This window comes from Pseudomonas sp. GL_103 (genome assembly GCF_057835175.1).
This window is the reverse complement of record NZ_CM174420.1, coordinates 898,014-1,126,565: the sequence shown is the minus strand read 5'-3', so window position 1 is coordinate 1,126,565 and position 228,552 is coordinate 898,014. Positions and strand designations below refer to the sequence as shown.

The following is a 228,552-nucleotide window of genomic DNA, read 5'->3' as shown; positions in this document are numbered from 1 at the left end:
TCGTACAGGCGGGCGTCTTCACCTGGGTGACCGGCTGCGGACATCCAGTTCGCCGACAGCTTGATGTCGGAGATCTTGCCGATGCGCGAAGCCGCGATGTTGGTCAGGGTTTCGCCGATGGCCATGCGGCCCGACGCCGGAGCGTCCAGCAGTGCCAGCGGAGTACGCTCGCCCATGGCCATGGCTTCACCGGTGTAGACGTCGAAGCTGGTGGCGGTGACGGCAACGTCGGCCACCGGAACCTGCCATGGGCCGACCATCTGGTCACGGGCCACGAGGCCGGTGATGGTGCGGTCGCCGATGGTGATCAGGAAGCTCTTGCTCGCCACGGCCGGGTGATGCAGGACGCGCTCGACGCAGTTGGCGATGTCGAGGGTCGACGGATCGAAATCGTCGCCCAGCTCGTTTTCACGAACCACCGAACGGTGCATGCGTGGAGCCTTGCCCAGCAACACTTCCAGTGGCATGTCCACCGGGCTGTTGCCGAAGTGGCTATCGGTGACGGTCAGTTGCGGTTCCGCAGTGGCTTCGCCGACCACAGCAAACGGGCAACGCTCACGTTCGCAGATCGCCTTGAAGCGCTCGAAGTCAGCCGGGCCGACGGCCAGGACGTAACGTTCCTGGGATTCGTTGGACCAGATTTCGTGCGGGGCCATGCCCGGCTCGTCGTTTGGAATGTTGCGCAGTTCGAAACGGCCACCGCGGTCGCCGTCGTTGACCAGTTCCGGGAAGGCGTTGGACAGACCGCCCGCACCCACGTCGTGGATGAAGCTGATCGGGTTCTTGTCGCCCAGTTGCCAGCAACGGTCGATGACTTCCTGGCAGCGACGTTCCATTTCCGGGTTTTCGCGCTGTACCGAAGCGAAGTCCAGGTCTGCCGAGCTGGTGCCGGTGGCCATGGAGGAAGCCGCGCCGCCACCCAGGCCGATCAGCATTGCCGGGCCGCCGAGCACGATCAGCTTGGAGCCGACCAGGATCTCGCCTTTCTTGACGTGTTCTTCACGGATGTTGCCCATGCCGCCAGCCAGCATGATCGGCTTGTGGTAGCCACGAACTTCGTCACCGTGCGGGGTGGTGATCGATTGTTCGAAGGTACGGAAGTAGCCGGTCAGGGCCGGACGACCGAATTCGTTGTTGAACGCAGCGCCGCCCAGCGGGCCTTCGATCATGATGTCCAGCGCGGTGACGATGCGCTCAGGCTTGCCGTACGGCACTTCCCACGGCTGTTCGAAGCCCGGGATCTGCAGGTTCGACACGGTGAAACCAGTCAGGCCAGCCTTTGGCTTGGCACCGCGACCGGTGGCGCCTTCGTCGCGGATTTCGCCACCGGAACCGGTGGATGCGCCCGGGAACGGGGCAATCGCGGTCGGGTGGTTGTGGGTTTCAACCTTCATCAGGATGTGCACCGGTTCCTGCACCGCGCCGTACTGGCGGGTCTCAGGGTCCGGGAAGAAGCGACCGGCCACGGAGCCGACGATTACCGAAGCGTTGTCCTTATAAGCCGACAGAACGCCTTCGCTGTGCATCACGTAGGTGTTCTTGATCATGCCGAACAGGCTTTTTTCCTGGCTCTGGCCGTCGATGTCCCAACTGGCGTTGAAGATCTTGTGACGGCAGTGCTCGGAGTTCGCCTGGGCGAACATCATCAGTTCGATGTCGTGCGGGTTGCGCTTCAAGCCGACGAAGGCGTTGACCAGGTAGTCGATCTCGTCTTCGGCCAGGGCCAGGCCCAGCTCGGTGTTGGCTTTTTCCAGCGCGGCGCGGCCGCCACCCAACACGTCGATGGCGGTCAGGGGTTTCGGCTCGGCGTGGCTGAACAGGCCGGCGGCCTGTTCGAGGTTGCCCAGGACGATCTGGGTCATGCGGTCGTGCAGACCGTCGGCGATCAGCTGGGCTTCAGCGTCGCTGAACTGGCCGGCCACGTAGAACGCGATGCCGCGCTCCAGGCGCTGGATTTTCGCCAGGCCACAGTTACGGGCGATGTCGCTGGCCTTGCTCGACCACGGCGAGATGGTGCCGAAACGCGGCAGCACCAGAAACAGACGACCGGTCGGTTCCTGTACCGGAACGCTTGGACCGTACTTCAGAAGGCGCGCAAGCACCTGCTGTTCGTCGCCGGTCAGGACGCCGGTAACTTCGGCGAAGTGAGCGAATTCAGCATACAGGCCACTGACAGCCGGAACCTTCTGGCTCAGTTGCTCAAGGAGTTTGCTGTGGCGAAAGGCAGAAAGGGCAGGAGCGCCGCGCAGGATCAACATCTTCGGGACAGCCTCGGGAAGGGGTGTGCTTTGAGGCCGTGCATTCTAGCCTAAACAGCCCGCGACAGCACCCGAAACGCTACGCACGGTTGCACTCGGGTGTCGATCTGTGTTTCTGCCTCGAAAGTCAGGTTAATGGGGCGTGTGACGACAGCTTATTTTTACTGTAACAAAATGCAGATAAAGCCCATTCCTGCGGGGTTTCGGCCGGTTTTGTGATCTCTAGCAGACAAGCCCCTTGCTGTCGAGATATGGCGCCCGTGGTCCTTTGCGTATACTGCGCACATGTTTTTCCCAACGGCTTTGCGTCCGCGGTACGCCAAATGGCTGATCGCAACCGGACTCTTCCTGATGCTCGGTGGCTGTGTTGATAAACCCAACACGCTCGAGCGCGTAAAGGAGGATGGTGTGCTGCGGGTGGTTACCCGAAACAGCCCAGCCACCTACTTTCAGGATCGTAACGGTGAAACCGGCTTCGAATACGAGCTGGTGAAGCGCTTCGCCGACGATCTGGGGGTCGAGCTCAAGATCGAGACCGCCGACAACCTCGATGACCTGTTCAACCAGGTCGGCAAGCCCAATGGCCCGGTGCTGGCGGCGGCCGGCCTGGTCAGCAGCGAAGAGCGCAAGAAGCAGGTGCGTTTCTCCCACTCCTATCTGGAAGTCACCCCGCAGATCATCTACCGCAACGGCCAGTCACGGCCGACCGATGCGAAGGACCTGGTGGGCAAGAAGATCATGGTGCTCAAGGGCAGCACCCACGCCGAACAACTGGCGCAGCTGAAACAGAAATTTCCCGGCATCGAATACGAAGAGTCTGACGCAGTCGAGGTCGTCGATCTCCTGCGCATGGTGGACGAAGCTCAGATCGACCTGACACTGGTCGACTCCAACGAAGTGGCGATGAACCAGGTGTACTTCACCAACATCCGGGTCGCCTTCGACCTCGGTGACGCCAGCAACCAGAGCTGGGCCGTCGCCCCGGGCGACGACAACAGCCTGCTCAACGAAATCAACGACTACCTCGACAAGGTCAAGAAGAACGGCACCCTGCAACGCCTCAAGGACCGCTACTACGGGCATGTCGACGTCCTCGGCTACATGGGCGCCACCACGTTTGCCCAACACTTGCAGCAACGCCTGCCCAAGTACGAACAGCACTTCAAGGCCTACGCCAAGAAAGAGAAAGTTGACTGGCGCCTGCTGGCGGCCATCGGGTACCAGGAGTCGTTGTGGCAACCGGCGGTTACCTCCAAGACCGGCGTGCGCGGCCTGATGATGCTGACCCAGAACACTGCGCAGGCCATGGGCGTGTCCAACCGCCTGGACCCCAGACAGAGCATCATGGGCGGCGCCAAGTACCTGGCCTACATGAAAGACCAGCTCGACGATTCGATTCAGGAGCCGGACCGTACCTGGTTTGCCCTGGCGGCCTACAACGTCGGCAGCGGCCACCTGGATGACGCACGCAAACTGGCGGCCAAGGAAGGCTTGAACCCGGACAAATGGCTGGACGTGAAGAAGATCCTGCCGCGCCTGTCGGAAAAGAAGTGGTACAGCAAAACCCGTTACGGCTACGCCCGTGGCGGCGAACCGGTGCATTTCGTGGCGAACATCCGTCGCTACTACGACATCCTGACCTGGGTCACGCAGCCGCAGCTTGAGGGCGATCAGGTCGCCGAGGGCAAACTGCTGGTTCCGGGCATCGACAAGACCAAGCCGGCGCAGGAGCCTGCACCGCTCTAAAGCAAAAGATCGCAGCCTGCGGCAGCTCCTACAGGGTTATGTGTACACCTGTAGGAGCTGCCGCAGGCTGCGATCTTTTGCTCTTATACCTTCGAGGCAGCCGCCAGAATCAGCGCCTTCATCTCCGAAACAGCCGACTTGAAGCCAACGAACAGCGCGTGGGCCACCAGCGCATGGCCGATGTTCAGCTCGTTGATGCCCTTGATCGCCGCCACGGCTTCAACGTTGTGATAGTGCAGGCCATGGCCGGCATTGACGATCAGGCCCTGGGCCAGGCCGAAGGCCACGCCATCGGCCACACGCTTGTGTTCTTCGGCGACTTCGGTCGGCGTCTCGGCATCGGCATAACGACCGGTGTGCAGTTCGATGGCCGGTGCGCCGACACGGCGGGAGGCTTCGATCTGGCGCTCATCGGCGTCAATGAACAGCGACACTTCGGAGCCGATCTTCGACAGGCGCTCGACCGCCGCCTTGATCCGAGCTTCCTGCCCCGCCACGTCCAGGCCACCTTCGGTGGTCAGCTCCTGGCGGGTTTCCGGTACCAGGCAAATGTGCGCCGGGCGGATGCGCTCGGCGAACAACATCATTTCTTCGGTGACGCCCATTTCGAAGTTCATGCGGGTTTGCAGCACGTCCTTGAGCAGCAGAACGTCGCGTTCCTGAATGTGCCGACGGTCTTCACGCAGGTGCACGGTGATGCCGTCGGCGCCCGCCTCTTCCGCGTCCAGTGCAGCCTTGACCGGGTCCGGGTAACGGGTGCCCCGGGCCTGACGCAGGGTGGCAACGTGGTCGATGTTCACGCCAAGAAGAATACGGGTGCTGGTGGTCACGGAAGCGCTCCAGAAGAAGAGAAAGTTCGGTGCACAGCATACGGTGTGATCAGGGCTTGCGAAACAGCTCGCGACTGACAAGTGGACGGCCGCCCAGGTGAACGGCCAACGCCTGGCGCATCAAGCGCTTGGCGGCAGACAGAGCGCCGGGGGCGGACCAGTCGGCCTCAGCCATGGCCAGCAGTTCGGTGCCGCTGAACAGGCCCGGTTGCAGCAGATAGACCCGCTCCAGCCCGGCATCCACTTTCAAACGGTAGAGACCGTCCGGTGCGATGGGTTGATCATGAATATCAGCAGTCAGGGAAAAACCGTAGCCGAGGTCATCGAGCAAGCGCCACTCGAAGGAGCGCAGCAAGGGCTCCAGTGGTCGACCTTCGGCCAGGGCCAGCAAGGTGGCGGCGTAATGATCGAACACCGAGGGAAGCGGATCTTCGGCGGGCAACAGGCGAATCAGCAGCTCATTGAGGTAAAGACCGCTGAACAGCGCCTCGCCAATGAGCCAGGTGGAAACCCCGGCACTTTCCATGCGCCCGACATTCTTCAGCTCGCCCTTGCCCCGGAACTCGACTTCCAGTGGCACGAACGGCCGCGCCAACGTCCCGGCCTTGCCCCGCGCACTGCGCAACACCGCCCGCAGCCGACCTTGTGGCGTGAGGAAGTCCACCAAAGCACTGTTTTCGCGATAGGCGCGGGAGTGCAGGACGTAGGCGGGTTGGGCGATGGGTTGGGACATGGAAATCGCAGATCTCAATGAAAGAATGCAGTTTTACATACAACCCAAAACCAATGTGGGAGCGGGCTTGCTCGCGAAGGCGGCGTAACAGTCAACATCACTGCTGAATGTTACATCCTCTTCGCGAGCAAGCCCGCTCCCACAGGGTTCTACGGTGCAACGCCAATCGGGTTTACAAGTCGCCGTAACCCAACGAACGCAACGCACGCTCGTCATCGGACCAGCCACCCTTAACCTTGACCCACAGGTTGAGCATGATCTTGGAGTCGAACAGCAGTTCCATGTCCTTGCGCGCTTCGGTGCCGATGCGCTTGATGCGCTCGCCCTTGTCGCCAATGATGATTTTCTTCTGGCCATCGCGCTCGACGAGGATCAAGGCATGGATGTGCAGGGTCTTGCCCTGCTGCTTGAACTCTTCGATTTCAACGGTGATCTGGTACGGCAGCTCGGCGCCCATCTGGCGCATGATTTTCTCGCGCACAAGCTCCGCGGCGAGGAAACGGCTGCTGCGGTCGGTGATCTGGTCTTCCGGGAAGAAGTGATCGTTTTCCGGCAGATGCTCGGCAATCACCCGCTCCAGTGCATCGAGGTTGTGCCCGTGCTGTGCGGAAATCGGGATGATCTGCGCATTCGGCAACTGCTCCTGCAACCAGCTCAGGTGCGGCATCAGCTCGGCTTTGTCTTCGATGCGATCGGTCTTGTTCAACGCCACGATCAGCGGGCCGGTCACGTACTGGACGCGCTCGAGAACCATCTGGTCCTCTTCGGTCCACTTGGTGCGGTCGACCACGAAGATCACCACGTCGACGTCTTTCAACGCCGCCGAAGCGGTCTTGTTCATGTAGCGGTTCAGGGCCTTCTCGCCACCCTTGTGCATACCGGGGGTGTCGACGTAGATCGCCTGCACATCGCCCTCGGTCTTGATACCGAGCATGTTGTGACGGGTGGTTTGCGGTTTGCGCGAGGTGATCGCCAGCTTCTGACCCAGGATGTGGTTCAGCAGCGTGGACTTGCCCACGTTCGGACGGCCGACGATGGCAACATAGCCACAGCGAGTTGCGTTTGTATCAGTCATTGCCATTCTCCACACCCAGGGCAATCAGTGCTGCGGCGGCCGCTACCTGTTCGGCAATACGACGACTCACACCCTGACCTCGGCTTTTTTCATTCAGTAAGATGATTTCGCATTCGACGAAGAACGTACGGCAATGCGGCTCACCCTGGATATCCACCACTTCGTAACGCGGCAGCTCACAACCACGGGACTGCAGGAACTCTTGCAGGCGGGTCTTTGGATCTTTGTTGGTGTCGACCAGCGTCAGGCCTTCGAACTCGCCGGCCAGCCAGGCAAGCACACGCTCGCGGGCCATTTCCATGCCGGCATCGAGGTAGATCGCACCGATCAGCGCTTCGAGGGCATCGGCCAGAATCGACTCGCGACGGAAACCGCCGCTTTTCAGCTCGCCCGAGCCCAGGCGCAGGTATTCACCCAGATCGAAACCACGGGCCAGTACGGCCAGGGTCTCACCTTTGACCAGACGTGCGCGCAAACGCGACAACTGGCCTTCGCGAGCCAGCGGGAAGCGCTCGAACAGCGCCTCGCCGGCGACGAAGTTGAGAATGGCGTCACCGAGGAATTCCAGGCGTTCGTTGTTACGCCCGGCAAAGCTGCGGTGAGTCAGGGCCAGGACCATCAGTTCCTGATCCTTGAAGGTGTAGCCGAGCTGACGCTCTAGACGGCTTAAGGAGACGCTCACGGTTTACCCACGCTGAGTTCGTGGCTGGATTCCACCGCCATCGCCGTAAGGCGGCGCAGGCTTGGGACAATTAAAGCTGTGTTCAAAAATAACGTCCTGAATATCATTGTTTTCATGCCTCTGGCGCCCATTGTGCCGGTTCCAGAAATGCATTCGGCGCTGTGTTCAACAGCGCCGTGTCTGATTACTTGATCAGGCCAACCCGCGAGAAATTCGGCAGGTGGCTGAGTTTGGGTTCCGGCCAGCTCATCCAGACCGCAAAGGCCTTGCCGACGATATTCTTGTCGGGAACCATGCCCAGCAGATCCTTGGGAATGTTCGGATCATCCCAGTAGCGACTGTCGTTCGAGTTGTCGCGGTTGTCGCCCATCATGAAGTAGTGCCCGGCCGGCACGGTCCACGAATGGTCCGGCATGGCGCGGTAGCGGCTCATTTCCTTGCGGATCATGTGCTCGGCCGCACCGAGTTTTTCCTTGTAGAGCTCAGCGCTGCCCAACGTGCCCGGCTCGGAGCCGACCAGTTGTTCGGCGATCGATTGACCGTTGACGAACAGGCGCTTGTCGGCGGTGTAGCGAACCGTGTCGCCCGGCAAACCAACCACACGCTTGATGTAGTTGACGTTCGGGTCGCTCGGGTAGCGGAACACCATGACATCGCCGCGCTGCGGATCACCGACTTCGATGATTTTCTTGTCGATCACCGGCAAGCGGATCCCGTAGGAAAACTTGCTCACCAGGATGAAGTCGCCGACATCCAGGGTTGGCTTCATCGAACCGGAAGGAATCTGGAACGGCTCCACCAGGAACGAACGCAGCACCAGCACGATGAACAACACCGGGAAGAACGACTTGCCGTATTCGACCAGCAGCGGTTCTTTATTCAGCTTCTCGACTACCGCCCCATCAAGCTGGCTCACGCTGCCCTGATAGGCGTTGATGGCAGACCGGCGCCGTGGCGCCAGGAACAACAGATCGAGCAACGCCAAAAGACCGCAGACGAATACGGCGATGACCAGCAACAGCGGGAAATTTAGTGACATAGGACCTAACTATCCAACCTGAGCACTGCAAGGAAGGCTTCCTGTGGAATTTCCACGTTGCCGACCTGCTTCATGCGTTTCTTACCGGCCTTTTGCTTTTCCAGCAGCTTCTTCTTACGGCTGACGTCACCACCGTAGCATTTGGCCAATACGTTCTTTCTGAGCGCCTTGACGGTTGTCCGCGCCACAATCTGCCCGCCAATGGCGGCCTGGATTGCCACGTCGAACATCTGCCGCGGAATCAGTTCTTTCATCTTCTCGGTCAACTGGCGACCTTTGTAGTGCGAGTTGTCACGGTGCACGATCAGCGCCAGGGCATCGACCTTGTCACCGTTGATCAGCACGTCCAGTTTCACCAGGCTAGCCGATTGATAACGATCGAAATGGTAGTCCAGCGAAGCATAGCCGCGGCTGGTGGATTTCAGGCGGTCGAAGAAGTCCAGGACCACTTCGTTCATCGGCAGGTCATAGGTCACTTGTACCTGGGAGCCGAGGAACAGCATGTCGACCTGTACACCACGTTTTTCGATGCACAGGGTAATGACGTTGCCCAGGTGCTCTTGCGGCACAAGAATATTGGCCCGCACGATCGGCTCACGCATGTCTTCGATGGAAGACAGGTCTGGCAGCTTGGACGGGTTATCGACGTAGATCGTCTCGCCGGTCTTGAGCAGCAGCTCGAAGATTACCGTCGGCGCCGTGGTGATCAGGTCCAGGTTGTACTCGCGCTCCAGGCGCTCCTGGATGATTTCCATGTGCAGCATGCCGAGGAACCCGCAACGGAAACCGAAGCCCAGGGCGTCGGAACTTTCCGGGGTGTACTGCAGGGACGAGTCATTGAGCGTGAGTTTTTGCAGGGCTTCGCGGAAATCTTCGAAGTCGTCGGAGCTGACCGGGAACAGACCGGCGTAAACCTGCGGCTGAATACGTTTGAAGCCTGGCAGTACATCAACGTCCGGCGTCGAGCTCAAGGTCAGGGTGTCGCCCACTGGCGCACCGTGAATGTCCTTGATGCTGGCGATGATGAAGCCCACTTCACCGGCCTTGAGGTCTGCGGTAGGGGTGTGCTTCGGGTTGAATACACCGACGCTGTCTACCAGGTGGATCTTGCCGGTGGACTTGACCAGGATCTTGTCGCCCTTCTTCACACGACCGTGGCGCACGCGTACCAGGGAAACAACGCCCAGGTAATTGTCGAACCAGGAGTCGATGATCAACGCTTGCAGCGGATCTTCGTAGTTGCCGGTCGGTGCAGGAATGGTGGCGACCAGGCGCTCGAGCACTTCGTCGACGCCCAGACCGGTCTTGGCAGAGCAAGTGACCGCGTCGGTGGCATCGATGCCGATGATTTTCTCGATTTCTTCCTTCACGCGGTCCGGATCGGCCTGTGGCAGGTCGATCTTGTTCAGCACCGGCATCACTTCCAGGCCCTGCTCGATCGCCGTGTAGCAGTTGGCAACCGACTGCGCTTCAACGCCTTGACCGGCATCGACCACCAGCAGCGCGCCTTCACAGGCGGCCAGCGAACGGCTCACCTCATAGGTGAAGTCAACGTGGCCGGGGGTGTCAATGAAGTTCAGCTGGTAGTTGATACCGTCGCGAGCCTTGTAATACAGGGTGACGCTGTGCGCCTTGATGGTGATCCCGCGTTCACGCTCAAGGTCCATGGAGTCCAGGACCTGGGCTTCCATTTCGCGCTCGGCGAGGCCGCCACACATCTGGATGAAGCGATCGGCCAGCGTCGACTTGCCATGGTCAATGTGGGCGATGATGGAGAAATTGCGGATATGACTCAAATCACTCACGGATCAACACTCAAAAAGGCTGCAGGCATAGCCCGCCGAAAAATAGCCGGGAATTGTACCTGATCCACGGCGCAAGCGTCACGTTCGCAGGTCAGACGGTGCCTACAAAAACGCCCCGGTCTTGCGACAAGGGCGTTTTTTAACGTCAAAGCAGTCGGGAAATGCCCGCCATCAGCCAGCTCGACGCAACAGCCAGAGCCCCGCGACGGCACAAATACCCGCCGGCACCAGCACCGAAAGCAACGGCGGGAAGCCGAACACCTGGCTCGAAGGCCCCAGCAGATCCTGAACGATGCGGAAGGTGAAGCCCACCAGCACGCCGGTGAACACCCGTTGACCCAGGGTCACCGAACGCAGCGGACCAAAGATGAAGGAAATCGCCATCAACACCAGAGCGGCAGTCACCAGCGGCTGCAACACCTTGACCCAAAATGCCAGCCAGTAGCGGCCGTTGTTCAGCCCCTGGTCCGCCAGATAGTGGATGTAACCCCACAGGCCGCTGATCGACAGCGACTCCGGCACCATGACCACGGTGTTCAGCAACTGCGGGCTCAACGCAACTTCCCAACGCTCTTGCGGGGTCGCAACCACTTCGGTGCTGCGCTCGTGGAACAGCGTGGTCGTGACATCCGTCAGCTGCCAGTGATCGGTGTCGAACTCGGCGCGTTTGGCGAAGCTTGCCGACAGCATGTGCCGCTCGTTGTCGAAACGATAGCGGGTCACGCCGTACAGGATGCCGTTGGGTTGCACCGAGTTGACGTGAATGAACTCATCGCCCTGGCGGTGCCACAAGCCGTGCTTGGCGCTTTGTGCATCACCGCTGCCTTGGGCCAGCGAGCGATTGGCCTGCGCCATGGTTTCGGCGGGCGGAGCGACGTACTCGCCAACCAGCACGCCGGCCAGCATCAATACCAGCATCGGCTTCATGACCGCCCAGACGATCCGGCCGATCGACACACCGGCGGCGCGCATGATGGTCAGCTCACTGTTGCTGGCCAGGCTGCCCAGGCCGATCAGGCAACCGATCAGCGCGGCCATTGGCAACATTTCGTACATCCGGCGCGGCGCAGTCAGCGCCACATAACTCAGAACATCGACCAGGGTGTAGGTATCGCTGACTTCACCCATCTCGTCGATGAAGGCAAACAGAGTCGCCAGACCAAGGATGATCCCGAGCACCGCCAGGATCGCCATGAACACGCTGCTACCAATGTAGCGATCCAGCTTAACCACGGGCCACCTCCAGCGCGCTGCGGCGACTCGCCCTCTTCAAGCGCAAGGGTTCCCAATAGAGCAAGCCCAGGCCAATGGACAGGAAAATCCCGTGCACCCACCACAAGCCGAACGCCGCGGGGATCTTGCCCTTGTCGAGGGCACCGCGGGCGGCAATCAGAATGCTCAGGTAAGCCATATAAAGAAGAATCGCCGGCAGTAATTTGAGGAATCGACCCTGACGCGGGTTGACCCGCGACAGCGGCACCGCCATCAAGGTCACGATGAACACCAGCAACGGCAGAGACATGCGCCATTGCAGCTCGGCGCGCATGCGAATGTCTTCACTGCCGATCAACGTACGGGTCGGCATCGCGTCACGGTCGGTGACTTCGTCGCTGACTTCCGGTTTTGGCAGCAACACACCGTACTCGTCGTACTTGATCGCCCGGTAGTCGGCCTGCCCCGGATTACCGTCATAGCGATAGCCGTTATCAAGGATCAGGTAGCGGTTGCCGTCCGGACGAATTTCCTGGCGCCCCGTTTGCGCCACCAGCACGGAAATCCCGCGATCCTTGTTATTGGAACTGATGTTTTTCTGCGAGATGAACACACCACCCAGATTGACGCGGTCATCGGTCATGCGCTCGGTGTAGGTGACCCGGGTGCCGTCACGCAAAGCCTGGAAGCGCCCCGGCTCCAGGGTGTCGAACTCGGTCAGGGCATCCTGCTTGTTCAGCAGCAACTGAAACTGATTGGCCCCCTGTGGCGCCAGGCTCAGGCTCAGCCACGCCACCAGGAGTGCAACCAGGGTGGCCGGGAACAGCGTCATGCAAAACAACCGCTGCTGGCTCATGCCGGTGGCCGAGAGCACGGTCATTTCGCTTTCGAGGTACAGGCGCCCGTAGGACAACAGGATCCCGAGAAACAGCCCCAGCGGCAGGATCAGCTGGAGAAACCCTGGCAGGCGAAAGCCCATGATCAGGAACAACGAGCCCGGATCCAGCAGGCCCGAGGCCGCCTGTGCGAGGTATTTGATGAAGCGACCACTCATGATGATGACCAGCAGCACGGCACTGACGGCGCTCAAGGTCAACAGGACTTCGCGGGATAGATAACGGAAGACGATCAAACCAGACACTCCAGGGTTGTCAGGCTAAGGCGGCCAAACAAGCAAACGTATCGGGCGGCCCGCAAGGCAGAGCCGCCGAAAAAAGATGGCGCATTATCCTGTGATTGGGTGCGCCTGTCACTGCGCAAGCTCAAGCAGCCTGTCAAAGCGTTGAAGATCGTACAACCGAGGGTTGTCAGCCGCCGGTAGCGAGGTTCAAACTGCGGCCTTTGTCGCCGGTCGATCCTGGCGCCTTTCTGTTTATAAGCAATCGACGCACATAAGGTGTCGGGCGCATGCGTGATAACCATCAATTCAGGGACCCGGACATGGAACTGGTTGTAAAAAGCGTCAACCCCGAAACGTTGAAGACCGCCACTCTCGTGGTCTCCGTTGGCGAAGGCCGCAAGCTCGGCGCGGTTGCCAGACAACTCGACGAACTGAGCGGCGGCGCGATCAGCGCTGTGCTCAAGCGCGGCGACCTGGCCGGCAAGGTTGGCCAGAGCCTGTTGCTGCACAGCCTGCCGAACCTCAAGGCCGAGCGCGTGCTGTTGGTGGGCGTTGGCAAGGACGACGAGCTGGGTGACCGCCCGTTCCGCAAGATCATCGCCGGTATCCTCAATACCCTCAAAGACCTGGGCGGCAGCGATGCGGTGCTGGCTCTCGACGAAGTCGTGGTCAAAGGCCGCGACAGCTATGGCAAGACCCGCCTGCTGGCCGAAACCCTGGTGGACGGCGAGTACAGCTTCGACCAGTTCAAGAGCCAGAAAGCCGAACCCCGCGCGCTGAAGAAAATCACCCTGCTGACCATCAAGGCCGCCCAGGCTGAAGTGCAACGCGCCGTGACCCACGCCACCGCCATCGCCAACGGCATGGCCTTCACCCGCAACCTGGGCAACCTGCCGCCGAACATCTGCCACCCGACCTTCCTCGGCGAGCAGGCGAAAGACCTGGGCAAGGAATTCAAGGATCTGAAAGTCGAAGTCCTCGACGAGAAGAAGATCAAGGCCCTGGGCATGGGCTCGTTCTACGCCGTCGGCCAGGGCAGCGCCCAGCCTCCGCGCCTGATCGTCATGCAATACAACGGCGGCAAGAAATCCGAGAAGCCGTACGCGCTGGTCGGCAAAGGCATCACCTTCGACACCGGCGGCATCAGCCTCAAGCCGGGCGCCGGCATGGATGAAATGAAGTACGACATGGGCGGCGCCGCCAGCGTGTTCGGTACCCTGCGTGCCGTGCTCGAACTGAAGCTGCCGATCAACCTGGTGTGCATCCTGGCCTGCGCCGAAAACATGCCGAGCGGCAACGCTTCGCGCCCGGGCGATATCGTCACCACCATGAGCGGCCAGACCGTGGAAATCCTCAACACCGACGCCGAAGGCCGTCTGGTGCTGTGCGACGCCCTGACCTACTCCGAGCGCTTCAAGCCGCAAGCGGTCATCGACATCGCCACCCTGACCGGCGCCTGCGTGGTTGCCCTGGGTTCCCACACGTCGGGCCTTCTGGGCAACAACGACGAACTGATCGACCAACTGCTGAGCGCCGGCAAGGCTGCCGACGACCGCGCCTGGCAACTGCCGCTGTTCGATGAGTACCAGGAACAGCTGGACAGCCCGTTCGCCGACATCGCCAACATTGGCGGCCCGAAGGCCGGCACCATCACCGCGGCCTGCTTCCTGTCGCGCTTCACCAAGAACCTGAACTGGGCGCACCTGGACATCGCCGGCACGGCCTGGACCAGCGGCGGCAAGGACAAGGGCGCCACTGGCCGCCCGGTTCCCCTGCTGACCCAATACCTGCTGGACCGCGCCAAAGCCTGAAACCGTTGATGGGCGGCGGCGTCACTTTCCGGTGACGCCGCTTGCCGCTCTGGAACCGCAATGACCAAAGTCGACTTCTATATCCTGCCCAGCGCCGATCCTTCGGCACGCCTGGACTTTGCCTGCAAGCTCACCGAGAAAGCCTGGCGCATGGGCCACCGCATCTACCTGCATTGCAGCGACGCGGCCCAGCGTGACGATCTCGATGCGCGGCTGTGGGCGTTCAAGGGCGAAAGCTTCGTGCCCCACGGCCCTGCCGACAGCGAACCTGAAGGTTTGATTGTCCTGGGGTTGGGCGATGACTGCGGTCAGCACCAGGATTTGCTGGTCAATCTCGACCTGAAAGTCCCGGCCTTCGCCAACAGGTTCGCCCGGGTGGCGGAAGTGGTGGTGGAAGATCCAACGATCAGAGCGGCCGCGCGGGAGAGTTTCCGTTTCTACCGCGAACAGGGCTATCCTCTGCAAGATCACCGTTTACAGCGACTCTGAGCCTTCCAATGGACACTCCAAAACCGCTGCAACAGTCCGCGCACCTGCTGGACGACCTTGAGTCGATCCGCCAATTGCTCGGCGATGACAACCTGCAACCGCCCCTGCTGACCGACACGGTCGAGGAAGGTGACCAGGAACAGATTCCCATGTTGTTCGACGCCGTGAACGAGCCTTCGCCACCCGTCGTAGCGACAACCGCGACTCCCATCGTTGAACCCGTCACCGCGGCGACGCCGGCGCCTGCCGCCAGCAAGAGCCCGGACGACTTGCTGCATCTGGACAGCGAATTGCGCGCCGCCGCGCAGTTGATCATGCAAGACGTGATCGACGATTTCGCCCCACACATCGAGACCGAAATCAAACGCCGCCTCAGTGCGCGGCTGGAGCGGTTGTTGAGCCAGTACAACGACTGAACAACTTGCGGTGGGGGCTCGCTCCCACACAAAGTGCCCCGCCACAGGTTGAATCTTCAGGTGCTCAAGTAACGCCCGATCAACGCGATCCCGCTCGCCAGAACCAGCCACGTCACCAGCCGCACGAACGCCTCGCGGGACAACCTCATGGTCAGCCGTCGACCAAACCACAGCCCCAGCACCATCGCCGGCAACAGACAAACCGCCAGCACCAGCAACGGCAAATCGGCATACACACCGGCGATTGCAAACAGGCTCAAACGTACCACCGTGCTGCAACTGATCAGCGCACTCTGGGTGGCCCGGGCCGCCTCCTTGGGCAACCGACTGTTCAAATAGATCGCATAGAGAAAGCCGCCGCTGCCAAACAACGCACCAAACATTCCGCCCACCGTCCCCATCGGCAGCGCCCAAGCGGCGGACAACTGCGCCGGACGGACCTTTATCCACAGGCTGTAGATAGCATAGGCGCTGATAAACAGCCCCATCAACAGCAGCAACAGATCGGATTTCAGGTTCAGCAGGAATATCACGCCGAGGGTGCAGCCCACCGCCATGCACGGCAGCAAGCGCAGCAGTTCCGGTTTCGCCACATCACGCCGCGAGGGCAACAAGTTGCCGAACGCCGCAACAAAATCCAGCAGCACAAGCAGCGGGACGATTTTCGACAACGGCATGAACAGAATCAGAATTGGCCCCGCCACCAGCGCGGTGCCGAAACCGGCGATGCCGAATACGATGTAGGCCAGGGCGACGCCTGCACCGATGATCAGCCAGTCCTGCGGGCCGAAGGGCCATTGATTCAACAACTCGAGCACGTACACCTTCCTTGAATATCCGTTATCCCCGTAGGAGCTGCCGAAGGCTGCGATCTTTTGCTCTTGAAAGCAAATTCAAAAGATCGCAGCCTTCGGCAGCTCCTACAAGGGATCGTGCATTCAGTTGGAAAATGCCTTTAAACTGCGCCCCATGATTAAAGATCCCTTTGCAAGACTCGGCCTGGACCGCGAAGTCCTGACCGTCAGCCAGCTCAACGGCCGCGCGCGGGTGTTGCTTGAAGACGTGTTCAGCAACATCTGGGTCGAAGGCGAAATCTCCAACCTCGCCCGCCCGGCGTCCGGCCATGTGTATTTCACCCTCAAGGACAGCGGCGCCCAAGTGCGTTGCGCGCTGTTCCGGCAGAACGCGGCACGGGTTCGCCAGGCCTTGAAGGATGGCCTGGCGGTCAAGGTCCGTGGCAAGGTCTCGCTGTTCGAGGGGCGCGGTGATTATCAGCTGATCCTCGACACCGTGGAGCCGGCCGGCGACGGCGCCTTGCGCCTGGCCTTCGATGCACTCAAGGAAAAGCTCAGCGCCGAAGGCCTGTTCAGTGCCGAACGCAAGGTGCCGCTGCCGGCGCATCCGCAACGCATCGGCATCATCAGCTCGCCCACCGGGGCGGTGATTCGCGACATCATCAGCGTGTTCCGCCGCCGTGCGCCACAGGTGCAGTTGACCCTGATCCCTACCGCCGTACAGGGCCGCGAAGCCACAGCGCAGATTGTCCGCGCCCTGAAACTGGCGGATGCCCGCGGTTTCGACGCATTGATCCTGGCCCGAGGCGGCGGTTCGCTGGAGGACCTCTGGTGCTTCAACGAAGAAGCCGTGGCCCGCGCCATAGACACTTGCGTGACGCCGATTGTCAGTGCGGTCGGCCATGAAACCGACGTGTCGATCAGCGACTTCGTGGCCGACGTGCGCGCGCCCACCCCTTCCGCTGCCGCCGAATTGCTGGCACCGGACTCCAGCGACCTGGTGCGTCGGGTCGAAAGCCTGCACCGACGGCTGGTGATGCGCATGCGTGATCGCTTGATGCGCGACCGCCTGCGCCTGGAAGGCATCTCCCGGCGCCTGCGTCATCCCGGCGAGCGTCTGCGTCAGCAAGCACAGCGCCTGGATGACCTGGACATGCGCATGCGCCGCGCGTTCGAGCGCAGCCTCAACACCCGTCGCGAACGCTTGATCCGCCTGGAAACCCGTTTGGCCGCACAACATCCGGGCCGGCAACTGGCAATGCTTCGCCAACGCCTCGACAGCCTGGCCGAACGCCTGCCGCGCGCGATCCGCGAAGGGCTGAAGAACCGTCGCCTGCAATTACACAGCCAGATGCAGACACTGCATGTAGTCAGCCCGCTGGCGACCCTCGGCCGTGGTTACAGCATTTTGCTGGACGAGCGCGGCAACGCGATCCGCAACGCCGCGCAAACCCATACCGGCCAACGCCTGAAGGCCAAACTGGGCGAAGGTGAACTGCAAGTACGGGTCGAAGACAATCACCTGACGCCTGTCACCCTTTCTCTACTGGATTGATCCATGCCGCGTTTCTTTGCTCCGTTGCTGTTGCTGCTCCTGACCTTCAACGCCCACGCCGACAGCTACATCACCCGTCAGTTGAACAAACCGGTGCCGGGCGGCGTTGCGGTGGTGGATCTTGGGACTTCCGCCCAGGCGCCAAAAGCCACTTATCAAGGCAAACCGGTGCTGGTGGTCAAGGAACAGGACAACTGGCTGGCCATTGTCGGCCTACCGCTGACGGTCAAGCCGGGGGCTCAATCGGTCAGCAGTGGCGGTCGTAATCTGAATTTTACGGTTGGCAACAAGAAATACCCGGAACAGCGCATCACCCTGAAGAACACCCAACAGGTCAATCCGGACCCGGAAAATCTCAAGCGCATCGAGCGTGAACTGGCCGAGCAGATTACCGCTTACCGCACATTCAGCCCCAACACCCCGAGCAACCTGCTGCTGGACAAACCGGTGAACGGGCCGCTGTCGAGCAAGTTCGGCGTGCGGCGCTTTTTCAACGGTGAAGAACGCAACCCCCACTCAGGCCTGGACTTCGCCGTTCCGGCCGGCACACCGATCAAGACCCCGGCCGCCGGCAAGGTGATCCTGATCGGTAACTACTTCTTCAATGGCAACACGGTGTTCGTCGACCATGGCCAGGGCTTTATCAGCATGTTCTGCCACATGTCGAAAATCGACGTGAAGGTGGGGCAGCCACTGGCCCGTGGTGACGTGGTCGGCAAAGTCGGCGCGACTGGTCGCGCGACCGGGCCGCACATGCACTGGAACATCAGCCTGAACGATGCGCGGGTCGATCCGGCTATCTTCATTGGAGCGTTTCAGCCTTGATTATTGAGTAAGGCAGCTGACGCCATCGCGAGCAAGCTCGCTCCCACAGTGTCCGTGTTCACGCAGATCCAATGTGGGAGCGAGCTTGCTCGCGATGGCAATTTCACAGGCACCGAAAGCCGTCCGGCAGTGTCACCTCATCAATTGCGCACCGCTCAAACCTCGCGCAAACAACTAAACAATCACCGCCAATCACAGCAATAAAATCTCGATAAATACCCGCTCACGAGTATTCCTCTCAATTTTTTTCGACTGCTTGCCATCTTTCCCCCTCAAGGTTAGGGTTGAAGGCATGAAAACCTCTCACACCCTCATTCAGCTCCGCCAACACAGCAGCCTGTGCCTCGTCAGTGCACGACTGCCGGGCTGAATCGTGGTGCCTCGTCCCAAGCGTTAGTCCAAGAACTTTTGATCCACCGGCAGGCCGCCTTTTTTCGGCCAACACAATAAGGATTTCCCGATGAGCATGCTCAAAGACCCGTCTTCGAAATACCGCGCGTTCCCGACCATCGACATTCCGGACCGCACCTGGCCGTCGAAAACCATCACCGCCGCGCCGATCTGGTGCAGCTCCGACCTGCGCGACGGCAACCAGTCGCTGATCGAACCGATGGACGCCGTCAAGAAGCTGCGCTTCTGGAAAACCCTGGTGCAGGTCGGCGTGAAGGAAATCGAAGCGTCGTTCCCGGCCGCCTCGCAAACCGACTTCGACTTCGTCCGCACCCTGATCGAAGGCAACCACATCCCGGACGACACCACCATCCAGGTGCTGACCCAAGGCCGTGAAGACCTGATCGAGCGCACCTTCGAATCCCTGCGCGGCGCGAAGAAAGCCATCGTTCACCTGTACAACGCGACCTCCCCTTCTTTCCGCCGCATTGTCTTCAACCAGGACAAGGACGGGGTCAAGGCCATCGCTGTGAACGCCGCCAAGCTGTTCGTCAAATACGCGGCCATGCAGCCGGACACCGAGTGGACCTTCGAATACTCGCCAGAAACCTTCAGCGCAACCGAAATGGAGTTCGCCAAGGAAGTCTGCGACGCGGTGATCGAAGTCTGGAACCCGACGCCCGAGCACAAGATGATCCTCAACCTGCCGGCCACGGTGGAATGCGCGACGCCGAACATCTATGCCGACCAGATCGAATGGTTCGGCCGTCACATCAACCGTCGTGACAGCGTGATCATCAGCCTGCACACCCACAACGACCGTGGCACTGGCGTTGCCGCCACCGAACTGGGCCTGATGGCCGGCGCCGACCGTGTCGAAGGCTGTCTGTTCGGTAACGGCGAGCGTACCGGTAACGTCGACCTCGTGACCGTGGCACTGAACCTCTACACCCAGGGCGTGAACCCTGAGCTGGACTTCTCCGACATCGACGGCGTGCGCAAAGTCGTCGAAGAGTGCAACCAGATCCAGGTACACCCGCGTCACCCGTACGTCGGCGACCTGGTGCACACCGCGTTCTCCGGCTCGCACCAGGATGCGATCCGCAAGGGCTTTGCCCAGCAGAAATCCGATGCATTGTGGGAAGTCCCATACTTGCCGATCGACCCGGCCGACATCGGCCGTAGCTACGAGGCGGTCATTCGCGTCAACAGCCAGTCGGGCAAGGGCGGCATCGCCTACCTCCTGGAACAGGAATACGGCATCAGCCTGCCGCGTCGCATGCAGATCGAGTTCAGCCAGGTCGTGCAGCGTGAAACCGACCGCCTCGGCCTGGAAATGACCGCCCAGCAGATCCACGCATTGCTGTACAGCGAGTACTTGCAGGCCAACACCCCGTACGCGCTGGTCAGCCATCGCCTGCAGGAAGAAAACGGCCACAGCGCCGTTGAAGTGGAAGTGGCCAGCCAAGGCCAGGGCGAAACCAACCTGCACTGGCGCGGCAAGGGCAACGGCGCCCTGGAAGCACTGGTGGCCGGCCTGCCGGTACCGGTGGAAATCATGGACTACAACGAGCACGCCATCGGCGCGGGCACCAATGCCAAGGCTGCGGCCTACATTGAACTGCGTGTGAACGGTGAACGTGCGGTGCATGGCGTCGGCATCGATGAAAACATCACCACCGCCAGCTTCAAGGCCCTGTTCAGCGCGCTGAACCGTTCGTTGAGCCAGCCGGAAGCGAAAGCTGCCTAAGCGTCGCTGAAATGCAAAAGGCCCCAAGGTGATTACCTTGGGGCCTTTTTTGTTTGTGCGGCTTTAAGATCAAAAGATCGCAGCCTTCGGCAGCTCCTACATTGGAATGCGATCCCCTGTAGGAGCTGCCGAAGGCTGCGATCTTTTTGGACTCACCAGAACATCAGGTGAACTCGAAGGTATCGGCATCCAGATTCGCCGGAAACCGCGTGCGATACGCCGCCAGCTCTGCCGCATCCAGCACCACCTTGAACACCCCGTCTGCCTCTCCAGCACTGAGCAGCGTCTCACCCTGGAAATCCAGCACTTGGCTGTCACCGGTATAGGCAAAGCCCTTGCCATCAGTCCCGATGCGATTGACCGCCGCCACATAGCACAGGTTTTCGATCGCCCGCGCCGGCAGCAAGCGATTCCAGTGCTGGCGCCGTGCACCTGGCCAGTTGGCGGTGTACAGCAGCAGATCGGTGTCCTGGGCGTCACGGCTCCACACCGGGAAGCGCAGGTCGTAACAAATCAGCGGTCGCACTCGCCACCCTTTGAGCTCGAACTGCACCTGGCGCTCGCCGGGGGTGTAGTGGTTATGCTCACCGGCCATGCGGAACAGGTGACGCTTGTCGTAATGCAGCACTTCGCCATCCGGGCGTGCCCACAGCAGACGATTGCGATGACTGCCGTCGGCGGCCTGGACAATGACGCTGCCGGTGATCACTGCATCAAGCTTTGCCGCCTGAACCCGCAGCCACTTGCTGGTGGGGCCGTTTTCCGCTTCGGCGAGGGCCTCGGACTCCATGGAAAAACCGGTGGTGAACATCTCCGGCAGAATGATCAGGTCGGCGCCGCGAGCCTGTTCCAGCAATGGCTCGAAATGCTCGAGGTTGGCCTGGCGGTCGTGCCAGGCCAGGGACGTCTGGATCAGCGCAACGGTCAGTTTCGGCAATGCACTCAGATCACGCATAGTTTTTCCGCCGCTTCACGCAGTGTCTCCTCACGCTTGGCAAAGCACAGCCGCACCAGGCGCTGGCCGACCGGTGGCGTCTGGTAGAACACCGAAATCGGTATGCTCGCCACGCCATGCTCGCGAGTCATCCACAGGGCCATCTCGACGTCATTGAGGTCCGGGCGGATCTGCGAGTAATCGACCAACTGGAAATAGGTGCCGGTCACCCGGGTGAAGCTGAAACGCGACGGCACCAGCAGATCGCAGAACAAATCACGCTTGGCCTGGTAGAAATCCGGCAGTTCCTCGACGTGTTCAGGATGCTCGGCCATGTAATCGGCCAAGGCATATTGCAGCGGGGTCACGCCGCAGAAACTGACGTACTGGTGCACCTTTCGCAACTCCGCCGTCAGGGCCGGTGGCGCGACCACGTAGCCGGTTTTCCAGCCAGTGACGTGGTAGGTCTTGCCGAACGAGCTGACCACGAAGGCACGCTGATACAGCTCCTCATGGGCCAGCACGCTGACGTGGGGCACACCGTCAAACACCAGGTGTTCGTAGACTTCGTCACTGATCACATAAATGTCGCGATCACGGATCAAGGCTGCCAACTGGTCGAGTTCGGCACGACTGATCAATGCGCCACTGGGGTTGTGCGGGGTGTTGAGAATGATCATCCGCGTGCGCGGGCTCAATGCATCGGCGAGCTTCTGGAAATCGATGCTGAAATCGTCGAGGCCCAGTTGCACATGCACGCAACGACCGCCGGACAGTTCCACTGAAGGTTCGTAACTGTCGTACGCCGGGTCAAACACGATGACTTCGTCACCACTGTGGATAACCGCCTGAATGGCACAGAAAATCGCCTCGGTCGCACCGGGGGTGACCGTCACTTCGCTATCGGCATCCACCTGCACGCCATAACTGCGGGCGATCTTCGCCGCGATCTGCTGACGCAACACCGGCAGCCCGGTCATTGGCGAATACTGATTATGGCCACTGGCGATATGCCGACCGACCGCATCACACAGGGCCTGCGGGGCATCGAAATCGGGGAAGCCCTGGGACAGATTGAGCGCGCCGGTCTGAGCCGCGAGCTGAGACATCTGAGTGAAGATAGTGATGCCGACATTCGGCAGCTTGCTGGTGATCATCGGTGGTTCCCTGCTCTACACCCGGCTCTACGGCGGCGCGGGGGAGTCCGAGGATAGCCCAAACGGCAGGCATGAAAAAGGGCGCCATTGGCGCCCTTTCCATCCCACGGGAAAAACCTCGATCAGCGCTTGTCGCGACGCTTCTTGTCGGCCTTCTTGTGGTGCGACATCAAGCGGCGCTTCTTGTTGACCTGACGGTCGGTGAGCGTGTTCTTGTTGCCTTCGTACGGGTTCTCGCCACCCTTGAACTCGATGCGGATCGGCGTACCGACCAGCTTCAGCACACGGCGGTACGTGTTTTCCAGGTAACGCACGTAGGACTTCGGCACCTTCTCGATCTGGTTACCGTGGATCACGATGATCGGCGGGTTCGCGCCACCGAGGTGGGCATAACGCAGCTTGATCCGGCGGCTGTTGACCATCGGCGGCTGGTGCTCGCTGACCGCGTCTTCCAGGATCTGGGTCAGGCGGCTGGTCGGCCAGCGGGTAACCGCGGACTTGAACGAGTTCTGTACCGAGGCGTAGAGGTTGCCCACGCCAGTGCCGTGCAGTGCCGAGATAAAGTGAATATCGGCAAACTCGACGAAGAACAGGCGACGCTGCAACTCGATCTTGACGAAGTCGCGCTCGCTCGGCGTCATGCCGTCCCACTTGTTGATCGCGATGACCAATGCACGACCGGCCTCGAGGGCAAAGCCCAGCAGGTTGAGGTCGTGGTCCACCACGCCTTCGCGGGCGTCCATCACGAAGATCACCACGTTGGCGTCTTTGATCGCTTGCAGGGTTTTGACCACGGAGAACTTTTCGACTTCTTCGTGGATCTTGCCGCGCTTGCGCACACCGGCGGTGTCGATCAGCGTGTACTTCTCGTCGTTACGCTCGAACGGGATGTAGATACTGTCGCGGGTGGTGCCGGGTTGGTCGTAGACGATTACCCGGTCTTCCCCGAGCATGCGGTTGACCAGGGTCGACTTGCCGACGTTCGGACGGCCGATGATCGCGATCTTGATCCCGTCTTTTTCGCTTGGGCCAGGAATGCGCTTGGCTTCCTCGCCTTCGGCGACGTCTTCTTCCTCGCCTTCTTCCAGCTCGTCGTCGTCTTTCGGGAAGTCACTCAGGGCGATTTCCAGCATCTGGGTGATGCCACGACCGTGAGCACCGGCGATCGGAATCGCATGGCCCATGCCCAGCGGAGCGAATTCGGCGCGGGCCATTTCCGGGTCGATGTTGTCGACCTTGTTGGCAACCACGTAGGAACGCTTGTTACGTTTGCGCAAATGCTCGGCGATCATCTGGTCGGCGGCGGTGAAACCGGCCTTGGCATCTACCAGGAACAGAACGACATCTGCTTCTTCGATGGCCAGCAGCGACTGCTCGGCCATCTTTTCGTCCATACCGTGCTCGTCACCGGAGATACCGCCGGTGTCGATCAGAATGTAGGAACGCCCTTGCCACTTGGCCTCACCGTACTGGCGATCACGGGTCAGACCGGACAAGTCGCCGACGATGGCGTCACGAGTCCTGGTCAGGCGGTTGAACAAGGTGGACTTGCCGACGTTCGGTCGGCCCACCAGGGCGATTACGGGAACCATGCGGCTCTCCACTTCGTTATTTCAGAAAATACAAAAGCCGCTGCGAGGCAGCGGCTGGTGCTCGGGGCAACGCTTGAAAGCGCTGCAAACCCCAGTAAACCGGGGCCGCTTGGGGGTTAAACCCCAAGCATAGTCGTTACTTGATGGTCAGGGCTTCCAGTTTGCCGCTGTTGCCATATACATAAATCGTGTCACCCACCACCAGCGGACGGGCACGCAGGCCGTCGCTGTCGATGCGCTCGCGGCCGACGAAACGACCGTCCACCTGACTCAGCAGGTGCAGGTAACCTTCCAGGTCACCGACTGCAACGTAGCTGGAGAACACTTCCGGAGCCGACAGTTGACGGCGGGCCAGCGAGTCGTTGCTCCACAAGGCTGTGGTGGAACGCTCGTCGACGCCTTCAACGGTGCCCGAAGACAGGCTCACATAAACGGTACCGAAACCCTGGGCGACACCGGAATAGCTGGAAGCATCACGCTGCCAGAGCTGACGGCCGCTTTGCAGGTCCAGAGCGGCAACGCGCCCCTGATAGCTGGCGACATACAGCGTCTCGCCCGACAGCAGCAAGCCACCGTCGATGTCGACCACGCGCTCCAGCTCCGAACGACCTTGCGGGATCGCTACGCGCTGTTCCCACACCGGTACGCCGTTGGAGATGTCCACGGCAACCACTTTACCGGTCGACAGGCCAGCCACCGCGAGGCGGTTGGTCACGATCGGCGCACTGGTACCCCGCAGGGTCAGTACCGCAGGCGTGCTGTCATAGATCCAGCGACGGTCACCGGTGGAAGCATCCAGGCCGATCAGACGATCGTCCTGGGTCTGAACCACCACGACGTCACCGTTGTTGGCTGGTGGCGCCAGTACTTCGCTGGACACGCGAGCGCGCCACTTTTCTTCACCGTTGATCGCGTCCAGGGCAACGATTTCACCCTTGATCGTACCAATGGTGACCAGACCGTAAGCTACGCCAACGGCGCCGGAGACAGGCAGCTCGAGGTCTTTCTTCCATTTGACGTCGCCGGTGTTGCGGTCCATCGCCATCAACACGCCAGTGACGTCGGCGGCATAGATGGTATCGCCATCGATGGCCGGAACCAGCATGTTGTAGGATTCGCCCTGACCGTCACCGATCGAACGACTCCACTGCTTGTGCAGAACCACTTCTTCCTTGAAGTCGACCAGTTCGGCCGGAGGCAATTCTTTTTTGCTGTTGCTGCTGCAACCCGCGGCCAACAAGGCCAGAGCCAGCAATGCTGCATGTTTCCAACGAATCACGTCACGCATCCCCTTTGGCCAGGTCGTCCAGCTTGATTTGCAGGCCACCGACCGCCGCTTCATCCGACAGTGCCGCCTTGGCTTTTTGATACGCCGCGCTCGCCTCGTCGGTACGACCCAACTGCACCAGCAGGTCGCCCTTGAGCTCTTCGCGAGTGGCCAGGAATGCCTTGTCAGCATCACCTTCGAGCAGCTTCAGTGCTTCGTCGGCCTTGTTCTGCGCGCCGAGTACCTGGGCCAGACGCTGACGGGCGATTTCGCCCAGCGCCGGGTTGGCCGGTTTGGCGACAATGGCTTTTAGCTCGGTGGCCGCGTCGTCCAGCTTGCCGCTGTCGACCGCAACCTTGGCCACGAACAGGCTGCCGTACTGCGCGTAGGCGCTGCCGCCGAACTCGCTGTTGAGCTTGCCGGCAAGATCCGAAACACGGGCCGCATCAGGCTTGCCGTCAGGCGTCAGCGTGGTTTCGAGCAATTGCTGATAGAGAATCGAGGCGCCTTGCGACTGATTGCTCTGATATTTCTGGAACGCCTGCCAGCCGAACACGATGACCAGCGCCAACAGGCCGCCAGTTACCAGGGGCTTGCCGTTGCGTGACCACCACTCCTTGAAATCCGCCAGATGTTCGTCTTCGGTACTCGACACCCCAATACTCCTTAATCGCTAATTCGGCTGTTTAGACAGCTTCAACCCTGCACGACGCAGGTGGCCAGGTGTGCTGCAAGCGCATCCCAGGCAATGCTTTGTTGTTCGCCCTGGCCACGCAGGGGTTTGAAACCTACCACTTGCTGGGCCATTTCGTCGTCACCGAGGATCAGCGCGTACAGCGCGCCGCTCTTGTCGGCCTTCTTGAACTGGCTTTTGAAACTGCCGGCGCCGGCATTCACTTGCAGGCGCAGGTTGGGCAACTGGTCACGAACGCGCTCCGCCAGGGTCAGGCCGGCCAGTTCGGCAGCTTCACCGAAGGCACAGAGGTAGACGTCGACCTGCCGGGAGATCTCTTGCGGGATCTGCTCCAGGGTTTCGAGCAACAGCACCAGGCGTTCGATGCCCATGGCAAAGCCAACACCGGCGGTCGGCTTGCCGCCCATCTGCTCCACCAGGCCGTCGTAACGGCCACCGGCACACACGGTGCCCTGGGCGCCGAGTTTGTCGGTGACCCATTCGAAAACGGTCTTGCTGTAGTAATCCAGCCCGCGAACCAGCTTCGGGTTGATCACGTAAGGAATGCCGGCGGCGTCCAGGCGAGCCTTGAGGCTCTCGAAATGCACGCGGGATTCCTCGTCGAGGTAGTCGGCCATTTTCGGCGCATCGACCAGAATCGCCTGTGTCTCGGCGTTCTTGGTGTCCAGGACCCGCAACGGGTTGGTCTTCAGGCGGCGCTGGCTGTCTTCGTCCAGTTTGTCCAGATGCCCGGACAGGAACTCGACCAGTGCTTCGCGATAACGACCACGGGATTCGCTGGTGCCCAGGCTGTTGAGCTCGAGTTTCACCGCATCGCGGATGCCCAGTTCGCCCCACAGGCGCCAGGTCAGCACGATCAGCTCGGCGTCGATGTCCGGACCGTCGAGGTTGAACACCTCCACACCGATCTGGTGGAACTGGCGATAACGGCCTTTCTGCGGACGCTCGTGGCGGAACATCGGGCCGATGTACCAGAGTTTCTGAACCTGGCCACCACCGGTGATGCCGTGCTCCAGCACCGCGCGCACACAGGCCGCCGTGCCTTCAGGGCGCAGGGTCAGGGAGTCGCCGTTGCGGTCGTCGAAGGTGTACATCTCTTTTTCGACGATGTCGGTCACTTCACCGATGGAACGCTTGAACAGTTCGGTGAACTCGACGATCGGCATGCGGATCTGCTTGTAACCGTAGTTATCCAGCAGGCGCGAAACGGTGCCTTCGAAATGACGCCACAGGGGAGTCTGCTCGGGCAGGATGTCGTTCATGCCACGAATGGCTTGCAGAGACTTGCTCACTATAAATCCTTAAATTCGTTCGGCTCTTCAGTCAGGTTCAGCCGCGCGCGATAACGGCAGCGTCAGCTTCGACCTTTTCGGCCGCTTTCTGGCGGATCAAGCGTTCAAGCTCATCCACCAGATTGTCATTCGTCAGTTTCTGCGACGGCTTGCCGTCGATGTAAATCAGGTTCGGTGTGCCGCCGGTCAAGCCGATATGGGCTTCCTTGGCCTCACCCGGCCCGTTGACCACGCAACCGATGACCGCAACATCCAGCGGCACCAAAAGGTCTTCGAGGCGCCCTTCCAGCTCGTTCATGGTCTTGACCACATCGAAGTTCTGCCGCGAGCAGCTCGGGCAGGCGATGAAGTTGATGCCACGGGAACGCAGGTGCAGGGATTTGAGAATGTCGTAGCCGACTTTCACTTCCTCGACCGGGTCGGCCGCCAACGAGATGCGAATAGTATCGCCAATCCCTTCGGCGAGCAGCATACCGAGGCCCACGGCAGATTTCACCGTGCCGGAACGCAAACCACCGGCTTCAGTGATGCCCAGGTGCAGTGGCTGGACGATTTCCTTGGCCAGCAAGCGGTAGGCTTCGACGGCCATGAACACGTCGGAAGCTTTCACGCTGACCTTGAAGTCCTGGAAATTCAGGCGTTCAAGGTGCTCGACGTGGCGCAAGGCAGACTCGACCAGCGCCGCCGGGGTCGGCTCGCCGTATTTCTTTTGCAGGTCTTTTTCCAGGGAACCGGCGTTCACGCCGATACGGATCGGGATCCCGCGGTCACGGGCGGCATCCACCACCGCACGCACACGGTCTTCGCGACCGATGTTGCCCGGGTTGATCCGCAGGCAATCGACACCCAATTCGGCTACGCGCAAAGCGATCCGGTAATCGAAGTGAATGTCGGCAACCAGGGGTACTTTGACAAGCTGCTTGATCTTGCCGAAGGCTTCGGCGGCGTCCATGTCCGGTACGGAAATCCGCACGATATCGACGCCGGCCGCTTCCAGGCGATTGATTTGCGCGACCGTGGCCGCGACATCGTTGGTGTCGCTGTTGGTCATGCTCTGCACAGCGATAGGCGCATCGCCGCCAACAGGCACGTTACCGACCCAGATCTTGCGGGATTCGCGACGTTTGATTGGAGATTCGCCGTGCATGACTTATTGACCCAACTTCAGGCGAGCAGTCTCGCCACTGGTGAACGGAGCGACATCAACCGGCTGGCCGTTGTAGCTGACCTGAGCGCCGCGGGCAAAGCCCAGACGCACGGCAAACGGTGGTTTGCCATTGACTGCCAGGCTGTCGCCTTTGCGTTTGAGACCGCTGAACAGCACCTTGCCGCTACCGTCGGTCACTTGTGTCCAGCAATCGGAGGTGAACTGCACCTGAACCTGGCCTTGACCGGCCACCGGCGCGGCTGCGGCTGCGGCTGGAGCCGGAGCGACTACCGGTGCAGTCGCCACCGGGGCCGGAACAACTGGAGTTGCCGGAACCGGAGTTGCCGGGGTCACCGGCGCTACGACAACAGGCGCGGTGGTGTGCGCGGGTGCGGCTGGCGTGGTCGGCGCTGCCGGGGCGGCTGGCGCAGTCGCTTGAGTCTCTTCTGCTGCTTCAGCCGGAGCGTTGGCCAGGGGCAGCGCAAGGGCGGTTCCGCCTTCGGATTGACCTTCCACGACGGCCTGGTCTTCCGGCTCGTCCAGCGGGTGAATCTGTGTCGTACCGTCGGCACCTTCGACTTCTACGTGCTCTGGTGCCAGACCGATCAGGTCCTTGGTGCGCATCGAGGTCTGATCCTGCCACCAGATGAAACCGCCACCGATCACCGCAACCAGCAACAGCAGGCTGACGATTCGCAAAATGGTGTGGGAAACCCGGACCGGCTCTTCGATACGACCCAGGCTGTGAACACTGCTGCCCTGGGAATCGGTACCGGTGGATTGATCGAATTGCTGGACCAGAACGGCCTGGTCCATGCCGAGCAATTTGGCATAGGCGCGAATATAACCGCGGGCAAAAGTATGCCCGGGCAGCTTGTCGAAGGCGCCGGCTTCCAGATTGCTCAGGGAAGTGGTGGTGAGGTTGAGCTTGAGGGCCACTTCGGCCAGCGACCAGCCATTGCTTTCGCGGGCCTGGCGCAAAGTCTCACCGGGATTTACGCGATTCGCTGCTACAACTTCGGGATGCGCCGCTTTCATCATTGCTCCGACAGGTATTGCTGATATTCCGGCGTACCGGGATAGAGTCTTTTTAGTTGCAGGCCTTTGCTTGCGGCCTTGTCGCGGTCTTCGAACACTTTTGCCAGCCGAATGCCGAGCAATAGACTACGTGCATTTTGTTCGGAGAGCTGGCTAAAACGGTCGTAATAGTCACGCGCGGGCACATAATGCCTGTCTTCGTAAGACAACTCAGCCATTTCCAGCAATGCACGAGGTTGTTGGCGGTTCAGGCGCAGCGCTTTTTCCAGTTGCTGCAGGGCCAGATCCCGCTGACCGAGCATTGCAGCGGTCATGCCCAGGTTCTCGAACACCCGCGAACGCTCAGGATACAGGGTATCGGCAGCGGCTTGTTCAAAGCGCTCGTAGGCTTCGTTGTAACGTTTCTGCTCGAACAAAAAACTGCCGTAGTTATTGAGGATTCGCGCATCGGCGGGACGGGAAGCCAGCGCCTTGCGAAAATGCTCGTCAGCCAGTTCCGGCTCCATCTCGGCCTGGAACACCAGCCCCAGCGCCGCGTTGGCATCAGGGTCGGAGCCATCAAGCTCCAACGCTTTCTTCAGCGGAACCTTGGCGCGCTCGGTCATGCCTTGTTGCAAATACCCGATACCGAGTTGCACGTACGCCTCACGCGCTTCATCACGGCCCTTGCTGGTCTTCATCGGGTTGTAGTCGCCCGAAAGCACGCAGCCAGCACACAGGCTGGCCAACAGCAAAAGCAGCGCAAAGCGCAGGGACATAGAGATCCTCTCTCGGTTATTGCGCGGCGTCTTGCGCTATATCGTTGTCGGCGTTGAGTTCACGCACGGCGATATAACGTTCGCTGCGACGGGTGCGATCCAGCACCTGCCCTACCAGTTGACCACAGGCCGCATCGATGTCTTCACCACGGGTGGTGCGGACGGTTACGTTGAAGCCGGCATGATGAAGCTGATCCTGGAAACGACGAATGGCGTTGTTGCTCGGGCGCTCGTAACCGGAGTGCGGGAACGGGTTGAACGGGATCAGGTTGATCTTGCACGGGATGTTCTTGAGCAGCTCGATCATTTCCACGGCGTGCTCGACCTTGTCATTGATGTCTTTGAGCAAGGTGTATTCGATGGTCAGCACGCGCTTTTCGCCGAGATTCGACATGTAGCGCTGGCACGACTCGAGCAGCATCTTAAGCGGATACTTCTTGTTGATCGGCACCAATTGGTTACGCAATGCGTCATTCGGTGCGTGCAGGGACAACGCCAGGGAGACGTCGATGTGCTTGGAGAGCTCATCGATCATCGGCACCACGCCGGAGGTCGACAGGGTCACACGGCGCTTGGAAATGCCGTAGCCCAGGTCGTCCATCATCAGATGCATGGCCGCGACGACGTTGTCGAAGTTCAGCAGCGGCTCACCCATGCCCATCATCACCACGTTGGTGATGGCACGGTCGACGGTTGCCGGGACGCTGCCAAAGGATTTGTTGGCAATCCACACCTGGCCGATGACTTCGGCGGCGGTGAGGTTGCTGTTGAAGCCTTGCTTGCCGGTGGAGCAGAAACTGCAATCCAGGGCACAGCCTGCCTGGGAGGAAACGCACAAGGTGCCGCGTTTGCCCTGGGGAATGTACACAGTCTCGACGCAGCTGCCGGACGCCACGCGCACCACCCACTTGCGGGTGCCGTCGCTGGAGATGTCCTCGCTGACCACTTCCGGACCACGGACCTCAGCAACAGCCTTGAGCTTTTCGCGCAAGACCTTGCTGACGTTCGTCATGGCATCGAAATCATCGACACCAAAGTGGTGAATCCATTTCATTACCTGACCGGCACGGAAACGCTTCTCCCCGATTGAGTCGAAGAATTTTTCCATTTCCAGCTGAGTCAGACCCAGCAGGTTAGTTTTTACAGTCGATGTAGTCATGGATTCACCTTCACTCTTAAGCCAATGCTTAGCGAGTGGTTACTTCAGTAGCTGCGAAGAAGTACGAGATTTCGCGAGCGGCAGCGGCTTCGGAGTCCGAACCGTGTACGGCGTTGGCGTCGATGGAGTCAGCGAAGTCAGCACGGATGGTGCCGGCAGCAGCTTCTTTAGGGTTGGTAGCGCCCATCAGCTCACGGTTCAGAGCGATAGCGTTTTCGCCTTCCAGAACCTGAACGACAACCGGACCGGAGATCATGAAAGCAACCAGGTCACCGAAGAAACCACGAGCGCTGTGCTCAGCGTAGAAGCCTTCGGCTTCAGCTTTGGACAGTTGCTTCAGTTTCGAAGCTACAACGCGCAGGCCAGCTTTTTCGAAACGAGTGGTGATCTCGCCGATCACGTTTTTAGCAACGGCGTCAGGCTTGATGATGGAGAAAGTACGTTGAACAGCCATGGTGTAACTCCAGAAACGGTAATTTACGAAAAATTAAACCCGCGAATTATACGCGGGTTCTCGGGTATTGCCTAACTGAGTAAAGGCCGCGACGCCTGACCTTTGTAGGAGCTGCCGAAGGCTGCGATCTTTTAATCCAGATCCCACGCTTGAGATTCAAGTGGCGCTGGTAAAGATCGCAGCCTCGCTTCGCGAGTCAGCTCCTACTCGCGTTCTTCGATCCAGTGGGCCTGAATGGCCTCCAGGATCTTTTCGCCACAATGCTCAGGCATGTCGTCGAAATCGGGCAGTTCCATCACCCATTTACGCAGATCGACGAAGTTGACCGACATAGGGTCCACGTCGGGCTTGCTTTCAGCCAGCTGGATCGCGATCTCCAGCACATCAGTCCACTTGAGTTTCATGACAATTCCTTGAATCAGTGCGCTGCTTCGGCTGCGTGGTTGAGCGAGTACTTCGGAATTTCGACGGTCAGGTCTTCAGTCCCGACTTTGGCCTGACAGCCCAGGCGCGACTGAGCTTCCAGCCCCCAAGCCTTATCAAGGTAGTCCTCTTCCAGCTCGTCGGCCTCTTCCAGCGAGTCGAAACCTTCGCGAATCAGGCAGTGACAGGTGGTGCAGGCGCAGACGCCGCCACAGGCACTTTCCATCTCGATATGGTGCTCATGGGCCAGTTCGAGGATGGACGTACCGGTCTCAGCCTCCACGACCATGCCTTCAGGGCAAAACCTTTCGTGTGGCAGAAAAATGACCTGCGGCATCGTTATTCCTCAATCTCATTCAGGTTACGCCCCGCCAGCGCGGCTTTCACCGTCGAGTCCAGGCGGCGGGCAGCAAAGGCATCGGTCACTTGCGACAGACGCTTGGTCTGCTGCTCGATGGCATAACCATCGGTACCTTTCATCAGTTCGGTCAGTTCCTGCACCTGCAGGTCGATGACCATGCGCTCATCGGCGTCGAGCAGGCGCTCGCCATCGGCCTCCAGAGCAGCCTGCACCGCTTCGATCAGGCGCTGGGCGTCGACCTGCTGCTCGCGCAGTACGCGGGCAACCTTGTCGTCATTGGCGTGCTGGAACGAATCCTTGAGCATCCTGGCGATTTCGCCGTCGGTCAGACCGTAGGACGGCTTGACCTGGATGCAGGCCTCAACGCCCGAACCCAGTTCGCGGGCAGAAACACTGAGCAGACCGTCGGCATCGACCTGGAAGGTCACGCGAATCTTCGCCGCGCCAGCCACCATCGCCGGAATGCCGCGCAATTCGAAGCGCGCCAGGGAGCGACAGTCGCTGATCAGCTCGCGCTCGCCCTGCAATACGTGGATGGCCATGGCCGACTGGCCGTCTTTATAAGTAGTGAAGTCCTGGGCGCGGGCGACGGGGATGGTGGTGTTGCGCGGAATCACCTTCTCCATCAGGCCGCCCATGGTTTCCAGCCCCAGGGACAACGGAATCACGTCCAGCAGCAACAGTTCGCCGCCGTCTCGCTTGTTGCCAGCCAATGTATCGGCCTGGATCGCAGCACCGATGGCTACCACTTGATCCGGGTCGATTTCAGTCAGCGGCTGGCGACCGAAGGCCTCGGCGACGGCTTCGCGAACGCGAGGCACGCGAGTCGAACCACCGACCATGACCACGGCGTGCACGTCTTCCAGTTCGATAGCGGAATCACGCACCGCACGACGGCAGGCTTTCAGGCTGCGAGCAACCATCGGCTCGATCAGCGCATTGAAGGCTTCGCGGGTCAGCTCGGATTTCCAGTCGCCATGGGCAACTTCAACGGCCGTCGCATTGGTCAGGGCTTCCTTGGCCGCACAGGCGGTTTGCAGCAAGTTGCGTTGAGCACCCGGATCGAGGTCGGCGGACAGGCCAGCGCTCTCGATGATCCAGCCAGCGATCGCGTGGTCGAAGTCATCGCCACCCAGGGCGCTGTCGCCACCGGTAGCCAAGACTTCGAACACACCGCCGGTCAGGCGCAGAATCGAAATATCGAAGGTGCCGCCGCCCAGGTCGTAGATCGCGACCAGGCCTTCGGCGTGCTGGTCCAGACCGTAAGCCACGGCTGCCGCGGTCGGCTCATTGAGCAAACGCAGCACGTTCAGACCGGCCAGCTTGGCCGCATCCTTGGTGGCTTGACGCTGAGCGTCGTCGAAATAAGCCGGAACGGTGATGACCGCACCCACCAATTCACCACCCAGGGTCGCTTCGGCGCGTTGACGCAGAACCTTGAGGATGTCGGCGGACACCTCGACCGGGCTTTTAGGGCCCTGGATCGTCTCGATGAACGGCATGTGCGACTCGCCATCGACAAAGCGGTATGGCAACTGATCACCAAGCTGCTTGACGTCGGACAGACCACGACCCATCAAGCGCTTGACCGACAGCACGGTGTTCAACGGATCGGTGGCGGCGGCCAGCTTGGCGGATTCACCCACCTCGACGCGATCGGCGTGGTAGCGCACGGCAGACGGCAGGATGACCCGCCCTTCTGCGTCGGCAAGAGGCTCGGAAAGACCACTGCGCAATGCAGCGACCAGCGAATTGGTAGTGCCCAAGTCGATCCCCACAGCCAGACGTCGCTGGTGCGGTTGAGGACTTTGGCCGGGTTCGGCGATCTGCAGTAGGGCCATCGTTATCAGGACTTATCTGTATATCAGGCGTGCGACCGGAGCGGCACTGGGTTAATCGTCGAGGCGCTCTTCTAACTGGCGCACTTCGTAGGTGAGCTTGTCGAGGAACTGCATGCGCCGCATCAGGCGTTCGGCCTGTTCACGGTGCGCGGCATCGTTCCAGCAAGCTGCGAAGCTTTGGTTCAGTTCATCCTGGGCAGCCTTCAGGCGACGCTTGAAGACGGCAACGCCATTGAGATCGGCGCTGTCCTGCAGGTCTTCGAGCTCTTCGCGCAACTCCATCTGTTGCAGCAGAAACTCCGGATCATGCACCGTGACCTCCAGCGGCAGCTCGCCACCATTCAAGGCGAGCAGGTAACGCGCGCGCTTGGGTGGGTTCTTGAGCGTCTGGTAGGCCTCGTTGAGGCTCGCGGATTGCTCTAGCGCCAGCCGCTGCTCACGCTCGGAAGCGTCGGCAAAGCGGTCCGGATGAACACTGCGCGCCAACTCACGGTAGCGCGTAGCCAGCTGGTCGAGGTCCAGATCGAAACTCGGTTGCAGCTCAAATAAAGCGAAATGACAAGGAGTACCCACGACAAGCCTCAGATGTTGAAGCTTTCGCCGCAGCCACATTCACCGCGTACGTTGGGGTTGTTGAACTTGAAGCCTTCGTTCAACCCTTCCTTGACGAAATCGAGCTCGGTGCCGTCCAGGTAGGCCAGACTTTTCGGGTCGATGATCACTTTTTCGCCGTGACTTTCGAACACTTGGTCCTCTGCAACCACCTCGTCGACAAACTCCAGCACGTAGGCAAGGCCGGAACAGCCCGTGGTGCGAACACCCAGACGAATCCCTTCACCTTTGCCGCGCCCGTCGAGGGAGCGCCGCACGTGTCGAGCAGCCGCTTCTGTCATGCTGATAGCCATCGGTGACTCCTTACTCGTCGCCAAAAATCAGATCAAGCCTTTCTTCTGCTTGTAATCGCGAACAGCCGCCTTGATGGCGTCTTCAGCGAGTACCGAGCAGTGAATTTTCACTGGCGGCAAGGCCAGTTCTTCAGCCAGCTGGGTGTTCTTGATGGTTTCCGCTTCGTCCAGGGTCTTGCCCTTCATCCACTCGGTGGCGAGGGAGCTGGAAGCGATAGCCGAACCGCAGCCGTAGGTCTTGAACTTGGCATCTTCGATGATGCCGGCGTCGTTGACCTTGATCTGCAGGCGCATCACGTCGCCGCACGCCGGAGCGCCGACCATGCCGGTGCCGACATCAGGGTCTTCCGCGTCCATCTTGCCGACGTTGCGCGGGTTTTCGTAGTGGTCGATGACCTTTTCGCTGTAAGCCATGATTCTCAATCCTCACTCATCAGGGCCGCTCTTGAGACCCTGTAGTTACGCTGCGTTTACCACCGCGCTGCTACAGGACCTGTATCCGGCGGCTTCTTTGTTTAGTGTGCCGCCCACTCGATTTTCGAGATATCGACGCCGTCTTTGTACATGTCCCACAGCGGCGACAGAGCGCGCAGCTTGGTTACGGCCTCGCAGACTTTCTGCGCGGCGTAGTCGATTTCTTCTTCGGTGGTGAAACGGCCGAAGGTGAAGCGGATCGAGCTGTGTGCCAGTTCGTCGTTGCGGCCCAGGGCGCGCAGTACGTACGAAGGCTCCAGCGAAGCCGAGGTGCAGGCCGAACCGGACGAAACCGCCAGGTCCTTGAGCGCCATGATCAGCGACTCGCCTTCAACGTAGTTGAAGCTCAGGTTCAGGTTGTGCGGAACGCGGGCGGTCATGCTGCCGTTGACGTACAACTCTTCCAGGTGCTCGACCTGCTTGTAGAAGCGAACGCTCAACGCCTTGATGCGCGCGTTCTCGGCAGCCATGTCTTCCTTGGCTACGCGGAAAGCCTCACCCATGCCGACGATCTGGTGGGTCGCCAGGGTGCCGGAACGCATGCCGCGTTCGTGGCCGCCACCGTGCATGGTCGCTTCGATACGTACGCGCGGCTTGCGGCTTACGTACAGGGCGCCGATGCCTTTAGGACCGTAGGTCTTGTGGGCGGAGAACGACATCATGTCGACTTTCAGCTTCGAAAGGTCGATCTCGACCTTGCCGGTGGACTGAGCGGCGTCGACGTGGAACAGGATGCCCTTGGAACGGAGCAGTTCGCCGATCGCAGCGATGTCGTTGACGGTGCCGATTTCGTTGTTCACGTGCATGACCGAAACCAGGATGGTGTCGTCGCGCAGTTCGGCTTCGATCATCTCAGGGGTCACCAGGCCATCAGTACGAGGCTCGATGTAGGTCACTTCGAAACCTTCACGCTCAAGTTGGCGCATGGTGTCCAGGACAGCCTTGTGCTCGATCTTGGTGGTGATCAGGTGTTTGCCTTTGGTGGCATAGAAATGCGCCGCACCCTTGATTGCCAGGTTGTCGGATTCGGTGGCACCGGAGGTCCAGACGATTTCACGCGGGTCGGCGTTGACCAGGTCGGCAACCTGACGACGGGCGTTTTCGACGGACTCTTCGGCTTTCCAGCCGAACACGTGGGAACGGGACGCCGGGTTACCGAAGTTTCCGTCGACCAGCAGGCATTCACTCATTTTTTGCGCAACACGCGGATCAACCGGGGTGGTCGCAGAGTAATCAAGGTAAATCGGCAATTTCATGGACTATCTCCTAAATCAGGCTGGCTGGCGTGCCGCTAGCTCTTCGGCTGTCATTCGACGGCGGACGCTTCAATCTTGTCCAGGCGTGGCGCCTTGCTGTTGCAACGGCGCTGGTCCTGACGCTGGGCTACTTCTTGCACCTCACGGCGAGTTACAAGATCAGCCAAGCTGATACCGCTCAGAAATTCGTGAATCTGCAGGCTCAGATCGCACCACAAGTGGTGAGTCAGGCAAGTGTCGCCGGAATGGCAATCACCCTGCCCTTGGCATTTGGTTGCATCGACCGATTCGTTCACCGCATCGATCACCTGGGCGACCTGGATGCCCTGCATGTCGCGGGACAACTGGTAGCCGCCGCCCGGACCGCGCACGCTGGACACCAGGTTGCTGCGGCGCAGCTTGGCGAAAAGCTGTTCGAGGTAGGACAGGGAGATGCCTTGGCGCTCGGAGATATCGGCCAGGGACACGGGCCCGTGCTGCGCGTGCAACGCCAGATCGAGCATGGCGGTCACGGCGTATCGGCCTTTTGTAGTCAGTCGCATGGACAATTACCACGGAGTTCGGAATGAGGCGAGTATGCAATTCCCGAGTATTTAAGTCAACTATTAGACCTAGTACTTTAGTCAGGTTTACCCGCAAAAGAGCGGGCGCATCATAGCAGGGTCTGCGGCCTAATGGCACACCGGTCAGCGCTCTGCCATTACCTGATTGCGACCCGTAGGAGCTGCTGCGGGCTGCGATCTTTTGATCTTCGCCCCTAAAAGAGCAAAATCAAAAGATCGCAGCCTGCGGCAGCTCCTACGCCTGGCTCTGATCCTTGTCCTTCACACACGCGAAGTCTTCTTCACGCAGCTCAGGCAGATCTTTCGCACAGTAATTGCTGCCCAGATCCTTCAATGCCCCGCACATCCCCTCCAGACGCCCATCGACCGCCTGCAGGTGATCGAGCAATTGGTTAATGGCGCGAGCCACCGGGTCAGGCATGTCTTCAGTCACACCGTAGGCATCAAAACCGATCTTCTCGGCCATGGCCTTGCGTTTGGCGTCCTGCTCTTCGTCGGGCTTGACGATGATCCGCCCCGGAATACCCACCACAGTGGCGCCCGGTGGCACTTCCTTGGTCACGACCGCATTGGAACCCACCTTGGCCCCGGCACCGACAGTGAACGGGCCGAGCACCTTCGCGCCCGCCCCGACCACCACGCCATCACCCAAGGTCGGGTGTCGCTTGCCCGTGTTCCAGCTGGTACCACCGAGAGTCACGCCCTGATAAATAGTCACGTCATCGCCAATCTCGGCGGTTTCACCGATGACGATGCCCATGCCATGGTCAATGAAGAAACGACGACCGACCTTGGCACCCGGATGAATCTCGATCCCGGTCAGCCAGCGACCGAAGTTCGACACCAGCCGCGCCAGCCACTTCAGGTCAGCGCGCCACAGCATCGCCGACAAACGGTGAATCCAGATGGCATGCATGCCGGGGTAGCAGGTCAGGACTTCAAAAGCGTTACGCGCCGCCGGGTCTCGGTGGAATACGCTCTGGATATCTTCACGCAAACGCTCGAACATCATTAATCCTTCCGCTTAAGGAGCTCACCACGGGCCGCTTTCTGGGTTTCCGTGAGGATGCCACGCAAAATATTCATTTCCGCCCGACTGACCGAGCTGCGTCCGTACAACCGGCGCAGGCGCGCCATCAAGTGCCGTGGCTTTTCCGGATCGAGGAATTCGATGGCCACCAGGGTCTGCTCCAGGTGCTCATAGAATCGCTCCAGCTCGTCCATGGTCGCAAGCTCAGCGCTTTTGACCGAAGCCACTTCTTCCTTCTCGACCTTGCTCGGCTGACCTTGGGCCGCCAGCCAGGACATGCGCACTTCATAACCCAATACCTGCACCGCCGCCCCAAGGTTCAGCGAACTGAACTCAGGGTCTGATGGGATGTGCACATGATAATGACATCGCTGCAGCTCTTCGTTGGTCAGGCCGGAATCTTCACGACCGAACACCAGGGCGATTTCCGCGCCCTGCCCGGCTTCCTCGACCACCTTCGTTCCGCATTCGCGGGGATCGAGCAGCGGCCAGGGAATGCGCCGGTCGCGGGCGCTGGTGCCGAGCACCAGGTTGCAGCCGACCAGGGCATCTTCCAAGGTGGCGACGACTTGCGCGTTTTCAAGGATGTCACCGGCACCGGAGGCACGGGCATCGGCCTCGTGATGCGGGAACACACGAGGCTCGACCAGCACCAGCCGCGACAGCCCCATGTTCTTCATGGCACGCGCAGCCCCGCCGATATTGCCCGGATGGCTGGTATTGACCAGAACGACACGAATGTTTTGCAGCAAGGGAGGCGCTCTCGAACACAATAATCGGGAGCAGAATCTTACAGCGCTAGCTACCGTTAAGCCATGAAAGCGAACGTCGTCCTTCTCCTGTAGAAACTTTCTGATAGAATGCCCGGCTTTCTTTAACAACCTTAGGTGACACATCCATGCAGCCCATGCTGAATATCGCGCTGCGCGCCGCCCGCAGCGCCAGTGAATTGATCTTCCGCTCCATCGAGCGCCTGGATACCATCAAGGTCGACGAAAAAGACGCCAAGGATTACGTATCCGAGGTGGATCGCGCCGCCGAACAGAAAATCATCGACGCCCTGCGCAAGGCCTACCCGAATCACTCGATCCTGGGTGAAGAGACCGGCATGCACGCTGGCTCCGGCATCGAAGGCGAAGAGTACCTGTGGATCATCGATCCACTGGACGGCACCACCAACTTCCTGCGCGGCATTCCTCATTTCGCTGTCAGCATCGCCTGCAAATACCGCGGTCGCCTGGAACACGCTGTTGTTCTGGACCCGGTTCGCCAGGAAGAATTCACCGCCAGCCGTGGTCGCGGCGCTCAACTGAACGGTCGTCGCCTGCGCGTCAGCGGCCGCACCAGCCTGGACGGCGCCCTGCTGGGTACCGGCTTCCCGTTCCGTGACGACCAGATGGACAACCTCGACAACTACCTGGGCATGTTCCGCGCCCTGGTTGGCCAGACCGCCGGCATCCGCCGCGCAGGTTCGGCGAGCCTGGACCTGGCCTACGTGGCCGCCGGCCGTTTCGACGCCTTCTGGGAGTCGGGCCTGTCCGAGTGGGACATGGCTGCAGGCGCCCTGCTGATCCAGGAAGCCGGCGGTTTGGTGAGCGACTTCACCGGCGGTCACGACTTCCTTGAGAAAGGCCACGTCGTTGCCGGCAACACCAAGTGCTTCAAGGCAGTTTTGACGGCGATCCAGCCGCACCTGCCGGCCTCGCTGAAGCGCTAAGCTTCCAGCGACAGAAAAAGCACCCTGCAGGGTGCTTTTTTTATGCCTGGAATTTGCCCTTCAAAACACCACAACCCCAATGTGGGAGCGGGCTTGCTCCAGGCGGCGTTCCGACGAAAGCGGTGTGTCATTCAACAAAAATGTTGGCTGATACTCCCTCTTCGCGAGCAAGCCCGCTCCCACAGGGGATTGGCGGTGATGCTTGAATCACAGGCACAAAAAAAGCACCCCGCAGGGTGCTTCTTTTTTATCCAGAGTCAGCAGATCACTGAGCCGCCTGATTCTCCGACAAGATCAACTTGCCTTCCTTATCCACCGGAATCTGGTTGCCTGGATCACGATCCATGCGCACCTTGCCTTCCTTGCCGTCCAGCGAATACCGCACGTCGTAACCTACAACCTTGTCACTGATGTCGTTGACCGTGTTACAGCGGGTCTGGGTCGTGGTGTAGGTGTCACGCTCTTGCATGCCTTCCTGCACCTTGTTGCCGGCGTAACCACCACCGACAGCACCTGCGACCGTGGCGATCTTCTTACCGGTGCCGCCACCGATCTGGTTACCCAGCAAACCACCTGCCAATGCACCGACCACCGTACCGGCGATCTGATGTTGATCTTTCACCGGCGCCTGCCGGGTGACCGCTACATCCTTGCACACTTCACGTGGAGTCTTGATTTGTGTCTTGACCGGCTCAACGGCGAGTACTTGTGCGTACTCCGGGCCGCTTTTAACCAGGCTGTAGGTGGCCACAGCACCCCCGGCAGTTACACCGACAGCACCCAGTACAGCACCAACCAGCATCGACTTGTTCACATGAACCTCCTGGACCATCACATGCGGAACGTGTCCGCGCTTCTCCCTGCCTTGGAGCACAAAAAAAGGCGCGAGTTCAACTCGCGCCTTTTTTGGACTACATCGCTTAAGGTTTTTCCCTCAAGGGCGGTCGTCGACTTCCTTCTCGGTATTGACCGGAGGAATCAGGTCTTCCGTGCTCAGGTTCAGCCAGATCAGCACCACGTTGGCGATGTAGATCGACGAGTAAGTACCCGCCAGAACACCGATGAACAGGGCGATGGAGAAGCCGAACAGGTTGTCGCCACCGAAGAACAGCAGGGCCGCGATCGCCAGCAAGGTGGAGATCGAAGTCGCCATGGTCCGCAGCAGGGTTTGCGTGGTCGAGATGTTGATGTTCTCGATCAGGCTGGCCTTGCGCAGCACACGGAAGTTCTCGCGAACCCGGTCGAATACCACGATGGTGTCGTTGAGCGAGTAACCGATGATCGCCAGTACCGCCGCCAGCACCGTCAAATCGAAGGTGATCTGGAAGAACGACAGGATACCGATGGTCACGATCACGTCGTGGATCAAGGACACGATCGCACCGACCGCGAACTTCCACTGAAAGCGGAAAGCCAGGTAGATCAGGATCCCGCCCAGCGCCATCAGCATGCCGAGGCCGCCCTGGTCGCGCAGCTCTTCACCCACCTGCGGGCCGACGAATTCGACACGCTTGACCGTCGCCGGGTTCTCGCCACCGACCTTCTGCAAGGCCTCGGCAACCTGGTGACCCAGTTGCGGGTCTTCGCCAGGCATACGCACCAGCAGGTCGGTGGTTGCACCGAAGTTCTGCACGATGGCGTCGTTATAACCGGCGCTCACCAGCTGCTCACGCACCTTGGTAACGTCAGCCGGACGCTCGTAGGTCAGCTCGATGAGCGTACCGCCGGTGAAGTCCAGGCCCCAGTTCATGCCCTTGGTAGCGACACTGAACAACGCCAGTGCGGTAAGGAACAATGTGACGCCGAACGCGAAGTTGCGAACGCCCATGAAGTTGATTGTACGTAACATGGCAGCCCCTTAAATCCACAACTTCTTGAAGTCACGACCGCCGAAGATCAGGTTGACCATCGCGCGGGTCACCATGATGGCCGTGAACATCGAGGTAAAGATCCCGAGGGACATGGTCACTGCGAAGCCCTTGACCGGGCCGGTGCCCATGGCAAAGAGGATGCCGCCGACCAGCAAGGTGGTCAGGTTGGCGTCGAGAATCGCGGTGAATGCCCGGCCGAAGCCTTCGTTGATTGCACGCTGCACGGTCATGCCGGCGGCGATCTCTTCACGGATCCGCGAGAAGATCAGCACGTTGGCGTCGACCGCCATACCCATGGTCAATACGATACCGGCGATACCCGGCAGGGTCAGCGTTGCACCCAGCAGCGACATCAGGGCCAGCAGCATCACCATGTTCACCGTCAGCGCGACGGTGGCGATGAGGCCGAAGAAGCGGTAGATGGCCATGATGAACAGCGAGACGAACAGCATGCCCCACAGCGATGCATCGATACCCTTGGTGATGTTGTCGGCACCCAGGCTCGGGCCGATGGTGCGCTCTTCAGCGAAGTACATCGGAGCGGCCAGACCACCGGCACGCAGCAGCAGCGCCAGTTCGGACGATTCGCCCTGGCCGTTCAGGCCGGTGATGCGGAACTGCGCGCCCAGCGGCGACTGAATGGTCGCCAGGCTGATGATCTTCTTCTCTTCCTTGAACGTCTGCACCGGCACGTCTTTCTCGACGCCGTTGACCACTTGCTTGACGTAAGTGGTAACCGGACGCTGCTCGATGAAGATCACCGCCATGCTGCGGCCCACGTTCGAACGGGTCGCACGGTTCATCAGCTCGCCGCCGTGACCGTCCAGACGAATGTTCACTTCCGGAGTGCCCTGCTCACCGAAACCGGCCTTGGCGTCAGTTACCTGGTCACCGGTGATGATCAGGCCACGCTCGATCAGTGCCGGAGGACGGTTGCCCTCACGGAACTCGAAGGATTCGGAAGTGGCTTTCGAAGCGCCAGGCTCAGCGGCCAGACGGAACTCGAGGTTGGCCGTCTTGCCGAGGATACGCTTGGCTTCGGCGGTGTCCTGCACGCCCGGCAGCTCAACCACGATGCGGTTGGCGCCCTGACGCTGGACGATCGGTTCGGCAACACCCAGCTCGTTGACGCGGTTACGTACCGTGGTCAAGTTCTGCTTGATGGAGTATTCGCGGATTTCCGCCAGCTTGGCCGGGGTCATCGCCAGACGCAGCACCGGTTGACCATTGAGGTCGGCCGGAACAATGTCGAAATCGTTGAAGTTCTTGCGGATCAGCGTACGGGCCTGTTCGCGAGCTGCTTCATCAGCAAAGCCCAACTGAATGGCACCGCCCAGTTGCGGCAGGCTGCGATAGCGCAGTTTCTCTTTACGCAACAGGCTCTTGACGTCGCCTTCGTAGACTTTCAGGCGCGCGTCGAGGGCTTTGTCCATGTCCACTTCCAGCAGGAAGTGCACACCACCGGACAAGTCCAGACCCAGCTTCATCGGGTGCGCAGCGAGGTTGCGCAGCCATTGCGGGGTGGTTTGTGCCAGGTTCAGTGCGACGACGTAGTCATCACCCAATGCCTTGCGCACGACGTCTTTGGCCGGCAGCTGGTCTTCAGCCTTGGTCAGGCGAATCAGACCGCCCTTGCCGCCCTCTGCCAGGGTGGCAGCCTTGACGTTGATCCCGGATTCCTTGAGCGCAGCACTCACGCGATCCAGATCAGCCTGATTGACCTGCAGCGCAGTGCTTGCACCGCTGACCTGAATGGCCGGGTCATCAGGATAAAGATTGGGAGCGGAATAAATCAGACCGACCGCCAGCACCGCCAGGATCAGAATGTATTTCCACAGAGGATATTTGTTCAGCATCACGCCGCCCGTTTATGACGCGGGGCGCCTTGCGCGCCCCGTCGATTGAAAATGAAGTTGAAACTTAGATCGCTTTGAGCGTGCCTTTTGGCAGCGTGGCGGCGATGGCGCCTTTCTGGAACTTCATTTCGACGGTGTCGGAAACTTCCAGAACGACGAAATCGTCGGCCACTTTAGTGATCTTGCCGGCGATGCCGCCGGTGGTCACAACTTCGTCGCCTTTCTGCAGGCTGCTCAGCAGGTTTTTCTGCTCTTTGGCGCGTTTGGCCTGTGGACGCCAGATCATCAGGTAGAAGATGACCAGGAAACCGACCAGGAAAATCCACTCGAAACCGCCGCCCATTGGGCCGGCAGCAGGTGCAGCGGCGTCAGCCATGGCATTAGAGATAAAAAAGCTCATTTAGCACTCCAGTTGCAAATGTTGAATCTTGGGGTCAGTAAACTCAGTCCAAAGGCGGAACAGGCAACCCGCGTTTGGCGTAGAAGGCATCGACAAAGGCGGCCAATGTACCCTGTTGAATAGCCTCGCGCAAACCAGCCATAAGCACTTGATAATGGCGCAAGTTATGGATGGTATTGAGCATGCTCCCCAGCATTTCGCCGCACTTGTCCAGGTGATGCAGATAAGCGCGGGAGAAGTTCTGGCAGGTATAGCAATCGCAGGTCGGATCGAGCGGCGAATCATCATGGCGATGGAACGCGTTTCGGATCTTCAGCACGCCGGTATCGATGAACAGATGCCCATTGCGGGCATTACGGGTTGGCATCACGCAATCGAACATGTCCACACCGCGGCGCACACCCTCAACCAAGTCTTCCGGTTTGCCAACGCCCATAAGGTAACGAGGTTTGTCAGCCGGCATCATGCCCGGCAGGTAATCCAGCACCTTGATCATCTCGTGCTTCGGCTCGCCTACCGACAGACCGCCGATGGCCAGGCCGTCGAAGCCGATCTGGTCGAGGCCTTCCAGGGAGCGCATGCGCAGGTCCTGGTGCATACCGCCCTGAACGATGCCGAACAGCGCCGCCGTGTTGTCGCCATGGGCTTCTTTCGAACGCTTGGCCCAACGCAGGGACAACTCCATGGAAATACGGGCAACGTCTTCGTCGGCCGGGTACGGCGTGCATTCGTCGAAAATCATCACGATGTCGGAGCCCAGGTCACGCTGGACCTGCATCGACTCTTCCGGGCCCATGAACACCTTGGCGCCGTCGACCGGGGAAGCGAAGGTCACGCCCTCCTCCTTGATCTTGCGCATGGCGCCCAGGCTGAACACCTGGAAACCGCCGGAGTCGGTCAGAATCGGGCCTTTCCACTGCATGAAATCGTGCAGGTCGCCGTGCTTCTTGATCACTTCCGTGCCCGGGCGCAGCCACAGGTGGAAAGTGTTGCCCAGAATGATTTCAGCGCCAGTCGCCTCGATATCCCGTGGCAGCATGCCCTTGACCGTGCCGTAGGTGCCCACCGGCATGAAAGCCGGGGTCTCGACGGTACCGCGCGGGAAGGTCAAACGACCGCGACGAGCCTTGCCATCAGTGGCCAGCAGCTCGAAAGACATACGACAGGTGCGACTCATACTGTTTCCTCTGGGCCCGATTCTTTAGGGGCAGTCGGCGCAGGATTACGCGTGATGAACATCGCATCACCGTAGCTGAAAAAGCGGTAACCGTTGTCCACGGCAGCCTTGTAGGCAGCCATGGTTTCGGGATAACCGGCGAACGCCGAAACCAGCATCAACAGCGTGGATTCGGGCAAATGGAAGTTGGTGACCAGGGCATCGACCACATGAAACGGCCGGCCCGGGAAGATGAAAATGTCGGTGTCGCCGCTGAACGGCTTGAGCACGCCATCGCGGGCGGCGCTTTCCAGGGAACGCACACTAGTAGTCCCCACCGCCACCACGCGACCACCGCGAGCACGGCAGGCGGCAACGGCATCGACCACGTCCTGGCCGACTTCCAGCCATTCGCTGTGCATGTGGTGGTCTTCGAGCTTCTCCACCCGCACCGGCTGGAACGTGCCAGCGCCGACGTGCAGGGTCACGAACGCGGTCTCGACGCCCTTGGCGGCAATCGCCTCCATCAGCACCTGATCGAAATGCAGCCCCGCCGTCGGCGCCGCCACCGCGCCCAAACGCTCGGCGTAGACAGTCTGGTAACGCTCGCGGTCGGCGCCTTCATCCGGGCGGTCTATATAAGGAGGCAGCGGCATGTGCCCGACGCGGTCGAGCAGCGGCAACACCTCCTCAGTGAACCCCAGCTCGAACAACGCATCGTGCCGCGCCAGCATCTCGGCCTCGCCACCGCCGTCGATGAGGATCTTCGACCCCGGCTTGGGCGACTTGCTGGAACGCACATGGGCCAGCACGCGATGACTGTCGAGCACCCGCTCCACCAGGATTTCCAGCTTGCCGCCGGAAGCCTTCTGGCCAAACAGCCGCGCCGGAATCACCCGGGTATTGTTGAACACCATCAAGTCGCCGGGGCGCAAATGCTCCAGCAAATCAGTGAATTGACGGTGTGCCAGGGCGCCGCTGACCCCATCCAGGGTCAACAGGCGACTATTGCGCCGCTCGGCCAGCGGATGGCGGGCGATCAGCGAATCAGGGAGCTCGAAGGTAAAGTCAGCAACGCGCATGATGGGGTTCGTCTAGCAGGGCCGGGAAGTCTAGCGGAAATATCAAAAATTCTCCATGTACCTGATTGACCAGCGGTTATCTCATCTCTATACTTCGCCGCCATTGAGCCCTGATGGCGGAATTGGTAGACGCGGCGGATTCAAAATCCGTTTTCGAAAGGAGTGGGAGTTCGAGTCTCCCTCGGGGCACCAAAATTAAGAAAGGTCTTGCTTTGCAAGGCCTTTTTTTTCGTCTGTAGAAAAGCACCTGACACCCCACCGACAACGCCCTGACAACGCGCTGCCCCGTAGGAGCTGCCGAAGGCTGCGATCTTTTGATCTTGCTTCTCTTCTGCCCTTCTCGCCGGAAGAACATTTCACAAGGATTCCCCCCATGGAATTGCACCTGGAAACCGTCGCCCTCTTCTCCCTCAAACTGGCTTATGAATCGGAAGATTCAAGCCCGATTTTGCGTGACGATCTGGTGATGGGTGATTACCAGCGGGATGTGTTTGAGTTGCTGGTGCGGCGGGGGGATGCTGAGACGATTCAGTTGAAGGTGGAAGAGTGCGTGAGATTGGCGCTGGGAGCTATCGGCGGTGCGGATAAACCGCTAGGCCGCGAGCTGAGCAAGCTAGCGCTTGAATTTGGCAAGGCCCAGACGATAGAGCAACTTTATGCACCGCTTATCACGCTTAAGGATTACTTGAAAGATATCCTTTGATTAACGGGCTCATGAGCGAGGGGAGCAGGAGTTTCGAACCCGGACCCTCCCCACACTTATAACTTTTAATTAGTTACTTTCCAAGGCCTGCCGAATTATTTTCGTCCGAGAACTTGACTCCTTTGTCACTCTAAGCTCAAGCGCTATCGGAGCCATAAGTTCAAATTTTTCAGAGTTAAAAAGCGGGGAACCCATAATTTTAGCCTTCGCCAAAAGTGCCACGTACGCACTATAACCATTAGGGTGCGATTTCAGTATTTGACCAATCACCTTCTTAGTTAACGCATTAAGCATTTTCAAGGCAACGTCAATCTCACCTAAATTATACGCCACAACTGCAAAGTTGGATTTATATATATACTGCATCGGCGCCAAGTCAATAGCAGCCTGATAGCAACTCAACGACTGCTGCCTCAGACCTAACGCATTATTAATTAGCCCCCCAAGATTAAATATTTCAGCATTTTCAACACCAAGACTTTTCAAGCGTTCAAAATCTGTATTAGCCACTTCAAAAGAACCAGCTAGCCGTAATGACTGTAAAACCTCTTTAGCTGTCTGATATCCAAAGTGCCGTACTTTAGACTCAGATTTTCGACCATGATCAGACGCAGCAAACCTAGCAAACTCAATCGCATTGCTCGAGCTAAGATTATTCTCAATATCAGCAGCACAGAATACTCCAACCACCACTCCCAACTCTGGAAGCTCTGAAGAAATATGATTCGCCAAGTCGATAACTACGCTTTCAACATAAGCTTCTTTTGGTCCTGCGATGCCAATTGAACCACGATCAAGAACCTCAATAGACCTTGCAGCATTAAATCTACTTTGCGCCTCGCTGTACAATCTTGCAAGCGCAATATTCAGCGCGGCCGTGCCATACCTCTTTAAGTACGCACCTTCGCGCGAAAACCTTACTACTACAGCAAAGGGACTGCCCCCACTTCCTGAGTTGTGCTTAACAAACTCACGCAATGATTCAATATTATTTTTCTGAAGCACATCATTGGAGGCAGGATAATACTTAGAGGAACTTGGCAGCAAATGTCCAATACTGCCTGCTGGAATGGCCTCTAAATGTGAACCCGCCTCAATATTCACTGTCACTTCATTATCTGAAGAAATGAAAGCAAACGAAACCTCGGGCTGTGCATTAAAGACCGTAATTCTCGCGCTTTCGACTCGCGGATAAAATCCGAGAGTGCGTGTTGTACGACCGTCATTAACAAAAAACTTAGTCTTCCCGGTAAATGTAGGAGGAAAAACTTTAAACTCTTGACCCATCCCAACCCCTACATTAGAGCCTATATCAATTGCTGCAACTTTTGTATTCGCATCTAGCTCAATAACACGCCCACAGTTTGAAAGTATATCATCATAAAATATTACTTGATTTCTACCAGCAGCCTTTGCTCGATACAGCGCAGTATCCGATGCTTCTAGTAAACTTGAGACAGGATCAACAGCAATCGCGGAGTTTTCCACACCAGGCGCATATAAAGCCACACCTACGCTTGTCGTTATAATTCTATCCTGTATTGGCGGTGGAGAAAGAGCGGAAAGATCTTCACCTTTACTCAACCAAACCCACTCTCTCTCTGAGGGAAGTACTTCTTCAGAAATTTGGCTTTTAAATTCGTTGGCCCACTCTTCAATTTTTTCACGTAAGGCAAAAGATTCAATGAGAATGAGAAACTCCTCGCCAGACGGATGCCCAACGAATATATTTACATCTCCAGCCGACGCCTTACAAATTCTAGTAGCTACATCATCCAAGCGTCGCCCAAAAATCTTCAGAACTTGATCACCATACAAATGCCCCCACGTATCATTTACCTGTTTAAAAAAATCGATATCTAAAGCAAGCACCGCTAAAGATTTTGGTGACTCAGCATCTTGCGCTTCGGTCTCTGAAGACTCATCCCCATTGAAATCTTGTATTGACTGTAACAACCTTTCCTTAAAAGCTTCTTTTGCAAGTAGGAACGTCAATGGATTATGAGAGACTCTATACGCATTAAATGCACCTTCTCTTATTTTATCTATTTGCGGACCACACTTAATTTTTTTTGCGCTGCGAGGCACCTTAGCAAAGGTTAAAGAAACTACTATACTCAAATCGTCAAAAAAGAACCTTGCTGTTAGGCTTTTCGAAGCGTGATAAATAGCATTAGAAGCAGAAGCCTTCATCAACTCAGCTAAAACATCAACATTTGACTCTTCTAGTCCGTCAAGCCCGCACCATTTCAAGTCAAAAAAATAATGAACTGAGACACCAACACTTTCGCGACCAAACTCCTCCTTCAGCGCCTTTTCCAAATAATTCAATTTTTCTAGTTTCAATTTTATCCACCAATAGTCGCGCTAATAAATTTTAGTAGGCAGTTACAAAATTTAGATCTGTCAACCCTCATCAACAACCGACTGTCTTCAAGCGATATATCTTGCTAAACATGTTTTTTGAGATAATGGCCTAACGCTACTGCTTCAATGCTCGGTCGTCCACCCTCACGAACGAAAACTTTTCGCTAAAAGAGTCAGTCGATTCAATTTAGTGAGGTTCAGCGTGAGCGGGGTAGTAAGGTCGAGGCGGCAGCATTTTTCGTGCTTTGGGATGGTAACGATACTTTCTAGGTTGCCGGAAAGTGGTCTGCACGATACCCTCCCACCCGTCGCTGCCAATTCAGCGACCGGGTGTGGTAACCCGAGTTATTCAAGGCGCTACAGCGCCCCAATCACGTCATCAGGCGCTTTTTTTATGCCTGCGGCGTGAGTTATGGCGGCTGTGCGTGGGACGCCCTCGGGCGTGCCGGTTTCCTTGATTCCCGGTTTACCACCCTGCGCACAGCTGTCACCCATTCGTGTGGTAACGAACGTGGCAGCTCCTCATATCAAGGAGTTGGATAATGCGCAGTATCAATCCGTTTGAAATTTGGCTTTTCTCTCTATGCGATTCCCAATCGCGTGACGCCCTCCCCCATTGCCTCTCCATCCTCGGAGGTGGCCAATGACTGAACAATCTGAACTCAAAACTATCGGCCTGACGCCGGCGATCTACTGTGCGGATCAAGCGCTGTTTCATGTCACTCGCGGCGTTCCTCTTGGCGATGCGTTATCCATGGCCTCCGATTTTCTGTTCCTGGCCAAGACGCTCACTGAAGATGCTGCTTATGCCAGAGACACTGATCGTCATGCCTGGGCTGCGCATTATCTGACTTCGATGAGTAAGGCGTTGGTGGATGATGCGGTGAAGGTGCTGACTCGGGATCGGGTTTGTGCGCCGGTGTCCAAGCGGGCGGGAGCTAAGGCTGAGGGTTAGTGGTTAAGGCCTGTGGGGTGTGGGTGGTTTGGGATGGTGGTGGCTGATTCGGCATTTATGTTGGTTGGGCTGGCGCTATCGCGAGCAAGCTCGCTCCCACAGGGATTGCGGTGAGCTGACAGGCATTATTTGGCCCAACTGGGTGGGAGGCTTGCGATGGTGGCAGCTGATTCAGCATTGATGGTGACTGGGCTGGCGCTTTCGCGGGCAAGCCCGCTCCCACAGAGATTGCGGTGGGCTGATAGGCATTATTTGGCCTGAGTGGGTGAGTGTGCTGTGATTGTGGTGCACCATCAGCATTGATGGTGGTTGGGCTGGCGCCATCGCGAGCAGGCTCGCTCCCACAGGGGGCTTTGTGTGTTGAGTGGGATTGGGGATTAGCCCCGGGGTTTCGGGGCTTTTGATCGCTCGGGTTCGAAGTAAATGCTGGGGAATCGGTTTTTGGATTTCCGGCCTCCGGGTGCTTCCAGTGGGCTTGATCGTCACCTTCTCCACAGGCAATTCGCTGTGCATAACTCCAGCAACCTTCCCTCAGCCACGGCGCCTGATGCCGCATTCTTCTAGACTCAATACAAGGTCGTAGACAGAACCAAACACGTCGCTCTGGTGCAGCCGAATCAAGGGCCGCGTGGCAATCTGGCTTTTATGCCCCTATTGAGGCGCGGCGAAGACCGTGCCGGGCACAACAAGATGCCCGCTCAGGGTGCCCTGGCCGACGGTCTGTAGATGCCACGATACCGTGACGTGGTGTGAATGCCGCAGCCGACACTTTCGGACAACCGACAACCGCCTGGTTTGTCCGTGACCGTGAGGATTGCTGAATGCCTGATGAGATGTTGCACCTGCCTGTGGTCAACAGTCTGCTGGAGCGCCATAAGGGCACCCCGGGTGCGCTGTTGCCCATTCTTCATGATATTCAGGAGCGCATCGGTTATGTCCCCGATGCCGCCGTCCCCGAGATTGCCCATGCCCTCAACCTGAGCCAGGCCGAGGTTCGTGGGGTGATCAGTTTTTACCATGACTTCCGTACCGCGCCGCCTGCGCGGCATATTTTGCGACTGTGCCGGGCCGAGTCGTGCCAGAGCCGTGGTGCCGAGCAGCTTGCCGCGCAGTTGCGCGAGCGTCTGCAACTGGACGATCACGGCAGCAGCGCCGATGGCAGCATCAGTTTGCGGCCGGTGTATTGCCTTGGTGCCTGTGCCTGTTCGCCCGCGCTGGAGCTGGATGGTCGGGTGCATGCGCGGCTCAGTGCCGAGCGTCTGGATGCGTTGCTTGATGCTTGCCTGGAGGACGCGTGATGCCGGTTTTCTATGTGCCTGGTGATTCGGTGGCCCGTGCCGTGGGTGCCGAAGAAGTTGTGGTAGCGCTTATCACCCATGCCCGGGGACGCGTTGTGCCGCTGGAGATAAAACGCACCAGCTCGCGGGGCCTTTACTGGCTGGAACCACTGCTGGAAGTGGACACGCCGCAAGGCCGTTTCGGCTTCGGTCCGCTGACGGCTGCCGATGTGCCGTCTGTACTCGAAGCACTCAAAGGCGAGCCGTTTTCTCATCCGCTGGCCTTGGGCCTTGTGGAAGAGTTGCCTTATCTGAAGACTCAACAACGCCTGCTGTTCGCCCGCGCCGGCATCACCGAGCCGCTGGACCTCGATGCATATCGGGATCATGGCGGTTTCGAGGGTTTGAAAAAAGCCATCGCCATTGGTGGCGAACAGACTGCGACTGAGGTGTTTGATTCGGGCCTGCGTGGCCGTGGCGGTGCGGCTTTCCCCGCCGGGATCAAATGGCGCACTGTGCGCGCGACCGAAGCTGCGCAAAAGTACATCGTATGCAACGCCGACGAGGGCGACTCCGGCACTTTCGCTGACCGCATGTTGATGGAAGGCGACCCCTTCTTGCTGATCGAAGGCATGGCCATTGCCGGCCTGTGCGTCGGCGCCACCTACGGCTACATCTATGTGCGTTCGGAATATCCAGATGCCGTGACCATCCTGCGCAACGCGATTCAGATTGCCCGGTCGAACGGCTACCTCGGCGCCAATGTCGGCGGCAGTGGCCTGGCCTTCGACATGGAAGTGCGCGTCGGTGCCGGTGCCTACATCTGCGGTGAAGAAACCGCGCTGCTGGACTCACTCGAAGGCAAGCGCGGGATCGTCCGCGCCAAGCCACCGATTCCGGCGTTGCAGGGCTTGTTCGGCCTGCCGACCCTGGTGCACAACGTGCTGACCCTGGCCTCGGTGCCGCTGATTCTGGCCAAGGGTGCGCAGTTCTACCGCGATTACGGCATGGGCCGTTCCCTGGGCACCATGCCTTTCCAGCTGGCAGGCAATGTGCGTCGCGGCGGTCTGGTGGAACGGGCCTTTGGCCTGACCCTGCGGGAGCTGGTGGAAGACTACGGCGGCGGGACCGCCAGTGGCCGACCGCTGAAGGCTGCGCAGGTCGGCGGCCCATTAGGCGCCTGGGTGCCACCGGGACAATTCGATACGCCGCTGGATTACGAAGCCTTCACCGCCATCGGCGCGATGCTCGGTCACGGTGGTGTGGTGGTGGCTGACGACACCTTGGACATGGCCCGCATGGCGCGTTTCGCGATGCAGTTCTGCGCCGAGGAATCCTGTGGCAAATGCACCCCATGTCGCATCGGCTCGACCCGTGGCGTCGAGGTGATCGACCGTCTGCTGGCCGCGCCTGACCAGAACAGTCGCGATGCGCAGGTGATCATCCTCAAGGACCTGTGCGACACCCTGCAATACGGTTCGCTGTGCGCGTTGGGCGGCATGACGTCTTATCCCGTGGCCAGCGCCCTCAAGCACTTCCCCGCTGACTTCGGTCTGCAAGCCTCGGAGGCCGAGCAATGATCACTCTCTTCGACCCGAAAACAGACATTGACCTGGGTACTCCGGCCCGCGACAGCCAGGTGCAAGTCACCCTGAACATCGATGGCCGCAGCATCAGCGTGCCCGAAGGCACCTCGGTGATGCGCGCCGCTGCGCTGTTGGGCACCACCATTCCCAAACTCTGTGCCACCGACAGCCTGGAAGCCTTCGGCTCCTGCCGCATGTGCCTGGTGGAGATCGACGGCATGCGCGGTTATCCGGCGTCCTGCACCACGCCGGTCAGCGAAGGCATGAGCGTGCACACCCAGACGCCCAAGCTCGCGACGCTGCGGCGCAACGTCATGGAGCTGTACATTTCCGATCACCCGCTGGACTGCCTGACCTGCTCGGCCAACGGCAACTGCGAGCTGCAAACCGTGGCCGGTCAGGTCGGCCTGCGGGAAGTGCGTTACGGCTATGAGGGCGACAACCATCTGGCCGACGTCAAGGACACGTCCAACCCCTACTTCGACTACGACCCGAGCAAGTGCATCGTCTGCAACCGCTGCGTGCGCGCCTGCGAGGAAACCCAGGGCACCTTCGCCCTGACCATTACCGGGCGCGGTTTCGAATCCCGGGTGGCCGCTGCCGGCGGCGAGAACTTCCTCGACTCGGAATGCGTGTCCTGCGGCGCCTGTGTGCAAGCCTGCCCCACCGCGACCCTGATGGAAAGAAGCGTGGTCGAACTGGGTCAACCGGAACGCAGCGTGATCACCACCTGTGCCTATTGCGGGGTGGGTTGCTCTTTCCGCGCCGAGATGAAAGGCGACCAACTGGTACGCATGGTTCCGGACAAGAACGGCCAGGCCAACCACGGCCACTCTTGCGTCAAGGGGCGCTTTGCCTGGGGCTATGCGACCCACCCGGATCGCATCACCAAGCCGATGATCCGCAAAAACATCAGCGACCCGTGGCAGGAAGTCAGCTGGGATGAAGCAGTGACCTACGCCGCCAGCGAATTCCGTCGGCTGCAGCAACAATATGGCCGTGACTCCATTGGTGGCATCACCTCCAGCCGTTGCACCAACGAAGAAACCTATCTGGTGCAAAAACTGGTGCGCGCTGCCTTCGGCAACAACAACGTCGACACCTGTGCGCGGGTCTGCCACTCGCCGACCGGCTATGGCCTGAAGCAAACGCTGGGCGAGTCCGCCGGCACCCAGAGTTTCGACTCGGTGATGCAGGCCGACGTGATCCTGGTGATGGGCGCCAACCCCAGCGACGCGCACCCGGTGTTCGCCTCCCAACTCAAACGCCGCCTGCGTGAAGGCGCGCGGCTGATTGTCATCGACCCGCGCCGCATTGATCTGGTGGATACGGTGCATGCCCGCGCCGAGTATCACCTGGCCCTGCGCCCCGGTACCAACGTCGCCATGCTCAATGCGCTGGCTCACGTGATTGTCACTGAAGGACTGCTCAACCAGGCCTTTATCGACGCCCGTTGCGAGGGCCGCGATTTCGCGATCTGGAGTGAGTTCGTCAGCCGTGCGGAAAACTCGCCGGAAGCCCTTGGCCCTGTCTGCGGCGTACCCGCTGCCGACATCCGTGCCGCTGCACGCCTGTATGCCACCGGTGGCAATGCGGCGATCTACTACGGTTTGGGCGTCACCGAACACAGCCAGGGCAGCACCTCGGTGATGGGCATCGCCAACCTGGCCATGGCCACCGGCAACATCGGCCGCGAAGGCGTGGGCGTGAACCCGTTGCGGGGGCAGAACAACGTTCAGGGCTCCTGCGACATGGGCTCCTTCCCCCATGAACTACCTGGCTACCGGCACATCTCCAACGAGGTGGTACGGGCGCAGTTCGAACAGGCCTGGAACGTCACCCTGCAACCCGACCCGGGCCTGCGCATTCCCAACATGTTCGAGTCGGCCCTGGCCGGCAGTTTCAAGGGCCTGTATTGCCAGGGCGAAGACATCGCCCAGAGCGATCCGAACACCCAGCACGTCACCGCAGCCCTGTCGGCGATGGAGTGCGTGGTGGTGCAGGACATTTTCCTCAACGAAACCGCCAAGTTCGCCCATGTGTTCCTGCCGGGCTGCTCGTTCCTGGAAAAAGACGGCACCTTCACCAACGCCGAGCGACGTATCTCCCGGGTGCGCAAGGTCATGGATCCGCTGGGCGGCAAGGCCGACTGGGAAGGCACGGTGGCCCTGGCCAATGCCTTGGGCTACCCGATGAATTACCAGCATCCATCGCAAATCATGGATGAGATCGCCAGCCTGACGCCGACCTTCACCAACGTCAGCTACGCCGAACTGGATCGCCACGGCAGTCTGCAATGGCCGTGCAACGCCGAGGCACCGGACGGCACGCCGACCATGCACATCGAAGAATTTGTGCGCGGCAAGGGGCGCTTCATGCTCACCGGCTACGTGCCCACCGAGGAGAAGGTCAACAGTCGCTACCCGCTGCTGCTGACCACCGGGCGCATCCTCAGCCAGTACAACGTCGGCGCCCAGACCCGGCGCACCGAAAACGTCGCCTGGCATGACGAAGACCGCCTGGAAATCCACCCGACCGACGCCGAGAGCCGTGGCATCAACGAAGGTGACTGGGTCGGCATCGGCAGCCGCGCCGGGCAGACCGTGCTGCGTGCGCGGATTACCGAACGGGTCGCCCCGGGCGTGGTGTACACCACCTTCCACTTCCCGGAATCGGGCGCCAACGTGATCACCACCGACAACTCCGACTGGGCCACCAACTGTCCGGAGTACAAGGTCACCGCCGTGGAAGTCAGCCGCGTCTACCACCCTTCGGAGTGGCAAAAGCGCTTCCAGGAATTCAGCGATGAACAGCATCGTCTGCTGAAGGAACGTCGGCACCCTGAGAAAGCCGAGGTGCGCAAATGAGTACTGACAACCTGATCAAGATGGCCAACCAGATCGCCCAGTACTTCGCCAACCAGCCGGACCAGCAACAGGCGGTGCTCAGCGTGCGCAATCATATGCAGATGTACTGGGCGCCGAGCATGCGCAAGGAACTGCTGGCCTGGCAGACGGAGCACCAGGGGGCGGACTTGCACCCGCTGGTGCAGGCGGCGGTGACTGGGGCGGGTTGGGAGGCTTAGTCTGGAGGATCCCGATTGAATAACTGTGGGAGCGGGCTTGCTCGCGAAGGCGTCAGTTCAGGCGACATCGATGTTGAATGTACTGGCCTCTTCGCGAGCAAGCCCGCTCCCACAGGGGGTTGTGTGTTGGCTTCACACGGTTGACCTCCCCTACTCTTCCTTCTGCCGTGACGCCGTCACGGTCACTTCAATCGCCCGGACACTGATCGCCGCGAATGTCGCGGTCATCAGTACGCCGTTGAAACCCAGCAGGATCGCCAGCACCCGTGAAACGCCCAGTTTGGGCACCAACTCTCCGTAGCCGATGGTCAGCCCCGTCACGAAGGCGAAGTAGACACCATCAAAAGGCCCCCACCCTTCCAGCTGGGCGATGATGAGGCCAAACGCAACGATCACTAACAGCAGGATCGAGAAGATCGGCCACACCACTTTGAAATAGAACCAGACGGCTTTGTAGAACTCTTTGCGGACGTTTGATGCACGGGCGAGGTTCATGGCGTGGGCTTCCTTGGGTCTGACTGGCCGGCTTTTGAATGCGCGGCGGTTCAATACCCCGTTCAGCTTGGCACAAGCGCTGAAAACTGCGACCGACGGGGCGTTATCTTTGCCGAGGACTATGACAAAGATGACGCCCCGCAAACTATCCAGAAACAGCCCACTGTTGAATTTGTTGCAGGAGCGAGCCTGCTCGCTCCTGCAACAACAGTGGCAGGTTTACCCCTCAGTTCGCTTCAGTTTCCCGGATCAGCTTCTTGTTGATCTTGCCGACGCTGGTCTTGGGGATTTCGGCGACGAACTTGAACTGCTTTGGGATCGCCCACTTGTTGATGCGCCCGCCGTCGACGAAGGCTTGCAAATGCACCTCCAGGATCTTGCGGTCGAGGTATTGCCCCGGCTCGCACACGACCATGGCCATCGGGCGTTCACCCCATTGTTCGTCGGCAATGCCCACCACGGCGACGGACATCACGCCCGGGTGTTCGCTGATCAGGCTTTCCAGTTCCAGTGAGCTGATCCACTCGCCGCCGGTCTTGATCACGTCCTTGATGCGATCCTTGATTTCCACGCCGCCCAGCTTGTCGATCGAGGCCATGTCGCCGGTGTGCAGCCAGCCGTTGTGCCACAGCTCCGCGCCTTTGTCCGGGGCTTTCAGATAGCCCTGGGTCAGCCATGGTGCGCGCACCACGATCTCGCCCAGGGACTCGCCGTCATGGGCCACATCGTTGCCGTCGGCGTCGATGATCTTCAGGTCGACCATCGGCACCGGCGTGCCGGTCTTGATGCGGATCGGCAGTTGCGCTTCGGCGGACAGCTGCAGGTCTTCGTCACGCAGGTACGTCAGGCACAGCAACGGGCAGGTCTCGGACATGCCGTAGCCGGCGTGCACCACCATGCCTTTGGCGTTGGCTTCGCTGGCCACGCCCAGGGTCAGCGCGCTGCCGCCCAAGAGCATTTTCCAGCCGTCGAAACGGGTCGCCTTGCCTTCTTCACAGTTGAGGATCATCTGCAAAATGGTCGGCACGCAGTGGGAGAAGGTCACCTTCTCTTCGCGGTACAGCTTGACCAGGCTGTTGGGCTCGTAGCGGCCGGGGTAGACCTGCTTGATGCCCATCAGGGTCGCGACATACGGCACGCCCCACGCATGCACGTGGAACATCGGCGTGATCGGCATGTACACGTCGTCGGAGCGCAGCAGCGGCTGGCCCTGATAGACGCCCAGGGTGCCGACGGCATTCAGGGTGTGCAGCACCAGTTGCCGGTGGCTGAAGTACACGCCTTTCGGGTCGCCGGTGGTGCCGGTGGTGTAGAACAGCGTGGCGACCGAGTTCTCGTCGAAATCGGGGAAGTCGTACTGGTCCGGGGCCAGGGACAGCAGGTGCTCGTATTCGCCCAGCACCGGTAGCGAGGTGGTGGTCGCCTCGTCATCGGTGAGCTGCAGGTAACCTTTTACGGTTTCCAGCCGACCGTGGATCTGCTCGACCAGGGGCAGGAAATCATCATGCACCAGCACCAGGTCATCCTCGGCGTGGTTCATGGTGAACAGCACCTGCTCCGGCGACAGGCGAATGTTCACGGTGTGCAGCACCGCGCCGATCATCGGCACGGCGAAGAAGCATTCCAGGTAACGGTGGCTGTCCCAGTCGAGCAGGGCCACGGTGTCACCGGCCTTGACCCCGGCCGCCGTCAGCGCATTGGCCAGGCGGCGAATACGCTTGTTGAGGGTCTGGTAGCTGTAGCGCAGCTTGTCGGCGTAGACGATTTCCCGGCCTGGCTGGTAGCGCACGCCGGACAGCAGCAATTGCTTGATCAGCAAGGGATAGGCATAGGCGCCGTCGGCGGGCGGAATTATTTTTGTCGCCATCATGTTTAAGGTTCCTTGTCCTTTCGATCAGAACTGATCGGCTTGCAGCTCGTAGAGGCAGTCGCTGCCGGCCTTGGCCGATGCGCTCAACGAGTGGATACGCGGCAGCAACCGGGCGAAGTAGAAACGCGCGGTGGCCAGTTTGCTGGTGTAGAAATCGTCCTCGGCATCGCCGCTCATGACGGCCTTGGCCATACGCGCCCACATGTAGGCGTACGCGGTGTAGCCGAATACATGCAGGTACTCGACCGAGGCCGCGCCGATTTCGTTCGGGTTGTTTTGTGCCCGGTCCAGCAGCCACGCGGTCAGGTCGTCGAGGGTGTCGACGGCGGCGTTCAACGGCTGGGTGAACTCGCCGAGGTCCGCGCAGGCTGTGGCGGTGAAGTTGCGGATCTCCGAAGCGAACAGACGGTAGAGCGCCCCGCCGCTGCCGACGATCTTGCGTCCGGCCAGGTCCAGCGACTGGATGCCGTTGGTGCCTTCGTAGATCTGGGTGATGCGCACGTCGCGCACCAGTTGCTCCTGGCCCCACTCACGGATGTAGCCGTGGCCGCCAAAGACCTGCTGGCCGAGGATGGTGGTTTCCAGGCCCATGTCGGTGAGGAAGGCCTTGGCCACCGGGGTCAGCAGCGATACCAGATCCTGCGCGCGCTGGCGCGTCGGGGCGTCTTCGCTGTACTTGGCGATGTCCAGTTGCAGGGCCACGTAGCTGGAGAACGCACGGCCGCCTTCGTTCAAGGCTTTCATGGTCAACAGCATGCGGCGCACGTCCGGGTGCACGATAATCGGGTCGGCCGCTTTGTCCTTGTGCCGCGCGCCGGTCGGCGCGCGGCTTTGCAGGCGGTCACGGGCGTAGGCGACGGCGTTCTGGTACGAACGCTCACCCTGTGCCAGGCCTTGAATGCCCACGCCCAGACGCTCGTAGTTCATCATGGTGAACATGGCCGCCAGGCCTTTATTCGGTGCGTCGACGATCCAGCCGGTGGCGCCGTCGAAGTTCATCACGCAGGTGGCGGAGGCCTTGATGCCCATCTTGTGTTCGATGGAGCCGCAGGACAGCGCGTTGTTTTCACCCAGCGAGCCGTCGGCGTTGACCAGCACTTTCGGCACCAGGAACAGCGAGATGCCTTTCGGCCCGGCCGGTGCATCGGGCAGGCGCGCCAGTACCAGATGGATGATGTTTTCCGTGAGGTCGTGCTCGCCACCGGTGATGAAAATCTTGCTGCCGCTGATGGTGTAGCTGCCGTCAGCCTGGGGTGCGGCCTTGGTGCGGATCAGGCCCAGGTCGGTACCGGAATGGGCTTCGGTCAGGCACATCGAACCGGTCCAGATGCCGGCGTACATGTTCGGCAAATAGGTGGCTTTCAGCTCTTCGCTGGCGTGGGCTTTGATCGACAGGCAGGCGCCAGCGGTCAGCATCGGGTACAGGCCGAACGACAGGCTGGCCGAGTTGACCATCTCTTCGACCTGGGCCGAAATCGCCTTGGGCATGCCCATGCCGCCGTACTGCGGATCACCGCCGACACCCACCCAACCGCCTTCGGCGAAGGCTTGATAGGCCTGAGCAAAACCGTCCGGGGCGGTGACCGCGCCGTCGTTCCAGGTGCAGCCCTGTTCGTCGCTGGCGCGGTTCAGTGGTGCGATCACTTCGCCGCTGATCTTGCCGGCCTCTTCGAGGATGGCGGCGGCGGTCTCTTCATCGATCACGTCGGCCAGGCCGGGCAATTGTGCCCAGAGCCGGGACACCTGGAAAACCTCGTTGAGTACGAAGCGCATGTCGCGCAGGGGAGCTTTGTAATCAGACATCTTGGCTTACTCGGAAGTGGTCACGGCATGCGACATGCCGGGACGTTCAGTGGATTCAGTGATTTCGGTTGCCGCGACAGAACCAGGCTGAGGAGCCCGTTCGCGCAGCAGGAAGTAGGACAGGGCCGGAATCAGGATCAGCGCGCCGAGCATGTTCCACAGGAACATGAAGGTCAGCAGGATGCCCATGTCGGACTGGAACTTGATCGGCGACCAGACCCAGCACACCACCCCGGCAGCCAGGGTGATGCCCACCAGCCCGACCACGCGGCCGGTGAAGGACACGGCGTTGCGGTAGGCCTGGGACAGCGGCAAGCCCTGACGCTGGAAGTGCAATTGCACACTGAGCAGATACAAGGCGTAGTCCACGCCGATGCCCACGCCGAGGGCGATCACCGGCAGGGTCGCGACTTTCACGCCGATGCCCATGGCCACCATCAAGGCTTCGCAGAGGATCGAGGTCAGCACCAGCGGCAACAGCGCCACCAGCGTGGCGCGCCAGCTGCGGAAGGTGATCAGGCAGAACAGCGTCACCGCCGCATACACGTACAGCAGCATGGTGCGGTTGGCTTCGCGGACCACGATGTTGGTCGCGGCTTCAATACCGGCAGTACCGGCGGCGAGCAGGAACTGGCGATCCGCGGTGCTGTTTTCCTTGGCGAACTTGTCGGCAATCGCCACCACGGCATCCAGGGTTTCGGCCTTGTGATCCTTGAGGAAGGTGATCACCGGCATCAGCGAGCAGTCGGTGTTGAACAGCTCCGGGGAGTTGACCGAGGCTTGCTGGGCGGCGTAGTTGAGCACGTCCTGGTTGCGCTGGATGCTATTGAGCTTTGGGTTGCCTTCGTAGGTGCCGGCGGTGATCTGGCGTACCGCGTTGACCAAGGACGCGGTCGCCTGCACGCCCGGATACTGTTGCAGCTCCCAGGCCAGGCGGTCGGCGAGCACCAGGGTCTTGTAGTTCAGGCAGCCTTCCGGCGCGGTCTTGATCATCACCGCGAACAGGTCGCTGGACAGCGCGTAATGCTGGGTGATGTAGGCGTTGTCGCGGTTGTAGCGCGAGTCGGCGCGCAACTCCGGCGCCCCGCTTTCCAGGTCGCCGATCTTCAGGTTCAGGCTGACCATGAAACCGCCAATGCCCATCAACACCGCGACCAGAACCGCGCCCGTGGCCCACTTGGCGGTGGTGAAGCGATCGAGCGCGTCCCACAGTTTGCCGAAGCCTTTGTGCTTCTCTGCGCGGTTGTCGATCTTCAGCGCACGCTCGGCGGCTTTCGCGCCCACACCGACATAGGACAGTGCCACCGGCATCAGCAACAGCGAGGTGAAGATCAGTACCGCGACACCGATGCTGGCGGTGATTGCCAGGTCCTGGATCACCGGGATATCGATCAGCATCAACACGGCGAAGCCCACGGCGTCGGCCAGCAGCGCGGTGACACCGGCGATGAACAGACGGCGGAAGGTGTAGCGCGCAGCAATCAGTTTATGGGTGCCACGGGCGATGTCCTGCATGATGCCGTTCATCTTCTGCGCCGCGTGGGACACGCCGATGGCGAAGATCAGGAACGGCACCAGCACCGAGTACGGATCGATGGCGTAGCCGAGCCAGGCGACGATGCCCAGTTGCCAGACCACCGCGATCAGCGAGCAGCCGACCACCAGCAAGGTGCTGCGCACGCAACGGGTGTAGCCGTAAATGATGATCAGCGAAGTGACCACGGCCAGGCCGAAGAACATCATCACCTGGATCAGGCCGTCGATCAGGTCGCCCATGAGTTTGGCGAAGCCGATTACCCGCACCTTGTAATGGCCGGTGCCTTCGACCCCGGATTTACGCGCAGCGCTGTCGCCGGCGTATTCGATCTTGTCGCGCAACTGCTCTTCGAGCATCTGCGAGAAGGCGTGGTAGTTGATGCGCTGGCCACCGGCGGCGGCTTTGTCCATCAGCGGCACGATCAGCATGGTCGACTTGAAGTCGCTGGCCACCAGGCTGCCGACGAGGCCAGCGCGGGAGATGTTCTGGCGCAGCTGTTCGATCTGTTCAGGCTGTCCCGAATAGGTGTCGGGCATCACCGGGCCACCCTGGAAACCGTCCTCGGTGACTTCGGTCCAGCGCACGGCCGGGCTCCACAGCGACTTCATCCACGCACGGTCGACGCCTTCGGTGAGGAACAGTTGGTCGTTGACCTGTTTGAGCACATCGAGGTATTCGGGGTCGAAAATATCGCCCTGGGTGTTCTCGACCACCACCCGCACCGAGTTGCCCAGGCCGCGCAGCGAAGCGCGGTTTTCCAGGAAGTTCTGGATGTAGGGCTGGCTCTGGGGAATCATTTTTTCGAAGCTTGGGCGCAACTCCAGGCGAGTCACGGCCATGAAGCCCAGCACCACGGTGGCGAGCGCCATCAGCAGCATGAACAGCGGGCGGTAGTTGAACACCAGCCGCTCGAGGAGGTTGCCGGAGCGCTGGTCGAAATCCCGCAGGTCGCGAATCACCGGCATGGCGTCTTGTTTGATATTGCCCATGTCTGGGTTCTCGCTCTTAGGGTTCGAGGGCTGGATCGACGGACAGCGTCCGGGCACCACGGCTGCCGGCCAGCACCAAGGCGCCAGCGGCGGACTGGGTGGCGCCGGCGACCGGGGTCGGTGCCGGTTGCTGCTTCAGATGCAACTGCGCGCCCGTCCCTTGGCTGACCAGCATCTGCCCGCCCTGGGTGAACAGGCGATAATTGCCACGGGCGTCGATCAGGCCCGCGGTGATGCTGACGTGCAGGCCGGTGTCCAGCGCAGTCCAGCTCTGGCCGCCGTCGGTGCTGCGCAACACGTTGCCGCGCAGACCGTAGATCAGCACTTCGCCGGGCTTGCCGAGCACGCCGAAAAAGCTGCCTTGATAAGGCGTCGGCACGGCATTGAAGCGTTGGGCGCTGTCGTCCCACTTGAGCAACAGGCCTTGCTCGCCAGCGATGTACACACCGTCGCCGGTGGAGGCGATGGCGTTGAGATGGAAACCCTGGGGGTTGTCGGTGCGGTCCTGGAATGGCGTCCAGGTCAGGCCACCGTCGTCGGTGCGCAGGATCAGGTTGAACACGCCGACCACGTAGCCGGTCTTGTCGTTGGCGAACCAGACGCCGAGCAGCGGTTTGTCCGCGCCCTGATCGGCTAGTCGTTGGCCTTCCATAGCCAACTGGGGCCATTGCTCATTGCCCGGTTCGGCGCTGGCCAGCGCCGTGTAATGCTTGACCAGCAAGGCGCCGATCTGACGACCGTCGAGTTGCTTTTGCCAGGTCGCGCCGGCGTCGCTGCTGTGCAGCACCACGCCGTCATTACCCACCGCCCAGCCTTGGGTGGTGGTCGGAAAATTCACCGCAGTGAGGTCGGCACTGGCCGGTACGACGGCCTGTTGCCAGTGGTTTCCCGAATCGTCGGAAAACAGAATATGGCCACGCTGGCCGACGGTAATCACCCGCCCACCGGCGCGGGTCATGCCGGACAACGGGCTGTTGATGGCCAAGGCACTGACCCTGGCGGGCAGGTCCAGCACATCGACGTAATCGGCCGCCTGGGCGATGCCCTGCGACAGGCCGAGCACAACGCCAAACGCCAGCTGCAAAATATTATTTTTATACGAACACATACTGCGTCCTCTTCGGAAAACCGCGCCGGGACACACATCGGTGTGCCTGACGTTCAAACCTGGCACCGTGCAGGTCATGCCGTTGTAGGAGCGAGCTTGCTCGCGATGGACTAGAGGGCGACGCGGGTATCCAGAAAACACGCGTTATCGTTCACGTCCATCGCGAGCAAGCTCGCTCCTACATTGCGGTTGGCTTAGCGAATACCGGCGCCGGCCAGGGATTCCGAAGACCACTGGGCCTTGGAGAGCGGCTCGATGTACTTGATGCCGCCGTAAGGGCCGACTACACCGTTGATGTTGTAGGAACCGCCGACCAGGTCGTAGATCATGAACGGCGTGGAGTCCGGAACCTGCTTGTCGTAGCTCTGGCTCAGGAAGGCAAAGGAACCGCGATAGAGCTGACCACGAGCGTCATATTGATCCGAGGCCAAAGCGGTCCAGCTGTCTTCGTCGAGGTAGAAGCGGCGCTTCTGGTAGATGTGACGGGCACCGGCCTTGAGGTTGCCTTCGACGACCCAGACGCGGTGTTTTTCCCAGCGTACGAAGTCAGGTGACAGGTGATTGGCGGTGGTCAGCGACTTCGGATCCTGCACGTAGGTCAGCTTGTAGGTGTTGTAAGGCACGATCATTTCCTGCTTGCCGACCAGTTTCCAGTCGTAGCGATCCAGTGCACCGTTGAACACGAACACGTCATCGTAAGTGCCTGCACCGGCGGTACCCGGGTTTGGCGTGTCGTAAGCCAGGCTCGGCGCCAGTTTCACTCGACGCTGCCCCGGCAAGTACTGCCAGGCGCGACGCGGTTGCTGCAACGGGTTGGCGGCGTCCTTGAGCATGATCGCCTCGCCGGCGCGGCGCGCTGGGCCGGTGTATGCCAGCTTCATCTGGTAGTACACGTCGGCGCTGCTGATCGGCTGCGAGAGGTTTTCATAGATCGGGTAGGAGATGTTCGCTTGCCCGGTGGTCGCCAGGCTAGGAACGCCGGCCGAGTCAACGTTCCAGGAGTCGTACTTGGAGCTGATGCTGACGCCTTGGTAGCGCAACAGGAAGTTCCACATCGCTTCGTTGCCCGACTGCGGAATCGGGAACGGAATGCCCGGCAGCACGTTGTCGATGGCCAGGCCACCTTCCAGGGACTTGGCGCCGCTGGCGTTCTTCACGCCGTTATCCAGAATCGCTTGAGGCAGCGACACGGTGCGGTGGGTCGGGAACACGTCGACACGGAAAGTAGGGAAACGCTTGGCCAGTTCTACCGTGGTCGCCGTGAGCATGCCCTTGTACTGATCGACGTTCTTGCCGTCGATCACCAGCACAGGTTTTTCACTGGCAAACGGATCCGGGCGCATGCTGTCGCCGGCCTTGAAGCTGGCCGGCGGCGTGGTCAAGCCACCGTTGTAGGCAGGAATGGAACCATCAGCGTTCCCGGCTTTTTCAGCCCCTACCTGTGTCAGGCTGGTGCCCAGCTTGGCAGCTTCCTGGGTTGAAACAGCAGCCTGTGCCTGAGCGGCGAAGACCATGGCCAGCGAAGCGGCCAACACGGTTTTTACAAATTTCATCTTGTTATTCTCCTGCTTGCATTGAGCAAATCAGTGGTGAATCAGAATGTAGTTTTCATCGTCAGGTACACGGCGCCACGGTCCTCAGTCGTGGCACCACCTCCGGAGAAGGACGAGTAGCCGCCGGCGTAGCAGGCGTAGTTTTCGTTGCCGCTAAAGGCGTTCGGGGTGGAGCCGTCACCACCGGTTGGGCCGGTGCTCACACCACTCTTGTTGCACTTGTCGGTTTCGCCGAAAGAGTCCACGTACTTCAGGTCGACAAAATATTTGTTGTACACAATGGCGCCCACGCCGACGGCATAGTTGCCGGTGTCCTTGGCACCGCCACCGGAGACCGGCGACACACCGTCGAGACCGACGTTGACGGACATCGGCGCGTTAAGATCGACACCCGGGAATACCTGGTACCAGGTCGGTGTGAAGTTGACGGCCAGACCCCAGTTGTCACGGGTCGGCGCGTCGATACCGCGATAGCTGCTCTTGCCTTTGTAGAGCGCCTCGTTTTCGCTATCGAGCTTGAGCAGGTTGCTGTAGTACAGCTCGGCAAGCACGGTGGCCTGATCGAACACCGGCGTTTTCGGCAGGGTCATCAGACCGTTGATCGTCCAGTGCAGGGTGTCACCGGTGGCGCTCATGCTGTCGCCGCGGCTCGGGGTGTCATAGACCACACCGGTGGCGTCCGTACGTGCAGGCAGCAGACCAAGCCCTTGACCCAGGCCCAGCGGGCTGCGGGTACTGACGATCGCCGGGATACTGGCCAGCGGCATGTTGTGACGAACGTTCAGGTCCGAACCCACGCTGATTCCACCCACGTCCTTGGACAAGCTCAGGCCAACGATCTTGATGTTGTCGGCATAGGCCAGTTGATAGGTGGCGGTGTCCAGCGAATTGAGGGTGTTGATCACCGCAGGCACTTGCCCTGCCGGACGGGTGCCGTTTGGGTTGGCCGAGGTAATGCCCCTGGCGTCCAGCCAGGCTTGCGGCAGGATTTCCGAAGTTTCGCGGTAGTAAACGCCGAGGGTGCCATCCAGCCAGGCCGGCGACCATTTGGCCATGACGCCCCAGTCGCCGCTGTCATGCGGGGTCAGGTCCTTGCCACGACGCACATTGGTCAAGGCGTTGCACGGCGCCAGGCCACAACCCAGCGGGCTGCCCGGTACCACGGCGTTGGTGTTGCCCAACAGGAACGATTGCGCGCCGAAGCCGACCAGGTCGGAACCACCGTAATAGGTACCCGCTTCCGGCAGACGCGCGGCATCCCAATTCAGGAAGTACTGGGCACCCACGGTCAGCTCGGGATTGATGGTGAACGACATCGACAACTGGTTACGCGGAACGAACAGTTCCTTGGCTTCGGTACCCGGCGACGCGGCAAGCTTGGCCAGGTCGAGGCCGGACTGGCCATAGCTGACCGAGTGCACCGGATTGAGAATGGTCTCGCCCCAGAACACGTTGTGCTGACCGGCCTTGGCGCTGAACATCGACTCCTCGCCCACTTCGGTGCTGTAGAACACGAAGGCATCGAGGATTTCGCCCGAAGGACCGCTGTAGTAGCGCTGGGCATAATTGCTCAGGTGCGAACTGCCGTTGCCGACGTTGTCACGGGTGACCCCTGCCAGTCGCGGGTCGTTGGCGATCAGGCCCGAGGTCGATCCATTGCCGTTGACGAACGGGTTGGAGTTGGAACCGGTGTTTTCATAGGCCTTGTCGTACCAGCTGGCGGCGCTGACGCGAAAGCCCATGGCGTTCTTGTAGACCACATCCATCTCGGTCAACAGGTCGATACGGTTGGTGATGTTGGTACCGGCCTTGCGGAAGTTGTAGTCGCCGTCGTTGTTGTTCGGCGTTCCCAACATGCGCTTGTCGGCGCTTTCGGTGCGCACGCCGTAGTTGTACTTGATGGTGTTATCCACCCGTACGTTCCAGTCCGGATTCCCCGTCTCGATCTCGGCCGCATGGGCCACAGGTACCGTTGCCGCAAGAATGGCTGAGGCCAGCAAGGTGCAGCGTGGAGCGGTGAAGCCGTGACTCTTATTGTTGTGCATTGCGTTGTCTCCGCCTTTTTGTCTTTGTTTTAAGCGCAGCCGCCCTCGCACAAACCTCTTCGGGTTTGCGTTTAAGGAATGAGGGCAAATGCCGGTTGGCGTACTGCCAGTCCAGCTCCTTGTACTAGCGATCCAGCTCCAGGATGAGTGCTTCAGCTTGTTGCCAGTGGCCAAATCCTGCGGCCGGATTGAGATGGCCGACATCGCCCAGATTGAGCAATTCGGCGCCCCAGCCTTCTGCCATGCGGGTGACCGCAGCAAGACTGGCCAGGTGATCGTTGGTGCTGCCGGCCACGATGCTGCGAAATGGCAGCGAGCCTTGTGGCAGAGGATTCCAGCCCTGGTTACGCAGGGTTTCGGACGATGGATAGTTTGCCGGCCAGACCGCATCGAGGTCCGGTGGCGCGGCCAGCAAAGCGCCCTTGATCGGACGGCTGTAGTGCGCCGCCCAGTGCGCGACCATCAGCACGCCGGCACTGTGGGCCACCAGAATCACGGGCCCGTCGATTTGTTCGAGTTCGTGTTGAATCGCCCGCACACGGGCCATGCAATCGAGCTTGTCGGTCTCCAGCGGCGCAACACTGCGCACGTTGCTCAGCCTGGCGGCAAGCAATGTTTGCCAATGTTCGGCCACGTGCTCGCGCAGACCTGGGACGATCAGAACGGTGGCGGCAGTTTGCAGTTTGTCCACGGTCAACACCTTCGCTTTCTCGATAACTCGACTGGCTGTTTTCGCCAGGGGCTTTTTGTAGGGTCGACATTAAAGAGCGCCCACCCGAAGCGCTTTACATTGGACGTCATGCACTTTTCTTTTGATGACAAATTGTCGGACACTTGGACAGCGCGACCACTGGTCGAAAAATCCCGCAGGTTGGCGCAAGGTCACTGTAATCAACGGATGAGCGCTGATGGCTCCATGCAGCGTAGAGGATGGGTGACCGGACAGCGTGAATTCCATCAACGACATGACAACTGTTCAACTGTTGATACGCTGGATATAGTCGCCACGCTCACGCCAATCGCCATCGGCCCAGGGAAGACTTTGCATGACCAAGCTTGTTCGCGCCGCCGTCTTGACCAACTACCTGGAGGTCACCCAGTACCTGGGTTTCAACCCGCGCGACGTGCTGGCCGCTGTCGGCCTGAGCAGGGCCCAACTGCAAGCCCCTGAACACCGTATCCAGATCGATGCCGCTGTGCGCTTGCTGGAAGACTCGGCCACCGCCAGCGGCTGCCAGACCTTCGGCCTGAGCATGGCCGAGTCGCGCCAGCTCTCGGACTTCGGCGTGGTCAGCCTGCTGCTCAGCCACCAGCGCACCCTGCGCGATGCCTTGCAGGTCGTGGTGGATTACCGGCACCTGATGAATGACTCGCTGGCCATCTTCATTGAGGAGGCCGGCAAGATGGTGATCATTCGCGAAGAGGTGGTCACCGAATCGCCGATGCCCAGCCGCCAGGCCACGGAGCTGGCCATCGGCGTGATGTTCCGGCTGTGCTCGGCCCTGCTGGGCTCACACTGGCATCCCTACAGCGTCAACTTCATGCACCAGCCGCCGGACAACCTGCACCTGCACCGCCGCCTGTTCGGCTGCAACCTGGAGTTCGGCAGCGAGTTCAACGGCATCGTTTGCCCTGACATCAGCCTCGACATGACCAACCCCAACGCCGACCCGGCCATGGCCCGCTACGCCCAGGGCTACCTCGACTCGCTGCAGAACCACGAAGGCGCCTCGATGCTGTTCGAGGTGCGCAAGGCCATCTACCTGCTGCTGCCCATGGGGCGCGCCACCATCGAGCAGGTGGCCCAGAGCCAGGGCATGAACGTGCGCACCCTGCAGCGCCGCCTCAAGGACGACAGCTGCGCCTTCAACGACGTGATCAACGACGTGCGCCGCGACCTGGTGCTGCGTTACCTGGACAACCCGAACTACTCCCTCAGCCGCATTGCCGACATGCTCGGCTACTCCATGGCAAGTTCGTTTACCCGCTGGTTCATCAGCCAGTTCGGCATGCCGCCGGCGACGTGGCGCGCGCAGAAACAAACCACTGGCAAACCCCTCGCCGGCCCGAAAGAACCCTGAATCGACAGGGCAAAAAAAAACGGCGACTGCCGGGGGCAGTCGCCGCGAAAGACCGGTGTTTGTAGCACCGGTCTGGAGCCCCACGGCATGAGGAGTCAACGCCGTGCAGCCCTGCCATAAAACGTAAGGGTGTAACGCGTTCAGAGCCCCCAGCGCAGCAGCAAGAGCACCAGCACCACCAGGAACACCGTCTCCCCGACCATCAGCAGAATCGGCTTGATCCCGACCGCCGCCAGCTCCCTGAGCCGGGTCTTCATGCCCAGGGCACTGATGGAAATCACCAGGCACCAGCGCGACAGTTCGTTGACCGATCCTTGCACCGCAGGCGCTATCCATCCGGTGCTGTTGATGCAGGCCAGAATCAGAAAGCCGACGGCGAACCACGGCAACAGCGGCGGGCGCTTGCCGGTCGGGTCGGCGCCTTGCATGCGGGTAATCATCGCCGCGGTGACGATCACCGGCAGCAGCATGGCAACGCGCATCAGCTTGACCACCGTGGCCGTGTCACCGGTCTCGGTCGACATGCTGTAGCCGGCACCGACCACCTGGGCCACGTCGTGGATCGTGGCGCCTAGAAACACGCCGGCTACCTGCGGCGACAACTCCAGCCAGTTGGCGATCATCGGATAGACGATCATCGCCAGAGTCGACAGCGCCGACACGCCAATGACCGTGAACAGTGTGGCGCGCTCTTTCTGCGGATGGTTCGGCAGCGCCGCTGCCAGTGCCAGGGCCGCCGAGGCGCCGCAGATGGCCGTCGCGCCGCCGGTGAGCATGCCGAACAGGCGCTGAAAGCCCAGGGCCTTGGCGGCGATCACAGATACGCTGATGGTCACTACCACCAGGATCACCACCAGCGCTATCGGCTTCCAGCCCAGCGCGGCCATTTGTTCCAGGGTAATGCGCATGCCCAGCAGCGCCACGCCGATGCGCAGCACCGTGCGGGCGGTGAACTCGATACCGGCCTTGCAGGGGCCGTCGTCGGCGAGAAAATTCAGGGCCATGCCCAGCAGCAAGGCAAACAGCATGACCGGCGCACCGTAGTGCTCGGACAGGAACGACGCGGCGGCCGCGACAATCAGACTGACGATAAACCCCGGTGCCAGTTCGCGCGTGCGACTGTGGATACGGGTGAGAGCAATGGCGCTCATGGCGCGGACTCCTCGGATGCGATAACGATAAACGCCTGGCCGTCGATGATCTCGACCGGGTAGTTGGTGACTTTGACCAGGGTAGAATTGAGCAGGTAGCCGCTGTGCAAATCGAAGCGCAGGCCATGGGCGCAGCATTGAATCACCCGCCCCTCTAGACGCCCGCCACACAACGAGGCGCCCTGATGCGGGCAGCTATCGTCGATGGCAAATAGCTGCCCGTCGACGTTGAACAACGCCAGGCTTTTATCTTCGAACTCGAACAGCGCCCGGCCACCGGCCTGCGGGTGCTTGCCGGCTGGCACGGGAATGCGCCGGGTCATGCTGGCTGCCGCTCGTGCTCACTTTCCTTGAGGGCTTCGTTCATGGCCGCGAGCAGCGCCTGTGCAGGTTGTGCGCCGATCACCGTCAGGCGGTTGTCGAACTTGAAGCTCGGCACGCCACTGGTCGCGCCGGGGGATCCTGCAAACGGCGTGGCATCGCCCTTCAGGCAATCGAGCACCCCGTCCGGGGCGACGCCGCAGGAGCGGGCAATGGCCAGCAAGGTCTCACGGCAACCGAGGTTTTCACGTCTCAGGAAATAAGCGGCGAACAGTCGTTCGAGCAACATTTCACACTGGCTGGCATTGCCCAGTGCGCTGGCACGCTCGAACAAACGATGGGCGTCCGCGGTGTTGGGCATCGTCTCGATACGGCTGAGGTCGATGGCCAGTCCAACCGCCCCGGCAGCCTGCTGTACCTGTTTCTGGCGCATGGTCATTGCGTCGGCATTGCCCAGGCGCTTGCGGTAGAAATCGGCGAAGGGTTCACCTTCTACCGGTATCTGGGGCAGCAACTGCACGCCGTGCCACACCGTGGTGATCTGCACATCCGGGTGACGGCTGCGAAACTGCACCTGCGCATGCTCCAGTTGGCGTTTGCCGATCAGGCACCAGGGGCAGATAAAATCGAAAAACACATCAATACGTAAACGACGACTCACAACTTCACCTCTATCCCGGCTTCACTGACAGGGTCAGGCACGCTCTGACCCTGAAGGCGGGCAATATCTTTGTGGTAATGACACTTGGCATAAAAGAACACCGCCGCCGCCGCGAGGCTGACCAGTGGTACCAGTTGAAACGCGGCATGCAGACCGATGAGGTCCGACACCCGGCCGGTGATGAACGGCCCCGGCGCCAGTCCCAGCATGTTGTTGGCCAATGTCAGCGTGGCGAAGGCGGTGCCGTGGACCGAGTAATGGGTCAGGTTGGCAACCATCGCGCCAGCGGGGCCGGTGGTGCCAGCGGCAATCAGCATGCCCAGGCAGATCAGCGCCAGCTGCAAAGGCCCCGCCGATAGCGCGAACGCCGCCGACAGCAACAGGCAGCTGCCCAGGCAAAAAGCGATGGCCAGGCTGACCTTGCGCTCCGGCGAGTTGCGACACAGCCGATCGCTGAGCATGCCGCACAGGATCATCCCGGCACCGCTGCACAGGACGATGATCGCGGCCAAGCCGCCCGCCTTGCCCGTGGGCATGTCGTAGTAGCGATTGAGGTAGCTCGGTATCCACACTATCACCGTGCCGCCGACGAACAGCTGCAAGCCGCTGCCGATGTAGGTCGCCACCACCGAACGGCTGGACCACAACGTAGACAACGGACGCTTGACCGCTGCCACCTTGTTCGCCAGCTGGGCTGCACGCTTGGGCGCAATGCGCGCTTCCTTGACGATGAGCGGATAAAGCATCGCCAGCACCAGGCCAAACAACGACATGCCGGCGAACGACCAGCGCCAGCCCAGCTTGGCGGCAATCGCACCGCCCAAAGCCATGCCCAACACCGAACCGAACATCCCGCCAGCCATGAAGGCACTGGCCAGGGTGGCGCGCATGTGTTTGGGGAACACCGAGATCACCACGGCGATGCCCACGCTGCCGTAGGCGGCTTCGCCGACGCCGACCATGAATCGCGCAATGAACATCTGCTGGTAGTCCTGGGCCAGCGCGCAACCCAGGGTCGCCACGCTCCACAGGAACGCCATCAGCGCCAGGCTCTTGACCCGGCCGAAACGGTCGGCCAGCAACGACAGGGGAAACGTCAGCAGGCCGACCATCAGGGCAACGATGCCGCTGAGCAGACCCAGCTGTCCGTCGCTCAACGCCCACTCGGTCTTGAGCAACGGGAATACCGCGTTCAGTACCTGACGCGACATGTAATCGGAAATCAACAGGCCGAACGTCAAGGCAAAGACGATCCAGGCATATTGGCGCGCAACGCCGACTCCGCCGGAGTCGTCATCGTCAGCGGCGATTGGGTGAAAGGCCATGCAGCCTCCTCAAGAGCTTTGTTTTATTTTTGTTATCAAGCGTGTAACGGTCAGGCGGACGAGAGGTCACGGCCTCTCGTCCCGACCCTCGGTTAACCGCGTTGCGGTACACCTTTCTGCCCAGCCTTGCGGTTGGGGGCCATGCCGTTGGCCAACAGGGTTTCCTCGATGGTTTCGTACTGCACGCCGATGCGGTAGATCTCGCGGGCTTCTTTGCCGGTGGCGATTTCACGGCCCAGTTCATGGGCAATGCGCACGGTTTGCTGGATCTGCGCAACCGAGCTGAAACGATCGCCCTTGTGGTCAATGATAGTGTCTTCATTGCCCACACGCGGGTGCATGCCCATGGCCATCGACATGGTGTTGAACGGCATGACGTTCTTGAGCAGCGATTCGGAGGTCACAGTAGAACCGTCCGGCGCGCGGTGGAGGAAGTTGAAGAAGTTGAACGGATTCGGACCATCGAAACCGCCACCAATGCCGATCCAGGTCAGGTTCAACGGACCTTTGTAGATGCCCCTGCGCACCAGACGCTCAAGGGTTTCCAAGGCATGCATGCCGGTCAGCTGGAAATGCGGCTGGATGCCATTGTCCATCAGACGCTTGAGGTGCTCGGCAACCCAGGCCGGGCCGGCTGGCACGGTCATTTCGCTGTAAGCAGCCTGATAGGCCGGGTTGGCCAGGGAAGTGCCTTCCAGGTATTCCGGATACAGCAGCTCCATGATGTTCATCTGGACGGTGTTGATCGCCACCGTGACCTGATCCGGTTTCGGCGTCAGCTCGGCCAGCATGTGGCGGGTGTCGTCGGACAGCCACTTGGCCGCTTCGCCATCGCTTTCCGGGGCGAAGGAAATCGAACCGCCGACCTGGATGATCATGTCTGGCACAGCTTCACGCACACCGGCGATCAACTCGTTGAACTTCGACAGACGCTTGGAACCCTTGCCGTCCAGTTCGCGCACATGCAGGTGCAGTACGGTGGCACCGGCTTCATAGCATTCGACGGCTTTCTGGACTTGCTCATCCATGGTCAGCGGGATGTCTTCCGGGAAGTCTTCAGGCATCCATTCCGGGCCGTACGGGGCCACGGTGATGACCACCTTTTCCATGTTTTCCGGGTGCAGGGAATCGTCGAAGAATTGCATGGTGTACTCCAGTTTTTATGATTGTCCCGTCCACCCGGGGTCGTGCCGGGCAGACGTGTTTACGAGTGCGAATGCTGCGAGTGCGGATGCAGGTGGCGTTCGATCAGAACGTCTTGTCGCCGATAATCCCGGCACGCTCCATCTTGCGATGGCACGGCGGGTAATCCATGACGGCGTAGTGCTGGGTACTGCGGTTGTCCCAGATGGCGATGCTGTTCGGCTTCCAGCGCCAGCGCACCTGATACTCAGGGATGTACGCCTGGCTGATCAGGTAGCGCAGCAACTCGCCGGCGCCAGGGTTGGCGTCCTGGCCGAAGCGCACCCGCTCAGGGGTGTGGTAGTTGCTGAAGTGGGTGGTGAAGGCGTTGACGAACAGCACCTTCTCGCCGGTTTCCGGATGGGTGCGCACCACCGGGTGTTCGGCGTCCGGGTACATCGCCTTGAGCGCCAGGCGTTTTTCAATCGGCATGGCGGCACCGAAGCTCGCTTCGATGCTGTGACGGGCACGCAGGTCGGCGATCTTGACCTTTACGTCTTCCGGCAAGTTCGCATAGGCCTGGACCATGTTGGTCCACATGGTGTCGCCGCCCACTGGCGGGCATTCCACGCAACGCAGCACGCAACCCATTGGTGGTGCTTCGCGCCAGGTGGCGTCGGTGTGCCAGGCGTTCTCGTAGCGGTCCATCGGCTGGTCAGGATTCTTGTAGATCCGCACCAGACCCGGATGATCCGGATCACTGCCGGCCACCGGATGATCTTCCAGCTCGCCGAAGCGTCGGGCGAAAGCCACGTGCTCGGCGCGGGTGATGTCCTGGTCACGCAGGAACACCACGCGGTGCTTGAGCAACTGGGCACGAATCTCGGCAAACAGACCGTCGTCATGCACCGCGTCGGCCAGGTTGACGCCGATCAGTTCGGCGCCAATGCTGCAGGTCAATTGTTCGACTTTCATGGCTGGCCGCTCCTTAAACGACGAAAATCGAAGAGCCGGTAGTCTTGCGCGATTCAAGGTCGCGATGGGCCTGCACGGCATCCTGCAAGGCGTAGTGCTGGTTGATCTCGATCTTGATCCGGCCGCTGCCGACGTGGTCAAACAACTCACCGGCCAGCGCGGCTTTTTCGGCCGGGTCGCTGATGTAGTTGGCCAGGGCCGGACGGGTCAGGTACAGCGAACCTTTCATCGCCAGCATCACCGGGTCGAACGCCGGGATCGGTCCGGATGCGGTACCCACGCAGACCATCAGGCCACGGGGTTTCAACGAATCCAGCGAACCCATGAAGGTGTTCTTGCCAACACTGTCGAACACCACGTTGACGCCCACGCCATCGGTCAGTTCGCGAACGCGAGCGGCGACGTCTTCATGGCTGTAATTGATCGTATGGTCGCAACCGTGAGCCCGGGCGATTTCCGCCTTTTGCTCGGTCGACACCGTGCCGATCACGTTCAGGCCCAGCAACTTGGCCCACTGCGAAACGATCAGACCGACACCGCCAGCGGCGGCATGCAACAGGATGCTGTCGCCCGGTTTGAAGTCGTAGATTCGGCGCATCAGGTACGAGGACGTCAAACCGCGCATGGTCATCGCGGCAGCGGTCTCGAAGCTGATGGTTTCCGGCAGCTTGATCAGCGGCGCGGCCGGGATCAGGCGCTCGGTGCTGTAGGCGCCGAGGGTGTTGAGGAAACCGGTGTAGGTGACGCGATCACCGACTTCGACGTTGGTGACCCCTTCACCAACGGCCTGGACTACGCCAGAGGCCTCGACGCCCATGCCGTTGGGCATCGGAATCGGGTAGGTACCGTTACGGAAATAGGTGTCGGCATAGTTCAGGCCAACCGCCACATGACGAAGGCGAACCTGACCCGGACCGGGTTCGCCGACTTCGACGTCCTCATAACGTAGAACTTCGGGACCACCGGTTTCGTAGAAGCGTACGGCTTTGGCCATTTTTCTTATTCTCCAATCTGCAATATGGGCGTGTTGCATCGAATTGCGCTGATTGGACTGTAGGACGAGGCCTGTCGGGACGCTTCTCATCAGACGACAATGGCTTTTCATTTGGTGACAGGCGGAAACGGGATCGTCTAGCCGGTCCCGCCGCCACCTGCGCTATCATCGCCCGCTTCCACGCCCCAAGAGTCTTGAACCCGGATGTCCGACACGCTGCCACTGCCCGACGATCACCAAGCCCTGCCGCCAGTCCTGGCCGGCCCGCTGTTGCGGCGTCTGGAGCCCACGCGGCTGGTGCTGTGGCTAGTGGGTTCCCGGGCGCTGACACTGACCTTGCGCTTGCAGGGCGTCGGCGATATCCGTCTCGATGCCGGGCAATGCACGGTGATTGCAGTGGGTGCCCATGCCTTTGTGCACTTGATCGATGTGCAACTCGATGGCGCCCTGCCCTGGGACGAGTCGATCGACTATGACCTGCTGATCGATGGCACAGAAAAAGGCATCGCCGACTGGGCGCCGCACCTGCTGTATGGCGATGCCCATTGCCCCAATTTCGTCCTGCGCGCACGGGTCGACCAGTTGCTGCACGGCTCTTGCCGCAAGCCTCATCACCCGGCGACAGACGGCTTGCTGTGCGTCGACCAGTTGCTGGCGCAGGAGCATGCGGCAAAGGACCGCCCGGCACTGCTGATGATGACGGGCGATCAGGTCTACGCCGACGATGTCGCGGGGCCGATGTTGCGGGCGATTCACGCCTTGATCGAGCGCCTGAGCCTGTTCGGGGAACACCTCGAAGGCGCCGTGGTCAGCGACAGCGCCAGGCTCTACGAGCATCCGGCCAGCTACTACCACCGCGCGGATCTGCTGCCGGCACTGCAAAGCAATGAAACCCTGCGCGAGCGTTTTTTCGGTGGCGCGCGCAAGCCGATTTTCACCAGCAGCAGTGCCGACAATCACCTGGTGACCTTTGCCGAAGTCATGGCCATGTACTTGTTGGTCTGGTCGCCAGTGCCCTGGACCCTGATCGCGCCCCAGGCACCGACGCTGACGCCGGAACGGCTCAAGCGCTACGCCCTTGAACAGACGCGCATCGATGCCTTCAAGGCAGGCCTTGGCAACGTCGCGCGGGCACTGGCGCATCTGCCGACGCTGATGATTTTCGACGACCACGACATCACCGATGACTGGAACCTTTCCGCGCAATGGGAGGAAACGGCCTACGGCCATCCGTTCTCCCGGCGCATCATCGGCAACGCGTTGCTGGCGTACATGTTGTGCCAGGGCTGGGGCAACAATCCGGATGCTTTCGCCGCTGTGCTGGATAAGGCTGGCGCATTGAGCGACAGCGCACGCGACCGTCACCTCGACAGCACGGTTCAGGATGACTTGATCAGTGATCTGCTGAAGTTTCAGCACTGGCATTACGTGCTGCCGACCACCCCGGCCATGGTGGTGATCGACACCCGCACCCGGCGCTGGCGTAGCGAGATGAACCTCAAGCAGCCTTCCGGTTTGCTCGACTGGGAAGCCCTGAGCGAGCTGCAACAGGAACTGCTGGACCACCCGAGTGCGATCATCGTTTCGCCGGCACCGATCTTCGGCGTCAAGCTGATTGAAACCGTGCAGCGGGTATTCAGCTGGTGCGGTTTTCCACTGCTGGTGGACGCGGAAAACTGGATGGCCCATCGCGGCGCGGCACAGGTGATCCTGAACATTTTCCGCCACTCGCGCACGCCGGGTAACTACGTGGTGCTGTCGGGCGATGTGCACTATTCCTTCGTCTACGAAGTGCTGATCCGCCACCGCAAGGCCGGGCCGCGCATCTGGCAGATCACCAGCAGCGGCATCAAGAATGAATTCCCCGCCACCCTGCTCGAGTGGTTCGACCGCCTCAACCGCTGGCTGTACTCGCCACGCTCACCGCTGAACTGGCTGACCAAGCGTCGACGCATGCGCATCGTGCCCCATGTGCCCGAACACGCCGAAGCCGGTGAGCGGCTATGGAACTCGGCGGGGATCGGCCAGGTGTACTTCAATGACCTGGGGCAGCCACAGACCATCTATCAGCACAACTCGAACGGCTCACCGAAGACCCGGATGATTGCCCCCGAGCACAGCGACTGAACCTACTGGCGATAACACGCCATGCCATTGCCCAGGTCCACCGCCAGGCAATCGCCCTTGACGTCCAGCTCCAGGGTTTTGAAGACCCCGGACAAGTCGCGCATTTGTGCGGGGTTGACGCGTTCATCCCACATCAAGTCGATTGCCCGGCTGTCTGCCGCGACATCGAACCATTGCGGGCTCTGTTCGTTGCTCAACTGCACACCGATTTTTTTCAGGGTCTTGCCCCCGGGTGCCGGCATGTGCAGTTGTTGTTGCCGCGAATCCGTCCAGCGTTGCGACGCTTGTGAACCATCATCGAACGACCAATAGATATCCACAGGCTTGATCGCCGGCGGTTCGGCAGTCACGCCGTAGAGCAGGGTCAGGATGTAGTTGCGGTCAATCTGCGCCAGCGCTTTGGGGGCGTTGCGAAAAAACTGTTGCGACTGCGTCAGGCCAAGCTCATCCGGTTTGTCATAGGTCATTTGCCCGCTCGTGCGATCAACCTTCCAGCCCAAGGAAAGGGTGCGTGTCCGGGGGGCGACGGCAAACCATTGTGGCGGTTGGTCGGCACTGCTTTGCAGGCCAACCCGGGTCAGGCTTCGCTGGTCGGAATACGGCAGGTAAAGCTGCCGGCCCACCGCGTTATTCCACAGCAATTGGGCGGCTGGCCCCTGGTTGAACTCGAACGACACCATCACCGGTGCGATGCTCGGCACGGGGCTGGAGCGGGCGTAACGCAGGTTCAGCACATAGTGGTTTTGCGCTTGCTTGAACTGGTCGCCGCCGTCGGGCTGATGCGCGTCGTGCAGGTCTGCCAGACTGTGGGTACGACTTAAATTGAACAGCAGGTTTTCAGCGGGCGGCTCGACCGCGTCACTGCTCAAGGTCAGGGTGTTGTCGACCAGCTTCCAGCGACCTTTGGCGGAGCCTTCGGCACCGGCATACTCGATCATGGCTTCAAAGGTGTTGTCCGGCGCCAGCGACAGCCTGGAGACGATTTCCCTGGCCTGCAGCGTGTAGTGCCCGGCAATGCCCGGTGATTGCGTTGCAGCATTTACGCCTGAAGCGATGCCCAACGTCATGAATAACGCAATTCGAACCCACACCTTATGGAGCTCCTTCCCCTTGAGTGAGGGTCGATTCTGTGGGTTCTCCCGGTGGGACGCCAGCGAATGAAGATGAAATTTCGCAATGCACACGAACTGGATTTGACCCGGATCCTGATCATTGGCAATTCAGGTTCTGGCAAGAGTTGGCTGGCCGAGCGAATGGCCAGGCAGTTGCAGGCGCCATGGGTCGATCTGGATTCGATTCACTGGCTGTCGGACGAACATAGTCTCGCCCGACCTCGCTCACAGGCACTGGGCTTGGCGCGGATCGCGGCCGATGAGCAGCGCTGGGTGATTGAGGGGGTTTACGGCTGGATCATCAGCGAAATCCTCCACCGCGCCACAGCGTTGATCTGGCTGTGTGTCGATGACGAGGATTGCGTCACCAACATTCGCCAACGGGAAACACAGGATGGTGAACGGTTGGTGGCATTGCTGGAGTGGGCGGGCAGCTATCGCACGCGTGAGGATTCAAGTGGATTTGCTACGCATCAGCGGTTGTTCGACGGCTTTGGCACCTCGAAGGTCCGCCTGACTGATCGGGACGAAATCACCGACTTCACTGCACAAATAACGTCCCGGTAGGAGCTGCCGAAGGCTGCGATCTTTTGATCTTGATTCTGCGGTTGCAGCTCAGCTAAAGATCAAAACAAAAAGATCGCAGCCTTCGGCAGCTCCTACGCACGCAGGTATTTCAAGCCTCTTTCACCACGCCACTCACCCCTCTGACAATCATCTCCACCTCCCGCTCATCAATGGTCAGCGGCGGTAGCAGGCGAATGGTCTTGCCCCGCGTGACGTTGATCAGCAAGCCATGATCCCGGGCGGCGATCAGGCTCAGGTCGCGGATCGGTTGCTTGAGTTCGATGCCGATCATCAGGCCCTGGCCGCGGATTTGCGAGACGTTCGGGTTGCCCGCCAGTTCTGTGCGCAATCTTTCGAGCAGGCGCGCCCCCTGAAGCCGGGCGTTTTCCAGCAGCCCTTGTTCTTCAACGATATCCAGCACGGTGCAACCGACCCGGCAGGCCAGCGGATTACCGCCAAACGTGCTGCCGTGGCTGCCCGGCGTGAAGAGTTCGGCTGCCTTGCCACGGGCCAGGCAAGCGCCGATGGGCACGCCGTTGCCCAGGCCCTTGGCCAGGGTCATGACGTCCGGGACGATGCCTTCGTGCTGGAACGCGAACCACTGGCCGGTGCGGCCGATGCCGGTCTGGATTTCATCGAGCATCAACAGCCATGAGCGCCGGTTGCACAGTTCGCGCACGGCCTTGAGATAGCCCGGTGGTGCCAGTTGCACGCCGCTTTCGCCCTGGATCGGCTCCATCAGGATCGCCACGATCCGCGAGCCAAAGGCCTGTTGCACTTTGTCCAGCGCATCAAGGTCGCCGAACGGCACTTTGACGAAATCCCCCGGCAGCTTGTTGAAACCCAGGCGCACTGCCGGGCCGTCGCTGGCTGATAAGGTGCCGAGGGTACGGCCATGGAACGCGTTCTCCATGACCACCACCAGCGGCTGCTCGATGCCCTTGTGCCAGCCATGCAGCCGGGCGATTTTCAGTGCGGTTTCGTTGGCTTCGGCCCCGGAGTTGTTGAAGAACGCCCGATCCATGCCCGCCAGCCGCGTCAGTTTCTGCGCCAGCCGTTGTTGCCAGTCGATGCTGTAGAGGTTCGAGGTGTGCAGCAGCAACCCGGCCTGTTCAGTAATGGCGGCGACGATTTTCGGGTGGGAGTGGCCGACATTGGTCACCGCCACTCCCGCGACCGCATCCAGGTATTCGCGACCGGCCTGATCCCACAGGCGAGTGCCCAGGCCCTTGTTGAAACTCAAGGCCAAGGGTTGGTAAGTGCTCATCAGGCAGGCGGCGGTCATGACATCAAGCTCCAGCAAGGGTCGGTGTTTTTGCAGTATGGTTAGCCACCCGAGCTGGATAAACACTGTAAAACTTCAATCATTTAAAAGCAGAGCTTGATAATGGATCTATTCCAGGCAATGACCGTCTACGTGAAAGTGGTGGAGACCGGCAGCATGACCGCCGCCGCCTTGCAGTGTGAAATGTCCACGACCATGGTCGGCAACCACCTCAAGGCCCTGGAGCAACGGCTGGGTGTGCGCCTGCTCAACCGCACGACACGGCGCCAGCGGCTGACCGAGTTCGGCACCGCGTATTACCAACGCTGCCTGGAAGTGCTGGGGTTGGTCGCCGATTCCGAGCGCCTGGCCGAGCAGGCGCTGGACGAACCGAGCGGCATCTTGCGCATCACCGCGCCCTTGACCTTCGGTACCGAACGCCTGGCGCCGGCACTGAGTGAGTTCAGCCGGCAAAACCCGCGGGTGAAACTCGACGTGGTCCTGACCAACCGACGCCCGGATCTGCTGGAAAACGGCCTCGATGTGGCGTTTCGCCTCGGCGCGCTGGAGCCTTCCAACCTGATCGCCCGCCCGCTGATCGACTACACCCTGACCATGTGCGCGTCACCGGAGTACCTGGCCCGGCGCGGCACACCGCAGACACCTGAAGACCTGCGACACCACGACTGCCTGTCCTTTGCCTATCCGGCCGGGGATGACTGGCAATCGGTGCAAAAGGAATGGCGCCTGGCCGGTCCCGATGGCGAAGTCAGCGTAGGGGTCGGCGGGCCGATGCTGATCAACAGTTCGGCGGGGTTGCATCAAGCGGCGCGGACCGGCATGGGCATCGTGATGATGCCCGACGCCCTGGTCGAGCAGGACCTCAAGGACGGAAAGCTGCTAGCCCTGATGCCCGATTACTGCCCGCCCAGCCGGCCGATGCACCTGGTCTATGCCCAGGATCGCCACCGTTTGCCGAAACTGCGACGTTTCGTCGAATTCGCCGTACAGAGGTGGGGCAAGCACCCGGCGGCGGAATAGGCCATACAGTCGCTGATCGCCATTCACCTCCCCGCCTTCACCAGCACCGGCTGTTCCTGATAACGATTGGGGTACAGCTGTTTCAACTGCGCGACCTTCGGCAAGTCGTTGATCACGATGTACGGATAGGTCGGATGCTCGGTCAGGAAATCCTGATGCTCCTCCTCCGCCGGGTAGAAACCGTTGAAGGTTTCCAGCTTGGTCACGATCGGCTTGTCGAAGGCATGGGCGGCGTCGAGCTGGGCGATGTAGGCCTGTGCGACCCGCTGCTGCTCAGTGCTTTTGGTAAAGATCGCCGAGCGATATTGAGTACCGGTATCCGGTCCCTGACGGTTGAGTTCTGTCGGGTTGTGCGCAACTGAAAAGTAGATCTGCAGCAAGGTGCCGTAGCTGACCTGAGCAGGATCGAAAGTGACTTCGACCGACTCCGCATGGCCGGTATTGCCGTTGCTGACGCGCTCGTATTGCGCGGTATTGGCCGCCCCGCCCGCGTAGCCGGAGACGGCGTTCTTCACGCCTTTGACATGCTGGAACACCCCTTGGACGCCCCAGAAGCAGCCGCCGGCGAACACCGCGGTTTCGCTGCGGGCCTGGGTGGTTTCGTCGAGGGCCGGCGGTGGAAGGATGACCCCCTCTTCGGCACCACCGAAGGAGAAGGCCGAGCATTGGCTGATGATGCCGGCAGCCGCCAGCCCCAGCAGGGTACGGCGCCAGGTAATGAGTGTTTTCATGGGGCGAACTCCTGAAGCGTTGGAATGTAATCAGCCGAAGGTGAAGGCGTAAGCCGACGCACCCGGATCAAGAAACTCGATGCTGAAGGTCCGGTCGGTCACGCCGCCGCTCTGGCGCACCAGTTGATACAAGCGCTGGTCCGTCACGGTGCCGCTGCCATCGGGGGCCACGTCCATGCCGTGGGCATCGCCGGGGGCCTTGCCGTCGATCAGCACCTTGAAGCGCACCGGTTTGCCGTCGGTGCCGGGGCCGAGCACCAAATGCAGATCACGGGCGTGGAAGCGATAGACGATGCGACTGGCCGGTGCACTGGCGGTGGCCCGCTCCGGGCCGACATGCCACTGGCCGTCCAGGCTCCAGTCGTTGAGGGCCAGTTGCGCCGGCGGGTTGTAGGCCGCCACCTTGTCCGGTACCAGCGCGGTTTGCGATACGAAGTGTTCCGCGCGCTGGTAGCCGACATAGGTTTCCGGCGACTGCACGGCGTCGCTGTCCGGGGCCATTTGCACACCGTCGGCCTTGGCACTGATCAGCCCGTCGGCGACCTTGGCCGCCCCTGCCTCGCGCAGCAATTGCTGGATGACCCGCTCCGACTCGGCGTACGCGCCTTCGCCGAAGTGGTGATAACGAATGCGTCCCTGGGCGTCGGCAAAGTAATGCGCTGGCCAGTACTCGTTGTTGAAGGCGCGCCAGATCTTGAACTCGTTGTCGATGGCCACCGGGTAGTTGATGCCCAGGTCTTTCATGGCCTTGGTGACGTTGCTGACGTCGCGCTCGAAGGCAAACTCCGGCGCATGCACGCCGATCACCACCAGGCCCTGATCGCGATACTTCTCGGCCCAGGCCTTCACATAGGGCAGCGAACGCAGGCAGTTGATGCAGGAGTAGGTCCAGAAATCCACCAGCACGACCTTGCCTTTCAGCGCCTGGGCATCGAGGGGTGGCGAATTGAGCCACTGCACGGCGCCGTCCAGCGGCGGCAGGTTGCCTTCGACCGGCAAGGTGACCGGGGATTTCTCGGCCACTTGCACCGCGCCACTGGAGGCCGTGTTTTGCGCCATCATCGCCCTGCTGTTACGCGGTAACTTGCCGGACAGTTTTTCCACCAGCGCTTGCTCGATACCGCCGGTCGACGCCGTGGAAAACCGCGCCAGAACCCCTGTATCCAGACCCAGGGCAATCGCCGCCACACCGGCCAGCATCGCCGCGCCCAGGCCGCGACGCAGCCATTCACCGGCACCAATCGAGCGCTTCATTGCGCTGAAGACTTTGCCACCCAGCAACAGGGCCAACGCCAAGGATGTGGCAGCACCGGCGGCATACGCCAGCAGCAAAAAGGTGGTTTGGATACTCGCGCCTTGCAGCGCCGCACCGGTCAGCAGCAAACCGAGGATCGGCCCGGCGCAGGGCGCCCACAACAGGCCGGTGGCCACGCCGATCAGGAACGAAGCACCGGGACGTGGCCGCGCATCGGCGCCCGCCGCCTCTGACAAACGACTGCCCGCCGCCACCAGCGGCCGGGTCAGGCGCTCGGCCAATTGCGGCAGCAACAACGTCAGACCGAACAGCGCCACGAACACCAGCGCCAGCCAGCGCCCGTACTGGTTGAGCTGCACCACCCAGCCACCGCCCACCGCCGCCAACGTGGCGACCAGCGCGAAGGTCAGCGCCATGCCCACCAGCAACGGCAATCCGCTTTTGACGAAGGGTTGCCCGGTGCGGGCGAAGACAAACGGCAACACCGGCAGAATGCACGGGCTGACAATCGTCAGCACACCACCGAGATAAGCGAGGACCAGCAGCCACATGGCGATTACCTGCAAAAAGTGAGTGGTAGGGAATCACACCGTCTTCGGCACGAATTTCATCGCCAGGCCGTTCATGCAGTAACGCAGGCCGGTGGGTTTCGGGCCGTCGTCGAAGACATGCCCCAGATGCCCGCCGCAGCGCCGGCAGTGGACTTCTTCGCGGACCATGCCGAACGCACGGTCCTGGCGGGTGGCCACGGCCTTGTCCAGCGGTGCCCAGAAACTCGGCCAACCGGTGCGGCTGTCGAATTTGGTCGCCGAGGAAAACAACGGCAGGTCGCAACCGGCACAGACGAAGGTGCCATCGCGGTGCTCGTTGTTCAGCGGGCTGCTGTAGGCGCGTTCGGTGCCTTCTTCGCGCAGGATGTCGTACTGCTCGTCGCTGAGGATGGCGTGCCATTCGCTGTCGCTGTGGGTCACTTCGAATGCCTCCGCTGCGCTGGCCTCGCTGATTAATGCGGTGCCTGTGGAAAACTTCGGCAACAGGCCGATCGCCAGGGTTGCCACCCCCAGTCCGCCGCTCACTAGAAGAAATTGCCGTCGTGAAAACATGCTCGTCTCCAAAAAATCAGGGGGTGTTTCATAGAACACAGCCTAGGCTTTCGGTGATCGCCAAATCCTCACGGGAAGTTAAACAATTCGTGATAACTCAGACCCCGAAAAACCCGCACAATGCGTCCATTGCGCCGAAGGATTGAGCTGTATGGAACAGACCAAACGCGTCCTGGTGGTCGAGGACGATATGCATATCGCCGACCTGATCTGCCTGCATCTTCGCGATGAGCAGTTCGAGGTGGTGCACAGCGCCGATGGCGATGAAGGCATGCGCCTGCTGCAGCAAGGCAACTGGGATGCACTGGTCCTCGACCTGATGCTGCCCGGTGTCGACGGCCTGGAAATCTGCCGCCGCGCCCGCGCCATGGCCCGCTACACGCCGATCATCATCACCAGCGCGCGCTCCAGCGAAGTGCACCGGATTCTTGGCCTGGAACTGGGTGCCGACGACTATCTGGCCAAGCCCTTTTCCATGCTCGAACTGGTGGCCCGGGTCAAGGCCCTGCTGCGCCGGGTCGATGCCATGGCGCGCAACCTGAAGATGGACGCCGGCAGCCTGCTTACCGACGGCCTGGCCATCGACCCGATCACCCGCGAAGTGTCCCTCGACGGACGGCGCCTGGACCTCACCCCCAGGGAGTTCGACTTGCTGTACTTCTTCGCCCGCCAGCCCGGCAAGGTGTTTTCGCGCATGGACCTGCTCAATGCCGTGTGGGGCTACAGCCACGAAGGCTACGAGCATACGGTCAACACCCACATCAACCGCCTGCGCGCCAAGATCGAGGCCGACCCGGCGCAACCGGTGCGCATCCTCACGGTCTGGGGTCGCGGCTACAAATTCGCCACAGGCGAGGAGCCGCAGCCATGAGGCTGACCCTGACGCAACGCCTGTCCCTGGTGTTCGCCGTGCTGCTGCTGGTGTGCTGCGGCACCTCGGCGTGGATGCAGGTGCGCTCCAACCAGATGCATGAACAGGAAGTGGTGCAAGGCTTGTCCCGGGACCTGGCGCAGCACATCGCCAGTGACACGGTGCTGATGGACACCCAGGGCCTGATGCCCAATGCCGTGCGTGACCTGTTCAGCAAACTGATGCAGGTTAACCCGAGCGTCGAGGTGTACCTGCTCGATTCCGCAGGCAAGATTGTCGGTAGCGCCGCGCCCGAGGGCCGGATCCGTCGTGAGCGCATCGACCTGGCGCCGATCCAGCGCCTGTTGCGAGGCGATGCCCTGCCGATTCTCGGCGACGACCCGCGCAGCATCGATGCGCGCAAGGTGTTCAGCGCTGCGCCGCTGAAGGTCGACGGCAAGCCGGCCGGTTATCTCTACGTAGTGTTGCTCGGCGAGGATCACGACCGCCTGGCCGAACGCGGCGCGACCAGCGCGGCGCTCAACACAGCGCTGTTGTCCATCGGCCTGGTGGCACTGCTGTGCCTGATTGCCGGTCTCACTGCGTTTGCCCTGATTACCCGGCCGTTGCGCCGCCTGACTGAAACCGTCAGCCAGTTCGACATCGATGGCGTGCCGGTCACCCCGGCCCTGCCCGTCGCGGTGGAAAAAGCCGCCAGTCACGATGAAATCGCTGTGCTCGATGCCGCGTTCCGGCAGATGCAGACCCGCCTGGGCGAGCAATGGCGCTCTTTGACCCGTCAGGACCAGGAGCGCCGCGAACTGGTGGCGAACATTTCCCACGACTTGCGCACGCCGCTGGCTTCGTTGCACGGTTATCTGGAAACCCTGTCGCTCAAGGACGCCACGCTGTCCCCTGCCGACCGCCGTCGCTACCTCGGCATCGCGCTGGACCAGAGCCGCAAGGTCGGCGGTCTGGCGCAGTCGCTGCTGGAACTGGTGCGGCTGGAACACGGCTTCGTACAGCCGGTGCTGGAACGCTTCTCCCTGACCGACCTGGCCCAGGACATCTTCCAGAAATTCGAACTCACCGCCGAAGCGCGCAAAGTCGAACTCAAGGCCACCTTCGCGCCGAATGCCTCGGCGGCCTGCGCGGACCTCGGGTTGATCGAGCGGGTGCTGACCAACCTGTTCGACAACGCCCTGCGCCATACCCCGGCCGGTGGCGAGGTCGAACTGGGCCTGCGCCCGCAAGGCTCATTCATCGAAGTCACGATCAGCGATACCGGCCCCGGCATCGCCCCGCAACTGCGCGAAGGTTTGTTCCTGCGGCCGTTCAATATCGGCGGCGCACGGCGTGATGGCGGGCTGGGGCTGCGGATTGTGCATCGCATCCTGCAATTGCATGGGCGCGAGATTCAGTTGATCGATGTGCCGGGGCGCGGGGCGACGTTCCGGTTTTCGTTGCCGATCGATGAGGAAACGGCGACTGCGTTGGCGGTGCGGTCGATGAACCTGAATACACCGCGGCAGGCGTGAAGGACGGTGGTGTCTGTCAGGGCCCCATCGCGAGCAAGCTCGCTCCCACAGGGATAACGGGTGTACGCAAGATCTGCGAACAACCCAAACTACTGTGGGAGCGAGCTTGCTCGCGATGGCGTCAGTCCATTCAACACTGGATCTGGATCAGTCGCGGTAACCCGGAGCAATGCGATCCAGCATTCTCAGCAACGCCGCCCAGGCCAGTTGCATCGCATCCGGATCATTCAGCTCACCTTCCTCCAACGGCCGCCCCGGATCATTGAACTGTCGCTCGGTATGCGCGCAAACCTCGTGCGACGGCAGTACAACTTCACCGGCAGCTTGCGCGGCCAACTGGATTTCACAGGCTTTTTCCAGGTAGTACATGCGCAGGAACGCCTGCCCTACCGTCTCGCCAACCGTCAGCAAACCATGGTTGCGCAGCATCAATACCGGCTTGTCGCCCAGGTCCGCCACCAGCCGTTGTTGCTCACTCAGGTCTAGCGCCACGCCTTCGTAGTCGTGGTAGGCAACCCGGCCATAGAACTCCATGGAAATCTGGTTCACCGGCAACAGCCCGCACTTCAACGCCGCCACTGCGCACCCGGATTTGGTGTGGGTGTGCAGCACGCACTGCGCATCTTCGCGGGCGCCATGAATGGCGCTGTGAATCACGAAACCGGCCGGGTTCACCGGGTATGGCGACAGTTCCACGGCGTGGCCATCGAGGTCGATCTTCACCAGATTCGACGCGGTGATCTCATCGAACATCAGCCCATAGGGGTTGATCAGAAAGTGATGCTCCGGCCCCGGAATGCGCACCGAGATGTGAGTGAAGATCAAATCGGTCATGCGAAAATGCGCCACCAGCCGATAACAGGCGGCAAGTTCCTCACGCAAACGTTGTTCGGTCGCAGTCATGCGTTCACCTTCACGGTGCAGGCCTCAAGCCCCTGCCCCAAGGCTTCCCAGCCGTCGAAACCACGGCGGGCGATAAACACCAGGCGTGTGGTCTTTGCCTGGGTTTCATCCGTGGCCGGCAGAAACTGACTGCGCGTGCCGACGTGTTGCAACCAGTGGGCCTTGTTGCCCTGCGCCAGCTTCACCAGCCCCTTGACCCGAAACACATCGCTGGGCAGCGCCTGCAACCAGCCACGCAATCCCTCGGCATCGAGCGCCAAGTCGCTCTGCCACAGCCAACTGCTGAACATCTCACCGTGATCGCCATCGGACACCCGTGTCAGTGGCTTCACTTTGCGCGGCTCAAGCTCCAGATCGGTGTCGAGCCACAGTGCGTCAGGCAACTGCGCCTGCACGCTTTCGTGGATTCGGGTCCGCAGGCCCAACACCTCGCGCAGCGCCTGCAACTGCGGTTCATCAACCAGGTCGGTCTTGTTCAGCAACAGCAGGTCGGCAGCCGCCACTTGCGCCCGGGCCAGCCGCGCGTACTCGCCGTCGAGTTGCAGATGACGGGTGGCGTCGACCACGGTGATGACCATGTCCAGTTGCATCTGGCTGCGCAGCTGTGGATAAGCCAGGGTCTGCACGATGCGCTGTGGATCGGACACGCCGCTGCACTCGATGACGATTCGCTCCAGCCGTGGCTGCAATTGCGCCAGGCTGCCCAGTTGCGCCAGCAGGTCTTCCTGCACGGTGCAGCAGATGCAGCCGTTTTGCAGGCTGTACACCGCGTCGGTGACTTCGGAGACGATGGCCGCATCGATGTTCAGCTCACCGAAGTCGTTGACGATCACCGCCAGCCGACTGCCTTCGGCACGGCGCACCATGCGGTTGAGTAGCGTGGTTTTACCGGCGCCGAGAAACCCCGAGACGACGGTCACGGCGATGCGTGGGGAAGTCATTCTGCCTTGCCCTCCAGCACCGGTGGTTCGCCCTGCCACACGGCCTTGAGGCCGACGGCTTCGAGCGTCGAATGGCGGTCGTAGACCAGTTGCCCTTCAACGAAGGTCAGCAGCACCTGAGTCTTGTGGATGTAGTTGCGCGCAGGCTCGGCGAACAGGTCGCGGTCGATGACGATCAGGTCCGCCGCCTTGCCCACCTGCAGGCTGCCGGTGCTGTGTTCCAGGCCCATGGCCACGGCGCCGTTGCTGGTGATCACGGTCAGCGCCTGTTCGAGGCTGATCGGGTCGCCGAAGCAGGCCGGGTCGTCGTTCCACGGGTTCTGCCGGGTGATCATGGTTTCCAGCGCCAGCCACGGGTCGATGGACGCCACCGGCCAGTCGGTGCCCATCACCGCGGTGCCACCGGCGGCGAGCACGCCTTTGAAGTCGTAGATGCGCTTGAGTCGCTCCTGACCGTAACCAGAACGCGCACCACTGGCGAATGGCGTCGGGTACCAGGCCGCCGGGGAGAATTCGGCGATGACATTCAGTTCCTTGAAGCGCGGCAGGTTGCCGGGGTGCAGCAAGGTGCTGTGGGCGCACTGGTGGCGCACACCGCTGAAACCGTTGCGACGACGGGCCTCGGCCACGGCATCGAGGAACACATCCGACGCGCCGTCGCCGGTGCAGTGGGCAATCACGCGGATGCCCTTGCGGTCCATGTCCACCACCATGTCAGTGATGTGTTCCGGGGTCAGGTTGAGCTTGCCGCGCCAGCTCGATTCCTGCGGCCATGGGGTCAGCAGGTACGAAGATTTCGGCTCCACGGTGCCGTCGAAATGGAACTTGACCGCGTTGGCGCTCAGGCGTGCGCTGCGGTAGTAGTGACGCTCGCCCGCCAGCAGTTCCCAGCGACGACGCACCGGGAAAATGTCGTCCTGCCAACTGATCGCCGCTTCGATGCGCACGGTCAGTTCGCCGCTGTCGTCCAGTTCCTTGAGGGCCTGCAAACGCTGTTCGCAGACGTGCACGTATTTGCTCGCCGTAACACCGCGCGAGCTCTGGAAATGCACGCCATCGCGATAGGCGCGGCGCAGCACGCTGACCGGGGTCGGCGGCATGGCGGCGTGGATCATCGCGTAGGCGCCGTCGATCATCAGGCCGGTGGGTTCGCCGGTCAGTTCGTCACGCTCGAAGTAACCGTTGCGCGGGTCGCTGGTGTTGCCATCGATGCCGGCCAGTTCCAGGGCCTTGGAGTTGACCATCATGGTGCCCCACATGCGGTCGAGCAGCGCCACCGGGCGGTCCGGCATGACGCTGTCGAGCCAGGCGCGGCCCGGGGTCAAGCCGGCTTCGCGGAAGGTGTAGCGCACCCAGTACTGACCGTAGATCCAGCCGTCGCCCGGATGGCTGTCGGCGTAGGCGAGGATGCTTTGGCGCAGTTGTTCCGGGGTCGGGTCTTCGATGCCGACATCGAGGTCATCGGCGTAGCGCGGCGCCAGTGCGAGGTCGGGGTGGGTGTGCATGTCGTGCAGGCCGGGCATGCAGAACGCGCCTTGCAGGTCATGCACGCGGGTGTTCGGGCCCTTGAACATCTCGATCTGGCCGAGGCTGGCGACACCGATCAACTTGCCGTCGCGGATGGCCACGGCCTCGGCCCACGGGTTGGCCGGGTCCTGTGTATAGATACGCCCATTGGCAAGGATCAGGTCGGCATAGGTCCCCTGCACGGAATGGGTAGAGGAAAAGTTATCGGACTCAGCCATGTAAGCCACCTTCGAGTTCAGGAGATTGAAAGGTCCACCGGGCGCCAGGCGGGTCGGGAACCTGAAAAACTGTTGTTGTTTTAGTCAGCAGGAAAGGTCGCGGGCAGCCCTCGTTTTGAGGGTGGGCCTGACCGGTCGATGACAATTAGCGCTAGTATTGTTGAATCAACCGATACAACAATCGATTTTTTTTGGCCTGACTGTTCGATTTACATCACCATATGGAAAGCCACCGGTGAGCGGTGTCTGCTGGCCTTTCTTCCACCTTTGAACGGGATGATTTATGCGATTTCCTTCGATGACAGCCCTTCGTGCGCTGGATGCGGTTGCCCGCACAGGCAGCGTGTCGATCGCGGCCCGTGAACTGAACCTGACCCGCAGCGCCATCAGCCACCAGATCAGCAAGCTCGAGGAATGCGTCGGCTTCGCCCTCACCGAGCGGATTGGCCGGGGCATTGGCCTGACGTACCAAGGCGAGCGCTATGCACGGGAAGTGCACGGGATTCTGTTGAATCTGCTCGATGCCGGGCAGTTGATCGACGATCAGGAAATCTCCGGCCGGCTATGCGTCAGCTGCGCGCCGGGGTTTGCCACCTATTGGTTGTGCCACCACATCGGTGCGTTTTTGCGGCAGTACCCGCAAGTGCAGTTGCAGCTGATTTCCCCGCGCACGCCGGACGACACCAACAACCCCAACGTCGACCTGTTCATCGCCTACGGGATTGGCGACTGGCCGGAAATGAATGTTGAAGAGATTGTGGCTTTGCGCTTCTTCCCGGTGTGCAGCCCACGCCTGATCAACGCCCTGGGCGGACTGAAAAACCCGCAGGAGCTCGACACTTACCCCTTGCTGCACATGACCGACTACTCGGACTGGCGCATCTGGCTGACCGCAGCCGGCGCTTCGGGGGTCAATGCGTTGAGCGGCATCCTGTTCTCCGATGCCCACTGCGCACAGTCCGCCTGCATTGCCGGCCAGGGCATCGCCATCGGCGACAACCTGATCAGCGGCGATGCGTTATCCAAGGGTTTGCTGGTGCGCCCGTTCGACATCAGCATCGATCTTCACCGTGGTTATTACCTGGCCACCGACCCGCAAAAGGCGGACCGCGCGGTGGTCCAGGCCTTCAGCAACTGGGTCAAGACGCAGCTGCAATCTTCCCGCCAGACCTGGCAAGACACCCTGTAAAACACACCCCCCATCCCACAGGGAAGTGCTCTGGTCCGGGGTTTGTATCGCCACTGGAAAACACAGCCCATTTGTTCAATAAAACTAACCAATGCGGGCAAAATAATTCCATTGATGTAGCGATACTTTTAACAATAATGAGCCCAAAGCCCATTTCGGATTCACATCCGTCCTCGTACGTCATATGGGCAATAAAAAGAGGAACCTCATTGTGTCCAGCCGTTCAGCGATCCAGCTCAGCGCTCAAGGTATCAGCCAGTATTACGGCCGTTTCGCGGCGCTGGATAACGTCGACCTCGACGTTCGCCAAGGCGAGTTTCTGACCCTGCTGGGTCCGTCCGGCTCGGGCAAGACCACCTTGCTGATGATACTGGCCGGTTTCCTCAGCCCGACCTCGGGCAAGCTGATGGAGCAAGGCGTCGACATCATCCGGCGCTCCGCCGAGAAGCGGAACTACGGCATGGTGTTCCAGGGTTATGCGCTGTTCCCGCACATGAGCGTGGCCGACAACGTGGCCTATCCGCTGCGCATCCGCAAAGTCCCGGCCGAAGAACGCAATCGCCGGGTCAAGCACATCCTTGAAGTGGTCGGCCTCGGTGCGCACATGCACAAGAGGCCCGCCGAGATGTCCGGCGGCCAGCAGCAGCGCGTGGCGATTGCCCGGGCGCTGGTGTTCGAGCCGGAACTGCTGCTGCTCGACGAGCCGCTGTCGGCGCTGGACAAGAACCTGCGCGAACAACTGCAAACCGAGTTGCAACGCATCCACCGTCAGGTCGGCACCAGTTTCGTGTTCGTCACCCACGATCAGAACGAAGCGTTGGCATTGTCCTCGCGCATCGCGATCTTCAACCACGGCAAGCTGACCCAGATAGACACTCCGGAGAACATCTACAACCGCCCCGAGAGCCGTTTCGTCGCCGAGTTCCTGGGCAAGATGAACCTGTTCCCGCTGGACAACCTGACCCGCAACGGCCAGACCGCCAGCGGCCGTTGCGGCACCAGCGTATTGCACGCCCTGGCTCCGAACGCACTGAGCGCGGCACCGATCGTGCTGGCCGTGCGCCCGGAACACATGGAACTGCACAGCGAGTGCCCGACCACGGAGGGCTACAACGTGATGCCCGCGCAACTTACCGACAAGGTCTACCAAGGCTCCAGCACCCACCTGGCGCTCAAGGTCGGCGGCGATACGCTGCCGATCAACTTGTCCGTGCCCGGCAATCACCCGGGCGCACTGATGCCCAGCGGCGCGCCGGTGTGGCTGAGCTGGCCGGTGCAGCAAAGCTTCCTGCTGCAGGCCTGACCCCAAAAAACTGCGACACAAAGCTCTCTTCCAATGACAACAAAAAGGCCAGTGTGCGCTGCCACACCCGCCGCTTGAGGACTTGTCCATGCGCCAGGATCACCAACAAGACTGCATCGAAGTGCTTATCGAAAAGACCCGTGACGGTCAGATCAACCGTCGCACCTTCATCCAGGCCATGGGCCTGCTGGCGGCGGTGCCATTGGCGTTGCGCAGCGGCATCAGCTGGTCGGCGGACAAGCCACTGGTGGTGGTCAACTGGGGCGGCGATGCCCTGAACGCGTTCCGTTCGGCGTGGACCGACACCTTCACCAAAAACACCGGTATCCAGGTGCGCATCGACGGCGCCGGCCCGACCGAAGGCGCGATCCGCTCGCAACTGGCCAGCGGTCAACCGAGCTGGGACGTGGTCGACGTCGAGAGCTACAGCGCCCTCGTGCTGGGCCGGGAAAAGATCCTGCAACCGCTGGACTACAACACCATCAAGCGCGATCAGGTGGCCCCGGCGCTGTCCTCCGATTTCGGTATCGCCAGCTACCAGTTCAGCTACGTCATGGCCTGGGACAGCGAAAAGTTCGGCGACAACGGGCCCAAGACCTGGGCCGACTTCTGGGACGTGAAGAAATTCCCCGGCAAACGCACGCTGTACAAGTGGATGAACGGCATGCTCGAAGCGGCACTGCTCGCCGACGGCGTTCCGCCTGATCAGCTCTACCCGCTGGACGTGCCACGGGCGATGAAGAAGATCGACGAGATCAAGCCTCACGTCCTGTCGTTCTGGAGCTCGGGGGCCGAGAGCCAGCAACTGATGGTCGAAGGCGAAGTGTCGGTGGGTGCGATCTGGCACACACGCGCCAAGCTGCTCAGCGAAGACACCGACAACCGCGTGCGCTGGAGCTTCGACAACGGTTTCATCAACTCCAGCAGTTGGGCGGTATTGAACGGCAACCCGGGTGGTACGCAACCGACCATGCAGTTCATCCAGCAGGCGTTGCAACCCGAAGGCCAGCTCAAGCTGTTCGAACTGCTGGGCAACGGGCCTTCCAACAGCGCCACGCAAAAGCTGATGTCGGCCAAGCAACTGGAAGCCAACTGCGCCTCCGAAGAAAACCTGAAAAAGCAGATCGCCCTCAACGCCCAGTGGTACGCCGATAACTACTCCAAAGCCCTGGAAGAGTATCTGACGCGGTTGTCCAAGTGAGCCTGTGACCATGACTACCACCCTGGCCTCAACCCTGACCCACCCCAAGCCCCGGTTCAGTTCGCCGGGCCTGGAGCGCGGCCTGCTGCTGTTTCCGCTGCCGGTGTTGCTGCTGGTCTTCTACGTGCTGCCGTTTCTCGGCGTGGTCGGCTGGAGCTTCTCGCTGCCGACACCGGGCATCGAGCAGTACCAGCGCATCGCCACGGACCCGGCGATCCACGAAATGCTCTGGCGCACCTTGCGCCTGTGCCTGACCGTCAGTGGCCTGGCCCTGATGATCGGTTATCTGCTGGCGTACTGCTGGGTGTTCAGCCCGCCGTTCTGGCAGCGGGTGGTGGAGATCTGCATCTTCATCCCGTTCTGGATTTCCGTGCTGGTGCGGGCCTTCGGCTGGCTGATCGCCCTGCGCAGCAACGGCGTGCTCAACAACGGGCTGATGGGCATGGGGCTGATCGATCAGCCGCTGCAACTGAGCCGCAATGAAATCGGCGTGGTCATCGGCATGCTCCACGTGATGATTCCTTATGCGGTATTCCCGCTGCTGTCGACCATGCGTCAACTGGACCAGCGTGTGCTCATGGCCTCCCGGGGCCTGGGTGCCGGTGCCTTGCGCACCTTCTGGCAAGTGCTGCTGCCGCAGACCCTGCCGGGCATTCTGGGTGCGTTCATCATGGTCTTCGTGTTCTGCCTGGGCTTCTTCATCACCCCGGTGCTGTTGGGTGGCGGGCAAACAGTAATGATCGCCGAATATGTGTTCCTGCAAATGTTCCAGACCAGCAACTGGGGCCTGGGGGCTGCGCTCAGCGTGGTGTTGCTGGCCCTGGTCAGCGCGCTGATCTGGGTGCTGTTGAAAATGACCCGCGTGAACCGACTGGCAGGCTGAGATCACTATGAATACCCATCGCACAAGCCTGAGTACCCGGCTGCTGGCCGTGGTCGCCATGGCCTTCATGCTGTTCCCGCTGCTGACGGTCATTCCGGTGTCGTTCACCAGCAAACGCTTCCTGTCGATGCCCGAAGGCAACTGGTCGCTGCGCCACTACGAGGCCCTGGTGAGCAACCCGGACTGGTTCCACGCCATCAGCCAGAGCCTGACCATCGCGTTTGCCACCAGCATTATCGCCACGTTGCTGGCAGCGAGTTTCAGCCTCGGCATCTGGTACATGCGCTCCAAATGGGCCACGGCGCTGATGGGCCTGGTGCTGTTGCCGATGGCGATTCCGCCGGTGATTTCCGCGCTGGTGCTGTACTTCATGGAGACCAAGCTCGGCCGCTTCGCACCGGGCATGGGCTACGACACCCTGACCGGCGTGGTGATTGCCCACGTGATCATGGTGGTGCCGTACGGCGTGGTGACCATGCTGGTTGCCCTCAGCCAGATTGACCGGCGCATTGAACTGGCCTCGCGCAACCTCGGCGCCAGCCTGATGCAGACCACGTTCATGGTGATTTTGCCAAACCTGAAACTGGGCCTGGCCTCCACCGCACTGCTGGGTTTCGCCTTGTCCTGGGAAGAGGTGGCGGTGACGTTGTTCATCACCAGCGTCAACGTCGACACCCTGCCCAAACGCATCTGGAGCGGCCTGCGCGATAACGTCGACCCGAGCGTCGCGGCGATTTCGGTGTTGCTGATCAGCCTGACCCTGCTGGTGCTGATCGGCCGGCTGGTGGTTCAGCATCTGGCGGATAAGCGGGCGCAGAAACTCCTGCTTCCTTGATTGAATACGCGCCCCTGTAGGAGCTGCCGCAGGCTGCGATCTTTTGATATTAAAAAATCAAGATCAAAAGATCGCAGCCTGCGGCAGCTCCTACAGGGGCTTCGTCTATTGGGTCGTGACAACGCCGCCCCGGTCCAATAGATTAGGCGACCTGAAAAAGCCCCCGGGCTTTCTCGCCCCAATTCAAGCTAAAAAAGTAGTGAAATTTCAATGTCCGATTCCAATACCGCTGAAACCGTAGTCACCTTGTCGTCCAAAGCGGAATACGAAAACTCCATCAATCTTTCACAACACGTGTCCCAGGCCAAGACCATCAGCGAGATGGTGCTGGACGCTTTCCAGTCCACCCGCGAAAGCGACCAGATCCGCGAACTGCGTGCCGCGATCCGTCAGGCCCACGACAGCTTCGACGACGATAAAGCCTACGAACTGATGGGCCAGCTCAAGCAACTCAAGGACGCCGAGGCCGCCGACATCGCCGCCCTCGAAGACCTGAGCAGCAAATTCCCGATCAGCCGCATCCTGTCCAGCTTCAAGGACGATCCGGCGTTCCAGGAAATCGTCTACGGCCTGGCCCTGAAGGTGCTGAACCAGACCCACCAGGCCATCAGCAACCCGAGTGGCGGCAAGAGCAAAGCCGCCAAGGCCAAGAAAGAAGTCGAAGTGTTCACCATCAGCAAGGACGGCATGAGCGTCACCTTGCCGTTGCGCACCCCGCGCTCGCGCCTGAACGTCGACCGTGAAGCCCTGGAGTTCCTCGGTTTCACTTTCGTTGGCGAAGGCGAGGAAGCGGAACTGGAAAGCGAGACGTTCCTGGACAACAGCGGCGCCGAGCAAGCGGTCAACCGCAAGAACATCATCACCGCCCTGCAGCAGCAGACCGCGTTCGACGGTTATTCCATCGTCGCACAGTAAAGCCCCCTCGCCACAAGGTCTTCAGCGACTGACTAAAAAGCCCCGCCATCAGTGCGGGGCTTTTTATTGCCCGTGATTCGGGCAAAACCACGATTACTCTTCCAGTATCGACGCAGAACACCACTTCCCTTCACCCATGAGCACCACGGGTCCGCCTGCGGGGAGCGTCAACTCACTTTCCAGCCCAGACCTCAGTGGTGCAACTGCCGAGGTCATCATGAACACGCCCCCCTTGTATCGCCAGTTGGCCAACCACTACCTGGACGCTATCCGCAGCGGCACCCTGAAAACCGGAGAACGCCTGCCCTCGATCCGGTTGATGATGGAAAAACACGCCGTCAGCCTGTCGACCGCCGTGCAGGTGTGCCGGGAACTGGAAGACTGCGGTGTGCTGGAAGCCCGGCCGCGCTCCGGCAACTACATTCGCCAGCCCGACACCCTGCCCAGGCCCGCCCCGATTGCCCTGGCGCCAGCGCTGGATACCCGCGCGTATGTCGGCATTCATGAACAGGTCTGCGCGGTGCTCAAGGCCAGCCAGCGCGCGACGATCAAGGTCAACTTCGCCAGCGCCTACTGCGCGCCGGAGCTTTACCCACTGAAGACCTTGCAAGACAACATGATCAAGGCGCTGCGCTACGACGCCCGCCTGTTCGGCACCGCGGGCGGCGCCTGCGGCAACAGCGCATTGCGCAACATCCTGGCCCGACGGGCACTGGCCAGCAAGACCCACCTGGCCCCCGAGCGGATCGTGATCACCAACGGCGCCACCGAAGCAATCAACCTGGCCTTGCGCGCGGTCACCCGCCCCGGCGACACCGTGGCCGTGGAGTCGCCGACGTTCTACGGTCTGCTGCAAATTCTCGAAAGCCTGAACCTGCGCGTGCTGGAAGTCCCGGCCTCGGCCCACACCGGGCTCAATCTGCAGGCCCTGCAACGGCTGCTGCAAGGCCCCGAACGGATCAAGGCGTTGATTGTCATTCCCAACCTGCAAAACCCGCTGGGCAGCATCATGCCCGACGCCAACAAGGCACGGCTGGTGAAACTGTGCGCCGAGCACAACAGCGTGCTGATCGAGGACGACACCTACGGCGACCTGGTGGACACCGAGCAGCCGCTGTCCACGCTCAAACATTGGGATAGCACCGACAACGTGATCTATTGCGCCTCGCTGAACAAAACCCTGGCACCGGGCATGCGCCTGGGCTGGATCAGCGCCGGCAAATGGCACGACCGCGTGGAGATGCTCAAACATGCGCAGTCGCGGGGGTGCGAGGCGTTATCGCAATTGGCGGCCAGCGAATTCATGCGTACACCATCCTACGAGCGATACCTGCGGCGGTTGAGGAAAACCCTGACCCAACAACGTCAACAGATGAGCGAGGCGATTATTCGCTACTTCCCCCTCGGCACCCACGTGACCAATCCCCAGGGCGGCACGCTGTTATGGGTGGAACTACCTCGCCGGAATTCATCGATGGCGTTTTTTCACGACGCGTTGAAGGCCGGCATCCAGATTTCACCTGGGGATATCTTTTCCAATGCCAGGCGTTTCGATCACTTTGTGCGCATTGGCTGTGGCGCGCCGTATTCGCCGCGCATTGATGAGGCCGTGCAGACCTTGGGCCGCCTGCTCCAACATCAGGGTTAACCGCGATCCTGTGGGAGCGAGCTTGCTCGCGATAGCGGTGTATCAGACACGTCAGTTTTGAATGTACTGACGCTTTCGCGAGCAAGCCCGCTCCCACAGGTTTTGGGGGTGATTTTCAAAGCGGATTCTGGTGCAGGCAAATGATATGCGGGTCGTCATTCCAATGCGGGAAGCGCTCGGCGATCAGCGGGTCGTGGCCGGGGATAATGTGGTCTTCGCTGTCGGCCAGGCGGTCGATCTCGGTGAAGGCTTCGAGGGTTTGCGCCAGGTCATCGAGAATCGGAAACGGACTGCGCTCACGAATGTTGACCCACAAATGCGCGGCATCCGAGGCCAGCACAATCCATCCGCGTCCGGTATTCACCCGCACCACCTGGCTGCCCGGCGTATGCCCGCCCACCGGGTGCAGGGTCACGCCGGGAACGACCTCGACAACACCGTTGAGCAAACGCATCCGCCCTTCGAACAGCGGCGGCAGCGCCGACATCACGTCCTCGACCTCGTAGGTTTTGTTCACAGTGCGATGGGCCATTTTCGGCCCGGTGCAGAAACGCAGCTCCGCTTCCTGCAAATGCACGGTGGCCTTGGGGAACAGCCCGAGGTTGCCGGCATGATCCCAGTGCAAATGGGTCAGGATCAGGTGCTCGATCTGCGCCGGATCGATGTCCAGTTGCCGCAGGGATTCTTCCGGCAGGCGGTACATCTGGCGATTGCGCCGGTCCGCCGTAGCCGGTTGGAAACAGGTGTCGACCACGATCACCTGTTGCTCGTTACGGATGACCCAGAAGTAGTAGTCCAGCGGCATCGGCGCATTCGGATCACCGCAGCAGGCGTCGTAGAGAAAGTTCTCCCTGGCGGTGCGCTGGGCATTTGCGCCGACACGGATGGCGAACACTTCGTACACAGGAGCAGACATGGACACCTCCGGGTTCAGGCGACCGCCGTGGTTTTGAGGGTCGGACGGAAATCGAAATCGATCTGGTCGCTGATGCCCAGGTCCTGAGCCAGCTTATGCAGACCGCTGTAGTCGCGCATGATGGTCGCGTTCTTGTTGCTCTCGCGGGTGTCGGCAATGATCAGCGCCGCGTCCTCGACCCCGAGCTGCGTCAGAATCGCCTCCCACATCGAGTAGTCCTGAGCGATAAAAGCACTCAGCGCCACCGACAGGTTGCGTGCGAAAAATTCCCGCTGGATGGGCTGCATGTTCGCGTACATGACCTTGGACACTTCGGCCAGCACCTTGCTGTGGGCGTACTCGTCACGGTTGTGCAGCTCGGCCACCCGGCGGTTCTGCGGCTGGATGGTCTGGTCGTCCGCCAGCAAGTCCAGATAAGCGTTGACGCTGATCTCGGCCACCACCGCAAAAGTGATCGCCGCCAAATCCCGCTGCCATTGCTCGGGCAGCGCTTCACGCTGGGCTTTGAGGCGCAGGTAAGTGACGGAGGGTGGCAAGTCCAGGTCCTGATCCAGCGCCCGGTCCAACTTGGTCCGCTCGATGGCGCGCAGGTGCATCAGCGTGTGGTAGTGCTCGTCGATCAGGGTCTGTTGCATGGCCTCGCGAAAGTGCCAGTCATCCTTGCCCAGGTACTGATTGGCGATGACGCTCAGCGCCGGATTGACCACATGTTCCTCGGCGGTGACGGTGCGCAGGTTGTAGCCGATCCAGCCCCAGGTCACCACGCTGCTCTTGAGCTCGTCGCTCAAGGCCTGGAATTTCGGATGGTGGAAGAACGGCACCATGCACTCCGGGTAGTCCGGGCGCGCCGGGTCGAACACTTCTTCGACCTGGCCCCTGTCCGGCGAACACACCGTGGCGCGCTTGGTCCAGGCCTGGTTGAGCCGCACGATCAGTTGATGATCGACCTGGGCGATCTCGATTGCTGTCTGCATGACGCGATACCTGTAAGGCGCGTACCCGCCAAGGGGTACGCCAAAAGAATGAAGGGCGCCGGAAAAATCAGGCCAGCCAATAGCGGGTCAGGTTGCGCGCCGGGTCAGTGTAACGACTGCGGGCGTGGATCATTCGCCAGTTATCCCAAATCAGCAGGCATCCGTCGGGAATCAGCACCGGAACGTTGTGCTCGACGAAGTACGCTTCGCCGAGCACGGCAAACCTGGCCAGCGGCGAGGTGCTGTTGGTCACCAGTGATTGCTGCAACGCTTCTTTGGACGGGTTCACGTCGCCGTAGTGAAACTGGTTGTAGCTGAAGCGGAAAATATCCCCGTCCTCCGTAGGCGTGAGGATGTACTCCTTGACCCGCCGCTGTCCCGGCTCACCGGGTTTGGCGGTGGCGACAAATTCTACCGGCGTGTCATCCAGCCATTCACGCAGTTGCGGTTCGCTGTGTTCGAGGGACTTGAGAAATTCGTAACCGTCCACCAAACCGGTGTGCCCGCCACCGCACGTGGCCTGTTTATGGCAATGCAACGCCAGGTAGCGCGGCGGCGGCCCGTACACCGGCGCTTCAGTATGCGGGCCGATGCCGTTCATGCTCTGGGAATACGGCAAGTCTTCGTAACCCGGCTTGCGGGTAATGGGAAAGGCCATCTGGCCGTTGAATTGCGGAATGATCGGGCCGAATTCGCACAAGGTGCCTACGACATCATCGGCAAATTCATCGGGGGTCAGCACCGTCCAGCCCAACGTCGACAGTTCTTCGTGACGATGGCCGAGCGAAATGCAAGGTTGAGACGTAACAATCCCTTGGTCTGACATGGTGAGATTCCTGGCGGTGATCAGGCGTTTACGATTGAGGTGTAAGCGGCGATGAAGTCGCGGCAGGCGTCACCCGGTCGATAGTGCTGCTCGTCGATGCTCTGTACCGGGGTGATTTCGGCAGCGGTGCCGGTGAGAAAACACTCGTCGAAGTCGCCAAGCTCTGTAGGCAAAATCGTGCGTTCGACCACCTGGTAATCCAGCGCCTTGGCCAGTTCGATCACGGTCTGGCGGGTGATGCCGTTGAGGAAACAATCCGGCACCGGGGTGTGCAGCGTCCGGCCTTTGACGAAGAACACATTGGCGCTGGTGGCTTCGGCCACGTGGCCGCGCCAGTCGAGCATCAGCGCATCGTGGTAACCCGTGTTCTCGGCGTCGTGCTTGCTCAGCGTGGCGATCTGGTAATGCCCGGAGGCCTTGGCTTCGAACGGGCTGCTGCTCGGTGGCGGGCGACGCCAGGTCGCGGTTTTCAAGCGGATGCCGGCCATGCGTGCCGCCGGGTCGAAATAGCTCGGCCACTGCCAGCACGCGATAGCCACGTGCACACGGTTGAAACGCGCCGAGGTGGAAATCATCTCGCTGCCGCGCCAGGCCACCGGGCGCAGATAGCCGTCGACGACCTGGTTGCGTTGCAGCAATTCGTGGCTGGCCGCCTCCAGTTCAGCCAGTTCATAGGGGATGGCAAAGTCCATCAGTTGCGCCGAGCGATACAAGCGCTCGCTGTGTTCGCGCAGCTTGAAGATCCTGCCGTTGTAGACCCGCTCGCCTTCGTACACGGTGCTCGCGTAATGCAGGCCATGGGTCAGCACATGCAACTGCGCCCGGGACCACTCGACGAACTCGCCGTCGAGCCAGATAACGCCCTCGCGTTGATCAAACGGGATACTGCTCATATCCATATCTCCCCATTGTTCATGAATTTTCCTACGCCGTTTCCAGCAACACGGGTATCAATTCCGGCACAGCGCTGAGCTCGGTCTGAAAGAAGAACGCACGCTCGCCGAAGGCCGGTTGCAGGTCGTCGAACCAGGTCACCTGTGGATCGAAGCGCGCGTAGAACGTGCGCAACACCCATTGCGGATTGCGTGCCTGGAGAAACTGCAAGACGAAAACCTTTTCCCCGGCGACGGTCTCGATGCCGTTGATCAACACCTTGCCGTAGAAGGTGCTCATGGACGGCCCGCGCACCGTGCGCGCCAGCCCCGACACAGTGCGGTACGCCGCCTGGAAGATCTCGAAGGCCCTAGCCAGCGGCATTGCGAAGTAGTGGCTGGGGCCGGTATCGCGTTCGACGAACATGTAATAAGGCACGGCCCCGAGCCGCACGCCTTCGGTCCACAGCGCGGCCCAATCGGCGGGGTTTTCGTTGATGTGGCGGATCACCGGCGCCTGCATGCGCACCGTCGCGCCCGTCGAACGAATGCGCTCGATGGCCTGGCGGGCGATGGCCTGGCGGATCTCCACCGGGTGGTTGTAGTGGCCCATGATCGACAGGTTTTTCCCCGCCGCGACGATGCGTCGGAACAGTTCCAGCAGCTCAGGCGCATCCTTGTCGCTGACAAAACGCTGTGGCCAGTACGCCACGGACTTGGTGCCGATGCGGATGTTCTTCAGGTGTGGCAACGCCAGCAACGGCTCGATGTAACCGGCCAGGGAGCGGGTGTTCATGATCATCGGGTCGCCGCCGGTAATCAGCACGTCGGTCACTTCGCTGTGCACCCTCAGGTAACTGACCAGCTCCTGGGACTCGCGAGCGTTGAACTTGAGTTCTTCCTCGCCGATGAACTGCGCCCAGCGGAAACAGAAGGTGCAGTACGCGTGACAAGTCTGACCGGCACCGGGGAAAAACAGCACGGTCTCGCGATACTTGTGCTGGATGCCCGGCAGGACTTTGCCGTTGAGGGTGACTCCGTTGTGGGTCAACTGCCCGGCCGGATGCGGATTCATGCGCCGCCAGATCGCCTCGATCCGACGCTTGATCGCTGCGCTGTCATCCAGCTCGATCAGTTGTTTGAGCGAGGCATATTCCTCCGCCAGCAACATGTCCTTGTGGGGAAAGGTCATGCGGAAAACCGGATCGTCCGGAATGTTGTTCCAGTCGATCAGCGTGCCCAGCACGTATTCGTTGGTGCGAAACGGCATGACCCGGGCTACCACGGTCATGGCCTCCTGCAACGCCGGCGTCAGCTTGTGCCAGTAAGGTGTGTCGCGGATGGTGCGTGAGTTATAGGGTTTGTAGCGTTCGTGCTCCGACAGTCCTTGCATGGCCGCGCTCCTGGTGATTGCCCTGAGTGTTGTTACGCGATGGCCGGCGCTTTGCGCTCTATGTCCATCCACGCCCGGACGCTGTCGCGATCCCACTGGCGGCGCACATACGCCGCAAGCCGCGCCGGTACCGGATCGCCATTGGCAACCAGTCGGTTGAGCATGATTGCCAGGTCGGTGTCGGCAATGCTCCAGTCGCCGAACAGATGCTCGGCGCCCTCTTCCAGCAGATGCCCGGCGACGAAGAACAGGCGCTCGACGGCGGCTTGGGCCTCGTCGGACAGCGCGGTGTTTTTCTTGCCGAAATACACCAGGTCAAACGGGCGCTCCTTGCGCACCACCAACAAGTCACTGCGCAACCAGGCCTGCAATTGACGGGCACGGGCGCGCTGCTGGAGGTCCTGCGGATAGAGTTTTTTATGCCCCGGGGAGAGTTCATCGAGGTATTCGGCAATCGCCGATGACTCCGACAAGGCAAAATCGTCGTGAACTAACGTTGGAATTTTGCAGGTCAGCGAAAGATCGCGATAACTCGCCAGGTAGTTTTCTCGTGCTTTTAGCTCAACAGTAACAAGTTCAAATGAAAGTTGCTTTTCCTTGAGCGCCACAAAAGCCGACATCGCAAAAGCGCTGACATGATCAGCGCCGACATACAGTTTTAGCTTCCTGTTTTCCATAGAACACTCCATTCACTGACTGCAGGGATCAACGTGCATTGGAAGTGATCGTAGTTAGTTGAACCCAGGCTGGATAGATACAGAATTTGCCCGTTTCAATCGATACAGAAAGTTGTTTTCCACCGACAGACACGCAGCCAAAACCCCGGCAATAACGCTGCAAAAGGCGTTACCGGGGCAGGTCAGAAAAACAAAAAAAAGGGAGCCGACGAAGGTGGGCTCCCTGGGCTGTTGCGGTGGAAAATTACGGCTGGGTGGTGATCAGGCCATGGCTGTCGGCGAAGTTCGAGAGCAGTGCCATTTGCGGCATATTGCTCATGTTCAGCATCGCCAGAGGCTCGTGTCTGCTGGTGTTGACGAAGCCGTGCCTGGTCCAGGCCGGCACCAGCAACACGTCGCCGCCACTGACGTTGACCCCGTCGGCATCGCCGAGGGTCAACACGCCGCTGCCGCACTGGATGACAAACAGATGCCACCAGGAATGGGCATGGCCGTTGAGCGTCACGCCGGGGTTCAGCCATTGCATGGCGATCGCCATGCCAGGCGTCACCTCACAGCCTTCAATGCTCTTGTCGTGAGCCAACGCGACAATATCAACGTCGCTGGCTTCAAGGGTCTGACGCATACCCGCCAGTTCAGTGCCTTTCCATACCTTGGGTCTTGGCGTTCGATGGTGCAGGCTCTGACGAAAGTCCTTATATGAAAAAAACGCACCTTGAAAGTTATCCATTCGCACGTCCTTTCTTATTATTCCCCATACTTTAGCGCTAAACCTTAAGTTAAGGGTTCAGCACTGTAAAGTCGGGAAACAACTTACAAAACCGATGGGCGCAAGGCGGCGATCATGTCCACTTCTATCGCGGCGTTCTTGGGCAACTGATAAACACCCACCGTGGTGCGCGTATGTTTACCAGCATCGCCCAGCACATGACTGAATACATCCGAGGCGCCGTTGGCCACTTCGCTCAAATCGACAAAGTCCGCCGTGGACTTCACATAGACCGTTACCCGGATCAATGACTTGATCTTGTCCAGCGAGCCAATGGCATCGACGATCAACGCCAGCCCACGCATCGCGCTGATGCTGGCGGCCGCTTGCGCATCGGCCATGGTGAGGTCCAGCCCGACGCGGCCGGGGTAATGGATCTTGCCGTTCATGCGCGGCACCAGGCCGCTGATGTACAGCTCATCGTGGTGACGGATCAGCGGTGCGTAATGCCCGCCTGCGGTGTTTTCGTCGTAGATGTCATAACCAAACTCTTTGGCCAGGGCGATGAAGCGTTCATCGCAGGTCATGTGCTGGATCATTGATCGAACCTCTTGATCAGAAATACAAAAACGTTGGTGCTTGCCTGTTCAACACACCGCTCGGGTGGCCGGTGCCAGGCAAGTCACCTCGATGCGTGACTCAATCACCTCGGCCAGACGCAACAGGTCGTTGCTCAGTTGCCCGTAGTGTTCGTTGAACAACACGATGTGGCCGATGAATGAGAAGTTGTCCTTGATCTGCGCGCTGACCGAGTCACCGACACGCTTGGCGTACTGCCCCTCCACCAGGTCGATACGCAGGGCGCGGGCCAGGGCCTCGATGTCCGGCGTCGCGCGCAGGATGCCGCCGGCCGGCGCCCTGAGCAGGCGTATGCCGCAATAACCGCGGGCCACTGGCTCATGCTGTTGGGTCTTGCCTTCCACCGCCCAGCGCACCCAGCGTTCCCACGGATCGAAATTGACGAAGGCACGTTTGGCCAAGTCCCAAATGTGCATGCCGCCGGGGCGCATGTTGGTTTCCACGGCCGAGGTCAGGTTGTCACTGCGCAGGAACACTTCGTTGTGCCAGGCCCCATTGTTCCGGGACACCAGGCCCGACATATGCCGACCGGCTGCCATCAAACGTGCCTGCACCTCAGCCGGCAGCGGTGCGGGTACGACTTGCTGGATCTCTGCGCGGTAGGCGCCTTCGGTGGTGGTTTTTTCCGTCACCCAGGTGCTGCCGGCCACGTAGTCCCAACTGTATTCCCGGGCGTTCTGCACCAGTTCTTCAAGAACGATGCCGCCTTCGCGGTAAGGCTTCAGGGCGAGCCAGGCGTCATCGCATTCCGAAGGGCGATGGATGACGCGACAGCCCCGGCTCGCGCCTTCGCAGGCCGGTTTGATGAAGGCCTTGCCACCCAGTTCGACGACTCGCCGGCGCAGTTCCGACAGGCTTTCGACCCGCGCGGAAAACACCGGCCGGTATTCTTCGGGGGCGGTGCTGGCCGCCGCTTCGAGCTGGCGGAAAATCTGCTTGTCCAGGCCCGCCCGCGCTTCGCCCGGGGTTATGCCCGGCAGGCCGAAATGACTGGCCAGCGCTGCACCAAGCAGCACGCCGCGATCGGAGAACGGCAGTACGCCGATCAGCTTCCAGCTGTCGGCATTCAGGCACCCCACCACCAGTTCAAGGGACGTCGCCACATCGTCTTCGGCCAGTGAAGTGCTGCAGACGTGGTCGGCCACCTGGTCGTCATGGAGCTGAATTTTCTCGACCAGCAGGATGAGCCTGGCGTTGTAGAGCGACTTGCACAGCTCGCGCAGCTTCTGGATGTCGTGAACCCGATTGCCGTTGTAACCGACCACTACTACGCATGAAGTCGTATTCATAATGCCCCCGACCTGCAAAGTGAAATCCGCAACGGCGATGACTCAGTCATGCAACGACGCATTGGATTTACGGTTGAGCCAATACCAGGCCAGGATCCCTGCGGCACCGATGGCGGCCAGCACCAGCGCGTTGTACGGCGCCGGTACCACCCGCATGATCAACACGGTCAGACCGGCCCCCACCCCCAGGGACACTTCCTTGACGAACATGTTGTTCTGCTTGACCGAGAAGTAATCGAGGTAGCTGAAGGCGCATTCGGCGATGGACAGCAGCGCCACCCAGACCAGCGCCCCGGCGAGGGTTTCGACGTGGAACGCGGCTGGCGCAGACAGCACCGCAAAGCCGCCGACGATGATCCCGATCACCGCCACGACCTTGAAACGCCCGGTGCGCTCGATCAGCTTCATCACCGGCACCTGGGCGAAGACCACCACGGCGCTGTTGAGGATCAGCATCAAGCCGTACCAGGCCGGCAGCTCGCCGGTATTGAGCAGGATCGCCTGTGGCAGGATCGAGAACACCCCGAACAGCTTGATGCCCATGATGATCCCGGCAATCACCCAGGGCAGTTTGTTGCCCCAGTTGCTGCCGGCCTGAGTGGCCGGGCGGGCTACCACCGGCTCGGTGGTGAAGGTCGCGCCGAGGGCGATCGGCAGGCACAGCAATACGAACGCAGCCGCACCGAGAAAAAACATGGTTGGAGTGAGCAGTGGCGACAGCAGGATCAAACCGGCCACCAGGCTGCCCATGTTCATGGCCACGCGGTTGTAGGCCGCGCCTTCCTTGGTCTGGGCCGCTTCGCTCTTGATCAGGTAACCGGCAATGGCAATGCCGTAGGCAAACAGTGCGGCGGCAAACATCACCATGCCTTGATGGCTGGTCAGCGCCAGCAGCACCAGGCCAAGGCCGGCACACAGCAGCGTGACGCTCAGGGAACGGCGGCCAAGCACCAGTAAAGTCAGGGGCAACAGCAGCAACGAGGCGCGATATCCAAGGGCCAGGATGCTGTTGGTGGCGGTGTCGAGCCAGACGTTGGCCTTGCCCAGCACCGCAAACAGCGAGACGGCGGTGATGATCCGGATCGTGAATAACCGCAGGTTAATGACCGGTTTGGCTACCGCGACCGTTGTTTCGACACTCATGCAGCACCTCAGGAACCGGGTGAATGCCCGCCGACAAAGGCCGACATTCAGAAAAGTCTGTAAGGGCATGGTAGAGAGAGAGGCTTGTCCTGATCAGTGCAAGTTCGTATAGAATCCAACGAACTTTACTGCCGGAGAGACCAGTAAAATGCAGGTTCAACGAGCAGTCATTGCCGCCATTGAATTCCAGCCCGGCGTGCCGCTGGTGCAGCAGATCGTCGATCAGCTGACGCAAGCCATCAGCACCGGTGGCCTGCCCCACGGCGCCAAGCTGCCGCCGATTCGCGAACTCTCCGACTTGATGAACGTGGGCAAGTCCACGGTGGTCGATGCCCTGGATCGCATGCGGGCCAAGGGGCTGGTGGTGTCTCGCCAGGGCTCCGGGCATTACGTGCATCGCTCCGAAGCGGCGCTGAAAAGCGGCACCGGCCCGGACCTGCAACCCCAGGACACCCTCAGCGTGATTCGTCGCGCACTGCTGCTGGACAACGGCGCGCTGCGCCCCGGCTGCGGTTTTCTGCCAACCTCGTGGCTACCCGCGGAAGAACTGCAGAAAGCCGTGCGCAGTACCTTGCGGGCGACGTCGTTGCGCATGGGCGAGTACGGCGTGGCCGGCGGTTACTTGCCGTTGCGCCAGGCCCTACGGGTCAAACTGGCGACCTTCGGCATCGAAGCGCCGGTGGACCAGATCATCACCACCGCCAACACCATGCAGGCCATCGACCTGCTGATGCGCCTGTTGGTCAAACCCGGCGACACCGTGCTGCTCGACGACCCCTGCTACTTCAACATGCACGCCAACCTGGCGTTGCACGGGGCCAAAGTCATCACCATCGCCCGGGATTGCGACGGCATGGACCTCGACGCCTTCGAGCAACTGCTGATCGCCCACAAACCCGTGCTGTACATGACCAACAGCACGCTGCATAACCCCACCGGCCACTCGTTCACCCCGGCCCAGGTCTACCGCTTGCTGGAACTGAGCCACCGCCATGGCTTCCACATCGTCGAAGACGATCTGTACTGCGACATCCAGCAACGCCGCACCCCGCGCCTGGCCGCCAGCGGGCTGGACAACGTGAGTTATGTCTCCGGCTTCTCCAAGACCCTGACCGCCAACAGCCGGGTCAGCTACACCGTGCTCTCGCCACAATTGGCGGCACGAATGATCGCCCTGAAAATGGCTTGCGGCGGGGTGACGTCGGAGCTGGCGGAGCAAATCACCTGCACCATGCTCAACGACGGCAGCTATGCCAAGCATGCGCGGCGCACAGTGGATCGGTTGTATGAATCGAACAGCCGGGTAGCAAGTTGGCTAGCGGAAGCCGGATGTTCATTGTCGTCGTTGCCGGGAGAAGGCGTGTTTATCTGGGCACGGTTGCCGGACGGCTTGCATGCCGAGAACCTGGCTCGACAAGGTCTGGATAACAATATGGTATTGGCGCCGGGCACCTTGCTGAGCAAAGGGCCGGATGCCAGCCAGTTCCTGCGCTTCAACGTGGCTCACAGTGACAGCTTGCAGGTGCGCGAGCGCTTTTTCCGGTTGCTTGATAAACCACTTAAATAACTGACTGCCCTCAATCCTGTGGGAGCGGGCTTGCCCGCGAAGAGGCCGTCACATCCAGCATCAATGTTGCCTGACCCACCGCCTTCGCGGGCAAGCCCGCTCCCACAGGGGTTGTGGTGTCCAATGAGATCCCCGGCCACCAGATCGCTACGATTGCCGACCTCATCCTTGACGGCTAACTTCGCCCGGTCGCTGCCAATTCAGCGACCGGGCCTGATAACCCGGGTAAGATACGGGCGCACAAGCGCCACCAATCACGATTGCCGGCGTTTTTTTATGCCCGCACATTCGTGCAATGGCGGCTGTGCGTGGGAGACCTTCGGGTCTGCCGGAATCCCGTATCTCCGGTTTATCAGCCTGCGCACAGCTGCCACCCATTCGCCTGATAACGAACGTGGTAGCTCTCAACTTGATTCGGGAGCTTTACTCATGAATGCTATTGGTCTGTCTGCTTCAATCGTCATTCACCACCTACCAACCAACAGGAGGTGAAGCCCAATGACCAATCCCCAAGACCTCAAAACCATCGGCCTCACCCCCTTCTCCTACCACGCTAACGAACCACTGTTCCGCATCAACGCCGGTGTCCCGGTGGTCGAAGCCCTCTACCACGCCTCCGACCTGCTCCACCTCGCCAAACTGCTCGCCTCAGACGCAGCCATGGTTCGCGACAGCGATCGGCATGCCTGGGCCTCGCATTTCCTGCAGGACATGAGCAAGGCAATCATCGACGACGTGGTGAAGGTGCTCGATGCACCATGTAACAACCGCGCATAAATGAAAAAGCCCCACCGTTCTCTCGAAAGGAGGGGCTTTTGCGCTGCAGGCTGTTTCAACTTTTGGGCCAAACGATACAACCTCTTCGCTGCAACCAGAGCTCAGGAAAACATGGCGCGCTGCTCAGCTTCGTAATGCCGGGTCTGAAAAGGCATGAGGGCTTGGGCTTTTAGGCCAAGGCCCTCACTCAACCCCCAAGAGACAGCGAGCTCATCACGGCGTCGACGCAGTGGCGTGATGGTTTGTAGCATCACGGCTTGCACGGAAGTCGAATGTGCAAAAAGCTCGAGTACATTGAGAGTTTCCGACACCCGGAGATCGGATAAGCAAGTAAATCGAGTAAATCGCTCGAGCAGATAGCCAGCGCGCCGAACCTCCACTTCGTCAGTGTGACTATTCAAAAAAGCGGTTACCTCGCTTTCAAGATTTGAGTCCGAGTACCAGACAGCTTTGGCGGCGCTCACGAGAGCAACGTCATCAGCTTGATTCAAAGGTCTCTTTACCAGTGTGTCCAAGGCGGATAAGAGGACGTGGCCGCTATGGGGCTTCGTCATCTGTGCTCTCCAGATAATCATGCAAAATATTAGTGAGAACGGAGATTGGTGGCTCCTTGTTGCCAACATATACATCAATCGCCTGCAATGCCAGTCGACGGAACTCGGTAGTCAGGATGAAACCAGCCCTGAGAAGTGCCTTGATATCACCAATGTCCTGATCGGTCGCCCTGCCCAGCTTGGAGATGGCAATGTCGACAGGTGCTGCGATATGAACGTGCAGCGGGGACTCAATCGGAAACTCTTCAAAAGGAAGGCTCCGCTCCCAATAGTCCTCATGTATCGGGCCAAAACTGGTGTTGTATTGCAGGTCGTAGTTCAGCTCCATCAATCGACCGGATCGCTCATCAACAAACTGTTCGGGTATCTCTGCGAGCATGGTTTGCAGGTGTAAACCTTCGGGAACATGAGCCTCATAAATCTCGGCATCGACGTCGGTGGAAACGCGATGATGGGTATAAAGGTGAACAGCGCAGCCACCGAAGACGATAATTTTGACCGCCCCTGGTCCTGCGTTCTCAAGTTCCAGCTCCGCTTCTACAGATTTGAACATCGAAATCAAAGCCTGCCCCAACGCTGTATTCGTCTTAACACGCGGGGTGATTACATCTGGCAGTTCCATCGTAGAGCCTCTGGGATGCTTGTGATGACAGCATCCCCGAGGCTAGATATGCGACTTCCGACCCTCAACCTGAAAACCCTGTGGGAAAGTTAAGGTAAATCCGTAAGCATTTTCGCGTGCCATATCGTCCCACTTTACGCGAGTCTGCTCGCAATGACGGCAACACGGTTCATCAAAATTACCCCCAACAAAAAGCCCCGCTCTTCTCTCGAAGGCGGGGCTTTTCTTTACAGCATCCGACGCTTAAGGCGCGTACGTCAGCAACAACTCCGCCGGCACTTTGAAGTCCAGGGACATCATCACGCTCAACGCGGTAATGGTGAAGATCGAGAACACGAACAGCTTGCGTGCCCAGACCGTGTCATCCACTGCCTTGTAGCCGGTCCAGGCCATGTACAGCCAGTACATGCCCATGGCCGCGGCGACGGCGAGGTAGCTCATGCCGGCGTAGCCGCTGAAGGTCAGCATCAAGGTCGCCACGAGGAAGGCCAGGATGTAGAGCAGGATGTGCTTCTTGGCCACCTGGATGCCGCGCTTCACTGGCAGCACCGGAATCGATGCGGCCAGGTAATCGTTGAAGCGGAAGATCGCGATGGCGTAGGAATGCGGCATCTGCCACAGGCTGAACATCACCAGCAGGGTCAGTGCGGCCACGTCGAAGGTGTTGCTGACTGCGACGTAGCCAATCACCGGCGGCATGGCGCCCGACAGACTGCCCACCAGCGTGCCGTGAACCGACTTGCGCTTGAGGTACAGGCTGTAGAAGCCGACGTAGATCACGAAGCCGATCACCGCGAACAAGGCGGCTAACGGGTTGGCCACCTTGTACAACAGGGCAACGCCGGCGACACCCAGGACGGTCGCATAGATCAGGGCCAGTTTCAGGGAGATCAAGCCCTGGACCAGCACGCGGTTCTTGGTGCGTTCCATCTTGATGTCGATGTCGCGGTCGATGCAGTTGTTGAACACGCAACCGGAGGCAACCACCAGGGACGTGCCGATCATGGCGGCCAGGAAGATGGCCAGATCGACATGCCCTTTGGAGGCCAGGAAAAATCCGCCTGCCACAGAAAGCACGTTACCGAAAATGATCCCCGGTTTGGTGATTTGGATAAAGTGCTTGAGGGACATGCGGACTTACCTCACTTCGCCATCATGAACGTGTGGATGCTGAACATGATCCACAGCGACAGGCCAACCAGCAGGACGATCACGATCGCGGCGAAGACAAACGCAATCACGTTGTTACGCTGCGCGGCCGAACGGTCCAGGTGCAGGAAGTACACCAGGTGCACCAGCACCTGGATGACTGCGAACGCGACGACGATCATCAGGGTGATCGACTTCGGCAGCGTCGGGTACATCACCAGACCGAACGGGATCAGGGTCAGGATCACCGACAGGATGAAGCCGATGCCGTAGGACTTGACGCTGCCGTGACCGGCGTCGTCGTGGGAGTGTGCGTTAGCCATTTACATAGTCCCCATCAGGTAAACAACGGTGAATACGCAGATCCACACAACGTCCAGGAAGTGCCAGAACAGGCTCAGGCAGCTCAGACGGGTCTTGTTGGTCGCCGTCAGGCCGTTTTTCTGCACCTGATACATCATGATCGCCATCCAGATCAGACCGCTGGTCACGTGCAGACCGTGGGTGCCGACCAGGGTGAAGAACCCAGACAGGAAGCCGGAACGGCTAGGGCCGTAGCCCTCGGAGATCAACACGTGGAACTCGTTGATCTCCATGCCGATGAAGCCGGCACCGAACATGAAGGTCATGGCCAGCCAGCCCAGGACCTGCTTCTTGTTGCCCTTGAAGAACGCCAGCATGGCGAAGCCGTAGGTGATCGAACTGAACAGCAGCAGAGCGGTTTCGCCCAGTACGTATGGCAGTTCGAAGATGTCGTGGCCCGACGGGCCACCCGCTACGTTGTTAACCAGTACCGCGTACGCCGCGAAGATCGACGCAAACAGAATGCAGTCGGTCATCAGGTAGAGCCAGAAACCGAATACGGTCATCTCGCCCGAGTCGTGGTGATGGTCATCATGCCCATGTCCATCGACATGGGTGTGTCCAGCATTGGTCACTAAGTTCGACATGGTTTAAGCCTGTTCCAACGAGGTTTCAACACGGGTGGCGGTGGCCGGGATTTTCCCTGCCGCTACCAGACGCTTGTGCTGCTCGGCTTCGATGCGCTCGATCACGTCGACCGGCACCATATAGCCTTGATCATCACGGGCCGCGTGGATCACGAAGTAGATCACGGTGCCGGCCAGGCTAGCGATTGCCAGCCACCAGATGTGCCAGATCATCGCGAAACCGAACACGGTCAACAGAGCCCCCATGACCACACCGGTCGCGGTGTTGTTTGGCATGTGGATCGGCTGGTACTTGGCCGGGGCCTTGTACGCGGTGCCGTTTTCCTTGGCTTCGGTGAACGGGTCGACAACGTCGGCTTTTGGCAGCACGGCGAAGTTGTAGAACGGAGGTGGCGACGAGGTCGACCATTCCAGGGTGTGTGCATTCCACGGGTCGCCGTGCTCGCACATGTTTTCCGGCTTGTTGCGGTCACGCACGCTGACGTACAGCTGGATCAGCTGGCAAGCGATACCGACAGCGATCATCACCGCACCGAACATGGCGACGTACAGGTACGGCACCCACTCAGGGTTGGTGGTGGCGTTCAGGCGACGGGTCATGCCCATGAAGCCCAGAGCGTAGAGCGGCATGAACGCGACGAAGAAGCCGCTGATCCAGAACCAGAACGCTGCCTTGCCCCAGCCTTCGTGCAGCTTGAAGCCGAACGCTTTAGGGAAGTAGAACGCGAAACCTGCGATGTAACCGAATACCGCACCACCGATGATCACGTTATGGAAGTGCGCGATCACGAACAGGCTGTTGTGCAGAACGAAGTCGGCACCCGGGATGGCCAGCAGTACGCCGGTCATGCCGCCGATGGCGAAGGTCACCATGAAGCCCAGGGTCCACAGCACCTGGCTGGTGAAACGCAGACGGCCCTGGTAGATGGTGAACAGCCAGTTGAACAGCTTCACACCCGTCGGGATGGAAATAAGCATCGTCGCCAGACCGAAGAAGGCGTTGACGCTGGCACCCGAACCCATGGTGAAGAAGTGGTGCAGCCAAACCATGAAGCCCAGGATCGAGATCGCGCCCGATGCGTAGACCATCGAGTGGTGGCCGAACAGTTTCTTGCCGGTGAAGGTCGAGATGACTTCGGAGAAGATACCGAACGCTGGCAGGATCAGGATGTACACCTCAGGGTGACCCCATGCCCAGAACAGGTTCACGTACATCATCGGATTGCCACCAAGTTCATTGGTGAAAATGTGGAAATCCATGTAACGGTCAAGCGTCAGCAGTGCCAGGGTAGCGGTCAGGATCGGGAACGAAGCCACGATCAGGACGTTGGCCCAGGTGCAGGTCCAGGTGAAGATCGGCATGTCCATCAGCTTCATGCCAGGGGTACGCATTTTCAGTACGGTGGCCAGGAAGTTGACCCCCGTCAGCGTCGTACCCAGGCCGGATAGCTGTAGCGCCCAGATGTAGTAATCCATCCCCACGCCAGGGCTGTATTGCAGGCCCGACAGCGGCGGATAGGCAACCCAGCCGGTCTTGGCGAATTCGCCGACGCCCAGGGACAGGTTGATCAGCACCACGCCGGAAACCAGCAGCCAGAAGCTCAGGGAGTTCAGGAACGGGTAGGCAACGTCACGCGCGCCGATCTGCAGCGGCACTGCAAGGTTCATCAGGCCGGTGAAGAATGGCATCGCCATGAAGATGATCATGATCACACCGTGGGCGGTGAAGATCTGGTCATAGTGTTCAGGAGGCAGGTAGCCAGGCGAACCCTCGGTGGCCATGGCCAGCTGGGTACGCATCATGATGGCGTCGGCAAAACCGCGCAGCAGCATGACCATGGCGACGATGATGTACATCACGCCGATTTTCTTGTGGTCGACCGACGTCAGCCACTCGGTCCACAGGTAGGTCCACTTCTTGAAGTAAGTGATACCCGCGAACAGTGCCAGACCGCCGAGCGCGATCATGGCGATGGTCACCATTACGATCGGCTCGTGGAACGGGACTGCTTCCCAACTTAATTTACCAAACATCGTTTACTCCTCTGCCCCGGCAGCTGAATGCGCGTTCATGTCCATTCCTTGCGTAGCGGCCACTTCTTTCTCTTCTTTCTCGTGCTTCACTTTCGGACCCGGTTTCATGCCTTCGTACTTGTCGACGATGGTCTGGAACAGGTTCGGCGTCACCGAGGAGTAGAGCTCGACTGGGTTGTTCTGGCTCTGCTTGGCAAGGGCGGCGTATTCAGCTTGTTCAAGCTGTTTAGGTGCCTTTTTGACTTCGCTTACCCAGGCGTCGAAATCTTCCTGGGAAGTGGCGATCGCCTTGAATTTCATACCGGTGAAACCTGCGCCGCTGTAGTTGGCGGAAATACCGTCCATTTCAGCGTTCTCGTTGGCGATCAGGTGCAGCTTGGTCTGCATGCCCGCCATCGCGTAGATCTGGCCGCCCAGCGCAGGGATGAAGAACGAGTTCATCACGGCGTCGGAAGTGATCTTGAAGTTGATCGGGGTGTGCGCCGGGAACACGATCTTGTTGACCGTGGCGATGCCTTGTTCCGGGTAGATGAACAGCCACTTCCAGTCCAGCGCGACCACTTCGATGGTCACCGGCTTCACGTCGGATTCCAGCGGCTTGTACGGGTCCAGGGCGTGGGTCGACTTGTAGGTGACGTAACCCAGGGCAATGATGATCAGCACTGGAACAGCCCACACCGCGATCTCGATCTTGGTGGAGTGGTTCCATTTCGGGGTGTAGGTGGCGTTGGTGTTGGACGCGCGGTATTTCCAGGCGAACAGGAAGGTCATGACGATGACCGGAACCACGACCAACAGCATCAGCAGCGTTGCGGTGATGATCAGGTTTCGCTCGTCCAGACCAACCTGGCCCTTTGGATTGAGCAAGGTCATGTTGCAGCCTGACAGCAACAACGTGCCGATCAGCGGCAATAAGCCTAGTAGTCTGGGGTACCTGTTTTTACTCATCTCACGACCTCTAAAGCAGCTTGCGCAATGCAGTTGGGTTTTGATCGCCAACACTTCACCCTGCCAAGGGTTGGCATTTTTCTTGGATTGAATAAGGGCATGCCCGTCGTGCGTCAGACGCTGTACGACAAATCCCGGGCCTGCGGTGAGTTCTTATTCGAATACGTGGTCAAAGGCCTTGTTACAGACCAATTCCATTTGGTGCGGGTAGTTGGAGGCTCCGACACCTGGGCATCGCATGAAGCCACCAGACCTCTCGACACCCTGTTTCTGCTCACCCCTGGTTAAGATTTGAGCAGTGCCGGGAATTCAGTGCGGGCGATTGTAGATATGTAGCGTTTTATAAACCATGTCTCATCCCGAAATAATTTTTATCCGAACCGGCAACAATCATTACCCGTTTTCGCAAAAGTGGCGCATCTTATCGAAATTCATTCTCAACAAAAACACCAAAATAAGTAGGTCTTCCACCCACGGTTCAGACAGTATCCTGTCCCTCTTCCTTGCCCTTGACCTTGCCCAAGGCCCGATATGACGGGGGCTCTGGCCATTCACCAGAGCCTGTTAAAACTGCCTGTTCGTGCCCGCAATGGAAAAAACCACAAGCCTGCAAAACAACCCGATTTCGGTACGTTTCCATGTACCAATCGGGCCTCCTCGAACGCCCTGCGACGCCGACTCTGTGACAACATGTCGCACATGTGTCGCACCCATGATTGCCCCCCGTCACGGTCTTTTTACCCGGCCTCTGAAATGCGCTCTGCAAGACAAAAAAAGCCCCGGCCCTCTCTTCGAGGACCGGGGCTTTTTTGTCCGACAATGGGTGGCGGCAGATGACCTCAGCGCAGCGCTTTGCGGTTACGCGAGGTCAGCAACGGCACCAGCACCACGATTAGTACGAAGGCGACCAGCGCCCACTGCGCCAGCGACAGACCGAGAATCGGCGGGTATGGCGTGGAGCAGAAACCGTCGACCTGGAAACCCAGCGGGAAGATCTTCGCCAGCGGCAAGTCATCGACAATCGGTTGCAGCACATCGATGCCACAACTGACCGCCGGATAGAACTGCGTATAGACGTGATGCCCGGCAACGCCTGCACCTGCCACCGCACAGATCACCACCAGGGTTTCAAACACCGTGATGCTGCGACGGTTGCGCATGGCCGCGCCAATGAAGGCAAAGATCGCGATCAGCAGCAACGCGTAACGTTGCAGGATGCACAGCGGGCAAGGCGCCTCGCCCAGAACAATTTGCATGTACAGCGCACCGCCGATCAGCGCCAGGCAAATGATGCCCAACAACACCAGGTAGCGCCGTTCACGCCCCAACCGCATGGATTCATCGCTCATCGCGTTTCCCTTCAAAATATCGATTGCCCGCCAGTCTACACGCTGGCCCGGACCTTTGAGAGTCTGGAGCATGTGAGGGGGGTTCGGGGGGAATAGACGACAAGGCGGTTAAGAAGGGATTAACTTTCTGACTTTTTTCAGTTCAGGACCGAGGTGTGGCATTCGCGAGCAAGCCCGCTCCCACAATTTGATCTGCGTACGACGCGGACCAATGTGGGAGCGGGCTTGCTCGCGAAGCAGGCGACTCGGTCTCCCGAGCCGCCTCAACCCCTTACTCCAGCGCCGCTGCCGGCCCGAAGAACTCATAGCGGCTTTGCTTCTCCGGCACGCCCAGTGCCTTGAGGTGGCGCTTGATGGACGCCATGAAACCTTTCGGCCCCAGGAAGTAAACATCCAGGTCACGCTGCTCCGGCAGCCATGCATTCAACTGCTGCTGGCTCAGCAAACCGACCTTGTGCGCCGCCGGGCTCACACCGTCGTCCTCGGAGTAGCAATAGAAGCGCTTGAGCTGCGGGTGACGCTCGGCCAGACCATCGATCCAGTTGCGGAAGGCATGGACGCTGCCATTGCGCGCGCAGTGGATGAAATGCACCGGCCGCTGAGTCTCCAGCGCCGCTTCGAGCATCGCCAGGGTCGGGGTAATACCGACGCCGCCACTGATCAGCACCAGCGGTTTGTCGCTGGCGGTCAGGACGAACTCGCCCGATGGCGGGAACAACTGGATGCTGGCGCCGACATGCAACTGGTCGTGCAGGAAGTTGGAAGCGCGGCCACCGTCCTCACGTTTGACGCTGATGCGGTACTGGCCTTTGTTCGCCAGCGCCGACAGCGAGTAGTTACGACGGATCTCTTCACCGTCGAGGATCAGTTTCATGCCGATGTACTGGCCGGGTTCTGCCACCAGAATCGGCCCTTTGTCCGCAGGTTCAAAGTAGAACGAAGTGATCTCGGCGCTCTCCTCGACCTTGCCTGCCACGATGAACTCCCGCGCCCCACGCCAGCCACCCGGCGCCTGTTCCTTCTGGTCGTAGATGCTGGTTTCGGCACCGATCAGGATGTCCGCCAGTTGGCCGTAGGCCGCGCCCCAGGCCGCGATCACTTCCGGGGTGGCGATCTCTTCGCCCAATACTTCGGCGATGGCCCGCAGCAGGCAGCTGCCGACAATCGGATAGTGCTCAGGCAGGATCTGCAGGGCCACGTGCTTGTTGATGATCTTGGCCACCAGGTCGCCCAACTGGTCGAGCTGGTCGATATGGCGCGCATACATCAATACGCCGTTGGCCAACGCACGCGGCTGATCACCACTGGTCTGGTGGGCCTGGTTGAACAGCGGGCGGACTTCCGGGTATTCGGAGAGCATCATGCGGTAGAAGTGCGTGATCAGCGCCTCACCACCGCTTTCGAGCAGCGGCACGGTGGATTTGACGATGGCACGGTCTTGAGCGCTCAGCATAAGGTGACTCCTGGTCTTCTTGGATTGCTAACGGATTACCCTATGTCTATCAGCTTTCGTGCCAACTATTTAATCGTTATAAATCAACAAGTTAATAACTTAATAGTCATTTCGACACTGTCTGTTTTATAGTCATACCGACTACACGGAGTCACTATGACTGCAAAATCCCTGCTCACTGCCCTGCTGCCCCTGGTCTCCGACCTGTCCCGCGAACTGCCCGAGGGTGAGCGTTATCGACGCTTGCTGGAAGCCATGCGCGCCCTGCTCCCGTGCGACGCCGCCGCCCTGCTGCGCCTTGATGGTGAATGGCTGGTGCCGCTGGCCGTCGACGGCTTGAGTACCGACACCCTCGGTCGGCGCTTCAAGGTCAGCGAGCACCCGCGTTTCGAAGCGCTGCTCAGCGGCCCCGGCCCGACCCGTTTCGCTGCCGACAGCGACTTGCCCGACCCCTATGACGGCCTGGTCGATGGCCTGGATGATCATTTGGAAGTCCACGACTGCATGGGTTGCCCATTGTTCATCGACGAGCGCCCCTGGGGTCTGCTGACCCTCGATGCCCTCGACCCTGAGCGCTTCGAACCGATCGAACTGGACGCGCTGCAAGCCTTCGCCAGCCTCGCGGCCGCCACGGTCAACGCCGCCGAACGCATCGAGCGTTTGAACAACCGGGTCGAAGATGAACATCAACGCGCCGAGGTCTACCGCCAGGCCAGCGGCCAGCAGAATCGCGAGATGATTGGCCAGAGCAAGGCCCACAAGCGTCTGGTCGAAGAAATCAGCCTGGTGGGCGGCAGCGACCTGACCGTGTTGATCACTGGAGAAACCGGGGTCGGCAAGGAGTTGGTGGCCCAGGCCATCCATGCCGCCTCACCCCGCGCCGACAAACCGATCATCAGCCTCAACTGCGCCGCGTTGCCCGACACATTGGTGGAAAGCGAGTTGTTCGGCCATGTCCGCGGCGCCTTCACCGGAGCGATGAACGACCGCCGTGGCAAGTTCGAACTGGCCAATGGCGGCACGCTGTTTCTCGATGAAGTCGGTGAGTTGTCGCTGACCGTGCAGGCCAAGTTGCTGCGGGTGCTGCAGAGCGGTCAATTGCAGCGACTGGGTTCGGACCAGGAGCATCAGGTCGACGTGCGCCTGATCGCGGCGACCAACCGCGATCTCGCCGAAGAAGTGCGCAGCGGCCGTTACCGCGCCGACTTCTACCATCGCCTCAGCGTTTATCCGCTGCTGGTGCCGGCCCTGCGCGATCGCGGGCGCGATGTGCTGCTGCTCAGCGGTTACTTCCTGGAGCAGAACCGCTCCCGCATGGGCCTCAACAGCCTGCGCCTGAACAGCGACGCCCAGGCCGCGCTATTGGCCTACGACTGGCCCGGCAACGTGCGCGAGCTTGAACACTTGATCGGCCGTAGCGCCTTGAAAGCCCTGGGCAATTGCAAGGAGCGGCCAAAGATTCTCAGTTTGAGCGCAGCCGACCTGGACTTGCCCAACGCCAGCGTTGAAACCGCCGCCGAGCAACCCGCTGCCACCATCGCGCAAGCGGTGACCGGTGATTTGCGCGAGGCCACCGAGCACTATCAGCGTCAATTGATCGGTGCCTGCCTGGAGCGGCACAACAACAACTGGGCAAGCGCGGCCCGTGAGCTAGGCCTGGATCGGGCGAACCTGGGGCGGATGGCCAAAAGGCTCGGCATGAAGTGAAGGCGGCCTGACATTCAACGGAAATGCTAAAGCCTGCCCCCGACAAGTCGATAACCCGGCATCGAAGTCATTGGCGATCCCGGGATTGCCCGTCACCTTTTTCCAGAGAAGGTTCCTATGTCCTCCACCAAAGCCCGCGCAGACTCACTTTCGCTTCTGCTGTTTACCCTGCGCAGCGGCAAGCTGATGGCGATCAACCTGCTCAAGGTCAGTGAAATCATTCCCTGCCCGCCGCTGACCAAACTGCCGGAGTCGCACCCCCACGTCAAAGGCATCGCCACCCTGCGCGGTGCCTCGCTGTCGGTGATCGACCTCAGCCGTGCCATTGGCGAGCGTCCGCTGGAAGACCCGAACGGCGGCTGCCTGATCGTCACCGACGTCAGCCGCTCCAAACAGGGCCTGCACGTGCAGGCAGTGAGCAAGATCGTCCATTGCCTGACCACCGACATCCGCCCGCCGCCCTTCGGCTCCGGTGGTTTGCGCGCCTACATCACCGGCGTGACGTCGGTCGATGGCACCCTGGTACAAGTGCTGGACATCGAAAAAGTCATCCACGGCATCGCCCCGGCGCAAATCGAAATGGCGCCGACCGAACTGAGCATGGAAGACGCCGAACTGCTCGGCAACGCGCGCATCCTGGTGGTCGATGACAGCCAGGTCGCCTTGCAGCAATCGGTGCACACCCTGCGTAACCTTGGCCTGCAATGCCATACCGCCCGCAGCGCCAAGGAAGCCATCGACTGCCTGCTGGACCTGCAAGGCACCGCGCAGCAGATCAACCTGATCGTCTCGGACATCGAGATGTCGGAGATGGACGGCTACGCCTTCACCCGCACCCTGCGGGAAACCCCGGATTTCGCGCATCTTTATGTACTGCTGCACACCTCGCTGGACAGTGCGATGAACGCCGAGAAAGCACGACTGGCGGGAGCGAACGCAGTGTTGACCAAATTCTCCTCACCGGAATTGACCCAGTGCCTGATCACCGCGGCCAAGGCTGTCGCCGAACAGGGTTATTGAGTGTTGACCGAAGAATTCTGCTGGCTGATGCGGCGCGACCTCTCTGTCGTCGTGCCGTCCCCCGATTGGCCAGCCGGCCTGCAATTGAGCGAATACCGGCCCGAACTGGGCGCCGCCGTGCACCGGTTGATGGAGTTCGGTTATCTCGATGGCGGTGGTCGCGTAGCGGCGCTGGACATGTGGCAACGGCAGTTCGAAACCGATCCGGAATATGACCCGGCCCTGTGCTTCATTGCCCTGGATGCCGAAGAGGTGGTGGGCGTTTGCCAGTGCTGGACCAGTGCCTATATCAAGAACCTGGTGGTGCATCCGCGGTTTCAGGGCCGGGGGTTGGGGAGGGCGCTGTTGTTGCAGGCGTTCAAGGTGTTCCAGCAGCGGCGTGAAGGCTTCGTGGACCTGAAGGTACGTGAAGACAACCTTCGGGCGCGGCGCTTGTACGAAAGCGTCGGGATGCGTGCCGTCCGCCGGGAGCCGGTTTGCTCTGACATGCCGCAATCGCGAGCAAGCTCGCTCCCACAGGGTTACCCGTCGTACACAAAATCTGTGGCCGCACTCGACTACTGTGGGAGCGAGCTTGCTCCGGGCGGCGTTCCGACGATGGGGCCTGCACAACCACTGCAAAACCTTCAGGCATACTCACACCCTGGCCACTCATTACCAAGGAAAGCCCAAGCCATGAAGACTGCCAGCCTCGCCCTCCTCTGCCTCACCGCGCTCACCCTCCAGGCCCACGCCTCCAGCCCCGACGCCTGGACCACCTACGATAAAGCCGTACTCACCAGCTGCACCAAGGCCAGCGGCCTGAAGGACAGCAAACCGCTCGGCAACGCCGCGCAGTTCGATGACCGGGTCGGCTACACCGCGCTCCTGCTCCAGGGCCAATACCCGCAAAAGCACATGAAAGGCGCACAAGGCACCGAGTTGTGCCTCTACAACAAAAAGAGCAAAACCGCGTACGTCACCGAATGGGACTCCATCCGCCCGGCCGACAAGGCAAACTGAGTGGCGCATAACTTGCTTCGATAGCGGCCTTTGCGGCGGCATTCTGTCGCCGTTTCATGCCCTGTGATGCGAACGAACGCTCGATGAATACAACGTTTACCTGTGTAGGCTGCGGCAAATGCTGCAACGACCACCATGTGCCCCTGACCCTGGGCGAAGCCCGGATGTGGGCAGACGATGGCGGTCAGGTGATCGTGCTGGTGGAAGCGTTTCTGGGCAATGGCCTGGGTCTGCCGGTGCACCAACGGGAACACGCCGAACGCCGTTCGGCGGCGGTGCGTAGCGGCAAATCCGAGGCGTACGTGGCCATCACCTTCGCCGCCTACAATGTCGGCCCCTGCCGGAATCTTGACGAAGACAACTTCTGTCGCATCTACGAACGCCGGCCGTTGGTGTGCCGTATCTATCCGATGGAAATCAATCCGCACATACCTCTGAACACCGCCGTGAAGGAATGTCCGCCTGAGTCGTGGGAAAAAGGACCGGACCTGATTGTCGGTGGTGAGTTGGTCGACCGGGAATTGTCGGAATTGATCCAGCGCTCCCGTCAGGCGGATCGTAATGACATTCTGATGAAGGATGCGATTTGTGCGTTGCTGGGGATTCGCACGACAGCCCTGAAGGGCGACGGGTTTACCGCTTATCTTCCGGATATGGCGGAGTTCGCCGCGATCATCGACGACCTGGCCGGGCAAACGTTGCCGCAGTGGGCCAGCGAATGGCGGTTTCATGTGTCGGGGGATGATATTGCGGAGCAAGTGCTGGCCGCAGGTGCACAAGTGGCGGCGGATGCGCCGACGAATTACTCGTTTATTTCGTTGCGCGCGACGTGATCCGAAGGATTCGTCACCTGTAATGGCCCCATCGCGAGCAGGCTCGCTCCCACAGGAGAATGCGTTCTTTCATGAGAATGCGATCAAATGTGGGAGCGAGCTTGCTCGCGATGGCGGCAGATCGAGCAACTCAAGGCCTGAAATTCAGCGCTTACCCATCGACCGACGAGTCCCCGGCGGTGCCATGCCCGGCGTCTTGGTGTGGCCGTTCTTGGCGCCGTTCTTGTACCACGGCTGGTTGGAGCCCTTGGCGGCCGCCAGATCACCCGGTTTGAACGGGAATTTGAAGGCCGGGATCTCGGCTTTGGTTTCGCTGTCGGCGCTGGAGTCGACGCTGTCTGGCAGCTCTGCCTGCACGTCGCTCAGGGCGTCGGCGATCGGCGGTTGTTTCGGGGAAGTCATGAAAGCTCCGGGTGGTGCATGAAATGTCGGGCCCGGTGAGTGGGCCGCATGCCACAGTATAAGAAGTGCGGCAGTATAACTGGATGACGCACCGCAAGCTGCAAGCTTGCATTGACCGCCTGACGACTCGCACAAATCCCGTGAAGAATGTTAGCGTGCTCATCATTCTTCACCGCCCGACGAGCCCGCCCCCCATGAAAAAGACCGTCCTTGCGTTCAGCCGCGTCACTCCACAAATGGTTGAATGCCTGCAACAAGACTTCGACGTCATCGTGCCGAATCCGAAAAACGGCGACATCAATGCCCAGTTCAACGAAGCCCTGCCCCATGCCCATGGCTTGATTGGTGTAGGCCGCAAACTCGGTCGTGCGCAGCTGGAGAACGCCGCCAGCCTGGAAGTGGTGTCCAGTGTCTCGGTGGGCTACGACAACTATGACCTGGCCTACTTCAACGAACGCGGGATCATGCTGACCAACACGCCGGATGTGCTGACCGAAAGCACCGCCGACCTGGCGTTTGCCCTGTTGATGAGCAGCGCCCGTCGCGTCGCCGAACTGGATGCCTGGACCAAGGCCGGGCAATGGCAGGCCACTGTCGGTGCGCAGCTGTTCGGTTGCGATGTGCATGGCAAGACCCTGGGCATTGTCGGCATGGGCAATATCGGTGCGGCCATCGCCCGACGCGGTCGCCTGGGGTTCAACATGCCGGTCATCTACAGCGGCAACAGCCGCAAGACCGAGCTGGAAAAGGAACTCGGCGCACAGTACCGCAGCCTCGATCAATTGCTGGCCGAAGCTGATTTCGTCTGCCTGGTGGTGCCACTCAGCGAGAAAACCAGACACTTGATCAGCCATCGCGAACTGGCGCTGATGAAGCCGAGCGCGATCCTGGTAAACATTTCCCGTGGTCCGGTGGTGGATGAACCGGCGCTGATCGAAGCGCTGCAAAACAACCGCATTCGTGGTGCCGGGCTGGACGTATACGAAAAAGAACCGTTGGCCGAGTCGCCACTGTTCCAGTTGAAAAACGCAGTGACCCTGCCGCACATCGGCTCGGCCACCCATGAGACCCGCGATGCCATGGCCAACCGTGCCCTGGCCAATCTGCGCAGTGCCCTGTTGGGCGAACGACCGCAGGACCTGGTCAACCCGCAGGTCTGGAAAGTCTGATTGAACAATGGCACGTCATAATCGGCGTGCCACTTTATATAAAGTCTGGAAAACATCTTCCTTAAACAACTTACCACCCAACCCATATAACAAGCGACATAACTCGCAAAGCACTCTTCACCCTCACACCATCTAAACACCTATAAACTCCGAAAGACAAGAACGTATCAATCGTACATTCGGAGAGCATCCTGCATGAGCTATTTCACCACTACCTGCCTGGTAAGGCGGAGCAAATTATTAGTTGTCTTCATGGCGGCATTATTCGGTACAACGACCCTTATCAACAACATTACCGACTACACTGCATACGCCGAGTACATCGGGCGAATCATCAGCATGAGCGACACCGTCGGCAATGATTCCCGTCGTTACCGCGCCATCAGCTCAACCCTGTTTCACCACCGCTTTTACTGGGCACTGATCACACTCGAGACCATATTCACATGTAGCTTCATAGTTGGAACTTATCAACTCTACCGCAAACTCGGCGCACCACACAGCGAGTTCCACGAATCCAAAAAATTTTCCATAATAGGCTTTATTACAGCCATTTTTGCGTATCAGACTTTCTACATCATCATACTAAACGAATGGTTCGACTTAGAGTATTCCAAACAGGCCAATGCCTTTGAATGGGCGCAAACCCACATTGAATACATGTTCTTCGGTATTATTTATCTGTTAGCAGCAAAGGATACCTGAATAGTTTCAGGCCAGCTTGCCCGCCACCGGACTGGCACTTGCCTTGGGCTTGCGAAACACCAACACATTACCCAACATGACCATCACCAGCCCCGCCAGTGCCGGAGCGGTCCACTGGTAACCCTCGGCGAACGCCGAGACATTTAGCGCCACCACTGGGAACAGCACAGTGCAGTAGGCAGCACGTTCCGGCCCCATGCGCCCGACCAGCGTCAGGTAAGCGGTGAACCCGATCACCGAGCCTGGAATCACCAGGTACAGCAGTGACCCGATGTAACGCGCGCTCATCTCCATGTCGAAGGGAATGCCTTTGACCAGGCACCACACCGTGAGCATCGCCGCCCCGTAAGCCATGCCCCAGGCATTGGTGGTCAGCGGCTTGAGACCGGCCTTCTGTTGCAGGCTCGAAAGCATGTTGCCCGCCGAGAAACACAAGGTGCCGCACAGGGCCAGACCGAGACCGAGCAAGGTTTCCGGACTCGCGGTATGCCCGACCAGCTCCGGCCAGAACAGCAGTCCCAGCCCCAGCAGGCCCAACGCACCGCCCATCAGCACATTGCGGGCGATTTTCTGACCGAAGAACACCCGCGCATTGAGGGCATTCCACAGGGTGGCGGTGGAAAACACCACGGCCACCAGACCGCTGGGAATCCACTGGCTCGCTGTGAGGAAGCACATGAAGTTGACGCAGAACAGGCACAAGCCCTGAGCCAGGCAGATCAGGTGCCCGCGACGGTCCATCACTTGCAGGCGTCGGCTGAGCAGCAGGATCACGAACAGCACCAGCGCGGCGAGGCCGAAGCGATAGACGATCGACACGGGAATGGCCACCACGCCCAGTTGCCATTTCAAGGCAATCCAGGTGGTACCCCAGATCAACACGGTCAGCAGGTACAAAGAAAGGTTCATGACTAAGGCTCCTCGATAGGCGTCCAGTGTCCGGCGCCACGCTTGGGCGCACTTGCATAAACTTGCGCTTTTGTCTGGCGACAGGCTGGCAGGCACGCGTCTACGGAGTAGGATGCAGGGCGTTGGATGCAGGTGTTAGAGAGCAACGATCATGGCTGCACTGGATACCCTACAAGTCTTTCAAGCCCTCAACCGTTCGCTGAATGCTCGCCTGGAGCACAGCGCCGAGCTCGGTGACGGCTTGTCTGCAGCCTTGTGGAGCAATCACCACGACGCCCAGGAATACGAAGCGCCCAGCCACCACACGTTGTCCTGTTACATCGCTGGCGGCACCGGCACCTTTCGCCGCGACCAACCCGGCAACAAGGGTGGCCCGGACAAACTGTGCATCCTCCCGGCCGAACACCAGTCAGGCTGGGTGATCAACGGCGATATTCGCCTGGCACACCTGTATTTCAGCCCCGAACAATTTGCCCTCGGCTGCGTCACCCTGCTCGATCGCGAGCCACGGGAAATGCAACTGCGCGAACAGACCTTTCTCGATGATCCGCAGCAGGCGCTGCGCTTTCGGCAATTGATCACCTTGAACTGGGACGAGCCGGGCGAGCGCCTGCTCACCAGCAGCCTGGCTCACGAATTGCTCAGCCATGCCCTGCTCAGCCAGGTCAACGTGCGTCAGGGCTTGCGCCTCAAAGGCGGGCTGGCCGCGCATCAGCGTCGGCATCTGGTGGAGTTCATCGACAGCCATCTGGACGAGGCCATCAGCCTCGGTCAATTGGCGGCGTTGTGCGCGTTGTCCGAATACCACTTCGCGCGGATGTTCCGCGAAAGCTTCGGCTTGCCACCCCACCAGTACGTGCTGGCGCGGCGCCTTGACCGGGCGCGGGAGTTGCTGCGCACGACCTCGCAGCCACTGGGGGAGATTGCACTGGCTTGCGGTTTTTCCAGCGCCAGCCATTTCACCAACCGGTTTCGCCAGTCACTTGGCGGGACGCCCGGTGAGTATCGGCAGGCGTTTTTGCGCTAGATCCGGGATTTTCGGCGCCACACTTGCCGCCTTCGTCGGAACGATGACGCGGTCTGTCGTCAGAACTCCAGCGTGCTGGACAGCGAAATCTGCCGCGAATCCCCCATGGAAACAAAGAACCGACTCGCCGCCGAGGTGTAGTAGGTGCGGTCGAACAGGTTCTTCACGTTGAGCTGGAACTTGACCTTCTGCCCTTCGACCCTGGTGTCGTAAGTGGCGAACGCATCGGCCACGGTGTAGCTCGGCAGATCGAAATCGTTCACCGCGTTGCCCGCGCGCTCACCCACATAACGCGCCCCGGCGCCAACCCGCAGTTGATCGCCGCCAATGACGCTGCCGAAGTCATAGACGGCCGACAGCGAGCCGCTGTTCTTCGCCACGTTCTGCAACTGATTGCCTTTGTAAACCGGGTCTTCGGTAACCTCGGCATCGGTGTAGGCGTAGCTGCCGATCATGCTCCAGCGATCGGTGAGCTGACCGCTCAGGTCCACCTCCAGGCCACGGGAACGCACTTCACCGGCGGCACTGTAAATCGTGGTCGGGCCTTCGGCGTTGGCCACCAGCACATTACGTTTCTTGATGTCGAACAGCGCGATGTTGCCGGTGACGCGGCCCGGCAGATCAAGCTTGGCACCCAGCTCCCAGGACTTGGCTTCTTCCGGCGCGATGCCGCCGTCAAGCACGGTACTGCTGCCGCTCAATGGCGCGATGGTGGAATTGGGTTTGAACGACTCGGTGTAGCTGCCGTAGAACGACAAGGCATCGGTGTACTTGTACACAAGGCCCGCGCGCGGTACCCATTTCTGCCCGTTGCTGTCGGTGTTGGCGTGGAACGGCACGCCTTTGCCGGCGTATTGGTCGTAAGCCTGGAAACGCGCACCGGCCACCAGAATCCACTTATCGGTGAGGTGGATGGAGTCTTGCAGGAAGACCGAATCGCTGCGCAGTTCATCGGTCTGCGCGCTGTCGGCCGCACTGACGGTGGTGCCCGCCACTTCCCGACCATAGACCGGGTTGACGTAACTGAATGTGGTCAGGCTTTTCTGGCGGATCAGGTCTTCGCGGTAGATCTTGCGATACTCGTCATCGACGCCGAACAGCAGGTCGTGCTGCATGCCAAGCACGTTCACGTTGCCTTCGAGGCTCGCAGTGGTGAACCGGTCGGTGCTGATCGCATTCTGGGTGCCGTCCATGCTGCGGGTCAGAGTGCCTTTTTTGGTGTCGATGGCGGTCACGCGCACCTGGCTCGCATCGTAGGTTTCGCGGTTCCAGCTGTAGCCGAAATGGGCTTTCCAGTTGTCGTTGAGTTCGTGATCGGCCTCGAAGTGATAGAGATCCGAACGCCCTTCCATGTTGTTGAACGGTTCGTCGAGACGCTCGTTGCGCGAGATGTCCAGCGGATGGTTGGTCCGTGGATCGATCAGCGTGCCGCGGTCGAACGGTGTGAGGAATTCGCGGTGCTCATAGGAGAACAGCAGCGTGGTGCTTTCGCCATACCAGGCCAGGGATGGCGCGATCAGGCTCTCGCGATGCACGCCGAAGTTGCGCCAGTAATCCTCATCTTCGTAGTCCAGAACCATCCGGTAGGCCAGTCCGGAATCGCCGAGGGCTCCGGTGCTGTCGAGACCGCCGCCGCTGCCGTTCTTGCCATCGCCATAACTCGAACCGCGCGCGGTCAGTGCGTTGTACTGCTCAAGCTCGGGCTTCTTGCTGACCATATTGACCACGCCGCCCGGATCCTGGATGCCATAGAGCAACGAGGCCGGACCCTTGAGTACTTCGACCCGGTCCACGCTGGCGTTGAGGCCACGCCCCTGCACGATCGGCATGCCGTCGCGCATGATCGAGCCATTACGGTTGTCGCCAAAGCCACGGACCATCACCGAGTCCTGGGTGCTGCCCAGGGTGTTGGCCTGGGTGATGCCGCTGACATTGGCCAGGGCGTCATCAAGATTGCGCGGCGCCTGGTCGCGGATGACCTGGGCCGGGACGACATTGATAGTCTGCGGGATTTCCTGAATCGGGACCGAAGAACGCATCACCGAAGAGGTCGGTGGCGGCTGGTAGCTCATGGAGTCATCCATCACCGAGGTGATGGTGGTCGCGCCCAGGTTCAACGCACCTTCAATCGGCCGTGGCTCCAGCGCAATGGTGTGGCCGTCGGTACGACGGAACGTCAAGCCCGAACCAGTGAGCAGTCGTTGCAGGGCCTGTTCGGCGCTCATCTGGCCATTGATGGCCGGCGCATTGAGGCCGTACGGCGCTTCATCGGTGTAGACGACGCTGATGCCGGTCACTCGGCTGAAATCACTCAGGGCCTGGGGCAGCGGTTTGGCGGCCAGCGCGAAATTGAATTGCCCACGGGGCTGACTGCTACCCGCCTCTGCGGCCAGCGCCACGCTAAGCGGCAACAAGGCCAAGGCCGAAAAGCTCAACGCAGACACACCCAACCATTGTTTGACCGACCCCGATTTTGCCCTGGACTTCATGACTCATGACCTGTGTAGAACCGCAACGGATGCGAATGACTCGCAGTTTCAGTCACTACACGGATGGCAATCGGGTTTACCTCAGCAAAAATCTGAAAATATTTTTATTCAGGGTGATGTGGTGTTTGAACTGGCCCCATCGCGAGCAAGCTCGCTCCCACAGGGTTATGTGTTGCCCCAATACTGTGACCGACTCAATACCTGTGGGAGCGAGCTTGCTCGCGATGGGGCCAATCGATTCAACGCAAAATAATCAGATGCCCCATAACCTGATGCTGCTCAAACCCCAACACTCCCTGCAACGAACTCAACACCGCCTGCGGGTTCCTGCTCGGAAAGCTGCCACTGACCCGGCGCGTCGCCAGTTCATCGTTGAGTATTACGATCCGTCCGGGGTAATAACGCGCCAAATCCTGCACCACATCGGCCAACGTCGCCTTGTAGTAATTGAGCCAGCCCTGGCGCCATGCCAACTGCGCTTCGCTGTCCACCGCGTGGAGTGTTTGCGCCGAGCCTTCTCCGTAGGCCACTTGCTGGCCGGCGGTAAGAATTTGCTGTTCGGCGTTCTGCTCCGCCGCGACGCCAACTCGTCCCGACAGCACCGTGACCTGTGCACCGTGGGGCTGTAAACGGACTTCGAACTGCGTACCCAGGACCCGCGTCTGGCCCTTCTCGGCGCCCACCACAAACGGCTCGCCGGTGTGGGTAACACTGAAAAAACCGGCGCCGCGACGCAGTTGCACATGCCGCTCGCCGCGGCCGAAATCCACGGCGATGGCGCTGTCGGCATCCAGTGTCACCTGCGACTGATCGGCCAGAGTAACGGTGCGAATTTCCCCCGGTGCCGAGACGTAATCCGCCCCCAGGTCATCAATCCAGCGCATTGGCTGCCAGCCTGTGCCGAGACTGATCATCAACAGCAGACACGCGGCCATCGCCAGCGCAGCGGACCAGCGCCCGACAGTACTCTGCCGCGGCTTGTCCATGGCGTTGAGATAGCCCCGCAAGGCAAAAGCGTCTTCATCGGCGAGCGCGCGCGCCGGCCCTTCGCTCAACTCCCACAGCACTTGCGCCTGGGCATAGGCCTCGGCATGGGCGGGGTCGGCCTGCAACCATTGGCTGAACGTCACCTGGTCACCGCTGCTGGGCTGGTCATGCAACAAACTCAGCCAGGCCAACGCGGCCTGTTCCTGAGCGGGCGTCGGAATGACGCGTTCGAAGTGGTTCACGGTGCTTTCCCTGGCGTACGCGGCTCGGGTTCCCGAAGGCTGGCCTTGCAGGCTTCGAGGGCGCGCATCATATGTTTTTCCACGGCACTTTGGGACAAGCCCATGGCCTTGGCGATCTCGGCGTATTTGCGGCCGTGAATGCGATTGAGCAAGAAGATCTGCCGCGTGCGCTCCGGTAACGCGCGCAACGCGGCTTCGACGTGGCGCAGATCGTTGCCCGCCTCCAGCGCCGCTTGCGGTCCTCTGCCATGGCTATCCGGTGGCTCGACCATCAAGCCTTCGCTGGCCCGGACCCGCGTGCCTTCACTGCGCAAGTGATCGATGGCGATGTTGCCGGCGCAGCGCAACAGGTAGGTGCTGAGTTCCTCGACTTGCACCAGCGGCCGCCGCCAGAAACGCAGGAACAAATCCTGTACCAGGTCAGCCGCCGTCGCCCGGCAACCGACACGCCGACTCACCAGTGCTTCCATCTGCGAACGCTGGGAGAGAAACACCTGGAGAAAATGCGCACGGTCGCCGCGCTGTTGATCGCGCTCGATATCGTGGGGGTCGGGGGGCAGAGTGATCATCGTTCATGTTTCGATCTGAAAACCGGTGAGGCCACGACAGCGTCAGGGGGCCGGCAAGGCCGCAATATTAATGATAAATATTCTCATATGCAAAAGGATCGGGTGCAGCCCTCTATTACGCCCGTTGGTTGCACCGCAAACCTGGTTGCCTCCACAGCCCATGCCAATGGCCATGGAATCCAAAAGCCACCGAAAACAAAACGGGCCTGCAATGCAGGCCCGTTTTCATGGGAAGGTAAAAAAGTGAATCAGGTGTCAGCCGTTAAGCGATGCCTGTTCGTTCTCAAGAAACTCTTCTTCCAGCAGATGGTCGGCATGGGCGGCACTCTCGATGGGTACCACATTGGCTCGTTTGCCGCGTAATTTGCCGAACATATGCTCCAGCGCATGTTCAAGCTTGGTGGCCGCTCCGTCGATCGCCTGCTCCATGGTGGAGGCTTTATGGGTGACGGAAACCGGTTGATGGCCTTTTGGCCGCGCCTCCAGCTGGCAGCGCATGTCGTGGGGACCCGGCTTGTCGCCGTTCTCGTCCCGCAGGTGAACCTCGACCCGTGTCAGGTCCTCTTCGTAGCGTTCGAGCGTGCTCTCAATGGTCGTACGTACCCACTCCTCCAGTCGTTTACTGCCTTGAATATGGTTATCGCTATTGACTTGGATTTGCATAGTTCATCCCTTATTTCAGCTAGCTCGCGAGAGGCCGGTCAGCTAAGCCCTTGGGCGTCATCACCGTGACCTCTTACTTACACAATCGGTCTGTACGCTGAACAATTCAACCCCCTAAAAAAGATAAATTTTCAATCGCAAAAAAAGCCGGACAACCGGTAAAAGCGCTGTTAAGGTCGGGAGTTGGGTCGCCCTGCTCTTACGTAATAATTGCTCACATTTGCCGCTCCCCCAACGGGTGCAGGCTGCGAAAAGCACCCGCCTCCTCCACCAACCAATCGTGCACCGCGCGCACACCCGGATGGCTCAACGCCCCCGGTGCGTAAAGCAGCATATAGCGCTTGTGATTGGGCACCGCCAGGCCAAACGGCACGATCAACGCCCCGCGCTCCAACTCATCATTGAGCAACGTTCGTCGGGCAATCGCCACGCCCATCCCGGCGATGGCCGCTTCGATCGTCAGGTGATTGCGATTGAAGGTATGCCCGCGTCGCACATCCGCCCCCTCGAAGCCGATGGCATTGAGGTAAAACTCCCACTCCGCGTACTCGTAGCTGCCGCGCCAGGCGGTGATGTCGTGCAGCAAGGGAAAGTGCATCAGGTCTGCCGGACCGTGCAGCGGCGGGCGACCACGCAACAGACTCGGCGCGCACACCGGGAAAATCTGTTCATCGAGCAAGGCTGTGGATAACAGGCCCGGGTAGCTGCCGTCGTTCAGGTCGATCGCCAGGTCGAAGTCGCCTTCATGCAACGGCACGCTGCTGTCCTCGGCCACCAGGCGCAACTGAATGTCCGGAAAACGCTGCTGCAAACGCGGCAGGCGCGGCGTCAGCCATTTGCTCAGGAACGACGGAATCGAACGCACCCGCAGAATCCCGCTGATCATGCCCGCATCCAGTCGCCGCAATTCCGCGTCGATACTGCCAAAGGCCTCGTTGACGGTAATGGCCAGGCGCTGACCTTCTGCGCTCAGCTCCACCCCTCGGGCGCGGCGGTGAAACAGGCGAAAGCCCAGGCGCTCTTCCAGCTGGCGGATCTGCTGGCTGACCGCTCCCGGTGTGATGTGCAGTTCTTCGGCGCATCGGGTGAACGACAGGTGCCGCGCGGCACAGGCAAACACGTTCAGCCAGACATACGTCTGGGCGTGTAATTGACGACTCATCGTTTAGTCCTGCTAAAGGATGTCTTAGGAATTTTCGTTGGTCACGCGGGATCGTGACAGGCAGTATCGCCCAAATTGCGCTTGTCCTACAGAAATGGCAGCGATTTCCCTTCCATTGCATGTACAGGCTTTAGCATGGCTATCAGTGTTTTCGATCTCTTCAAAGTCGGCATCGGTCCTTCCAGTTCCCATACCGTCGGTCCGATGCGCGCTGCCGCAACCTTTGCCCAAGCGCTGGTCGATCAGGGTTTTCTGGCTGACGTGCGACGCGTCGAAATTCGTCTTTACGGTTCTCTTTCGGCGACCGGTGTCGGCCACGCAACGGACCGCGCCTGCGTCATGGGCCTGATGGGCGAATGGCCCGACCGCATCGATCCAACCACCATCGACAGCCGTATTCACACCCTGCGTGAAACCGGCGAACTGTGCCTGGCAGGCGTAACGGAAATTGCCTTCGACTGGCAACGCGATCTCCTGCTGCTTAACGAGAGCCTGCCCTATCACCCCAACGCCATGTCCCTGACAGCCTTCGGTGAAACCGGCGAACTGTTCGAGCAAACCTATTATTCGGTGGGTGGCGGTTTCATCATCGAAGCGGCCGAAGCCGAATCCGGGATCGCACCGGCCGGCGATGTGGTGCTGCCTTACGATTTCTCCAGCGCCGCCGAACTGCTCAAGCTCTGCAACCAGCACGGGCTGCGGGTGAGCGAACTGATGATGGCCAACGAACGGGCCTGGCGCAGTGACGCAGAGATCCGCCAGGGCCTGTTGCAAATCTGGTCGGTGATGCGCGAATGCGTCGAGCAGGGCTTGCGCCACGAAGGCATCTTGCCCGGCGGTCTGAATGTTCCGCGTCGAGCGGCGAAACTGCATCGCAGCCTGCAGGAAATCGGCAAGCCGAATGTCATTACGTCCACCTTGTCGGCAATGGAATGGGTCAACCTGTACGCCCTTGCCGTGAACGAAGAAAACGCCGCCGGCGGGCGCATGGTCACGGCGCCGACCAACGGCGCAGCGGGGATCATTCCAGCGGTGCTGCACTACTACATGAAGTTCAATGCCGATGCGTCTGACGACGACGTGGTCGCGTTCTTCCTGGGTGCAGCTGCGGTCGGCATCCTGTGCAAGAAAAACGCATCGATCTCCGGGGCCGAAGTCGGCTGCCAGGGTGAAGTCGGCTCCGCCTGCGCCATGGCCGCCGCAGGCCTGGCTGAGGTGCTTGGCGCCACCCCGGAGCAACTGGAAAACGCAGCCGAAATCGGCCTGGAACACAACCTCGGCCTCACCTGCGACCCGGTTGGCGGACTGGTCCAGGTACCGTGTATCGAGCGCAACGCGATCGCCGCGGTTAAGGCAATCAACGCCACGCAAATGGCCCTGCGCGGCGACGGCAAACACTTCATCTCCCTGGACCGGGTGATCCGCACCATGCGCGATACCGGGGCCGACATGCACGACAAGTACAAAGAGACGTCACGGGGCGGACTTGCGGTGAACTGGGTGGAGTGTTGACCGTTTTGGTTGCACGCCAGCCGTTATTGCCCTGAAACGGGCAGGCTAAGGCAGACAAAAACCAGGCGGGCCTCAGTGTCCGCCTTTCTGTTACCGGTTTTTTTGTCCGACAATTTTCCGGCATGGGCCTTGCTACTTCCCTGCTGGAACAATGATGGCGAGATGGCCGGTGGTCTGGCATTGCGAACCAACCCGATCACGGCCGGTCAACAACTGCACGTTCAATCAGGCGGTGACGCATCATGGACAACCCTTTCCAGCTCATTACCGATGCCTTTGCAGCGGATTACCAGATCAACCTGAGCATTCAGGGCCTGGATGGCAGCATCATGCTGACCCTGTCCAACAGTGGACGCGTAGTCGCAAAGCGCATGATCAGCGCCGAACAACGCAATGACCCCGAGCGCCTGAAACGACTGGTGCAGAGCATTCAGTTCGGCATTGCCATCGAGCAGGGCCACAGCGCCGTGGCCATCCTCGAATCCATGACCGATGACGGCACGCACAGCCTGCCGCCACCAGCCAATGGCCGTCCCCAACCCGCCATGGGGCTTTAAAGCTCGCCCTTTTCTACTTCCGGATGTTCACTGGAGCCCGTACCTGTTTTGCGGTGTGGGTTTTCGATCTTCACTGAAGGAAATTGCGACGAAGCGTAACGCACTACCAGAATCGCAAACGCCAGCAGCAGAATCCCGCCGCACAGGTAGATGATCCCCAGGTCCGGCGGGTTGTGGTGCGAAACGTTGGAAATCAGCAGCCGCGTCAGCGCGGTGATCGCCACGTAGATCAGGAAGCGCACGGGCATGTGGTTGGTCTTGAAGTAAATCCCGACCATCGCCCCCAGTTCCAGGTAGATGAACAGCAGCAAGATGTCATCGATCTTGATGTGCCCTTCTTCGATCATCCCGAGAAATTCCATCACCGCCGCCCACGCGGTCACCGCACCAATGGCGAACAGCGCCAGGTAATGAAAGGTTTCGACGAACAGATTGCCCAGGGACTCGGCCAGTTCATGCACGTTCTGCCGCAGTTTTTCGGCCCAGTTGATTTTCACGATGCTGCTTCCTTAGGTCGATTCGACCGGATGATGCGGGTTGGACGTGACGGTTTTTCTGCATGCAGAAAAAAGGCCAGCCCATGATGGCGAGCCGCTCTGGATTACGCGCCGTGGCGTTTGGTCGCACCCGTGCAGCGCCTCGCCTGACAAATCTCGAATCCGGTCTACATTAAAAAGCCACTACCCAAAAGACAGGGTTTCGCTTATCCTTTAGCTGTATATAGATACAGTAGTCGAAATCGACAACCAATGTGAAGGCATGTGAGGTGGTGAATGGCCGTCGAAGTGGTATACCGCAGCAGCCGAGATCTGGAGCGCTTGTTCATGGATAAAGCCGAAGCTGACCGTCATGACAAAATGCTCGAACTGGCCGAATTGCTGGCTGAAGTGTTGCAAAAAGCCGTTCCGTCCCTGACCGAGCAGCAAGTGGAAGAAGCCGGGATTTACATGGCGAAAAATCGCGAGGTGTTCGCCAAGGCGTTCAAGAGCCAGCCGGACGCCCTGTCCGAACTGCTCAGCGCACCGGTTGAAGTCGCACAACCTGTTGCAGCGACCGAGGTCGTTGAGGCCGCCGAGCCGATCACCCCGGCCAAGCCTGCCAAGGCCCCCAAAGCCGCCAAGTAGGCAAAGCCCAAATTGAACAGGCCCTGAGTCGAATGATCCAGGGCCTTTTTCATGTCTGTGGAAAACCCACCTGATTCACCGGTACAACACTTTCTCCGCCAACTCATCGGCCACCCGTGCGGGGGAGCGTTTTTCCGCCTGGGCGTGGGCGAACACCTCGGTCAGGCGCGAGCTGATTTTCGACAGGTGTGCGGTAATGGTCGACAGCTCTTCGCCGCGGTGCTTGAGCGACACGTAAATCAGCCCACCGGCGTTGATCACGTAATCCGGCGCATACAGGATGCCGCGGCGTTCCAGTTGGTCGGCGACATCCAGATGCGTCAGCTGATTGTTCGCCGAACCGGCCACCGCCGAGCAGCGCAATTGCGAGACGGTATGGCTGTTGAGCACACCGCCCAGCCCGCAGGGTGCGAGGATGTCGCAAGGTGTGCTGAGCAGCGCCTCGTTGGCAATCGGGTGCGCGCCGAGTTGCTCCATGGCCAGTTGCACCTTGCCGTGATCGATGTCGCTGACCAGCAGTTCGGCACCGGCAGCGTGCAACTGTTCTGCCAATGCATACCCGACATTGCCCAAGCCCTGGATGGCCACGCGCAGACCTTCGAGGTTGTCGCTGCCGAGCCGGGCCATTGCGGTGCTGCGGATGCCGGTGAACACCCCCATCGCCGCGTGTGGCGCGGGGTCGCCCGCCGAGGTGGTGCTGGTGACGTGCTGGGTTTGCTGGGCGATGCAATCCATGTCCGCCACTGAAGTGCCGCTGTCGATGGCGGTGATGTAGCGGCCTTCGAGCTGTTCGATGCAGCGCCCGAAGGCTTCGAACAGCGCCGCACGGTTTTCCACATGGGCCGGGCGCACGATCACCGCCACGCCGCCGCCCTGGGCCAGGCCGGCCAGCGCAGCCTTGTAGCTCATGCCCTGGGCCAGGCGCACAGCATCCTCGACCGCCGATTCGTCATTGGGGTAGGCAAGGTAACGACAACCGCCCAGGGCAGGCCCCAGCCGGCTGTTATGAATGGCAATTACCGCCTTCAACCCGGTGACCGAGTCAACGCTCAGATGCAGCGATTCAAGGCGAGTGCTTTGCATGAGAGCGAACATCGTAAGGCTCCCGAATCACTTCTTGTAGACGCCAGTATAGGCTTGCGCCCAAAAATTGCAGAAGCGCACCGGAATAAGCACGGCCTCTATGCAGGCTTTCGGAAATAACCTGTGGTCGCCCTTTTACGGCACTGGACGAATGCCGGAGAGGGGGCTAAAACGAGGCATTGCCCGGAGATTTTGATGACCCCGCGCCAATCGTTCTTCGCCTGCCTGCAACGTTCACCGCCCGCGCTGTTCGAGGCGGCACTGTGGATTGCGGCCGAGCACGACAGCGAGGTGGAGCCGCAAGCGTTGTTGGCCGATTTTCAGGCGTTGCAACAACGGGTCAGCGGCGGCTTGCCGATGCTGCCGGTCAGTGAACTGGCCCAGCCGCTGCTGCGACGCATGAACGACCTTGGCTATGCCCAGGACGACTTCACACCCTTGCGTCCGCAAGTGGCACTGCTTGATAAGGTTCTGGAGCGCCGACGAGGGCAACCCTTGACGCTGGGGCTGATTGCGCTGGAATTGGCCAGGGGCCTGGAGATTCCCATGGTCGGGGTCAACTTCCCCGGGCATTTCCTGCTGCGGGTGCCGGGCGCCGATCATTTGCTCGACCCCTGCGGCGGCCGTCGCCTTTATCCGAACGATTGTCGGGAACTGCTGCACCGCCAGTATGGCCCGAACATGAAGCTCAGCGCCGAGCACCTGACAACCGCCGAGCCGGTGCAGATGCTGCAACGGCTGTCGCGCAACCTGCGCCAGTTGTACCTGTCCCACGACGATGTCATCAATGCCCTGATCGACGCCGAGCGCGTCCTGGAACTGGGCAATGCCACTGCCGCCGACTATCTGGCCCGGGCCAGCCTGTACCAACGGCTGGACTGCCCGAACGCCGAGCGTTTTGACCTGGAGCATGCGCTGCTGCTCAGCGACGATCCGATTCAGCGGATTCGCCTGACGGAACGGCTGGGGCATTTGCCGCCCAATTCCATCGTCCATTAAACGCAACAGATCGCAGCCTGCGGCAGCTCCTACGAGGATCGGGGTAGGAGCTGCCGCAGGCTGCGATCTTTTGATCCTGCTTCTGACTTAAGGCGTGTCTGGCTGATTCGCCGGATGCGCCTTGATGAACGCCGGATGCGTCGCCGCCAGTGCCGCCACTCGCCGGATACGTGGATAAGCCTCAAGAGCAACATTGAAACGCTCTGCCGCGTACAGCTGCGGGATCAGGTAGACGTCCGCCAGCCCAGGTTCGGGGCCGAAGCAGTAACCGTCATTACCGATCAACTGCTCCACCGTGGTTAGCCCCTGGCCGATCCAGTGGCCGATCCACTCCACCACCTGCGGTTCGTCGTGGCCCGACTGGCGCAGCCGATTGAGCACGCTGACGTTGTGCAGCGGGTGCACATCGCAGCCGATCACAGCCGCCACGCCGCGCTCGTGAGCGCGGGCTGCCAGGTCTTTGGACAGCAGTGGCACCTGTGGATAACGTTCCTCCAGGTACTCGATGATCGCGGGAGACTGGATCAGCAATTCACCTTCATCGGTGCGCAAGGCCGGCACGCGGCCCTGCGGGTTGATGCCCAGATAAGGCGGCTGTCGATGCTCGCCGCCCTGCGGTGCGATCAGGTTGACTGGCAAGGATTGATAATCCAGGCCCTTGAGCGCCAACGCGATTCGCACCCGGTACGACGAAGTCGAACGGTAGTAGGTATAGAGTTCCATGCCCCGCTCCTGTTAGCGCGCCGGCAGCACTTTGCCGCGGCATTCACCGAAACCGATGGAAGCGAAACCGTCGCGGCGGCAACGGCCGCGCAGGATGATTTCGTCACCGTCCTCGAGGAATTTACGCACCTCGCCCGAGGCCAGTTCGATCGGCTTTTTACCGCCCTCGGTAATTTCCAGCAGGCTGCCGAACTGACCGTTCTCCGGCCCCGACAACGTGCCCGAGCCGAACAAGTCACCGGACTGCAATTGGCAACCATTGACGCTGTGGTGCGCGACCATTTGCGCCACGGTCCAGTACATGTGCCCAGTGTTGCTCAGTGTCAGGCGATGGGCTGGCAGGTTCTGTTCGCGCATGGCCTCGGTGAGCAGCAACACTTCCAGTTCAATGTCGAACGCACCAGCGGCCTGGTCGCGCTTGTCGAGCAGGTACGGCAGCGGCTGCGGATCGCCTTGCGGACGCGCAGGCTGGGCACGACGGAACGGCTCCAGCGCTTCGGCGGTGACCACCCACGGCGAGATGCTGGTGATGAAGCTTTTCGACAGGAACGGCCCCAGCGGCTGGTATTCCCAGGCCTGGATGTCCCGTGCCGACCAGTCGTTGAGCAGGCAGAAACCGGCGATGTGATCGGCGGCGTCGCCAATGGCAATCGAGTCGCCCATGTCGTTGCCCTGGCCGATCCAGATGCCCAGCTCCAGTTCGTAGTCCAGGCGCGCGCAAGGGCCGAACGTCGGCTCGCTCTGACCGGCCGGCAAGGTCTGGCCTTTCGGGCGGCGTACATCGGTACCGGACGGGCGAATGGTCGACGCGCGACCGTGGTAGCCGATTGGCACGTACTTGTAGTTCGGCAGCAACGGGTTGTCGGGACGGAACAGTTTTCCGACGTTCTGCGCGTGCTCGATACCGACGTAGAAGTCGGTGTAATCGTTGATTTTCGCCGGCAGGTGCATCTCGCAATCCGCCGCCAGCGGCAGCAGTTTTGCGCCCTGGGCTTCGATCTTGCCGTGCAGGGTGCTGCCTTCGGCGAACAGTTCCAGCAAACGCTCGCGCAACGCGACGCGAGCCTCGCGGCCCAGTTCGAAGAACGCATTCAGCTGGCCGCCACGGGTGGCCTCGACGGCAACCTTCGCGGCGCCATCGAACAATCCAGCTTCAAGGGCCGCTTGCAGATCAAAGATATGCTCGCCAATGGCCACGCCACTGCGCGGTGCCGAGCCGTTGAGGCTGAACACGCCCAGCGGCAGGTTTTGCAGGGGGAAATCCGCGTGGCCGTTGGCGGATGCAACCCAGCTGCGTGTGATGGAAGTCTGCGTCATGGGTTATCTCCGGGTCGGGTCGAAAGTGGCGGGCAGCGTAGCCCAGCAGGCGTCGTAAGTGTTTTGCAGTTGAGGGCAATCGAGGGCGAAACGGCTTGGGCGCAACACCTGGCTGGTCTCGAACATGAACGCCATGGTGTTGTCGATTTTCGCCGGCTTGAGCTCAGCGTTGATCGCTTTGGTGCAAGTCTCTCCATCGGGACCGTGGGCGCTCATGCAGCTGTGCAACGAAGCACCGCCGGGCACAAAACCTTCGGCCTTGGCGTCGTACTCGCCCTGGATCAATCCCATGAATTCGTTCATCAGGTTGCGATGGAACCACGGCGGACGGAAGGTTTTCTCGGCCACCATCCAGCGTGGCGGGAAGATCACGAAGTCGAGGTTGGCCAGGCCGTGGACGCTGGTCGGCGAGGTCAGCACGGTGAAGATCGACGGATCGGGGTGATCGAAACTGACGGTGCCGATGGTGTTGAAACGACGCAGGTCATATTTGTACGGCACGTTGTTACCGTGCCAGGCGACCACGTTGAGCGGCGAATGATTGAGTTCGCAGGCCCACAACTGGCCGAGGAACTTCTGCACCAGCGTGGTGGGTTGTTGCAGGTTTTCGTAGGCCGCCACCGGGGTCAGGAAGTCCCGCGGATTGGCCAGGCCATTGCTGCCAATCGGCCCCAGGTCCGGCAGTCTCAGCGGCGCACCATGGTTTTCCGCGACGTAACCGCGGGCTTGCGGGTCGAGCAGTTCGATGCGGAATTTAAGGCCGCGAGGCAGTACGGCAATTTCCAGCGGCTCCAGTTCAAGCATGCCCAGTTCGGTGGCAATGCGCAGGCGCCCCAGTTCAGGCACCAGCAACATTTCGCCGTCAGCATTGAAGAACACGCGCTCCATGGAACGGTTGGCGCGGTAGTTGTAGATGCTGATCCCGGTCGGTTTTTCTGCGCCCGAGTTGGCGGCCATGCTCACCAGGCCGTCGATGAAATCGGTCGGCTCGGCGGGAATGTCCAGCGGGTTCCAGCGCAGGCGGTTGGGAGTCACCTCACCCAGCGGGCCGCCGGCCAGTTGCCGGTCCAGTTTGACGAATGCCGGATGATTGGCCGACGGCTGAATGCGGTACATCCAGGTCCGCCGCGCTTCGCTGCGCGCCATGGTGAACGCCGTGCCGGAGAACAGTTCGGTGTAAAGGCCGTACGGGGCTTTTTGCGGGGAGTTCTGGCCGACAGGCAGTGCGCCGGGCAACGCTTCGCTGCTGAATTCGTTGCCGAAGCCTGACAGGTAAGCCAGCGCTGGCGTCGTTGAATCGGAGTTCATGGAGCCTCCTGAACAGGGAGTCGACAGTGGCCGCTCGCTCTGTTGCAGAGGTCGAGGCACGTCCGGGTTGTTTTTATCGTAATTTGATTACGCATAACGTAATTTGATTGGTATTGACCGTCAAGCTATAAAGACGCCCATTCGTCCCGGGATCCCAGCCACCATGGAAAAAACCAGCGACAACAACGGTAAACAGAAAGTCCGCTCGGCCGAGGTTGGCACCGACATCCTCAAGGCTCTGGCCGAGTTGTCGCCTTCGACTTCGCTGTCGCGCCTGGCCGAACACGTGCAGATGCCGGCGAGCAAGGTTCACCGCTATTTGCAGGCCTTGATCGCCAGCGGATTTGCCGAACAGAATGCCGCCACCAACCATTACGGCCTGGGCCGCGAAGCCTTGCGCGTAGGGTTGGCGGCACTCAACAGTATGGACGTGCTGAAAGTCGCCGCCCTGCCCCTGGCTGAACTGCGCGACGACTTGAACGAAACCTGTTTTCTGGCGGTGTGGGGCAATCAGGGCGCGACCGTGGTGCATATCGAACCGGCGGTGCGTGCGGTGACGGTGGTAACACAACTGGGCTCGGTGTTGCCATTGCTCAGTTCCTCTACCGGGCTGGTCTTCGGCGCTTACCTGCCTGCGCGTGAAACCGTGGACCTGCGCGATCAGGAATTGCACAACAGCACCGCCCACGCCTTGGCCGACCAGCACGCGTACACGACGATGTGCGAACAGATCCGCCATCGGGGCCTGCATCATGTGCATGGATTGTTGATGCCCGGAGTGGATGCCTTGTCGGCACCGGTGTTCAATGCGATGGGAAAAATAGCGGCGGTACTGACCGTGGTCGGGCCGACTTCGCTGTTTCATGCTGATGAAAACGGTCCGGCGGCGCAGCGTTTGTTAGCCGCCACCCGTGCCGTGAGCTGGCGCATGGGCTTTGAACCCGACTCATCGACAACCTGAACACAGCGGCGATGTTCAGGCGGGCAGGATCAGGCCCAACCTCTTGCCCATCGCCACCGCTTGCGTACGACGTTCAACCCCCAATTTGCTATGGATTCTACGGGCATGGGTTTTCACCGTATGCAACGAAATGAACAGCTGCTCGGCAATTTGCTGATTGGAATTGCCCAGGGCAATCAGGCCGAGCACTTCCAGTTCCCGACAACTCAGCAGGCTGGCATCCAGGGCCAGCGCGCTCACCGTCTCCTCGCCTTGTAAACGACAGATCAGGTTTGGCTGGCGCAAGTTCAAATCACGCAATGCCTGTTGCCCCTGACAACGCTTCACCAGCGCCAGACCGGCCTCCAGTGCCGAGTGGGCCATGCCCGGCTCACCCGTCAGGTCCGCCACTTCGCAGATCGCCAATTGCAGTTCCGTTTCCAGCGCCAGCATGGCGTGTTGTTGCGCGTGCTCGAGTAACGCCCTGAGTCGATCCAATGGGCGTTGCGCCAGTTGCAGTTGAGTCTCGGCCAATACCAACTGGTATTCGATACGCGCAATCAGTTGCAGCGTGGCCGGCGGTGCCTGGCGCGCGTGGGCCCCGCGGTAATGACGCAAGACCCGGGTCAGCGCTTCCCGAGCCAACTCCGGGCGCCCTTGTTGCAGCCAGAAATGACTGCTGATTTGCAACAGCACGCCGCGATAAACCGTGTCGGGGATCTGCCGTTGCTGCATCAACCGTTCAGCCTCGCGCAGACGATCAAACGCATGGGCGTAGTCGCGTTGATTGGCCGCCAGTTGCGCCTGCCCGAGAAAACCGTACAACACGTGCTTGTCCTGACTGTGCAGGCAGTCATCAAGGCCCGTCTGGAAACATTCACCGGCCAATTCATCCTGGCCCTGGCACAGGGCCAACCGCCCACGCCGCAGGGCGATTCGTCCCAGCAACGGCGTCGGTCGATCAGCCTGCCGTCCGAGCATTTCATGGATGTCGGCCAGCAACTGCCCTGCTCGCCGCGGTGCACCACGCTGCTCCAGCAATTGCGCATGATCGAGTTCGAGCAAGCCTTCAAACAGCAACGAGCCTTGTGCCCGCGCCAGGCACAGTGCGTCACGATTGAAGGCCTGGGCGGCATCGAGGTCGGCGTTGAGCAGCGCTTGCTGGGTCAACCCGGACAGACACAGCAACCGTGCGGGCCACGCCTCGGTCGCCAGCTCGTCCAGCGCCTCGATAAAATGCGCCCGTGCCGCCGGCAGGCGTCCCTGCAAATGCAGCAACCAACCCTGTTGCGCCTGCCAACGCGCCAGCAGTTGCCGTTGCAAGGATGCCGTCGGTTGCGGGGCAAATCGGGACAGTTGCCCGATGCAGGCAGTCGCCTGCTCGAAACGCCCGGCAAACAGCAACGCCGCGGTGATCAACCCCACCCGTTGCGGCGTGCCCAGGGTCAACTGTTCACCCAACTGCTCGTGCAGCTTGAGTAACCAGCTGACGTTCTGACGCTTGAACAGATGCTCAAAACTGAAGTGTTGCAACAGGCTGACCGCGACCTCGTGCTCTTGCGCCAGCAACGCCTGCTCGAAGGCGCCCTGCCAGTCTTCTTCGGCGCTGAACCATTGGCACGCGCGGCGATGCCAGGATCGCCCGGTCGGGGTCGGTTCTTCACGCATTTCCCGGGCCAGTGGCTCGAAGACCCGCAACCACTCGACGGAGTCTTCCCAGGGTTCAATGAAGCAGCCCATGTCCTGCAACGCGTGCAGCCACTGCGCGCCCTCACCCGTACCGAAAAGATGCTCGCACAAGCTGGCGTTGAAGCGTGGCAGATGAACCAACACCTGCCAGACCTCAACCAACTCCGACGGCAAGGTGTTGAACAACTCGTGTTGCAGATAATCGAGCAATGTCGCCGAACGCCCCAGCTCACCCGACCACGGACAACCATTGAGCAACGCGATCCGCACGCCGGCGCACCAGCCACCACTGCGCTGAACCACCCTTTTGGCAGTTTGTGCCGCCAGGGTCGGCTCGACATGACCGAGCAACTGCCCGACCTCGTCCTCGGTAAACGCCAACGCCCGGCCTTCGCACTCGTACAATTCATCATCGAGCAGCAGCCGCGGCCAGTTGCAGGGTGGTCGTCGACGGGAACTCAGCCACCAGGTCAGCGCCGGGCTGGCGACGGCCAACAGGCGATCGAGCATCCGGTCGAGTTCCGGATTGGGTGCGCGGCAGTAATCATCCAGAAACAGCCAGGTCGGCGCCTGTAATCGGGCCAGATGCGCCAGCAGCCCGGGCTCATCCGCCGTGGGCAGACCGAGCGCTTGCGTCAGGCGCAACAGAAAATCGGCTGCACTCAACGACGCCCCCGCCAGCGGCAACCAACAGACCCGGAAGTGCTCCGGTGCCCGCAGCAGGCATTCGGTGAGCAACGCGCTCTTGCCGCTACCGGCCGGTGCGCAAAGCAACTTCACCCGCGCGGTCGAGACCAGCATGGGCTCGATCAGCCGCTCGCGGGACAGATGATGGGACGACAGTCGGGGCAGGAAGCCAGGGCGGTCCAGACAGTGCGTCATAGCAGTCATTTGTGGTGCGCCTTTTTTATAATTCTGGCGCCACCCTAGCCCCCTCCCGAGCGCTTGTTGAAGAAGTATTCAACACACTGATCGACTGCTATAAAAAAGGTGACCGCAAAGTCACCCTTTTGTGTATGAGCCTGTAGGAAACTTACCGAACCCCAGTGCTACGTAAGGCTGCCGGCGTGTAGTCCCCCGCTTTTGTCGCGATGTTGAATTCGAAGCTGCGCTTCTCCTCGTTCTTCATTCCCAGGGCAATGTAGCGACCGGCAATCAGGTCATACAGTGTTTCTACGGTATAGGCCGGCACCTGGTGATCGTAGTAGAACTGGGCATGCCCTTCGGCGACGCGCCAGAGCTGGCCACGCCCGTCGTAGTGATCGGCCAGCGCCACTTGCCAGCTGTCTTCGTCGATGTACATGTGGCGCTTGGCGTACACATGCCGCTCGCTCGGCTTGACCGTGGCGACGACTTCCCAGACCCGGTGCAACTCGTAGCGGGTCAGGTCCTGGTTGATGTGCCCGGCCTTGATCACATCGGTGTACTTGAGGTCAGGCGAGTCGAGCTTGTAGCTGTTGTACGGGATGTACATCTCCTTCTTGCCGATCAGTTTCCAGTCGTAGCGATCCGGCGCGCCGGAAAACATGTCGAAGTTGTCGGTGGTGCGCAGGCCGTCGGATGAGGTGCCGACGCCGTCATAAGCGACCTGTGGCGCACGCCGTACCCGGCGCTGGCCTGCGTTGTAGATCCAGGCCTTGCGCGGTTCCTTGACCTGGTCGAGGGTCTCGTGGACCAGCAATACGTTGCCCGCCAGCCGCGCCGGCGCGGTCACTTCCTGCTTGAAGTAGTTGAGGACGTTATCGTCGCTGCCTGGTTTCAGATCACCGAGCAACGACGGCACGGCGACCTCGTCCTTGAAGCGAATCACGGTGAAATCACCATTGGACTGCGGTGTCGCCTGGGTGATGGTGCGGCGCAGATTGCCGCCGTGGTAACGCGTGACGTGGTTCCAGATCACTTCCACGCCATTCTTCGGAATCGGGAACGCGTAGTAGCGGTTGCCGGTAAAATTGGCCAGACCGTTACCGTCATTGATCGGTGTTACGTTCAGTGCACTGCGCTTGGCCGACTCATAGATTTCGGCCGGTAACGCAACGGTGCGATGGCTGGTATAGACCGGAATCCTATAGGTCTCGGGATAGCGCTTGAACATCGCGATCTGGCCGTCGGAGAGCTTGTCCTTGTACTTGTCGACGGTCGCCGCGGTGATCACGAACAACGGCTTTTCGTTGGCGAAGGGGTCGGCCAGGAAACCTTTGCTGTCCACCGCGCCAGCGTTTTTCGGGATGCCGCCGGTCCAGGCCGGAATCGATCCATCGGCATTGCCGGCCTTCTCGGCACCGAGCGGTGTAAGGCTGGTGCCGAGTTTGTTGGCTTCTTCCGGCGACACCGCGGCCATCACGTTGGCGGCCAGCAGACTCAGGGTCAGAACGGTGCCCAATTGCAGAATCATCTTGCGCATTGAATTCATCCTTTTCAGCCAGATCAGAAGTTCGCACCAAAGCTCAACGCCACGAAGTCACGGTCGGTGAGGACGTTGTAGTCGCCGCCGAAAAAGTCGGTGTAACTGAGGCTCGCGGTGTAGGTGTTGCGATAGTCCGCATCGACACCGAGGCTGATGGCCTTGGCGCCTTCGTTGAACAGACCGTTGGGGCCATAGCCGGAGACATCGTGGGACCACGAGAGGTTGGGCCTGACGTTGATCCCGGCGATGAGGTTGTTGTAGTCGAGGATGGCCCGGCCGCGATAACCCCATGAAGTCGAGGTCACGAAGCCGTCGGTATCGCCGCCGAAACCATACTGGCCATACACCGAGTCGCGGCCGTAACGCAGTTTGCTGCGCGACTCCAGACCTCCGACCCGGACCACCGCCGCCTCGCCCACCAGGGTCAGGCGATCCGCACCTGCGACCTGATCGATGAAGTGCGTCAGGGTGCTCTGGACCTGCGTCACTTCCTTGCGGCGATAACCTTTGTTGTCAGCCCCGGGTGAAGTGGCAATGGGCGATGCCGCACCGCCTGCAATCGGATTGAGCATGGCCAGGGTCAGGTCATTGGTGTTGACCTGCACCGGGGCGTTGGGGCGGTAACTGATTTCCCCGCTCCACGCGGTGCCGGTGGATAAGGTGGTGGAGAAGCTCGCGCCGTAGAGGCGGATGTCCTCCGGATATTCGAGGTAATACTGGCCGCGACCGAGCATCACGCTTTGGGCCAGGCCGGAACCACTGCCGGGGGCGATGCGGTTGGCGGCGGCAACGATCCCCGGAATACTTGCCAGCGTACTGAGCCCGGCGGTGGTGGTCCCGACATTCGGCGAACGGCTGTGGTAATTCATGAAGTACAGGCCGTACTCGGTGTCGTCCCCCAGCCAGCGCAACGCCGTACCCCACTGTCCGGAATCCCGGGCATCGCGGTCGCCACCACGGGGAACGATCACGCCCTCCTTGCTGACTTCAAAGCCCTGGCCAAAGGCCGCCGCAACCGGCTGCAAGGGTGCAATGGCCGGGTTGGCGACGGTGTAGCCCTTGTTGCAACCGTCCGCCACCACATCGACACCAAAGAAAGTGCCGCAGTTATCGACGACCGTCTGGTCCCATTCCAGTTGATAGAAGCCTTCCACGGTCAACTTTTCCGTCAGGCCTTGGGAGGCGAACAGCATGTTGACCGGGATCAGGCCTTCCTTGATCTCGGCGCCAGGACGGCGGAACGCGGAGACGTCGACCGGATTGATGCTGTTGATCGAGTTGCCGATGAACGTGCTCTCGCCCCAACTGACCACCTGCTTGCCGGCGCGTACCGTGCCCGGCAAATCGGCGAGGGAGTAGTTGTGATAGACGAAAGCGTCGAGGATTTGTCCACCTGAAGACTTGGCGCCTTCTTTGCGATTGTGGTCGCTGATGTCCTTGAAGGGGCGGCTTTCATCCTTCAGTTCAAAGTCGTACCAGTACTTGCCACGCACAAACGCACCGGTGTCGCCGTACTTCAGTTCGAGGTCGTGAATACCCTTGAAGATCTTCGAGAAGGTTTCACCCTTCTTGAAATTCAATCGCCCGTCGTCGCCGGTCGAAGACTGGCCGGAACCGCCGTTGACGGCGCCCACCAGCGCACTATCCGCATCACGCATGCCCCAACTCGCGCCGACCGACAGCGAGGAGTCGAACGTCCCCTCGATTTCCCCGATGCTGAACGAAATGGCCTGCGCCTGGGCACAGCAACCCAAGGCGACCGCAGCCGCCAGCGCCTGCGGTGTGAAGATGGCGCGCATTGTTGTTTTTGTCATGCGTCTTCCCCGGTGAGTGACAGAAGGCCTCACCCTACTGCCGGGCATCGGGGTCGATAAGCGCACCAAGGAGGTATTCGTGGTGTACCTCTAAAGGATGACTGGCACAGACGACGAGCACCCGAATCCTGACTATTGCCGGAGCTGCAACAGTGCATGTCCGTAATTGGTATTTTTCCTACGACACCAAGGGCTTATTCTTACCTCGCTGTCACAGTAAACCACCGCTGGCACCATGTACCCGCCTGCGCCGTGACTGAAAGATTTCAGATGAATTGAGGATTCGGTTCGTCGCCCCGTGTTCACTGACGTTGATTTGTAGCTCCTGATCCAACGTCTTACCTTGGCCGCTGCGTTTGCAGCGGCCTTTTTTATGGGCGAGGTTTTTGATGAGTAACAGCTGCCAGGCAAAACTTCGAATACCTACATTTCTTTCAGAAAGTACCTACAAGCATAGGTAAACACCAAAAGCACTCGAGTCTTTAAGTTGAACAGCAAGTCGGCGAACGACTTTTATCTTCGTCCGACTTCAAACTTACTTATAGCGAGTGCAACCATGAAACCCATCAAATACAACCATTATCGCTCAACCCGAAGCTTCAACAGTCGAATACGCTTTCTGATTCTTCACTACACGGCCGCTGACTTTGCGAGCTCTGTCAGTGCACTGACCGGCCCGAATGTCAGCGCGCATTATCTGGTTCCAGATATCACCGACCCCAGCTACCTGAAAGCCGGTTATACCGGGCAGGAAGTTTTCAACCTGGTGGATGAAACCCATCGCGCGTGGCACGCGGGTGTCAGTCAGTGGGGCAGCCGCGGCAATTTGAATGACACGTCCATCGGCATTGAAGTCGTCAACCTGGCGACCGACAACAAAGGCGACTTCACCTTCCCGCCGTATCACCCCGAGCAGATTGCTGCGATTGAACAACTGGCGCTGAATATCCTCATGCGCTACCCGGATATCACGCCGACGCAGGTTCTGGGCCACTCCGATGTTTCGATCGGCCGAAAAAGTGACCCGGGACCGATGTTTCCCTGGAGGGAGCTTTACTTGAAAGGTGTCGGCGCCTGGTTCGATGAAACCACTCGGGACGAGTATCTGCGCCAATACAACACATCAGGGGTTCCAGCCCGAAGCGAATTGCTGGGACTGTTCAAATCCTATGGATACGATGTTTCGGGCGCGTCCACGGAAGGCGGTTTTCAACAATTGGTGCGGGCATTCCAGATGCATTTTCGCCAGGAAAACTTCGATGGAAAAATGGACGCGCAAACAGCCGCCAACCTGAAGGCACTGGTAGTCAAATACTTTCCCGGCTGATCGGTAACAAACGGCTCCCAGCCGACATATTCAACAACCGGCAAGGTCAATCAATGTGACCTTGCCGGCGGTATCAGAGCGTATACCTCTGCAAATTCCCCATCATCTCCTTCAACGCCTCGATGTTGTCCTTCGGATGCGCCGCGCCTTCGAAGTCGCAAATCTGCTGCCAGTGCGCCGCCACGTCTTCCGGGGAGAAACCTGTCCGTGGATCGAACCCGGCACCTAGGCTGCGCTCCCAGCGGACCTTGCCCATCCAGCCGCCGCCGACTTCGAACAGACCGGAGGTTTCCTGGCAGTTTTCGCTGGCCAGGTACACCACCAGCGGGCTGACCAGTTCGGGCTTGAGCTGTTCGAAGACTTGCGGCGGGATCAGGCCTTCGGTCATGCGCGTGCCGCCGGTGGGGGCGATGGCGTTGACCAGGATGTTGTTCTTGCGGCCTTCGATGGCCAGGGTGCGGGTCAGGCCATAGAGACCGAGCTTGGCCATGCCGTAGTTGGACTGGCCGAAGTTGCCATAGATGCCCGAGGTCGACGCAGTGAAAATCACCCGCCCGTAGTTTTGCTCGCGCATGTGCGGCCAGGCGGCGCGGGTGACTTTGTAGGCACCTTCGACGTGGACGCGGTAAACCAGGTCCCAGTCGGCGTCATCCATTTTGTGGAAGGTCTTGTCACGCAGGATCCCGGCGTTGTTGACCACCACGTCGACGCGACCGAAGACGTCCAGGGCGTGCTGGACCAGTTTGTCACCGTCAGTGACCGAGTCGTGGTTGGATTCGGCAATGCCGCCGGCCTCGCGAATCTCCGCGACCACGCGGTCCGCGGCCGAGGCATTGGCACCTTCGCCCTGGGCCGAGCCGCCAAGATCGTTGACCAGCACCCTGGCGCCCTGTTTGGCGAACAGCAGTGCATGCGCCCGTCCCAGGCCGCCACCGGCTCCGGTGATGATCACGACTTTATCTTCGAAGCGCACAGACTCATTCATGGAGGGACTCCAGCAGGCCAAGGGACAGTGGGTCCGAGTTTCAGGCACGGCGCAGCGGGTCACAATAAACACGGGGGAGGCTGAATGGTGCGCGATAAGGCTGGGGGATGATGATCGCGTCGGACAGGATGACGCGATCCCACAGAAGCAGAACAGGTTCAACGCTGCGAATCAGGAACACGCCACCTTGCGCGGCGGCAAGAGCAATTGATCGCGAAACGCCAGGTAGTGCTTGAGCACCTCGCCGGGGGCCTCGATCTGCGGGTAGTGGCCAATGTCTGGCAACACCACCGTATCCGCATCCGGGATCAGCTCCCGGTAACGCTCGACCATGTGCGCGCCGGAGATCGGATCGACCCCGCCATCGATCACTCGCAGCGGCACTTCACCGCGTTGCATAGCGCTCACCCAGCGGTCGCGCCAGACGCGTCGCTCCGGGATGTAGGCGATCAATTTGTGCATGATCCGTGGCCCGCGCTGGCTTTCGACCAGGCTCCAGAAGTCATCCATCTGGCTTTCACTGGGACGGGTATGCGGACCGAAAATCTGCCGAAAGCTTCTCACCAGGCCGTCACGACTGAAGGCGCGGCCAATCATCCAGCCCAAAGGGCTGAGCAAGAGTTTTTGCATCAATAGCGGGTGGTGTGTTTCCGGAAACAGCCCGCCGTTGAGAAACACGCAACTGGCCAGTTCCAACCGCGATTCGTAATGCCGGGCCAGCAGTTCCTGGGCCACGCTGTCGCCGTAATCGTGGGCGAGCAGGTGCACTGGCTGCTCGACATTCAGGTGTTCAAGCAGTGCCTGTTGCAGATCCGCTTGCTCCAGCAGGCTGTATTCGTGATTCGCCGGTTTGGCCGAATCGCCGAAGCCCAGCATGTCGCATGCGATCACGCGAAAGCGCTGGGCCAATGGCTGCCACAGGTAATGCCAGTCCCAACTGGCGGACGGAAAGCCGTGAATGAGCAACAGCGGCTCACCCTGCCCTGCTGTCCAGTAACGGATGGTCTGGCCACGGAATACGAACGCCTGGCTGCGTTTGCGCCAGACACACAGTGGGATCTCGGCGAGTGCCATTAGAGTTTATAACCCGGGTCCAGTTTATCGAGTTTGCGCAGCAGCGCCGGCCAGGCCAGCGCTCCGCCCATTCCTTGAGCACTTCGGGTGACACCCGCGATCATGGCTTTGGCGCCGGCCAGAATCTGCGGTTCGATGGCGATCAGTTCAGCGGCACCGTTTTGCGCCATGACCTGAATGTCGCAGGCGCGCTGAAAGGTGAACATCATCAGGAATGTATCGGCGATGGTGCTGCCGCAGGTCAGCAGACCGTGGTTATGCAACATCAGGAAATTGTTTTCACCGAGGTCGGCCTGTAGCCGCACTTTCTCTTCATGGTTGAGCGCCACGCCTTCGTAGGCGTGGTAGGCCAGGCTGGAAAGCACGAACAACGACTGTTGGCTGATCGGCAAAACACCCTGCTTCTGTGCCGACACCGCCACCCCCGAAGCCGTGTGGGTGTGGAGCACGCAGACGACATCGTGACGGACTTCATGCACGGCGCTGTGGATGGTGTAGCCCGCCGGATTGATCTCGTAAGGACTGTCCATCAGCTTGTTGCCGGCCTGATCCACCTTGACCAGGCTCGACGCGGTGATTTCGTGAAACATCAACCCGAACGGGTTGATCAGGAAGTCTTCGGTGCCGGGCACCTTGGCGGAGATATGGGTGAAGATCAGGTCATCCCAGCCATGTTGGGCGACCAGGCGATAACAGGCTGCCAGGTCGACGCGGGTCTGCCACTCGGCAGCACTGACCTGGTCTTTGACACTGGGTGGCGATTGGACGGGAGCGACAGTCACGGCAAGAAGCCTCGGTGTTTTTATTATGGAGTGTTTCCTATGTCCACCGAGTCTAGTCAGCCCTTGAGGTTCGTGTAGTTGCATTGGCAGCCAGCTTGGTGACCCTGCGAGTCAGTCGCCCTGTCACCCTGGATCCATGTCAAACGACCGGCGCCAGCGATGGTCTGACAGGCGGTTTTTTTACCGTACTGCCAGAACCCTGCCTGGCATGGATGCCGGGGTAATGTCAGGTGCGCAGTGCGCTGATCAGGTCCGCCAGCCAAGGCTCGGCGTCCGTCTCGGGGGTCACGCTCTCGCTGGCATCCAGGCGCAACATCGGCAGTACTTCGCGAATGCCCAGTTCACCGAACAATTCGCGCATCTGCTCGCCGCCGCCACAAAAAGTATCGCCATAGCTCGCATCGCCCAATCCGATCACCGCGCCCGGCAAACCGCGCCAGGCTGCTGGCAATTGGTCACGAATGCTCGAATACAGCGGTTGCAGGTTGTCCGGCAGTTCACCCATGCCGGTGGTCGAGGTCACCGCCAGAAAGGCTTCGGGGCCAAACGCCAGCACGTCGGCGAGAGTCGCACGCGGGTTGTGGCAGGTTTCGAAACCGGCGGCTTTCAACAGGCTGGCGGCGTGGCGGGCAACTTCTTCGGCCGTGCCGTACACCGAGCCGGAAATGATGGCGACTTTCATCGATCTGATCCTGAATCCGAGTAAAAGACCCGGATATTAACACCACGGTCGTGATTATTCTTTTAGAATGCAATTGACAATCAATCAGGAAAGGATACTCCGATGATTAATGCACAACTGCTGCAAATGGTGATCAATGCCTCCAATGACGGTATCGTGATTGCCGAAAAGGAAGGCGATCAGGACAAAATCCTCATTTACGTCAACCCCGCCTTCGAACGCCTGACGGGGTACTCCAGTGAAGAAATCCTCTATCAGGATTGTCGCTTCCTGCAGTCGGGAGACCGCGATCAGGAAGCCCTGCCGTTGATTCGCGACGCCTTGAACCGTGAAGGATCCTGCCGGGAAATACTGCGCAACTACCGCAAGGATGGCACACCGTTCTGGAACGAGCTGTCCCTTTCAACGGTGAAAAATCCAGCGGACGGGCAAACCTATTTTGTCGGTGTGCAGAAAGACGTCACCGTGCAGGTCAAGGCGCAACAGCGCGTGGCACAGCTGGAGGGGCAGTTGGCTGAACTCCAGACCGAGCTTGCTGCGCTCAAGGCGACGAACGGCGAAAACGAAACCCGGAATTAATGGTCAGTAACTACAATCACCAATGACTTTGTAACTATATCCTTCGAGTTGGCCATGCAACGCGACGCGCTCCTGACCCAGGATGAGCTGGATTTCATCCAGACCATGCAACACAACCCGCAACTCAATGTGCGGGACGCGACGTCGAGCCTGCTCGTCAACGGTGGTTCGCAAATCCGTGACTTGCTCACGCGCCTTGCCGCCCATGAGCAAGTCACCATTCACGCCAACTTCGAAAACCAGCAAATGACCTTCCCCCTGCACTTGGTGGAAGACGAGTTCCATGCGCTGCATTTGCGTCTCGGCGTGCCGAGCATCTATGAAGACGGGCCGATGGTCCGGCCTTGGCGCTTGGTGCTGGACGAACCGGTAGCCCTGGAAAACGCCAAGGGTCAACCCGGAACTCTGTGGGTACACGAAGTGTCGTGCAAAGGGGTTTTGCTGGAAGCTCGCAACAAGACCAAACCGCCGAAGCAATTCGCCTTGTGGTTCAGCCCCTCAGGCTACGAGCGGATTGCCTTGCGCGGCACCTTCGAGAAAGAAAACGACAAGGGCTTCTACGCCTATCAACTGAGCCAGAGCGATACGGACGAAACCGAGCGCCTGCGCCAGTTCATCCTGCAACAGCATCGTTTGACTCATCCTACGCTGCATCTCTGAACTTCAAGTATCCAGGTTACCCGCCAGGAACTGCTTCAGACGCTGGCTCATGACCTCCCCTTCATTGCCCAGGCAACCGATCGATGACCCGGCCAGGCTCTCCTGTGCCAGGTCGCAAGCATCGCCGGCCAACAACAATCGGCAATCCAGACTCATGGCCAGGCGATTCAGGCGCCGCGGCAACTCGGAAGCCGGCGCATGATTGGAAAACAGCACCAGCGCCAAGGGCTTGATCCTTTCACACATCAGCGCCAGCTCCTCGAATGGCTGGCCCATGTTCAGTACGCGAACGGTCGATGGCCCGGAACTCAGGAACAGGGCGGCGACCTGCAGCTCCAGTTCCCGGCAATTGCCATCCAGGGCACAGATGACCACGCGACGCGGCTGTTTTTCGCGCATCAACAACAGACGCTGCACCACCCGGGAACGCAGAAAGCCATCCAGGAACAGCCACTCGCTGGTGCCGCCGAACTGGTCCTGGCGTTGCAACAACTGCTTCCAGACGGGCATCAGAATGTCCTGGAACACCACCGGCAAGGAGTAGCTGGAAAAGATTTGCCCGTAGACCTGCTCCAGCCGAATGTCGTCAAACCCGTTGACCGCAGCAAGAACCTGCTGCTGCCACTGCGCGTAATCGGCTTCCACAAGGCTGTTGGGGATGATGTGCGACAACGTCTGGAGCGGCTCGGTCCTGGCCAGGATCTTGCCGATCCTGCTGACGGCAACCCCACGCTCGATCCAGCCGAGGATGCTGTGGACACGCTCGATATCGGACATCGAATACAGGCGATGCCCACTATCGGTGCGTGTTGGAACAATCAGGCCATATCGTCGCTCCCAGGCTCGAAGCGTGACCGGGTTGACTCCTGTCAGTCGCGCCACCTCGCGAATGGGAAAGAGCTCTTCCTGTTCGAGAGCGACGGCCTGCGTGGAGCCTGAAGCGACGTCTGTAAGCATGGGCATCCTGTTGAAACATCCCTGTATCGTCCGAGCCTTATTCTAACGCCCCTGCCACGTAAAGTTTCCGTAAAAAATCGATGCCACGAATGAGCGGATAAACGTCACAGACGCCACGGGCAGAATCAGGAATAATCCTTGCTTGTTTCGAGACGCAGCCCACCACCCCGGCGCTGTGCCTGGCGAAGTTCCTATCCGGAGCGACGCAAATGCCTTACGGAGATACACAATGTCTACCCCTCCCGTCACGCTGATGGTTGCGCGCCGCGTTGCCAATGGACGTTACCAGGACCTGATCGCCTGGCTGCGCGAAGGCGAACAACTGGCCACCGATTTTCCCGGTTATCTCGGCTCCGGTGTGCTCGCTCCGCCGCCCGAGGACGACGAATTCCAGATCATTTTCCGCTTCGCCGACGAACAGACCCTGCACGCCTGGGAACATTCCGCTTCGCGCAGCGCCTGGCTCGGACGCGGCAGCGACCTGTTCGCCCACCCGACAGAACACCGGGTCAGCGGCATCGAAGGTTGGTTCGGTGCCGTCGGTCAACGCCCGCCGCGCTGGAAACAGGCCGTGGCGATCTGGCTGGCGTTCTTTCCGGTTTCGTTGCTTTTCAACTTTGTGCTGGGCCCGCTGTTGAGTGACATGAGCCTGCTGCCGCGGGTGTTCATCAGCACCCTGTGCCTGACGCCACTGATGGTTTATTTGTTCATTCCGTTGTCGACCCGTTTGCTGGCCGGCTGGCTGAACAGCACGCCGGTACGTCCATTGCCCACGACCTCAGTACCGCAAAACCGCTAAAAGATCGCAGGCTTCGCCAGCTCCTACAAATCGGCAACAGATGGCGGCCCGTAGGAGCTGCCGAAGGCTGCGATCTTTTCCGAGACATCTCACGACTCCTCGCTGGTATAGTTTTGCTCTCACCGCGATGCGAGCCGTTCATGACTTCTTCCGCAGCCCCTGTCCTCATTACCGGCGCCGGCCAGCGTGTCGGCCTGCACTGTGCCCGGCGATTGCTGGAAGATGGCCATCGGGTGATTTTCAGCTACCGCAGCGAGCGCCCCGGCGTACAAACCCTGCGCGATCTGGGGGCCATCGCGGTGTTCGCGGACTTTGCCAGCGAAACCGGGATCCTCGCCTTCATCAACGAACTGAAAACCCACACCGACTGTTTGCGGGCGATTGTCCACAACGCCTCCGAATGGCTGGCTGAAACGCCGGACACCGAAGCCGCGGCATTCACCCGCATGTTCAGTGTGCACATGCTGGCGCCCTACCTGATCAACCTGCATTGCGCCGACCTGCTGCAACGCTCAAGTCCCGCCGACATCGTGCACATCAGCGATGACGTGACCCGCAAGGGCAGCAGCAAGCACATCGGCTATTGCGCCAGCAAAGCCGGGCTCGACAGCCTGACCCTGTCCTTCGCCGCCAGGTACGCGCCGGCCATCAAGGTCAACGGGATCGCGCCGGCCCTGCTAATGTTCAACCCTGAAGACGACGCGGCCTACCGCGCCAGGGCGTTGGCCAAGTCTGCGCTGGGCATCGAACCCGGCTGCGAAGTGGTCTACCAGAGCCTGCGCTATCTGCTCGACAACCCTTATGTCACCGGCACCACCCTGACCGTCAATGGCGGAAGGCACATCAAATAGTGTCCCGCGAGGATTTTCCATGACGTTATCCCTGCCCCAGAATTATCGAGAGATCCTCATCGGTCTCGGTGAAAACCCCGACCGCGAGGGTTTGCTCGATACGCCGACGCGCGCAGCCAAAGCCATGCAGTACCTTTGCCATGGCTATGAGCAAAGTGTCGAGGAGATCGTCAATGGCGCGCTGTTCGCCTCCGACAACGATGAAATGGTGATCGTCGACAACATCGAGCTGTACTCGCTTTGCGAACACCACATCCTGCCCTTCATCGGCAAGGCGCATGTGGCTTATATTCCAACCGGCAAGGTGCTGGGCCTGTCGAAGATTGCGCGGCTGGTGGACATGTTCGCCCGGCGCCTGCAAATCCAGGAAAACCTCACCCGGCAAATCGCCGACGCAGTGCAGCAAGTGACCGGCGCGGCAGGCGTCGCGGTGGTCATCGAAGCGCAGCACATGTGCATGATGATGCGCGGCGTCGAGAAACAGAATTCGACCATGAACACCTCGGTGATGCTCGGCGCCTTCCGCGAGTCGAGCAACACCCGCCAGGAGTTCCTGCAATTGATTGGACGGAGCAAGTAGCAATGCCACAACTTCAGCCAGGCATGGCACGCATCCGGGTCAAAGACCTGGGCCTGCGTACCTTCATCGGCATCAACGAGGATGAAATCCTCAACAAGCAGGATGTGCTGATCAACCTCACCATTCTGTACGCAGCCCAGGAAGCGGTACGGGACAACGACATCGATCACGCGTTGAACTACCGGACCATTACCAAGGCGATCATCGCCCATGTGGAAGGCAACCGCTTTGCGCTGCTCGAACGCCTGACCCAGGAAATTCTCGACCTGGTGATGGCCAACGCATCGGTGCTGTACGCCGAGGTCGAGGTCGACAAGCCCCACGCGCTGCGATTCGCCGAGTCGGTGTCGATTACGCTTGCAGCGAGCCGCTAGCTTCAAGCCACAAGCGCCAAGCTGTAAACTTGCAGCCACCGCCATCCAACTTGCAGCTTCAAGCGTGTCGCTTGAAGCTGACTCGCAGAGACCGCCATGACCGATCAACAACGCCTGGAACTCGAAGCCGCCGCCTTTCGCCGGCTGGTGGCCCACCTGGACAGCCGCAAGGATGTGCAGAACATCGACCTGATGAACCTCTCGGGTTTTTGCCGCAACTGCCTGTCCAAGTGGTACAAGGCGGCGGCCGACGAACGCCAGATCGAGGTCAGCCTCGACGAGGCCCGCGAAGTGGTTTACGGCATGCCGTACGCCGAATGGAAAGCCCAATATCAGCAAGAAGCCAGCGCCGACCAGCAAGCGGCGTTCGCCAAAGGAAAACCCAATGAGTGATTTGAACACCCTGCGCGCCAGCCTCAAAAGCGGCGAACACGCCTTCGCCGACACCCTGGCCTTCATCGCCGCCGGTTACGACTACCAGCCTCAGGCCTTCAACAACGGTGGTGTGGAAAACGCGGCCGGGCAGAACGAAGGTTCGTGCAAGACCCTGGGTCTGGCGCTGCTCGAAGGCTTGAGCGATGAAGAAGCACTGCTGGCTTTCGGCGAGCATTACCGTTCGGTTGTTGCCACACCTGAAGGCAGCGATCACGGCAACATCCGCGCGTTGATTGCCCATGGCCTGGCTGGTGTGAAGTTCGCTCAGCAGCCGCTGACCCGCCGCTGATACCAAAAAAATCGCAGCCTTCGGCAGCTCCTACATGAGGTTTGATTCCCTGTAGGAGCTGCCGAAGGCTGCGATCTTTTGATCTCTACTGTTTCGCCCTGCACATTCCGACTTTTAAGATTGACCCGGCAACTTTATTTCGTTTGCCCCGTACCGCTGCTCACGGCTTAGATAAAAAGAAGTCCTCCTACTTCCGAGCCGGTCATTCATGCGCAGCGAAACCATCAGCCAGTCGATCAACATCGTTCACCCTGTCACGCTCAGCCACGGCAAGAATGCCGAGGTCTGGGACACCGATGGCAAACGCTACATCGACTTTGTCGGCGGCATCGGCGTGCTGAACCTCGGCCATTGCCATCCGCGCATCGTCGAGGCCATTCGCGAACAAGCCACCCGACTGACCCACTACGCGTTCAACGCTGCACCCCATGTGCCTTACCTCGAACTGATGGATCGCCTCAGCGCGTTCATGCCGGTGGGTTACCCGGTCAGCGGCATGCTCACCAACAGCGGCGCGGAAGCGGCTGAGAACGCGCTGAAGATCGTCCGTGGCGCCACTGGTCGAAGCGCGGTCATCGCCTTCGACGGCGCCTTCCACGGCCGCACGCTGGCCACCCTCAACCTCAACGGCAAAGTCGCGCCCTACAAACAGAAAGTCGGCGTGCTGCCGGGGCCGGTGTTTCACCTGCCCTTCCCCAGCCAGGACAACGGCGTTACCTGTGCCGAGGCCCTCAAAGCCATGGAGCGCCTGTTCAGCGTCGAGATCGATGTCGAAGATGTCGCCTGCTTTATCGTCGAACCGGTGCAGGGCGAAGCGGGCTTCCTGGCCATGGAGGTTGAGTTCGCCCAGGCGCTGCGCAAGTTCTGCGACGACAAGGGCATCGTGCTGATCGCCGATGAAATCCAGTCCGGTTTTGGCCGTACCGGCCAGCGTTTCGCGTTCTCGCGGCTGGGCATCGAGCCGGACCTGATCCTGCTCGGCAAGAGCATCGCCGGCGGCGTGCCGCTGGGTGCGGTGGTCGGGCGCAAGTCGCTGCTGGACAACTTGCCCAAGGGCGGACTCGGTGGCACTTACTCCGGCAATCCCATCGCCTGCGCTGCGGCACTGGCAACCCTCGAGGAAATGACCGATGCCAACCTGCATGCCTGGGGCACACAGCAGGAAGAAGCGATTGTCGGCCGCCATGCAACCTGGCGTGCGAACAACCTGACGCCGTACCTGGGACGCTTGACTGGCGTCGGCGCCATGCGTGGCATCGAGTTGATCAACGCCGATGGCTCGCCCGCCCCGGCACAATTGACCCAACTGCTGGCCCTGGCGCGGGATGCGGGTCTGCTGCTGATGCCCAGCGGCAAATCGCGGCACATCATCCGCTTGCTGGCGCCGTTGACCATTGAGGCGACAGTTCTGGAAGAAGGACTGGATATTCTTGAGGCATGCCTGGCAAAACTGACTCAAGCATAAAGCCCCTGTAGGAGCTGCCGGAGGCTGCGATCTTTTGACCTTGACCTTCGAAGATCGCAGCCTTCGGCAGCTCCTACAGGGTTGAGCGCATTTGTCCTCACCACAAAAAAACCGGCCGAAGCCGGTTTTTTCATTTCAACGAAAGCAGAATCAAGCGTTCTGCAGATCGTCGAGGTAACGCTCGGCATCCAGTGCCGCCATGCAACCGGCGCCAGCGGAGGTGATGGCCTGACGGTACACGTGGTCAGCCACGTCACCGGCGGCGAAGATACCTTCGAGGTTGGTGGCAGTGGCGTTGCCGTCACGGCCTCCCTGCACAACCAGGTAACCGTCTTTCAGGGTCAGCTGGCCTTCGAACAGCGAAGTGTTCGGGGTGTGGCCGATGGCGATGAACACGCCGTCGACTTTCACTTCGTCGAAGCTGCCGTCGTTGTTCTTCAGGCGGGCACCGGTCACGCCCATGTTGTCGCCCAGCACTTCGTCCAGGGTCGCGTTCAGCTTCAGCTCGATCTTGCCTTCGGCAACACGGGCGTTCAGCTTGTCGATCAGGATCTTCTCGGCGCGGAAGGTTTCGCGACGGTGGATCAGCGTGACTTTGCTGGCGATGTTGGCCAGGTACAGGGCTTCTTCAACAGCGGTGTTGCCGCCGCCGACCACAGCCACAGGCTTGTTGCGGTAGAAGAAACCGTCGCAGGTCGCGCAGGCCGAAACGCCTTTGCCCATGAAGGTTTCTTCAGACGGCAGGCCCAGGTAACGAGCGCTGGCGCCGGTGGCGATGATCAGGGCATCGCAGGTGTAAGTCGCGCTGTCGCCGATCAGGGTGTAAGGCTTGGCAGCGAAGTCGACGGCATTGATGTGATCGAAAACGATCTCGGTTTCAAAGCGCTCGGCGTGTTCGCGCATCCGCTCCATCAGCGCCGGGCCGGTCAGGCCGTGGACGTCGCCCGGCCAGTTGTCGACTTCGGTGGTGGTGGTCAGTTGACCGCCAGCCTGCATGCCGGTGATCAGCAGTGGCTTGAGGTTGGCACGTGCGGCATAGACCGCGGCGCTGTAACCGGCAGGGCCGGAACCGAGAATAATCACTCGCGAATGACGGACTTCAGACATGACATGCTCCTGTTGACCGGCCCGGAATACCTGGCGCGGAACGCCGGATTGCCGGCTGGAATAAAAAAGAACGGTTGAAAGCACTTGGGGAAGGCTTGAACCCGACCGTCCTGTAAAAAGATTGGGTGCAGCGTATCGAGGGGGCGAAGATTAAGGAAATACGGTTTAACAATCCAGCTCATAGGTGGTCTCTATGCCATCTGGCCGACGATATCGACGTCTTTGTTACAGTGAATGTCGATACCGCCACCGCGCTTTCGCCTGTGAAGCAAAGCCGGTAAGGTCGGCGCGTTTTCCCTCTGTTCGGAGCCCCTTATGCCCGCCCCTGTTCTGTCCGGCCCGCAATACCTGCGCGAAGGCCTCAAGCTGGTGCTGAGCCCCAGCCTGCGTTTGTTTGTGCTGTTGCCGCTGGCAATCAACCTGGTGCTGTTCGTCGGATTGATCTACCTGGCCGGCCATCAATTCAGCCTGTGGGTCGACACCTTGATGCCGTCCCTGCCCGACTGGCTGAGTTTTCTCAACTACATCCTCTGGCCGCTGTTCGTGGTACTGGTGGTGTTGATGGTGTTCTTCACCTTCACCATGCTCGCCAACGTCATTGCCGCACCATTCAACGGCTTCCTCGCGGAGAAAGTCGAAGTGGTGGTGCGCGGCACCGATGATTTCCCGGCCTTCAGCTGGGGCGAGCTGATTGCGATGGTCCCGCGCACCCTGGCCCGGGAAATGCGCAAGCTCGGCTACTTTCTGCCCCGGGCAATCGGGCTGTTCATCCTCTCGTTCATCCCGGTGGTGAACATTATCGCCGCGCCGCTATGGCTGTTGTTCGGGGTGTGGATGATGGCGATCCAATACATCGACTACCCGGCGGACAACCACAAGCTGGGCTGGAACGAAATGCTCGCCTGGCTGCGCCAGAAGCGCTGGCAGAGCATGAGCTTCGGCGGCAGCGTGTACCTGGTGCTGCTGATCCCGGTGGTCAACATCCTGATGATGCCGGCGGCCGTGGCCGGGGCGACGCTGTTCTGGGTGCGTGAGCGCGGGGCGGAAAACCTGGTGACCCAGCGCTAAGTCACAAATCCATCATCCTGACGTCACACTGACGACATGGCCCCGGTCGACACTGGGGTCATGACGACAGCTCTGCATATCACCCTGATCACCGAAACCTTCCCACCGGAAATCAACGGCGTGGCCAATACTCTGGGACGCTTGTGCGAAGGTTTGCGCGCGCGCGGGCATCAAGTGGAACTGGTGCGCCCGCGTCAGGGCTGCGACCAGCAGTTGGGCAGCGACGATGAATTGTTGCTGTGCCGCGGCTGGCCGCTACCGGGCTATCCCGGCCTGCAATGGGGTCAATCGTCGATGCACAAACTGCTGCGGCGCTGGACGCGTCACCGCCCGGATGTGCTCTACATCGCCACCGAGGGCCCGCTGGGCCTCTCTGCGTTGCGTGCGGCGCGGCGACTGGGGATTTCCGTGGTCAGCGGTTTCCACACCAATTTCCAGCAGTACTCCAATCAGTACGGGTTTGGTTTGCTCACGCGCCTGCTGACTCACTACCTGCGTTGGTTCCACAATCGCTCGACCATGACCCTGGTGCCCAGCGTCAGCCAGCGCCTGGAACTGGAGCGACGTCAGTTCGAGCGACTGGCGTTGCTGTCCCGTGGGGTCGACAGCGAATTGTTTCACCCGGCCAAACGGTTAAATGCGCTGCGCGAGCAATGGGGACTGGCCGAGGCAGACATCGCCGTCATTCATGTCGGACGCCTGGCCCCGGAAAAGAATCTCGGCTTGCTCAAGCGCACCTTCAATACCCTCAAGGCGAGTTATCCCCAGCGCACGCTGAAACTGATCGTGGTCGGCGATGGCCCGCAGCGCCAGGAACTGGAAAACGAAATGCCCGAGGCGATTTTCTGCGGCACGCAACGGGGTGAAGCCCTGGCATGTCACTACGCCTCGGGCGACGTGTTTCTGTTTCCGAGCCTGACTGAAACCTTCGGCAATGTGGTGCTTGAAGCACTCGCTTCGGGGCTCGGCGTGGTGGCCTACGACCAGGCAGCAGCGGCCCAGCATATTCGTCATGGCTACAACGGTGTGCTGGCGATGCCGGGGGATGAAGAGGCGTTCTGCGATGCAGCGGCATGGCTGCTGGAGGAACGGGAAGCCTTGCGCAATGTGCGGCTCAATGCGCGCCAGCATGCCAGTCGCCAGGGTTGGGCGTCGATCATCGAGCAGTTCGAGGGACAGTTGCGTGGGGCATGTGCCAGGGAGATGGTGGTGCCGAATGCACCGATTGTTCCCTGATTTTGCAGTGTTCTTGAGTCAGTCTTCGCGAGCAGGCTCGCTCCCACAAGGGATCCATGTCATGCACAGATCCAGTGTGGGAGCGAGCCTGCTCGCGAAGAGGTTGGAACAGACGTCGCTTAAACCAGCGTCATCAACGCCTCACGGCTGAACGGCAGAATGTCTTCCTCGCGACCATCGCGCACTTTCTGCGCCCAGTCCGGGTCCACCAGCAAGGCACGACCGACCGCCACCAGGTCGAACTCGTCGTTGTTCAGGCGCTCCAGCAGTTTTTCCAGGCTGGCCGGTTGCGCGACCTTATCAGTGTTGACCATGAACTGCAGGAACTCGCCATCCAGGCCGACGCTGCCCACGGTGATGGTTGGCTTGCCGGTGAGTTGGCGGGTCCAGCCGGCCAGGTTCAGCTCGGAACCGTCGAACTCCGGCTCCCAGAAGCGGCGGGTCGAGCAGTGGAAAATATCCACGCCCGCGTCGGCCAACGGTTTGAGGAACTCGCCCAAGGCTTCCGGGGTTTGCACCAGACGCGCGGTGTAGTCCTGCTGCTTCCACTGGGAGAAACGGAAGATGATCGGGAAACCTTCACCGACCGCGGCACGCACGGCCTGAATCAATTCAATGGCGAAGCGCGAACGGTTGGCCAGGCTGCCGCCGTATTCGTCGGTACGCTGGTTGCTGCCTTCCCAGAAGAACTGGTCCACCAGATAACCGTGGGCACCGTGGATTTCCACGCCGTCCATGCCGATGCTCTGGGCATCCTTGGCGGCCTGGGCGAACGCGGCGATCACGTCCTGGATATCCTGTTTGGTCATGCCGTGAACCACGACCTGACCTTCCTTCAGTTTTTCCGACGGGCCATAACCCGGCACGCTGGCATCCGGCTCGGTGCCGATACGGCGCACGCTGCCCACGTGCCACAGCTGCGGAACGATCTTGCCGCCTTCGGCGTGAACGGCGTCGACGACTTTCTTCCAGCCGGCCAGGGCCGCTTCACCGTAGAAATGCGGAACGTTCGGATAGCCGTTGGACGCCTTGTGACCGACGGTGGTGCCTTCGGTGATGATCAGGCCGACGCCCGCAGCGGCGCGACGACGGTAGTATTCGATCACTTTGGAATTAGGCACGCCGCCCGGGGAAAAGGAGCGGGTCATCGGCGCCATGACGACGCGGGTCGGCAGTTCGAGGGTGCCGAGGTGGAACGGTTTGAACAGGGCTTTGACGGGCATGGGACGCTCCACGGGAAGTAACTTTATGACGGTGATAATATGGAGAGTTCCACTGCTTGAACAGCATTATTGATTTCGGTGATCAAGGGTCAAAAGACAGAAAGCAAAAGATCGCAGCCTTCGGCAGCTCCTACACAGGATCGTAGGAGCTGCCGAAGGCTGCGATCTTTTGCTTGTCTTTCCGGATTAGCTCAGCGCTTTTTCAATCGCGTGAACGATGGTCGGATCATCCGGCGCCGTGCGCGGCGAGAACCGAGCCAGTACACGGCCGTCCTTGCCCAGCAGGAACTTCTCGAAGTTCCAGGTGATGTCGCCGGGAAATTCCGCGCCCTCGCCCGCCAGCAAGCGGTACAACTGATGACGATCATGCCCATTGACTTCCAGTTTGCTGGACAACGGAAAGGTCACGCCATAGTTGAGGCTGCAGAAATCCTTGATCTCTTGTTCGGTCCCCGGTTCCTGCCCGGCAAACTGGTTGCACGGCAAGCCCAGCACGCTGAAGCCTTTGCCCTTGTATAGCTGGTAAAGGTTTTCCAGCGCCGCGTACTGCGGGGTCAGGCCGCATTTGGAGGCGACGTTGACCACCAGTACGACTTGGCCTTTGAAAGGCGCCAGAGGTAGCTCCTGTCCATCCAGGGCTGTCAATTTAAGGTCGTGAAAAGCACTCATGGCGTACTCCAGATTCCCGTGTTCTTCTCGAAACAGCCACTTGGCGGTGTCGTCAGGGACGGCCGCAGACTAAAAAGGCGCCCACAGGGCGCCTCTCCAGTTATCTGAGCTTAGCGCAGAAATCAGTGGTGATGGCCACCTTCGCCATGGACGTGGCCATGCGCGATTTCTTCCTGGCTGGCGTCACGGATGTCGATGATCTTGACCTGGAAATTCAGGCGTTGACCGGCCAACGGGTGGTTGCCGTCAACGGTGACGTCGTCGCCGTCCAGATCACGGATGGTCACGATCTGCATCTGGCCGTCCGGAGCGGAAGCGTGGAACTGCATGCCCACTTCCAGCTCGTCGACGCCTTCGAACATGCTGCGGCTCAGGGTGCTGACCAGTTCGGCAGCGTATTCGCCGTAAGCGTCTTCCGGTTCAACGGCTACGGTCAGCTCGTCGCCGACAGCCTTGCCTTCCAGAGCCTTTTCCAGGCCCGGGATGATGTTGCCTGCGCCTTGCAGGTAGACCAGCGGCGCGCCGCCGGCGGAGCTGTCGATGACCTCACCAGCGTCGTTGGTCAGGGTATAGTCGATGGAGACAGCCTTATTGGCGGCGATCAGCATGGGGCGAGACCTTTTGCATAAGAAGATTGAAAGGCCAAGTTTAGCGAAGCCATCGTCCGAAAGCGAACACAACCCGGACAGACGGGATTCGACGATCACAGGCTTCCATCAGGACGAGGACGGACACTGGGTGGCCGAGCTTTCCTGCGGCCACACCCAACACCTGCGACACCAGCCGCCATGGCAATCGCGCGCCTGGGTCATGCACCCTGCGCAGCGCCAGGAAAAAATAGGCCAACCCTTTGATTGTGGTTGGTGCGCACAAGGCTCGGTTAGCGATAACCTTGGCGACTGAATTTCGGTAGACGACCAGTTATAGGTCATCACCTTTGCAATGCACCTTTAGAGAATCCGCATGCAAACTTTTTTTATCGCGCCCACCGATTTTGGTGTGGGTCTGACCTCCATCAGCCTCGGGCTGGTGCGCACCCTTGAGCGCGCCGGCCTCAAGGTCGGCTTTTTCAAGCCGATTGCCCAGCCGCATCCGGGCGACACGGGCCCGGAACGTTCCACCGAACTGGTGGCGCGTACCCACGGTTTGAAACCGCCCCAGCCCTTGGGTCTGGCCCATGTCGAGCGCATGCTCGGCGACGGTCAGCTCGATGAATTGCTCGAAGAAATCATCGCCCTTTATCAGCAGGCGGCCATCGGCAAGGACGTGCTGATCGTCGAAGGCATGGTGCCGACCCGCAGCGCCAGTTATGCCGCGCGGGTCAACCTGCATCTGGCCAAGAGCCTCGACGCCGAGGTGATCCTGGTCTCGGCACCGGAAAACGAAGTGCTGACCGAACTCTCAGGTCGCGTGGAGTTGCAGGCGCAATTGTTCGGCGGGCCGAAAGACCCGAAAGTCCTCGGTGTGATCCTCAACAAGGTCAAGACCGAAGAAAGCATGGAGGCCTTCGCCACGCGCCTGAAGGAACATTCGCCGTTGCTGCGCAGTGGTGATTTCCGCTTGCTCGGCTGCATTCCGTTCCAGCCGGAGCTGAACGCCCCGCGCACCCGCGACGTCGCCGACCTGATGGGCGCGCAAGTGCTCAACGCCGGCGATTACGAAACCCGGCGCATGACCAAGATCATCATTTGCGCCCGCACCATGCGCAACACCGTGGAGTTGCTCAAGCCCGGCGTGCTGGTGGTGACCCCCGGCGACCGCGACGACATCATCCTCGCCGTCAGCCTCGCGGCCTTGAACGGCGTGCCGCTGGCCGGCCTACTGCTGACCAGCGACACACTACCCGACCCACGCATCATGGACCTGTGCCGCGGCGCCCTGCAGGCCGGGTTGCCGGTGCTGTCGGTGAGCACCGGCTCCTATGACACCGCCAACCTGCTCAATGGCCTGAACAAGGAAATCCCCATCGATGACCGCGAGCGCGCCGAGATCATCACCGATTTCATCGCTGGCCACCTCGATGCCAACTGGCTGCATCAACGCTGCGGTACACCACGGGAAATGCGCCTGTCGCCAGCGGTGTTCCGCTATCAATTGATCCAGCGCGCCCAGGCGGCCAACAAGCGCATCGTGTTGCCCGAAGGCAGCGAGCCGCTGACCGTGCAGGCCGCCGCGATCTGCCAGGCCCGTGGCATCGCTCGCTGCGTGTTGCTGGCCAAGCCCGAGGACGTGCAGGCCGTTGCCCGCGCCCAGGGCATCGAGTTGCCACCGGGTCTGGAAATCATCGATCCGGACTCGATCCGCGAGCGCTATGTCGAGCCCATGGTCGCGCTGCGCAAAAGCAAAAGCCTCAACGCTCCGATGGCCGAGCAACAACTGGAAGACACCGTGGTGATCGGCACCATGATGCTGGCCCTGGATGAAGTCGACGGCCTCGTGTCGGGCGTGATCAACACCACCGCCAACACCATCCGCCCTGCCCTGCAGCTGATCAAAACCGCGCCGGGCTGCACCCTGGTGTCATCGGTGTTCTTCATGCTGTTCCCGGAAGAGGTGCTGGTCTACGGCGACTGCGTGATGAACCCGCACCCGAGCGCCAGCGAACTGGCCGAGATCGCCCTGCAAAGCGCTGATTCGGCCGCCGCCTTCGGCATCACGCCACGGGTGGCGATGATCAGCTACTCCAGCGGCGAGTCGGACAGCGGCGAAGACGTCGAGAAGGTCCGCGAGGCGACCCTGCTCGCCCACGAACAACAGCACTCGCTGCTGATCGACGGCCCCTTGCAGTACGACGCCGCTGCCAACGAAAGCGTGGCCCGGCAACTGGCGCCGAACAGTCAGGTGGCCGGTCGTGCCACGGTGTATGTGTTCCCCGACCTCAACACCGGCAACACCACGCACAAGGCCGTACAGCGTAGCGCCGACTGCGTCAGCCTCGGGCCGATGCTGCAAGGCCTGCGCAAACCGGTGAACGATTTGCCCCGCGGTGCGCAGGTCGATGACATCGTCTACACCATCGCCCTGACCGCGATCCAAGCCGCCAACCGACCTATGGATGTGTAAATGCTGGACTTCCTACCTGCTCCGCTGCGGGGCGTGATCGCCTCGCTGCTGTTGGCACTGAACACGATTCTGCTCTGTTCGTTCCTGTTCTGCGTGGCGCTCGTCAAGGTACTGCCGTTCGCCCTCACCCAGCGCCTCGCGGGCTGGCTGATGAGCCATACCCACGAAGCCTGGATCAGCCTCAACAAAGGCTGGATGAACCTGGTGCGCCGCACACGCTGGCACATCAGCGGCCTGCAAGGCCTCGACTATCAGCACTCGTACCTGATCACCAGCAACCACCAGAGCTGGGTCGACATCCTGGTGCTGCAATACGTGCTCAACCGGCGCATTCAACCGCTGAAGTTCTTTCTCAAGCAGGAGCTGATCTGGGTCCCGGTGATCGGTCTGGCCTGGTGGGCACTGGGCTTTCCGTTCATGAAGCGCTACTCCAAGGCCTATCTGGAGAAGCACCCGGAAAAGAAAGGCAAGGACCTGGAAACCACCCGCAAGACCTGTGCGAAGTTTCGCAACAACCCGGTGGGCATTTTCAACTTCGTCGAAGGCACGCGCTTCACCGAGGGCAAGCACAAGCAACAGCAGTCACCCTTGAAGTACCTGCTCAAGGCCAAGGCCGGCGGCATTGCCTTTGTGCTGGATGCGATGGGCGAGCAGCTTGAATCCCTGGTCAACGTGACCATCCACTACCCGGCTGGCCGCCCCGGTTTCTGGGACTTGCTGTGCGGGAATGTTGCGGATGTGGTGGTGCACTTCGAAGAGCTGAAGATTCCGCCGCAGTTCATTGGCAAGAACTACGATCAGGATGGGGAATACCGGTTGCAGTTTCAGGGCTGGATTAATCAGCTGTGGCAGGACAAGGATGCGTTGCTGGAGCAGATGCATCGCGAGTATCCGCAGATTTAAGATCAAAAGATCGCAGCCTTCGGCAGCTCCTACAGGATGTACGCCGAACCAATGTAGGAGCTGCCGAAGGCTGCGATCTTTTGACGATCTGAAAGACACAAAAAACCCGCCGATGATCACTCATCGGCGGGTTTTTCTTTGCGGCTAAGGCTTAGATCGCACCACGCTCACGCAGCAGACCCAGCACTTGCTTGACGCTTTCCTCCAGCGACACGGACTGGGTGTCGATCACCAGGTCGGCATCCAGCGGCACGTCGTACGGGAACGACTCGCCCGGGATGTTATCCCCGGCCGCCGCGTACAAACCTTGCGGATCACGCTCGGCGCAGACGGTTGGCGAAGCCTGGACGTAGACCGTCAACAGACGCTCCTTGCCGATCAGTTCCCGGGCCTGTTCACGCCCTTCGGCATTCGGTGCAACGAAGGCAGCGAGGGTCAGCAGACCAGCCTCGTTGAACTGACGCGCAACGTGCGCGGCACGACGCCAGTTCTCGGTACGCCCGGCGCGATCCTGTGGCAGACCTTTGTTCAGGTCGTGACGCAGGTTCTGGCCATCGAGTACGAACACCGCACGGCCCATGTCGAACAACTTGCGTTCAACCGCATACGCCAGGGTGCTTTTGCCCGCGCCGGACAAACCGCTGAACAACACGGTGGCCGGTTGCTGGCCGAAGCGCTGTGCGCGTTCTTCGGTGGCGACGTGGGCCAGTTTGCCGTGGTGCGTGCTGGTGCCATGGGCCAAAGGTTGGGCGACGATCATGCCCGCGCCAACGGTGCCGTTGGTCAAGCGGTCGATGATGATGAAGGCGCCGGTGGTGCGGTTGCTGTCGTAACCGTCGAGGGCAATCGGCGCATCGAGCGCGATCTTGACCTTGCCGATTTCGTTCAGCTGCAACGCGCTGGCCGGACCTTCTTCCAGGGTGTTGACGTCGACCTTGTTGACGATGCTGGCGATAGAGCCCGGCACGTAACTGGTAGCGCGTTTGATGTCGTATTTCTTGCCCGGCAGCATCGGCTCTTCAGCCATCCATACCAGCATCGCTTCGAAGCTGTCGGTCACCGGCGGCACGTTGTCGGCGTGAACCAACAGGTCGCCACGGGAGATATCGATTTCGTCTTCCATGGTCAGCGTGACTGCCTGACCAGGACCTGCGTGTTCCAGCTCACCTTCGAAGGTGACGATGGACTTCACGCGGCTGCTCTTGCCCGACGGCAGCACCACGACTTCGTCGCCTTTCTTGACGATGCCGCTGGCCAGCGTACCGGCGAAGCCACGGAAGTTCAGGTTCGGACGGTTGACATACTGCACCGGGAAACGCAGGTCGGTGAAGTTGCGATCGCCCGCCACTTCCACGGTCTCGAGGATTTCCATCAGCGACTGGCCGGTGTACCACGGCGAACGCTCGGACTTGTTCACCACGTTGTCGCCCTTCAAAGCCGACATCGGCACGAAGTGCATCGTGGTGGGCTTCATCTTCAAGCCTTCGGCGAACTGCAGGTAGTCGGCCTTGATCGACTCGAACACGCCCTGGTCGAAGTCCTTGAGGTCCATCTTGTTGATGGCCACGACGATGTGCTTGATGCCCAGCAGCGAGGCGATGAAGCTGTGGCGACGAGTCTGGGTCTGCACGCCGTAACGGGCGTCGACCAGGATGATCGCCAGGTCACAGGTGGAGGCACCGGTGGCCATGTTGCGGGTGTACTGCTCATGGCCTGGGGTGTCGGCGATGATGAATTTGCGCTTGGCGGTGGAGAAATAGCGGTACGCGACATCGATGGTGATGCCTTGCTCACGCTCGGCCTGCAGGCCGTCGACCAGCAGCGCCAGGTCGATATCTTCACCGGTGGTGCCGACTTTTTTCGAGTCGCGGGTAATGGCTTCCAGGTGATCTTCGTAGATCATCTTGGAGTCGTGCAGCAGGCGCCCAATCAGGGTGCTCTTGCCGTCGTCGACGTTACCGCAAGTCAGAAAGCGCAGCAGCTCTTTACGTTCGTGCTGGCCCAGGTAGGCGAGGATGTCCTCGCTGATCAAATCAGATTGGTGCGACATGACAGCCCCTTAGAAATAACCTTGACGTTTTTTGTCTTCCATCGAGCCGGCGCCATCGTGGTCGATGACACGGCCCTGGCGCTCGGAAGTTCGCGTCAGGAGCATTTCCTGAATGATGTCCGTGAGGCTTTCGGCCTCGGACTCCACCGCGCCCGTCAACGGGTAGCAACCAAGGGTACGGAAACGCACTTTCTTTTTGACGATACGGGCTTTGTCTTCATCGCTCAGGTGCTCGAGGATGCGCTCGTCGTCGATCATGATCAGCGTGCCGTTCTTCTCGATGACTTCACGCTCGGCGGCGAAGTACAGCGGAACGATCGGGATGCCTTCAAGGTAGATGTACTGCCAGATGTCCAGCTCGGTCCAGTTCGACAGCGGGAAGACGCGGATCGACTCGCCCTTGTTGACCTTGCCGTTGTAGACGTTCCACAGCTCGGGACGCTGGTTCTTCGGATCCCAGCGGTGCTTGCTGTCGCGGAACGAGTACACACGCTCTTTAGCGCGGGATTTCTCTTCATCGCGACGGGCGCCGCCGAATGCTGCGTCGAAACCATACTTGTCGAGAGCCTGCTTGAGGCCCTCGGTCTTCATGATGTCGGTGTGCTTGGCGCTGCCGTGGGTGAACGGGTTGATGTCCTGCGCCACGCCGTCCGGGTTGACGTGGGTGATCAGGTCGAGGCCCAGCTCGGCGACCATCTTGTCGCGGAAGCTGTACATCTCCTTGAATTTCCAGCGAGTGTCGACGTGCATCACCGGAAACGGCAGCTTGCCCGGGAAGAACGCCTTGCGTGCCAGATGCAGCATCACGGCGGAGTCTTTACCGATGGAGTACAGCATCACCGGGTTATCGAACTCGGCGGCCACCTCGCGGATGATGTGGATGCTTTCCGCCTCCAGCTGTTTCAGATGCGTCAGTTTGTCGACCATGGCTACTCACGAAAACTTTCTTATGAACGGCCAGCGGGCCGTGTTCGAGCGGGGATCCTAGCACAGCGACCTCTTCTAATCAGGACGCCAACTAGATCGAAAGAGCATATGAATATGCCTGCCCGTTTGGGCATCGCAGTCCCTTTTTGATCGATGGTGTACCTCAAATCGGATTCGGGCAATCGATGAAGATGTGCTCCAGTGCAAACCGACGCGCCAGATAATCCCCCAGCGCCTGAACGCCGTAGCGCTCGGTCGCATGGTGACCGGCGGCGATGAAGCTGATGTCGTTTTCCCGGGCGCTGTGGAAGGTTTGCTCGGAAGCCTCGCCGCTGAGGTACAGATCGACGCCGGCCAGAATGGCCTGATCGATGTAACCCTGGCCACCACCGGTGCACCAGCCGACGCGGCGGATCATGGCGCTGCCTTCGATCAACAGCGGCTCACGCCCCATCACTTCCTGGACGCGGCGGGCGAAATCCCGGGGCATCATCGGCTCATTCAGCGAGCCGACCAAGCCGACAATCTTCAGGTTGTCCGGGTCCAGCGGACCTTCGACGGTGATGTCGAGCTGCCGCGCGAGCTGCACGTTATTGCCGACGTCCGGGTGCAAGTCCAGCGGCAGGTGATAGGACAACAGGCTGATATCGTGCTTGAGCAGGGTCTTCAGGCGGCGCTGCTTCATGCCGGTGATGCACGGGTTCTCGCCTTTCCAGAAGTAGCCATGATGCACCAGCACCAGGTCGGCATTGGCCTCCACGGCCGCATCGAGCAAGGCCTGGCTGGCAGTGACACCACTGACAATGCGCATCACTTGCGGACGGCCTTCGACTTGCAAGCCGTTGGGGCAATAATCGGCGATTTTGGCGCTGTTGAGGTAACGGTCGGCTTCTTCGACCAGGGTGCTCAGGGCGACGGCCATGAAAGACTCCTAAATATCCCGTTCAGAGGCGCGTGCGGCCTCGTATAATGCGCGTCATTATGAGCGGTCTCATACCGCCTGCAACTCTCTCAGGAACTGCTTAATGCTCAAGGCGCTGCGTTTTTCCGGCTGGCCGCTATTGGCCGGCGTGCTTGTCGCTCTTTTGATAATCCAGCGTTACCCGCAGTGGGTCGGGCTCCCGAGCCTCGACGTCAATCTGCAACAAGCGCCGCAAACCACCAGCATGCAGCAGGGCCCGGTGTCTTATGCCGAAGCGGTATCCACCGCGGCGCCGTCGGTGGTGAACCTGTACACCACTAAAGTCATCAACAAACCCAACCATCCGTTGTTCGAAGATCCGCAGTTCCGGCGCTTCTTCGGCGACAACTCGCCCAAGCAGAAACGCATGGAGTCGAGCCTCGGTTCCGGCGTGATCATGAGCCCGGAAGGTTACATCCTGACCAACAACCACGTGACCAGCGGCGCCGACCAGATCGTGGTGGCACTCAAGGACGGCCGGGAAACCCTGGCGCGGGTGATCGGCAGCGACCCGGAGACTGACCTCGCGGTTCTGAAAATCGACCTGAAAAATCTGCCGTCGATCACCGTGGGACGTTCCGACAACATCCGCATCGGCGACGTCGCGCTGGCCATCGGCAACCCGTTCGGCGTCGGCCAGACCGTGACCATGGGCATCATCAGCGCCACCGGGCGCAACCAACTGGGCCTGAACAACTACGAAGACTTCATCCAGACCGATGCGGCGATCAACCCCGGCAACTCAGGCGGTGCGCTGGTGGATGCCATCGGCAACCTGACCGGTATCAACACGGCGATTTTTTCCAAGTCCGGGGGCTCCCAGGGCATTGGTTTCGCGATCCCGGTGAAACTGGCGATGGAAGTGATGAAGTCGATCATCGAGCACGGCCAGGTGATTCGTGGCTGGCTGGGTATCGAAGTGCAGCCGCTGACCCAGGAACTGGCCGAGTCGTTCGGCTTGTCCGGGCGCCCTGGCATTGTCGTGGCGGGGATTTTCCGCGATGGTCCGGCACAGAAGGCCGGCCTGCAACTGGGTGATGTGATTCTTGCCATCGATGGCGAACCGGCCGGTGATGGCCGTCGCTCGATGAATCAGGTGGCGCGAATCAAGCCGACCGACAAGGTCGCGATCCAGGTGATGCGCAACGGCAAGGAGCTCAAGCTGACGGCGGAAGTTGGCCTGCGTCCGCCGCCGGCTCCGGTCAAGGATAAAGAAGAAGAGTAAGCGGACAACCCAAAAAACTGTGGGAGCGAGCTTGCTCGCTCCCACAGGGTCGTGCCTGGTTTTACAAGTCGCCGAGGCCGTCGATCAGCGCCTGATTCTGCTCCGGCGTGCCGATGGAGATCCGCAGGAACTGGGCAATCCGCTCCTGCTTGAAGTGCCGGACGATCACGCCTTGCTCGCGCAACTTCGCCGCCAGGCCCGCCGCATCGTGCCGGGGGTGACGGGCGAAAATGAAGTTCGCCGCCGATGGCAGCACTTCAAAACCCTTCTCCTCTAGCTGTGCAACGACCTTCTCGCGATTCTCGATCACCAACGCGCAGGTCTTGTCGAAATACTCGCGATCCTCGAACGCTGCGGCAGCGCCGACATTCGCCATGCGATCCAGCGGATAGGAGTTGAAGCTGTTCTTGATCCGCTCCAGCGCCTCGATCAGGTCCGGATGGCCGACCGCCAGGCCCACTCGCAGACCGGCCAGGGAACGGGATTTGGACAGGGTCTGGGTCACCAGCAGGTTCGGATAGCGGTCCACCAGGGTGATTGCCGTCTCGCCGCCGAAGTCGATGTAGGCCTCGTCGACCACCACCACCGAATCCGGGCTGGCCTTGAGAATCTGCTCCACCGCTTCCAGCGCCAACAGGCAACCGGTCGGCGCATTCGGGTTAGGGAAGATGATCCCGCCGTTCGGCTTGGCGTAGTCCGCCGGGTTGATCTGGAACTGCTCGTCCAGCGGCACCGCGTCGAACTTGATGCCGTACAACCTGCAGTAGACCGGGTAAAAACTGTAGCTGATGTCCGGGAACAACAGTGGCTGATCGTGCTGCAGCAAACCGTGGAAGATGTGCGCCAGCACTTCATCGGAACCGTTGCCGAGGAACACCTGATTGCCTTGCACGCCGTAGTACCTGGCAACGGCTTGCTTGAGCAGGTCGCTGTTCGGGTCCGGGTACAGGCGCAGGTTGTCATTGAGTTCGGTCTGCATCGCCGCGAGGGCTTTTGGCGATGGGCCGTACGGGTTTTCGTTGGTGTTGAGCTTAACCAGTTTCGCCAGTTTCGGCTGTTCGCCCGGCACGTAAGGCACCAGATTCTTGACGAACGGGCTCCAGAATTTACTCATGTTCAGTTCCCCTGCTTGTCGTCAACGATGCGATATTCGGCACTGCGGGCGTGGGCGGTCAGCGACTCGCCACGGGCCAGCACGGAAGCGGTCTTGCCCAGTACGGACGCACCCTGCTCGGAGCAGAAGATGATCGACGAACGCTTCTGGAAGTCATACACGCCCAGCGGCGAAGAGAAGCGTGCAGTGCCGGAAGTCGGCAATACGTGGTTGGGACCGGCGCAGTAGTCGCCCAAGGCTTCGGAGGTGTGACGCCCCATGAAGATCGCACCGGCGTGGCGGATTTGCGGCAGCCAGGCTTGTGGATCGGCAACGGACAACTCGAGGTGCTCCGGCGCGATGCGGTTGGCCACTTCGATGGCTTGCTCCATGTCGCGAACCTTGATCAGTGCACCACGGCCATTGAGCGAGGTTTCGATGATCGCGGCGCGCTCCATGGTCGGCATCAACTTGGCGATGCTGGCGGCGACCTTGTCGAGGAACTCGGCGTCCGGGCTGACCAGAATCGCCTGGGCGTCTTCGTCGTGCTCGGCCTGGGAGAACAGGTCCATGGCGATCCAGTCCGGATCGGTCTGGCCGTCGCACACCACGAGGATCTCGGAGGGACCGGCGATCATGTCGATACCGACCTGGCCAAACACGTGACGCTTGGCGGTGGCGACATAGATGTTGCCCGGGCCGACCACTTTATCGACCTTCGGTACGCTTTCGGTGCCGTAAGCCAATGCCGCAACGGCTTGAGCGCCACCGATGGTGAACACGCGGTCGACACCGGCGATGCAGGCGGCGGCCAGCACCAGCTCGTTGATTTCACCGCGCGGGGTCGGCACCACCATGACCACTTCGGTCACGCCTGCAACCTTGGCCGGAATCGCGTTCATCAACACCGACGACGGGTACGACGCCTTGCCGCCCGGTACATACAGACCGGCGCGATCCAGCGGCGTGACTTTCTGGCCCAGCACGGTGCCATCGGCCTCGGTGTAGCTCCAGGAATCCTGCTTCTGTTTTTCGTGGTAGCTGCGCACACGGGCCGCGGCGACTTCCAGGGCTTCGCGCTGGGCCACGGTGATGCGGGTCAGCGCCAGTTCCAGACGCTCACGCGGCAGGATCAGGTCGGCCATGGACTTCACGTCCAGGCCGTCGAACTGGCGGGTAAAGTCCACCAGTGCCGCATCGCCACGCTCACGCACGGCCTTGATGATGTCCAGCACCCGCTGATTGACCGAGTCGTCAGACACACTTTCCCAGCTCAGCAGATGATCCAGATGATGCGCGAAATCCGGGTCAGCAGCGTTGAGTCGGCGAATTGCAGTCGGTGCGGTCATAGCGAGAGCCTCATAGGAATGGCAAAAACTCAGGCGCCCGAAGCTAGCACTCCATCCGCTTGGGCACCTGAGAATTCTGGCTATGAGGCGGATAGACGGGCGCGACTTAACGTCGCGCAGGTGAATCAGCCGCGGTGTCGAGACTCCACTGCCTTGCGCAGGGTGTCGATCAACGCCTGGATACGGGCGTGCTGCATCTTCATCGATGCTTTGTTGACGATCAGCCGGGAGCTGATGGCAGCAATGAAATCCTGTGGCTCCAGGCCATTGGCCCGCAGCGTGTTACCGGTGTCGACCACGTCGATGATCTTGTCGGCAAGGCCGATCAGCGGTGCCAGCTCCATCGAGCCGTACAGCTTGATGATGTCGACCTGACGACCCTGTTCAGCGTAATAACGCTTGGCAACGTTGACGAACTTGGTGGCGATGCGCAGACGACCCTTGGGCTCGACCGCACCGACCTTGCCGGCCGTCATCAACTTGCACTGGGCAATTTGCAGGTCCAGTGGCTCGTACAGGCCCTGGCCGCCATATTCCATCAGCACATCTTTACCGGCGACACCGAGGTCGGCAGCACCATGTTCGACGTAAGTCGGCACGTCAGTGGCTCGCACGATCAGCAGGCGTACATCTTCCTGGGTCGTGGGAATGATCAGCTTGCGGCTCTTGTCCGGATTCTCGGTCGGCACGATGCCCGCTTCAGCCAGAAGCGGCAGGGTGTCGTCAAGGATGCGGCCCTTGGACAGTGCGATGGTCAACATGGGAAACGTCAGTCCTTATCAAGGTACTCATGCCTGGTCGCAAATGGCGCCGGACACACATCGAGCCGAAAACGGCTCGACTTCAACAAATCAACGGGCATGTCCTTATGCCCATGCAGCAGGTACTAGCCCGGAACGCGACGGATCTTGGCGCCCAGCATCTGCAGTTTTTCTTCGATGCACTCGTAGCCACGGTCTATGTGGTAGATGCGGTCGATCAGGGTGTCGCCTTCGGCGATCAGCGCCGAAATCACCAGGCTGGCCGAAGCACGCAGGTCGGTCGCCATCACTGGCGCGCCCTTGAGTTTTTCGGTGCCGGTGACGATGGCGGTGTTGCCTTCGACCTGGATCTTGGCGCCCATGCGGTGCAGTTCGTAGACGTGCATGAAGCGGTTTTCGAAGATCGTCTCGATCACAGCACCAGTGCCTTCGGCAATGGCGTTGAGGGAGATGAACTGCGCCTGCATGTCGGTCGGGAACGCCGGGTACGGAGCGGTCCGCACATTGACGGCTTTCGGACGCTTGCCGTGCATGTTCAGCTCGATCCAGTCTTCGCCGCAGGTGATTTCGGCACCGGACTCACGGAGCTTTTCCAGAACAGCTTCGAGGATGGTCGGATCGGTGTCCTTGACCTTCACGCGACCACCGGTCACAGCAGCGGCAACCAGGTAGGTACCGGTTTCGATACGGTCTGGCATCACTTTATACGTGGTGGTGTGCAGACGCTCGACGCCATCGATGGTGATGGTGTCGGTGCCGGCGCCGGAAACCTTGGCGCCCATGGCGTTCAGGAAGTTCGCCAGGTCGACCACTTCCGGCTCGCGCGCGGCGTTAGCCAGGACGCTGCGGCCCTTGGCCAGAGCGGCAGCCATCATGATGTTTTCGGTACCGGTTACGCTGACGGTATCGAAGAAGAAGTGCGCACCGCGCAGGCCGCCTTCAGGCGCCTTGGCCTTGATGTAGCCGCCTTCGACGTCGATGACGGCGCCCATGGCTTCCAGGCCACGGATGTGCAGGTCAACCGGACGCGAACCGATGGCGCAACCGCCAGGCAAGGCGACTTCAGCTTCACCGAAACGGGCAACCATCGGGCCCAGTACCAGAATCGACGCACGCATGGTTTTAACCAGTTCGTACGGTGCGACCAGGGTCTTGATGGTGCGCGGGTCGATTTCGACGGAGAGCTTCTCGTCGATCACAGGCTCAATACCCATGCGCCCGAACAGCTCGATCATGGTGGTGATGTCGTGCAGGTGCGGCAGGTTGGCCACGGTCACCGGGCCATCGCACAGCAAAGTGGCGGCCAGGATCGGCAGGGCAGAGTTCTTTGCCCCGGAGATGCGGATTTCGCCGTCAAGACGAGCACCGCCAGTAATAATCAATTTATCCATAAGAATCTCGACGCCCTTGGGCTCAGGTGCGCTCGGCCCAGGCCGCGCTGCTGAAAAATTTCATAGTGACCGCATGGATGCTGCCATCGGTGATCCACGGGTTCAAATGGGCATAGATCTGCTGCTGACGCTTCACCGGGCTCAACGCCGCCAGTTCATCGCTAATCACGTTCAGCTGGAAATTGCAGCCTTCGCCTTCAACTTCTACCAACGTTCCGGGCAGCTTTCCTTCCAGGAAGCTCTTCACTTCTACGGCCTGCATGCTCAACCTCAATCGGCGCCTTGTGCGCGCGGGTCGGACATCATACAAAAAAGCCCCGCGCCTGCGAACCCCGCGGAGCAGGACTCTGACGGGGGGCTTCTTTATAGATGCGTGTCAGGGGTGCGCCAACAGCTCGGTCATCTCGCTGACCTGAGCGATTTCACGCATATCATCCGGCATCCCACGGATGCTCAGGGCCTTACCGGCCGCCTGCGCATCGCGGATAAAGCACAGCAGCAACGACAAACCGACACTGCTGGACTTGGTCACCGCCGAGCAATCGACCACCAGCGCCGCAGCCTTGCTGGCCTTGATCAGCGCCTTGCCCTGCTCGCGCAGGCCAGGGCCGGTGCGGTAATCCAGCACGCCACTGAGTCGCAGCTCGCCCGCTTCGTCCATCTGGACTGCCGACTCACTCATTGGGCTGACTGCTCTGGTTGCTTGTCGGTGGCTTCCTTGGCCTTGGCGACTTCCCCGGCCCAACCATTGATGGTCTTGTCCAGGTCGTTGCCATTGCGCTGCATCGCATCGGCGAACTGATCGCGGAACAGCTTGCCGATGTTGATGCCGTTGATGATGACGTTACGCAGTTTCCACTCGCCGTTGATCTTTTCCAGCGTGTAGGACACTGGATAGATCGCGCCACTACTGCCCTTGACGGTCATGCCAACGCTGGTACGGTCGCCCGACTCGTCTTTGGCCGGATCGACGGTGATGCCCTGGTTGTTGTACTCCAGCAAGGCATTGCCATAGAACTGGAACAGACCCTTCTTGAAGTTTTCTTCGAAGGTCTTCATCTGCGCCGGGGATGCTTTCTTCGAGTATTTGACCGTCATGATGCTCTTGGAAATACCCTCGGCATCCACAACCGGCCCGACGATGTTGTCCAGCGCCGTGTAGAAGTCCTGCGGGTCCTTCTTGTACTTCTCTTTGTTTGCCGCCAGGTCCGCAAGCATACGGTTGGTTGTGTCCTGCACCAGATCGTGCGCCGAAGGCGCCGCTACGGCGTGGGACACCAACGGAAACACCGCGAGCATTACCAACAGGCCACGTCGCAAGGTAGAGATCATTTAACAGTTCCTCATTTAGCTTCTTTGCTAACGGTATTGAGCAGGAATTTACCGATCAGGTCTTCGAGCACCAGCGATGACTGCGTGTCATGGATGGTTCCACCATCCTTGAGCAGGGCGTCTTCCCCGCCCACGCTGATACCGATGTACTTCTCGCCCAACAGGCCAGCGGTCAGGATAGATGCAGTAGAGTCCGCCGGCAGATTATCGATGCGTTTTTCCAGCTGCATGGTCACCCGACCGGTGAAACTGTCGCGATCCAGATCGATGGCCGTGACCTTGCCGATGGTCACACCAGCCATGGTCACCTTTGCTCTGACCGTCAAACCGGCGATATTGTCGAAGTAGGCGTAAAGTTTATATGTGTCAGTGCTCGGAGTCGGGGACAGGCCACTGACCCGCAACGCCAACAAGAGCAAAGCCAGGATGCCAGCCAGCAAGAAAAGGCCGACACCGATTTCCAGGGTGCGGTTTTGCATCAGAAATCTCCAAACATCAAGGCGGTCAGAATAAAGTCCAGGCCGAGCACTGCCAACGAGGCATACACAACGGTCTTGGTAGTGGCACGACTGATCCCCTCGGAAGTGGGTTCGCAGTCATAGCCTTGGAATACGGCGATCCAGGTCACCACAAAGGCAAAGACGATGCTTTTGACGATCCCGTTGAGCACATCGTCGGAGAACGTCACGCTGTTCTGCATGTTCGACCAGTAGGAACCTTCATAGACTCCCAGCCAGTCGACAGCTACCCACGAGCCGCCCCAGATACCCACCACGCTGAAAATCATCGCCAGCACCGGCAGGGAAATGAAGCCGGCCCACAAGCGTGGCGCAATGATGTACTTGAGCGGGTCGACCCCGATCATTTCCAGGCTGGACAACTGCTCGGTGGACTTCATGTTGCCGATTTCGGCGGTCAACGCGGAACCTGCGCGTCCGGCGAACAGCAAAGCGGTCACCACCGGCCCCAGTTCACGCAGCAGCGTCAGGGCAACCATCTGCCCGACAGCCTGCTCTGAACCATAGCTGGAAAGAATGTTGAAGCCCTGCAGCGCCAGCACCATGCCGATGAACACCCCGGAGACCACGATGATCACCAGGGACATCACGCCCACCGAATGCAACTGCTTGACCAGCAGCCCGAAACCGCCACCGATGCCGCCCCGACCAAGCAAGGCATGGAACAGGAACAAGCTCGAACGCCCGAACACCGCCAACACATCGATGCCGGCCTGGCCGAAGCGGCGAACGCGTTCTATCAATGAAATTCTGCGCATCAGCGCTTCCCCAGAAGATCTGCGCGGTAATCCGTCGCTGGAAAGTGGTACGGAACCGGGCCGTCGGGTTCACCGGTCATGAACTGGCGAATGCGCGGTTCATCCGAGTTCATCAACTCGTCTGGCGTACCCTGCCCCAACACCTGACCATCGCCCACCACATAAATGTAATCGGCAATGCTCGCGGTCTCGGCCAGGTCGTGGGATACCACGATGCTGGTGATGCCCAACGCATCGTTGAGCAACCGGATGAGGCGCACCAGAACGCCCATTGCGATGGGGTCCTGGCCGACAAAGGGCTCGTCGTACATGAGGATCTGCGGGTCGAGAGCGATCGCCCGGGCCAGCGCAACACGGCGCTTCATGCCGCCGGAAAGCTCGTCGGGCATCAGTTCGATGGCACCCCGCAAGCCCACGGCCTGCAGCTTGAGCAGGACGATGTCGCGGATCATTTCATCCGGCAGTTGCGTGTGAACCCGCAGCGGAAAAGCGACGTTCTCGAAGACATCGAGGTCGGTAAACAGTGCGCCGCTCTGAAACAGCACGCCCATATGCTTGCGTGCATCGAACAGGTCGCTGCGCGACAGTTTTGGCAGGTTCTGACCGTTGACCCAGACTTCGCCCTTGGTTGGTCGCAACTGAGCGCCCATCAGACGCAGGAGCGTAGTCTTGCCACACCCGGAAGGCCCCATGATGCCGGTGACCTTGCCGCGCGGGATACGGATATCGACATTATTGAAAATGCTGCGCGCACCGCGCTTGAAGGACAGTCCCTTCAGCTCGACCGCGTAGGCGTTATCGGCACTCATCTAAACTCCTTGCGATGCAGCCTCTCACTCGGACGCCTGGCTTTCTGACGAAAGCACATACCTCCCGGGCAGGCCGAACTGGCGGCGAACTATATCACTGCAAAGGCTACGCGCCCAAGGCCAAAGCCAGGACATGTTCAACTGCATGACAGGTTGAAAGCCCCATTTAGAAGGTTTCCGGCACCATGGATGGCAATGTGCGACGAACTAGCGTGAGGGATTCGATCATAACCGCTATAATCGCCGCCTTTTCATCAGGCTATACGATTTCTGACATGAGCCAATCCAGCGACCTGATTCAATCAGCACAACGCACCATCCGCCTCGAGGTAGAAGCCGTGCAAGGCCTGCTGCCCCATATCGACGCAGATTTCGTACGCGCTTGCGAGATGATTCTGGCCAGCAAAGGCCGCGTGGTCGTGGTCGGCATGGGCAAGTCGGGGCACATCGGCAACAAGATTGCCGCGACCCTGGCCAGCACCGGCACCACGGCGTTTTTTGTGCACCCGGCTGAAGCCAGCCACGGTGACATGGGCATGATTACCCGCGACGACATCATTCTGGCGCTCTCGAATTCCGGTTCCACCAATGAAATCGTGACCCTGTTGCCACTGATCAAGCGCCTGGGCATCCAGTTGATCAGCATGACCGGCAACCCTGACTCGCCGCTGGCCAAGGCCGCCGAGGTCAACCTGAATGTTCACGTCGAGCACGAAGCCTGTCCGCTGAACCTGGCCCCAACCTCGTCGACCACCGCCGCCCTGGTCATGGGCGACGCCTTGGCCGTCGCGCTGCTGGAAGCCCGTGGCTTTACCGCCGAAGACTTCGCCTTTTCCCATCCTGGGGGCGCTCTGGGTCGACGCCTGCTGCTGAAAGTGGAAAATGTCATGCACGCCGGGCAAGAGTTGCCGCAAGTACAGCGCGGCACCCTGCTGAAGGATGCGCTAATGGAAATGACCCGCAAAGGCCTGGGCATGACCGTGATCCTGGAAGCCGATGGAAAGCTGGCCGGGATCTTTACCGACGGTGACTTGCGCCGCACGCTGGACCGTAGCATCGACATCCATAGCGCTACCATCGACCAGGTCATGACTGCACACGGCAAGACTGCCCGCGCCGAGATGCTCGCCGCCGAAGCGCTGAAAATCATGGAAGATCATAAAATCAACGCGCTGGTTGTGGTCGACCGTGAAGACCGCCCGGTCGGCGCCTTGAACATGCACGACTTGCTGCGTGCGGGAGTAATGTAATGAGTGCGGACCTGCTACAACGCGGCAAACAGATCAAGCTGGCGGTGTTCGATGTCGATGGCGTGCTGACCGACGGGCGCCTGTACTTCCTCGAAGACGGCAGCGAGTTCAAGACCTTCAACACCCTCGACGGCCAGGGCATCAAGATGCTGATGGCCGCAGGCGTGCAGACCGCCATCATCAGTGGCCGCAAGACCCCGGTGGTCGAGCGGCGGGCCAAAAACCTCGGTATCCCGCACCTCTATCAGGGTCGCGAAGATAAACTGGTGGTACTCGACGAACTGTTGGCCCAACTCAACCTGAGCTATGAACAGGTGGCCTACCTCGGCGACGACCTGCCGGACCTGCCGGTGATTCGCCGCGTCGGCCTGGGCATGGCAGTGGCCAATGCCGCCAGTTTCGTGCGTGAACACGCTCACGGCATCACCCTCGCCCGTGGCGGCGAAGGTGCCGCTCGCGAATTCTGCGAATTGATCCTGCGCGCCCAGGACCGCCTCGATGCGGCCAATGCGGCGTACCTGTGAGCCCACTATGCTGAGCAAAAAATTTCGCAACACCCTGATGTACAGTTGCATCGCGGCGATATTCGCTGCGGTTGGCTACTGGAACATCAGCCCGGAACGCTTCCTCGACAAGCCGGTAACGCCGGTCGATGAAAGCGCAATCGACTATTACGCCATCAACGCCCACAGCGTGCAGTACCTGCCGGATGGCAAGCTGCAATATGATCTGGTGTCCGACAAGGTCGAGCACCTGAAAGCGACCGAAGTGACATTGCTGACCAACCCCGACCTGAATGTGTTCCGCGGCACTGAATTCCCGTGGCACGTCCAGAGCCTGCGCGGCGAGGTCAACCCTGATGGCACACAGGTCGAACTGATCGACGACGTGCGCATCACGCGATTCGACGAGAAAAACCGTAGAACCCTGATCACCAGCACCCGCATGACCGTGTTCCCGCAGCAGCAATATGCGCAGACCGAGCAAGACGTTAGAATCGACGGCGCTGGCGGTGTATCGACTGGCAAGGGAATGAAAGCGTATTTGAAAGAAAGCAGGATACACCTGCTATCGAACGTAAGAGGACAGTATGAGGCTCGTTAAAACCCTCCCGATTTTGCTCAGTCTGGGCGCAGCACTGGGAAGCGTGAGCGCCTGGGCTCTGCCGGAAGATCAACAGCAGCCGATCCGCATTCAGGCCGACGATGCCCAACTGGACGACAAGCAAGGTATTGCTACCTATAAGGGTGACGTGATCATCACCCAAGGCTCGATGAAGGTGACAGGCAACACCGTTACCATCACCCGCACCCCGACTGGCGACATTGACGTAGTGACCTCGGTGGGCAACCTTGCGTACTTCGAGCAATTGCAAACGGCTGGCGATACCAAGCCTGTTCAGGGCTGGGGCGTGACGATCCAGTATCACGCCTCGCAAAATCGCGTCGTACTGATCGACAAGGCCAAAGTTGTCGACAAGGACAACAACGTCACCCAAGGCGAGAAAATTGTCTACGACACGGACAAGAAGCTCGCCAGCGCCGGTCGCGCCACAGGCAGCAAGATCACCGAGTCGCGTCCGCGTATCGACATGGTGATCCAGCCGAAGAAGAAAACCGACGAGAAAAAGGCCCAGTAATGGCAACTCTGAAAGCTCAGCATCTGGCCAAGAGCTACAAGAGCCGCCAGGTCGTGCGTGACGTCAGCCTGTCCATCGACAGCGGCCAGATCGTCGGCCTGCTTGGCCCGAACGGCGCCGGCAAGACTACCTGTTTCTACATGATCGTCGGCCTGGTGCAAGCCGACCAGGGCCGCGTCCTGATCGATGACCTGGACGTCAGCCACCAGCCGATGCACGGCCGTGCAAAGGCCGGTATCGGCTACTTGCCGCAGGAAGCATCGATCTTCCGCAAGCTGTCGGTGGCCGACAACATCATGGCCATCCTCGAGACCCGCAAGGAACTCGACAAGGCCGGTCGCCGCAAGGAGCTGGAAAGCTTGCTGCAGGAGTTCCACATCAGTCACATCCGCGACAACCTGGGCATGAGCCTGTCCGGTGGTGAGCGCCGTCGCGTGGAAATCGCCCGCGCCCTGGCCACCAACCCGAAATTCATCCTCCTCGACGAACCCTTCGCCGGCGTGGACCCGATTTCGGTCGGCGACATCAAGCAGATCATTCACCACCTCAAGGCCAAAGGCATTGGCGTGCTGATCACGGACCACAACGTTCGTGAAACCCTGGATATCTGTGAAACCGCCTATATCGTCAATGACGGTCAACTGATCGCCGAAGGCGACGCAGAGACCATCCTGGCCAACGACCTGGTCAAGGAAGTGTATCTGGGCCATGAGTTCCGCCTGTAAGCGCTGAGCCGTGCCCAGGCAGTCGCCCGGGCACCTGACCAGCCATTCACCAGCGCCTCGTGCAGACGGGCGTGGTCAGCCCTCAACAAGGGCAGCGCTGCAACACAGCTTTATAGTTTTTTATTGTTACAGCGCTCTAGGCAAACCCTTTAGTTTCAGGCATATAATTTGCTTAAGTTTGGCGCCCCGGCGCCCTGTAGTGGATGGCGCATGTGCGCCGGCGAATAAGGTGTTAAGCCCCTGCCATGAAACCATCGCTAGTCTTGAGAATGGGCCAGCAGCTGACGATGACACCGCAGCTGCAACAGGCCATCCGCCTGCTCCAATTGTCGACCCTGGACCTGCAACAGGAAATCCAGGAGGCCCTGGAGTCCAATCCGATGCTCGAACGCCAGGAAGAAGGCGACGACTTCGATAATTCCGATCCCTTGGCCGACAACGCCGAACAAAAGCCCAACACTGACATTCAGGAACCTTCCTATCAGGAAAGCGCCCCGACGGTCGATAACCTCGATGAGGGTGACTGGAACGAGCGTATTCCCAACGAACTCCCCGTCGACACCGCGTGGGAAGACGTTTACCAGACCAGCGCCAGCAGCCTGCCCAGCAATGATGATGACGAGTGGGACTTCACCACCCGCACCTCGGCCGGCGAAAGCCTGCAGAGTCACTTGCTGTGGCAACTGAACCTGGCCCCGATGTCCGACACCGATCGCCTGATCGCCGTGACCCTGATCGACTGCATCAACAATCAGGGCTACCTGGACGAAACCCTCGAGGAAATCCTCGAAGCCTTCGACCCGGAACTGGACATCGAACTGGACGAAATCGAAGCCGTCCTGCACCGCATCCAGCAATTCGAGCCTGCCGGCATCGGCGCCCGCAACCTGGGCGAATGCCTGCTGCTGCAATTGCGCCAGTTACCTGCAAAGACCCCTTGGCTGGCCGAGGCCAAGCGCCTGGTCACCGATTACATCGACCTGCTTGGCAGCCGCGACTACAGCCAGTTGATGCGTCGCATGAAGCTCAAGGAAGATGAGCTGCGCCAGGTCATCGAGCTGGTCCAGAGCCTCAACCCGCGCCCGGGCTCGCAGATCGAGTCCACCGAAGCCGAGTACGTCGTTCCTGACGTCATCGTGCGCAAGGACAACGAGCGCTGGCTGGTGGAGCTCAATCAGGAGTCGGTGCCACGGCTGCGGGTCAATGCCCAGTACGCCGGTTTCGTGCGCCGCGCCGACACCAGCGCCGACAACACCTTCATGCGCAATCAGTTGCAGGAGGCCCGTTGGTTCATCAAGAGCCTGCAAAGCCGCAATGAAACCCTGATGAAGGTTGCCACCCAGATCGTCGAGCATCAGCGCGGCTTTCTGGAGTACGGCGACGAAGCCATGAAGCCGCTGGTGCTGCATGACATCGCCGAAGCGGTGGGCATGCATGAGTCGACGATTTCACGGGTGACCACCCAGAAGTTCATGCACACCCCCCGGGGCATTTATGAACTGAAGTACTTTTTTTCCAGCCACGTAAGCACCTCCGAAGGCGGCGAATGCTCGTCCACGGCGATCCGGGCGATCATCAAAAAACTGGTTGCAGCGGAAAATCAGAAAAAGCCGTTGAGTGACAGCAAGATCGCTGGTTTACTGGAGGCACAAGGCATTCAGGTGGCTCGCCGCACCGTCGCCAAGTACCGTGAATCCCTCGGGATCGCGCCTTCGAGCGAACGCAAGCGGTTGATGTAGGGCCACGCCACAGCGTTCCAGTGGTAGATCATCTGATCTACCGCTTTATGCACTGGCAACGAAGGAGAAGCTGTATGCAAGTCAACATCAGTGGACACCAACTGGAAGTGACCGAACCTCTTCGCACCTACATCGGCGAAAAACTCGAACGATTGGAGCGACATTTCGACAAGATCACTAATGTGCAGGTCACGATGACCGTCGAAAAACTGAAGCAGAAAATCGAAGCCACGCTGCATATTCCCGGGAATGAAGTGGTCGCCAACGCGGAACATACTGATATGTATGCCGCGATCGACGCACTCACCGACAAGCTGGATAAACAACTCAAAAAACATAAGGAAAAGACCCAGAGCCTCCTCCAGGGCGCAACCGGTCGTTAACACTCCCTACCCATGATCCGACTTGAAAGTATCCTGACCCCCGGCCGTTCCCTGGTGAACGTGCCGGGAGGCAGTAAAAAGAAAGCCCTCGAACAAATTGCCAATCTGATCGCCCGCGAAGTGCCGGCCCTGGAGATGCAAGATGTCTTCGAGGCACTGATTGCCCGTGAAAAACTCGGCTCCACCGGGTTTGGCAATGGCATCGCCATTCCACATTGCCGTCTCAAGGGCTGTGTTTCGCCCATCAGTGCATTGATGCACCTGGACGCCCCTATCGATTTCGACGCCATCGATGGTGCGCCGGTTGACCTGCTGTTCGTACTGCTGGTCCCGGAAGCCGCCACCGATGCGCACCTTGAGCTGCTGCGACAGATCGCCAGCATGCTCGACCGCAAGGAAGTTCGCGAAAAGCTGCGTAGTGCTGCAAGCAACGAAGCCCTGTATCAGGTTGTCCTGGACGAGCAAAACGGTCAGTAATCATGCGCTTGATCATCGTCAGTGGCCGTTCCGGCTCAGGTAAAAGTACCGCCCTCAACGTTCTTGAGGACAACGGCTACTACTGCATCGACAACCTGCCTGCCGGCCTGCTGCCGGAGTTGGCCGAACGAGCCTTGGTTCATACCGAGCTGTTGCAGCCACTGGTCGCCGTTTCCATTGACGCGCGCAACCTGCCCAGCCACCTGTCACGCTTCCCCGACCTGCTCGAAGAAGTCCGCAGCCGCCACATCCAGTGCGATGTGCTGTACCTGGACGCCGACGAAGAAACCCTGCTCAAGCGCTTCTCGGAAACCCGCCGACGTCACCCCCTGACCAACGCCAACCGCTCGCTGGCCGAAGCCATCAGCGTCGAGAGTGACCTGCTCGGGCCGATTGCCGACCTCGCCGATCTCAAGATCAACACCACCAGCCTGAACCTGTACCAATTGCGCGACGCCATCAAACTGCGCCTGTTGAATCAGCCCGAGCCGGGGACTGCGTTCCTGGTGGAATCCTTCGGCTTCAAGCGCGGCATGCCGGTGGACGCCGACCTGGTGTTCGATGTGCGCTGCCTGCCCAACCCTTACTGGAAACCGGAATTGCGCGAGCAGTCCGGGCTCGATCAACCGGTTGCCGAATACCTGGCGGCACAGCCGGATGTCGAAGAGATGTTCCAGGACATTTCCACGTACCTGCTAAAGTGGCTGCCTCGTTTTGCCGCCAGCAACCGCGCCTACGTCACCATTGCCATTGGCTGCACTGGCGGACATCACCGTTCCGTCTACCTGACCGAGCGTCTGGGCCAGACGCTGCAACAATCCCTGAAGAACGTCCAGGTCCGCCACCGCGACCTCAGCTAAAGGATTCACATCGCGATGCCTGCTCTGGAAATCGAAATCATCAATAAATTGGGCCTGCACGCTCGCGCTTCTGCAAAATTCGTTGGGGTAGCAGGTCAGTTCCCGTGCCAGATCCGGGCCGGTCGTACACCACAGTCCATGGTCGATGGCAAAAGCATCATGGCGATGATGATGCTGGCCGCCGGCAAAGGCACCACGATCCACTTGAGCACAGAAGGCGAGCAGGAACAGGAAGCACTGGATGCGCTGGTAGCGTTGATCAACAACTTCTTCGACGAAGGCGAGTAAAACAACCACAAAAGCCCCTCACCACAAATCAAGCGAGGGCCGTATCCATCACCATCATCAAACAGAACCCCATCAGCAGCCCGAGGCTGGCAAGCTTGTCATGACCATTGCGGCGCGACTCGGGAATGACTTCGTGGGTCACCACCAGCAACATCGCCCCCGCCGCCAGCGCCAACCCCAAAGGCAGCAGCAGTTCGGCCAGGCTCACCAGCCACGCGCATAGCAGTGCGAACACCGGTTCGACCAAGCCTGATGCGGCACCGATCAGGAACGCCTTGATCCTGGACATCCCTGCCCCGGCCAAGACCAAAGCGATGACCAACCCCTCCGGCACATCCTGCAAGGCAATGCCCATGGCGAGACTGTCGGCGTCAGGCATTGCGCCACCGGCCGAAACACCGACCGCCATACCTTCCGGGATGTTGTGGGCAATGATGGCAAACACGAACAACCAAATGCGCGGAGCAATGACCGGTCGCTCCAGCGTACCGACCAGCATGTCCGGGCTGGCCCCGGAGACCTTCCGATCCACCAGGAACAACCCGAACGCGCCGAGCATAATGCCGAAGCTGATCAGCCCACTGGACGCCCATGGCGACAATCCAAGCCCTTCGGCGGCAGAGATGCCCGGAACAATCAGCGAAAATGCCGTCGCCGCGAGCATCACGCCAGCGCCAAAGCCAAGCAATGTGTCGCTGAGCACCTGCGGCATCCGCCGAATCACCAACACCGGCACCGCGCCCAGCGCGGTACCCAAGGCGCAGATTGCACCGCCCTGCAGTGCACGTAGCAACTTCGGCTCAAGATCAAGCCATGCCAGCCCGTGGGCAACCAATAGGCTCATACCCGCCAGCAGTAACAGCGATCCAAACGCGTAACGAAACATCCGTCCACTTCCGATCGCCAGTGTTTCAGTGCCCATAGCCCAGCCTTGGATTTGTTTTTACAGAAGACTTAAACCAGTGCGGCCTGATAGCGCGCAGCGACTTGTGGCCAATTGATCACGTTGTAGAACGCGCTGATGTATTCCGGACGACGGTTCTGATAACGCAGGTAATAGGCGTGCTCCCAGACGTCGAGGCCCAGAATCGGCGTATTACCGTTCATTAGCGGACTGTCCTGGTTACCGCTGCTTTCCACCACCAGGGTCTTTTGCGGGGTTACGCTCAGCCAGGCCCAGCCACTGCCGAAGCGGGTCAACGCGGCCTTGGTAAAGGCTTCCTTGAAGCTGTCGAGACCGCCCAGTTGTTCATCGATGGCCTTGGCCAGCGCGCCTTCGGGCTTGCCACCACCACCGGGCGCCATGACTTCCCAGAACAACGAATGGTTGGCGTGGCCGCCCCCTTGGTTGATCACCGCCGCCCGCAGATTTTCCGGCAGTTGCTGAACGGCGGACACCAGATTCTCCACCGGCCACTCGGCATACTCAGTGCCCTCGACGGCCGCGTTGAGGTTGTTGATGTAAGTCTGGTGATGCTTGGTGTAGTGGATCTCCATGGTCAGTGCATCGATGTGCGGTTCCAGGGCGTCGTAGGCGTACGGCAAGGCGGGCAAGGTAAAAGCCATGTTCAATGGACTCCAGGATGATGAGGCGCAGGCGAAGCGACATCGATGTGCAGCAGCCGATGGGTGCGCGGATATTCGCCGTGTTCACTGATGAAATTCAGCAGCTCGACGTAGGTCTTGCTGCTTAGGCGCAACGCGGCTTCACGCAATGCCTGCGGCAGTCGCGGGTCCTGCAGGGTCTGCAACAGCCGTTGGTGGATGGCACACAAGTATTCGGCGCTCTCCTCCGGCTGGTTCAGACGCAAGTGCAGGTCCGCCAGGTTGTGATGGGAAATCACGCAGGCCGCCACCGCTTCGTCGGCATCCGCCCAGCGCTCGAACAGCACTTGGGCCAGGGCCAATGCCTGCAGGTACGCCTCGCGGGCATCTACCAGTTCACCCAGCATGAAAAAACGATTGGCTCTTTCGATCGTGCGTTTCCAGTGCTCCATGGCGTGCCTCCAAAGCGGTAACGGGGCTTACACGCCGCCCGCGGTGAGTTTTTCCGGGTTGAGCAATTCTTCCAGCTGGCTGCGCGACAGGTCGGTGTGTTCCAGCGCGACGTCAATCACCGGCCGGCCTTGCTGATAGGCCTTCTTGGCAATCTCGGCAGCCTTCTGGTAACCGATGATCGGGTTGAGCGCGGTGACCAGAATCGGGTTGCGTGACAGCGCTTCCTTGATCCGGCCTTCGTTGACCTTGAAGCTGGCGATGGCCTTGTCTGCCAGCAGACGGCTGGAATTGGCCAGCAACTCGATGCTGCTCAGCAGGTTCTGGGCGATGATCGGCAGCATCACGTTCAGTTCGAAATTGCCCGACTGACCGGCGATGGTGATCACGCTGTCGTTGCCGATGACCTGAGCCGCGACCATCGCAGTAGCCTCGGGAATGACCGGGTTGACCTTGCCCGGCATGATCGAGGAGCCCGGTTGCAAGGCTTCGAGTTCGATCTCGCCAAGGCCGGCCAACGGACCGGAGTTCATCCAGCGCAGGTCGTTGGCGATTTTCATCAGCGATACGGCGGTGGCCTTTAGCTGTCCGGAGACTGCAACGGCAGTGTCCTGGGAACCGATCAGCGCGAACAGGTCCTTGCCTGGCTGGAACTCAACCCGGGTCAATTTGCTTAGCTGCCGGCTGAAACGCGCCGCGAACTCGGGGTGGGCGTTGACACCCGTACCCACCGCCGTGCCGCCCTGGGCCAGGGATTGCAGGCTTGGCTGCAATCCCTGCAGATGACCGATATTGGCCTTGAGCTGCTGCGCCCAACCGTTGAGCACCTGGCTCATGCGCACCGGCATGGCGTCCATCAGGTGTGTGCGCCCGGTCTTGACGTGGTGATGAACCTGCCCGGCCTTGCGCTCGATGACCTGCACCAGATGCGTCAGCACCGGCAGCAGTTGTTCATGGAGCGCCAGTGCTGCGCTGACATGAATGGTGGTCGGGATGATGTCGTTGCTGCTCTGCCCGCAGTTGACGTGATCGTTGGGGTTCACCACCTCTCCGAGCAAGCGACTGGCCAGCGTGGCGATCACTTCATTGGCGTTCATGTTGGAGCTGGTGCCGGAGCCGGTCTGGAAGACATCCACCGGAAAATGCTGCATGAAATCGCCTTCGAGCAAGCCTTGGGCCGCATCGACGATGGCTTTGCCCTGGGCTTCGCTGATCTGCTTGAGCTCGACGTTGGCGCGGGCGGCCGCTGCTTTGGCCAGGATCAACGCGCGGATGAACTGAACCGGCATCGGTTTGCCGCTGATCGGGAAGTTATCCACTGCACGCTGGGTCTGTGCGCCGTAGAGGGCGTCTTCCGGGACTTGAAGCTCGCCCATGCTGTCGCGCTCAATACGTGTCTTGTTCATCAGAAAATCCTTGCACCAGTTCAGTAAGAGGAATCGAGGGCTGCAATTCACAGGTAGCGAGTTGCCAGGTGTAGCTCTGCCAGCGCTTGAGGCGGCATTTGCACAATGAGAGGCGTTCCAGTTCGCGCAACGGGCGCCAAGCCTGGTCGAGACAGTAAGTGCGCCAGTGCCACGGCAGCGCGACATCGGCGGCGGTGTCGAGCAACAATCGGAAGGAAGTTTCGGCGACGGTCCAGGGTGAGGTGGCCGTGCAACAGGCCAGATACCGGCCTTCGGCCAGGTAGTGGTCGATCAGGCGAGGCTCGTCGGGGTTCATCGCGCAACGGATCTGGCGACTCATCCAGCGCCAGCTTTCGAGGTAAGGCTGCTCGTGCAAGGCAGAACTCATGATCCGGGGCTCATTCGGTAATGAGATTTATTATTAAATGATAATGAGAAACAAAACAAGGCCGAGGAAATACAACACGGTCATTGTGGGAGCGAGCTTGCTCGCGATGGCGTCATCACTTTCAACATTGATTTCGTCTGGTACGCCGCTATCGCGAGCAAGCTCGCGCCCACAGGGGATTTGAGCTGTAGCCAATAAAAAAGGCGCGCCACCCAATGGGTGGCGCGCCTTTTGGTGAAGCGGCCGAGGCTTAGCTGCCTGCCACTGTCATCCGCTCGATCAGCACCGAACCGGTGCGAATGTTGCTGCGCAACTCCAGATCATTACCCACGGCCACGATCTGTTTGAACATGTCGCGCATGTTGCCGGCGATGGTCACTTCCTGCACCGCGAACTGGATTTCGCCGTTCTCGACCCAGTAACCCGCCGCACCGCGGGAATAATCACCGGTCACCATGTTCAGGCCCTGGCCCATCAACTCGGTGACCAACAGCCCGCGCCCCATGCGCCGCAGCAAGGCAGCCTGGTCTTCGTCGCCATGGGTGACGAACAGGTTGTGCACGCCGCCGGCGTTGGCCGTGCTCGGCATGCCGAGCTTGCGGCCGGAATAGGTACCGAGGATGTACGACACCAACTCGCCCTTTTCGACGAACGGTTTGGCGTAGGTCGCCAAACCATCACCGTCGAACGCTGCGCTGCCCATGGCACGCATCAGATGCGGACGTTCGTCGATGGTCAGCCACTCAGGAAACAGCTTCTGCCCGAGGGTACCCTCAAGGAAGGACGATTTGCGATACAGGCTGCCGCCGGAAATCGCCGACAGGAAACTGCCGAACAGCCCCCCAGCCAACTCTGCCGAAAAAAGTACCGGCACCTCGCAAGTCGGCACCGGACGCGCGCCCAGACGGCTCGCCGCCCGTTGTGCAGCGCGCTGACCGATGCTCACCGGGTCGGCGAGCAGATTGCCCTGGCGGTTGACGTCGTACCAGTAATCGCGCTGCATCTGGCCATCGGCCTCGGCGATCATCACGCAGCTCAGGCTGTGCCGAGTCGATGCGTAACCGCCGATAAAGCCGTGGCTATTGCCATAAACGCGGCAGCCCTGATGGGTACTGAGGGTGGTGCCGTCGGCGTTCTTGATCCGGCTGTCGGCGGCAAACGCCGCAGCTTCGCAAGCCAGGGCCTGTTCGATGGCTTGTTCCGGAGTGATGTCCCATTGGTGGAACAGGTCGAAATCCTGAATATCCCGCGCCATCAGCGCAGCATCCGCAAGACCCGAAGCTTCGTCTTCCGAAGTGTGTTTGGCGATGGCTAGTGCAGCGGCGACGGTTTCGCGAATCGCATCAGGACCACTGGCCGAAGTGCTGGCCGAGCCTTTGCGCTGCCCCACGTACAGGGTGATGCCGAAACCCTGGTCGCGGTTGAATTCAACGGTTTCGACTTCACGCTGACGCACCGTGGTCGACAAGCCCTGCTCCAGCGACACTGCCACTTCACAGGCGCTGGCGCCCTGGCGTTTGGCTTCAGCGATGATCTGCTCGACTTGTTCCTGCAGTGCCGGCAACGCTTGTGGGCCGACGCTTTCAACTGCACTCATGCTGTTCTCCACTCAAATTCTGCTTTCGGTAACGGTCATCGAGCGACCGGGCCGGACAAGCGGCCCCCGACTGGTTATCATGGCGGCGTTTCTTTGCGGACGGCCACCATGGTTGATTCTTACGACGACTCCCTCGATACGGGAGAAAAAAGCAAATCCCAGGTTAAACGCGAGCTGCATGCTCTGGTTGACCTTGGCGAGCGCCTTACAACACTCAAGCCTGACTTGCTGGCAAAACTGCCCTTGACCGACGGAATGCGTCGGGCTCTGGCCGATGCGCCCAAGCACACCGCGAACATCGCGCGTAAACGGCACCTTCAGTTCATCGGCAAACTGATGCGCGATCAGGACACTGCCGCCATTCTGGTTCTGCTCGATCAACTCGATGCCTCCACCCGTCAATACAACGAACGCTTCCATAACCTGGAACGCTGGCGCGATCGTCTGATCGCCGGCGACGATGCCGTTCTGGAAAAATTCGTCGTCGACTACCCGGACGCGGACCGCCAGCAATTGCGTTCCCTGATCCGTCAGGCCCAGCATGAGCTTGCGCAAAACAAGCCTCCTGCTTCCAGCCGTAAAATCTTCAAGTACATCCGTGAGCTGGACGAGACTCAACGCGGTCTGCGTTAATTCTCGAATCGGGTGAGCTGCCTCGCAGCTCACCCGCAGCCTCACCTCTTACGAACCCGTGCCACCCACGGTGATCGCATCAATCTTCAGCGTTGGCTGGCCGACACCCACCGGCACCGACTGCCCATCCTTGCCACACGTGCCCACGCCGCTGTCCAGCGACAGATCATTACCGACCATCGACACCTTGCTCATGGCTTCCGGCCCGTTGCCGATCAGGGTCGCACCCTTGACCGGAGCGGTGATCTTGCCGTCCTCGATCAGGTACGCCTCGCTGGTGGAGAACACGAACTTGCCGCTGGTGATGTCCACCTGACCGCCACCCAGGTTGGCGCAGTAGATGCCACGCTTCACCGAGGCGATGATTTCCGCCGGGTCGCTTTCGCCGGCGAGCATGTAGGTGTTGGTCATGCGCGGCATCGGCAGGTGCGCATAGGATTCGCGACGACCGTTACCGGTGCGGGCCACGCCCATCAGGCGGGCGTTGAGTTTGTCCTGCATGTAGCCTTTGAGTACGCCGTTTTCGATCAGCGTGGTGCACTCGGTCGGCGTGCCTTCGTCGTCGACGCTCAACGAGCCACGACGACCGGCCAGGGTGCCGTCATCGACAATGGTGCACAGCTTCGACGCAACCATCTCGCCCATGCGCCCGCTATAAGCCGAACTGCCCTTGCGGTTGAAGTCGCCTTCCAGACCATGACCGACGGCTTCGTGCAACAGCACGCCGGACCAACCGGAACCGAGCACCACCGGCAAGGTACCGGCCGGTGCCGGAATGGCTTCGAGGTTGACCAGCGCCTGGCGCAACGCTTCACGGGCATAACCCATGGCGCGGTCTTCGCCGAGGAAATAACGGTAATCGGTCCGACCGCCACCGCCATGACCGCCGCGCTCGCGGCGGCCGTTCTGTTCGACGATCACGCTGACGTTGAAACGCACCAGCGGGCGTACATCCGCCGCCAGACCGCCGTCGGTGGAAGCCACCAGAATCCGCTCCCAGACACCGGCCATGCTCACGGTGACTTGCTGGATGCGAGGGTCAAGGGCACGGGTCGCGGCATCGATTCGCTTGAGCAAATCGACTTTCTCGGCACGGGTCAGCACTTCCAGGGGATTGTCCGGCGCATACAACTGCGCGACATCCTGGCTGGTGAATGCCTGCACGGTGCCATTCTGGCCAGCGCGGGAAATCGAACGGGCGGCCCGTGCCGCCGCGCCAAGGGCTTCCAGGGTGATGGCATTGCTGTAGGCAAAACCGGTTTTTTCTCCCGATTGCGCACGCACGCCCACACCTTGGTCAAGGTTGAAGCTACCTTCCTTGACGATGCCGTCTTCCAGCGCCCAGGACTCTGAAATCTGCCCCTGGAAATACAGGTCGGCCGCATCGATGCCCGGCCCGGCTAGGTCGCCGAGTACGCCTTGCAGGCTCTCGATCGTGACGCCACCGGGCGCCAGCAGGTGTTCACTGACTGAGGACAACAACTCGCTCATATGCTTTACGCCTTAAATTCGTCGTTCTGATGCAGGTCGCTGGGCGCCCTGCGAGAAAAAGCGCCGGTGACTGGACACCGGCATCCGCGCCCGGATGGACGCCTGTTCGCTGCTGTCGCGTTCGGCCAGCAGCACGGCCTCGCCTTGATCCTGTTGTGCCAGCACACGCCCCCATGGGTCGATGATGGCAGCATGACCGAAAGTTTCCCGCGGCCCCGGATGCGTCCCACCCTGGGCGGCCGCGAGCACATAACATTGTGTCTCGATGGCCCGTGCGCGAATCAGCACATCCCAATGCGCCGCGCCGGTCACCGCCGTGAAGGCCGAAGGGGCGGTAATCAGTTCCGCGCCAGCTGCACGCAATTCGCTGTACAGCTCGGGAAAGCGCAGGTCATAGCAGACCGTCAGGCCAACCCGACCGACGGGCGTGTCCGCCACGACCACCCCGTTGCCATAAGCATAGTCATCGGATTCACGATAACGGCCGCGATTGTCCGCCACGTCGACATCGAACAGGTGCAGCTTGTCGTAGCGCGCCACCGTTTCGCCCTGGTCATCGACCAGCAACGAACAGGCATGCACTTTGGCCGTCGGTTGATCCACCGGCGGCAACGGCAACGTGCCAGCCACAATCCATAACTTGAGGTCGCGTGCGGTCTGTTTCAACCACGGCAGGATCGGGCCTTCGCCCAGTGCTTCGGCGCGCCCGATGTCGGCAATGTCGCGCCGGCCCATGGCGGCGAAGTTTTCCGGCAATACCGCGAGCTTCGCGCCACCGGCGGCCGCTTGCTCGAGCAGCCGACGGGCCTGGGCCAGGTTGGCCAGCACATCGCTCTGGCTGACCATTTGAATCACCGCTACAGACATGGCGCACTCCTGGAATCGTATGCGGCCATGCTACTCCATAGGCTTGCCGAGTGCCTTTTCAAAAGGATCTCAAAAAGCCTTGTCGAAGGTAATCTTCGGTTCTTTCCACGACCCTTTGACGGTGTACTTCACACTGGCGAAACGGGCGACCCGGTCACCGATCAGCTTGTCGATCAGGAACAGCGCCCCGCCGACTGCGGGTGCACCGACGATCAGTGCGGCAATCGGCAGGTTATTGGTCACCGGCAAGGTCACCATCAGTTTCGCATCGATCTGATCGGCCACCATGTTCAGGGTACCGTCGAGTTCAATGGTGCTCGACGGGCCTGTCAGCTGGATCGGCTCACGGGTGACATACACACCATTCGTCCCGACCAGCAGCCCCTTGACCCGGTCATAACTCAGGCCTTTGCCGAACAGGTCGGAGAAGTCCAGGCGCAGGCGCCGGCCGATGGAGTTGAAGTTGAGTAAACCAAATACCCGCAGCGCCTGGGCACTGCCCTCAACCTCGACGAACTGGCCCTGATTAAGCGTTGCATCGAGCGAGCCGGAGAAACGTTTGGTCGCCACCCAGGCCGGCGAACCGGGCCAGCGGCCATCGACATCCATATAAAAGTTCTGGCTGGTGACGCTCGGCGCAAAACCCCAGCCCTTGAGCACATCGGCCACGTTCTTGCCACTGATACGGCCCTTGTACCAGCTGTTGCTGGCGCCAGGCACGCCTTCCCAACCACCGCTGCCCACCAACAGCATGCCCTTGAGGCCCAGGTCCAGCGAGTTGAACACCATGCCCTTGGGCGTCGGACGAATCTTCAGCGACCAGCCCCCCACCAGATCCTGCCCCTGGAATAGCTGATTGATGGTGATGTCCATCGCGGGGATTTTCGTCGGGTCCACCGACGCCAGCGGATCCGGCGAGTTTTCATCGGCCAGCACGGTCGGGTCCGGTGCGGGCAGGCGCACGGTTTGCAGATTGATCGCGATTGGCGTGTCCTTCGAATCGGGAAGGCTGGCACTGCCCTTGATCTGCTGGCTGTCGAGTTGCAGCGCCCAGGCGGAAGGCTTGCGCGCCAGCTGGATCGAAGCCTGATCGAGGGTGGTGCCGATACCGCTGAGCTTGCCCACTTTGAAATCCGCGCCGCTGAGCAGTTGCCTGGCGCTGCCGCCGGGGTCCTGTCCGGCGTATCTGTCCACCAGATCCTTCCACGGGCCAACGTCCAGCTCCGACAGCACGCCCCGTATCCGCAGGCCTTTGGCGCCCGGCAACACGGCCTCGCCGCCACCGAGGGACAATTCCCCGCGACCATCGGCGAAATTGCTGGCCGGCGCGGCGAACGTGAAGCTCGCCAGGTCCCCGTAGTTGACCCAATAGCGCCGCTCGTCGCCCTGCAAGGTCATGCGGAACGTCGTGTCGCGCCCAGCCTCGGTGGTCATGCCGAAAGGTGCGGGCAAATCGACGGCCACGCCCTTGAGGCTGGAATTGATCATCAACTGGCTGTCGGCGCCGTCCAGGGTCAGTTGCAGTTGATACGGGATCACGCCGCTCACTGGCAGGGGCTGGGTCACCTTCAGCCAGTCGGTCAGCTTCTTGACCTCGACCTGCCCTGACGCGGCCACCCGGGTATTGAGCCTGCCCGGGCTGCCATCGGCAAAAATCTGTGCGGTGACCGGCTTGTCGAACGCCCGGGCGCTGATGTTGTGCCCGCTCAGGCCTTTGCCGCTGTCGAAACGAAAGTCACCTTTGAGCTGGGACAGTTCCAGCGCAGGTTCGGCCAGTTTCAAGCGTGCCTTGGCGGTCTTGAAATCGACGAGGATCTTCGGCTCCTCGCCTTTTGCCAGGGGAATATCCAGCTTCACCTTGCCTTGCAGGTCCCCCTCGCCTTCCCAGCCGGCAAAGGTTGCCCCGGTGCCGATCGGTGCTTGCTGGAGGATTTTCAGGCCATCGCCCAAACCGCCGGCAAATCCGCCATCGAGGAACAAATGAACGTTCTGCCCGGCAGGCACATGGGGAATGTTGACGTAGATATCGTTGACCTGTGTGTCGAGCAACTGGCCCTTGCTGGCCAGAATCCGCACGCCGCTGTCTTCGACAAACACATCGCCGCTGACCTTGCTGACATGGGGCCAGCCCGGCTGGAAGGCCAGTTCGGCATCGTGAACCTTGAAGTACAGGCTGATGCTGCGATCGACGTCCGCGGCACCGTGGTTGAGCGACCCTTGATACTGGAAGAAGCCTTGATCCACCGCGCCCTTGAGAATCGCCGTGCGCAGCCATTCGTCCAGCGCCGGGCCGAGGACGGTCGGCAAGTACTTGGCGGTGTAGCGACCGTCACCGTCCACCAGGCCGACCCGCAGGTCCATGTAGTCTTCCTGGGTGTGATCGAAATGCAGGCGAATCAGGAAGTCGCCGGCGATCTTGCCTTCCTCGCCCAGCACTTTCAGATACGGCGCGATCAGGGTGAAACTTTCTTTATCGAGTTTCCAGGTCAGCCGCGCATTGGCCTGAATGTACTGCCATGGCTTGGCGAAAATCGGGTCCAGGTGCAGCATGAAATCCTTGCTGTCCATGCGCAGTTCGCCTTGCCCCAGGTCACCGCTGATGCTGCCGCTGACATTCCGCGCCGCCGGTGCACCGTGATAGGCGTCGAAGCCTACCTGGTCAAGGTTGGCGGCAAACCCGAACTTGCTGTCGTCGGTGGCATTGGGGCGGAAATCGACCAGCACGTTACGCAGCCCACCCGTGACCTTGAGCCGCTCGACGACCGTGGCAAAACCCTCGGGTAACGGCGCCAGGGCGTTGAGCAGCGGGGTCAGCGGCGTGAGATCAACCCGGTCGGCTTGCAGGTGCCAGAGTTCTTCGGTTTTATCAGTGGCGGCGTTTTGCGTGAGCTGCAGATGCGTTTCCCAGCGGGTCTCGCCGAAGTTCATCGCCAGGGAGTCCAGAGTCACTGACGCGCCTTCGGCACTGCGCTGGAAGTAACCATTGAGCGCCAGGTTATTGATCTGGATCGGCTTGCGTTCGGCGTAGGCACCCTTGAGTTGTGGCGCGTTCAAGCGCACTGCAGCGCTTTGCAAGGTGCCTTTGCCCCAGGTCACCCACAGCTCGCCGCCGGCCTTGATCTCGGAAAAATTCCACTGTTGGGTCAGGCGCTCAGGCAACCACTTCGACCAGTCGCTTTGCGGCAGGCTCAGGTAGACCTCGGCTTCTCCATCCTTCCATTCGCTGGCTCGAACACGGGTGCGCAGGCTCATGGCCACCGGTTGCCCGTCAGGCAGGGTCAGCCGTGCATCGAGCCGCTGCCGTGACGCCCCGACTTTCAGATTCAGGCCGACATAAGTCAGGGTCAGCGGCGACTCGCCAAACGGCTGCAAGGTCACCTGGCTGTCGAGCACCGACAGTTGCTGGATCATCTGCATGCGATTGAGCAGTTGTTCCGGATCGGCGGGCTGGTCCTGCTGCACCGGCAGACCTTCCAGCGCCCATTGACCGTCCTCAGCTTGCTTGAGGTTGATCTTCAGGCCGCTGAACTCCAGATGAGCGATGCGTACCTGGCGGGCCAACAAGCTGGCCCAAAGGTCCGGCACCGCACGCACCTGATCCAGGCGCAAGGAATTGGCACCCTCGCCGACCGTCACGTCGCGGGCCATCAATATGGGGGCGAATCCACTCCAGTTGCCTTCGAGTTCGCCGATCTGCAACGGCATGCCCAAGGCATCGCTGGCTTTGGTTTCGATGTCGGCACGGTACTCGGCGACTAACGGCGTCAGCTCCCGGCCAAGGCTGACGTAGAGCGCCATCAACACCAAAACCAACGCGCACAGGCCCAGACCCCAGCGGGTCAGTGCGGCCAAAATGCGTGTCAGACGATCCATGTCAGGTGGCTCCCATGGCAAAAGTTTTGCAAAAAGCTGAGGCCAGCCATTCTCGGACAATCAAAACGAAACGCTTCAGAGCAGCACCACGTCGTATTGTTCCTGGGAATACATGGTTTCGACCTGAAAGCGGATGGTACGCCCGATAAACCCTTCGAGCTCGGCGACGTTACCCGACTCTTCGTCGAGCAGGCGGTCCACCACTTTCTGGTTTGCCAATACACGATAGCCTTCCGCCTGATAGGCGCGAGCCTCGCGCAGGATTTCACGGAAGATTTCGTAGCAGACGGTTTCCGGGGTCTTGAGCTTGCCCCGTCCCTGACAGGCATTGCACGGCTCGCACAACACTTGTTCAAGGCTTTCGCGGGTGCGCTTGCGGGTCATCTGCACCAGGCCCAACTCGGTGATACCGATGATGTTGGTCTTGGCGTGATCGCGCTCCAGTTGCTTTTCGAGCGTGCGCAACACCTGGCGCTGGTGTTCTTCATCTTCCATGTCGATGAAGTCGATGATGATGATTCCGCCCAGGTTACGCAGGCGCAATTGACGGGCGATGGCCGTCGCGGCTTCGAGGTTGGTCTTGAAGATGGTTTCTTCGAGATTGCGATGGCCGACAAATGCCCCGGTGTTGACGTCGATGGTGCTCATGGCTTCCGCCGGATCGACCACCAGGTAACCGCCGGACTTGAGCGGGACCTTGCGCTCGAGGGCCTTCTGGATTTCGTCTTCGACGCCATACAGGTCGAAAATCGGCCGCTCGCCCGGGTAATGCTCCAGGCGGTCGGCAATCTCGGGCATCAGTTCGGCGACGAATTGCGTGGTTTTCTGGAAGGTTTCCCGGGAGTCGATGCGGATCTTCTCGATTTTCGGGCTCACCAGGTCACGCAGGGTGCGCAGCGCCAGACCGAGGTCTTCGTAGATCACGCTAGGCGCACTGATGGTTTTGATCTGGGCGTTGATCTGGTCCCAGAGCCGGCGCAGGTAACGGATGTCCATGAGGATTTCATCGGCGCCGGCACCTTCGGCTGCCGTGCGCAGGATGAAACCGCCGGCCTCCTTGATCCCTTCCTTGGCCACGCAATCAGTGACCACCTGCTTGAGGCGTTCGCGCTCGGCTTCGTCTTCGATCTTCAGGGAAATGCCGACGTGAGCGGTGCGCGGCATGTACACCAGGTAACGCGAAGGAATCGAAAGCTGGGTGGTCAGGCGTGCGCCCTTGGAACCGATCGGGTCCTTGGTCACTTGCACTACCAGGCTCTGGCCTTCGTGCACCAGTGCACTGATGCTCTCGACCGCCGGGCCTTCGCGCAGGGAAATTTCCGACGCATGAATGAACGCGGCACGGTCCAGGCCGATATCGACGAATGCCGCCTGCATTCCCGGCAATACCCGCACGACTTTGCCTTTATAGATGTTGCCGACGATCCCGCGCTTTTGCGTACGCTCGACGTGGACCTCTTGCAGGACACCGTTTTCGACCACCGCCACGCGCGACTCCATCGGCGTGATGTTGATCAGAATCTCTTCACTCATGGCAGGGTCTCGTTCAGGCATGTTCACGATAATGGCCGCATCTGTTCAGAACGTTGCTTGGTATGCGTTCCGGGGTTGCCAACAGGGTATGCCGAAATGGCCGAGCAGTTCCGCGGTTTCGCAAAGCGGCAGTCCGACCACCGCTGAATAACTTCCATCGAGCCCGGCGACAAACACCGCACCCAGTCCTTGAATGCCATAACCGCCCGCCTTGTCCTGTGGTTCGCCGCTGGCCCAGTAGGTCACGGCTTCTTCACGACTGATATCCCGAAAACGCACGCGACTGGTGACAACCCGGGACTCACAACGTTCGCCATCGAGCACGGCAATCGCGGTCAGGACTTCATGCTCACACCCTGACAGCATCATCAGCATGGCGCACGCATCCGCTTGATCAACCGGTTTGCCGAGAATTTTTCCATCGAGCACCACGGCGGTATCGGCACCGAGCACGCAGAACGGTTCGTCAGACACGACGCCGCCGCGCCCGGCCTCGGCCTTGCCGCGCGCCAGGCGCTCGACGTAGGCCGACGGGGACTCTTGAGCTAAAGGAGTTTCATCGATTTCCGCACTGACGGCGCAGAACGGAACGCCGATCTGCGTGAGCAGTTCACGTCGACGCGGCGAACCAGAGGCGAGGTACAACCGTTTCATCAAGACCTCTCCCTGTCCAATGCCTGAGCGAATTAATTGATTTTGTAGCGCCGACGCAGTCCGCGCAAACCGAAACTGATCCAGGGCCAGAGCAATGCGCTGACCAGTGCCGGCAGCACCAGCGCCAGCGTCGGCTGACGATTGCCGGTCAAGGCACTGAGCCACAGCTGTACAAGCTGGGCGAGGCCGAAGATCACCAGGATCACCAGGCTCTGCTGCCACATCGGGAACATCCGCAGGCGTTGCTGCAGCGCCAGCACCAGATAGGTGATGAGCGTCAGGATCAAGGCATTCTGACCCAGCAAGGTACCGTAGAGCACGTCTTCAGCCAGCCCCAGGCAAAACGCCGTCACCATCCCGACGGTCTGCGGCAGGTTCAACGCCCAGAATGCCAGCAACAAGGCCAGCCACAGCGGGCGCAGGATTTCCATGAATTGCGGCAGAGGCGAAACACTCAGCAGCAGGCCGACGGCGAACGTCAGCCAGACTATCCAGCCGTTTCGGGATGCTTTCACACCGCCCATTATTCTCTCCCCACTGGAGTGGCCGGCGCGGACACTGGCGGTTTGGCGGCAGGCTTCGCGGCAGCGGGTTGCGCCGTCGGCGGTTTAGCCGCCGCAGGATGCGAGGCCGCAGGCTTGGCTGGCGTGGTGGCTGGCTTGGCTGGCGCAGTGGCCGCAGGCGCCGCCGTGGCAGGAATCGCCGGTGCGGCAGCCGGTGCAGCGGGGACCGCGGGGCTGACCAGTTTCGGAACCGTTGCCGGAATGATCGGCCCACCACCCTGTGCATCCAGGCTTTCCTGGGCCTGGGCGGCAGCGTTGACCCGCTCTTCGGCAGTCCGGTTGTCGCTGAACACCAGCAGCAGGTAACGGCTACGGTTCAAGGCGGCGGTCGGAATGGCACGGACAATGGCAAACGGCTGGCCGGAATCGTGAATCACTTCCTTGACCGTCGCCACCGGATAACCGGCCGGGAAACGCTGACCGAGCCCGGAGCTGACCAGCAAGTCGCCTTCCTTGATGTCGGCGGTATCGGCCACATGCCGCAACTCGAGACGCTCCGGGTTGCCGGTGCCGCTGGCAATCGCCCGCAAACCGTTACGGTTCACCTGCACCGGAATGCTGTGGGTGGTATCGGTCAACAGCAAGACGCGGGAGGTGTAGGGCATCAACTCGACCACCTGGCCCATCAGGCCACGGGCATCGAGTACCGGCTGACCGAGGACCACGCCGTCGCGTTCACCTTTATTGATGATGATGCGATGGGTGAAGGGGTTGGGGTCCATGCCGATCAACTCGGCCACTTCGACCTTCTCGTTGACCAGGGCCGACGAGTTGAGCAACTCGCGCAGCCGAACGTTCTGCTCGGTCAGGGCGGCAAGCTTCTGCATGCGCCCCTGCAACAGCAGGTTCTCGGTCTTGAGTTTTTCGTTTTCGGCGACGAGTTCGGTCCGGCTGCCAAACTGACTGGCAACGCCTTCCCACAGTCGTCCAGGCAGGTCGGTGATCCAGTAGGCGTCCATCAGCACCAGCGACATCTGGCTGCGTGCAGGCTTGAGCAGACTGAAGCGGGCATCGACCACCATCAGCGCGACCGATAGCACGACCAGCACCAACAGGCGCACGCCCAGTGAAGGGCCCTTGGTGAAAAGCGGTTTAATAAGCCGCTCCTCCCAGGCAAATGTTCTGTTTTTTCATACGGCGGCAATCCGGCCTGGATGCAGACTGACAGAAGATAAACGCGAACAGGCAGCACTGCAAAGTGCCGCCTGCGCGCTCAACAGCATAGAGGCAATCCGGCGACTTATTCGCTGGAAAGCAAATCCATGGTGTGTTTATCCATCATTTCCAATGCACGGCCACCGCCGCGAGCAACGCAGGTCAGCGGGTCTTCGGCAACGATCACCGGCAGACCGGTTTCCTGGGCCAGCAATTTGTCCAGGTCACGCAGCAAGGCGCCACCACCGGTCAGTACCAGGCCACGCTCGGCGATGTCGGAAGCCAGTTCCGGCGGCGATTGCTCCAGGGCGCTTTTCACGGCCTGAACGATGGTTGCCAGGGACTCTTGCAGAGCTTCCAGCACTTCGTTGGAGTTCAGGGTGAATGCGCGTGGAACGCCTTCGGCCAGGTTACGGCCGCGAACGTCGACTTCGCGAACTTCGCCGCCCGGGTAGGCGGTACCGATTTCCTGCTTGATGCGCTCGGCGGTGGATTCACCGATCAGGCTGCCGTAGTTGCGACGCACGTAGGTGATGATCGCTTCGTCGAAGCGGTCGCCGCCCACACGTACGGATTCGGCGTAAACCACACCGTTCAGGGAGATCAGCGCGATTTCAGTGGTACCGCCACCGATATCCACGACCATCGAACCGCGAGCTTCTTCTACCGGCAGGCCGGCACCGATCGCAGCAGCCATTGGCTCTTCGATCAGGAACACTTCACGGGCACCGGCACCGAGGGCCGATTCACGAATGGCACGACGCTCAACCTGGGTGGATTTGCACGGAACGCAGATCAACACGCGAGGGCTAGGCTGCAGGAAGCTGTTTTCGTGAACCTTGTTGATGAAGTACTGCAGCATTTTTTCGCAAACGCTGAAGTCGGCGATCACGCCGTCCTTCATCGGACGAATGGCAGCAATGTTGCCCGGCGTACGGCCCAGCATACGCTTGGCTTCGGTGCCGACAGCAACGACACTTTTCTGGTTACCGTGTGTCCGAATGGCCACAACGGAGGGCTCATTCAGGACGATACCGCGCTCGCGCACGTAAATAAGGGTGTTGGCAGTGCCCAGGTCAATGGAAAGATCGCTGGAAAACATGCCACGCAGTTTCTTGAACATGGGAAAGGGACCCTAGGCAACGCGTGGGTAAAAAAGTGCGGCAAACTCTAACAACGACAGGGATTTTGGGCAAGGCGCCAATATGTTAAATTGGCCGCTTTTCTGTGCACCAAGCCCCACAATCGCGGCCTTATGACCGTAGAAGTGCGGTAGTGTTCCGACAATCTAACACACGGACGCCGTCCGTTTTGTTTTCCACTGGAGAATCCCAATGGCGCTTGAACGCTCCGACGTGGAAAAAATCGCTCATCTGGCCTGCCTTGGCCTCAATGATGCCGATCTTCCACACATCACTTCGGCCCTCAACAGCATTCTCGGGCTGGTCGACGAAATGCAGGCGGTCAATACCGACGGTATCGAACCGCTGGCCCACCCACTGGAAGCCAGCCAGCGCCTGCGCGCGGACGTCGTGACCGAGACCAATCACCGCGAGGCCTACCAGTCCATCGCACCAGCGGTCGAAAACGGCCTGTACCTGGTTCCGAAAGTCATCGACTAATAGGGAAAGAGCCTGCAATGCATCAATTGACTCTGGCCGAGATCGCCCGCGGACTCGCCGATAAAAAGTTTTCCTCCGAAGAGCTGACCAAGGTCCTGCTGGCGCGCATCGCCCAGCTCGATCCGCAGCTCAACAGTTTCATCAGCCTCACCGAAGACCTGGCGCTGACGCAGGCGAAAGCCGCTGACGCCCGCCGGGCCAATGGTGAGAGCGGCGCCCTGCTCGGCGCGCCGATCGCCCACAAAGACCTGTTCTGCACCCAGGGCATTCGCACCAGCTGCGGCTCGAAGATGCTCGACAACTTCAAGGCACCGTACGACGCCACTGTCGTCGCCAAGCTGACCGCTGCCGGGGCCGTGACCCTGGGCAAGACCAACATGGACGAATTCGCCATGGGGTCGGCCAACGAGTCGAGCTACTACGGACCGGTGAAAAACCCGTGGAACCTGGAATACGTTCCGGGTGGTTCGTCCGGCGGCTCCGCTGCGGCGGTTGCCGCTCGTCTGTTGCCGGCAGCCACCGGCACCGACACTGGCGGTTCGATCCGTCAGCCCGCGGCCTTGACCAACCTCACCGGCCTGAAACCGACGTACGGTCGCGTTTCGCGCTGGGGCATGATTGCCTACGCGTCCAGCCTCGACCAGGGCGGCCCGATGGCACGCACCGCCGAAGACTGCGCGATTTTGTTGCAAGGTATGGCCGGCTTCGATCCGAACGATTCCACCAGCATCGATGAACCCGTGCCGGACTACAGCGCCAGCCTCAACGGCTCGCTGCAAGGCCTGCGCATCGGCGTACCTAAAGAGTATTTCAGCGCCGGTCTCGACCCACGCATCGCCGACCTGGTCATGGCCAGCGTTGAAGAGCTGAAAAAGCTCGGCGCCGTGATCAAGGAAATCAGCCTGCCGAACATGCAGCACGCAATTCCTGCGTACTACGTGATCGCCCCGGCGGAAGCTTCGTCCAACCTGTCGCGTTTTGACGGCGTGCGCTTCGGCTATCGCTGCGAAGATCCGAAAAACCTCGAAGACCTGTACAAACGTTCCCGTGGCGAAGGCTTCGGCCCGGAAGTACAGCGCCGGATCATGGTCGGTGCCTACGCGCTGTCCGCCGGTTACTACGATGCCTATTACCTGAAGGCGCAGAAGATTCGTCGCTTGATCAAGAACGACTTCATGGCGGCCTTCAATGAGGTCGACATCATCCTCGGCCCAACCACGCCGAACCCGGCCTGGAAACTTGGCGCCAAGAACAGCGACCCGGTCGCTGCGTACCTGGAAGACGTCTACACCATCACCGCCAACCTCGCCGGCCTGCCAGGCCTGTCGATGCCGGCCGGTTTTGTCGACGGTCTGCCGGTCGGCGTGCAACTGCTCGCCCCGTATTTCCAGGAAGGCCGCTTGCTCAACGTTGCGCACCAGTACCAGTTGAACACTGACTGGCACACCCGCACCCCAACCGGCTTCTGAGGAGACACACATGCAATGGGAAGTCGTGATCGGGCTGGAGATTCACACCCAGCTCACCACCCGGTCGAAAATCTTTTCCGGTAGTTCCACCACCTTCGGTTCCGAGCCGAACACCCAGGCCAGCCTGGTAGACCTGGGCATGCCCGGCGTGCTGCCGGTGCTGAACCAGGAAGCGGTGCGCATGGCGGTGATGTTCGGTCTGGCGATTGACGCCGAGATCGGCCAGCACAACGTGTTCGCCCGTAAAAACTACTTCTACCCGGACCTGCCCAAGGGCTACCAGATCAGCCAGATGGAATTGCCGATCGTCGGCAAGGGCCACCTGGACATCGCCATGGAAGACGGCACGATCAAGCGTGTCGGCGTGACCCGCGCGCACCTGGAAGAAGACGCCGGCAAAAGCCTGCACGAAGAGTTCAGCGGCGCCAGCGGCATCGACCTGAACCGTGCCGGCACACCGCTGCTGGAAATCGTTTCCGAACCGGACATGCGCAGCGCCAAGGAAGCCGTGGCCTACGTCAAGACTATCCACGCGCTGGTGCGTTACCTCGGCATCTGCGACGGCAACATGGCCGAAGGCTCGCTGCGTTGCGACTGCAACGTGTCGATCCGTCCAAAGGGCCAGGTTGAATTCGGTACACGCTGCGAGATCAAGAACGTCAACTCGTTCCGCTTCATCGAGAAGGCAATCAACAGCGAAGTACGTCGCCAGATCGAGCTGATCGAAGACGGCGGCAAGGTGATCCAGCAGACCCGTCTGTACGATCCGAACAAGGACGAAACCCGTCCGATGCGCAGTAAAGAGGAAGCCAACGACTACCGTTACTTCCCCGATCCGGACCTGCTGCCGGTGGTCATCGAGAACTCGTTCCTCGACGACGTGCGCGCCACCTTGCCGGAATTGCCACCGCAGAAGCGCGAGCGCTTCCAGGAGCAGTTCGGCCTGTCGGTCTACGACGCCAGCGTGCTGGCCACCAGCCGCGAGCAAGCCGATTACTTCGAGAAAGTCGCGAGCATCGGCGGCGACGCCAAACTGGCGGCGAACTGGGTGATGGTCGAGTTGGGCAGCCTGCTCAACAAGCAAGGCCTGGACATCGAAGAGTCGCCGGTTTCCGCCGAGCTTCTGGGTGGCATGCTGCTGCGTATCAAGGACAACACCATCTCCGGCAAGATCGCCAAGGTGGTGTTCGAAGCGATGGCCAACGGCGAAGGCAGCGCGGACGAAATCATCGACAAGCGCGGCCTCAAGCAAGTGACCGACACCGGCGCCATCTCGGCGGTGCTGGACGAAATGCTCGCGGCCAACGCCGAGCAGGTCGAACAATACCGCGCGGCAGACGAAGCCAAGCGCGGCAAGATGTTTGGCTTCTTCGTCGGTCAGGCCATGAAAGCCTCCAAAGGCAAGGCCAACCCGCAACAGGTCAACGAACTGCTCAAAAGCAAGCTCGAAGGCTGATGAGGATGGAGCCAGCTCTGAAATCTGGCTCCATTCCCTGTGGGAGCGAGCCTGCTCGCGATAGCGGTCCGGCACTCAACGATGAGTTGACTGTCAGAACGCTATCGCGAGCAGGCTCGCTCCCACAATTGTTTCGGGAAAACCTTGAATGAAACGTCTATTCGGCGCCTGCGCCCTCCTCTCGCTCCTGGCCGGTTGCGCCAGCACCGACACCGTCGATCCGCATGGCTACGACAAAACCGGCGTGGCTTCGTACTACGGCGCCAAACACCAAGGCAAACGCACCGCCAACGGCGAGCGTTTCAACATGAATTCCATGACCGCCGCCCATCGCCAGCTACCCTTTGGTACACGGGTGAAGGTCACCAATCTGAATAACGACAAATCCTGCGTGGTACGCATCAATGATCGCGGGCCCCACACCCGTGGCCGCCTGATCGACCTGTCCAAGGAAGCCGCCGAGCGCCTGGGCATGCTGCGCAGCGGCACCGCGCGGGTTCGCGTGCAAGCCCTCGACGACTGACCGATGGAGCCCCGACCATTTTCGGACTAGCCGACTTACCCCTGATCAGCGTGATCGAATTGCTCAGCGGATTGCTTCTGCTGATTGTCGGCGCCGAATTGATGGTACGCGCCGCCGTACGCATCGCCGCGCGGTTGCACGTACGACCACTGATCATCGGCCTGACCATCGTCGCCCTCGGCAGCAGCGCACCGCAGATGGCAGTCAGCTTGCAAGCGACCCTGGCGCACAATGCCGACATCGCTGTGGGCAGTGTGATCGGTAGCAGTATTTTCAACATCCTCGTCACCCTCGGGTTGTCCGCGCTGATCATTCCGCTGCGGGTTTCCCGGCAACTGGTGCGCCTGGATATTCCGTTGATGATCGGCGCCAGCCTGTTGGTGTTCGTACTCGCCTGGAATGAAGAACTGACCCGTGCCGACGGCGTGATATTGCTTGCGGCTCTGGCGATTTACCTGGGCTTGTTGCTGCGCCAGTCACGGCATTCGGCACGCCCGGTATCGAGCCATGACCATCATGCGCAAGCGCCATGGCTGAGCAGCCTGCTGATGATCGTCGCCGGGCTGGCGATGCTGGTATACGCCGGGCACTTGCTGCTGGGCGCGGCAGTTGCCGTCGCCACCGATCTTGGGTTATCGGAGCGGATCATCGGCCTGACCATCGTCGCCGTCAGCACCTCACTGCCTGAACTCGCCACTTCGTTGATCGCGGCCCAGCGCGGCGAGCGCGATATTGCCGTGGGCAACGTGATTGGCAGCAACCTGTTCAACCTCCTGGGTGTGCTCGGTCTTACCGCGCTGGTGGCGCCGTCGCCGCTGTCGGTGTCGCCCAACGCCCTGGATTTCGACCTGCCGGTGATGCTCGGCGTCGCGGCGCTGTGCCTGCCGCTGTTCTACACCGGCTACCGGGTGACCCGCGCCGAAGGCCTGTTGTTTCTGGGTTTGTACCTGGCGTATGGGTTGCACGTGGTGTCGTTCACCACCGGCATGCCACTGGCCGGCAAACTGGAACACTTGATGCTGTTTTTCGTCCTGCCGGCGCTGGTGGCGTTCTTGCTGTTCACGTCGCTACGCGCCTGGCATCGCCAACACCATAAGAAGGAAGTCCCATGACCGAGAATAAAAAACCCGGCGTTGAAGTCCGCCGCCAAGTGATGGGCGACGCCTTCGTCGACCGCGCACTGGGCAATGCCACCGAGTTCACCCAGCCGCTGCAGGATTTCGTCAATGAACACGCCTGGGGCGGTGTGTGGAATCGCGAAGGCCTGCCGCTGAAAACCCGCAGCCTGATCACCCTTGCAGCCCTGACTGCACTCAAGTGCCCGCAGGAGTTGAAGGGTCACGTGCGCGGTGCGCTGAACAACGGCTGCACTGTGGATGAGATTCGCGAGGCGCTGCTGCATTGCGCGGTGTATGCCGGTGTGCCGGCGGCGATTGATGCGTTTCGGGCGGCGCAAGAAGTGATCGACAGTTACCAGAAGCCGGAATAGTTTTACTGCTTTTAAAAGATCGCAGCCTGCGGCAGCTCCTACATTGGAATGCGTTCTCCTGTAGGAGCTGCCGCAGGCTGCGATCTTTTGACCGTGCCTTTAAATCCACCCACCCCACTGCAAAAAGAAGATCCCGACGTTGGTGGTGACTGCCGCCATCAGCGTGGTGATCACGATAATCGCCGCCGCCAACTCGTGATTGCCATCCGCCGCCCGGGCCATGACGAAACTGGCAGCGGCGGTCGGGCTGCCGAAGTACAGGAACAGAATCCCCAGTTCCGCGCCACGAAAGCCCCACAGCCATGCTCCCAGCGTCGCCAGTACCGGCAAGCCGATCATCTTCACCAGGCTTGAACTCAGCGCCATGTTGCCGCTTTTGCGCAGTGCCGCCAGCGACAGCGTGCCGCCGATGCAGATCAGCGCCAGCGGCAGCGTGGTTTGCGCCAGGTACTGGCCGGAAGTTTCCAGCCAGCCCGGCAAGCCGATCTTGAAATAGGCGAACGGGGCGGCCGCGATCACGCTGATGATCAGCGGATTGCTGAACACGCTTTTGCAGATGCTCCACGGATCGGACTTGATCACCGGGCTGTACACCGCCAACACGATGGTCGAGAGGGTGTTGTAGAACAGGATCACCAGCGCCGCGAGGATCGCCCCGAGGGAAATCCCGTAGTCGCCGTACATGCTTGCCGCCAGCGCCAGGCCGATGACCCCGTTGTTACCGCGAAAGGCGCCCTGGGTGTAGATCCCCCTGTCTTCCCGCGGGCACTTCCAGATCGCCCAGCCCCAGGCGATGGCAAAACACGCCAGGGTCGCGAGGGAGAAGTAGATCAGCAGCGCCGGCTGCAACGCCGCATGCAGGTCGGCATGCAAGATGCCCAGAAACAGCAGCGCCGGCATGGTGACATTGAACACCAGGGCCGACGCCGTGTGGATGAAGTTGTCGTTGATCCAGTCGATGCGCTTGAGCAGCACCCCGAGAAACAGCATGGCAAACACCGGCGCGGTGATGTTCAGGGTTTCGAGGAAAATTGCCAGCATGCCGGGAGGACCTTGGGGTGGGCGTCGTTAGGGGGCTAATGATAAGCCACTGAAGACTTCGGCGCCTGCTAGATCGCCTTCGCGAGCAAGCCCGCTCCCACATTTGATCAGTGTCGAACACAAAATTTGTGCGCGACGACAATCCAGTGTGGGAGCGGGCTTGCTCGCGAAGCAGGCGACTCGGTCTTAAGTAATCGGCGCCGGGTTGAACAGGGTGATGTCGTTGTGCAGCTTGTGCTGCTCGGCCCACGTCTGTTTCTTGCCACTGGCCACGTCCAGATAGTAGTGGAACAACTCCCAGCCGAGATCTTCGATGGACGCGCGTCCAGTAGCGATTCGACCGGCATCGATGTCGATCAGGTCCGGCCAGCGTTGCGCCAGTTCGGTCCGGGTCGAGACCTTCACCACCGGCGCCATGGCCAGCCCGTAAGGCGTGCCGCGACCGGTGGTGAACACGTGCAGGTTCATCCCCGCCGCCAACTGCAAGGTCCCGCAGACAAAGTCACTGGCCGGGGTCGCACAGAAGATCAGGCCTTTGCGCTTGAAACGCTCGCCAGGGCCAAGCACGCCGTTGATCGCGCTGCTGCCGGACTTGACGATCGAACCCAGGGATTTCTCGACAATGTTCGACAAACCGCCCTTCTTGTTGCCCGGCGTGGTGTTGGCACTGCGATCCGCCTCGCCCTTGGCCAGGTAGCGGTCGTACCAGTCCATTTCCCGCACCAGTTCCTGGGCAACGTCCTGGTTTTCCGCACGGGAGGTCAGCAGGTAAATGGCATCGCGCACTTCGGTGACTTCGGAAAACATCACCGTCGCACCGGCCCGCAGCAGCAGGTCCGAGGCATAACCCAGCGCCGGGTTAGCGGTGATGCCGGAAAACGCATCACTGCCGCCGCATTGCATGCCGAGAATCAGCTCGGACGCCGGCACGGTTTCCCGACGACGTTGATCGAGCTTCTTCAAGCGTGTCTCGGCCAGCTCCATGATCTGTTCGATCATTTCGGTGAAGCCGTGACTGGAATCCTGCAAGCGGTACAGCCATGGCTCGCTCAAATCCACCGAGCTGTCGTTGTCGTGCATCACCTGCCCAGCCTGCAATTTCTCGCAGCCCAGGCTGATCACCAAGGCTTCGCCACCCAGGTTCGGGTTGCGTGCCAGGTTGCGCACGGTGCGGATCGGGATGTACGCGTCGGTGGCGGTGATGGCCACGCCACAGCCGTAGCTGTGGGTCAGCGCCACCACGTCATCGACGTGCGGGTACTTGGGCAGCAACTCGTCCTTGATGCGCTTGACCGCATGATCCAGCACCCCGGTCACGCACTGCACGGTGGTAGTGATGCCGAGAATGTTGCGCGTGCCGACGGTGCCGTCGGCGTTGCGATAACCCTCGAAGGTGAAACCTTCCAGCGGTGCCTGCGCGGCCGGCACATCGGTGGACAGCGGCAGGCTGTCCAGCGGTGGCGCGGTCGGCATGCGCAGTTGATCTTCCTTGACCCAACTGCCGCGGGGAATCGGCTGCAAGGCATAGCCAATGACCTGGCCGTAACGAATCACCTGGCCACCCTCTGGAACATCTTCCAGGGTGACCTTGTGGCTCTGTGGCACGAAGTCCACGGTAACCAGGCCGTCCGCAAACTCGGTGCCGGCCGGTACACCCTGATCATTGACCACGATCACTACGTTATCCCGCTCGTGCAGGCGGATGTAGCGCGGCGAGTCGGAATGTTCAATCAACTGCATGACGCCGCTCCTCAGGAATGCGCTTGAGACAATTTGCCAGGGGCTTCGGAACCGTTCGCTGGTGGCTCCTTGAGCACCACTCGCTTGATCGGGCCCACGATCACCAGATAACTGAACACCGCGACCAATGCGTTGCAACCGACGAATACCAGCGCCCATTTGAATGAACCAGTGGAGCTGATGATGTAGCCGATGACGATCGGGGTGGTGATCGACGCAATGTTACCGAAGGTGTTGAACAGGCCACCGCTCAGACCGGCGATCTGCTTCGGCGAGGTGTCGGACACCACGGCCCAGCCCAGTGCACCCACGCCTTTGCCGAAGAACGCCAGGGCCATGAAGCCGACGACCATCCATTCTACGTCGACGTAGTTGCACGCCACGATGCTGCTGGAAACCAGCAGGCCAGCAATGATCGGCGCCTTGCGGGCGAAGGTCAGGGAATGGCCTTTGCGCAGCAGGTAATCGGAAATCACCCCGCCGAGCACACCACCGATGAAGCCGCAGATCGCCGGCAAGGACGCGATGAAACCGGCCTTGAGGATGGTCATGCCGCGTTCCTGCACCAGATACACCGGGAACCAGGTCAGGAAGAAGTAAGTGATGCCGTTGATGCAGTACTGGCCCAGGTACACGCCGAGCATCATGCGATTGGTCAGCAACTGACGGATGTAGTCCCACTTCGGACCGTCGGTCTTCTTGCCTTTGCCCTTGTCCTGGTCCATGTCGACCATGCCGCCGTTGTCGGCGATGTGCTTGAACTCGGCGTCATTGATCATCGGGTGCTGACGCGGGCTGTAGATCACTTTCAGCCAGATCCCGGAGAAGATGATGCCGATCACGCCCATGACGATGAACACGTGCTGCCAGCCGAAGCTGTAGACGATCCAGCCCATCAACGGTGCGAACAACACAGTGGCAAAGTATTGCGCCGAGTTGAAGATCGCCGAGGCGGTGCCGCGTTCAGCGGTCGGGAACCAGGCCGCCACGATGCGCGCGTTGCCGGGGAAGGATGGCGCTTCGGCCAGGCCCACCAAAAAGCGCAGCATGAACAGCGCAACCACAGCGGTGGACATGCCGAACTCGCCGACATAACCCTGCAGCACGGTGAACAGCGACCAGGTAAAGATGCTCAACGCGTAGATTTTTTTCGAGCCGAATCGGTCCAGCAGCCAGCCACCGGGTATTTGCCCGGCAACGTAGGCCCAACCGAATGCGGAGAAGATATAACCGAGGGTGACCGCGTCAATGCCGAGGTCTTTTTGCAGGCTGGAGCCGGCGATTGCGATGGTAGCGCGGTCGGCGTAGTTGATCGTGGTCACCAGAAACAGCATGAGCAGGATCAAATAGCGGACGTGAGTCGGCTTCTGGGTCGATTGCATGTATATGTACTCCCACTGATTATTTTTATGCGCGGGTGAATCTTTGGTTTCTCCCTGTAGGAGCTGCCGAGTGAAACGAGGCTGCGATCTTTTGATCTTTAAAAGCAAAGATCGCAGCCTTCGGCAGCTCCTACAGGTGTATTGCGTTTACGATCAGATGTAGGCAGTTTTTACGACCGTGTAAAACTCTTGCGCATAGCGACCTTGCTCACGTGATCCATAGGATGAACCTTTACGCCCACCGAACGGAACGTGGTAATCCACACCGGCGGTCGGCAGGTTGACCATCACCATCCCGGCCTGGGAATGGCGCTTGAAGTGGTTGGCGTACTTCAACGAAGTGGTAGCAATGCCCGCCGACAGACCGAACTCGGTGTCGTTGGCCATGGCCAGCGCAGCTTCGTAATCGGCGACGCGGACGATGTTGGCCACCGGCCCGAAAATCTCTTCCTGGCTGATGCGCATCGAAGCTTCGCTGTCGGCAAACAGGGTTGGCGCGAGGAAGTAGCCCTCGGTGTCGCACGTCACCAGACCACCGCCGCTGACCAGACGCGCACCTTCGGACTGGCCGATGTCGATGTACTTCATGTCCTGCTCAAGTTGCGCTTGCGAGACCACCGGACCGATATCGGTGCCTGCCTTCAATGCATGGCCGACCTTGATCGACTTCATACGCTCGGCCATGGCTTCGATGAACTGGTCGTGGATGCCAGCGGTGACGATAAAGCGGCTGGAAGCAGTGCAACGCTGGCCAGTGGAATAGAACGCGCTCTGTACCGACAGCTCGACCGCTTGCTTGAGGTCGGCGTCGTCAAGAATGATCTGCGGGTTCTTGCCGCCCATTTCCAGCTGGACCTTGGCCTGGCGCGACACGCAGCTGACGGCGATCTGACGACCGACGCCCACGGAACCTGTGAAGCTGATGCCGTCGACTTTCGGGCTGTGGACCAACGCATCGCCCACCACACGACCGCTGCCCATCACCAGGTTGAACACACCGGCCGGGAAGCCTGCGCGGGAGATGATTTCGGCCAGGGCCCAGGCGCAACCTGGAACCAGGTCAGCAGGCTTGAGCACGACGCAGTTGCCGTAGGCCAGGGCCGGGGCGATTTTCCACGCCGGAATGGCGATCGGGAAGTTCCACGGGGTGATCAGACCGACCACGCCCAGGGCTTCACGAGTGACTTCAACGTTGACGCCCGGACGCACCGACGGCAGGTAGTCGCCGGACAGGCGCAGGCACTCGCCGGCGAAGAACTTGAAGATGTTGCCGGCGCGGGTCACTTCGCCGATGGCTTCAGGCAGGGTCTTGCCCTCTTCCCGGGCCAGCAGGGTACCGAGCTCTTCGCGACGGGCGAGGATTTCAGTACCGACTTTGTCCAGGGAATCGTGACGCGCCTGAATGCCGGAAGTGGACCAGGCCGGGAACGCGGCACGGGCGGCGTCGATGGCGGCGTGGACCTGGGCCAGATCTGCCTTGGCGTAGTCGCCGATGGCGTCGCTCAGTTCGGACGGGTTGATGTTGGTCGAATAGTCGCCACCGGCAACCCATTCGCCGTTGATGTAGTTATCAAAACGCTTTGCATCTGCCACTTTGAGATCTCCTCACGCAAAAGGCCGCTGATTGCTCAGCGGCCTTACTTAAACGGATGTGTTACTGCGCACCCTGCTTGTCGATCAGCGCGGCGAGCATTTCGTACTCTTCGCCGGTCAGATCGGTCAGCGGTGCACGCACAGGACCTGCGTCGTAGCCGGCGATTTTTGCCCCGGCCTTGACGATGCTCACGGCATAACCGGCCTTGCGGTTACGGATGTCCAGGTACGGCAGGAAGAAGTCGTCGATGATCTTGCCGACGGTGGCGTGATCTTCACGAGCGATCGCGTGGTAGAAGTCCATCGCGGTTTTCGGGATGAAGTTGAACACCGCCGAGGAGTAGACCGGCACGCCCAGCGCCTTGTAGGCCGCGGCGTAGACTTCGGCGGTCGGCAAGCCACCCAGGTAGCTGAAGCGATCACCGAGGCGGCGACGGATCGACACCATCAACTCGATATCACCCAGGCCATCCTTGTAGCCGATCAGGTTCGGGCAGCGCTCGGCCAGACGTTCCAGCAGCGGTGCGGTCAGTCGGCAGACGTTACGGTTGTAGACCACCACGCCGATGTTGACCGACTTGCACACGGCTTCAACGTGGGCGGCAACGCCGTCCTGGCTGGCTTCGGTCAGGTAGTGCGGCAGCAGCAACAGGCCCTTGGCGCCCAGACGCTCGGCTTCCTGTGCGTATTCGATGGCCTGGCGGGTCGAACCGCCCACGCCGGCCAGGATTGGCACGCTGGTGGCGCAAGTGTCGACGGCAGTCTTGATGATTTCCGAATATTCGCTGGCCGCCAGAGAGAAGAACTCACCGGTGCCGCCTGCGGCGAACAGAGCCGAGGCGCCGTATGGGGCCAGCCATTCCAGACGCTTGATGTAGCCAGCGCGGTTGAAGTCGCCCTGTGCATTGAAATCGGTAACCGGGAAAGACAGCAGACCGGAAGAGAGGATGGACTTCAGTTCTTGTGGATTCATTATTCGAACACCCTGGATTGCGACGTTGTGTGAAAAACCGTTCAGCTCGCGCTGAAGTTGTAGGTCATCGTACAACTTAAAATACAACCGTCAACTGCATTTCATCGCTGCGAGGAAAAATTGTTCGACAAGAAATACGTCGAGTCCGGGTTCTAGAGGGTTTCTACGGAGGAGAACAGGAATGATCACACCTCGAAAAACAGGCGCTCAAGAGATACGTTGTCGGAAGATTAAAGCAAGGGATAAGTAAAAGAGAGGCTGACTGAAGGTTTTGTGGGATGGCTTACGGCCTCTTCGCGAGCAAGCCCGCTCCCACATTTGAATTTCTGCGAACTCACTATTTGTGAACGACGCAGATCAAATGTGGGAGCGGGCTTGCTCGCGAAGGCAATCTGTCAGCCAATACAGGATTGGAATCAGAACACTCAGCCCCGCTGCGCCTCAGCCTCTTCATGGGCATGACGCAACCGCTCACGGCTGTTGGTCAGATGCAAACGCATGGCGGCCCGCGCCGCATCGGAATCCTGACGGGCGATGGCGTCGTAGATTTCTTCGTGCTCACGGCTCAGGCGACCCATGTAGTGCTGCTGGTCGTCATGGGCCAGGCGTGCAGAGTTCAGCCGTGTACGTGGAATGATGCTGGTGCCCAGGTGGGTCATGATGTCGGTGAAATAGCGGTTGCCGGTGGACAGCGCGATTTCGAGGTGGAAGGCGAAGTCCGAAGCCACGGCGTCACTGGCATGAGCGGCACTTTCATTCAACGCATCGAGGGCGGCGCGCATGTTGGCCAGTTGTTCCGGACTGCGACGTTGCGCCGCCAGCCCGGCGGACTCCACTTCCAGGCTGATGCGCAGTTCCAGGATCGCCAGCACATCTCGCAAGGTCACCACGGTCGCCGGGTCTATACGGAAACCGCTCGGGCTCGGCGTGTCGAGCACGAAGGTGCCGATACCGTGGCGGGTTTCCACTTGCCCTGCCGCCTGCAAACGGGAAATCGCCTCGCGCACCACCGTGCGGCTGACACCATGGGCATCCATGATGGCCGACTCGGTGGGCAATTTGTCGCCACGCTTGAGATGACCGTCGCGGATCTGCTCGGACAGCACCGTCACCAGTTCCTGAGCGAGGCTGCGGCGCTTGCGTGGGAGGCGTGGTGCGTCGTTCGGGTTTTCCATGGTGAACATCTGTCTCGAAAAATTCGGCGGCTTAAAGCGCATCATAGCGCAACGCGGTTGTACGATCACCGTCAAGATGAGCACTGCCCCCTGTGGGAGCGGGCTTGCTCGCGAAGGCGGTGTGTCAGACATCTTCAATATCGAATGTCAGACCGCTTTCGTCGGAACGCCGCCCGGAGCAAGCCCGCTCCCACAAGGGTATTTGAGGTGTTTATGCAGTCACGGCCTGGTCCACCAGATGGCCATTCTCGATACGAATGTGCCGCGGGTGGAAGCGCTTCAGGCTGCTGCGATGTCCGACGCTGACGATACTCAGCCCCGGCAACTCATCGATCAGCGCCTGATACAACGTGGCCTCGTCCTCTTCGTCCATCGCCGAGGTGGCTTCGTCCATATACAGCCATTGCGGTGCATAAAGCAGCGCACGGGCGAAGGCCAGGCGCTGCTGCTCACCCGGCGACAACATGCGCTGCCAGTGGTTGGCTTCGTCGAGACGGGCAATCAGGTGCGGCAAGCGGCAGGTTTCCAGCACCTGCGCGTAGCGCTCGTTCGGATAGGTATCGCCGGGCTGTGGATAACTGAGGACATCACGCAGGGTGCCAATCGGCAAATACGGTTTTTGCGGCAGGAACAGGTAGCGCGCCGATGGCAGGCGAATACTGCCGTGGCCGGTCGGCCACAGATGTCCCATCGCCCGCAACAGGGTCGACTTGCCGCTGCCGGAACGACCGCTGAGCATCACACGCTCGCCCTCCTCCACGGTCATGTCGGCGTTGGTCAGCAGGTGGCGACCTTCAGCCAGGTCGAGGCCGAGGTTGTGCACCTTCAGCACCGAGCCCGAATTCTGTACGTCGATGGCCGGCGCACGCTCTTCGTTGTCACGCATGGCCTGGTGGAAGCTCAACAGACGATCGCAGGTGGCGCGCCAGGAAGCGAGGCTCTGGTACGCACTGATAAACCAGCTGAAACTTTCCTGCACATTGCCGAACGCCGAGCTGATTTGCATCAGCTCGCCCAGTTCGATCTTGCCGGAAAGGTAACGCGGCGCGGCAACCATGAACGGGAAGATGATGGCGGCCTGACTGTAACCGGCGGTGAAGAACGTCAGGCGCTTGGACACTTTCATGATGTCCCAGAAGTTATGCCAGACCATCCCGAAGCGGCTGCTCAACCGACGATTCTCGTTCGGTTCGCCGTTGTACAACGCGATGCTTTCGGCATTCTCGCGAATTCGCACCATGGAGAAACGCAGGTCGGCTTCGAAGCGTTGCTGCTGGTTGTTCAGGCCGATCAGGCGACGACCGATCAAATGCGTCAACCAGCTGCCGACCACCGCGTAGACCAGCACGCACCAGAACATGTAGCCGGGAATGGTGATGCCGAATACTTCAATGCTGCCCGATACACCCCACAGAATGATCGAGAACGACACCAGGCTGACGATATTGCGCAGCAGCCCGATACCCAATTCAAGGGTGTTGGAGGTGAAGTTATTGAGGTCTTCGGAAATCCGCTGGTCCGGGTTATCGGTGTAACCGCCCTGCTCCAGCTGGTAGTAATTCTTGTCGGCGAGCCAGCGTGCAAAGTGCTTTTCAGTGAGCCATGCCCGCCAGCGGATCGTCAGCATCTGCGTCAGATACAGCCGATACACCGCGCCGACAATCGCCACCGCCGCAATCGCGCAGAAGTACAGGATCAGTTGCCAGAACGCTGCCTCGTCCTTCTTTTGCAGGGCGTTGTAGAAGTCCTTGTACCAGGTGTTGAACCACACCGAGATCCCCACGCTGATCAGCGACAGCGCAATCACCGCGATCAACAGTGTCCAGGCCTTGACCTTCTCTTCACTGCGCCAGTAAGGCGTGATCATCGCCCACACTTTGCGAAAAAACTGCCCGCGCACGGCGTCGTTGACCGCGGAATACTCAGCGTTCTGATTCATGGATAAGGCTCGATAGAGAAAAGTACGCACACGAACCGATCATAGATGATCGGTCCGGTTTGTCGCGAGATACGGCCCGCATTCGTTCAGCGCAGGTTCAGCGGCGAACGGGACGCTTCTGCAGTTTGCGCTGCAGGGTGCGGCGGTGCATGCCCAGGGCACGGGCCGTGGCGGAGATGTTGCCTTCGTGCTCGGTCAGCACGCGCTGGATGTGCTCCCACTGCAGGCGGTCCACGGACATCGGGTTTTCCGGCACCAGGCTGTCGAGGTCGGCGTGCTCGGACAGCAGCGCCGCCAACACGTCGTCGGCGTCCGCCGGCTTGCACAGGTAGTTGCAGGCACCGCGCTTGATCGCCTCGACGGCGGTGGCGATGCTCGAGTAACCGGTGAGGATCACCACGCGCATTTCCGGGTCCATTTCCAGCAACTTGGGCAGCAGCACCAGGCCGGAATCGCCGTCCATCTTCAGGTCCAGGGCGGCATAATCCGGCAGATCGGCCTTGGCCAGCTCCAGGCCTTCCTCGGCGGAACCGGCGGTGCTGACGCGAAAACCGCGGCGGGCCATGGCGCGGGCCATGACGCGGGTGAATGTGGCGTCGTCATCGACCAGCAACAAATGCGGCAGTTCTTCGCCTTCGACTTGGATCTCTTCACTCATGTTCGTCTCCTCGGGCGACACGGGGCAGGCGCAGCTCGGTGAGCGTGCCACCTTCCTCATGACTGTAGAGTTTCACTGAGCCGCCGGCGCGTGTCACGCTGGCCTTGCTCAAAAACAGGCCCAGGCCGAAGCCTTTGCCCTTGGTGGTAAAAAACGGTTTGCCGATTTGCTCGGCGATGGCCAGCGGCACACCGGCGCCATGGTCACGAATGCTGATGGTCAGGTTTTCCCAATCCCAGTCCAGCGTCACTTGCAGCCCTTCGGGACAGGCATCGGCAGCGTTGTTCAGCAGATTCAGCAATGCCTGGGTCAGGTCTGGCGGCGGCGCCATGCGGGGTACTGCGCCCTGGCCGAGGCGCTGGAAGCGATAACTGGCTTCCGGGCGCATCAGGTGCCAGCGATTGAGGGCTTCATCAAGCCAATCGGTGACGTCCTGCATCTCCACCGCCAACCGGCGATTGGCCTCGGCGGCGCGCACCAGTTGCTGCAAGGTTTGCTTGCACAGCTTGACCTGATCCTGCAGCACGCTCAGGTCGTCCTGCAACATCGGGTCATGGTGGTCCTGACGCATTTCCTTGAGTAGCACACTCATGGTCGCCAGCGGCGTGCCCAGCTCATGGGCCGCGCCGGCGGCCTGGGTGGCGACGGCCAGCAGTTGCTGATCGCGCAAGCCTTCTTCGCGACGAATGGCGCGCAACTCTTCCTGGCGACGCAGCTCTTCGGCCATGCGCGCGGCGAAGAACGTGATCACTGCGGCGGCGAGGGCGAAGCTCAACCACATCCCGTACACCTGCAGGTTTTCCCGAGCGATCGGGAAGGTTTGCAGCGGGTAGAACTGCGCCAGCAACAGCGTATACATCGTCAGCGCGATACCCGACAGGATCACCGAATAACGCCATGGCAACGTCACCGCGGCAATGGTCAGCGGCACCAGGTAATAGGAGACGAAGGGGTTGGTCGAGCCGCCGGAGAAATACAGCAAGGCACTGTGGATAAACAGGTCGCAGGCCAGTTGCACGGCGTATTCGAGCTCGGTCACCGGCCACGAGGTGCGCAGGCGAATCGCCGTGAACACGCACAGCAGCATTGAACATGCGAGTGTCGCCGCCAGTTGAAACCAGGGCAGTGGCAGCAATTCGAGCCAGTAGGCCAGGCCAACGGAACCGGCCTGGGCGGCCAGCACCAACGTGCGGATGAACGTCAGCCGCCAGAGGTTCTGGCGAGTGGCAGAAGTGATTTGAACGGGGGCGAGCATGAGCTCTCCTGATGAGCGCTCCAGGCGGATCGCAGGGAGTATAACCAAGCACGGGGGCTGACAGGCAAAAGTGCGGCAAACGGCCACATGGCAGGAGGGTCTGCAGCGTCTATGAGGCCAGCTCGCGATTGGCTGCGAAGCAGCCACCTGTGCACCATCTGTATAGAAGTTGTAACTGTGCGAACCGGAGCATAAAAGCTAGAGTCTGATGGTTTCACGCAGGCCCGGATCATACCCCTGCGCACCTTTCAAGGAGCCTTCATGCACACATTCCGCCGCAGCGCCGCCCTCCTCGCCCTGAGCGTTGGCAGCGTCGCCAGCCTCCCGGCCCTGGCCGCCGACGAGCTGCATTACAACCAGATCTCCCTGCGAGCCGAAGTCAGTCAGGAAGTGGCCCGCGACCTGATGATCGTGACCCTCTACACCGAAGAACAGAACACCGACCCGGCCAAACTCGCCGCCGATGTCAGCACCACCATGAACAAGGCGCTGGCCAAGGCCAAGCAAGTCAAGGACATCACTCTGCGCCAGGGCAGCCGCAACAGCTACCCGATCTACGACACCAAGGGCCAGAAAATCACCGGCTGGCGCGAGCGCGCCGAATTGCGCCTGGAAAGCTCGGACTTCGCCGCACTGTCGAAGCTGACCGGCGAACTGCTCACCGACCTGAAAATGGGCGGCATGGACTTCGCCATCGCCACCCCGACCCGCAAGGCCAGCGAAGATGCCCTGCTCAAGGACGCCGTGACCGCCTTCAAGGCCCGCGCTCAACTGGCCACCGACGCCCTTGGCGGCAAGAGCTACAAAATCGTCAACCTGAACCTCAACAGCAACGGTTATCCACAGCCTTACATGCGCGCGCCAATGATGATGAAAGCCGCCGCCATGGACTCCGCACCGGTGACGCCGGATGTTGAAGCCGGCACCAGCCAGGTCAGCATGACCGCCGATGGTTCGATTGAAGTGCTGATGCCTTGAGTCGATAGCCCGCAAACAAAAACGGCGATCATAAAAATGATCGCCGTTTTTTTTGGCAGTTTTCAGGCATGAGCTATAACTGGATAGGTCCACCCGAGAAAAGCCGTCGATTGGCCACTATCGGTGCAACAATAACCACTCTTATTCACG

215 protein-coding genes, 1 tRNA gene and 2 pseudogenes (1 of these 218 cut by a window edge) are annotated in these 228,552 nt (G+C 60.4%); 78 read left to right on the top strand and 140 right to left on the bottom strand.

Annotated elements, in window-relative coordinates:
• Positions 1-2,258, bottom strand: partial view of a phosphoribosylformylglycinamidine synthase gene (purL, locus tag AC3IP0_RS05060; protein WP_489326786.1) — the 5' portion only. The gene continues 1,639 nt to the left of window position 1, outside the view; 2,258 of the gene's 3,897 nt are visible here — the first part of the coding sequence; its start codon is at positions 2,256-2,258; its stop codon lies off the left edge, out of view.
• Between the two features lie 285 nt (positions 2,259-2,543).
• Here purL and mltF point away from each other — a divergent pair, with 285 nt between their 5' ends.
• A complete protein-coding gene (mltF, locus tag AC3IP0_RS05055) occupies positions 2,544-4,004 on the top strand; it encodes a membrane-bound lytic murein transglycosylase MltF (RefSeq protein WP_489318490.1) in 1,461 nt (486 codons plus the stop codon).
• An 83-nt stretch (positions 4,005-4,087) separates the two neighbouring features.
• Here the strand turns inward: mltF and pdxJ are convergent, their stop codons facing one another.
• The 8 genes from pdxJ to lptF all read right to left on the bottom strand — a co-directional run bounded on the left by pdxJ (position 4,088) and on the right by lptF (position 12,512).
• Positions 4,088-4,834, bottom strand: a complete 747-nt coding sequence (gene pdxJ, locus AC3IP0_RS05050; protein WP_489326784.1) for a pyridoxine 5'-phosphate synthase — start codon at positions 4,832-4,834, stop codon at positions 4,088-4,090.
• A gap of 49 nt (positions 4,835-4,883) precedes the next feature.
• The gene (recO, locus tag AC3IP0_RS05045; protein WP_489326782.1) at positions 4,884-5,567 is read right to left on the bottom strand and encodes a DNA repair protein RecO; all 684 of its coding nucleotides are present in this window, start codon (positions 5,565-5,567) and stop codon (positions 4,884-4,886) included.
• Positions 5,568-5,739: 172 nt separating this feature from the next.
• Positions 5,740-6,642: a GTPase Era gene (era, locus tag AC3IP0_RS05040; RefSeq protein ID WP_007973959.1), complete on the bottom strand. Its 903-nt coding sequence runs from the start codon at positions 6,640-6,642 to the stop codon at positions 5,740-5,742.
• On the bottom strand, positions 6,635-7,324 hold the full coding sequence (gene rnc, locus AC3IP0_RS05035; protein ID WP_008053221.1) for a ribonuclease III: 690 nt from the start codon (positions 7,322-7,324) through the stop codon (positions 6,635-6,637). The genes era and rnc overlap by 8 nt, the downstream gene beginning before the upstream one ends.
• Before the next feature lie 184 nt (positions 7,325-7,508).
• A complete protein-coding gene (gene lepB, locus AC3IP0_RS05030; RefSeq protein WP_489318487.1) occupies positions 7,509-8,363 on the bottom strand; it encodes a signal peptidase I in 855 nt (284 codons plus the stop codon).
• Between the two features lie 5 nt (positions 8,364-8,368).
• Positions 8,369-10,168: a translation elongation factor 4 gene (gene lepA, locus AC3IP0_RS05025; RefSeq protein WP_223458623.1), complete on the bottom strand. Its 1,800-nt coding sequence runs from the start codon at positions 10,166-10,168 to the stop codon at positions 8,369-8,371.
• A 171-nt stretch (positions 10,169-10,339) separates the two neighbouring features.
• Positions 10,340-11,401, bottom strand: a complete 1,062-nt coding sequence (lptG, locus tag AC3IP0_RS05020; protein ID WP_489318486.1) for an LPS export ABC transporter permease LptG — start codon at positions 11,399-11,401, stop codon at positions 10,340-10,342.
• The gene (gene lptF / locus AC3IP0_RS05015; protein ID WP_489326780.1) at positions 11,394-12,512 is read right to left on the bottom strand and encodes an LPS export ABC transporter permease LptF; all 1,119 of its coding nucleotides are present in this window, start codon (positions 12,510-12,512) and stop codon (positions 11,394-11,396) included. The genes lptG and lptF overlap by 8 nt, the downstream gene beginning before the upstream one ends.
• Positions 12,513-12,820: 308 nt before the next feature.
• On the opposite strand from lptF, the gene AC3IP0_RS05010 reads away from it, so the two are divergent.
• From AC3IP0_RS05010 to AC3IP0_RS05000, 3 genes are read left to right on the top strand one after another with little or no spacing between them, the layout of a single operon-like run.
• Positions 12,821-14,311, top strand: a complete 1,491-nt coding sequence (locus AC3IP0_RS05010) for a leucyl aminopeptidase (RefSeq protein ID WP_489319722.1) — start codon at positions 12,821-12,823, stop codon at positions 14,309-14,311.
• Positions 14,312-14,371: 60 nt separating this feature from the next.
• Entirely contained in the window at positions 14,372-14,800 is a 429-nt protein-coding gene (locus tag AC3IP0_RS05005) for a DNA polymerase III subunit chi (protein ID WP_095945770.1), read from the top strand.
• Between the two features lie 8 nt (positions 14,801-14,808).
• Entirely contained in the window at positions 14,809-15,216 is a 408-nt protein-coding gene (locus AC3IP0_RS05000; protein WP_489326778.1) for a DNA polymerase III subunit chi, read from the top strand.
• A 56-nt stretch (positions 15,217-15,272) separates the two neighbouring features.
• Here the strand turns inward: AC3IP0_RS05000 and AC3IP0_RS04995 are convergent, their stop codons facing one another.
• Positions 15,273-16,040, bottom strand: a complete 768-nt coding sequence (locus AC3IP0_RS04995) for a sulfite exporter TauE/SafE family protein (RefSeq protein WP_489318483.1) — start codon at positions 16,038-16,040, stop codon at positions 15,273-15,275.
• Between the two features lie 145 nt (positions 16,041-16,185).
• On the opposite strand from AC3IP0_RS04995, the gene xseA reads away from it, so the two are divergent.
• The 3 genes from xseA (at position 16,186) to leuA (ending at position 20,530) form a co-directional block, all read left to right on the top strand.
• Positions 16,186-17,565 (top strand): exodeoxyribonuclease VII large subunit, encoded by a 1,380-nt coding sequence (xseA, locus tag AC3IP0_RS04990; protein WP_489318482.1) that lies wholly within the window; start codon positions 16,186-16,188, stop codon positions 17,563-17,565.
• Positions 17,566-17,568: 3 nt separating this feature from the next.
• Positions 17,569-18,390, top strand: a complete 822-nt coding sequence (locus AC3IP0_RS04985; RefSeq protein WP_489318481.1) for a peptidoglycan DD-metalloendopeptidase family protein — start codon at positions 17,569-17,571, stop codon at positions 18,388-18,390.
• Between the two features lie 460 nt (positions 18,391-18,850).
• Complete coding sequence (gene leuA / locus AC3IP0_RS04980; RefSeq protein WP_008053238.1) at positions 18,851-20,530, top strand: 2-isopropylmalate synthase; 1,680 nt, start codon at positions 18,851-18,853, stop codon at positions 20,528-20,530.
• A 163-nt stretch (positions 20,531-20,693) separates the two neighbouring features.
• On the opposite strand, the gene AC3IP0_RS04975 is transcribed toward leuA, so the two are convergent.
• The 21 genes from AC3IP0_RS04975 to trmJ all read right to left on the bottom strand — a co-directional run bounded on the left by AC3IP0_RS04975 (position 20,694) and on the right by trmJ (position 39,627).
• Positions 20,694-21,485, bottom strand: a complete 792-nt coding sequence (locus tag AC3IP0_RS04975) for an amidohydrolase (RefSeq protein ID WP_489318480.1) — start codon at positions 21,483-21,485, stop codon at positions 20,694-20,696.
• The gene (locus AC3IP0_RS04970) at positions 21,473-22,621 is read right to left on the bottom strand and encodes a pyridoxal phosphate-dependent aminotransferase (protein WP_489326776.1); all 1,149 of its coding nucleotides are present in this window, start codon (positions 22,619-22,621) and stop codon (positions 21,473-21,475) included. The genes AC3IP0_RS04975 and AC3IP0_RS04970 overlap by 13 nt, the downstream gene beginning before the upstream one ends.
• A 122-nt stretch (positions 22,622-22,743) precedes the next feature.
• Positions 22,744-24,213, bottom strand: coding sequence for a ribosome biogenesis GTPase Der (gene der / locus AC3IP0_RS04965; RefSeq protein ID WP_046040936.1), 1,470 nt, complete (start codon positions 24,211-24,213; stop codon positions 22,744-22,746).
• Positions 24,214-24,349: 136 nt separating this feature from the next.
• Positions 24,350-25,501, bottom strand: a complete 1,152-nt coding sequence (bamB, locus tag AC3IP0_RS04960; RefSeq protein WP_489318478.1) for an outer membrane protein assembly factor BamB — start codon at positions 25,499-25,501, stop codon at positions 24,350-24,352.
• Positions 25,494-26,135: a tetratricopeptide repeat protein gene (locus tag AC3IP0_RS04955; RefSeq protein ID WP_223446979.1), complete on the bottom strand. Its 642-nt coding sequence runs from the start codon at positions 26,133-26,135 to the stop codon at positions 25,494-25,496. The genes bamB and AC3IP0_RS04955 overlap by 8 nt, the downstream gene beginning before the upstream one ends.
• 41 nt (positions 26,136-26,176) lie before the next feature.
• Positions 26,177-27,466: a histidine--tRNA ligase gene (gene hisS / locus AC3IP0_RS04950; protein ID WP_489318477.1), complete on the bottom strand. Its 1,290-nt coding sequence runs from the start codon at positions 27,464-27,466 to the stop codon at positions 26,177-26,179.
• A gap of 37 nt (positions 27,467-27,503) precedes the next feature.
• Positions 27,504-28,613: a flavodoxin-dependent (E)-4-hydroxy-3-methylbut-2-enyl-diphosphate synthase gene (gene ispG / locus AC3IP0_RS04945; RefSeq protein WP_007944259.1), complete on the bottom strand. Its 1,110-nt coding sequence runs from the start codon at positions 28,611-28,613 to the stop codon at positions 27,504-27,506.
• Between the two features lie 3 nt (positions 28,614-28,616).
• A complete protein-coding gene (locus AC3IP0_RS04940) occupies positions 28,617-29,651 on the bottom strand; it encodes a RodZ domain-containing protein (protein WP_489326774.1) in 1,035 nt (344 codons plus the stop codon).
• Positions 29,651-30,409 carry a type IV pilus biogenesis/stability protein PilW gene (pilW, locus tag AC3IP0_RS04935; RefSeq protein ID WP_489318476.1) on the bottom strand — a complete coding sequence of 253 codons (759 nt, stop codon included), beginning with the start codon at positions 30,407-30,409 and terminating at the stop codon, positions 29,651-29,653. The genes AC3IP0_RS04940 and pilW overlap by 1 nt, the downstream gene beginning before the upstream one ends.
• A 16-nt stretch (positions 30,410-30,425) precedes the next feature.
• Positions 30,426-31,568 carry a dual-specificity RNA methyltransferase RlmN gene (gene rlmN, locus AC3IP0_RS04930; protein ID WP_489318475.1) on the bottom strand — a complete coding sequence of 381 codons (1,143 nt, stop codon included), beginning with the start codon at positions 31,566-31,568 and terminating at the stop codon, positions 30,426-30,428.
• Between the two features lie 28 nt (positions 31,569-31,596).
• Positions 31,597-32,022 (bottom strand): nucleoside-diphosphate kinase, encoded by a 426-nt coding sequence (gene ndk, locus AC3IP0_RS04925; protein WP_007916882.1) that lies wholly within the window; start codon positions 32,020-32,022, stop codon positions 31,597-31,599.
• Between the two features lie 203 nt (positions 32,023-32,225).
• Positions 32,226-32,426, bottom strand: coding sequence for a Fe-S cluster assembly protein IscX (gene iscX / locus AC3IP0_RS04920; RefSeq protein WP_056721260.1), 201 nt, complete (start codon positions 32,424-32,426; stop codon positions 32,226-32,228).
• A 14-nt stretch (positions 32,427-32,440) separates the two neighbouring features.
• Positions 32,441-32,782: an ISC system 2Fe-2S type ferredoxin gene (fdx, locus tag AC3IP0_RS04915; protein WP_057398567.1), complete on the bottom strand. Its 342-nt coding sequence runs from the start codon at positions 32,780-32,782 to the stop codon at positions 32,441-32,443.
• A 2-nt stretch (positions 32,783-32,784) separates the two neighbouring features.
• Positions 32,785-34,647 (bottom strand): Fe-S protein assembly chaperone HscA, encoded by a 1,863-nt coding sequence (hscA, locus tag AC3IP0_RS04910; protein ID WP_489326772.1) that lies wholly within the window; start codon positions 34,645-34,647, stop codon positions 32,785-32,787.
• Positions 34,648-34,698: 51 nt separating this feature from the next.
• Entirely contained in the window at positions 34,699-35,220 is a 522-nt protein-coding gene (gene hscB, locus AC3IP0_RS04905; protein WP_150726788.1) for a co-chaperone HscB, read from the bottom strand.
• An 8-nt stretch (positions 35,221-35,228) separates the two neighbouring features.
• Entirely contained in the window at positions 35,229-35,552 is a 324-nt protein-coding gene (gene iscA, locus AC3IP0_RS04900) for an iron-sulfur cluster assembly protein IscA (RefSeq protein ID WP_003227904.1), read from the bottom strand.
• 27 nt (positions 35,553-35,579) lie between these two features.
• Complete coding sequence (gene iscU, locus AC3IP0_RS04895; protein ID WP_007974006.1) at positions 35,580-35,966, bottom strand: Fe-S cluster assembly scaffold IscU; 387 nt, start codon at positions 35,964-35,966, stop codon at positions 35,580-35,582.
• Positions 35,967-36,067: 101 nt separating this feature from the next.
• Positions 36,068-37,282, bottom strand: coding sequence for an IscS subfamily cysteine desulfurase (locus AC3IP0_RS04890; protein ID WP_489326770.1), 1,215 nt, complete (start codon positions 37,280-37,282; stop codon positions 36,068-36,070).
• Between the two features lie 50 nt (positions 37,283-37,332).
• On the bottom strand, positions 37,333-37,824 hold the full coding sequence (iscR, locus tag AC3IP0_RS04885; RefSeq protein ID WP_003227911.1) for a Fe-S cluster assembly transcriptional regulator IscR: 492 nt from the start codon (positions 37,822-37,824) through the stop codon (positions 37,333-37,335).
• A gap of 256 nt (positions 37,825-38,080) precedes the next feature.
• On the bottom strand, positions 38,081-38,854 hold the full coding sequence (gene cysE, locus AC3IP0_RS04880) for a serine O-acetyltransferase (protein ID WP_489326768.1): 774 nt from the start codon (positions 38,852-38,854) through the stop codon (positions 38,081-38,083).
• A 2-nt stretch (positions 38,855-38,856) separates the two neighbouring features.
• Positions 38,857-39,627 carry a tRNA (cytosine(32)/uridine(32)-2'-O)-methyltransferase TrmJ gene (trmJ, locus tag AC3IP0_RS04875; protein WP_008053257.1) on the bottom strand — a complete coding sequence of 257 codons (771 nt, stop codon included), beginning with the start codon at positions 39,625-39,627 and terminating at the stop codon, positions 38,857-38,859.
• A 146-nt stretch (positions 39,628-39,773) separates the two neighbouring features.
• On the opposite strand from trmJ, the gene suhB reads away from it, so the two are divergent.
• Positions 39,774-40,592 (top strand): type III secretion system regulator SuhB, encoded by an 819-nt coding sequence (suhB, locus tag AC3IP0_RS04870; protein WP_008057724.1) that lies wholly within the window; start codon positions 39,774-39,776, stop codon positions 40,590-40,592.
• Positions 40,593-40,857: 265 nt separating this feature from the next.
• On the opposite strand, the gene AC3IP0_RS04865 is transcribed toward suhB, so the two are convergent.
• From AC3IP0_RS04865 to queA, 6 genes are all read right to left on the bottom strand, one after another.
• Complete coding sequence (locus tag AC3IP0_RS04865) at positions 40,858-41,406, bottom strand: glycine zipper 2TM domain-containing protein (protein ID WP_150728289.1); 549 nt, start codon at positions 41,404-41,406, stop codon at positions 40,858-40,860.
• A 120-nt stretch (positions 41,407-41,526) separates the two neighbouring features.
• A complete protein-coding gene (secF, locus tag AC3IP0_RS04860) occupies positions 41,527-42,441 on the bottom strand; it encodes a protein translocase subunit SecF (RefSeq protein WP_489318471.1) in 915 nt (304 codons plus the stop codon).
• 9 nt (positions 42,442-42,450) lie between these two features.
• Positions 42,451-44,319 carry a protein translocase subunit SecD gene (gene secD / locus AC3IP0_RS04855; protein WP_489326766.1) on the bottom strand — a complete coding sequence of 623 codons (1,869 nt, stop codon included), beginning with the start codon at positions 44,317-44,319 and terminating at the stop codon, positions 42,451-42,453.
• A 64-nt stretch (positions 44,320-44,383) separates the two neighbouring features.
• A complete protein-coding gene (yajC, locus tag AC3IP0_RS04850; protein WP_007982729.1) occupies positions 44,384-44,719 on the bottom strand; it encodes a preprotein translocase subunit YajC in 336 nt (111 codons plus the stop codon).
• A 43-nt stretch (positions 44,720-44,762) separates the two neighbouring features.
• Entirely contained in the window at positions 44,763-45,878 is a 1,116-nt protein-coding gene (tgt, locus tag AC3IP0_RS04845) for a tRNA guanosine(34) transglycosylase Tgt (protein ID WP_191624894.1), read from the bottom strand.
• Positions 45,879-45,892: 14 nt separating this feature from the next.
• Positions 45,893-46,957: a tRNA preQ1(34) S-adenosylmethionine ribosyltransferase-isomerase QueA gene (gene queA, locus AC3IP0_RS04840; protein WP_223516000.1), complete on the bottom strand. Its 1,065-nt coding sequence runs from the start codon at positions 46,955-46,957 to the stop codon at positions 45,893-45,895.
• A gap of 107 nt (positions 46,958-47,064) precedes the next feature.
• On the opposite strand from queA, the gene AC3IP0_RS04835 reads away from it, so the two are divergent.
• Both AC3IP0_RS04835 and AC3IP0_RS04830 read left to right on the top strand, forming a co-directional pair.
• Positions 47,065-47,149: transfer RNA gene (locus AC3IP0_RS04835), tRNA-Leu, on the top strand.
• 181 nt (positions 47,150-47,330) lie between these two features.
• Positions 47,331-47,660: a hypothetical protein gene (locus AC3IP0_RS04830; protein WP_489326764.1), complete on the top strand. Its 330-nt coding sequence runs from the start codon at positions 47,331-47,333 to the stop codon at positions 47,658-47,660.
• Between the two features lie 69 nt (positions 47,661-47,729).
• On the opposite strand, the gene AC3IP0_RS04825 is transcribed toward AC3IP0_RS04830, so the two are convergent.
• Positions 47,730-50,006 (bottom strand): diguanylate cyclase, encoded by a 2,277-nt coding sequence (locus tag AC3IP0_RS04825; protein ID WP_489326762.1) that lies wholly within the window; start codon positions 50,004-50,006, stop codon positions 47,730-47,732.
• A gap of 664 nt (positions 50,007-50,670) precedes the next feature.
• On the opposite strand from AC3IP0_RS04825, the gene AC3IP0_RS04820 reads away from it, so the two are divergent.
• The 5 genes from AC3IP0_RS04820 (at position 50,671) to AC3IP0_RS04800 (ending at position 56,930) form a co-directional block, all read left to right on the top strand.
• Positions 50,671-50,982, top strand: coding sequence for a DUF3077 domain-containing protein (locus AC3IP0_RS04820; RefSeq protein ID WP_489326760.1), 312 nt, complete (start codon positions 50,671-50,673; stop codon positions 50,980-50,982).
• Positions 50,983-51,803: 821 nt separating this feature from the next.
• A complete protein-coding gene (locus AC3IP0_RS04815) occupies positions 51,804-52,280 on the top strand; it encodes a formate dehydrogenase subunit gamma (RefSeq protein WP_489318458.1) in 477 nt (158 codons plus the stop codon).
• Positions 52,280-53,839 (top strand): formate dehydrogenase beta subunit, encoded by a 1,560-nt coding sequence (locus AC3IP0_RS04810; protein WP_489326758.1) that lies wholly within the window; start codon positions 52,280-52,282, stop codon positions 53,837-53,839. Before AC3IP0_RS04815 ends, AC3IP0_RS04810 begins: the two co-directional genes overlap by 1 nt.
• Positions 53,836-56,712 carry a formate dehydrogenase subunit alpha gene (fdhF, locus tag AC3IP0_RS04805; protein WP_489326757.1) on the top strand — a complete coding sequence of 959 codons (2,877 nt, stop codon included), beginning with the start codon at positions 53,836-53,838 and terminating at the stop codon, positions 56,710-56,712. The genes AC3IP0_RS04810 and fdhF overlap by 4 nt, the downstream gene beginning before the upstream one ends.
• Entirely contained in the window at positions 56,709-56,930 is a 222-nt protein-coding gene (locus tag AC3IP0_RS04800; protein ID WP_489326755.1) for a formate dehydrogenase subunit delta, read from the top strand. The genes fdhF and AC3IP0_RS04800 overlap by 4 nt, the downstream gene beginning before the upstream one ends.
• Before the next feature lie 150 nt (positions 56,931-57,080).
• Here AC3IP0_RS04800 and AC3IP0_RS04795 read toward each other — a convergent pair whose 3' ends face one another.
• The 8 genes from AC3IP0_RS04795 to AC3IP0_RS04760 all read right to left on the bottom strand — a co-directional run bounded on the left by AC3IP0_RS04795 (position 57,081) and on the right by AC3IP0_RS04760 (position 69,021).
• The gene (locus AC3IP0_RS04795) at positions 57,081-57,425 is read right to left on the bottom strand and encodes a potassium channel family protein (protein ID WP_489326754.1); all 345 of its coding nucleotides are present in this window, start codon (positions 57,423-57,425) and stop codon (positions 57,081-57,083) included.
• Positions 57,426-57,651: 226 nt separating this feature from the next.
• A complete protein-coding gene (locus AC3IP0_RS04790; RefSeq protein ID WP_489326752.1) occupies positions 57,652-59,295 on the bottom strand; it encodes a fatty acid--CoA ligase in 1,644 nt (547 codons plus the stop codon).
• A gap of 24 nt (positions 59,296-59,319) precedes the next feature.
• The gene (locus AC3IP0_RS04785; RefSeq protein ID WP_489326751.1) at positions 59,320-61,098 is read right to left on the bottom strand and encodes an acyl-CoA dehydrogenase C-terminal domain-containing protein; all 1,779 of its coding nucleotides are present in this window, start codon (positions 61,096-61,098) and stop codon (positions 59,320-59,322) included.
• 6 nt (positions 61,099-61,104) lie between these two features.
• Complete coding sequence (locus AC3IP0_RS04780) at positions 61,105-63,624, bottom strand: efflux RND transporter permease subunit (protein WP_489326750.1); 2,520 nt, start codon at positions 63,622-63,624, stop codon at positions 61,105-61,107.
• Between the two features lie 16 nt (positions 63,625-63,640).
• Positions 63,641-64,732, bottom strand: coding sequence for a WD40/YVTN/BNR-like repeat-containing protein (locus AC3IP0_RS04775; RefSeq protein WP_489318451.1), 1,092 nt, complete (start codon positions 64,730-64,732; stop codon positions 63,641-63,643).
• Between the two features lie 194 nt (positions 64,733-64,926).
• Complete coding sequence (locus tag AC3IP0_RS04770; protein ID WP_057716322.1) at positions 64,927-66,285, bottom strand: DUF1329 domain-containing protein; 1,359 nt, start codon at positions 66,283-66,285, stop codon at positions 64,927-64,929.
• 41 nt (positions 66,286-66,326) lie between these two features.
• The gene (locus AC3IP0_RS04765) at positions 66,327-68,330 is read right to left on the bottom strand and encodes a DUF1302 domain-containing protein (protein WP_489326749.1); all 2,004 of its coding nucleotides are present in this window, start codon (positions 68,328-68,330) and stop codon (positions 66,327-66,329) included.
• Positions 68,331-68,454: 124 nt separating this feature from the next.
• Positions 68,455-69,021: an RBBP9/YdeN family alpha/beta hydrolase gene (locus AC3IP0_RS04760; protein ID WP_489318449.1), complete on the bottom strand. Its 567-nt coding sequence runs from the start codon at positions 69,019-69,021 to the stop codon at positions 68,455-68,457.
• A gap of 355 nt (positions 69,022-69,376) precedes the next feature.
• On the opposite strand from AC3IP0_RS04760, the gene AC3IP0_RS04755 reads away from it, so the two are divergent.
• Positions 69,377-70,411 carry an AraC family transcriptional regulator gene (locus AC3IP0_RS04755; protein WP_489318448.1) on the top strand — a complete coding sequence of 345 codons (1,035 nt, stop codon included), beginning with the start codon at positions 69,377-69,379 and terminating at the stop codon, positions 70,409-70,411.
• A gap of 140 nt (positions 70,412-70,551) precedes the next feature.
• On the opposite strand, the gene AC3IP0_RS04750 is transcribed toward AC3IP0_RS04755, so the two are convergent.
• The 7 genes from AC3IP0_RS04750 to AC3IP0_RS04720 form a co-directional block, all read right to left on the bottom strand.
• Positions 70,552-71,562 carry a YeiH family protein gene (locus AC3IP0_RS04750; RefSeq protein WP_095944496.1) on the bottom strand — a complete coding sequence of 337 codons (1,011 nt, stop codon included), beginning with the start codon at positions 71,560-71,562 and terminating at the stop codon, positions 70,552-70,554.
• Positions 71,559-71,885 carry a Rieske (2Fe-2S) protein gene (locus AC3IP0_RS04745; protein WP_489318447.1) on the bottom strand — a complete coding sequence of 109 codons (327 nt, stop codon included), beginning with the start codon at positions 71,883-71,885 and terminating at the stop codon, positions 71,559-71,561. The genes AC3IP0_RS04750 and AC3IP0_RS04745 overlap by 4 nt, the downstream gene beginning before the upstream one ends.
• Entirely contained in the window at positions 71,882-72,544 is a 663-nt protein-coding gene (locus AC3IP0_RS04740) for a DsbA family oxidoreductase (protein ID WP_489318446.1), read from the bottom strand. Before AC3IP0_RS04740 ends, AC3IP0_RS04745 begins: the two co-directional genes overlap by 4 nt.
• Entirely contained in the window at positions 72,541-73,869 is a 1,329-nt protein-coding gene (locus AC3IP0_RS04735; protein ID WP_489318445.1) for an MFS transporter, read from the bottom strand. The genes AC3IP0_RS04740 and AC3IP0_RS04735 overlap by 4 nt, the downstream gene beginning before the upstream one ends.
• A gap of 92 nt (positions 73,870-73,961) precedes the next feature.
• A complete protein-coding gene (locus AC3IP0_RS04730; RefSeq protein ID WP_489326748.1) occupies positions 73,962-75,014 on the bottom strand; it encodes a beta-keto acid cleavage family enzyme in 1,053 nt (350 codons plus the stop codon).
• Positions 75,015-75,117: 103 nt separating this feature from the next.
• Positions 75,118-75,966 carry a TauD/TfdA dioxygenase family protein gene (locus tag AC3IP0_RS04725; protein ID WP_007979208.1) on the bottom strand — a complete coding sequence of 283 codons (849 nt, stop codon included), beginning with the start codon at positions 75,964-75,966 and terminating at the stop codon, positions 75,118-75,120.
• Positions 75,967-75,979: 13 nt separating this feature from the next.
• Positions 75,980-76,960: a quinone oxidoreductase family protein gene (locus AC3IP0_RS04720; RefSeq protein ID WP_008050013.1), complete on the bottom strand. Its 981-nt coding sequence runs from the start codon at positions 76,958-76,960 to the stop codon at positions 75,980-75,982.
• Positions 76,961-77,164: 204 nt separating this feature from the next.
• On the opposite strand from AC3IP0_RS04720, the gene AC3IP0_RS04715 reads away from it, so the two are divergent.
• Positions 77,165-79,087, top strand: coding sequence for an alkaline phosphatase D family protein (locus AC3IP0_RS04715; protein ID WP_489326746.1), 1,923 nt, complete (start codon positions 77,165-77,167; stop codon positions 79,085-79,087).
• 2 nt (positions 79,088-79,089) lie between these two features.
• Here AC3IP0_RS04715 and AC3IP0_RS04710 read toward each other — a convergent pair whose 3' ends face one another.
• Positions 79,090-80,178 (bottom strand): hypothetical protein, encoded by a 1,089-nt coding sequence (locus tag AC3IP0_RS04710; RefSeq protein ID WP_489318442.1) that lies wholly within the window; start codon positions 80,176-80,178, stop codon positions 79,090-79,092.
• A 96-nt stretch (positions 80,179-80,274) separates the two neighbouring features.
• On the opposite strand from AC3IP0_RS04710, the gene AC3IP0_RS04705 reads away from it, so the two are divergent.
• The gene (locus tag AC3IP0_RS04705) at positions 80,275-80,766 is read left to right on the top strand and encodes a P-loop NTPase family protein (RefSeq protein WP_489327780.1); all 492 of its coding nucleotides are present in this window, start codon (positions 80,275-80,277) and stop codon (positions 80,764-80,766) included.
• A 109-nt stretch (positions 80,767-80,875) separates the two neighbouring features.
• Here the strand turns inward: AC3IP0_RS04705 and AC3IP0_RS04700 are convergent, their stop codons facing one another.
• A complete protein-coding gene (locus AC3IP0_RS04700; protein ID WP_489326745.1) occupies positions 80,876-82,051 on the bottom strand; it encodes an aspartate aminotransferase family protein in 1,176 nt (391 codons plus the stop codon).
• A 102-nt stretch (positions 82,052-82,153) separates the two neighbouring features.
• Between AC3IP0_RS04700 and AC3IP0_RS04695 the strand changes: the two genes are divergently transcribed.
• A complete protein-coding gene (locus AC3IP0_RS04695; RefSeq protein WP_489326744.1) occupies positions 82,154-83,071 on the top strand; it encodes a LysR family transcriptional regulator in 918 nt (305 codons plus the stop codon).
• A 23-nt stretch (positions 83,072-83,094) separates the two neighbouring features.
• On the opposite strand, the gene msrA is transcribed toward AC3IP0_RS04695, so the two are convergent.
• From msrA to msrB, 3 genes are read right to left on the bottom strand one after another with little or no spacing between them, the layout of a single operon-like run.
• The gene (msrA, locus tag AC3IP0_RS04690) at positions 83,095-83,802 is read right to left on the bottom strand and encodes a peptide-methionine (S)-S-oxide reductase MsrA (RefSeq protein ID WP_489326743.1); all 708 of its coding nucleotides are present in this window, start codon (positions 83,800-83,802) and stop codon (positions 83,095-83,097) included.
• 30 nt (positions 83,803-83,832) lie between these two features.
• Complete coding sequence (locus tag AC3IP0_RS04685) at positions 83,833-85,608, bottom strand: cytochrome c biogenesis protein DipZ (protein WP_489326742.1); 1,776 nt, start codon at positions 85,606-85,608, stop codon at positions 83,833-83,835.
• A 33-nt stretch (positions 85,609-85,641) separates the two neighbouring features.
• Complete coding sequence (msrB, locus tag AC3IP0_RS04680) at positions 85,642-86,160, bottom strand: peptide-methionine (R)-S-oxide reductase MsrB (RefSeq protein ID WP_489326740.1); 519 nt, start codon at positions 86,158-86,160, stop codon at positions 85,642-85,644.
• A 151-nt stretch (positions 86,161-86,311) separates the two neighbouring features.
• On the opposite strand from msrB, the gene AC3IP0_RS04675 reads away from it, so the two are divergent.
• Positions 86,312-87,031, top strand: a complete 720-nt coding sequence (locus AC3IP0_RS04675) for a response regulator transcription factor (RefSeq protein WP_008000098.1) — start codon at positions 86,312-86,314, stop codon at positions 87,029-87,031.
• A complete protein-coding gene (locus AC3IP0_RS04670; RefSeq protein ID WP_489326738.1) occupies positions 87,028-88,548 on the top strand; it encodes a sensor histidine kinase in 1,521 nt (506 codons plus the stop codon). The genes AC3IP0_RS04675 and AC3IP0_RS04670 overlap by 4 nt, the downstream gene beginning before the upstream one ends.
• A gap of 147 nt (positions 88,549-88,695) precedes the next feature.
• Here the strand turns inward: AC3IP0_RS04670 and AC3IP0_RS04665 are convergent, their stop codons facing one another.
• The 3 genes from AC3IP0_RS04665 to AC3IP0_RS04655 are packed head-to-tail and all read right to left on the bottom strand — an operon-like array spanning position 88,696 to position 92,137.
• Positions 88,696-89,451: a class II aldolase/adducin family protein gene (locus AC3IP0_RS04665; RefSeq protein ID WP_489318436.1), complete on the bottom strand. Its 756-nt coding sequence runs from the start codon at positions 89,449-89,451 to the stop codon at positions 88,696-88,698.
• The gene (locus tag AC3IP0_RS04660; protein WP_489318435.1) at positions 89,448-90,392 is read right to left on the bottom strand and encodes a CobW family GTP-binding protein; all 945 of its coding nucleotides are present in this window, start codon (positions 90,390-90,392) and stop codon (positions 89,448-89,450) included. The genes AC3IP0_RS04665 and AC3IP0_RS04660 overlap by 4 nt, the downstream gene beginning before the upstream one ends.
• Positions 90,389-92,137 (bottom strand): amidohydrolase, encoded by a 1,749-nt coding sequence (locus AC3IP0_RS04655; RefSeq protein ID WP_489318434.1) that lies wholly within the window; start codon positions 92,135-92,137, stop codon positions 90,389-90,391. The genes AC3IP0_RS04660 and AC3IP0_RS04655 overlap by 4 nt, the downstream gene beginning before the upstream one ends.
• A 283-nt stretch (positions 92,138-92,420) precedes the next feature.
• Here AC3IP0_RS04655 and AC3IP0_RS04650 point away from each other — a divergent pair, with 283 nt between their 5' ends.
• From AC3IP0_RS04650 to AC3IP0_RS04620, 7 genes are all read left to right on the top strand, one after another.
• Complete coding sequence (locus AC3IP0_RS04650; protein ID WP_489326736.1) at positions 92,421-93,326, top strand: LysR substrate-binding domain-containing protein; 906 nt, start codon at positions 92,421-92,423, stop codon at positions 93,324-93,326.
• 211 nt (positions 93,327-93,537) lie between these two features.
• Positions 93,538-94,629 (top strand): ABC transporter ATP-binding protein, encoded by a 1,092-nt coding sequence (locus tag AC3IP0_RS04645; RefSeq protein ID WP_489318432.1) that lies wholly within the window; start codon positions 93,538-93,540, stop codon positions 94,627-94,629.
• 88 nt (positions 94,630-94,717) lie between these two features.
• On the top strand, positions 94,718-95,830 hold the full coding sequence (locus tag AC3IP0_RS04640) for an ABC transporter substrate-binding protein (RefSeq protein WP_489326735.1): 1,113 nt from the start codon (positions 94,718-94,720) through the stop codon (positions 95,828-95,830).
• Between the two features lie 10 nt (positions 95,831-95,840).
• On the top strand, positions 95,841-96,713 hold the full coding sequence (locus AC3IP0_RS04635; protein WP_489318430.1) for an ABC transporter permease: 873 nt from the start codon (positions 95,841-95,843) through the stop codon (positions 96,711-96,713).
• Between the two features lie 7 nt (positions 96,714-96,720).
• Positions 96,721-97,548, top strand: a complete 828-nt coding sequence (locus AC3IP0_RS04630; protein WP_489318429.1) for an ABC transporter permease — start codon at positions 96,721-96,723, stop codon at positions 97,546-97,548.
• A 210-nt stretch (positions 97,549-97,758) separates the two neighbouring features.
• Complete coding sequence (locus AC3IP0_RS04625; protein ID WP_489326733.1) at positions 97,759-98,463, top strand: hypothetical protein; 705 nt, start codon at positions 97,759-97,761, stop codon at positions 98,461-98,463.
• Between the two features lie 217 nt (positions 98,464-98,680).
• Entirely contained in the window at positions 98,681-100,111 is a 1,431-nt protein-coding gene (locus tag AC3IP0_RS04620; RefSeq protein WP_489318427.1) for an aminotransferase-like domain-containing protein, read from the top strand.
• A gap of 115 nt (positions 100,112-100,226) precedes the next feature.
• Here the strand turns inward: AC3IP0_RS04620 and AC3IP0_RS04615 are convergent, their stop codons facing one another.
• The 10 genes from AC3IP0_RS04615 to AC3IP0_RS04570 all read right to left on the bottom strand — a co-directional run bounded on the left by AC3IP0_RS04615 (position 100,227) and on the right by AC3IP0_RS04570 (position 109,549).
• Positions 100,227-101,027, bottom strand: a complete 801-nt coding sequence (locus tag AC3IP0_RS04615) for an N-acyl homoserine lactonase family protein (RefSeq protein WP_489326732.1) — start codon at positions 101,025-101,027, stop codon at positions 100,227-100,229.
• A gap of 14 nt (positions 101,028-101,041) precedes the next feature.
• Positions 101,042-102,001: a diiron oxygenase gene (locus AC3IP0_RS04610; protein ID WP_489318425.1), complete on the bottom strand. Its 960-nt coding sequence runs from the start codon at positions 101,999-102,001 to the stop codon at positions 101,042-101,044.
• Positions 102,002-102,068: 67 nt separating this feature from the next.
• Positions 102,069-102,827, bottom strand: coding sequence for a TauD/TfdA family dioxygenase (locus AC3IP0_RS04605; RefSeq protein WP_489318424.1), 759 nt, complete (start codon positions 102,825-102,827; stop codon positions 102,069-102,071).
• 20 nt (positions 102,828-102,847) lie between these two features.
• On the bottom strand, positions 102,848-103,720 hold the full coding sequence (locus AC3IP0_RS04600) for a branched-chain amino acid aminotransferase (protein WP_489318423.1): 873 nt from the start codon (positions 103,718-103,720) through the stop codon (positions 102,848-102,850).
• A 31-nt stretch (positions 103,721-103,751) separates the two neighbouring features.
• Entirely contained in the window at positions 103,752-105,092 is a 1,341-nt protein-coding gene (locus AC3IP0_RS04595) for a KamA family radical SAM protein (protein ID WP_489326730.1), read from the bottom strand.
• A gap of 32 nt (positions 105,093-105,124) precedes the next feature.
• Entirely contained in the window at positions 105,125-105,769 is a 645-nt protein-coding gene (yfcF, locus tag AC3IP0_RS04590) for a glutathione transferase (protein WP_489318421.1), read from the bottom strand.
• A gap of 244 nt (positions 105,770-106,013) precedes the next feature.
• Positions 106,014-106,499 (bottom strand): cupin domain-containing protein, encoded by a 486-nt coding sequence (locus AC3IP0_RS04585; RefSeq protein ID WP_489326729.1) that lies wholly within the window; start codon positions 106,497-106,499, stop codon positions 106,014-106,016.
• Between the two features lie 83 nt (positions 106,500-106,582).
• Positions 106,583-107,077, bottom strand: a complete 495-nt coding sequence (locus AC3IP0_RS04580) for a RidA family protein (RefSeq protein ID WP_489318419.1) — start codon at positions 107,075-107,077, stop codon at positions 106,583-106,585.
• A 48-nt stretch (positions 107,078-107,125) separates the two neighbouring features.
• A complete protein-coding gene (locus tag AC3IP0_RS04575; RefSeq protein WP_489326728.1) occupies positions 107,126-108,406 on the bottom strand; it encodes an ATP-grasp domain-containing protein in 1,281 nt (426 codons plus the stop codon).
• A gap of 42 nt (positions 108,407-108,448) precedes the next feature.
• Positions 108,449-109,549, bottom strand: a complete 1,101-nt coding sequence (locus AC3IP0_RS04570) for an MFS transporter (RefSeq protein WP_489326727.1) — start codon at positions 109,547-109,549, stop codon at positions 108,449-108,451.
• Positions 109,550-109,697: 148 nt separating this feature from the next.
• Here AC3IP0_RS04570 and AC3IP0_RS04565 point away from each other — a divergent pair, with 148 nt between their 5' ends.
• Both AC3IP0_RS04565 and AC3IP0_RS04560 read left to right on the top strand, forming a co-directional pair.
• Positions 109,698-111,116 (top strand): aminotransferase-like domain-containing protein, encoded by a 1,419-nt coding sequence (locus tag AC3IP0_RS04565; protein ID WP_489318416.1) that lies wholly within the window; start codon positions 109,698-109,700, stop codon positions 111,114-111,116.
• Between the two features lie 498 nt (positions 111,117-111,614).
• The gene (locus AC3IP0_RS04560; protein WP_414929743.1) at positions 111,615-111,893 is read left to right on the top strand and encodes a DUF3077 domain-containing protein; all 279 of its coding nucleotides are present in this window, start codon (positions 111,615-111,617) and stop codon (positions 111,891-111,893) included.
• 101 nt (positions 111,894-111,994) lie between these two features.
• Here the strand turns inward: AC3IP0_RS04560 and AC3IP0_RS04555 are convergent, their stop codons facing one another.
• The 7 genes from AC3IP0_RS04555 to cyoA all read right to left on the bottom strand — a co-directional run bounded on the left by AC3IP0_RS04555 (position 111,995) and on the right by cyoA (position 118,150).
• A complete protein-coding gene (locus AC3IP0_RS04555; protein ID WP_489318415.1) occupies positions 111,995-112,447 on the bottom strand; it encodes a hypothetical protein in 453 nt (150 codons plus the stop codon).
• The gene (locus AC3IP0_RS04550) at positions 112,431-113,069 is read right to left on the bottom strand and encodes a DUF6036 family nucleotidyltransferase (protein WP_489318414.1); all 639 of its coding nucleotides are present in this window, start codon (positions 113,067-113,069) and stop codon (positions 112,431-112,433) included. The genes AC3IP0_RS04555 and AC3IP0_RS04550 overlap by 17 nt, the downstream gene beginning before the upstream one ends.
• Before the next feature lie 243 nt (positions 113,070-113,312).
• Entirely contained in the window at positions 113,313-114,200 is an 888-nt protein-coding gene (gene cyoE, locus AC3IP0_RS04545; protein WP_489326726.1) for a heme o synthase, read from the bottom strand.
• Between the two features lie 11 nt (positions 114,201-114,211).
• Positions 114,212-114,541: a cytochrome o ubiquinol oxidase subunit IV gene (cyoD, locus tag AC3IP0_RS04540; protein WP_489318412.1), complete on the bottom strand. Its 330-nt coding sequence runs from the start codon at positions 114,539-114,541 to the stop codon at positions 114,212-114,214.
• Positions 114,542-115,168, bottom strand: a complete 627-nt coding sequence (locus tag AC3IP0_RS04535) for a cytochrome o ubiquinol oxidase subunit III (RefSeq protein ID WP_008046749.1) — start codon at positions 115,166-115,168, stop codon at positions 114,542-114,544. It abuts the gene before it with no gap.
• A gap of 3 nt (positions 115,169-115,171) precedes the next feature.
• On the bottom strand, positions 115,172-117,202 hold the full coding sequence (cyoB, locus tag AC3IP0_RS04530) for a cytochrome o ubiquinol oxidase subunit I (RefSeq protein ID WP_150672161.1): 2,031 nt from the start codon (positions 117,200-117,202) through the stop codon (positions 115,172-115,174).
• 3 nt (positions 117,203-117,205) lie between these two features.
• Positions 117,206-118,150 carry a ubiquinol oxidase subunit II gene (gene cyoA / locus AC3IP0_RS04525; protein WP_056728479.1) on the bottom strand — a complete coding sequence of 315 codons (945 nt, stop codon included), beginning with the start codon at positions 118,148-118,150 and terminating at the stop codon, positions 117,206-117,208.
• Positions 118,151-118,177: 27 nt separating this feature from the next.
• Here cyoA and AC3IP0_RS04520 point away from each other — a divergent pair, with 27 nt between their 5' ends.
• The gene (locus AC3IP0_RS04520) at positions 118,178-118,438 is read left to right on the top strand and encodes a hypothetical protein (RefSeq protein ID WP_489318411.1); all 261 of its coding nucleotides are present in this window, start codon (positions 118,178-118,180) and stop codon (positions 118,436-118,438) included.
• A 551-nt stretch (positions 118,439-118,989) separates the two neighbouring features.
• Here AC3IP0_RS04520 and AC3IP0_RS04515 read toward each other — a convergent pair.
• Both AC3IP0_RS04515 and hmpA read right to left on the bottom strand, forming a co-directional pair.
• Positions 118,990-119,499, bottom strand: a complete 510-nt coding sequence (locus AC3IP0_RS04515) for a disulfide bond formation protein B (protein ID WP_489318410.1) — start codon at positions 119,497-119,499, stop codon at positions 118,990-118,992.
• Positions 119,500-119,770: 271 nt separating this feature from the next.
• The gene (hmpA, locus tag AC3IP0_RS04510) at positions 119,771-120,952 is read right to left on the bottom strand and encodes an NO-inducible flavohemoprotein (RefSeq protein ID WP_489326725.1); all 1,182 of its coding nucleotides are present in this window, start codon (positions 120,950-120,952) and stop codon (positions 119,771-119,773) included.
• 156 nt (positions 120,953-121,108) lie between these two features.
• Between hmpA and norR the strand changes: the two genes are divergently transcribed.
• From norR to AC3IP0_RS04485, 5 genes and pseudogenes are all read left to right on the top strand, one after another.
• Entirely contained in the window at positions 121,109-122,659 is a 1,551-nt protein-coding gene (norR, locus tag AC3IP0_RS04505) for a nitric oxide reductase transcriptional regulator NorR (RefSeq protein WP_489318408.1), read from the top strand.
• A gap of 117 nt (positions 122,660-122,776) precedes the next feature.
• The gene (locus tag AC3IP0_RS04500) at positions 122,777-123,679 is read left to right on the top strand and encodes a chemotaxis protein CheV (protein WP_008046758.1); all 903 of its coding nucleotides are present in this window, start codon (positions 122,777-122,779) and stop codon (positions 123,677-123,679) included.
• Between the two features lie 27 nt (positions 123,680-123,706).
• A pseudogene (locus AC3IP0_RS04495) lies at positions 123,707-124,156 on the top strand (GNAT family N-acetyltransferase); the annotation flags it as partial.
• Positions 124,157-124,354: 198 nt separating this feature from the next.
• Positions 124,355-124,681, top strand: coding sequence for a hypothetical protein (locus AC3IP0_RS04490; RefSeq protein WP_489327779.1), 327 nt, complete (start codon positions 124,355-124,357; stop codon positions 124,679-124,681).
• Between the two features lie 83 nt (positions 124,682-124,764).
• Positions 124,765-125,514, top strand: coding sequence for a YkgJ family cysteine cluster protein (locus AC3IP0_RS04485; protein WP_489326724.1), 750 nt, complete (start codon positions 124,765-124,767; stop codon positions 125,512-125,514).
• 144 nt (positions 125,515-125,658) lie between these two features.
• Here the strand turns inward: AC3IP0_RS04485 and AC3IP0_RS04480 are convergent, their stop codons facing one another.
• Complete coding sequence (locus AC3IP0_RS04480; protein WP_223459130.1) at positions 125,659-125,916, bottom strand: hypothetical protein; 258 nt, start codon at positions 125,914-125,916, stop codon at positions 125,659-125,661.
• Between the two features lie 194 nt (positions 125,917-126,110).
• Here AC3IP0_RS04480 and AC3IP0_RS04475 point away from each other — a divergent pair, with 194 nt between their 5' ends.
• Positions 126,111-127,085: a 2-hydroxyacid dehydrogenase gene (locus tag AC3IP0_RS04475; protein ID WP_489326722.1), complete on the top strand. Its 975-nt coding sequence runs from the start codon at positions 126,111-126,113 to the stop codon at positions 127,083-127,085.
• Between the two features lie 195 nt (positions 127,086-127,280).
• The gene (locus AC3IP0_RS04470; protein ID WP_489318403.1) at positions 127,281-127,790 is read left to right on the top strand and encodes a DUF2165 family protein; all 510 of its coding nucleotides are present in this window, start codon (positions 127,281-127,283) and stop codon (positions 127,788-127,790) included.
• Positions 127,791-127,796: 6 nt separating this feature from the next.
• Here the strand turns inward: AC3IP0_RS04470 and AC3IP0_RS04465 are convergent, their stop codons facing one another.
• Positions 127,797-128,699 carry a DMT family transporter gene (locus tag AC3IP0_RS04465; RefSeq protein WP_489326721.1) on the bottom strand — a complete coding sequence of 301 codons (903 nt, stop codon included), beginning with the start codon at positions 128,697-128,699 and terminating at the stop codon, positions 127,797-127,799.
• 151 nt (positions 128,700-128,850) lie between these two features.
• Between AC3IP0_RS04465 and AC3IP0_RS04460 the strand changes: the two genes are divergently transcribed.
• Complete coding sequence (locus AC3IP0_RS04460; protein ID WP_489326720.1) at positions 128,851-129,726, top strand: helix-turn-helix domain-containing protein; 876 nt, start codon at positions 128,851-128,853, stop codon at positions 129,724-129,726.
• Positions 129,727-129,785: 59 nt separating this feature from the next.
• On the opposite strand, the gene AC3IP0_RS04455 is transcribed toward AC3IP0_RS04460, so the two are convergent.
• The 5 genes from AC3IP0_RS04455 to AC3IP0_RS04435 all read right to left on the bottom strand — a co-directional run bounded on the left by AC3IP0_RS04455 (position 129,786) and on the right by AC3IP0_RS04435 (position 135,838).
• Positions 129,786-132,215 (bottom strand): TonB-dependent siderophore receptor, encoded by a 2,430-nt coding sequence (locus tag AC3IP0_RS04455; protein ID WP_489326719.1) that lies wholly within the window; start codon positions 132,213-132,215, stop codon positions 129,786-129,788.
• Between the two features lie 239 nt (positions 132,216-132,454).
• The gene (locus AC3IP0_RS04450) at positions 132,455-133,444 is read right to left on the bottom strand and encodes a FecR family protein (RefSeq protein WP_489326718.1); all 990 of its coding nucleotides are present in this window, start codon (positions 133,442-133,444) and stop codon (positions 132,455-132,457) included.
• Complete coding sequence (locus AC3IP0_RS04445) at positions 133,441-134,013, bottom strand: RNA polymerase sigma factor (protein WP_489318398.1); 573 nt, start codon at positions 134,011-134,013, stop codon at positions 133,441-133,443. Before AC3IP0_RS04445 ends, AC3IP0_RS04450 begins: the two co-directional genes overlap by 4 nt.
• Positions 134,014-134,268: 255 nt before the next feature.
• Complete coding sequence (locus AC3IP0_RS04440) at positions 134,269-134,676, bottom strand: HPF/RaiA family ribosome-associated protein (protein WP_489318397.1); 408 nt, start codon at positions 134,674-134,676, stop codon at positions 134,269-134,271.
• A 214-nt stretch (positions 134,677-134,890) separates the two neighbouring features.
• A complete protein-coding gene (locus AC3IP0_RS04435; protein ID WP_008046773.1) occupies positions 134,891-135,838 on the bottom strand; it encodes a LysR substrate-binding domain-containing protein in 948 nt (315 codons plus the stop codon).
• 135 nt (positions 135,839-135,973) lie between these two features.
• Between AC3IP0_RS04435 and AC3IP0_RS04430 the strand changes: the two genes are divergently transcribed.
• On the top strand, positions 135,974-137,350 hold the full coding sequence (locus AC3IP0_RS04430; protein WP_489326716.1) for an L-serine ammonia-lyase: 1,377 nt from the start codon (positions 135,974-135,976) through the stop codon (positions 137,348-137,350).
• 242 nt (positions 137,351-137,592) lie between these two features.
• The gene (locus AC3IP0_RS04425) at positions 137,593-137,907 is read left to right on the top strand and encodes a DUF3509 domain-containing protein (RefSeq protein ID WP_489326715.1); all 315 of its coding nucleotides are present in this window, start codon (positions 137,593-137,595) and stop codon (positions 137,905-137,907) included.
• Here the strand turns inward: AC3IP0_RS04425 and AC3IP0_RS04420 are convergent.
• Positions 137,904-138,404, bottom strand: a complete 501-nt coding sequence (locus AC3IP0_RS04420; protein ID WP_150812780.1) for a phosphate-starvation-inducible protein PsiE — start codon at positions 138,402-138,404, stop codon at positions 137,904-137,906. The genes AC3IP0_RS04425 and AC3IP0_RS04420 overlap by 4 nt on opposite strands.
• 276 nt (positions 138,405-138,680) lie before the next feature.
• Here AC3IP0_RS04420 and AC3IP0_RS04415 point away from each other — a divergent pair.
• Positions 138,681-138,920, top strand: a pseudogene (locus tag AC3IP0_RS04415) (YebG family protein); the annotation flags it as partial.
• A 186-nt stretch (positions 138,921-139,106) separates the two neighbouring features.
• On the opposite strand, the gene AC3IP0_RS04410 reads toward AC3IP0_RS04415, so the two are convergent.
• Positions 139,107-140,126 (bottom strand): Glu/Leu/Phe/Val dehydrogenase family protein, encoded by a 1,020-nt coding sequence (locus tag AC3IP0_RS04410; protein WP_150727387.1) that lies wholly within the window; start codon positions 140,124-140,126, stop codon positions 139,107-139,109.
• Positions 140,127-140,309: 183 nt separating this feature from the next.
• Between AC3IP0_RS04410 and AC3IP0_RS04405 the strand changes: the two genes are divergently transcribed.
• The gene (locus AC3IP0_RS04405; RefSeq protein WP_489318394.1) at positions 140,310-141,113 is read left to right on the top strand and encodes a SirB1 family protein; all 804 of its coding nucleotides are present in this window, start codon (positions 140,310-140,312) and stop codon (positions 141,111-141,113) included.
• 87 nt (positions 141,114-141,200) lie between these two features.
• On the opposite strand, the gene maiA is transcribed toward AC3IP0_RS04405, so the two are convergent.
• From maiA to hmgA, 3 genes are read right to left on the bottom strand one after another with little or no spacing between them, the layout of a single operon-like run.
• Positions 141,201-141,836, bottom strand: coding sequence for a maleylacetoacetate isomerase (gene maiA / locus AC3IP0_RS04400; protein ID WP_489318393.1), 636 nt, complete (start codon positions 141,834-141,836; stop codon positions 141,201-141,203).
• 12 nt (positions 141,837-141,848) lie between these two features.
• Positions 141,849-143,153: a fumarylacetoacetase gene (fahA, locus tag AC3IP0_RS04395; protein ID WP_489326713.1), complete on the bottom strand. Its 1,305-nt coding sequence runs from the start codon at positions 143,151-143,153 to the stop codon at positions 141,849-141,851.
• Between the two features lie 3 nt (positions 143,154-143,156).
• Positions 143,157-144,461 carry a homogentisate 1,2-dioxygenase gene (gene hmgA, locus AC3IP0_RS04390; RefSeq protein ID WP_489318391.1) on the bottom strand — a complete coding sequence of 435 codons (1,305 nt, stop codon included), beginning with the start codon at positions 144,459-144,461 and terminating at the stop codon, positions 143,157-143,159.
• Between the two features lie 163 nt (positions 144,462-144,624).
• On the opposite strand from hmgA, the gene AC3IP0_RS04385 reads away from it, so the two are divergent.
• Positions 144,625-145,422: an IclR family transcriptional regulator gene (locus AC3IP0_RS04385; RefSeq protein ID WP_489318390.1), complete on the top strand. Its 798-nt coding sequence runs from the start codon at positions 144,625-144,627 to the stop codon at positions 145,420-145,422.
• 15 nt (positions 145,423-145,437) lie between these two features.
• Here AC3IP0_RS04385 and AC3IP0_RS04380 read toward each other — a convergent pair whose 3' ends face one another.
• The 3 genes from AC3IP0_RS04380 to AC3IP0_RS04370 form a co-directional block, all read right to left on the bottom strand.
• Positions 145,438-147,981 (bottom strand): LuxR C-terminal-related transcriptional regulator, encoded by a 2,544-nt coding sequence (locus tag AC3IP0_RS04380; protein WP_489326712.1) that lies wholly within the window; start codon positions 147,979-147,981, stop codon positions 145,438-145,440.
• Between the two features lie 142 nt (positions 147,982-148,123).
• A complete protein-coding gene (locus AC3IP0_RS04375; RefSeq protein WP_489318388.1) occupies positions 148,124-149,494 on the bottom strand; it encodes a DUF1329 domain-containing protein in 1,371 nt (456 codons plus the stop codon).
• A gap of 23 nt (positions 149,495-149,517) precedes the next feature.
• Complete coding sequence (locus AC3IP0_RS04370) at positions 149,518-151,311, bottom strand: DUF1302 domain-containing protein (protein ID WP_489318387.1); 1,794 nt, start codon at positions 151,309-151,311, stop codon at positions 149,518-149,520.
• Positions 151,312-151,867: 556 nt separating this feature from the next.
• Between AC3IP0_RS04370 and AC3IP0_RS04365 the strand changes: the two genes are divergently transcribed.
• Positions 151,868-152,638, top strand: coding sequence for an N-acetylmuramoyl-L-alanine amidase (locus AC3IP0_RS04365; protein ID WP_489318386.1), 771 nt, complete (start codon positions 151,868-151,870; stop codon positions 152,636-152,638).
• A gap of 73 nt (positions 152,639-152,711) precedes the next feature.
• Here AC3IP0_RS04365 and AC3IP0_RS04360 read toward each other — a convergent pair whose 3' ends face one another.
• The 4 genes from AC3IP0_RS04360 to AC3IP0_RS04345 form a co-directional block, all read right to left on the bottom strand.
• Positions 152,712-153,623, bottom strand: a complete 912-nt coding sequence (locus AC3IP0_RS04360) for an SDR family oxidoreductase (RefSeq protein ID WP_489318385.1) — start codon at positions 153,621-153,623, stop codon at positions 152,712-152,714.
• A 171-nt stretch (positions 153,624-153,794) separates the two neighbouring features.
• On the bottom strand, positions 153,795-154,697 hold the full coding sequence (locus AC3IP0_RS04355; protein ID WP_489318384.1) for an alpha/beta fold hydrolase: 903 nt from the start codon (positions 154,695-154,697) through the stop codon (positions 153,795-153,797).
• On the bottom strand, positions 154,697-155,479 hold the full coding sequence (locus AC3IP0_RS04350; RefSeq protein WP_046040106.1) for a class II aldolase/adducin family protein: 783 nt from the start codon (positions 155,477-155,479) through the stop codon (positions 154,697-154,699). Before AC3IP0_RS04350 ends, AC3IP0_RS04355 begins: the two co-directional genes overlap by 1 nt.
• A gap of 226 nt (positions 155,480-155,705) precedes the next feature.
• Complete coding sequence (locus AC3IP0_RS04345; protein ID WP_489326711.1) at positions 155,706-156,161, bottom strand: flavodoxin; 456 nt, start codon at positions 156,159-156,161, stop codon at positions 155,706-155,708.
• 102 nt (positions 156,162-156,263) lie between these two features.
• On the opposite strand from AC3IP0_RS04345, the gene AC3IP0_RS04340 reads away from it, so the two are divergent.
• Both AC3IP0_RS04340 and AC3IP0_RS04335 read left to right on the top strand, forming a co-directional pair.
• Positions 156,264-156,740 (top strand): PAS domain-containing protein, encoded by a 477-nt coding sequence (locus AC3IP0_RS04340; protein WP_489326710.1) that lies wholly within the window; start codon positions 156,264-156,266, stop codon positions 156,738-156,740.
• 54 nt (positions 156,741-156,794) lie between these two features.
• Positions 156,795-157,400 (top strand): hypothetical protein, encoded by a 606-nt coding sequence (locus AC3IP0_RS04335; RefSeq protein WP_489318381.1) that lies wholly within the window; start codon positions 156,795-156,797, stop codon positions 157,398-157,400.
• Positions 157,401-157,403: 3 nt separating this feature from the next.
• Here AC3IP0_RS04335 and AC3IP0_RS04330 read toward each other — a convergent pair whose 3' ends face one another.
• On the bottom strand, positions 157,404-158,363 hold the full coding sequence (locus AC3IP0_RS04330) for a MerR family transcriptional regulator (protein WP_489326708.1): 960 nt from the start codon (positions 158,361-158,363) through the stop codon (positions 157,404-157,406).
• Positions 158,364-158,586: 223 nt separating this feature from the next.
• Here AC3IP0_RS04330 and AC3IP0_RS04325 point away from each other — a divergent pair, with 223 nt between their 5' ends.
• The 7 genes from AC3IP0_RS04325 (at position 158,587) to AC3IP0_RS04295 (ending at position 163,150) form a co-directional block, all read left to right on the top strand.
• A complete protein-coding gene (locus AC3IP0_RS04325; RefSeq protein ID WP_489318379.1) occupies positions 158,587-159,156 on the top strand; it encodes an antibiotic biosynthesis monooxygenase in 570 nt (189 codons plus the stop codon).
• 140 nt (positions 159,157-159,296) lie between these two features.
• Positions 159,297-160,007, top strand: a complete 711-nt coding sequence (gene folM, locus AC3IP0_RS04320) for a dihydromonapterin reductase (protein ID WP_489326707.1) — start codon at positions 159,297-159,299, stop codon at positions 160,005-160,007.
• Between the two features lie 19 nt (positions 160,008-160,026).
• The gene (gene folE, locus AC3IP0_RS04315) at positions 160,027-160,587 is read left to right on the top strand and encodes a GTP cyclohydrolase I FolE (protein WP_008046221.1); all 561 of its coding nucleotides are present in this window, start codon (positions 160,027-160,029) and stop codon (positions 160,585-160,587) included.
• Positions 160,588-160,589: 2 nt separating this feature from the next.
• Positions 160,590-160,961 carry a dihydroneopterin triphosphate 2'-epimerase gene (folX, locus tag AC3IP0_RS04310; protein WP_056728405.1) on the top strand — a complete coding sequence of 124 codons (372 nt, stop codon included), beginning with the start codon at positions 160,590-160,592 and terminating at the stop codon, positions 160,959-160,961.
• Between the two features lie 96 nt (positions 160,962-161,057).
• Positions 161,058-161,354: a DUF1244 domain-containing protein gene (locus tag AC3IP0_RS04305; protein ID WP_008000589.1), complete on the top strand. Its 297-nt coding sequence runs from the start codon at positions 161,058-161,060 to the stop codon at positions 161,352-161,354.
• Complete coding sequence (locus AC3IP0_RS04300) at positions 161,347-161,685, top strand: HopJ type III effector protein (RefSeq protein ID WP_222589812.1); 339 nt, start codon at positions 161,347-161,349, stop codon at positions 161,683-161,685. Before AC3IP0_RS04305 ends, AC3IP0_RS04300 begins: the two co-directional genes overlap by 8 nt.
• 208 nt (positions 161,686-161,893) lie before the next feature.
• A complete protein-coding gene (locus AC3IP0_RS04295) occupies positions 161,894-163,150 on the top strand; it encodes a 2-aminoadipate transaminase (protein ID WP_489326706.1) in 1,257 nt (418 codons plus the stop codon).
• Between the two features lie 150 nt (positions 163,151-163,300).
• Here the strand turns inward: AC3IP0_RS04295 and trxB are convergent, their stop codons facing one another.
• Positions 163,301-164,257, bottom strand: coding sequence for a thioredoxin-disulfide reductase (gene trxB, locus AC3IP0_RS04290; RefSeq protein WP_223455602.1), 957 nt, complete (start codon positions 164,255-164,257; stop codon positions 163,301-163,303).
• A gap of 315 nt (positions 164,258-164,572) precedes the next feature.
• Here trxB and cysZ point away from each other — a divergent pair, with 315 nt between their 5' ends.
• Both cysZ and AC3IP0_RS04280 read left to right on the top strand, forming a co-directional pair.
• Positions 164,573-165,325, top strand: coding sequence for a sulfate transporter CysZ (gene cysZ, locus AC3IP0_RS04285; RefSeq protein WP_489318374.1), 753 nt, complete (start codon positions 164,573-164,575; stop codon positions 165,323-165,325).
• A gap of 36 nt (positions 165,326-165,361) precedes the next feature.
• Positions 165,362-166,561 carry a glycosyltransferase family 4 protein gene (locus tag AC3IP0_RS04280; protein ID WP_489326704.1) on the top strand — a complete coding sequence of 400 codons (1,200 nt, stop codon included), beginning with the start codon at positions 165,362-165,364 and terminating at the stop codon, positions 166,559-166,561.
• Between the two features lie 119 nt (positions 166,562-166,680).
• Here the strand turns inward: AC3IP0_RS04280 and AC3IP0_RS04275 are convergent, their stop codons facing one another.
• The 3 genes from AC3IP0_RS04275 to AC3IP0_RS04265 all read right to left on the bottom strand — a co-directional run bounded on the left by AC3IP0_RS04275 (position 166,681) and on the right by AC3IP0_RS04265 (position 169,061).
• On the bottom strand, positions 166,681-167,784 hold the full coding sequence (locus tag AC3IP0_RS04275; protein ID WP_489318372.1) for an NADH:flavin oxidoreductase: 1,104 nt from the start codon (positions 167,782-167,784) through the stop codon (positions 166,681-166,683).
• A 186-nt stretch (positions 167,785-167,970) separates the two neighbouring features.
• On the bottom strand, positions 167,971-168,453 hold the full coding sequence (locus AC3IP0_RS04270; protein WP_477776354.1) for a glutathione peroxidase: 483 nt from the start codon (positions 168,451-168,453) through the stop codon (positions 167,971-167,973).
• A gap of 122 nt (positions 168,454-168,575) precedes the next feature.
• The gene (locus AC3IP0_RS04265) at positions 168,576-169,061 is read right to left on the bottom strand and encodes an FKBP-type peptidyl-prolyl cis-trans isomerase (protein ID WP_007901600.1); all 486 of its coding nucleotides are present in this window, start codon (positions 169,059-169,061) and stop codon (positions 168,576-168,578) included.
• Here AC3IP0_RS04265 and AC3IP0_RS04260 point away from each other — a divergent pair.
• Genes AC3IP0_RS04260 through yihG form a run of 3 tightly spaced genes read left to right on the top strand, consistent with a single transcriptional unit; the run spans position 169,030 to position 172,419 of the window.
• On the top strand, positions 169,030-169,356 hold the full coding sequence (locus AC3IP0_RS04260) for a DUF3565 domain-containing protein (protein WP_489318371.1): 327 nt from the start codon (positions 169,030-169,032) through the stop codon (positions 169,354-169,356). The two genes, AC3IP0_RS04265 and AC3IP0_RS04260, sit on opposite strands and share 32 nt — an antisense overlap.
• 60 nt (positions 169,357-169,416) lie before the next feature.
• Positions 169,417-171,516, top strand: coding sequence for a phosphate acetyltransferase (gene pta, locus AC3IP0_RS04255; protein WP_489318370.1), 2,100 nt, complete (start codon positions 169,417-169,419; stop codon positions 171,514-171,516).
• Positions 171,517-172,419 carry a 1-acylglycerol-3-phosphate O-acyltransferase, YihG family gene (gene yihG / locus AC3IP0_RS04250; protein ID WP_489318369.1) on the top strand — a complete coding sequence of 301 codons (903 nt, stop codon included), beginning with the start codon at positions 171,517-171,519 and terminating at the stop codon, positions 172,417-172,419.
• 151 nt (positions 172,420-172,570) lie between these two features.
• On the opposite strand, the gene cysN is transcribed toward yihG, so the two are convergent.
• The 3 genes from cysN to AC3IP0_RS04235 form a co-directional block, all read right to left on the bottom strand.
• Entirely contained in the window at positions 172,571-174,469 is a 1,899-nt protein-coding gene (gene cysN / locus AC3IP0_RS04245; RefSeq protein WP_489318368.1) for a sulfate adenylyltransferase subunit CysN, read from the bottom strand.
• 9 nt (positions 174,470-174,478) lie between these two features.
• Positions 174,479-175,396, bottom strand: coding sequence for a sulfate adenylyltransferase subunit CysD (cysD, locus tag AC3IP0_RS04240; protein WP_008046199.1), 918 nt, complete (start codon positions 175,394-175,396; stop codon positions 174,479-174,481).
• Between the two features lie 163 nt (positions 175,397-175,559).
• On the bottom strand, positions 175,560-176,318 hold the full coding sequence (locus AC3IP0_RS04235; RefSeq protein ID WP_008046198.1) for a Nif3-like dinuclear metal center hexameric protein: 759 nt from the start codon (positions 176,316-176,318) through the stop codon (positions 175,560-175,562).
• A gap of 103 nt (positions 176,319-176,421) precedes the next feature.
• Here AC3IP0_RS04235 and algW point away from each other — a divergent pair, with 103 nt between their 5' ends.
• Positions 176,422-177,582, top strand: a complete 1,161-nt coding sequence (gene algW, locus AC3IP0_RS04230; RefSeq protein WP_056728386.1) for a Do family serine endopeptidase AlgW — start codon at positions 176,422-176,424, stop codon at positions 177,580-177,582.
• A gap of 61 nt (positions 177,583-177,643) precedes the next feature.
• Here the strand turns inward: algW and hisC are convergent, their stop codons facing one another.
• From hisC to AC3IP0_RS04180, 10 genes are all read right to left on the bottom strand, one after another.
• The gene (gene hisC, locus AC3IP0_RS04225; protein ID WP_489318367.1) at positions 177,644-178,696 is read right to left on the bottom strand and encodes a histidinol-phosphate transaminase; all 1,053 of its coding nucleotides are present in this window, start codon (positions 178,694-178,696) and stop codon (positions 177,644-177,646) included.
• A gap of 2 nt (positions 178,697-178,698) precedes the next feature.
• Positions 178,699-180,024, bottom strand: a complete 1,326-nt coding sequence (gene hisD, locus AC3IP0_RS04220) for a histidinol dehydrogenase (RefSeq protein WP_489318366.1) — start codon at positions 180,022-180,024, stop codon at positions 178,699-178,701.
• Between the two features lie 125 nt (positions 180,025-180,149).
• Entirely contained in the window at positions 180,150-180,785 is a 636-nt protein-coding gene (gene hisG / locus AC3IP0_RS04215; protein WP_008018703.1) for an ATP phosphoribosyltransferase, read from the bottom strand.
• Between the two features lie 125 nt (positions 180,786-180,910).
• The gene (gene murA / locus AC3IP0_RS04210; RefSeq protein WP_489318365.1) at positions 180,911-182,176 is read right to left on the bottom strand and encodes a UDP-N-acetylglucosamine 1-carboxyvinyltransferase; all 1,266 of its coding nucleotides are present in this window, start codon (positions 182,174-182,176) and stop codon (positions 180,911-180,913) included.
• Between the two features lie 22 nt (positions 182,177-182,198).
• Positions 182,199-182,438 (bottom strand): BolA family protein, encoded by a 240-nt coding sequence (locus tag AC3IP0_RS04205; RefSeq protein WP_007912386.1) that lies wholly within the window; start codon positions 182,436-182,438, stop codon positions 182,199-182,201.
• A 114-nt stretch (positions 182,439-182,552) separates the two neighbouring features.
• Positions 182,553-182,858, bottom strand: a complete 306-nt coding sequence (locus AC3IP0_RS04200) for an STAS domain-containing protein (protein WP_223455587.1) — start codon at positions 182,856-182,858, stop codon at positions 182,553-182,555.
• Positions 182,855-183,508, bottom strand: a complete 654-nt coding sequence (locus AC3IP0_RS04195; protein ID WP_489318364.1) for an MlaC/ttg2D family ABC transporter substrate-binding protein — start codon at positions 183,506-183,508, stop codon at positions 182,855-182,857. Before AC3IP0_RS04195 ends, AC3IP0_RS04200 begins: the two co-directional genes overlap by 4 nt.
• A gap of 11 nt (positions 183,509-183,519) precedes the next feature.
• A complete protein-coding gene (mlaD, locus tag AC3IP0_RS04190) occupies positions 183,520-183,987 on the bottom strand; it encodes an outer membrane lipid asymmetry maintenance protein MlaD (RefSeq protein WP_111280917.1) in 468 nt (155 codons plus the stop codon).
• Positions 183,987-184,784 (bottom strand): lipid asymmetry maintenance ABC transporter permease subunit MlaE, encoded by a 798-nt coding sequence (gene mlaE / locus AC3IP0_RS04185; RefSeq protein ID WP_489318363.1) that lies wholly within the window; start codon positions 184,782-184,784, stop codon positions 183,987-183,989. Before mlaE ends, mlaD begins: the two co-directional genes overlap by 1 nt.
• Positions 184,784-185,593, bottom strand: coding sequence for an ATP-binding cassette domain-containing protein (locus AC3IP0_RS04180; protein WP_007986707.1), 810 nt, complete (start codon positions 185,591-185,593; stop codon positions 184,784-184,786). Before AC3IP0_RS04180 ends, mlaE begins: the two co-directional genes overlap by 1 nt.
• Positions 185,594-185,868: 275 nt before the next feature.
• Between AC3IP0_RS04180 and AC3IP0_RS04175 the strand changes: the two genes are divergently transcribed.
• From AC3IP0_RS04175 to AC3IP0_RS04130, 10 genes are all read left to right on the top strand, one after another.
• Positions 185,869-186,843, top strand: coding sequence for a KpsF/GutQ family sugar-phosphate isomerase (locus AC3IP0_RS04175; RefSeq protein WP_489318362.1), 975 nt, complete (start codon positions 185,869-185,871; stop codon positions 186,841-186,843).
• The gene (locus AC3IP0_RS04170; protein WP_008018712.1) at positions 186,843-187,367 is read left to right on the top strand and encodes a KdsC family phosphatase; all 525 of its coding nucleotides are present in this window, start codon (positions 186,843-186,845) and stop codon (positions 187,365-187,367) included. Before AC3IP0_RS04175 ends, AC3IP0_RS04170 begins: the two co-directional genes overlap by 1 nt.
• 7 nt (positions 187,368-187,374) lie before the next feature.
• Positions 187,375-187,947 carry an LPS export ABC transporter periplasmic protein LptC gene (gene lptC, locus AC3IP0_RS04165; RefSeq protein ID WP_095944269.1) on the top strand — a complete coding sequence of 191 codons (573 nt, stop codon included), beginning with the start codon at positions 187,375-187,377 and terminating at the stop codon, positions 187,945-187,947.
• Complete coding sequence (gene lptA / locus AC3IP0_RS04160) at positions 187,934-188,482, top strand: lipopolysaccharide transport periplasmic protein LptA (protein WP_489318361.1); 549 nt, start codon at positions 187,934-187,936, stop codon at positions 188,480-188,482. The genes lptC and lptA overlap by 14 nt, the downstream gene beginning before the upstream one ends.
• The gene (gene lptB / locus AC3IP0_RS04155) at positions 188,482-189,207 is read left to right on the top strand and encodes an LPS export ABC transporter ATP-binding protein (protein WP_008054366.1); all 726 of its coding nucleotides are present in this window, start codon (positions 188,482-188,484) and stop codon (positions 189,205-189,207) included. Before lptA ends, lptB begins: the two co-directional genes overlap by 1 nt.
• A 245-nt stretch (positions 189,208-189,452) precedes the next feature.
• Positions 189,453-190,946, top strand: a complete 1,494-nt coding sequence (locus AC3IP0_RS04150; RefSeq protein WP_015093497.1) for an RNA polymerase factor sigma-54 — start codon at positions 189,453-189,455, stop codon at positions 190,944-190,946.
• A 74-nt stretch (positions 190,947-191,020) separates the two neighbouring features.
• Positions 191,021-191,329 (top strand): ribosome hibernation-promoting factor, HPF/YfiA family, encoded by a 309-nt coding sequence (gene hpf, locus AC3IP0_RS04145; protein ID WP_007941242.1) that lies wholly within the window; start codon positions 191,021-191,023, stop codon positions 191,327-191,329.
• A 12-nt stretch (positions 191,330-191,341) separates the two neighbouring features.
• Positions 191,342-191,806 carry a PTS IIA-like nitrogen regulatory protein PtsN gene (gene ptsN / locus AC3IP0_RS04140; RefSeq protein WP_008046148.1) on the top strand — a complete coding sequence of 155 codons (465 nt, stop codon included), beginning with the start codon at positions 191,342-191,344 and terminating at the stop codon, positions 191,804-191,806.
• Between the two features lie 2 nt (positions 191,807-191,808).
• Positions 191,809-192,666: an RNase adapter RapZ gene (rapZ, locus tag AC3IP0_RS04135; RefSeq protein WP_489318360.1), complete on the top strand. Its 858-nt coding sequence runs from the start codon at positions 191,809-191,811 to the stop codon at positions 192,664-192,666.
• A gap of 15 nt (positions 192,667-192,681) precedes the next feature.
• Complete coding sequence (locus tag AC3IP0_RS04130; protein ID WP_057716420.1) at positions 192,682-192,954, top strand: HPr family phosphocarrier protein; 273 nt, start codon at positions 192,682-192,684, stop codon at positions 192,952-192,954.
• Between the two features lie 28 nt (positions 192,955-192,982).
• Here the strand turns inward: AC3IP0_RS04130 and AC3IP0_RS04125 are convergent, their stop codons facing one another.
• The 6 genes from AC3IP0_RS04125 to pmbA form a co-directional block, all read right to left on the bottom strand.
• The gene (locus AC3IP0_RS04125) at positions 192,983-193,876 is read right to left on the bottom strand and encodes a ZIP family metal transporter (protein ID WP_489318359.1); all 894 of its coding nucleotides are present in this window, start codon (positions 193,874-193,876) and stop codon (positions 192,983-192,985) included.
• 32 nt (positions 193,877-193,908) lie between these two features.
• Positions 193,909-194,520 carry a superoxide dismutase gene (locus tag AC3IP0_RS04120; RefSeq protein WP_489318358.1) on the bottom strand — a complete coding sequence of 204 codons (612 nt, stop codon included), beginning with the start codon at positions 194,518-194,520 and terminating at the stop codon, positions 193,909-193,911.
• Positions 194,521-194,522: 2 nt separating this feature from the next.
• Positions 194,523-194,951 carry a DUF2753 family protein gene (locus tag AC3IP0_RS04115; RefSeq protein WP_489326703.1) on the bottom strand — a complete coding sequence of 143 codons (429 nt, stop codon included), beginning with the start codon at positions 194,949-194,951 and terminating at the stop codon, positions 194,523-194,525.
• 27 nt (positions 194,952-194,978) lie between these two features.
• The gene (locus AC3IP0_RS04110) at positions 194,979-196,355 is read right to left on the bottom strand and encodes a class II fumarate hydratase (protein WP_489326702.1); all 1,377 of its coding nucleotides are present in this window, start codon (positions 196,353-196,355) and stop codon (positions 194,979-194,981) included.
• Complete coding sequence (locus AC3IP0_RS04105) at positions 196,336-196,743, bottom strand: FagA protein (RefSeq protein WP_489326701.1); 408 nt, start codon at positions 196,741-196,743, stop codon at positions 196,336-196,338. Before AC3IP0_RS04105 ends, AC3IP0_RS04110 begins: the two co-directional genes overlap by 20 nt.
• 250 nt (positions 196,744-196,993) lie before the next feature.
• On the bottom strand, positions 196,994-198,340 hold the full coding sequence (gene pmbA, locus AC3IP0_RS04100; RefSeq protein ID WP_056728352.1) for a metalloprotease PmbA: 1,347 nt from the start codon (positions 198,338-198,340) through the stop codon (positions 196,994-196,996).
• 108 nt (positions 198,341-198,448) lie between these two features.
• On the opposite strand from pmbA, the gene yjgA reads away from it, so the two are divergent.
• The gene (yjgA, locus tag AC3IP0_RS04095; RefSeq protein WP_008046139.1) at positions 198,449-198,973 is read left to right on the top strand and encodes a ribosome biogenesis factor YjgA; all 525 of its coding nucleotides are present in this window, start codon (positions 198,449-198,451) and stop codon (positions 198,971-198,973) included.
• A gap of 48 nt (positions 198,974-199,021) precedes the next feature.
• Here the strand turns inward: yjgA and tldD are convergent, their stop codons facing one another.
• The 8 genes from tldD to mreB all read right to left on the bottom strand — a co-directional run bounded on the left by tldD (position 199,022) and on the right by mreB (position 210,232).
• Positions 199,022-200,464, bottom strand: a complete 1,443-nt coding sequence (gene tldD, locus AC3IP0_RS04090; protein WP_057716428.1) for a metalloprotease TldD — start codon at positions 200,462-200,464, stop codon at positions 199,022-199,024.
• Between the two features lie 12 nt (positions 200,465-200,476).
• Complete coding sequence (locus AC3IP0_RS04085; RefSeq protein ID WP_489318354.1) at positions 200,477-201,331, bottom strand: carbon-nitrogen hydrolase family protein; 855 nt, start codon at positions 201,329-201,331, stop codon at positions 200,477-200,479.
• Between the two features lie 69 nt (positions 201,332-201,400).
• Complete coding sequence (locus AC3IP0_RS04080; RefSeq protein WP_489318353.1) at positions 201,401-205,204, bottom strand: YhdP family protein; 3,804 nt, start codon at positions 205,202-205,204, stop codon at positions 201,401-201,403.
• 75 nt (positions 205,205-205,279) lie between these two features.
• Complete coding sequence (gene rng / locus AC3IP0_RS04075; RefSeq protein WP_008018726.1) at positions 205,280-206,737, bottom strand: ribonuclease G; 1,458 nt, start codon at positions 206,735-206,737, stop codon at positions 205,280-205,282.
• Positions 206,738-206,782: 45 nt separating this feature from the next.
• Positions 206,783-207,391: a Maf family protein gene (locus AC3IP0_RS04070; protein WP_489326699.1), complete on the bottom strand. Its 609-nt coding sequence runs from the start codon at positions 207,389-207,391 to the stop codon at positions 206,783-206,785.
• A gap of 32 nt (positions 207,392-207,423) precedes the next feature.
• On the bottom strand, positions 207,424-207,915 hold the full coding sequence (gene mreD, locus AC3IP0_RS04065; RefSeq protein WP_007970244.1) for a rod shape-determining protein MreD: 492 nt from the start codon (positions 207,913-207,915) through the stop codon (positions 207,424-207,426).
• Positions 207,915-209,051: a rod shape-determining protein MreC gene (mreC, locus tag AC3IP0_RS04060; protein WP_489319717.1), complete on the bottom strand. Its 1,137-nt coding sequence runs from the start codon at positions 209,049-209,051 to the stop codon at positions 207,915-207,917. Before mreC ends, mreD begins: the two co-directional genes overlap by 1 nt.
• 143 nt (positions 209,052-209,194) lie before the next feature.
• Positions 209,195-210,232: a rod shape-determining protein MreB gene (gene mreB / locus AC3IP0_RS04055; protein WP_002555108.1), complete on the bottom strand. Its 1,038-nt coding sequence runs from the start codon at positions 210,230-210,232 to the stop codon at positions 209,195-209,197.
• Positions 210,233-210,443: 211 nt separating this feature from the next.
• Between mreB and gatC the strand changes: the two genes are divergently transcribed.
• The 6 genes from gatC to AC3IP0_RS04025 all read left to right on the top strand — a co-directional run bounded on the left by gatC (position 210,444) and on the right by AC3IP0_RS04025 (position 215,668).
• Entirely contained in the window at positions 210,444-210,731 is a 288-nt protein-coding gene (gatC, locus tag AC3IP0_RS04050; protein ID WP_007901429.1) for an Asp-tRNA(Asn)/Glu-tRNA(Gln) amidotransferase subunit GatC, read from the top strand.
• A gap of 17 nt (positions 210,732-210,748) precedes the next feature.
• The gene (gene gatA / locus AC3IP0_RS04045) at positions 210,749-212,200 is read left to right on the top strand and encodes an Asp-tRNA(Asn)/Glu-tRNA(Gln) amidotransferase subunit GatA (protein ID WP_489318351.1); all 1,452 of its coding nucleotides are present in this window, start codon (positions 210,749-210,751) and stop codon (positions 212,198-212,200) included.
• A gap of 10 nt (positions 212,201-212,210) precedes the next feature.
• A complete protein-coding gene (gene gatB / locus AC3IP0_RS04040) occupies positions 212,211-213,656 on the top strand; it encodes an Asp-tRNA(Asn)/Glu-tRNA(Gln) amidotransferase subunit GatB (RefSeq protein ID WP_489318350.1) in 1,446 nt (481 codons plus the stop codon).
• A gap of 148 nt (positions 213,657-213,804) precedes the next feature.
• Entirely contained in the window at positions 213,805-214,179 is a 375-nt protein-coding gene (locus AC3IP0_RS04035) for a septal ring lytic transglycosylase RlpA family protein (protein ID WP_095944250.1), read from the top strand.
• Between the two features lie 50 nt (positions 214,180-214,229).
• A complete protein-coding gene (locus AC3IP0_RS04030; RefSeq protein WP_489318349.1) occupies positions 214,230-215,291 on the top strand; it encodes a calcium/sodium antiporter in 1,062 nt (353 codons plus the stop codon).
• Positions 215,288-215,668 carry a carboxymuconolactone decarboxylase family protein gene (locus tag AC3IP0_RS04025; protein WP_046040018.1) on the top strand — a complete coding sequence of 127 codons (381 nt, stop codon included), beginning with the start codon at positions 215,288-215,290 and terminating at the stop codon, positions 215,666-215,668. The genes AC3IP0_RS04030 and AC3IP0_RS04025 overlap by 4 nt, the downstream gene beginning before the upstream one ends.
• A 99-nt stretch (positions 215,669-215,767) precedes the next feature.
• Here the strand turns inward: AC3IP0_RS04025 and AC3IP0_RS04020 are convergent, their stop codons facing one another.
• From AC3IP0_RS04020 to AC3IP0_RS03980, 9 genes are all read right to left on the bottom strand, one after another.
• Positions 215,768-216,709, bottom strand: coding sequence for an AEC family transporter (locus AC3IP0_RS04020; protein WP_489318347.1), 942 nt, complete (start codon positions 216,707-216,709; stop codon positions 215,768-215,770).
• A gap of 186 nt (positions 216,710-216,895) precedes the next feature.
• A complete protein-coding gene (gene garD / locus AC3IP0_RS04015) occupies positions 216,896-218,449 on the bottom strand; it encodes a galactarate dehydratase (protein ID WP_489318346.1) in 1,554 nt (517 codons plus the stop codon).
• Positions 218,450-218,460: 11 nt separating this feature from the next.
• A complete protein-coding gene (locus tag AC3IP0_RS04010) occupies positions 218,461-219,939 on the bottom strand; it encodes an MFS transporter (RefSeq protein ID WP_489326697.1) in 1,479 nt (492 codons plus the stop codon).
• 45 nt (positions 219,940-219,984) lie between these two features.
• Positions 219,985-221,424, bottom strand: a complete 1,440-nt coding sequence (locus tag AC3IP0_RS04005) for an aldehyde dehydrogenase family protein (RefSeq protein WP_489318344.1) — start codon at positions 221,422-221,424, stop codon at positions 219,985-219,987.
• A 61-nt stretch (positions 221,425-221,485) separates the two neighbouring features.
• Positions 221,486-222,397, bottom strand: a complete 912-nt coding sequence (gene kdgD / locus AC3IP0_RS04000) for a 5-dehydro-4-deoxyglucarate dehydratase (RefSeq protein WP_007976489.1) — start codon at positions 222,395-222,397, stop codon at positions 221,486-221,488.
• Positions 222,398-222,822: 425 nt separating this feature from the next.
• Complete coding sequence (locus tag AC3IP0_RS03995) at positions 222,823-223,572, bottom strand: FadR/GntR family transcriptional regulator (protein ID WP_223467498.1); 750 nt, start codon at positions 223,570-223,572, stop codon at positions 222,823-222,825.
• Positions 223,573-223,783: 211 nt separating this feature from the next.
• The gene (locus AC3IP0_RS03990) at positions 223,784-225,511 is read right to left on the bottom strand and encodes an ABC transporter ATP-binding protein/permease (RefSeq protein WP_489318341.1); all 1,728 of its coding nucleotides are present in this window, start codon (positions 225,509-225,511) and stop codon (positions 223,784-223,786) included.
• A 97-nt stretch (positions 225,512-225,608) separates the two neighbouring features.
• Positions 225,609-226,169, bottom strand: coding sequence for a response regulator transcription factor (locus AC3IP0_RS03985; protein ID WP_007973041.1), 561 nt, complete (start codon positions 226,167-226,169; stop codon positions 225,609-225,611).
• On the bottom strand, positions 226,162-227,424 hold the full coding sequence (locus AC3IP0_RS03980) for an ATP-binding protein (RefSeq protein WP_489318340.1): 1,263 nt from the start codon (positions 227,422-227,424) through the stop codon (positions 226,162-226,164). Before AC3IP0_RS03980 ends, AC3IP0_RS03985 begins: the two co-directional genes overlap by 8 nt.
• A gap of 261 nt (positions 227,425-227,685) precedes the next feature.
• On the opposite strand from AC3IP0_RS03980, the gene AC3IP0_RS03975 reads away from it, so the two are divergent.
• Complete coding sequence (locus AC3IP0_RS03975; protein WP_489318339.1) at positions 227,686-228,402, top strand: SIMPL domain-containing protein; 717 nt, start codon at positions 227,686-227,688, stop codon at positions 228,400-228,402.
• Positions 228,403-228,552: the final 150 nt, after the last annotated feature.

Excerpts from the sequence above, each read along its gene's own strand:
- AC3IP0_RS04330 (WP_489326708.1), bottom strand. The coding sequence starts at position 158,363 with ATGCCCATGCTTACAGACGTCGCTTCAGGCTCCACGCAGGCCGTCGCT.
- AC3IP0_RS04235 (WP_008046198.1), bottom strand. The coding sequence starts at position 176,318 with ATGGCCGTCGCCCTGAGCACCCTGGTCGAAGAAGCCGACCGTTACCTC.
- AC3IP0_RS04580 (WP_489318419.1), bottom strand. The coding sequence starts at position 107,077 with ATGATCCAGCACATGACCTGCGATGAACGCTTCATCGCCCTGGCCAAA.
- mlaE (WP_489318363.1), bottom strand. The coding sequence starts at position 184,784 with ATGCGCAGAATTTCATTGATAGAACGCGTTCGCCGCTTCGGCCAGGCC.
- AC3IP0_RS04685 (WP_489326742.1), bottom strand. The coding sequence starts at position 85,608 with ATGTGGCTGCTGGTCCTCGCTTATCTCGGTGGTGTGCTGACGATTGTC.
- AC3IP0_RS04485 (WP_489326724.1), top strand. The coding sequence starts at position 124,765 with ATGAATACAACGTTTACCTGTGTAGGCTGCGGCAAATGCTGCAACGAC.
- bamB (WP_489318478.1), bottom strand. The coding sequence starts at position 25,501 with ATGCGTGACGTGATTCGTTGGAAACATGCAGCATTGCTGGCTCTGGCC.
- AC3IP0_RS04985 (WP_489318481.1), top strand. The coding sequence starts at position 17,569 with ATGCCGCGTTTCTTTGCTCCGTTGCTGTTGCTGCTCCTGACCTTCAAC.
- rapZ (WP_489318360.1), top strand. The coding sequence starts at position 191,809 with ATGCGCTTGATCATCGTCAGTGGCCGTTCCGGCTCAGGTAAAAGTACC.
- AC3IP0_RS04520 (WP_489318411.1), top strand. The coding sequence starts at position 118,178 with ATGCAGTTGGGTTTTGATCGCCAACACTTCACCCTGCCAAGGGTTGGC.
- AC3IP0_RS04550 (WP_489318414.1), bottom strand. The coding sequence starts at position 113,069 with ATGGAACTGCCAGATGTAATCACCCCGCGTGTTAAGACGAATACAGCG.
- cysE (WP_489326768.1), bottom strand. The coding sequence starts at position 38,854 with ATGTTCGAGCGTTTGCGTGAAGATATCCAGAGCGTATTCCACCGAGAC.
- AC3IP0_RS04405 (WP_489318394.1), top strand. The coding sequence starts at position 140,310 with ATGACCCCGCGCCAATCGTTCTTCGCCTGCCTGCAACGTTCACCGCCC.
- AC3IP0_RS04775 (WP_489318451.1), bottom strand. The coding sequence starts at position 64,732 with ATGTGTTCGTATAAAAATAATATTTTGCAGCTGGCGTTTGGCGTTGTG.
- cysZ (WP_489318374.1), top strand. The coding sequence starts at position 164,573 with ATGCCCGCCCCTGTTCTGTCCGGCCCGCAATACCTGCGCGAAGGCCTC.
- AC3IP0_RS04500 (WP_008046758.1), top strand. The coding sequence starts at position 122,777 with ATGTCCTCCACCAAAGCCCGCGCAGACTCACTTTCGCTTCTGCTGTTT.
- mltF (WP_489318490.1), top strand. The coding sequence starts at position 2,544 with ATGTTTTTCCCAACGGCTTTGCGTCCGCGGTACGCCAAATGGCTGATC.
- maiA (WP_489318393.1), bottom strand. The coding sequence starts at position 141,836 with ATGGAACTCTATACCTACTACCGTTCGACTTCGTCGTACCGGGTGCGA.
- ptsN (WP_008046148.1), top strand. The coding sequence starts at position 191,342 with ATGATCCGACTTGAAAGTATCCTGACCCCCGGCCGTTCCCTGGTGAAC.
- AC3IP0_RS04120 (WP_489318358.1), bottom strand. The coding sequence starts at position 194,520 with ATGGCTTTTACCTTGCCCGCCTTGCCGTACGCCTACGACGCCCTGGAA.
- tldD (WP_057716428.1), bottom strand. The coding sequence starts at position 200,464 with ATGAGCGAGTTGTTGTCCTCAGTCAGTGAACACCTGCTGGCGCCCGGT.
- AC3IP0_RS05010 (WP_489319722.1), top strand. The coding sequence starts at position 12,821 with ATGGAACTGGTTGTAAAAAGCGTCAACCCCGAAACGTTGAAGACCGCC.
- cyoB (WP_150672161.1), bottom strand. The coding sequence starts at position 117,202 with ATGTTTGGTAAATTAAGTTGGGAAGCAGTCCCGTTCCACGAGCCGATC.
- AC3IP0_RS04200 (WP_223455587.1), bottom strand. The coding sequence starts at position 182,858 with ATGAGTGAGTCGGCAGTCCAGATGGACGAAGCGGGCGAGCTGCGACTC.
- lepB (WP_489318487.1), bottom strand. The coding sequence starts at position 8,363 with ATGTCACTAAATTTCCCGCTGTTGCTGGTCATCGCCGTATTCGTCTGC.
- AC3IP0_RS04755 (WP_489318448.1), top strand. The coding sequence starts at position 69,377 with ATGACCAAGCTTGTTCGCGCCGCCGTCTTGACCAACTACCTGGAGGTC.
- AC3IP0_RS04080 (WP_489318353.1), bottom strand. The coding sequence starts at position 205,204 with ATGGATCGTCTGACACGCATTTTGGCCGCACTGACCCGCTGGGGTCTG.
- AC3IP0_RS04490 (WP_489327779.1), top strand. The coding sequence starts at position 124,355 with ATGAAGACTGCCAGCCTCGCCCTCCTCTGCCTCACCGCGCTCACCCTC.
- AC3IP0_RS04205 (WP_007912386.1), bottom strand. The coding sequence starts at position 182,438 with ATGCAGGCCGTAGAAGTGAAGAGCTTCCTGGAAGGAAAGCTGCCCGGA.
- hisD (WP_489318366.1), bottom strand. The coding sequence starts at position 180,024 with ATGACCGCACCGACTGCAATTCGCCGACTCAACGCTGCTGACCCGGAT.
- AC3IP0_RS04605 (WP_489318424.1), bottom strand. The coding sequence starts at position 102,827 with ATGTCAGACCAAGGGATTGTTACGTCTCAACCTTGCATTTCGCTCGGC.
- AC3IP0_RS04765 (WP_489326749.1), bottom strand. The coding sequence starts at position 68,330 with ATGCACAACAATAAGAGTCACGGCTTCACCGCTCCACGCTGCACCTTG.
- folE (WP_008046221.1), top strand. The coding sequence starts at position 160,027 with ATGACGTTATCCCTGCCCCAGAATTATCGAGAGATCCTCATCGGTCTC.
- AC3IP0_RS04565 (WP_489318416.1), top strand. The coding sequence starts at position 109,698 with ATGCAGGTTCAACGAGCAGTCATTGCCGCCATTGAATTCCAGCCCGGC.
- AC3IP0_RS04445 (WP_489318398.1), bottom strand. The coding sequence starts at position 134,013 with ATGATCACTCTGCCCCCCGACCCCCACGATATCGAGCGCGATCAACAG.
- AC3IP0_RS04720 (WP_008050013.1), bottom strand. The coding sequence starts at position 76,960 with ATGGCCAAAGCCGTACGCTTCTACGAAACCGGTGGTCCCGAAGTTCTA.
- AC3IP0_RS04650 (WP_489326736.1), top strand. The coding sequence starts at position 92,421 with ATGCGATTTCCTTCGATGACAGCCCTTCGTGCGCTGGATGCGGTTGCC.
- AC3IP0_RS04385 (WP_489318390.1), top strand. The coding sequence starts at position 144,625 with ATGGAAAAAACCAGCGACAACAACGGTAAACAGAAAGTCCGCTCGGCC.
- ispG (WP_007944259.1), bottom strand. The coding sequence starts at position 28,613 with ATGCACGGCGAATCTCCAATCAAACGTCGCGAATCCCGCAAGATCTGG.
- pmbA (WP_056728352.1), bottom strand. The coding sequence starts at position 198,340 with ATGAGTGCAGTTGAAAGCGTCGGCCCACAAGCGTTGCCGGCACTGCAG.
- fdx (WP_057398567.1), bottom strand. The coding sequence starts at position 32,782 with ATGCCGCAGGTCATTTTTCTGCCACACGAAAGGTTTTGCCCTGAAGGC.
- AC3IP0_RS04335 (WP_489318381.1), top strand. The coding sequence starts at position 156,795 with ATGCAACGCGACGCGCTCCTGACCCAGGATGAGCTGGATTTCATCCAG.
- AC3IP0_RS03980 (WP_489318340.1), bottom strand. The coding sequence starts at position 227,424 with ATGCTCGCCCCCGTTCAAATCACTTCTGCCACTCGCCAGAACCTCTGG.
- AC3IP0_RS03975 (WP_489318339.1), top strand. The coding sequence starts at position 227,686 with ATGCACACATTCCGCCGCAGCGCCGCCCTCCTCGCCCTGAGCGTTGGC.
- AC3IP0_RS04195 (WP_489318364.1), bottom strand. The coding sequence starts at position 183,508 with ATGATCTCTACCTTGCGACGTGGCCTGTTGGTAATGCTCGCGGTGTTT.
- AC3IP0_RS04455 (WP_489326719.1), bottom strand. The coding sequence starts at position 132,215 with ATGAAGTCCAGGGCAAAATCGGGGTCGGTCAAACAATGGTTGGGTGTG.
- AC3IP0_RS04515 (WP_489318410.1), bottom strand. The coding sequence starts at position 119,499 with ATGAGCGATGAATCCATGCGGTTGGGGCGTGAACGGCGCTACCTGGTG.
- AC3IP0_RS04480 (WP_223459130.1), bottom strand. The coding sequence starts at position 125,916 with ATGACTTCCCCGAAACAACCGCCGATCGCCGACGCCCTGAGCGACGTG.
- AC3IP0_RS04105 (WP_489326701.1), bottom strand. The coding sequence starts at position 196,743 with ATGAGTTCTGCCTTGCACGAGCAGCCTTACCTCGAAAGCTGGCGCTGG.
- AC3IP0_RS04305 (WP_008000589.1), top strand. The coding sequence starts at position 161,058 with ATGACCGATCAACAACGCCTGGAACTCGAAGCCGCCGCCTTTCGCCGG.
- AC3IP0_RS04025 (WP_046040018.1), top strand. The coding sequence starts at position 215,288 with ATGACCGAGAATAAAAAACCCGGCGTTGAAGTCCGCCGCCAAGTGATG.
- fdhF (WP_489326757.1), top strand. The coding sequence starts at position 53,836 with ATGATCACTCTCTTCGACCCGAAAACAGACATTGACCTGGGTACTCCG.
- AC3IP0_RS04270 (WP_477776354.1), bottom strand. The coding sequence starts at position 168,453 with ATGAGTGCTTTTCACGACCTTAAATTGACAGCCCTGGATGGACAGGAG.
- cyoE (WP_489326726.1), bottom strand. The coding sequence starts at position 114,200 with ATGTCCCTCAAGCACTTTATCCAAATCACCAAACCGGGGATCATTTTC.
- AC3IP0_RS04535 (WP_008046749.1), bottom strand. The coding sequence starts at position 115,168 with ATGTCGAACTTAGTGACCAATGCTGGACACACCCATGTCGATGGACAT.
- ndk (WP_007916882.1), bottom strand. The coding sequence starts at position 32,022 with ATGGCTGTTCAACGTACTTTCTCCATCATCAAGCCTGACGCCGTTGCT.
- AC3IP0_RS04560 (WP_414929743.1), top strand. The coding sequence starts at position 111,615 with ATGACCAATCCCCAAGACCTCAAAACCATCGGCCTCACCCCCTTCTCC.
- AC3IP0_RS04830 (WP_489326764.1), top strand. The coding sequence starts at position 47,331 with ATGGAATTGCACCTGGAAACCGTCGCCCTCTTCTCCCTCAAACTGGCT.
- rng (WP_008018726.1), bottom strand. The coding sequence starts at position 206,737 with ATGAGTGAAGAGATTCTGATCAACATCACGCCGATGGAGTCGCGCGTG.
- norR (WP_489318408.1), top strand. The coding sequence starts at position 121,109 with ATGACTGCAAAATCCCTGCTCACTGCCCTGCTGCCCCTGGTCTCCGAC.
- iscX (WP_056721260.1), bottom strand. The coding sequence starts at position 32,426 with ATGAAACTCAAGTGGACTGATGTGCTGGAGATCGCGATCCAGCTGGCT.
- garD (WP_489318346.1), bottom strand. The coding sequence starts at position 218,449 with ATGCAGTTGATTGAACATTCCGACTCGCCGCGCTACATCCGCCTGCAC.
- AC3IP0_RS04375 (WP_489318388.1), bottom strand. The coding sequence starts at position 149,494 with ATGCGCAAGATGATTCTGCAATTGGGCACCGTTCTGACCCTGAGTCTG.
- AC3IP0_RS04020 (WP_489318347.1), bottom strand. The coding sequence starts at position 216,709 with ATGCTGGCAATTTTCCTCGAAACCCTGAACATCACCGCGCCGGTGTTT.
- rlmN (WP_489318475.1), bottom strand. The coding sequence starts at position 31,568 with ATGACTACATCGACTGTAAAAACTAACCTGCTGGGTCTGACTCAGCTG.
- AC3IP0_RS04890 (WP_489326770.1), bottom strand. The coding sequence starts at position 37,282 with ATGAAATTGCCGATTTACCTTGATTACTCTGCGACCACCCCGGTTGAT.
- AC3IP0_RS04800 (WP_489326755.1), top strand. The coding sequence starts at position 56,709 with ATGAGTACTGACAACCTGATCAAGATGGCCAACCAGATCGCCCAGTAC.
- gatC (WP_007901429.1), top strand. The coding sequence starts at position 210,444 with ATGGCGCTTGAACGCTCCGACGTGGAAAAAATCGCTCATCTGGCCTGC.
- AC3IP0_RS04170 (WP_008018712.1), top strand. The coding sequence starts at position 186,843 with ATGAGTGCGGACCTGCTACAACGCGGCAAACAGATCAAGCTGGCGGTG.
- xseA (WP_489318482.1), top strand. The coding sequence starts at position 16,186 with ATGATTAAAGATCCCTTTGCAAGACTCGGCCTGGACCGCGAAGTCCTG.
- hmgA (WP_489318391.1), bottom strand. The coding sequence starts at position 144,461 with ATGAACTCCGATTCAACGACGCCAGCGCTGGCTTACCTGTCAGGCTTC.
- AC3IP0_RS04795 (WP_489326754.1), bottom strand. The coding sequence starts at position 57,425 with ATGAACCTCGCCCGTGCATCAAACGTCCGCAAAGAGTTCTACAAAGCC.
- AC3IP0_RS04340 (WP_489326710.1), top strand. The coding sequence starts at position 156,264 with ATGATTAATGCACAACTGCTGCAAATGGTGATCAATGCCTCCAATGAC.
- AC3IP0_RS04660 (WP_489318435.1), bottom strand. The coding sequence starts at position 90,392 with ATGACTTCCCCACGCATCGCCGTGACCGTCGTCTCGGGGTTTCTCGGC.
- pta (WP_489318370.1), top strand. The coding sequence starts at position 169,417 with ATGCAAACTTTTTTTATCGCGCCCACCGATTTTGGTGTGGGTCTGACC.
- AC3IP0_RS04670 (WP_489326738.1), top strand. The coding sequence starts at position 87,028 with ATGAGGCTGACCCTGACGCAACGCCTGTCCCTGGTGTTCGCCGTGCTG.
- hmpA (WP_489326725.1), bottom strand. The coding sequence starts at position 120,952 with ATGCTGAGCGCTCAAGACCGTGCCATCGTCAAATCCACCGTGCCGCTG.
- AC3IP0_RS04380 (WP_489326712.1), bottom strand. The coding sequence starts at position 147,981 with ATGACTGCTATGACGCACTGTCTGGACCGCCCTGGCTTCCTGCCCCGA.
- AC3IP0_RS04430 (WP_489326716.1), top strand. The coding sequence starts at position 135,974 with ATGGCTATCAGTGTTTTCGATCTCTTCAAAGTCGGCATCGGTCCTTCC.
- AC3IP0_RS04675 (WP_008000098.1), top strand. The coding sequence starts at position 86,312 with ATGGAACAGACCAAACGCGTCCTGGTGGTCGAGGACGATATGCATATC.
- AC3IP0_RS04620 (WP_489318427.1), top strand. The coding sequence starts at position 98,681 with ATGAACACGCCCCCCTTGTATCGCCAGTTGGCCAACCACTACCTGGAC.
- AC3IP0_RS04630 (WP_489318429.1), top strand. The coding sequence starts at position 96,721 with ATGAATACCCATCGCACAAGCCTGAGTACCCGGCTGCTGGCCGTGGTC.
- AC3IP0_RS04595 (WP_489326730.1), bottom strand. The coding sequence starts at position 105,092 with ATGCAAGGACTGTCGGAGCACGAACGCTACAAACCCTATAACTCACGC.
- mreB (WP_002555108.1), bottom strand. The coding sequence starts at position 210,232 with ATGTTCAAGAAACTGCGTGGCATGTTTTCCAGCGATCTTTCCATTGAC.
- yihG (WP_489318369.1), top strand. The coding sequence starts at position 171,517 with ATGCTGGACTTCCTACCTGCTCCGCTGCGGGGCGTGATCGCCTCGCTG.
- yfcF (WP_489318421.1), bottom strand. The coding sequence starts at position 105,769 with ATGGAAAACAGGAAGCTAAAACTGTATGTCGGCGCTGATCATGTCAGC.
- AC3IP0_RS04470 (WP_489318403.1), top strand. The coding sequence starts at position 127,281 with ATGAGCTATTTCACCACTACCTGCCTGGTAAGGCGGAGCAAATTATTA.
- AC3IP0_RS04440 (WP_489318397.1), bottom strand. The coding sequence starts at position 134,676 with ATGCAAATCCAAGTCAATAGCGATAACCATATTCAAGGCAGTAAACGA.
- AC3IP0_RS04640 (WP_489326735.1), top strand. The coding sequence starts at position 94,718 with ATGCGCCAGGATCACCAACAAGACTGCATCGAAGTGCTTATCGAAAAG.
- AC3IP0_RS04425 (WP_489326715.1), top strand. The coding sequence starts at position 137,593 with ATGGACAACCCTTTCCAGCTCATTACCGATGCCTTTGCAGCGGATTAC.
- AC3IP0_RS04725 (WP_007979208.1), bottom strand. The coding sequence starts at position 75,966 with ATGAAAGTCGAACAATTGACCTGCAGCATTGGCGCCGAACTGATCGGC.
- AC3IP0_RS04695 (WP_489326744.1), top strand. The coding sequence starts at position 82,154 with ATGGATCTATTCCAGGCAATGACCGTCTACGTGAAAGTGGTGGAGACC.
- leuA (WP_008053238.1), top strand. The coding sequence starts at position 18,851 with ATGAGCATGCTCAAAGACCCGTCTTCGAAATACCGCGCGTTCCCGACC.
- yjgA (WP_008046139.1), top strand. The coding sequence starts at position 198,449 with ATGGTTGATTCTTACGACGACTCCCTCGATACGGGAGAAAAAAGCAAA.
- AC3IP0_RS04460 (WP_489326720.1), top strand. The coding sequence starts at position 128,851 with ATGGCTGCACTGGATACCCTACAAGTCTTTCAAGCCCTCAACCGTTCG.
- hisC (WP_489318367.1), bottom strand. The coding sequence starts at position 178,696 with ATGAGTAAATTCTGGAGCCCGTTCGTCAAGAATCTGGTGCCTTACGTG.
- AC3IP0_RS04410 (WP_150727387.1), bottom strand. The coding sequence starts at position 140,126 with ATGTTCGCTCTCATGCAAAGCACTCGCCTTGAATCGCTGCATCTGAGC.
- AC3IP0_RS04575 (WP_489326728.1), bottom strand. The coding sequence starts at position 108,406 with ATGAATACGACTTCATGCGTAGTAGTGGTCGGTTACAACGGCAATCGG.
- secD (WP_489326766.1), bottom strand. The coding sequence starts at position 44,319 with ATGCTGAACAAATATCCTCTGTGGAAATACATTCTGATCCTGGCGGTG.
- AC3IP0_RS04635 (WP_489318430.1), top strand. The coding sequence starts at position 95,841 with ATGACTACCACCCTGGCCTCAACCCTGACCCACCCCAAGCCCCGGTTC.
- fahA (WP_489326713.1), bottom strand. The coding sequence starts at position 143,153 with ATGACGCAGACTTCCATCACACGCAGCTGGGTTGCATCCGCCAACGGC.
- AC3IP0_RS04700 (WP_489326745.1), bottom strand. The coding sequence starts at position 82,051 with ATGACCGCCGCCTGCCTGATGAGCACTTACCAACCCTTGGCCTTGAGT.
- AC3IP0_RS04180 (WP_007986707.1), bottom strand. The coding sequence starts at position 185,593 with ATGAGTGCCGATAACGCCTACGCGGTCGAGCTGAAGGGACTGTCCTTC.
- AC3IP0_RS04975 (WP_489318480.1), bottom strand. The coding sequence starts at position 21,485 with ATGCGTGATCTGAGTGCATTGCCGAAACTGACCGTTGCGCTGATCCAG.
- iscU (WP_007974006.1), bottom strand. The coding sequence starts at position 35,966 with ATGGCTTACAGCGAAAAGGTCATCGACCACTACGAAAACCCGCGCAAC.
- era (WP_007973959.1), bottom strand. The coding sequence starts at position 6,642 with ATGACTGATACAAACGCAACTCGCTGTGGCTATGTTGCCATCGTCGGC.
- lptB (WP_008054366.1), top strand. The coding sequence starts at position 188,482 with ATGGCAACTCTGAAAGCTCAGCATCTGGCCAAGAGCTACAAGAGCCGC.
- cyoA (WP_056728479.1), bottom strand. The coding sequence starts at position 118,150 with ATGAGTAAAAACAGGTACCCCAGACTACTAGGCTTATTGCCGCTGATC.
- AC3IP0_RS04615 (WP_489326732.1), bottom strand. The coding sequence starts at position 101,027 with ATGTCTGCTCCTGTGTACGAAGTGTTCGCCATCCGTGTCGGCGCAAAT.
- msrA (WP_489326743.1), bottom strand. The coding sequence starts at position 83,802 with ATGAAAACACTCATTACCTGGCGCCGTACCCTGCTGGGGCTGGCGGCT.
- AC3IP0_RS04300 (WP_222589812.1), top strand. The coding sequence starts at position 161,347 with ATGAGTGATTTGAACACCCTGCGCGCCAGCCTCAAAAGCGGCGAACAC.
- hscA (WP_489326772.1), bottom strand. The coding sequence starts at position 34,647 with ATGGCCCTACTGCAGATCGCCGAACCCGGCCAAAGTCCTCAACCGCAC.
- gatB (WP_489318350.1), top strand. The coding sequence starts at position 212,211 with ATGCAATGGGAAGTCGTGATCGGGCTGGAGATTCACACCCAGCTCACC.
- pilW (WP_489318476.1), bottom strand. The coding sequence starts at position 30,409 with ATGTCCCTGCGCTTTGCGCTGCTTTTGCTGTTGGCCAGCCTGTGTGCT.
- AC3IP0_RS04125 (WP_489318359.1), bottom strand. The coding sequence starts at position 193,876 with ATGGGCACTGAAACACTGGCGATCGGAAGTGGACGGATGTTTCGTTAC.
- AC3IP0_RS04345 (WP_489326711.1), bottom strand. The coding sequence starts at position 156,161 with ATGAAAGTCGCCATCATTTCCGGCTCGGTGTACGGCACGGCCGAAGAA.
- AC3IP0_RS04360 (WP_489318385.1), bottom strand. The coding sequence starts at position 153,623 with ATGAATGAGTCTGTGCGCTTCGAAGATAAAGTCGTGATCATCACCGGA.
- AC3IP0_RS04435 (WP_008046773.1), bottom strand. The coding sequence starts at position 135,838 with ATGAGTCGTCAATTACACGCCCAGACGTATGTCTGGCTGAACGTGTTT.
- AC3IP0_RS04665 (WP_489318436.1), bottom strand. The coding sequence starts at position 89,451 with ATGACTGCGACCGAACAACGTTTGCGTGAGGAACTTGCCGCCTGTTAT.
- trxB (WP_223455602.1), bottom strand. The coding sequence starts at position 164,257 with ATGTCTGAAGTCCGTCATTCGCGAGTGATTATTCTCGGTTCCGGCCCT.
- AC3IP0_RS04370 (WP_489318387.1), bottom strand. The coding sequence starts at position 151,311 with ATGACAAAAACAACAATGCGCGCCATCTTCACACCGCAGGCGCTGGCG.
- der (WP_046040936.1), bottom strand. The coding sequence starts at position 24,213 with ATGGTTCCCGTAATCGCCCTGGTGGGCCGACCGAACGTCGGCAAGTCC.
- lptC (WP_095944269.1), top strand. The coding sequence starts at position 187,375 with ATGCTGAGCAAAAAATTTCGCAACACCCTGATGTACAGTTGCATCGCG.
- AC3IP0_RS04785 (WP_489326751.1), bottom strand. The coding sequence starts at position 61,098 with ATGTCTGATTACAAAGCTCCCCTGCGCGACATGCGCTTCGTACTCAAC.
- mlaD (WP_111280917.1), bottom strand. The coding sequence starts at position 183,987 with ATGCAAAACCGCACCCTGGAAATCGGTGTCGGCCTTTTCTTGCTGGCT.
- iscR (WP_003227911.1), bottom strand. The coding sequence starts at position 37,824 with ATGCGACTGACTACAAAAGGCCGATACGCCGTGACCGCCATGCTCGAT.
- AC3IP0_RS03990 (WP_489318341.1), bottom strand. The coding sequence starts at position 225,511 with ATGAATCAGAACGCTGAGTATTCCGCGGTCAACGACGCCGTGCGCGGG.
- AC3IP0_RS04070 (WP_489326699.1), bottom strand. The coding sequence starts at position 207,391 with ATGAAACGGTTGTACCTCGCCTCTGGTTCGCCGCGTCGACGTGAACTG.
- kdgD (WP_007976489.1), bottom strand. The coding sequence starts at position 222,397 with ATGAATCCACAAGAACTGAAGTCCATCCTCTCTTCCGGTCTGCTGTCT.
- AC3IP0_RS05005 (WP_095945770.1), top strand. The coding sequence starts at position 14,372 with ATGACCAAAGTCGACTTCTATATCCTGCCCAGCGCCGATCCTTCGGCA.
- AC3IP0_RS04815 (WP_489318458.1), top strand. The coding sequence starts at position 51,804 with ATGCCTGATGAGATGTTGCACCTGCCTGTGGTCAACAGTCTGCTGGAG.
- AC3IP0_RS04085 (WP_489318354.1), bottom strand. The coding sequence starts at position 201,331 with ATGTCTGTAGCGGTGATTCAAATGGTCAGCCAGAGCGATGTGCTGGCC.
- AC3IP0_RS04820 (WP_489326760.1), top strand. The coding sequence starts at position 50,671 with ATGACTGAACAATCTGAACTCAAAACTATCGGCCTGACGCCGGCGATC.
- AC3IP0_RS04810 (WP_489326758.1), top strand. The coding sequence starts at position 52,280 with ATGCCGGTTTTCTATGTGCCTGGTGATTCGGTGGCCCGTGCCGTGGGT.
- iscA (WP_003227904.1), bottom strand. The coding sequence starts at position 35,552 with ATGGCTATCAGCATGACAGAAGCGGCTGCTCGACACGTGCGGCGCTCC.
- tgt (WP_191624894.1), bottom strand. The coding sequence starts at position 45,878 with ATGTCTTTCGAGCTGCTGGCCACTGATGGCAAGGCTCGTCGCGGTCGT.
- AC3IP0_RS04600 (WP_489318423.1), bottom strand. The coding sequence starts at position 103,720 with ATGAGCAGTATCCCGTTTGATCAACGCGAGGGCGTTATCTGGCTCGAC.
- AC3IP0_RS04790 (WP_489326752.1), bottom strand. The coding sequence starts at position 59,295 with ATGATGGCGACAAAAATAATTCCGCCCGCCGACGGCGCCTATGCCTAT.
- hisG (WP_008018703.1), bottom strand. The coding sequence starts at position 180,785 with ATGTTGACCATCGCACTGTCCAAGGGCCGCATCCTTGACGACACCCTG.
- mreD (WP_007970244.1), bottom strand. The coding sequence starts at position 207,915 with ATGGGCGGTGTGAAAGCATCCCGAAACGGCTGGATAGTCTGGCTGACG.
- AC3IP0_RS04110 (WP_489326702.1), bottom strand. The coding sequence starts at position 196,355 with ATGAACAAGACACGTATTGAGCGCGACAGCATGGGCGAGCTTCAAGTC.
- AC3IP0_RS04475 (WP_489326722.1), top strand. The coding sequence starts at position 126,111 with ATGAAAAAGACCGTCCTTGCGTTCAGCCGCGTCACTCCACAAATGGTT.
- AC3IP0_RS04280 (WP_489326704.1), top strand. The coding sequence starts at position 165,362 with ATGGCCCCGGTCGACACTGGGGTCATGACGACAGCTCTGCATATCACC.
- AC3IP0_RS04780 (WP_489326750.1), bottom strand. The coding sequence starts at position 63,624 with ATGGGCAATATCAAACAAGACGCCATGCCGGTGATTCGCGACCTGCGG.
- AC3IP0_RS04750 (WP_095944496.1), bottom strand. The coding sequence starts at position 71,562 with ATGAGCGCCATTGCTCTCACCCGTATCCACAGTCGCACGCGCGAACTG.
- cysD (WP_008046199.1), bottom strand. The coding sequence starts at position 175,396 with ATGGTCGACAAACTGACGCATCTGAAACAGCTGGAGGCGGAAAGCATC.
- secF (WP_489318471.1), bottom strand. The coding sequence starts at position 42,441 with ATGTTACGTACAATCAACTTCATGGGCGTTCGCAACTTCGCGTTCGGC.
- AC3IP0_RS04265 (WP_007901600.1), bottom strand. The coding sequence starts at position 169,061 with ATGCTGATCGCCGCCAATAAGGCTGTCTCCATCGACTATACCCTGACC.
- recO (WP_489326782.1), bottom strand. The coding sequence starts at position 5,567 with ATGTCCCAACCCATCGCCCAACCCGCCTACGTCCTGCACTCCCGCGCC.
- queA (WP_223516000.1), bottom strand. The coding sequence starts at position 46,957 with ATGCGCGTTGCTGACTTTACCTTCGAGCTCCCTGATTCGCTGATCGCC.
- AC3IP0_RS04260 (WP_489318371.1), top strand. The coding sequence starts at position 169,030 with ATGGAGACAGCCTTATTGGCGGCGATCAGCATGGGGCGAGACCTTTTG.
- AC3IP0_RS04365 (WP_489318386.1), top strand. The coding sequence starts at position 151,868 with ATGAAACCCATCAAATACAACCATTATCGCTCAACCCGAAGCTTCAAC.
- AC3IP0_RS04355 (WP_489318384.1), bottom strand. The coding sequence starts at position 154,697 with ATGGCACTCGCCGAGATCCCACTGTGTGTCTGGCGCAAACGCAGCCAG.
- AC3IP0_RS04625 (WP_489326733.1), top strand. The coding sequence starts at position 97,759 with ATGTCCGATTCCAATACCGCTGAAACCGTAGTCACCTTGTCGTCCAAA.
- AC3IP0_RS04570 (WP_489326727.1), bottom strand. The coding sequence starts at position 109,549 with ATGAGTGTCGAAACAACGGTCGCGGTAGCCAAACCGGTCATTAACCTG.
- AC3IP0_RS04115 (WP_489326703.1), bottom strand. The coding sequence starts at position 194,951 with ATGGAGCACTGGAAACGCACGATCGAAAGAGCCAATCGTTTTTTCATG.
- hpf (WP_007941242.1), top strand. The coding sequence starts at position 191,021 with ATGCAAGTCAACATCAGTGGACACCAACTGGAAGTGACCGAACCTCTT.
- folM (WP_489326707.1), top strand. The coding sequence starts at position 159,297 with ATGACTTCTTCCGCAGCCCCTGTCCTCATTACCGGCGCCGGCCAGCGT.
- AC3IP0_RS03985 (WP_007973041.1), bottom strand. The coding sequence starts at position 226,169 with ATGAGTGAAGAGATCCAAGTCGAAGGCGAAGAACTGCCGCATTTGTTG.
- AC3IP0_RS04730 (WP_489326748.1), bottom strand. The coding sequence starts at position 75,014 with ATGCAATTCTTCGACGATTCCCTGCACCCGGAAAACATGGAAAAGGTG.
- AC3IP0_RS04770 (WP_057716322.1), bottom strand. The coding sequence starts at position 66,285 with ATGAAATTTGTAAAAACCGTGTTGGCCGCTTCGCTGGCCATGGTCTTC.
- AC3IP0_RS04275 (WP_489318372.1), bottom strand. The coding sequence starts at position 167,784 with ATGCCCGTCAAAGCCCTGTTCAAACCGTTCCACCTCGGCACCCTCGAA.
- yajC (WP_007982729.1), bottom strand. The coding sequence starts at position 44,719 with ATGAGCTTTTTTATCTCTAATGCCATGGCTGACGCCGCTGCACCTGCT.
- AC3IP0_RS04735 (WP_489318445.1), bottom strand. The coding sequence starts at position 73,869 with ATGGCCTTTCACCCAATCGCCGCTGACGATGACGACTCCGGCGGAGTC.
- cyoD (WP_489318412.1), bottom strand. The coding sequence starts at position 114,541 with ATGGCTAACGCACACTCCCACGACGACGCCGGTCACGGCAGCGTCAAG.
- suhB (WP_008057724.1), top strand. The coding sequence starts at position 39,774 with ATGCAGCCCATGCTGAATATCGCGCTGCGCGCCGCCCGCAGCGCCAGT.
- AC3IP0_RS04035 (WP_095944250.1), top strand. The coding sequence starts at position 213,805 with ATGAAACGTCTATTCGGCGCCTGCGCCCTCCTCTCGCTCCTGGCCGGT.
- algW (WP_056728386.1), top strand. The coding sequence starts at position 176,422 with ATGCTCAAGGCGCTGCGTTTTTCCGGCTGGCCGCTATTGGCCGGCGTG.
- AC3IP0_RS04745 (WP_489318447.1), bottom strand. The coding sequence starts at position 71,885 with ATGACCCGGCGCATTCCCGTGCCAGCCGGCAAGCACCCGCAGGCCGGT.
- AC3IP0_RS04970 (WP_489326776.1), bottom strand. The coding sequence starts at position 22,621 with ATGATCACCAGCAAGCTGCCGAATGTCGGCATCACTATCTTCACTCAG.
- murA (WP_489318365.1), bottom strand. The coding sequence starts at position 182,176 with ATGGATAAATTGATTATTACTGGCGGTGCTCGTCTTGACGGCGAAATC.
- AC3IP0_RS04465 (WP_489326721.1), bottom strand. The coding sequence starts at position 128,699 with ATGAACCTTTCTTTGTACCTGCTGACCGTGTTGATCTGGGGTACCACC.
- AC3IP0_RS04655 (WP_489318434.1), bottom strand. The coding sequence starts at position 92,137 with ATGGCTGAGTCCGATAACTTTTCCTCTACCCATTCCGTGCAGGGGACC.
- AC3IP0_RS04610 (WP_489318425.1), bottom strand. The coding sequence starts at position 102,001 with ATGCAGACAGCAATCGAGATCGCCCAGGTCGATCATCAACTGATCGTG.
- AC3IP0_RS04175 (WP_489318362.1), top strand. The coding sequence starts at position 185,869 with ATGAGCCAATCCAGCGACCTGATTCAATCAGCACAACGCACCATCCGC.
- AC3IP0_RS04585 (WP_489326729.1), bottom strand. The coding sequence starts at position 106,499 with ATGGATAACTTTCAAGGTGCGTTTTTTTCATATAAGGACTTTCGTCAG.
- AC3IP0_RS03995 (WP_223467498.1), bottom strand. The coding sequence starts at position 223,572 with ATGGAAAACCCGAACGACGCACCACGCCTCCCACGCAAGCGCCGCAGC.
- AC3IP0_RS04555 (WP_489318415.1), bottom strand. The coding sequence starts at position 112,447 with ATGACGAAGCCCCATAGCGGCCACGTCCTCTTATCCGCCTTGGACACA.
- AC3IP0_RS04150 (WP_015093497.1), top strand. The coding sequence starts at position 189,453 with ATGAAACCATCGCTAGTCTTGAGAATGGGCCAGCAGCTGACGATGACA.
- AC3IP0_RS04940 (WP_489326774.1), bottom strand. The coding sequence starts at position 29,651 with ATGAAAGCGGCGCATCCCGAAGTTGTAGCAGCGAATCGCGTAAATCCC.
- AC3IP0_RS04295 (WP_489326706.1), top strand. The coding sequence starts at position 161,894 with ATGCGCAGCGAAACCATCAGCCAGTCGATCAACATCGTTCACCCTGTC.
- AC3IP0_RS04325 (WP_489318379.1), top strand. The coding sequence starts at position 158,587 with ATGTCTACCCCTCCCGTCACGCTGATGGTTGCGCGCCGCGTTGCCAAT.
- folX (WP_056728405.1), top strand. The coding sequence starts at position 160,590 with ATGCCACAACTTCAGCCAGGCATGGCACGCATCCGGGTCAAAGACCTG.
- AC3IP0_RS04715 (WP_489326746.1), top strand. The coding sequence starts at position 77,165 with ATGTCCGACACGCTGCCACTGCCCGACGATCACCAAGCCCTGCCGCCA.
- cysN (WP_489318368.1), bottom strand. The coding sequence starts at position 174,469 with ATGTCGCACCAATCTGATTTGATCAGCGAGGACATCCTCGCCTACCTG.
- AC3IP0_RS05000 (WP_489326778.1), top strand. The coding sequence starts at position 14,809 with ATGGACACTCCAAAACCGCTGCAACAGTCCGCGCACCTGCTGGACGAC.
- AC3IP0_RS04130 (WP_057716420.1), top strand. The coding sequence starts at position 192,682 with ATGCCTGCTCTGGAAATCGAAATCATCAATAAATTGGGCCTGCACGCT.
- msrB (WP_489326740.1), bottom strand. The coding sequence starts at position 86,160 with ATGTTTTCACGACGGCAATTTCTTCTAGTGAGCGGCGGACTGGGGGTG.
- lptA (WP_489318361.1), top strand. The coding sequence starts at position 187,934 with ATGAGGCTCGTTAAAACCCTCCCGATTTTGCTCAGTCTGGGCGCAGCA.
- gatA (WP_489318351.1), top strand. The coding sequence starts at position 210,749 with ATGCATCAATTGACTCTGGCCGAGATCGCCCGCGGACTCGCCGATAAA.